The sequence below is a fragment of the Aestuariimicrobium ganziense genome (assembly GCF_015352975.1).
Lineage (GTDB): Bacteria > Actinomycetota > Actinomycetes > Propionibacteriales > Propionibacteriaceae > Aestuariimicrobium > Aestuariimicrobium ganziense.
The window spans coordinates 56721-279931 of sequence record NZ_JACYIZ010000005.1; the positions used below are offsets into that span (position 1 = coordinate 56721).

The following is a 223211-nucleotide window of genomic DNA, read 5'->3' on the forward strand; positions in this document are numbered from 1 at the left end:
CGGCGTGCTCCCCTCGTCGTGGCGTGGTCGCCGGGCGGCGTCCGAGCACCTGGATGACCGCCGACAGCCCCTGGTGGCCGTGGCCCTCGAAGATCCGGCGTTCGAGCACCTTGCAGTCGAGCACCAGGTCGGGCCAGTCGGCGAGCACCCGGTCACGGGTCAGCAGCACCGACTCGTCCGACGGGCCGCCGGTCCCCAGTCCGATCTGGGCCGGTGTGTAGGACTCGATGATCAGCGACCCCCGCGCTGACAACTCAGGGGTGAGGGCCCTTCCCACCTCGGCGCGCAACGCGGCCGGCAGGTGGCAGAAGATCGACACGATGCCGTCCCACGGCCCACGCGCGGCCGGGGAGCCGACGAACTTGGCCAGGTCGGCGACGTGGGCCTCGATCGTCACGCCGCGGCTCTCGGCCAACCGACGCGCCTTCGCCGCGCCGACCTCGGAGAGGTCGACCGTGGTCACGTCATGGCCCTGCTGGGCCAGCCAGACGCCGTTGCGTCCCTCACCATCGCCGAGCACCAGCACCCGGGAGCGTCGGGGCAGCATGATCTCGGCCTCGACCAGGAAGTCGTTGGGCCGCTCGCCGAACAGGTAACGCTCGTCGCGGTAGCGCTCGTCCCAGTGCTGTTGGCTCACTCGAACATCTTGGCGCGCTGACCCGGCATCTGGGTGAGCAGCTCGCGTGCCTGGGCCGCCACCTTGTGCTCGCCGAGCACCTCGTACTTGGTGGCCACGGTCTGGGCGATCGAGTTGAAGTCGCGCTTGCCACCGCTCATCGCGTAGCCCATGGCGCTCGAGACCGCCCCGAACAGCACACCGAAGACCACGCCGGCCAGGATCATCGCCAGCATCGACCCCTGCGTGAACAGCGAGAGCATCAGGCCCACCAGCAGACCCATGAACACGCCCGAGGTCGCGCCCTGCAGCAGCACACTGCCCCAGGTCTTGCGGCCGGTGACCCGCTCGATGGTCTTCAGGTCGGTGCCGACGATGCACAACTGGTCGACCGGGAACTTCTGGTCGGCCAGGAAGTCGACCGCCTTGGACGCCTCGTCGTAGCTGTCGAGCACGATGATCGACTGCGGGTACTTCAGGGTCAGCAGCGAGGTGAGGGTGGGACGACCTGCCGCACCCAGCGCCGACGTGGTCGGCCCGCCGGGGTTGAGGGGGTTGCTCATGGCTCCACTCTAGGCGGACGAGCCATCGGTCACCTCGCTACGCAGGGGCCTGGCCGGCGCGGGCGAGGGTGACCCGGGCCAACTTCACCCCGGCCTCGTCGACCATCTCGTCGTCCACGACGATCGCCCCGACTCCCCCACCGGCTCGGGCACCGGCCTCGCGGTAGGCCTCGACGATCCGGCTGGCCCGCTCGATGTCGGCCGCGGGCGGGGTGAACACCTCGTTGCCGACGGCGGCCTGGTCGGGGTGCAGCACCCACTTGCCGTCGTAGCCCAGGGCCGCAGCACGGCGAGCCGACGCCTTGAAGCCCTCGACGTCGCGGATCGCGACGTAGGGCCCGTCGATCGCCTGCAGGTCATGGGCGCGGGCGGCGACCAGGATGCTGGCCAAGGCGTGGTGGAAGTGGTCGCCGACGTAGCCGGGCAACTCCCCACCGACCGACAACGAACCCATCCCCATCGAGGCCATGTAGTCGCCCGGACCGAAGACCAGCGACTGCAGCCTCGGGCTGGCGGCGGCGATCTCGGCGACGTGCAGCAGGCCCAGCGCGTCCTCGATCTGCACCTCGATGCCGATCCGTCCGACCTCGAGACCAGCCACCTGCTCGAGTTGGGTGAGCACCAGGTCGAGGGCGGTCACCTCGTCGGCACGGGTGGCCTTGGGCAGCACCACCGCGTCGACCCGGTCGCCGGCCTGCCCGATCACAGTGGTCAGATCGACCAGGGTGAACGGGGTGCCCCAGTCGTTGACCCGCACGGTGACGGTCGGGGCGGCGAAGCCCTCGTCCGAGCGCAGGGCGGTCACGATCCGGTCGCGGGCGTCGGCCTTGGCCGAGGGCGCCACCGCGTCCTCGAGGTCGAGGAACAGGCAGTCGACGGCCAGGGTGCGGGCCTTGGCGATGAAGCGGTCGGACGATCCGGGCACGGCGAGCACGGTGCGGCGGGGACGAGGGCTGCTCATGGGGTCAGTCTCCCAGATGACCCGGCGCCGATTCCGGGCTGGGAGGCCCGGACCGGACCCGGCGCAGACGACGCCCCGCCGGGCTCGCTGCCCGGAATCGGCGGCTCGCACTAGATTGGACCGGTGAGCTCGTCGATCTTCATCTCGCGCACCCGGGGTCTGCCGGTGCTCGACGCCTCCGGTGACCCGGTGGGCAAGGTGCGTGACGTGGTCGTGCAGCGCCGCGCCAACCGTCGCGCTCCCCGCGCCCGCGGCCTGGTGGTCGAACTGATGGGGCGGCGCCGGATCTTCATCCCGATGAACCGGGTGCACGCCATCGACCCCACCCAGGTGGCCATCCAGGGCACCGTCGACACCCGGGCCTTCCAGCGCCGAAGCGGTGAGCAACTGGTCATCGACGACCTGTTCGACCGCCGCGTCGATCGTCCCGGGCAGGCACCGTCGCGCATCCACGACGTCGCGATGCGCGAGGTGCGAAGCCGTGAGTGGGAGCTCACCCAGGTGGCACTGCGCGAGGTCACACCGGCCAGCCGGTTCCGGATCGGACGCAGCGGGCCGGTCGTCCAGGTGCCCTGGTCACAGATCCCCGAACTCGTCCACACCGCCGAGCAGTCGACCGACCACCTGATGGCGCGGTTGGCCGACATGAAGCCTGCCGACATCGCCCGCGAACTGCACGACCTGCCCGAGAAACGCCTGGTCGAGGTCGTCCACGCTCTGGACGACGAGCAACTCGCCAACGCGATCGAGGAACTGCCCGAGGACGAGCAGGTGGCGCTGATCCAGGCCCTCGAGGTCGAGCGTGCCGCCGACGTGCTCGAGGAGATGGACCCCGACGACGCCGCCGACCTGATCAAGGAACTGCCCGAGGCGATCGCCGAGGACCTGCTGCAGCGCATGGAACCCGACGACGCCGAGGACGTGCGTGCCCTGCTGGCCTACGACGACTTCACCGCCGGCGCGATGATGACGCCCGAGCCCGTGATCCTGGGCGCCGACGCCACCGTCGCCGACGCCCTCGCGCACGTGCGCGCCGAGGACCTGTCGCCGGCGCTGGCCTCGATGGTGTTCATCTGCCGATCACCGCTGGAGACCCCGACCGGGCGCTTCCTGGGGGCGGTGCACACCCAGCGCCTGCTGCGCGAGCCGCCGTCGGTGCTGGCCGCAGGGCTGGTCGACTCCGGGCTCGAGCCGATGTCACCCGACGACAGCCTGGCCGAGGTGAGCCGGTTCTTCGCCACCTACAACCTGGTGGTAGCGCCGGTGGTCGACGGTGATGGACGACTGGTCGGCGCGGTCGCGGTGGACGACGTGCTCGACCACATGCTTCCCGAGGACTGGCGTGGCGACCAGATGGACGGCACCGACCCCGATGAGTTGTCATGAGTGAGCAGCGTCTCGACACTCCCGGCCGGGTGAGCCGGTTCCGTCGTCCGAAGGTCTCGCTCGACACCGAGACCTTCGGTCGGTTCGCCGAGTGGGTGGCCCGGGTGATGGGCACCCCGCAGTTTCTGATCTGGATGACGATCTTCGTGATCGTGTGGGTCGTGTTCAACGTGGTCGGGTTGTTCGGCTTCCGCTGGGACCCCTACCCGTTCATCCTGCTCAACCTGTTCTTCTCGACCCAGGCCAGCTACGCCGCGCCACTGATCCTGTTGGCCCAGAACCGGCAGGAGGCCCGTGACCGGTTCGCGCTGGACGAGGACCGTCGCGTGGCCGCCCAGACCCGCGCCGACATGGACTTCCTGGCCCGCGAGATCGCCAGCATCCGGATGGGCATCGGCGAACTCGCCACCCGCGACTACATCCGCTCGGAGTTGCGTGCCGAGCTGCGCGACCTGCTGGCCGAGCTCGACCGCCGCGACGACAACGCCGGCTGATCGAGCGTCGTGGGTGTGTACGCTGAGCCCCAGCACCGGCGTCCGACGGGAGACCAAGTAGCCGGGGGCACTGCTGCACAGAGAACCGCCGTGGCTGAGATGGCGGTGAGCAGACCCCCACGCGAAGACACCTCCCGGAGCCGGGACTGGTTGGCCGCCTGAGGCCACGAGGTCGGCGTCATGCCGACGAAGGTGTGGTGGCACCGCGATCTGGCCCCCGCCCACACCTCCAGGGCTCCACGCCGAACTGGAGGTGAACTCCTTATGCAACAACCCGTCCAGACGACGCTGTCGTCCCGACCCCATGCCACGCCCCGCGTGCTCGCTGCCGAGCTCAGTGACTGCCCACCGGGAGCCACGGTGAGGCTGCAGGGCTGGCTGCATCGTCGCCGCGACCTGTCCCGGGTCAGCTTCCTCATCGTGCGCGACCGCACCGGCCTGGCCCAGGTGGTGCTCACGCCGGACGAGGCTGCCACCGTGCACGCCTCGGAGGAGTCGGTGCTCGAGGTCACCGGCACCGCCACGGCCAACCCCGCCGCACCCGGAGGTGTCGAGGTCACATCCCCGACCATCACGGTGCTCTCCCCCACCACCGAGGCCACCGGGCTGGAGTTGTGGCGACCCGACCCGGGGGCATCGCTGCCGCAGTTGCTCGACCGGGCCCCGGTCGCCTGGCGACACCCCCGGCAGAAGGCGTTGTGGGAACTGTCGTCGGCAGCCATGCGTGGCTTCCGACGCGGCATGGAGGCCCAGGGCTCGTCCGAGATCCAGACCCCGAAGATCGTGGCCAACGCCACCGAGTCGGGCGCCAACGTGTTCAAGCTCGACTACTTCGGCCAGCCGGCCTACCTCGCCCAGTCGCCGCAGTTCTACAAGCAGCAGATGGTGGGGGTGTTCGAGCGGGTGCACGAGGTTGGTCCGGTGTTTCGCGCCGAGCCCCACGACACCGTGCGCCACTTGGCCGAGTACGTCTCGCTCGACGCCGAGGTCGGCTTCATCGACGACCACCGCGACGTGCTCGAGGTGCTGCGGCGGACGGTCTCGGCGATGGTGGACGAGGTGGCGGCGAGCCGCGCTGCACACCTGCTCGGCCTCGAGGTGCCTCAGGTGCCCGAGGAGTTCCCGGTCATCCACTTTCGTGATGCGTTGGCCCTGGTCGGTGCGCCCGAGGACGAACCTGACCTCGCCCCGGCCCACGAACGGGCGTTGGGTGAGTGGGCGCAGCGCGAGCACGGCTCGCAGTTCGTGGCGGTCGAGGGCTATCCGATGGTGAGGCGCCCGTTCTACACCCATCCCCAGCCCGACGACCCGCACTGGTCGAACTCGTTCGACCTGCTGTTCCGGGGGCTGGAGTTGGTGACCGGGGGCCAGCGGCTGCACCGGCACGCCGACTACCTGGCCGCGATCACTGCCCGTGGCGAGTCACCCGAGGCCTACGCCGACTACCTGCAGGCGTTCGAGCACGGCATGCCACCCCATGGCGGCTTCGCGATCGGGCTGGAGCGGTTCACCGCGCGGCTGGTGGGGGCCGACAACGTGCGCCGGGTGACCCTGTTCCCGCGCGATCTGCACCGGGTCAGCCCCTGATCCTGAGACGGATCGTGATGGTTTCGTGCCACGCGATGGCCGGATCGGCCCCGATTCAGTCGATTTCGCCGATCGTGTGGCACGAAACCATCACCGCAGCCCGTTTGCTTACCGCGGCGACCCCGGGTAGACCAGACCCATGACTGACGCGCACCCGCTGCTTCCCTCGATTCGTGCCTCGCTGCACTCGGTGATCGATCCCGAGATCCGCCGACCGATCACCGACCTGGGCATGGTCGACGCGATCGAGGTGGGCGAGGACGCGAACGTGACGGTCACGGTGCTGCTCACCACCCAGGGGTGCCCGCTGCGCAGCACGATCGAGCGTGACGTGGTCAACGCCGTCGGCGCGGTCGAGGGTGTCGAGTCGGTGCGCGTGGTGATGGGCGTGATGAACGACGAGCAGCGCTCGGCCCTGCGCCAGATGCTGCGTGGCGGCCAGCCCGAGCGGGTGATCCCGTTCGCCGAGCCCGGCAACCTGACCAAGGTGATCGCCATCGCCTCGGGCAAGGGCGGCGTAGGCAAGTCGTCGCTGACGGTCAACCTGGCCCTCGCCCTGGCCGCACGCGGACGAAGCGTCGGCGTGCTCGACGCCGACATCTACGGCCACTCCATTCCCGACATGCTCGGCCTGGGCGATGCCCGCCCCACCCCGGTCGACGACATGATCATGCCGGTGCCCGGCCCTGGCGGGCTCAAGGTGATCAGCGTCGGCATGCTCAAGCCCAGCCGCGACCAGGTGATCGCCTGGCGAGGTCCGATCCTCGACCGGGCCCTCACCCAGTTGCTGGCCGACGTCTACTGGGGCGACCTGGACTACCTGGTGCTCGACCTGCCCCCCGGCACCGGCGACGTCGCGATGAGCCTGGGCCAGAAGATTCCCAACTCCGAGGTGCTGGTGGTCACCACCCCGCAGCCGGCGGCCAGTGAGGTCGCCGAGCGCGCCGGCAGCATGGCCGGCATCATGCGCCAGCGGGTGATCGGTGTGGTCGAGAACATGTCCTACCTCGAGACCGCCTGCCCGCACTGCGAGCAGACCCACCGGGTGGCGCTGTTCGGTGAGGGTGGCGGCCAGAAGGTGGCCGAGGTGCTCACCGAACGACTCGGTTACGACGTCGACCTGTTGGGCCAGATCCCGCTCGAGCCGGCCCTGCGTGAGGGTGGCGACGCGGGTGACCCGATCGTGCTGGCAGATCCCGAGTCGGCGTCCGCGCAGGCGATCAGCGCACTGGCTGCCGGCATCGACACCCGCCCGCGTGGGCTGGTGGGCATGCCGCTGGGCCTCAGCGTCAACGGCTGACGAACCAGAAGTTCGGTGACGAGGTCAGGTGGCCTCGTCGTCGAACGGCACCTTGCGGGTCGGGGTCGCCGCGGCTGCCACGGTCGCGGTCGCACCGTCGGCGGCCAGGTCGGCATCGATCTCGCTGCCGATGCTCTTGAGGTCGGCAGCGTCGGCCTCAAGGTCACCCTTGATCTCGGCGAGATCGTCCTTGATCTCCTTGAGCTCTTCCTGCAGGTCGTCGAACAGGTGCTTCTGGATGAACGTCTTGGGGTTCAGGTCGGCCGCGGTGAGGTGGGCGTACTCGGGGCCCAGTTCGTCCTTGAGCTGGCTGGTCGCCTGGTTGGCGACTCCGCGCAGGAAGTGGACGATCTTGGCCCCCTTGCGCGCCATCTCGGGGATCTTCTCGGGGCCGAAGAAGATGATCGCGAGCACCACGAGAACGATGAACTCGGGGGCGCCTACGTCGAACACATCTCACAGGTTATCCGGATGGGCCAAGGAGTGCCCGTCTGCCCGTCCACGGTGGGTCGCGAGCGCCCCGCGACGCTCAGCCGAAGAGCCGTTCGAGCCCCATCCGCGCGCGCTGCCAGACCGTGTTGCGCACAGCCGGCTCGTGCGGCAACTCGTCCGAAACCGCCTTGGCCACGCCCGGGCCGCCATTGGTGGTGACCGCGTAGACCACGGTGCCCGACTGCCACGACAGCACGGATCGGTCGGGGCTCAGCCCGTAGCCGGGGCCCTGGGCACCGAGGTGGCCGCGACGCATCAGCACGCTGACCCGCACATCGCCCTTGCCGTAGAGCGCGCAGACCACCATGGGGTGCTTGGCCGAGTCGGCGCGCAGCTCGATCAGCGGCAGGCCGGCCAGGTCGGTGGCGCAGGTGAAACCGTCCTCACAGACTCGTCCGTGTGCCCCGGTGACGGTCTGGCTGGCGAGGCTGAGCCTCAACTGGCTGCTGGCCGACTCACCCGAGGTCTCGGCGAACGAGGTGAACCCGGCCGAGCGGACGACGTTCTGGTCGGTGTCGAACGACTCGCTCCACATCACCAGGCCCAGCGCCTCGGCGATCCACCAGCGGGCGGCCAACGAGCCGTCGCTGCGGTGTGCCTCGATCACCGTGGTCACCACACCAGAGATCTGGCCCCCGGGCGCCTGCTGGAACGACACGCTGCCGGCGGGCAGCACTGGCTGGTCGGCCCCGCCACGGATCGAGAGCAGCCCCGAGTTGATCGGGTCGCCCTGACGGTCGAGCACGGTGACGGTCAGCGGCTCGCCCAGCGGTTGGCTCACCTCGACCGCAGCGACGACGAAGTCGGCACCGTTGCCCAGCACCACCCGCTGCACGCCGCGGTAGCCGACGGTGGGCTCTGAGGCATGGTCGAGCAGTGCCCTGGCGGCGTGGGCGTCGATGACGCGCCAGTCGATCTCCGAGACCAGGCGTGGCGAGTCGACCTGGGGGGTGGTGGCCAGCAGGTGCGGTGAGGTGGCCTGCACGGCGCTGACGGCACCGGCCACCGGGCCCGAGCCGACCGACAGGTCGTACTCGAGGCTGGCGACCGCGTCCACATCGGCCACCGTCGGCAGTGTGGGCGCGAGCACCAGGCCCAGCCCGAAGACCATCACCGACACCATCAGCACGGCCACCGACCCGGTGGCCAGGCGCACCTTGCGGCGGGTGCGTGGGGAGTCGAGTTGCCCGCGTCCGATCCCTGCCATCCACAACGGACGATCGGACGACTCCCCCGCGATCGTGGTCAGTCGCTGGCACAGCTCCTGCGGCGCGCGGGGTTCGGGGGCAGCGGCCAGGATGCGGCGCAGGCCGTGGTGCTGCACCAGCGCGGCGGAGCAGTCGTCACACTCGGCGAGGTGGGCGCGCACCTCGTCCAGACGAATGTCGGGCAGGCTCTCGTCGAGCAGGGCGTCGAAGTCGGCGCTGATGTCGGTGCACGGGCTCTGGCGGCGGATCATCGACGCAGCACCTCGTCGATGAAGGCGTCGGGTTCGAGGTCGCGGGCCTGGCCGGGCAGTTCGTCCGGGGCGCCCATGACGTGGGCGTGGCCGGGTTGGGGACGACGGTGCGCGAGCAGGGTGCGCAACTTGCTGCGGCCGCGCTGGATGCGGCTGCGTACGGTGGCCAGCGAACTGTCGGTGATGGTGGCGATCTCGTCGTAGCTCAGACCCTCGACGTCACACAGCACGACGGCGACTCGCACGTCGGGGGGCAGCTCGGCCATGGCCCGGGCGATGTCGTGGTCGAGCGTCGCCTCGATGGCTGTCTGGGCCGGTCCGGGCGCCGACGCCTCGATGCGTTCCTGGGCTTCGGCCATCGGGTCGAACCGGATCCGCTGCCGGCGCCGGGCCTGGTCGAGGAACAGGTTGGTGGTGATCCGTCGCAGCCACCCGGTGAGGGTGCCCGGCTCGAAGTCGTGGATCGAGCGGAAGGCTCGCACGAAGACGTCCTGGGTGAGGTCCTCGGCGTCGTGGGGGTTGCCGGTCAGGCGCAGGGCGACGCGGTAGACCATGTCGGAGTGCTCGCGGACGAGTTCCTCCCAGGTGGGGGTCGTCCACTCCGGCGACGTGGGGGCAGGATCGTTCGTGCGCCGTCTGGTGCCGAACATCTGCTGACCCGCCGCCTCTGGGTTGGGGATCGGGTGCATGAGGCCAACCCGACCCTGCCGTGCTGTCCATCATGCCTCAGGAGCCTGAGAGCCACCTGTGAGGTCGCAACTCCCCAGCACGACCGCACAGGCGACTCACCCTTACAACGCTCGGGCGGGCCAAATGGTTGCCTCGCGGGGCGCACTTTCTGCTCGGCGAGCAGTCACCGTCAGGGGGCATCCGTGGGACGGTGCTCGGAATCTGGCACCGGATGGGCAAGAATCGACACCATGAGCACCGAGACCACGTCCCCGTTCGGCACCTGCCTGGTCGCGATGGTGACCCCGATGAAGGCCGACGGGTCGCTGCACCTGGACGATGCGCGCAAGCTCGCCGACCACCTGGTCGAGTCGGGCTGTGACGGCATCGTGGTGAACGGCACCACCGGTGAGTCGTCCACGCTGACCACCGACGAGAGCATCGAGATCATCGCGGTGGTGGCCAGCCACCTGGCCGGACGCGCCAAGGTGGTCGCCGGGATCGGCTCGAACGACACCGCGCACGCGGTGCACCTGGCCAAGGCCGCCCTCGACATGGGGGCCGATGCCGGGTTGCTGGTCTCGCCCTACTACAACAAGCCCACCCAGCGTGGCCTCATCGCCCACTGCACCGCGGTGGCCGATGCCACCGAGTTGCCGATCATGCTCTACGACATCCCGGGGCGCACCGGGATTCCGTACGCGACCCCCACCCTGCTCGAACTCGCCAAGCATCCCCAGATCATGGCGGTCAAGGACGCCAAGTGCGACCTGTGGGCCGCGACCAAGGTGATGGCCGAGACCGACCTGGCCTGGTACAGCGGCGCGGACGAGATGAACCTCGCCCTGCTGGCGCTGGGCGCTGTCGGCGTGGTGAGCGTCGTCGGCCACGTGGCGGCCGGTCACTACCGGGCGATGGTCGAGGCCGTGAGCTCGGGCGACCTCGACCGGGCTCGGACGATCCACCGGGCCTTGGTGCCGTTGACCGAGGCGATCATGAACACCTCGCAGGGCGCGATCATGGCCAAGGCGGCCATGGCCGAGCTCGGGGTGATCAGTGAGCCGATGGTGCGCATGCCGCTGGTGACCTCCGACGACGCCGACTTGGCCAAGCTGCGCTCGGCGCTGGCTGCGACGCCTGCGGTGTCAGACCTGGCCTGACCCAGGACCGGCCGGTCAGGCCGGGGTGACCAGGGCCAGCGGGTCGCCGTCGTGGACGACGTCGCCGGGGGTCACGTAGACAGCGGTGACGGTGCCGTCGACTTCGGCGAGCACCGGGATCTCCATCTTCATCGACTCGAGCACCAGCAGGGCATCGTCCGCCTTGACGGTGGCGCCCACCTCGACCTCGATCGACATCACGTTGGCGACGATCTCCGCGCTGACCACGTGGCTCATGGCGCCCTCCTTGTGCAGCTGGCCCTACGACAGCGGCCAGTGTAACGCTAGGCTGACGGCGTTGACCTCGGTGGAAGCCTCGTGGAAGGTGACAGTGGAATGACTGCAGTGGATGCTCGTTCGTGGGGCTTCGCAGAGGACTTCGTCGAACTCGACGAGCACCTCATCGCGGCCCGTGAGGAGTCGGCTGCCCTCGGCCTGCCGCCGACGTCGGCCGGCACCCTGAGCGCACTCACCTTCGTGGCCAAGGCGATCGATGCCCGCCACGTGGTCGAGATCGGCACCGGCGCAGGTGCCTGCGGGCTGGCGCTGTTCAAGGGCATGGCCTCCGACGGCGTGATCACCTCGATCGACTCCGAGGCTGACCGCCAGGCCTCGGCGCGCAAGCTGTTCACCGCCGCCGGTCTGCCCAGCAACCGGTTCCGGCTGATCGCCGGCGACGCCCTCGAGGTGCTGCCCAAGCTGCGCGACGGTGCCTATGACCTCGTCCTGATCGACGGTGACAAGCTCGAGTACCCCGAGTACGTCGCTCAGGCGCTGCGGTTGCTGCGCCATGGCGGCGTCGTGGTGCTCAACCAGGTGCTGTGGGGTGGCGCGGTCGCCGACCCCGACAACGAGGACGACGAGGCCGTCATCCTGCGCGAGGCACTGCAGTCGGTGATCGACACCGAGCACTTCACCGCCAGCCTGCTGCCGGTCGGTGACGGACTGCTGGTCGCCGTCAAGGATTGACGCCAGCGCGCCCGCTCACCAGTGCTGCGGGATGCTCACACCCTTGCCGACCACGGTGACGCCACTGTCAGAGACGGTGAAGCCACGAGCGCGGTCGTGATCGTGGTTGATGCCGATCTCGACACCGTCGGGCACCTTGACGTTCTTGTCGAGGATGGCGCGGTGCACCTTGGCGCCGCGACCGATCTCGACACCGTTCATCAGGATGGACGAGTCGACCTGTGCCCACTTGTGGATGCGCACGTTCGGGCTGAGCACGCAGCGGTCGACGTCACCGCCGGAGATGATGCAGCCCGGCGACACGATCGAGTCCTCCGCGGTACCGCGCAGGGTGAACTTCGCACCCGGGGCCTGCACCTGGTGTGACCAGATCGGCCAGTGCGGGTTGTACAGGTTGAACTCGGGGTCGACGCTGACCAGGTCCATGTGGGCCTCGTGGTAGGCGTCGATCGTCCCCACGTCACGCCAGTAGTTGCGGTCCTTGTCGGAGGCACCCGGCACCGAGTTCACGGTGAAGTCGTAGACCTGGGCGTCGCCGCCGTTGACGAAGCCGGGAATGATGTTGCCGCCCATGTCGTGGCGGGAGTCCTCCGAGGCCGCATCGTCGTTGAGCGCGGTGACCAGTGCGTCCTTGGTGAACACGTAGTTGCCCATCGAGGCGTAGGCCTCGTCCGGGGAGTCCGGGAGCGCGGGCGGGTTGTCGGGCTTCTCGAGGAACTCCTCGATCTTGCCCGACGGGTCGGAGTCGATGATGCCGAAGGCCGAGGCCTCACGCAGCGGCACCCGGATGCCGGCCACGGTGCAGCCCAGGCCGGAGTCGATGTGCTTGTAGAGCATGTCCTCGACATCCATCCGGTAGATGTTGTCGGCGCCGAAGACGACCACGTAGTCGGGGTCCTCGTCCTGGATCAGGTTCATCGACTGGTGGATCGCATCGGCGCTGCCCTGGAACCACTTGGGGCCCAGACGCTGCTGCGCCGGCACCGGGGTGACGTAGTTTCCCAGCAGCGTCGACATGCGCCAGGTCAGCGAGATGTGACGGTCGAGCGAGTGCGACTTGTACTGGGTGAGCACTGCGATCTGGCGCAGGTCGGAGTTCGCCAGGTTCGACAACACGAAGTCGATCAGGCGGTAGGTGCCACCGAAGGGCACAGCAGGCTTGGCCCGGTCAGCGGTCAACGGCATCAGCCGCTTGCCCTCACCGCCGGCCAGCACGATGGACAACACCTTGGGACGCGACATCACCATGGCTTGAACCTATTGTGACCACGCGCGCAGCACAAGGGAATCCATGCTTTCACTCCCGCTGGGTGAGCACACCCGATGCCGCCACACGAAGAGCCGCGGTGTGGTGTGATCGAACCATGCGAGTCTCGATCCTCACCCGTGAGTACCCCCCGCACATCTACGGCGGTGCCGGCGTGCACGTCGGCCAACTCGTCCCCCAGTTGCGCAAGTTCGTCGACGTCGAGGTGCACTGCATGGGCGAGCCCCGCGACGGTGCCACCGCGCACGCCGAGAACTACCCCGAGGGCGCCAACGCCGCGCTGCGGGTGTTCGGTGCCGACCTGTCGATGGTGGCCGCCATCGGCGACGACGTCGACGTGGTGCACTCCCACACCTGGTACGCCAACCTGGCCGGACACCTCGCCGGGCTGTTCAAGGACATCCCGCACGTGGTGAGCGCCCACTCCCTCGAGCCGCACCGTCCGTGGAAAGCCGAGCAGTTGGGCGGCGGCTACGCCCTGTCGTCGTGGGCCGAGCGCACCGCCTACGTGGGTGCCGACGCCGTGATCGCGGTGAGCGACGGCATGCGCACCGGCGTGCTCGAGTCCTACCCCGAACTCGACCCCGACAAGGTGCACGTGGTGCGCAACGGGATCGACACCGACGAGTTCCAGCCGGTGGCCGAGACCGACGTGCTCGACCAGATCGGCATGGACCCCTCGCGTCCCTCGGTGGCCTTCGTCGGTCGGATCACCCGGCAGAAGGGCCTCGTCCACCTGGTGCGTGCTGCTCGCCAGCTCGACCCGGAGACCCAGCTGGTGCTGCTGGCCGGAGCCCCGGACACCCCCGAGATCGCTGCAGAGTTCCAGGAGGCGTTCGACGAGCTCAAGCAGGAGCGCGGAGGCAACGTCATCTGGATCCAGGACATGCTGCCCCGGGCGTCGGTGCGCCAGGTGCTGTCGCACGCCACCGTGTTCGCCTGCCCGTCGATCTACGAACCGTTGGGCATCGTCAACCTCGAGGCGATGGCCTGCGAGACCGCCGTGGTCGCCTCGGCCGTGGGCGGCATTCCCGAGGTGGTCGTCGACGGGACGACCGGCTCGCTCATCCCCTACGACCCGGCCAGGGCCGACGACGAGGAGTTCATCACCAACTTCGAGGCCCGCTTCGCCGAGGCACTCAACGAGCTGACCCGCAACCCCGAACTGGCCGAGCAGTTCGGCAAGGCCGGACGCCAGCGCTGCATCGACGAGTTCAGCTGGGCCAAGATCGCCCAGGAGACGGTGGCGGTCTACGAGGCCGCCCAGACCCGCCACGCCGAGCGCAAGGCCACCATGGCCTGACGCTCACCCCCCCGCCCGGAGAGGTGGAACGGCCCGGAGCCCCAAGGGGATCCGAGCCGTTCCTCACGTCCTGGGGTGTCAGGGCGTCAGCCCACGACCTCCTTGAGGCAGTTCAGCAGGTCAGTGGCCTCGGCTGCGTTGAGCTCGACGACCAGACGTCCTCCTCCGTCGACCGGGACGCGCATGACGATGCCTCGGCCCTCCTTCGTGACCTCCATGGGTCCATCGCCAGTACGGGGCTTCATCGCTGCCATCTCTGCTCATTCCTCACGTCGGCCGGGCTTTGACTCCATCCATTATTCCGCATCCGGGAGGCGCTGTGCCGGTTCGGAGGGTTCAGGGGCGTCTGCCGTGGGCGCAATCGAGGTCAACGCGTCGACGCTCCACTGGTGGCTGAGCCGGTCGAGCACCGCGTCGACCTGCTGCATCTGGTAGCCCCCACGCACCACCTTGAACCGGGTCTCGCGGCTCATCGTGGCCAGTTGGCCGGGGTCGGCCGTCGGGTCGTCCAGGCTGCGTGCAGCAGCACGCAGCAGCTCGTCGACCGCCACCCGGTCGTACCCCCGGCCGGTGCGGGCGAACCGCAGGGCGCGCACGTCGTCCGCGGTGAACCGCCCTTCGGGCAGCCGCGGCTGCGGACGGTCGTCGACCAGCTCTGGCATCTCGCCCAGCCGGCCGCGCGAGAGCAGCCAGCCGCCACCGACCCCGACCACCACGGCCAAGACCGCCAGCACCCACATCAGCTCAGGCACCGGCGCGCCGTCCGTTGGTCACGTGGGCGACCGCCTCGTCGATGTCGTCGGTGACCAGGTAGCCCTCGAGGTCGGCGGCCGAGATGTAGCCGTCGGCCAGCGTCGAGTCGCGCAGCCACTCGACCAGACCCTTCCAGTAGGACGAGCCGAACAGCACCACCGGGAAGTGGTGCATCTTGCCGGTCTGGGTCAAGGTGAACGCCTCGAACAACTCGTCGAAGGTGCCGAACCCACCAGGCATGACCACGAAGCCCTGGGCGTACTTGAGGAACATCACCTTGCGGGCGAAGAAGTAGCGGAAGTTGATGCCCAGGCTGACGTAGGGGTTGAGCGAACTCTCGTACGGCAGCTCGATGCCGAGCCCGACCGAGACCCCATTGGCTTCGGCGGCACCGCGGTTGGCGGCCTCCATCACGCCCGGTCCCCCGCCGGTGATCACCGCGTAGCCGCACTCGGCGAGCTTGCGCCCCAGTTCGACACCGGCCTGGTACATCGGGTGGTCCTCGGGGGTGCGGGCCGAGCCGAACACCGAGATCGCCTGCCCCACCGCGCTCATCGTGCCGAAACCCTCGACGAACTCGGCCTGGATGCGCATCACCCGCCACGGGTCCTCGTGCACCCAGTCGGCCCCGCCCGGGCCCTGCAGCAGGCGCTGGTCGGTCGTGGTGCCCTGCACCTGCTCGCGGCGACGGATCACCGGCCCCTGGACGACCGCTGGCGCCGACAGTTCCTGGCGCCGGCGCGGCTGGGCGGGGGCAGGAGCGTTGTCGACCGGCTTGCGCCCGGTCTCGGCATCGGTGCCTGCGGCGTCGGCCTGGATTGCGTCGTCGTTGCGCGGGTCGGTCATGAGTCCTCCTGGGTGAGCCACCGGACGAGCGCCTCGTGGCAGGTGTCGAGGTCGGCGACGGGACAGAACTCGTCGTCGGCGTGGGCCTTGCTGGGATCGGCCGGGCCGAAGTTGACCGCGGGCACGCCGAGTTCTGAGAACCGGGCGACATCGGTCCAACCGTACTTGGCGCGGGGTTGGGCACCGACGGCCTCGACGAAAGCCTTCGCCGCCGGGCGGTCGAGTCCGGGACGAGCGCCGCCGGCGTTGTCGAGCACCACCACGTCCCAGTCGGCGAAGTGGGCCCGCATCAGCGCCTCGGCGGTGGCCGCGTCCTTGTCGGGGGCGTAGCGGTAGTTGATGTTGACCTGCGCACGGTCGGGGATGACGTTGCCGGCGATCCCGCCACTGACGGCGACCGCGTTCAGCCCCTCGTGGTAGGTCAGGCCGTCAACCACCACCTCGCCGATGTCGTAGTCACCGATCCGCTGCAGCACCGCGGCCAGGTCGTGGATGGCGTTGTGCCCCATCCACGAGCGGGCAGAGTGCGCAGCGATGCCCTTGGTCTGCACCTGGATGCGCATCGTCCCCTGGCAGCCGCCCTCGACGCTGGCGCCGGTGGGCTCCATCAGCACCGCGAAGTCGGCCTCGAGCAGGTCGGGTCGCTCGCGGCCCAGTCGTCCCAGACCGTTCTTGGACGACTCGACCTCTTCGTTGTCGTAGAAGATCCAGGTGACGTCGCGGGCAGGCGCGGGCAGTTCACAGGCGACCTTGAGCATCACCGCGACGCCGCCCTTCATGTCGCAGGTGCCGCGGCCGAAGACCACCTCGACACCGTCGACCTGCCCGAGGCTGCTCGGCAGGTTGTCAGCGACTGGCACCGTGTCGAGGTGCCCGGCTATGACCACGCGTTCGGCTCGTCCGAGCTCGGTGCGGGCGACGACGGTGTCACCGTGGCGGCTGACCGCCAGGTGGGGTTGGGCCTGCAGCAGGTGCTCGACCTGGTCGGCGAGTTCGCGCTCGTTGCCGCTGACCGACTCGATGTCGACCACGCTGCGCAGGATGGTGACCAGGTCCTGTCCGGTGTCCAGACTCATGGTTCGAGCCTAGGGCCAGCGTCTGGACGGCGCACCGACGGTGACCCGAGCGTCCGGTCGGGAGCACGGTCAGGCTGATCGGCAGCTGTGGTGCTGGGCCCTACGATGGGGCGCATGTCTGCTGCATCCGCACCGTCTCGTCCGGCCTGGGGTTGGGGTCTGGTCACCACCCACGACGCGGGTCAGGTGCTCGACGCCTGGTACCCCTCACCCGCCCTTGGCACCCCCGACGACCAGGAGTCGGCGCCAGGTGCACTGCGTGCGGCCGAGACCCGCGACGACCTGCGACAGGTGGTGGTCGAGGCGGTGCTCACCGTGATCGACCTGGACGCACCGCCGGCCGACGTGGCCGATGCCTACCTGCGGCTGCACCTGCTGTCGCACTGCGTGGTCGAGCCGCGCTCGATCAACCTCGACGGTTTGTTCGGGGTGCTGACCAACGTGGTGTGGACCTCGGCCGGCCCCTGCGCGGTCGACGACTTCGAGCAGACCCGGGCCCGACTGCGCGGTGCCCGCGGGCACGTCACCGTGCACGGGGTCGACAAGTTCCCCCGCCTGGTCGACTACGTGACGCCCAAGGGGGTGCGGATCGCCGACGGTGCCAGGGTGCGGCTGGGAGCCCACCTGGCCCCGGGGACGACCGTGATGCACGAGGGCTTCGTCAACTTCAACGCCGGCACCCTGGGCACCTCGATGGTCGAGGGACGCATCTCGGCCGGGGTCGTGGTCGGTGACGGCACCGACGTCGGCGGCGGCGCCTCGATCATGGGCACCCTGTCTGGTGGCGGCAAGGAGGTCATCTCGGTCGGCCAGGGCTGCCTGCTCGGAGCCGAGTCGGGTCTGGGTATCTCGCTGGGCGACAACTGCGTGGTCGAGGCCGGGCTCTACGTCACCTCGGGGACGAAGGTCGCGGTGCGCGACTCGTCCGGCGACGAGCCGACCGTGGTGAAGGCCTCGGACCTGTCCGGGCAGAGCGACCTGCTGTTCCGTCGCAACTCTCAGACCGGGGCAGTCGAGGTGCTGCCACGCGCGGGTGGGCGGATCGTCCTCAACGACGCGCTGCACCAGAACTGAGCCACGCGTGGCCGAACCTCGCCGCGAGGCGTTCTGGAAGCCGGTGATCGGCTTCCTGGTGCTGCTGTTGGTGATCGGCGCGATGGCCGTGGCCGGGTGGCGCTGGATCAGCAGCCAGCAGGCACCGACGCTGCGCATCGAGGTGGACGAGCAGTGCGTGGCCACGGTCAATGGTGAGAGCTTCCGGCTGAACCCCGAGCCGGCCCGCAACGCCGGCATCATCGCCGCCGAGGGCATGCGCCGCGGGCTGCCGGCGCGGGCGGTCACGATCGCGCTGGCCACCGCGATGCAGGAGTCGAGCCTGCGCAACATCGACCATGGTGACCGTGACTCGGTGGGGCTGTTCCAGCAGCGACCCTCGCAGGGCTGGGGCACGGTCGATCAGATCATGGACCCCTGGTACTCGGCCGGAAAGTTCTACGAGGCGCTGGTCAAGGTGCCCGGCTGGCAGACCGGTGACGTCAACGACATCGCCCAGAAGGTGCAGCGCTCGGGTCATCCCGATGCCTACCGCAAGCACGAACCCATGGCTCGCGCCTGGGCCAGTGCACTCACCGGCCACTCCCCCGGCGCCATCGGCTGTGTGCGCCACGACCCCGCCTCGACGATGACCACGCTGAACACCGTGCTCGCCAAGGCCCACGGGACGAAGGCGAAGGTCACCGCCCACCCGCAGGGGCTGGTGATCACCGCGAGCGATCCGGTGGTGCTGTGGTCGTCGGTGCACCTGGCGATGAGCCAGTACGACCAGGTGAGGTTCGTCCGCGTCGAGGTGGCGGGACGAGCCTGGGCCCACGACGACTACTCGGTGGCGGCGTGGGGCGCCCTGCCCACCCCCGGTACGAGCAGCGAGTCGCCGTCGGGTGGTTCGACGAGTGAGCCACTGCCGGCGTCAGGTCCGACCACCGCTGTGCTGGCGCTCGGCTGACCTGCCCCTCTTTCCTCCGCTGAGGCACAGGGTGTTGCGTGAAGCACAGGCAATTGCTTGTGCCTCACACAACAGGGTGTGCCTCGGCGGAGGGGTGCGGGCCTGGATCTCGACACGCTCGTTCCTCGCCACTCGACCCACCAGAGGTGCGGGCCGCGGTCAGTTCTGTGGCGGGCGCGGCCTGAGCGAGTCCATGCCGCCGTCGACGGCCAGGCAGACCCCGATGGTCGAGGAGTTGTTCGGGTTGGCCAGGTAGCAGATCGCGCGGGCGACCTCGTCGGCGCTGACCAGACGACCGTGGGGCTGGCGGGCCTCGAGGGCTGCACGCTCGGCCTCGGGGTCCTGGGCAGCCGCGAGCAGTCGTCCCACCCACGGGGTGTCGGCAGTGCCGGGAGCCACGCAGTTGACCCTGATGCCCTCACGCAGGTGGTCGGTGGCCATGGCCAGCGTCAGCCCGAGCACCGCGGCCTTCGACGCGCAGTACAGCGCCCGCTGCGGCAGGCCCACGGTCGAGGCGATCGAGGCGGTGTTGACGATCGCGGCGTGCTTCGACTCACGCAGGTGCGGCATCGCGGCCCTCGACACCCGGGCGATGCCGACGACGTTGATGTCGAGCACCTGGTGCCACTGCTGGTCGGTGTTGGCGGTGACGTCACCGGCCGCGCCGACGCCGGCGTTGTTGATGACGATGTCGAGTTGGCCGAACTGCTCGACCACGTCGGCCACGGCGTCGTCGACCGACTCGGCATCGCTGACGTCGCAGCGCACCGCAAAGTGGGGGCTGGCCTCGGTGTTCAGGTCGAGCACGGCCACCTTGGCACCCTGTGCGGCCAGCATGTCGGCGGTCGCGGCGCCGATCCCGGACGCGCCGCCGGTGACCAGGGCGACCAGGCCCTCGAACTCTCCACTCATGCCTGTTCTCCTTCACTCACGTAGGTCTGGCGCTGGCGTCCCAGCCCGTCGATCTCGACCTCGACGACGTCGCCGGGGCTCAGGTAGGGGAACCGTCCCGACAGCGCGACACCCTCTGGGGTGCCGGTGAGCACCAGGTCACCCGGCTCGAGCCGCAGGTACTGCGACAGGTGGTGGACGATGGTGGGCACGTCGAAGATCATGTCGGCGGTGCGCGAATCCTGGCGCGGCTCGCCGTTGACCCAACTGCGCAGGGCCACGTCGGACGGGTCGAACTCGTCGGGGGTGGCCACCCAGGGGCCGACCGGGTTGTATCCGGGGGCGCACTTGCCCTTCGACCACTGCCCGCCGGACTCCTCGATCTGCCAGGTGCGCTCGGACAGGTCGTTGGCCAGCACGTAGCCGGCGATGTGGGCCGCGGCGTCGTCCGGCGAGGCCAACCGCCAGGCTGCTCGTCCGATGACGATGCCCAACTCGACCTCCCAGTCGGTCTTGACCGACCCCTGGGGGATGGTGACCGGGTCGTCGGGCCCGGCGATGGTGTTGGGGGTCTTGAAGAAGATGATCGGACGCTGCGGCGGGGTACCGCCGGACTCGGCGGCGTGCGCGGCGTAGTTCATGCCTATGCAGACCACCGACTGCGGGCGCAGCACGGGCGAACCGATCCGCTGGCCGCTGATGTCGATCTCGGGTAGGTCGGCAGCGGCCTCGCGCAGCCGGTCGAGGTCGCCGAAGGCCTCGCCGGTGAACCGGTCCACCAGGCTCGAGGCGTCGCGGTGCACGCCGTCGACCTCGATCACGGGACGTTCGGCTCCGCGGTCACCGATGTGCAGCAGCTTCACTGGGGTCCTTCTGGCTGGTCTTCGTGGAATGGGGGTCAGGACTGGGTGTCGATGGGTGGCAGCGCTGCGATCTCGTCGAACAACGCCTCGGGGATCTCGGCGGCCTCGAGTTCGAGGTTGTGCCGCATCTGCTCGGGACGACCGGTGCCGACGGTGACATTGACCACCGCCGGGTGTCGCCGCGGGAAGGCCATCGCCGCGGCCGGCAGGCTGACCCCGTGGCTGCGACAGATGTCGGCCAGCAGCCGCGCCCGTTCGACCAGTTCACGCGGCGCCTCGTCGTAGTTGTAGTGGGCGTCGACCGGCACCTCGTCCTTGGCGAGCAGACCGGAGTTGAACACCCCGACCGCCACCACCCCGACCCCACGCTCCTGGCAGTCGGCCAGCAACGGCAGCGACTGGGTGGGCTCGAGCAGGGTGTGCCGCCCGGCCAGCATGATCAGGTCGGGGGTCGACTCGAGCACGAAGCGGTGCAGGTGCTTGGCGCTGTTCATGCCGGCGCCCCAGGCACGGATGATGCCCTCGTCCTTGAGTTCCTGCAGCGCGGGTGCGCCGGTGGCCAGGGCGGCCTCCATGACGTCGTCGGGGTCGTGCAGCCACAGGATGTCGATCCGGTCGAGGCCGAGTCGCTCGAGGCTCTCCTCGACGCTGGCGCGGATGCCCTCGCGGCTGTCGTCTCGCACCCGCACCAGGTCACCGGGCACCTCGAACATGTCGTCGTCGCGCTCGGTCGGGGGCACTCTGGGCCGCAGCAGTCGTCCGACCTTGGTCGACAGCACGAACTCGTCGCGGTCGAACTGGCCCAGGAACGCACCGGTGCGCTTCTCGGACAGCCCCAGGCCGTAGTGGGGGGCGGTGTCGTAGTAGCGCACCCCGCCGTCCCAGGCGGTCTGCAGGGTCTGCTCGGCCTGCTCGTCGGAGATGGCACGGTAGAGGTTGCCCAGCCCTCCCCCGCCGAAGCCCAGCCTGCTGAAGGACTGCTCGATGGTGGTCACAGTGCTCTCCTCTCGCGATAGATCCGCTCAGCGGTGCCGGTGAGCACCTGGTCGATCTCGGGGTCGACGAGGTCGGCGACGAACTCGAACCAGGCCGCCGCGCGTCCGTGCAGCAGCGGTGAGACCGGCCAGTCCGAGCCGACCAGGCAGCGCTCGGCGCCGAAGCGTGACAGGCAGTGCTGGACGATCCTGCGGTAGGTCGGCACCGCTTCGTCCTCACGCAGCCCGCCGGCCTCGGCGGTCAGGCCCGACAGCTTGCAGTACACGTTCGGGAGCGCGGCGAACTCGGCGATCTCGGCTTCCCAACGCCCCATCGCCGCCGGGTCGGACGAGGCGATCGGCGGCTTGCCGCAGTGGTCGAGGACGACGGTGAGCAGCGGGTGCCTGCGCACCAGCTCGGTCGCCCGGCTGAGCTGGTCGTGGGTGACGCACAGGTCGAACGGCACGCCGACCTCGGTGAGCAGACCGAGAGCGGTGGGGGTGGTCTCGGCGTCGAAAACCTCGTTCCTGCCCTGGAACAGCCAGCGGACGCCCCGCCAGCCGGGCAGCGCCTCGAGCTCGGCCAGACCTGCCTCGACGTCGTTGGCGAACGGCAGGTTGGCGACGAAACCCACCAGTTCGTCGTGCTCGGTGACCTGCTGCGACATCCAGCGTGCCTCGCCCATCGCCGCGTCGGGGTCGGAGTCGACCTCGACCAGGATGATCTCGCGCTCCAGCGGGTCGGCCGGCGGCAGGTCGCCGACCAGATTGGTGTCATCGAACCGGGAGCCGTCCATCCAGGAGTGGGACGAGACGGTGCGGTCCCACAGGTGCACGTGGCTGTCGATGACCCTCACGGGTTGGCCTGCCAGTACGAACCGTCGGGGTAGGAGAACTCGGCGAAGGTCTCGGCCTTGATCTCGGCGGAGTAGCCGGGTGCGGTGGGCAGGGTGTAGGCGGCGTTGCGGACGATGCACGGGTCGACGAAGTGCTCGTGCAGGTGGTCGACGTACTCGGCGACCCGGTCGTCCTTCGAGGTGGCGATCACCAGGTGGTCGATCATGACCACGTGGTTGACCAGTTCGCACAGGCCGACCCCACCGGCGTGCGGACAGACCGGGATGCCGTACTTGGCGGCCAGCATCTGCACCGCGAGGATCTCGCAGATGCCGGCCAGGCGGCAGGTGTCGAGCTGCAGGAAGTCAATGGCTTCGGCCTGCAGCAACTGCTTGAACAGCACGCGGTTCATGCCGTGCTCGCCGGTGGCGACCCTGACCGGGGCCACCGCGCGACGGATCTCGGCGTGGCCGAGCACGTCATCGGGATGGGTGGGCTCCTCGATCCACCACAGGTCGAAGTCAGCGAGCTCGTTGACCCGCTCGATCGCCTCGGGCACCTCCCAGACCTGGTTGGCATCGATCATCAGCTTGCGGTCAGGACCGAGCACCTCGCGGGCGATGGTGAGCCGCTCGCGGTCACGCACCCGGTCGGCGCCAACCTTGAGCTTGATGTGCTGGTAGCCCTCGTCGACCGCTTCCTGGCACAGCCGGCGCAGCTTCTCGTCCGAGTAGCCGAGCCATCCGGCCGAGGTGGTGTAGCAGGGGTAGCCCGTGGCCTGCAGGTCGGCCAGCCGCTCGTCCTTGCCGACCTGGCCGCGCTCGACGATGGCCAGTGCCTCGTCACGGGTGAGCGCGTTGCCCAGGTGCGACAGGTCGGCAGCATCGACCAACTGCTCAGGGGTCATGTCGGCGACGAACTGCCACAGTGGCTTGCCGACGCGGCGTGAGGCCATGTCCCACAGGGCATTCATCACCGCGCCGAGGGCCAAGTTGACCACGCCCTTGTCGGGTCCGAGCCAGCGGAGCTGCGAGTCGCCACGGAGCCTGCGGTGCACTCCGCCCAAGTCATTGCAGAGGTCATCGACCGACTCGCCGATGATCAGTTGGGCCAGCGCGCTGATGGCGGCGCAGCAGACGTCGTTGCCTCGTCCGATGGTGAAGGTGAAGCCGCAGCCGTAGACGGTGTCGTCGTCGGTGACCAGGCGCACGTAGGCGGCGGAGTAGTCGGGGTCGGAGTTCATCGCGTCCGACCCGTCGGCCGACTTCGACGTCGGGAAGCGCAGGTCGGTGACATCGGCTCGAACAAGGGTGGTCATGGGCTCAAACCTAGTCATCGCTGACCCCGCTCGGGCCGTCGTTGCGCAGGTCGATGAGCGAATCGGAGGCAGGCCGGGGATCGGCCCCGCACCAAGCAGTCGGCTGGGCCAAGATGGAGGACGACACCGCCATCAGGGTGGTCGCGCGAGCAGGAGGCAGGATGACGCTTCGAGTGGGCGTGGTGGGCGCCGGTGGCATCTCACCGACGCACGGAGGCGGATGGCAGGCGCTGGGCGCCGAGATCGGTGTGTACTCACTCGAGCACGCGCCACGGTTCGCCGAACGCCACGGCGCGACCGAGTACGCCAGCCTCGAGGAACTGCTCGGGAATGTCGACATCGTCGACGTGATCACCCCCACCCCGGCACACGTCGAGATCGCCAAGGCTGCCCTGGCTGCCGGCAAGGACGTGGTCTGCGAGAAGCCGATGGCGCGAAACCTCGCCGACGCCCGCGAACTGGTGGCGCTGGCCGAACAGCACGGACGTAAGCTCTACCCGGCCCACGTGGTGCGCTGGTTCCCCCAGTACGCCGCTGCCAAGGCCGCCGTCGAGGCCGGTGAGCTCGGGCAGCTCGCGGTGATGCGCTTCAACCGTGCCGGGCAGATGCCGCGCACCCCCTGGTTCTTCGACGACGAGGCCTCGGGCGGCATCATCATGGACCAGATGCTGCACGACCTCGACCAGGCCGTCTGGATCGGCGGACCGGTCGCCACCGTGTACGCCACTGAGACCCGCGGTGAGCCGGGGGCCGAGGGAGGTCTGGGCGACACCCGGGTCGGTCTGGTCACGATGACCCACCGCAACGGTGCGATCTCACTGTGCCGCGGCATCTGGGGCGCCCCGGGCCTGCCGTTCTGGTACAGCTTCCAGGTCGCCGGGACGACCGGCCTGTTGCGCTACGACTCCCGCCACGAGACCGGCTTCCAGCTCACCAGGGCGAGCAGTGCCGCCGAGGACGACGGCAGCTACCTGCCGTCGGTGACCAGCTTCGACCCCTACGCCGCTGAGATCGCCGACTTCGCCGCCGCGTTCGCTGGCGGCCCTGAGCCCAGGGTGACCATGCACGACGGCGTCGAGGCCGTGAAGATCGCCGAGGCGGCGCTCGAGAGCCTGCGCACCGGCCGCACGGTGACCGTCGAGGAGAACTGAGATGAAGATTGGTGTGATGTCGTTCGCGCACACCCACGCGGTGGGCTACACCACCCTGCTGAAGGGCATGGGTGTCGAGGTGCTCACCTGCGATCCCGACCGGGACTCCTCGGTCGAGGGTGAGGTGCGAGGTGCGGAGATGGCCGCCCAGTTGGGCGTCGACCACGTTGACACCTACGAGGAGTTGTTCGCCTGGGGGCCGGACGCGGTGGTGATCTGCTCGGAGAACACCCGCCACCGCCGTGACACCGAGTTGGCCGCCTCGCACGGGGTGCACGTGCTGTGCGAGAAGCCGTTGGCGACCACGGTGGCTGACGCCGAGGCGATGATCGAGGCCTGCGAGCAGGCTGGCGTGCTGCTGATGACCGCGTTCCCGGTGCACTTCTCGCCGCAGGCCGCGCAGGCCAAGGCCGCGGTCGAGTCCGGTCAGGTCGGTGAGTTGATGGCCGCTCTGGGCACCAACAACGGCTACTGCCCGGTGGGGGTCAGGGCCTGGTTCCTCGACCCGCAGTGGTCGGGTGGCGGCTGCCTGGTCGACCACACCGTGCACGTGGCCGAACTGCTGCACCACATCACGGGTGCTCGTCCGGTGGTCGTCAATGCGGTCAAGAACCAGATCATGCACGCCGAGCTGCCCGGGGTGATGGCCGAAACCGGTGGCCTGGTCACGATCACTTACGACAACGGCTTCAAGGCCTCGATCGACTGCTCGTGGTCGGTGCCCCAGCACGCCCCCACCTGGGGTGGGCTGACCCTGGAGTTGGTCGGACGCACCGGCGTGGTCGAGGTCGACGCCTTCGCCACCCGGGTGGGTGGCTGGGACTCACGCCACAACGGACGCGACTTCTGGCTGCCGTTCGGCACCGACATGGACGCGGAGTTGCTGCGCACCTTCGTCGGCGCGGTCGAGGGACGACTGGCCGGCGGCAACGACCCGGCCCCTGCCCCCGACGGCAACGTCGGGCTGCTGACGACCGCGATCGTCCAGGCGGCCAGGGAGTCGGCCGAGACCGGTCAGCCGGTCGAGGTGTCGCTGCCCGGGTGAAGGTGCGAACCGCTTCGCTACGGTGGCCGGTGTGAGTGACCCGCACTGGCCCACCGTGCTGTTCGACTTCGACGGCACCCTGGCCAACACCATCCCGCTGATCGTTGCGTCGTACCGCCACACCATCGAGCGCTTCGGGCTCGACCCCGCCGACGACATCACGATCCGGTCTTGGATCGGACGCACCCTGCCCGACATGTTCGGCGAATTGGTCGGGGACGAGCGTGAGCCTGAACTGACCGACGCCTACTCGGCCTGGCAGCAGGAGCACGTCGAGGAGCTGCTCGAGCCGTTCGCCGGCATCGACGAGTTGCTGGTCGACCTCAGGGCGGCAGGTGTGCGGATGGGGGTCGCCACCTCGCGGCGTCGTCCCAGCGCGGAACGGCTGGCCGCAGCCCTCGACCTGCACACCCACCTGCCGGTGCTGGTGACCATGGAGGACACCCCCGTGCACAAGCCCAATCCGGCGCCGCTGCTGCTGGCAGCCGAGCGCATCGGCGCCGAGCCGGCCGACTGCGTCTACGTCGGTGACGCCACCGTCGACCTGGGTGCGGCCGATGCCGCCGGGATGGCCGGGATCGGGGTCACCTGGGGAGCAGGGCTGTCCGAGGAGCTGCGGGCGCTGCCGTCAGTCGCGGTGGTCGACACGGTGGACGAGCTGCGTCGGCTGCTGCTTCCCTCTGTCTGAGGGCGTGCGCCGGCGAGGAGGAAATCACTTGCCCACGGCGCCACAACTCTGTCACCCTCGAAGACGTTGCCCAGATGGGGTGACGATGGACCCAGAGAGTCAGGCGCATGACCAGCAGCACGCAGCTCCGTCGCGAACACGCGACGTCGAAGCCTGCTGCGAGCGCCTACCCCCACAACGTCTGCGCGCAGCTGCGCTAGACGAGGGGTGCTGACGAGACTCGATGTGCCATCCGCGGCGTGAGCCGCGTCTGCACCCCTGTTCGTACCAACCAACAGGAGGAAGAAGTGACCCGCTACCCGGTGCCGTTGTCAGGCACCGACAACACGCTCATGTGGGCTGACGAGGCTGCCATCGAGGACGCCGCCCGCACCCAGCTGCGCAATGTCGCCTCGCTGCCGTGGACGCACGGTCTGCGCGTCATGCCCGACGTGCACTACGGCAAGGGCGCCACCGTCGGCTCGGTCATCGCCATGGAGCAGGCCGTCGCACCCGCCGCCGTCGGGGTCGACATCGGCTGTGGCATGACCGCTGTGCGCACCAACCTGCGTCCCGACCAGCTGCCGGACGACCTGGGCCAGCTGCGTCGTGGGATCGAGCGTGGGGTACCCGTCGGGTTCGGTGGCCACCGTGACGAGCCCCGCATCCTGGGCAAGCGCGCCGACCTGCGTGAGCGGTTCGAGCGGGCCATGGCCGGGTTCGAAGGGCTGCGCGCGCGTGATCTCACCAAGGCGGCCGCGAGCGGACAGGCGACCCAGAAGGCGGTCACCCAGACCGGCAGCCTCGGTGGCGGCAACCACTTCATCGAGTTGTGCGCAGGCGACGACGACCGGGTGTGGGTGACCCTGCACTCGGGGTCGCGTGGCACCGGCAACCAGTTGGCGCAGGTGCACATGGAGGCCGCGCAGCGGTTGCCGCACAACGCCGACCTGCCCGATCGTGATCTGGCGGTGTTCCTCGCGGGTTCGCCCGAGATGGACGCCTACCTGCACGACCTGTGGTGGGCCCAGGGCTACGCGCTGCTCAACCGTGACGTGATGCTCGCCACGATCACCGACGAGTTGGAGCACCGCCTGCCGGGCATCGCGTTCGACGAGCCGATCCGCTGCCACCACAACTACGTGGCGGTCGAGACCTACGACGACACCGAACTGGTCGTCACCCGCAAGGGGGCGATCCGGGCCGGGCTCGGCGACCTGGGCGTGATCCCGGGCTCGATGGGCACCGGGTCGTACATCGTGCGGGGTCTGGGCAACCCGGCCTCGTACCAGTCGGCCTCGCACGGTGCCGGACGCCGGATGTCGCGCAACGCGGCTCGCCGGCAGTTCACCGCGGACGACCTCGCCGCCCAGACCCAGGGCATCGAGTGCCGCAAGGACTCCGGCGTCGTCGACGAGATCCCGGCGGCCTACAAGGACATCAACGAGGTGATCGCTGCCCAGCGAGACCTGGTCGATGTGGTGGCCCGACTGCAGACGTTGCTCTGCGTCAAGGGCTAGTACCGCGGACCGTGGTCGTTGCCACCGACGACCACGGTCCGACTGGCTGGCGACCTCGGGACGATGCGCACGCCCCTGCAAGACCGAGAGACTGGGTCAATGCCGCAGCTGCCCACCCCATCGCAGTCCAGCACCTGGTCGCTGGTGCGGCTCACCATGGGCCTGCTGACCGCCAGCGTGGTCGCTTCGGGCTTGTTGGTCGGACGACTGCTGTCGACCGGGACCCCGACGTTCGGGTTCCTGGGATGGAACCTCGTACTGGCTTGGATTCCGTTGCTGCTGGCCTTGGCGATCACCGGCCTGCACCGAGCTCGATCGTCCGGGGTTGGCCTGGTGCTGGCCGGGCTGGTCTGGCTGGCGTTCCTGCCCAATGCTCCCTACATCGTCACCGACGTGGTGCACCTGCATGCCCGATCACCCGTGTTCGACATCGCCCTGGTCAGTGTCTTCGCACTCGTCGGGTTGGCGGTCGGGCTGGCGTCACTGCTGCTGGTGCAGCATGTCGTGACCGACCATCTGGGCGCCTTGGCTGGCTGGACGATGAGTGCGGCTGCCCTGGTGCTGAGCACGGTTGGCATCTGGTTGGGCCGGGTGCACCGCTTCAACAGCTGGGACATCACCGCTCAGGCCGGTGCCCTGCTCGATCTTGCCTGGCACCGGTTCCAGCATCCTCTCGGCAACCCCGACTTGATCGTGGCGGTTGTTCTCGGCAGCGCCGGTTTGGGCCTGGCCTACGGCCTCACCTGGTGGCTGGTGGCCAGCTGGATCCCGGCCGACGCCTGCTGACCTTGTCTGCTGCGTCACTGGGGAGTGCTTCCGTGGTGGAAGCACTCCCCAGTGCGCGGCGAAGAGGGATTGTGGGGCACCTCGATCGCGCTCGGCCAGGCGGCCCGCAGGCTCAGGACTTCTCGGCGACCGCCCCGAAGACCCTGGTCACGGCCTCGACGACCTGGTCGACCTGGGCGTCGGTCAGGTCGGGCATGACATCGATGTGGATCGCGCGGCCGAGGATCTCGTCCGAACGCCCCCAGGCTGCCGCGTCCATCTCGCGGAAGCTCTTGCCCCGCCAACTGACACCCTCGTGCAACGGACCCCAGTGGCTGGCATCGTGCAGGTCGGACGCACTCGGTGTGAACAGCGCCCTGGCCTCGCAGCCCTCGGCCGACAGCGCTTCGGCCACCCACTGCGCGGTGGCAGCATCGGGTGCCAGCCAGATCTTCGAGATGCCGGCCAGACCCTCCGGGTCGTTCTCGACCGCGGAGCGGCAGCCAGCAGCAGCCACGACGTCGGCGGTGCGCTCGACGATCGTCCGCCCGTGTCGGCGGCAGTCGGCGAGGATCGGCTCGAGCTTCTTCAACTGCTCGCCGATCACGGCTCCCTGCAACTCCGACATGCGAGACACGGTGGCGACGAAGCGGTCGGGGCGGTCGAGTTCCTCGATCGCGGCGACGTCGTGGAACATCTGGGCCCGCTCGTACAGGTCGGTGTCGTTGGTGACGACCAGCCCGCCCTCACCGCAGGTGATGATCTTGTTGAACTGCAGGCTGTAGGTGCCCAGCGTGCCCATCGATCCCAGGCGTCGCCCCTTGTAGGAGGCACCGAAGGCCTGCGCGGTGTCCTCGATGACCGGGATGCCGTGCCGGTTGGCCACCTCGAGGATCGCGTCCATGTCGGCAGGGACGCCGCGCATGTGCACCACGACGATCGCCTTGGTGGCGTCGGTGATCCGCGCCTCGATCGCGGTCGGGTCGAGGGTCAGGCTCTCGTCCACGTCGGCCACCACCGGTTGCGCGCCGACGGTGGTCGCGGCGGCAGCTGACGAGACCCACGTGAAGGCAGGCACGATCACCTCGTCGCCGGGTCCGATGCCGAGGGCGGCCATCGCGATGCACAGGGCGGCGGTGCCCGAGTTCACCGCCAGGGCGTGCTTGGTGCCCATGACCTGGGCGGCGGCGACCTCGAAGGCCTCGACCTTCGACGGCCCCTCGACCGGTCCGTAGAACCGGAACAGCCGCTTGGTGCGCAGGGTGTCGGTGACGGCCGCGATCTCCTCCTCCCCGATCCGCATGCCCCCGGGGTAGATCTCGGGCAGGTCATCGGTGACGGCCTTGGGGCCTCCGTTGATGGCCAGGCGGGGGTCGTCCATGTCAGTTGGTCCTTTCGGGGCGTGTGAGGAAGTCGGGGTTGTCACCCAGGCGCGTCACGGCGTCGGGGTCGAGGACGATGCCCAGGCCGGGTTCGTCCGGAATGTCGAGGTGGCCGTCGGTCATCGTCCAGCCGCCGGCGACCAGGTCGTCGACGTAGGCCGAGCCGGCGATGTACTCGATGCGGTCGGTGTCGGGCAGGGCGGCGGCCAACTGCAGGTCGGCGGCCAGCCCGACCGCGGTGTTCCAGCCGTGCGGGATGACCTTGAGGCCGCGGTCGTGGGCGCGCCAGGCGATGTGGCGGATCTCGGAGATGCCGCCGCACTTGGTGACGTCGGGCTGCAGAATGTCGAGTGCTCCGCGCTGGATCCACGGCTCGAACGACTGCCGTCGAGTGAGGACTTCGCCGCCGCTGATCGGTACCGGAGAGTGCTCGCGCAGCAGGACGAAGTCGTCGATCAGGTCAGGACGCAGCGCCTCCTCGAACCAGGTGATGTCGTGGTCGGCGAGCATGTGGGCGGTCTGCAGCGCCCAGCGGTAGTCCTGGCGCCAGGCCGAGTCGCTGGCTCCGGCGTCGATCATCAACTCCGAGTCGTCACTGATCGCCCCACGTGCGGCGGTGACCATCGCCTCGTCGAGGTGGCGCGACTCGCGTCCGAACGGCCCCCAGCCGATCTTGAACGAGCGGAAACCCGCCTCCTCCAATGCGCGCAGGTCGTCGCAGAAGCGCAGGTCGGCGTCCATCAGCAGCGAGGCGTAGGGACGCACCCGGCGCCGGTACGTGCCGCCGAGCAGCCGGTGAACAGGTTGGCCGGTGAGCTTGCCGAACAGGTCCCACAGGGCTTGGTCGATGCCCGAGATGGCGCGGGTGATCGACCCGCCGCGCCCCATCCAGAAGGTGTTGCGGTGCAGGGTCTCGGTCAGCCGCTCAGGCTCGACCGGCTGCCCGACCAGGAAGGGACGAAGCACCTCGAACGCCCCACGGACCAGTGCCGCGCTGGTGAACACGCTCCCCAGGCCGACGTGGGTGTCGGTGTGGACGGCGACCAGGGTGTGCACACTGTCGTCGGCGGTGAGTTCCTCGGCCCAGCCACCAGCGGGCGTCGCGCCGCGCAGGCCACTGCACGACAGGCCTGTGATCTCCACGATGGCAGCCCCGACAGCGCTGTCGCGAACCGGGTGAGAGGAAGTGTCTCGCCAGTCTAGGGACGAAACCGAGTACGTCCGGTGATCGCTCAGCGCGCTGCTCAGGCGTCGGACAGGCGTGCCGCTGCCGCGGCGATCCGCTCGTCCGAGGCGGTCAGGCCGACCCTGACGTGGAGTCGTCCGGCCTCGCCGTAGAAGTCGCCGGGAGCGACCAGGATGCCGCGGTCGGCGAGCCAGTCCACGCTGGCCCGGCAGTCCTCGCCACGGGTTGCCCACAGGTAGATCGAGCCCTCGGAGTGGTCGAGGGTGAACCCGGCCCGCTCCAGCGCCTCACGCATCACCGCACGCCGAGCGCGGTAGCGCTCACGCTGCTCATCGACGTGGCCACGGTTGCGCAGGGCGACCTCCATCGCGGCCAGGATCGGCGCGGCCAGCATCATGCCGGTGTGCTTGCCCAGACCGAGCAGCTCGGTGACGATCTCGGGGTCACCGGCGACGAACCCGGCCCGGTAGCCGGCCATGTTCGACTGCTTCGACAGCGAGTGTGCGACCAGCAGTCCGGTGGGGTCGCCACCGCAGATGTCGGCGTCGAGCACCGAGGTGGGCTCGGCGTCCCAGGCGAACTCGCCGTAGCACTCGTCCGAGGCCAGCACCGCGCCGACCTCGCGGGCGTAGGTGACCCAGCCCTGCACCTGCTCGCGACTGAGGATCGCGCCGTGCGGGTTGGCCGGGGAGTTGATCCAGACCAGCCCGGGGCGCAGGTCACCCAGTTCGGCCGGGTCGTCGCACTCGACCACCGTGGCGCCGATGAGTTCGGCCCCCACCCGGTAGGTCGGGTAGGCGGTGGTCGGGATCACCACGGTGTCGGACGAGGTCAGCCCCAGCAGCGTCGGCAACCAGGCCACCAGCCACTTCGTCCCGATCACCGGCAGCACGCCCTGCTCGGGCAGGACGGGAGTGTTCCAGCGGTCGTGCAGGTGCTCGATGATCGCCTGGCGAAGCGACGCCGGCCCCCACACCGTCGGGTAGCCGTGGGCATCGGTGGCGTGCGCCAGCGCGTCCTGGACGACCTGAGGGGTCGGGTCGACCGGTGTGCCGACCGAGAGGTCGACGATGCCGTCGGGGTGGGACTGGGCTCGCGCCTTGGCGTCGGCGATGGTGTCCCAGGGGAAGTCGGGCAGACGGCTCGACAGCCGCGGACGAGGGCTGCTGGTCACCTGCGCCTCACCGTGCAGGTCAGGCTTCGCCGCGTGGGGCGAGGGCCTCGACGATCGGGTGGTCCTTGTCGATCACGCCCAGCTTCGCCGCGCCACCGGGGGAACCGATGTCGTCGAAGAACTGCACGTTGACGTCGTAGAACTCCTTCTGGTCGGCCGGCAGGTCGTCCTCGTAGAAGATCGCCTCGACCGGGCAGACCGGCTCGCAGGCACCGCAGTCGACGCACTCCTCGGGCTGGATGTAGAGCATCCGGTTGCCCTCGTAGATGCAGTCGACGGGACACTCCTCCACACAGGCCCGGTCCTTGAGGTCGACACAGTCCAGGCTGATGATGTAGGTCACTCGAGGGCTCCTCTGACGTGCGGTTGGCCTTGCGGTGCCCACTCTAGCGCCGAAGACTTGGGACGTTACCCACCACGACGCGGGCGATCTGCATCGGCGTGACTAGAGTGAGGTGGTCCAGGTCGGCCCACTCCCCCGGCCCGCGTTCATCGAAGGATTCCCCACTCCATGTCCCAGTTCGAGGCCGGCACCGGCCTGCGTGGCTACGCCCGCGTGCTCACGCACGGGCCGGCCATCCGCCCGTTCGGGGCCGCCGTCGTCGGACGCCTGCCGATCGGCATGACGAGCCTGGGCATGGTGATGCTGATCCAGCAGGTGCGCGGCAACTACTCGGTGGCTGGCGTGGTCACCGGCGTGTTCGCACTGGCCACCGCGGTCGGGGCGGCGATCTGGGGACGCCTGATGGACCAGCACGGCCAGCCCAAGGTGCTCGTCCCGACGGCGCTGCTCAGTGGTGTGGCGATCGCTGCCCTCGCGGTCGCCGCGGTGTTGGGTGGGTCGAACCTGCTGCTGATCGCCCTCGCGGCCGCGGCGGGGGTGTTCTTCCCGCCGGTCTCGCCGGCGATGCGAGCTGCCTGGCGGGTGATCTTCACCGACGGCCCGTCGCGACGCCTGGGCTACGCGCTGGACGCCTCGGCAGTCGAGGTGATCTTCGTCCTCGGACCGCTGCTGCTGTCGTTGCTGGCCGCGTTCAGCGCACCGCAGGTGCCGCTGCTCACCTCGGCGGCACTGCTGGTCATCGGCACGCTGCTGTACTCCACCACCGAGGCAGCACGCTCGGTGGGGCGCGTGCTCGTCCACGCCGACGGCCACCCGCCGGCACCGGTGGTGCCCGACCTGGCCTCGCTGGTCGAGGGCGAGCGGATCGATCGGGTGCCCCGCACTGCGCTGGCTGCCCCTGGGATCGCGGTGGTGCTGCTGGTGGCCTCGTTGATGGCCGTCGGATTCGGGCAGATGGACACCGCGATCGTGGCCACCGCCGAGGCGGTGTTCGGCAGCACCACCAAGCTCGGGTTCCTGTTCATGTTCATCGCCGGCGGCAGCGCGATCGGCGGCATCACCTACGGCTCACGCGACTGGCCCGGCACCGACCCCGGCCGGCTGGTGCTGCTGCTGAGCGTGTTCGCCGCGTCGCTGGTGCCGTGGCCGTTCCTGCTGAGGTTGGACGAGCCTCCGCTGCCGGTGCTGTTCGCCCTGCTGTTCGTGACCGGTGTGACCATCGCCCCGTCGCTGATCATCTTCCAGGGGTTGCTGGACGCACTGGCGCCGCGCGCTCGGATGATGGAGGCACAGTCGCTGCTGTCGGCCTCGCAGACCACCGGCGCCGCCATCGGCACCGCCGTCGCCGGCTTCACCATCGACGCCTTCGCCGCCCCCGGGGGGATCGTCGGTGCCGCCGTGGCGATCGGAGCAGGAGCAGCGATCGCTGCCTACCTTCGACGGACTCTTCAGCACCGCACGCTGGTCTACTGAGGCGGCCACGGTCGTGGTCGTGCTGGCCCTGACGGTGCTGGCGCCGCGCGTGGCTGGCTACCCGCTGCGCTACTTCTGGCTGTACGAGCCCTCGGTGGTCCTGGGCGGTGCGGCCGTGGGGCTGGCCTGCCTGGTGTCCGCGCTGCGACAGGTTGCGGCGATCAGCCGCCGGTCTTGCACTTGATCTCGTCGCCGGGGTGGTAGCGCCAGAAGTAGTTCTCGCGCTTCACCACGCTGCCGCCCTTGTGGAAGAGCCGCGAGTAGCTCACGTCGAAGCCCTGGATCGGTGCCTGGTACTCGCACTTCGGATCGCTGGACTCGACGGTCTTGCCGGTGGTGAAGTTCGACTTCGCGGGCTCGGTCGAGGTGACCTTGTCGTACACCTTGGTCGACCAGACCCGCACCGTGATCGAGCCCTGCTTGCCCGGGGCACTCTTGTTGACCCAGGCCTGCATGACCACGCCGTACTGGGTGTTGTTGCGGAAGCGCAGGTCGAGCGAGCCGTAGTAGACGGTGGCCTCGCGGCCGGCCGGGTAGCGCGGGAAGTAGAGCGTGTGCGGGTGGTGCTCGACGTCCTCGAGGCCGGCGAAGAATGCGGCGTTGTAGGTGGTGGTGGCCGACTGCGAGATGCCGCCGCCGGTCTCCTTGATCAGCTTGCCGCCGCTGATCACGTAGCCGTCGACGTAACCGTTGGCCGCGGTGCGCGGGCCGAGGGTCTTGTTGAGGCTGAAGATCTCACCCGGCTTGACGAAGGTGCCGTTGATGCCTGCCGCCGCGCGCGACAGGTTGGTGTTGCGGTAGGCGGCGTGCGGGAAGTAGGTGGTGAACTCCCCGGTCACCTCCTTGACGCCCAGCTTGTTGGCCATCTCGGTGGTGAACTCGGCCGGTGCCTTCTCGACCTTGACGGTCACCGTGCGCTCGGCACCGGTCTTGTTCAGCGCAGGCTGCACGACCTTGACGAACTCGGCCTCCTTGATGCCCTCGCCGTCGACCGAGGGGACGACCGCCGGCTTGCCGTTGCGCAGGGTGATCGAGGCGTCGCGGCCCTTGGCCAGCTTCAGCGCGCCGATCGCCTTCTGCGACCCGCTCCAGACCTTCTTCATGTCGGTGCTGACGGTGAAGGTGGAGTTCTCGGCCTTGACCGTGGTCGCGTCGGCGAGCACCGCGACGTCGACCGGGAAGGACTTGCCGTTGGTGGTCTTGACCGTGATCGGCCCGCTCAGCAGCGGCGTGATCTGCTCCTTGGCCACCTGCTCGGCCTCGGCGGTGGTCAGTTCGGGCTCGATGGTGCCCAGCGGGGCGGCGACCTCGGTCGAGGTGCGCCAGGCCGAGACGACCTTGCTGGTCGCCTCGTCCACCTGCAACTCGGCACCCTCGGTGCCGGGGGTCACCTTGGGCTTGAGGTCGGCGACGGCCAGGGCCGCGTCCTTGGGCTGCTTGGCGAAGGTGGGGGCGGCCTTGGTGACCGCGGCCTTGACGGCGCTCTCGTCCACGGTGGTGACCAGGTCGAGTTCCTGGCCGCCGCGCAGTACGTTCCAGATGTGGGAGGGGTTCCACGACTTGCCGGCACCGGCCTTCTCGACGGTGGCCTCGTAGTCGACGGTCATGCCGGCCGCGGCCGGCGTGATCGACACGTTCTTGCCGTCGGCGCTGAGCACGATCGGCGCGGTCGCCTGGGGCTCGAGTTCCTTCTTGAGCACGCTGACAGCCTGCTCACTGGGCATGCCACCGATCGCGATGCCATCGACCGACGCGTTCTTGGGGGTGTTGTCGCCAGCCATGGCGTAGGCGGCAACGTAGAGGCCACCGGCGACCACGAGGGTTCCGCCCAGCAGTCCGGCCGCGATCACTGGGCCGCGGCTGCGGCGCGGGGCGTCGTCCTTCTCGATGGTCAAGGGGGCTCCTCGGTGTGCACGAATCTGGTGCCCCGCTTCGTCCGGGCACAGTGCTCTGCCAGTCACAACGCGCGGGGTCGCCGACGAGTCTACGTGAGCAGGTGGACACGACCGAATCACTCAGGCCGTCCGAGTGTGCTTGAGTCGACAACGAGCATCGACCGAAGGGGAACGACGTGGTCGCATCGTGGGCACGCACACAGGTGGTCGAGGCCCTGCGCGGAGGGCTGGTCGTGTCGTGCCAGGCCTATCCGGACGAGCCGATGCTCGACGCGTCGACGATGGTGCGCATCGCCCGGGCAGCCGTCGCCGGCGGCGCTGTCGCGGTGCGGCTGAAGGGGTTGGACGACCTTGCGCTGGGCGTGCCGGTGCTGCCCGTGCCGGTGATCGGCCTGGTCAAGGTGGGCACCAGCGGGGTGTTCATCACCCCGACGCTCGACGACTGTCTGGCAGTCGCTGCCACCGGTGCCGCCGTCGTGGCCCTCGACGGCACCCGGCGGCCCCGTCCCGATGGACGCACCCTGGCCGCAACCATCGCCGCACTCAAACAGGCCCACCCCGACGTGACCGTGATGGCCGACTGCGGTTCCGCCGACGACGCCCGCGCTGCCCAGGACGCCGGCGCCGACCTGCTCGGCACGACCCTGGCCGGCTACTCCGGCGAACAGCCACCCACACCCGGACCCGACTGGCAGGTGCTCGACGAGGTGGTGGCCCTGGCCGAGGTGCCGGTGATCGCCGAGGGCCGGATCCACACCCCCGACCAGGCCGGCGAGGCCCTGCACCGGGGCGCGCACGCGGTCTGCGTCGGGACGGCGATCACCCACCCGACCACGATCACCAGCTGGTTCGTCGACGCGCTCGACGCACGGGGCGGCTCAGTCGGCTGACGACCGCTCGCGCAGTCGGACGAGGCGGTCGAGCTTCGCGCGGGCGTCGACCAGTTCCCGGCGCACCGGGGCAGCCAGGTCGCCGCGGGCGAGCACCCGGTCGAAGGCGGCCAGGGTCTGCGGTGTGGCATGCCCCCACGGCACGCTGCCGGCGACCACCCGCTGCAGCGTCCAGCCACCGCGGAACTCGGCGCTGGCGGCCATGCCCTCGAGCCACGGCTCGACCAGGTCAGCGGTGAACTCGTCCTGACCGGGAAGGAACAGTCCCTCGGCGATGGCCAGCAGCACCGCATTGCTGGCGTCCCGGTCGTGCAGCAGCACCTCGAGCGCCGCACGTTTGGCACCGGCGTCGGGGCGGGATGCCCGGGCGGTGGTCGCTGCCAGGTCGCCGGCCGAGGTCGGGTCTCGGCGCAGTTCGTCGTCGACCAGTCCGGGCTCAGCGCCCAGCTGTTGCAGCCGCCTGACCGCCAGCCAGCGCAGTTCCTGGTCGAGCTCACGGCCCTGGGGCAGCCGATCGCCTGCCAGCCAGTCGCCCAGCAGGCCGGTGTCCGAGCTGGTGGCGAGCAACAGCCGCCATGCGATCAGTTGCAGGTCCGATCCCGGGGCTGCGTCGTCCAGTCGCCGCAGCGCCACTCGCGCCAGCGCCTGCTGCCGCAGGTCCCGGTGCTCGGGTCGAGCGGCGCGTCCGGCCAAGCCCTGGGCGAACTCGGCCAGCTGGACGAACAGCACCGGCTCGTCCTCGCTGGTCAGGGTATCGAGGATGATCCTGAAGGCGGCGCCCGAGTCGAGGTCGGCGTGCCTGATGCCGTCGCGCAGGGCGTTGAGGATGACCACCCGGACCATCGGGTCGTCGATGCCCGCCCAAGCCGGCACCCGCCAGTCGGCCAACCTGATCCGGGCCCAGGTCTGGTCAGCCGCGTCGGGGACGAGGACCATCGGCTCAGGCCTCTCCCCCACCAGGCCGAAGGCCGCAGGCTCGAGGGCGACCGGCTCGTCGGCGACCTCGGCGCTCACGCGGACGAGCTCTCGTCCGTCTGCTGTCAGGGCAGCGACCTGCACCGCGTGCGGGCGCCACCGGGGTGCCGACTCGGGCGCCTCGCGAACCAGACGCACGACGCAGTCGGGATCGGCCTCGACCCGCAGCAGGTCGAGGCCGCTGGTGCGCAGCCAGACGTCGACCCAGCGGTCGAGGTCGTCGACTCCGGCGCGCGTCCACGATGCGAACAGGTCTGCGGCCGTGGCGTTGCCCCCGGCGTGACCGGTGATGTGGTCACGCAGTCCGGCCAGGAACACCTCGTCACCCACCCGGGCTGCGAGTTGGCCGAGCAGCGCAGCTCCCTTGGCGTAGGAGATCCCGTCGAAGTTCGCCAGGGCTGCCTGGGTGTCGGCGGCACCGTTGCCGGCCACCGGGTGGGTGCTGGGAGCCTGGTCGGCCTCGTGCCCCCAGGCCTTGCGCGCACCGAACGAGATCCGCGGGCGGTAGTGGGTGCGCTCCTCGAGCACCCGTCCGGCCAGGTGCTCGGCGAACGACTCGTTGAGCCACAGGTCGTCCCACCACGCCATGGTGACCAGGTCGCCGAACCACTGGTGGGCCAGTTCGTGGGCGATGGTGTTGGCTCGGGCCTGCACCTGTTCGCTCGAGGCAGCGCCGCGAAACAGCATCTGCTCGCGGAACAGCACGCACCCGGGCTTCTCCATCGCGCCGGCGTTGAAGTCGGGCACGAACACCTGCGCGTAGTCGCCGTAGGCGTAGCGCACCCCGAACAGGTCGTGGAACCCGTCGAAGCTGGTGGCGGTGACCGCGAGCACGTCGTCGGCGTGGCGGTGCAACTGTTCGGCCATCGAGCGCCTGGCCAGCACCTCGAGCCTGATGCCGTCGTGCTCGCCGGCGACCACCTGCCACGGTCCGGCGACCACGGTGACCAGGTAGCTGGCCAGCGGTTCTGGCTGGCGCCAGTGCCAGTAGGTGGGCCCGAGTTGCTCGACCGGCCCGTTGCCGCGCACGATCCAGGTCGGGTCGGGGGTGTGCACCGTCATGTCGACGCCGAACTTGAGGTCGGGCTGGTCGAAGCAGGCGAACCAGCGTGGCGCCGCGTCGAGGAAGCTCATCGCGTACAGGTGCACCGCGCCGTCGGCCGGGTCGACGTGGCGGTGCAGGCCCTCGCCGTCGTGGGAGTAGTCCATCACCGCCTGCACCGCCAAGCGGTTGTCGGCGGCGAGGTCGTCCAGCCTCAGCCGTCGACCAGACAGCGCCGACGGGTCGAGCGGACGTTGATTCAGCTCGGCGCCCACGAGCGTGCGGCAGTCGACGTCGACGAAGGTGGACGAACCAACCTCAGCAGGGAAGGCCCAGGTTGCGGTCGAGGTGAAGTCGTCGTCGCGAAGGTCAAGGACGAGGTCGACGTGGGCCGGGCTGGGCACCTGCCCACCCCACAGCACCCGTGCGCGGGCAGCGGCCTCGTCGGCAGTCAGCGGCTGTGCCATCAACTCCACGCACCATGGGTCGAGATCTCGGACAGGAAGTCGTACTGCTCGACCAGCGGATCGTCGCGGTTGAGTTGGTCGTGCCAGATGCGCAGTTCACCCAGGGTCGGGCTGGTGGTGGCAGAGCCGGGTCGCTGCACGGTCAGTCCGCTGACCAGGACGGCGAAGCGGATCTTGCGCTCCAGCGTCCACCCGGCCACCAGACCTGCGGCCAGACCAGCCCCGAAGACGTCGCCGGCACCACTGGCGTCGACGAACCTGCCGGGGATCGCGGGCACCCGCACCCGCTCCCCGGTACGCCGGTCGGCCGCCATTGCACCATCGCCGCCCAGCGTGATGACCGCGAGCGGCACGTGGTCGAGCAGTGCGTCCAGTGCCCGCTCGGGATCGTCGCTGCGGGTGTAGTGCAGGGCCTCGGTCAGGTTGGGGGTGAAGGCGTGGCAGTGGCGCAGGTCGGGCAGCCGGTCGAGGTCCCAGCGACCGCTCTCGTCCCAGCCGACCGACCCGATCACCAACCCACCTGACGCGCCGGCGGCCATGAGCCACGGCATCGTGAACGGTTGCAGGTGGGCGATCACCACGCGCGCAGCAGGCGGGGTCTGCTGGCGCAACACGCACCGTCCGGGGTGCGGGGTCTCGGCGGTGACCATGGTGCGGTCGCCGTGGTAGTTGAGGATCACCGTCAACGGGGTCTGCCAGCCCTCGTGCACCAGGCAGCCGTCGGTGTCGATGCCCTCCTGCCGGAGCCTGACCAGTGATCCCTGGCCGACCACGTCGTCGCCGACGTCGCTGACCATGGCCGTGCGCAGGCCCAACCTCGCCGAGGCGATCGAGGCGTTCGCGATGCCCCCGGGCACGCTGAGGTAGGCGGCGGTGCGGTGCTCACAGCCCAACGACAGGCCGTCGTCCGGCAGGCCCGAGAAGATCATGTCGTTGAAGTAGAGCCCGTGGCAGGCGACGTCGTGGCGGTGGCCGACGGTGGCCATGGCTTGAACCTCCTCGTTCGCGGCGCGGCGCACTCACGATAGCGTCGTCGGTGATGCCGACGAGAGGGGCCTGAGGTGATCCTGACCATCCTGGGTGGTGGTGGCTTCCGGGTGCCGCTGGTGCACCAGGCCCTGTTGGACGACCCTGACTCGAACCGGGTGACCCACCTGCGGTTGTTCGACACCGATGCCCCACGGCTGCGGGCGGTGGCGGCGGTGTGCGCCGAGCAGGCGGCGGCCTCGTCCTCGCCCGGCATCGAGGTGTCGCTGCACACCGACCTGGCCGAGGCGGTCACCGGGACAGACTTCGTGTTCTCCGCGATCCGCGTGGGAGGGCTGGCCGGACGAGCGTGCGACGAGGCGATCCCCCTGCGGCACGGGGTGATCGGACAGGAGACCGTCGGCGCCGGCGGCATCAGCTACGCCCTGCGCACGCTGCCCGTGGTCGAGCGGCTGGGGCGTGAGATCGCCCGGCTGGCACCCGAGGCCTGGCTGATCTCGTTCACCAACCCGGCCGGCATGGTGACCGAGGCGCTGGCTCCGATCCTGGGTGAGCGGGTGGTGGGGATCTGTGACTCTCCGGTCGGTCTGGCCAGGCGGGCGATCGCGGCCTCGGGTGTGGGGCGCGAGGACCGGGAGCGGGTCGAACTGGACTACGTCGGCCTCAACCACCTGGGCTGGGTGACCGGGCTGCAGCTTGATGGACGCGACCTGCTGCCCGGGCTGATGGCCGACGCCAAGGCGCTGGGTTCGTTCGAGGAGGGACGCCTGTTCGGGCCCGACTGGCTGCAGGCACTGGGTCACCTGCCCAATGAGTACCTGCACCACTACTACTTCACCCGCGAGGCGCTGGCGGCCGACCGTTCGGCACAGGCCAGCCGGGCGCAGGTGATCCTCGAGCAGCAGCGCGCGTTCTACGGTGTGGACGACCCGTCGTCGTCGGGCGCCTGGCAGCGCTGGGAGACCTGCCGGATGGCTCGCGAGACCACCTACATGGCCAGCAACCGCGAGGCGGCCGGCAGCTTCGAGCGTGACCCGGACGACCTGACCGGCGGCGGGTACGACCGGATCGCGCTGCAGATCATGCACGCCATCGCCCACGATCGTCCGGCGAGGTTGGTGCTCAACCGGCCCAATGCCGGCCGGGTGACCAGCGTGGACGACGACGCGGTGATCGAAGCCCCGTGCCTGGTCGACGGTACGGGGATCCAGCCGCTGCCGATCGGTGAGATCCCGGCGCACGGGGTGGGGCTGGTGCAGCAGGTGAAGAACGTCGAACGGACGACGATCGAGGCAGCCCGCGCCGGTGACCGGACGCTGGCGTGGAGGGCGCTGGCCCTGCACCCGTTGGTCGACTCGGTGACCGTGGCGAAGCGACTGCTGGACGACCTGTTGGACGAGGTGCCCGGTCTGGAATACCTGCGCTGATCCCGGCGTCGCCGCTCGAGGACTGACTACTCCGCCACGGTGATGCCCAGGGCCCGCAAGAGCGCGAGCTCGGCATCGATGTCCACATGACGCGAGCCGTCGTCCAGCATCACCGCCCAGCCGACCGGGTCACCCGGCAGCCGCTCCAGCGACACGAACCGCTCCCCCAGCAGGTCGCGCAACTGGTGCTCCCAGGGCAACCAGACCGCACGCTCCAAGCCGATGCTGTCCAGCGCCCACTCGGTGGTGCCGTTGAAGCGGATCAGTGACCCGGTGGGCAGGTTGTGCACCTCGATGGTCATGTCGGCGACCACGAAGACATCGTCCAGGTCGATCGCGTCGGCCACCATGAAGCGGTCCCCGTTGACCGGGGCCCACGGGCGTCCCTGCTCCCGCAGCAAGTCACGCAGGGCGATGGCCTGGTCGCGGGTGATCATGTCGTCCACCCTACGAAGTGGGGGCAACTCACGCAGGAACCGGTTCGCGTCGCCTCTCGAACGGCAAGTAGCGTGGGCGCCATGGCTCCCGAGATCCGCCCGCTCACCCCCGACGATGCCGAGGCGTCGCGGCGTCTGGGTTGGGAGGCCTTCGGCCTGCCGGCCAAGCTGCCCAAGAAGCCCGCGGTGCTCGAGACCGCGGGACACACCTGGCTGGGCGCGTTCGAGGGTGGGCAGTTGCTGGGACGACTGGTCGGTCTGGAGCACGAGAGCGCCTTCGGCGGGGTGTTCCTGCCCAGCGTCGGCATCGCGGGTGTGACGGTCGGCAACGAGCACCGCTCGGCCGGGCTGTTGCGTCCGTTGTTCACAGCGTTGCTCAGCGATGCCCGCGCACACGGGGTGGCGGTCTCGACGCTGTACCCGAGTGCCCCAGGCATCTACCGCGGGGCAGGCTACGAGGCGATCGCCACCAGTGGACAGGCCACGCTGCCCACCTCGGCGCTGGCTCGGCTGCGCGTCCCGGCGGGGATCACGCTTCGTCGAGCGGGCAATGACGACGTGACAGGGGTGCATGAGCTCTACCACGAGTGGGCGCTGGCGCAGAACGGACCGCTGGCCCACCGCGGTGTGCTGTACGAGACCAAGCCGAGCAAGTGGCTCAAGGAGTTCACCGGCGTGACGCTGGCCGAGGACGGCGACGGCGTCCTGCAGGGCTACTTGGCGTGGCACCGCGGGGACGCGTCCGACAGCCGACTCGACATCGAGGAGTTCCACTGGCGGACCCCCGATGCGGCCACCGCACTGCTGGCCATGCTGGCGACCAACGCGCCGGTCACCGGCAGCGTGCGATTCGCCACCTCGGGCAACGACCCCCTGCGCCTGGTGCTGCCCTCGGCGCACTGGACCGTCGAGCACCATGCCCCCTACATGCTCAAGGTGGTCGACCTGCGAGCCGCCCTCACCGAGCGGCTCTGGCCCGAGGGTGTCGACGTCGAGTTGCCGTTCCGGGTGGTGGACGACCTGCTCGAGGCCAACAACGGCGACTGGAAGCTGCGCATCGAGGACGGCCACCCCTGGCTCACCCGGATCGGGAAGACCGGTTCACACCCCAGCCGGGTCGTCCCGCTCGAGATGGGGTCGCGAGGGCTGGCGGCCCTCTACGCGGGGGCCCAGACTGCGACGAGCTTGCGCACCGCGGGGCTGGTCTGGGGTGGTGACCCCGCCCGCGACCTGACCTGGTCGGTCGCCTTCGGTGGACGAGCCGTGCACATCCGCGACACCTTCTGAGCAGGTGGCGCTGGGGTTCGAGACACGCTCGCGCCTCACCACCGCATTCCCCCGCATCAGGCCTTGATCGTGATGCTCCAGGGCAGCGACAACGGCCCGGTCACCCCGGCCAGGGCCCGCTCGAGTCCCAGCGCCGCGATGCCGCGCTGCAGCAGCGCGTCCACCGGGTCGGTCGGCACCCACAGCCCGCCACCGACGGCCTGCGACTCTGTGCTGTCGGCGGGGCGAACCCGGTCGAGCAGCCCCAGTTGCGGGATCGCCCGCACGTGGGCCCGGTCGCGGTCGAGGCCGGCGAGCTCGCAGACGCGGTCGAGGGCGACCGAGACGCCACCGAGGTGGTCGACCAGACCGTTCTCCTTGGCGTCGGCACCGGTCCAGACCCGGCCCCGGGCCAGACGCTCCAGGTCGGCGTGGTCCATGCCACGATCGGCCGCGGCCTTGGTGGTGAACTGCTCGTAGATGTCGTCGAGGATCCGGTTCAGCACGTGCCACTCGTCCTCGGTGAACTCACGGTCCGAGGCCATCATCTGGGCGCGGCGACCGGCGCTTCGTCCCTCGTGCTTGAGCGCCAACTTGTCCATCAGCCCGGCGGTGACGAACTTGCCAGCCAGCACGCCGATCGAGCCGGTCAGGGTCGCCGGCTGCGCCACGATCTCGTTGGCGCCCATGGCGGCGTAGTAGCCACCCGAAGCGGCGACGGTGCTCATCACTGCCACGACAGGCCGCCCGGACTCGCGCACCTGGTGCACAGCCCGCCAGATCGTGTCGGAGGCGACCGCCGAGCCACCGGGTGAGTCGATCTTGAGCACGACCGCCTTGATCCGGTCGTCGCGGCAGGTGGCGCGCAGGTGGTCGGCGATCACGTCGCCGCCAGCCTGCGGTCCAGCAGGGCCGGCGGGGCGGCCTCGTCCGGTGACAATCGGGCCACGCAGCGACACCACACCGACGATCGGTGCCTTGCGGTCGAGCGCCTCCTTGGCGATCTGCTTGCCGTGGGCGATGGTGTCGTAGCGGGTGACGAACTTGAGGTTCTCGCGGCTGCCGTTCCACTCCTGGTACAGGTGGGCGTAGACCTCGTCGCGGTAGCCGATGTGGTCGATCAGGCCGGCGTCGAGGGCCTGCTGCGGACTCAGCGGGGACGAATCGACCGCCTCGCGCACCTGCTCGACCGACTTGCCCCGGCGCTTGGCGATGGTGGCGACCACGTCGTCGACGATGGAGTCGGCCAGCCGCTGGGTCATCTCGCGGTTCGCCTCGGTGATCTCGGTGGCCGAGAACTGGTCGGCGGCACTCTTGTACTCGTGGCGCTGCCCGAACTGCGGCTCGACGCCACCCTTCTCGAGCAGGCCGCGCATCAGGGTGATGCCCAGGTGCACGCCGCTGATCGACAGCTCACCCGACGGCTGCAGCCAGACCTCGTGGCAGTGGGCGGCCAGCAGGTACGAGCCCAGGCCGAGCCCGAGCTCGCCGTAGGTCTGCGCCCAGGCGATGGTCGGCTTGTGCTCGCCGAACGACGCGATGGCCTCGGCCAGTTCCTGGGTCTCGGCCAGACCCAACCCCGACGGTGCGACATGGACGACCAGCCCGACCACGCGCTCGTCCTTGGCGGCATGGCGCAGGCCCTCACGCAGCACCCCGAGGGTGGCGGAGTTGATCGCCCGCAGCGCGGCCAGCGGGTTGTCGGGCGGTGATGCCAGCACACCCCGTGCCATGTCGATCTCGAGGATGGTGCGCGGCGCGGCGGTGCGGTCGCCGGTCAGGCCCTTGATCAGTCCAATCACGTCCATGCGTTCCACTGTAGGTGGCCGCATCCACTCCCCCGCCGGACGAGCCCCCGCCTGGGGGTCGACTCAGGGGTGGCAATGCTGTGGGCGAAACCGACTCGTCCCGGGGGGTGGTTTCGAGACGCTTTGCTGGCGCTCGGCGCCCATCCAGCGGGGTCAGACGGTGACTTGCGCTTCCTCGGGGTGCTCGATCACCACCGGGGGCCAACTGGCCTGCAGGTGCAGCCGGATGCCGTCGTGCAGGATCACGTAGAGGCTGACCGCCACGAAGGCGATGAAGGTGGCGACCGAGCCGATGGTGAGGATCGCCCGCGGCCCCCAGATCTCGCCGATCCAGCCCATGATCGGTGCACCGATCGGCGTGCCCCCCATGTTCACCGCCATGTAGACCGCCATCACCCGGCCCCGGTACAGCGGGTCGGCGGCGAGTTGCACGGTGGCGTTGCAGCTGGTCATCACCGTCAGGGCGCAGATCCCGACGCCGACCAGGCTGGCCCCGAACCACCCGAAGGAGGGGCTGACCGCTCCGAGCGCGTTGAAGAACGCGAACCCGCACAGCGCGGCGAGCAACACCCGCAGGCGCGGGCGGGCCCGGCGCGCGGCGAACACCGAGCCGCCCAGCGTGCCGATCGCCATCAGGGTGCCCAACAGCCCGAACTCGGTGGCGCCCTTGCCGAACGCCTCGGTCGCCATCAGGGCGTTGGTGAGCTGGAAGTTCATGCCGAAGGTCGACATGGTGAAGATCACCACCAGCATCAGGGTGATCGTCGGGCTCTTGCGCACGTAGGCGAACCCGTCACGAATCGCCCGTTCGGCCCTGGCCTTGGGCATCGGCGTCAGTTCGGCGGCCCGCATGATGATCAGCGCCGTGATCGTCGCCAAGAAGCTGATCGCGTTGATCAACAGGGCAGGCGCCACGCCCACCGCAGCGATCAGGAGGCCGGCCACAGCGGGGCCGATCAGCCGCGCGCCGTTGAACTGCGCCGAGTTGAGCCCGATCGCGTTCGAGAGCAGACCCAGCGGCACCATCTCGGAGACGAAGGCCTGCCGGGTCGGGATCTCGAAGGCGGCACAGACACCGGTGGCGAAGGCCAGCGCGAACGCGTGCCACAGCTGGATCGCCCCGGAGGCGACCAGCAGGTAGAGCACCAGGGCCACCAACCCGAGCCCGGTCTGGGCGACGATCAGCAGCTTGCGCTTGTCGAACCGGTCGGCCAGCGCCCCGGCGATCGGGGTGAGCAGCGGGATCGGCAGGAACTGCAGCGCCGTGGCGATGCCGAGCGCGCTCGCCGAGCCCGGCGTGAGTTCGGTCAGGATCAGCCAGTCCTGGGCGATCCGGGCCATCCAGCCGCCGATGTTGCTGATCAGCGCGCTGATCCAGAACAGTCGGTAGTTGTGGATGGCGAAGGACGCGAACGTCGACACCCGAGTCGGGTTGCGGGTGCTCGCCGTCGACACAGGCCCTCCTGGTGCTTAACAGAGGTAAAGATTACCGTTACCTAGGCTAAGTACCAATCAGGTGTCCGACAACCGGGACGAGGCTCGTCCCACCCTCACCGGGGTACCCGACGCTGTCGCCGGACCATGCCGACCAGGTAGACCACGCACCCGGACCAGACCACCACCATGCCGATCCACCAGACCAGGCTGACGCCTTGGTCGAACAGCAGCCAGCCGATCAGGAACTGCCCGGTCGGCCCGATGTACTGCAGCACGCCCAGGGTGCCCAACGGCAGCCCCTTGGCCGCCAGTGCGAAGAAGAACAGTGGTAGCGCGGTCAGTGCCCCACTGACCAGGAACAGCCCGGTCAGGCCCCAGTCCGTGCCGAACCTGCCCTCGCCGCGCGCCGCCAACCAGCCCAGCCAGGCCAGGCTGGGCACCAGCAGCAGCAGCGACTCCAGGAACAGCGTCTGCAGCGCCGGCACCGAGGTCTTCTTCTTCACCATGCCGTAGAGCCCGAAGCTGCCGGCCAGCACCAACGAGATCCAGACCGTGCGCCAACTCTGCGCCGAGATCACCACCACACCGACGAAGGCCAGCAGCGCGCCGATTCGTCCGAACCGGTCGAGCCGCTCACCGAACACCAGCCAGCCCAGCACCAGGTTCACCAGCGGGTTGATGAAGTAGCCCAGCGAACTCTCCACGGTGTGGTTCGAGGTCACCGCGTAGATGAACATCCCCCAGTTGACCGCGATCAGGGCTGCCGCGGCCATCATCTGCAGGCCGTGCGCGGCCAGAGTGGGGCGCACCCAGGCGAAACTGCCTCGTCCCACCGCCAGCGCGACAGCGACCGCCACCAGCGACCAGACGATCCGGTGGGCCAAGGTCTCGACCGCGCCGGCGTCGGCGAGCAGCACCCAGAACAGCGGGAACAGCCCCCACATGGCGTAGGCCGCCACGCCCGAGAGCAGGGCATCACGGGGCAGCGCCGAGTCAGCCGGCGGCGTGGTCACCTACCGAATCCGCTCGCACTCAGCCGCGGGTGCGCTCGGGACGAGCGTCAGTGGCGAACTCCGAGGCACTGCGGGTGGCGTACTCCTCATAGGTCTCCCAGCGCTGCACCACCTGGGCCTGCGCCAACTCCACCATGCGCTCGGCGGTCTCGGGATCGGCCTTGGCCAACATCGTGTAGCGGGTCTCGCGTCCGATGTAGTCCTTGAGGCTGAGCCGAGGCCTGGGCGAGTCGAGCATGAACGGGTTGCCGCCCTCGAACTTCACCACCGGGTTGAACCGCATCAGCGGCCAGTGGCCGGAGTTGACCGCCCGGTACTGCTGGTCGAGGCCCTTGCGCATGTCGATGCCGTGGGCGATGCAGTGGCTGTAGGCGATGATCAGGCTGGGGCCGGGGTAGGCCTCGGCCTCACGGAACGCCTTGAGCGTCTGCTGCGGGTCGGCACCCATGGCCACGCGGGCCACGTAGACGTTGCCGTAGGCGATCGCCTGAAGGGCCATGTCCTTCTTGTTGGTCACCTTGCCGCCGGCGGCGAACTTCGCCACCGCGCCCAGCGGGGTCGACTTGGACGCCTGACCGCCGGTGTTGGAGTACACCTCGGTGTCGAGCACCAGCACGTTGACGTCACGACCGGAGGCGAGAACGTGGTCGACACCACCGGAGCCGATGTCGTAGGCCCAGCCGTCGCCACCGACGATCCACACCGAGCGGCGCAGCAGGTGGTCGGCGACCGAGTCGAGGTCGGCCAGCTTGGCCTCGAACTCGGCCGAGCCGGTGCCGCGCAGTTCGCCGATCCGCTCGCGGAGCCTGCTCATCCGTTCCTGCTGGCGAGCCAGGTCGGACTCGTAGGCCTGGGGTGCGGTGAGCAGTTCGTCGACCAACTGCGCGCCCAGTTCCTCACGCAGGTCCTCGACCCGGGTGCGGGCCAGGCCGGTGTGCAGGTCGGCGGCCAGCCGCAGGCCCAGACCGAACTCGGCATTGTCCTCGAACAGCGAGTTCGACCAGGCCGGCCCTCGTCCCTGGGCGTTCTTGGCCCAGGGGGTGGTCGGCTGGTTGCCGCCGTAGATGGACGAGCAGCCGGTCGCGTTGGCCACCGTCGCGCGGTCGCCGAACAACTGGGTGAGCAGCTTGAGGTAGGGCGTCTCACCACAGCCGGTGCAGGCCCCGGAGAACTCGAACAGCGGCTCGAGGAACTGGGTGCCGCGCACCGTGCCGAAGTCGACCCGGGAGCGATCGTTGAGCGGGATGGTCTCGAAGAAGGCCACGTTGGTGCGGGTGGTGGCCTGGGCCGGCGCCGGCTCGAGGTTGATCGCCCGACGCGACGGCTGGCCGATCGGCTTGACCGGGCACGCTTCGACGCACAGGCCACAGCCGGTGCAGTCCTCGGAGTAGACCTGCAGGGTGTAGTTCTCCCCCGGCAGGCCGGCGGCATTCAGCGGCGCGGTCTCGAAGGTGCTCGGGGCCTGCGACAGCAGGTTGCTGTCGTAGTACTTGCCGCGCAGCACCGCGTGCGGGCAGACGAAGGCGCAGTTGCCGCACTGGATGCAGGCCTCGGGGTCCCACACCGCGACGATGTCGGAGATGTTGCGCTTCTCGTACTGGGTGGTGCCCGAGGGGTATGAACCGTCGACCGGCAGGGCGCTGACCGGCAGGTCGTCCCCTCGTCCCAACAGCATGGTCGCGGTGACGTCGCGGACGAAGTCGGGCGCGTGGTCGGGCACCGGCGGGATCAGGCCGTGGCTCGAGGTGACCTGGTCGGGCACCGGCACCTCGTGCAGGTGGTCGAGCGAGGCGTCGACGGCCAGGTGGTTCTTCTCGACGATCGCCATCGACTTGCGGCCATAGGTCTTGGTGATCGCCTTCTTCACCTCGGCGATGGCCGCGTCGCGTGGCAGCACACCGCTGATCGCGAAGAAGCAGGTCTGCAGCACGGTGTTGGTGCGGTTGCCCAGGCCGGCGTCTCGGGCCACCTCGGAGGCGTCGATCGTGAACAGCCGGATCTTCTTCTCCAGGATGGTGCGCTGCATCGGCTCGGGCAGGCGTCCGTAGACCTCCTCGGCCGGGAAGGGTGCGTTGAGCAGCAGCGTCGTACCCTCGCAGGCGAACTCGAGCACGTCGACCCGTTCGAGGATCGACCAGTGGTGCACGCCGATGAAGCCGGCCTGGCTGATCAGGTAGGGAGCCTGGATCGGGTTGGGGCCGAACCTCAGGTGCGAGACCGTGCGCGAACCGGACTTCTTGGAGTCATAGACGAAGTAGCCCTGGGCGTAGAACAGGCCGTCATGGCCCTCGGGGTTGGTCGAGCCGAGGATCTTGATGGTGTTCTTGTTGGCGCCCACGGTGCCGTCGGAGCCCAGACCGTAGAAGACCGCGCGCAGGGTCTGCTCGTCCTCGAGGTCGAGGGTGCGGTCGTAGTCGATCGAGGTGTCGGAGACGTCGTCGGTGATACCGACGGTGAACCGGGCACGTGGAGCGTCCTTGGCGAGTTCGTCGAAGACGCCGACCACCATGCCGGGGGTGAACTCCTTCGACGACAGGCCGTAGCGCCCACCGATCACCAACGGCATGGACGAGCGCTGCCCGCGCGCGAGGGCCTCGCCGAGGGCGGCGACCACGTCGAGGTAGAGCGGCTCACCGCCGGAGCCGGGCTCCTTGGTGCGGTCGAGCACGGCGATCCGTCCAGCGGTCTGCGGGATCGCGGCCAGCAGTTCGGCCACCGGGAACGGCCGGTAGAGCCGCACCTGCACCACGCCGACCTTGCGTCCCTGGGCGTTGAGGTGGTCGACGGCGGCGCGCACGGTCTCGGCACCCGACCCCATCACGATGACGACCTGCTCGGCGTCGTCGGCGCCGTGGTAGTCGACCAGGTGGTAGCGGCGTCCGGTGTGGGCGGCGAACCGGTCCATCACGTCGGCGACCACGCCGGGAGTGCGCTGGTAGTAGGGGTTGACCGTCTCGCGGGCCTGGAAGTAGGTGTCGGGGTTCATCGCGGTGCCGCGGATGAACGGGTTCTGCGGGGTGAGCGCCCGGGAACGGTGCTCACGGATCAGGTCCTCGCTGACCAACGCGCGCAGGTCGTCGTCGGTGAGCATGTTCAGCGTGTTGACCTCGTGCGAAGTGCGGAACCCGTCGAAGAAGTGGACGAAGGGCACCCGGCACTCCAGGGTGGCGACCTGGGCGATCAACGCGAAGTCGTGGGCCTCCTGCACCGAGGCCGAGCCCAGCAGCGCGAACCCGGTCTGGCGCACCGCCATCACGTCCTGGTGGTCACCGAAGATCGACAGCCCCTGGGTGGCCAGCGACCGGGCGGCCACGTGGAACACCGTCGAGGTGAGCTCGCCGGCGATCTTGTACATGTTGGGGATCATCAGCAGCAGGCCCTGCGAGGCGGTGAAGGTGGTCGACAACGCACCACCCTGCAGCGCACCGTGCATGGCACCGGCGGCGCCGGCCTCGGACTGCATCTCGATGACCGTCGGCACCATGCCCCACACATTGGTGCGGGCATGGGCCGACCACTCGTCGGCCAGTTCGGCCATCGTCGAACTGGGCGTGATCGGGTAGATCGAGCACAGTTCGTTGAGCCGGTAGGCCACCGAGGCGGCCGCCTCGTTGCCGTCGATGATCGCCCGGGTGTCGACCGGGGGCTCGGGGGCGTCCGGACCCTCCTGGGCGACGGTGCTCGACTCCGGCCCGGTGGTGTCCATGCCGGTGGGCACGCTGCCGGCGCGCTTGGGTACCGCGTGCTCGGTCAGGTCGGGACGCTCCGCCTCGGTCGCCGCCGGGTTGATGGGGCTGTCGGTGCTCATCTTGGTGCTCCGGTCGTCTCAGTGCTGGTGCGAGTTGATCAGTGTTGGGGGTGATCAGTGGCTCGAGTGATCAGTGCTCGGGAATCATCTCGATGGCGTGGACGGGGCACTGCTCGTAGCAGGAGGCACACCCCGTGCACTTCTCGTAGTCGTAGCGGTAGCGCAGGCCCTTGCCCAGCTTGATCACCGCGTCCTCGGGGCAGGCCCCGACACAGCCGTCGCACTCCATGCAGTTGCCGCAGCTGAGGCAACGGCCCGCCTCGAAGTGGGCGGTGGTCGCGTCGAAGGTGGTGACGATCTCTTCGAAGCCGCTGCGCTCGTCGGGATGGAGTTCGGCCTCCTGCCGGCGGGCGTGGTCACCGAAGTACCACAGGTTGAGCATGTCAAGGTCGGCGATCGGGGGCTTGATCCTCGAGTACGGCGGCTGCTGGTTGAGCCAGGCGTCGATGTTGCGTGCGGCCTTCTTGCCATGGCCGACGCCGATGGTCACGGTGCGCTCCGAGGGCACCGCGTCGCCACCGGCGAAGATGCCGGGCACGTCGGTCATCAGGGTGGTCGGGTCGACCTGCACCACGTCGTTGTCGAAGCTCATGCCGGGGATCTGCTTGAGGAAGTTCGAGTCGGCCTCCTGCCCCAGGGCGAGGATGACGGTGTCGGCCTCGAGCTTCTCGAAGCGACCGGTGCCGACAGCTCGTCCGTTCTCGTCGAGTTCCATGATCTCGACGGTGAGTGCGGACTCGTCCATCTCCTGGATCGTGCGCAGCCAGTTCATCTGGACGCCCTCGGCCTCGGCCTGGGCGCGCTCCTGCTCGTGGGCGGGCATCTGTTCCATGGTGCGCCGGTAGACCACGATCGACTCGTCGGCACCGAGCCGGCGGGCGACCCGGGCGGCGTCCATGGCGGTGTTGCCGCCGCCGTAGACGGCGACGCGTCGTCCGATGACGGGACGCTCGCCGCTGGCGACACCACGCAGGAAGGTGACCGCGTCGACGATCTTGGACGCGTCCTGTGAGGGGATGTCGACCCGCTTGGACAGGTGCGCCCCGATGGCGACGAAGACGGCGTCGAACTTGCCCTCACGCTGCTCGGCGAGCAGGTCCTTGACGCCATGGTTCTGGGTGATGGTGACGCCGAGGTCGACGATGCGCTGGATCTCGGCGTCGACGACCTGACGGGGCAGCCGGTACTCGGGGATGCCGTAGCGCATCATGCCGCCGGGCTGTTCGGCCGAGTCGCGGATCTCGACGGTGTGACCCAGGCGGGCCAGGTGGTAGGCCGCACTCAGGCCCGAGGGTCCGGCGCCGACGATCAGGATGCGCCGGCCCGAGCTCTGCCGGGGCTTGTCGAACTGCCAGCCCTTCTCGAGCGCGAGGTCGCCCAGGTAGCGCTCGACGCCGTGGATCGAGATCGCCGAGTCGAGCCCGGAACGGTTGCAGCCGGTCTCGCACGGGTGGTAGCAGACCCGCCCGTGGATGGCAGGGAAGGGGTTGTCGGCGGTGAGCTGGCGCCAGGCCGCCTCCTCTTCGTTGTGCTTGATCAGGCGCAGCCACTCCTGGATGTTCTCCCCAGCTGGGCAGGCCGCGTTGCAGGGAGGCAACAGGTCGACGTAGATCGGCATCCGCGACCGGACCGGGCCGACGCGTCCGCCGCCCTGCGCCAGGTCGGGCAGATGGGTGATGTCTCGCTGGTCGGTCATTGTCGCTCTTTCGTCGTTGATCGAGGGGCCGCTCGTGTGGATGACGCTACTCCAATCGATCAACCATCTTGTGGGCGGGGTCAGACGATGGTGGGATGACAGTCATGCCCAGCCGCGCCCCCGCCCGTGCCCGTGGCTGGCAACGTCTCACGTGGTGGTTCGCCGCGGCTTGGCTGCCGTTCCTGGCCTTCCCGCTCACCCACGTCTTCCAGGCCGACCACCACCGCGAGTGGCGCTACCTGGCCGGTGTGACGATCCTGGGCTTCGCTGCGCTGTACCTGTGGGGCTTTCGCACCTACAACCTGTGGTTGCCCATCTCGACCGACCACTGGCCCCGGATCTGGGTGCTGGTCGGGCTGGCGGTGCTGTCGGCGGTGTCGGTGCAGGTGCTGGGCAACCACGCGATGGGGCTGTTGCCGTTCGTGGTGGCCTGGGCATCGTTCGCCATGTCATCGGTCTGGCGCTGGACGGTGGGCGTGAGCTGCCTGCTCGCCCTCGCCCTGGCCGGACGAGGCGACGAGTTCGACGACACCTTGTGGCTGCTGGTCATCGCGCTGGCGCTGATGCTGACCGGCTACCTCACCTCGCACCTGCTGGCCAGGACCCGCCAGATGGGTGAGGTGGAGCGGGCGCACCTGGTGATCGCCGAACGCGACCGGATGGCGCGCGACGTGCACGACGTGGTCGGGCACTCACTCACCGTGGTCGGGCTGAAGGTGCAGTTGGCCGAGCGGTTGGTCGAGCGTGACCCCGCCCGGGCACGGCGTGAGCTCACCGAGGCCAGCGACGCGATCAAGGAGGCGCTCGCCGGGATCAGGCTCAGCGTCGAGGGCGTGCACTCGTCCACCTTCCCGACCGTGGTGCACGGGGCCGTGTCGAGCCTGCGTGATGCGGGTCTGGTGGTCGACCTCGTCGGCGATCCCGCGTCGGTGACCTCGAAGGTCAGCATCCCGCTGCGGTGGGTGGTGCAGGAGTTGACCACGAACGTGCTCCGTCACAGTCACGCACGACGGGTGGTGGTCGAGGTGGACGACGAACACTTCGCCATCGAGGATGATGGAGTCGGGACGAGGGGCGTCGGTGAGGGCCGGGGCCTGCAGGGGGTGCGTGAACGCTTGAGCGCTGCTGGTGCCGAGCTGAACGTGACGACCCCTGACCATGGCGGTACCCGGATGGAGGTGACGTGGTGATCAGGCTTCTGCTGGCCGATGACCAGGCCATGGTGCGCGGTGCCCTGGGGGCACTGCTGGAACTGGAGTCCGACATGGAGGTGGTGGCCGAGGTCGGCACCGGCACCGAGGTGCTCAGCGCAGCCCGCGAGCACCAGCCCGACGTCTGCCTGGTCGACATCCAGATGCCCGGGATGGACGGCATCCAGGTGGCGGCCCAGATGAAGCGTGCTCTGCCCAAGGTGGCGGTGCTGATCGTCACCACCTTCAATCGTCCCGGCTACCTGCGCCAGGCACTGGACGCCGGCGCCATGGGCTTCGTGGTCAAGGACTCACCGGCCTCGGAGTTGGCGCGGGCAGTACGCGAGGTGCACGAGGGACGACGGGTGATCGACCCGACCCTGGCCCAGGAGTACATGTTGAGTGGGCCCAACCCGCTGACCGCGCGCGAGCAGCAGGTGCTCAAGATGGCCGCCGCCGGTGAACAGGTGAGCAAGATCGCCCAGCAGGTGTTCCTGTCACCGGGCACCGTGCGCAACCTGTTGAGCTCGGCGATCCAGAAGACCCACACCTCGAACCGGATCGAGGCCGCCAACCGCGCCAGCGAGATGGGTTGGATCTAGAGGGGTGTAGGAGCTCCTCCCCACCGGGCTGGTGCAAGGGGGTCCTCCCCCGCAACTATGAAATCGGGTCGGGGCAGACGTCTCGTCTGCCACAGCCCTGGCAGTGCTCCCCCATCCAGAAGGTGTCGAACTCTCGCTCGAGCATGGCGACGAACTCCGGCTCGCGTCCAACCGCACCGAGCTCGAGGTTGCGGCGACCCTCACCCTTGGCCCCGATGCCCGCGCCGGTGAAGTTCGCCGACCCGGTGTAGCCGAGTTCGCCGTCGACGATCACCATCTTCCAGTGGCTGCGGGGACAGATCTGCAGCTCCAACCCGCCGGCGACCAGGTCGGGTGAGGCGTCGAAGGTCTCCCGGAACGGCCTCGACGGCAGTTCGGCATGGATGATCCGCAACTGCACGCCGTCGGCGGCCATCGCGGCGAACTCCTCCAGGATCGGCCGGTAGCGCCGGCCTCGTCCCGGCACGTGCAGGTCCTTGAGGTTGGCGGTGGCGATCCAGACCGACCTGCGGGCACGCAACACACCTTCGGTGATCACGGCCCGGTACAGGTCGCGTCCGGTCAACCACTCCACGGCTTCGGGCCCCGGTTGTCGGGGTCGATCAGCCCAGCACGCCCTTGGCGGTGGCCACCACGTTGTCGACGGTGAAGCCGAACTCCTCGAAGCACTTGTCGCCCGAGGCCGAGGCGCCGAAGTGCTCGATGCTCACCGAGGCTCCGGCCGGTCCGACGTACTTCGACCAGCCCATCGAGACCGCGGCCTCGACGCTGACCCTGGCCGACACCGACGGCGGCAGCACCGACTCGCGGTAGCCCTCGTCCTGCTGGTCGAACCACTCCTGGCAGGGCATCGAGACGACCCGGGTGGGCACACCCTCGTCCTCGAGCTTGTCGGCGGCGCCGAGCGCGAGCTGCACCTCCGAACCGGTGGCAATCAGGATCAGCTTCGGGTCGGACGAGGCCTCGCGCAGCACGTAGGCACCCTTGTCGACGCCGGTGACGTCGCCCAGGCCCTCACGGTCGAGGATCGGAAGGTCCTGCCGTGACAGGATCAACGCGCCGGGGTGGTCGACCCGCTTGAGCAGGCCCTTCCACGCCTCGGTGGTCTCGTTGGCGTCTGCGGGACGAATGACGTCGAGGCCGGGGATGGCCCGCAGCGCGGCGAGGTGCTCGATCGGCTGGTGGGTGGGTCCGTCCTCGCCGACGCCGATGGAGTCGTGGGTCCAGACGAAGACCGTGGGCAGGCCCATCAGGGCAGCCAGCCGCACCGGCGGGCGCATGTAGTCGCTGAACACCAGGAAGGTGGCGCCGTAGACCCGGGTCAGCCCCGACAGGGTGATGCCGTTGAGGATGCCGCCCATGGCGTGCTCGCGCACCCCGAAGTGCAGGGTGCGTCCGTAGAGGTTGCCGGTGAACTCGTCACTGGAGCGCTCCGGCGGGAAGAACGAGGGCTCGCCCTTCATCGTGGTGTTGTTCGAGCCGGCGAGGTCGGCCGAGCCACCCCAGAGCTCGGGCAGCTGCGCGGCGAGCTGGTTCAGCACCTCGCCCGAGGCCTTGCGGGTGCTCATCTTGCCCGGCTCGAAGGTCTTGAGCTCCAAGTCGGGCAGCGCACGATCGCTGACCCGGGCCAGCAGTTCGGCCCCCTCGGGGTTGGCCGACTTCCAGGCCTCGAACTTCTCGTCCCACTCGGCGCGCAGGGTGCGGCCACGCTCGGCAGCGGCGCTGCGGGCGTGGGCGACCGCGTCCTCGTCCACGGCGAAGGGTTCCTCGGGGAAGCCGAGCACCTTCTTCAGTCCGGCGACCTCTTCGGCCCCGAGCTTGTTGCCGTGCACGTTGTGGCTGCCGGCCATGGTCGGCAGCGGCCAGCCGATCACGGTGGTGAGCCGGATGAACGACGGCTTGTCGGTGACCTGTTCGGCGGCCTCGATGGCGTCGTACAGCTCCTGGACGTTCTCCTCGTAGGTGGTGCCGCCCTGGGTCCAGTCGACGTGCTGCACGTGCCAGCCGTAGGCCTCGTAGCGTGCCGAGACGTCTTCGGAGAAGGCGATCTTGGTCTCGCCCTCGATCGAGATCCGGTTGTCGTCGTAGATCAGGGTGAGGTTGCCCAGGTTCTGGGTGGCAGCCAGCGACGAGGCCTCGCTCGAGACCCCCTCCTGCATGCAGCCGTCACCGGCGATGCAGTAGATGTGGTGGTCGAACGGCGACTCACCGGCGGGGGCGTCGGGATCGAACAGTCCGCGCTGCTTGCGCTGGGCCATGGCCATGCCGACCGCCATCGAGACACCGGCGCCCAGCGGGCCGGTGGTGGCCTCGATGAACTTGGTGTGGTGGTACTCGGGATGGCCGGGGGTCTTGGACTCGAAGGTGCGCAGCGCCTTGAGGTCGTCGAGCTGCATGTCGGCGTCGAGCAGGTACAGCTGGCAGTACTGGGTCAGTGAGCTGTGGCCGGCTGACAGCACGAACCGGTCGCGGCCCAGCCAGAGGCTGTCGGTGGGGTCGGTCTTCATCACCCGCTGGTACAGCAGGTAGGCGGCCGGGGCCAGCGAGATCGCGGTGCCGGGATGGCCGTTGCCGACCTTCTCGACCGCGTCCGCGGCCAGGATCCGGGCGGTGTCGACCGCGCGCTGGTCGTCCTTGGTCCACTCCAGGGTGCTCACGTGGTTGATCCTCTCGTCGTCTCGCCTGCGAGCCTAGCCGGGCTGGCTGACGTGCATGCGGGGCTGCCAACTGTTGTCGCCCTGTTGGGGGGTGGAGCGCTGCTGGTTTGTGGCGTGAATGTCGCCGTCAGTGACGACTTTCGCGCCACAAATGCGTGGGGGAGGCGGACAGGTGTCAGTCGAGCAGGGCGTCGATACGGTCGAGGACGAGGTCTGGCCGGGCGTCGGCCGGCAGGGCGTCGACCTCGTCGCGGGTCGAGTCACCGGTCAGGACGAGCGCCGACGCCAGTCCGCCGGCCTTGGCCATGGCGATGTCGGTGGCCAGCCGGTCACCCACCATGACCGCCCGGCCGGGAGCGACGTCGAGCCCGCGCAGCGCCGCCTCGAGCATCACCGGGTCGGGCTTGCCGAGGTTCTGGCTGCACGGCACCTGGGTGCAGGCCTCGATCGCAGCGGTGATGGCCGCACAGTCGGGCTCGCCTCGTCCCCCCGGGAACGGGCAGTAGCGATCGGGGTTGGTCTGCACGAGGATGCCGCGGCGGTGGAACCACAGGGTGTCGAAGGCAACCTGCAGCTTGCGGTAGTCGAAGCCGCGGTCGTAGCTGGCGATCACCACGTCGACCCGGGACGCGTCGTCGCTGACCTCGAAGCCAGCAGCGGTCAGGGCGTCGACCAGCGGCTGCTCGGCGATCGGGAACACCACAGCCTGCGGGTGGTGCTCACGCAACCAGTCAACGGTGGTGACCACGGTGTTGACCACCTCGGCCAGGTCGACCTCGATGCCGAGGCGGCCCAGCTTGTCGACGTACTGCCGGGGGCTGCGGGTGGGGTTGTTCGACACGAACCGGACCGGAGTGCCGCGACGCCTGAGTTCGGCGATGGTCTCCGCGGACCCCGGCAACAGATCATCGCCGAGGTAGATCGTCCCGTCGAGGTCGAAGACGTAGGCGTCGTGGGTCATGGTCACCGTCCCAACTCAGCCACGGTGCCGTCGGCCAGCGCGGCCAGCGCGGCGCGTACCCGGGCGGCGTTGGCGGGTGTGCAGTGCTGGTCGAGGTCGTCGGGGTGGACGAACACCACACCACTGAGTTCGTCCTCGGGCCAGCCGATGGCCGAGATCTGTTCGTCGGTGAGCACTCCCCCGTCGTAACCCAGGATCATCGCGCCGTGGTCGTCGTCCTGGTCGGGCTTGACCTCGTCGATCACCAGCAGCCGGCCAACCGGCAGGTCGAGCCCCAGTTCCTCGACCACCTCGCGGGCCGTGGCCTCGGCCGGGGACTCACCGGTCTCGACAGTGCCCCCGGGCAGGATCTTGTTCGGCTTGTAGGTGGGCACCACCAGGCAGACCCGACCCTGGCCGTCGCGCAGCAGCAGGCCGGCCGCGAGCCGCCTCCTGGGCAGGGTCAACAGGAACTCGCGCCGCGGCAACTGGGCGTCGTCGGTCACGTCAACCCACCAGCAGGACGACCAGCGTGCGCGGCCCGTGCACGCCCTCGACCCGGTTGAGTTCGATGTCGCTGGTGGCCGACGGCCCGCTGATCCAGGTGAGCGGACGATGGCTGGCCACCGAGATGCCCAACAGGCCGACCGCCTCACCGACATCAGAGACCACGTCACCCTCACGCACCACGCACAGGTGCAGGTCGGGCACCAGGCTGAGCGCGCGTCGACCCTGGTCGGGGGCGTGGTCGAGGACGATCGTTCCGGTCTCGGCGATCGAGACCCGGCTGGCGGTGACCACGGCGTCGATCCGGTTGAGTTCGTCGTGGGGAAGCGGCTGGCGCCTCTGCTCGACCACCACGTCGGCCGCGGCACCGGCGGCATCGCGCCAGGCCTCGGGCAGCCCGGCAGGTACGACCACCGCGGTGGCACCGTGGCGTTGCAGCACGGCGGTGATCTGCCCGGGCAGGGCCGCCTCGTCGGCGCGCACCACCTCGGCTCGGTAGTCCTCGACGCGCTGGACGAACCGGGCGATCACGTCGTCCATCGGCAGTGGCTGTCCGTAGTTCCAGTCGAGGACGACGTCACGCGCCGGGTCGGGCTCGCCGACGTCGGCGAGCGCGCCGCGGATGCGGCCAAGGATCTCGTCGCGCGCGCTCATCGGTCGGGCTCCTCATCGGTGCCGGGGGCATCGCTGCGCTTGCGCCACCACTGGGTGAAGGTCTCCGCCGCCGGCATCGGCAGGTCGCGGCTGGTCGTCCAGGCCGAGGCGCCCGGGCCGGGGAGCTTGCGCCCGATGCCGGGGATCGGCAACTTGCCGGCCAGGGTCGAGGCGATCTGGGCGGCGCGCAACGAGTGAGGGTTGCCCATCACCTCACCGAGCACGCCCATGGCCAGCCGCTCGAGCCCGAGGCCGCCCCGCTTGTGCTCGTCGACCACCTGGCGGCGCAGGTGCACCAGCAGGTCGGGGATCTCGATGCGCACCGGGCAGACGTCGAAGCAGGCACCGCACAGGCTCGAGGCGAACGGCAGCGAGGCGTCGATCGCCTCGGTGTGGCCACGCAACTGCGGGGTCAGCACCGCGCCGATCGGACCCGGGTAGACCGAGCCGTAGGCGTGCCCGCCGACCCGTTCGTAGACCGGGCAGATGTTGAGGCAGGCCGAGCAACGGATGCAGCGCAGCACCTGTCGTCCGAACTGGTCGGCCAGCGCGTTCGTGCGCCCGTTGTCGACCAGGACGACGTGCACGTCGCGGGGACCGTCGAGCCCGTGCGCGCCGGTCCACATCGTGGTGTAGGGATTCATCCGCTCGCCGGTGGAGCTGCGCGGCAGCAGCTTGAGGAACACCTCGAGGTCGGCGAAGGTCGGCAGCACCTTCTCGATGCCGACGACGGTGATCAGGGTCTCGGGCAGGGTCAGGCACATCCGGCCGTTGCCCTCGGACTCGACCACCACCAGCGTGCCGGTCTCGGCGACGGCGAAGTTGGCGCCCGAGACCGCGACTTTGGCGCGCAGGAACTTCTCGCGCAGGTGGATGCGGGCAGCCTCGGCCAGCCGCCCGGGATCATCGGTCAGGTCGTCAGGCGCTGCCCGGCCGTAGCGACCCATCTCGGTGAGGAAGATCTCGCGGATCTCGCTGCGGTTGCGGTGGATCGCCGGCACCAGGATGTGGCTGGGTGAGTCGTGGCCGAGTTGGACGATCAGCTCGGCGAGGTCGGTCTCCCAGGCTGCGATCCCGGCCTCTTCGAGCGCCTCGTTGAGTTCGATCTCCTGGGTGGCCATCGACTTGACCTTGACCACCTCGTCGGCCCCGGCGGCGCGGGTGACGTCGATCACGACCTGGTTGGCCTCAGCGGCGTCCCGGGCCCAGTGCACGGTCGCGCCGGCGGCCTTGAGCTTCTTCTCGAACTCGACCAGGTAGGTGTCGAGGTGGCGCAGGGTCCGGTCCTTGATCGCAGCACCGGCCAGGCGCAACTGCTCCCAGTCGTCCACCTCGCTGACCACGGCGGCACGCTTGGCGCGGATGGTGCGGGTGGCGTGGGTGAGGTTGGCGCGCTGCCGGTCGTTGGCCAGTTGCACCTTGGCGTTGGCGGGGAAGGCCGGCATCCCGAGCCAGGTGACCGGTGCGACGTCGGGGGTGCGGCGGGTCATCGTGCTGCCCCCGCCATGAACGGGGCGTCCTGGGTGCTGGCCAGGATCTCGGCCAGGTGGATCGTGCGGATCGGGGCCTTGGTGCGGTGAGCGAGTCCGCCGATGTGCAGCAGGCAGGAGTTGTCGCCGGCGACCACGTACTCGGCTCCCGAGGCCACCGCGTGCGCGACCTTGTCGGTGCCCATCGCCGCCGAGACATCGGGGTTCTTGACCGAGAAGGTGCCCCCGAAGCCGCAGCACTCCTCGGCGTGCGGCAGGTCGACCACGGTGATGCCGTCGACCGCGCGCAGCAGCTGCTGCGGACGATCACCCACCTTGGCAACCCGCACCGAGTGGCAGGTGGGGTGGAAGGTCACGGTGTGCGGGAAGTGGGCTCCGACGTCGACCAGACCCAGGTCGTCCACGATGAACTCGCTCAGCTCGCGGGTGCGGGCCACGATCTGGTCGACCTCGTGGCGCAACCCGGCATCGCCGGCGTCGTCGGCCAGCATCGGGTGCTGGTGACGTACCGACCCGACGCACGACCCGGACGGGCCGACGATCACCTCGGCGTCGGCGAACGCTCGGACGAACGCCCGCACCGACTTCACGCCCTCACCGAACCAGCCGGAGTTGGTGAACATCTGGCCGCAGCAGGTCTGGTTGGCCGGCACCGTCACCTCGCAGCCGAGGCGTTCGAGCACGCTGACCACGGCCCGCCCGGTGTGGGGGAACATCGTGTCGTTGATGCAGGTGATGAACAGCGACACCCGTGGTCGAGAAGTCACGTAGACATCATGGCATCGAGCCCATGGCGGGTCAGGATCGGGTCAGCAACGCACAGTCGCGAGCGGCCTACTCGGTCATCTCCTGGCCCTTGCGGTCGGGCAGCAGCATCGCTGCCCCTGCGGCCAGGATGAACGCCGCTGCGAACACCCCGAAGGCCAGGGGCATGCCGCCGCCCTTGATCAGGAAGGGCACGCTCAGCGGGGCGATCATCGAGGCGATCCGGCCGAACGCTGCAGCCGCACCGGTTCCTGACCCGCGGATCTCGGTCGGGTAGATCTCTGGGCCGATGGCGTAGAGCGCGCCCCAGGCGCCGAGGTTGAAGAACGACAGCGCGCAGCCGGCGACCAGGATCGTCGTGGGCGAGTCGGCCAGGCCGAACAGACCTGCCGCCACCGCCGAGCCGGCCAGGAAACTGGCCAGGGTGGCGCGTCGTCCCCAGACCTCGATCAGCCAGGCTGCCACCGCGTAGCCGGGCAACTGGGCCAGCGTGATGATCAGGGTGTACTCGAACGACTTCACCAGGGTGTGGCCGGAGTTGAACAGCAGGGTCGGCAGCCAGATGAAGGCGCCGTAGTAGCTGAGGTTGATGCAGAACCAGACCACCCACAGCGCGATCGTGCGCTGCCTGAGCCGCGACGACCAGATCGACTCGCGGTCGTCGTCGGCGACCGGAACGTCGGCGGCCGGGGCACTGGGGCCCTCGACCGGTTCGGCCGGGGCGGCCACGCCGGCCGACTCCTCGAACGAACGCACCGCGGCCTCGGCCTCGGCGTGGCGTCCCTTCGACTCCAGGAAGCGCACCGACTCGGGGATGCCGAACCGGATCACCGCGGCATAGACCGTCGGCACGATGCCCACTGCGAGCGCCCATCGCCAGCCGTTGTCGACGTTGGGGATCAACAGGTAGCCCAGCAGCGCCGCCATGATCCAGCCCAGCGCCCAGAACGCCTCGAGCGCGACCACGACGCGTCCTCGGATCCGCCGCGGGGCGTACTCACTGACCAGGGTCGAGGCCACTGGCAGTTCGGCCCCCAGCCCCAGGCCGACGATGAATCGCAGCACGATCAGCGCGGCCACCGACCCGACCAGGGCGGAGGCGCCCGTCGCGGCGCCATAGACCAACAGGGTGAGGGCGAAGACCTGGCGTCGTCCGATCCGGTCGGCCAGCAGACCACCCAGCGACGCACCGATCGCCATGCCGACGAAGCCGATCGAACCGATCCAGCTCAGGGTGGTGGCGCTGAGCTTCCACTCGGCGGCCAGGGCGACCATCACGAACGAGATGAGCCCGACGTCCATGGCGTCCAGGGCCCAGCCCAGACCGGAACCGGTCAGCAACTTGGTGTGCTTGCGGGTGAAGGGCAGTCGGTCGAGCCGCTCGGAGCGGCTCGGTGCGTGCTGCCCGGCCGTGGTCGAAGAAGTCATGGGGGTCTCTTCCCGTCGCGCCCCTCCAGCAGTTGGCCCGGGGGGCAGAGCAGTGAGCGTACTGTGCTGGCATGCCCGTCACCATTCGCCCGGCCACTGTGGACGACATCGCCGAGATCACGCAGATCTACAACCAGGCCGGCGTCGGCACCACCGCCAGCTATGACCTGGCCCCGGTGACGGTGGCCGAGCGCACCGAGTGGTTCGAGGCCAAGCAGCGCCGCAACTTCCCCACCCTGGTCGCCGTCGACGACGGCCAGACCGTCGGCTTCGCCTCCTACGGCACCTTCCGTGAGAAGGCCGGCTACGACTACACCGTCGAGCACTCGGTCTACGTGCGCGACGGCCACCGCGCCTCCGGCGTGGGACGCATGCTGATGAGCGCGTTGATCGACCACGCCCGCGGCCACGGGGTGCACGTGATGGTCGGCGCCCTGGACGGGTCGAACGAGGCCAGCGTCGCCTTCCACCTGTCGCTGGGCTTCGTCGAGGTGGCCCGGATGCCCGAGGTGGGCCGCAAGTTCGGACGATGGCTCGACCTGGTGCTGGTGCAACTCACCTTCGAGGGCCCCGACCCCGCCTGAGGCCCACTCCGCCCTGCCGCTGGTGGCGGAAGCGTTGCACGCGGCACAATCACCCGTGGCGGCCCGACAAACACCACCCCAGTCCCCCGGTCCCGAGGCGAGGAGACCCGCGTGAGCAGCACCACCCACGACCAGACCCCACCGCCGGGTGCTTCGGTACCCGCGGCCAAGCCCGGACTGATCGAACTCCAGGGCATCGACGTGGTTGCCGAGGCCGACCGCACGGCCCGCCCACGCGACCTGTTCTGGCCCTGGTTCGCCGCCAACGTCAGCGTCTTCGGCATGAGCTACGGCGCCTTCCTGCTGGGCTTCGGCATCAGCTTCTGGCAGGCGACGGTCGTCGCGTTGATCGGCATCATCTTCAGCTTCGCCATCTGTGGCGTGATCGCCCTGGCCGGCAAGCGTGGCTCGGTGCCCACCATGGTGCTCTCGCGCGCCGCCTTCGGTGTCCAGGGCCAGAAGGTGCCCGGCATCATCAGCTGGCTGACCTCGATCGGCTGGGAGACCAGCCTCACCATCCTGGCGACGCTGGCGATCGGCACCGTTTTCGAGCGCCTCGGCTGGGCCCACGGCACCACCACCAAGGTGATCGCCTGCGCCCTGATCGCCGGCATCATCGTCGCCGCGTCCGTGCTGGGCTACCACACGATCATGAAGCTGCAGTCGATCCTGACCTGGGTCACCGGCGCCTTCACCATCGTGTTCATGCTGGTCACCATCCCCAAGATCTCGTGGAGCGCGGTCAGCCAGATCCCCTCGGGCTCGCTGCCGGCCACCATCGGCGCCCTGGTCATGGTGATGACCGGTTTCGGCCTGGGCTGGGTCAACATCGCCGCGGACTGGTCGCGCTACCAGCACCGTGACTCCAGCTCGGCGGCGATCGTCGGCTGGAACACCTTCGGCGGCTCGGTGGCCCCGATCATCCTGGTGATCTTCGGCCTGCTGCTGGTCGGCTCGAACGAGGGCTTCGCCGGCCTGGTCGGCGGCGACCCGATCGGAGCGCTCGCCGGGCTGCTGCCCACCTGGCTGCTGCTGCCCTACCTGCTGGTGGCCATCCTCACCCTGGTCAGCGGCGCGGTGCTGGGCATCTACTCCTCGGGCCTGACCCTGCTCAGCCTGGGCATCGACATCCCCCGTCCGGCCGCGGCAGCCATCGACGGCGTGATCATGACCCTGGCCACGATCTACGTGGTGTTCTTCGCCGAGAACTTCCTCGGCCCGTTCCAGAGCTTCCTGATCACCCTGGGCGTGCCGCTGGCAGCTTGGGCGGGCATCATGTGCGCCGACATCGCCACCCGCCGTCGTCCCTACGACGAGAAGGCACTGTTCGACAGCCGCGGACGCTACAAGGCCTTCGACTGGGTGTCGCTGGTCACGTTGGTGGTCGCCTCGGTGATCGGCTGGGGACTGGTGATCAACCAGTTCGCCAAGGACGCCGCCTGGAACAACTGGCAGGGCTACCTGCTCGAGCCGCTCGGACTGGGCACCAGGACCACGGCCGAGGACGGCAGCCAGTCGTGGGACGGCTCGTGGCCGTGGGCCAACCTGGGCGTGTTCATCGCCCTGGCTCTGGGCTTCCTGGTCACCCTGGTCGCCCGCCGCGGCACGATCCGCCGCCAGGAGGCCACCCAGACCGAGGCCGACGAGAACTCCCACGTGGTGGCGTCGTGACCAGCGCCCAACGCCCGACCCTGCCCCCGCCCGACGACGCCTGGCTGGTGGTCATCGACCCGCAGGTGGTCTTCGCCGATCCCTCCAGCGACTGGGCCTCACCGATGTTCGACGGCATCGTGCCGGTGGTGGACGAGTTGGTGGCCCACTTCGGTGAGCGGACGATCGTCACCCGTTGGCTGCCCGGCACCGACCACCAGGGGTCGTGGCAGGCGTACTTCACGCTGTGGAGCTTCGCCGATCGTCCCGACGACGACCCGCTGTTCGACCTGGTGCCGGCCGCCCGTGCGTGGGTGCACGGTGACACCCTCGACGTGACCACCTTCGGCAAGTGGGGCCAGGCGATGGTCGAGCGCACCGGTGAGCAGCATCCCCAGCTCGTGCTGGTCGGGGTCTCGACCGACTGCTGCGTGATCTCGACCGCGCTCGCGGCCGCCGACGCCGGCGCCACAGTGACCGTTGTCGAGCAGGGGTGCGCGGGCTCGACGCCTGAGAACCATGCGGCCGCGATGCAGGTGATGGGGCTCTACGCACCCCAGATCGTGGTCGTGGGAGCGGAGGCTGAAGCGGCATGAGCAGGCGGCGCAAGGGCTCGCGCGGGCCTCGGCGCAAGCCCGGCCCAACTCGGGCGCTGTGGGGATGGGCCCTGGCGATGCTGGCCTACACGGTGCTGGTCGCCGGGCTGCGCTGGTGGGCGGAGTACCAGCCTGACGTCGCGACCCCGGCTCGGTAAGTGGCCATGGTCGGCATGCTGACCTGCCCGATCACCCTGGGCACGATCTTGAGCGAGATCGGTGAGCACAACGCCACCTTCAAGTGGGCGCTGGCCACCTTCGGCGCGGTGATCATCGGTCTGGTGCTGCCTGTCACCACGCCCGACCTGTGGGGCGTGCACGTGCTGGTCACCGGTCTGGCGGTGGCGTTCGCGATCGCCACCGTGGTGATGCTGGCACGTCGTGCCGCCGCCCAAACCCCCGACGTCAGCCCGACGCGGCGCTGACCAGCAGTTCGAACAGGGCCAGGCCACGCCGGTCGTGGCGATGGCTCATCTCGGGGTGCCATTGCACGGCAAGCAGCCAGCCCTGCTCGGCCCGGACTGCCTCGACCAAGCCGTCCGGAGCGGTCGCCTCGACCACCAGCCCTCGCCCCAACTGGTCGACGCCCTGGTGGTGGTACGAGACCACCGCGAGGTCGACCTCGCCCACGGCCTGGGCGAGCAGACCGCCCGGGGTCACCGAGACGGTGTGCGTCGGCTGGTCGGGGGCGCCGCTCTGCCAGTGGGCCACCTCGCTGGGGCGGTCGGTGGGCAGGTCCTGGACCAGGGTGCCCCCGCCGGCCACGTTGACCAGCTGGAAGCCCCGACAGATCGCCAGCACCGGGATGCCCCGTGACCGAGCCGCCTCGAGCAGTCGCAGGTCGTACGCGTCTCGCACCGGCAGGCTCTCACCACACTCGGGACGACGCTCCTGCCCGTAACGGGACGGGTCGATGTCCTGCCCGCCGGTGAGCACCAGGGCATCGACGCCCTCGAGCTGGTCGTCCACGATCGGGTACCGCTCGGGATCGAACAGCGGCAGCATCACCGGGACGCCCCCGGCGGCCAGCACAGCATCAACGTAGTCGGTCGAGACATTGGTGCGCGGCAACCCGGGCAGGGGGCCGGAGAGCTCCTGCCCGGTGGTGGTCGAGATGGCGATACGGGGACCGGACGCCACGCGGGCGTCCCGACTGGTGGAACGTGTCACGTGACCCATGTCACCGGAACCGGCCCCTCGACGCAACAGTGACAGAGGTCACGCAGCTGGCTCGGCTGTGGCGTGCCGCAGTGGCTAGGGTTCTTTGGCGCGATCACCACGTGCAGGGCGTGGCTGCCCTGATCGCCCCCCTGGCGCTGCTGACGATGATGACGCAGGGAATGCCCTCGGACTCGTGGTTGGTGCGGTCGGTGCTGCTGGCCTGAGTGTCGACCATCGCCACCTTGGTCGTACCGCAACTGGGCAGCCACCTGTGGTGGACCCACGACGCCTTCGCCGTGCTCGCCGCGCTGTCGGCCGGGGTGGGGTTCGCACTCGTGGCCCGGTGGCGGGTTCCCCGAGCAGCCCAGCACCGCAGGCGCCACTCCGAGCCCAGCTGATTGCTGCGGACAGCACCGTCGCCACCACTGGCGACGTGCGAAGCTGTGGGGTGTGATCTGGGTCGCACTGGGGCTGGCAGCCCTCATCATCGGCATCTCCAAGACCTCCGTGGGAGGGCTGGCCGCGGTCTCGGTGGCGATCTTCGCGATGTACATGCCCACCAAGGAGTCCACGGCCGCCGTCCTGCTGCTGCTGATCCTCGGCGACGTCGTCGCGGTGCTGCGCTACCGAGCCCACGCCGACTGGAAGTTGCTGGTCAAGCTGCTGCCCTGGGTGCTGCCCGGTCTGGCGTTGGGTGCCTGGTTCATGTCCCAGGTGGACGACAGGACCCTGCGCCGGGTGATCGGTGTGCTGCTGCTGATCTCGCTGGCCGTGCAGTTCATCACGCTGTGGCGCCAGCGCGGTCGCACCGAGCCCAGCAAGGCAGCCGGGTCGCACGCGGCCGCCGGTGCCGCGGGCCTGGCGGCCGGGTTCACCACCATGACGGCGAACGCCGCCGGCCCGGTGATGACGCTGTACCTGCTGGCCGCCAAGATCGACAAGATGAAGTTCGTCGGCACAGGGGCCTGGTACTTCCTGATCGTCAACCTCACCAAGGTGCCGTTCAGCGCCAGCCTCGGGCTGTTCACCTGGCCCACCGTGCGCACCGTGTTGATGCTGACCCCCGTGGTGCTGTTCGGCACGTGGGTCGGCATCAAGCTGCTCAAGGCGCTGCCCCAGCGGCTGTTCGAGAACCTGGCGATCTTCGGCTCGGTCGTCGCGGCGGTGAGTCTGCTCGTCCGCTGACCGCGAGTTTGCGCGGTGCCCATCCCTCATTGATAATGGTTCTCATTAGAGGGAAGGTTCACTTCATGCTGACATCACGCCGCCACGTCCTGCTCGGGATCTCCGCCGCCGGCCTGGCCGCCCTGGCCGGGTGCTCCTCCGACGCAGGCAGCCCGTCCGGCACCCCGGGGGGACGAGTCCTCGTCCACACCACCGGACCGGTGTGGGCCGCCGTCGCCCGCGCCGTCGCCGGTGACGACGCCGAGGTCACCACCACCGACATCGGGCCCGACCAGGACCCGCACAGCTACGAGGCCTCCGCCCAGGACAAGCTGGCGTTCAGCAAGGCCGGACTGATCCTGGTCAACGGCGGCCACTACGACGAGTGGGCCGAGAAGCTGGTCGACAGCCTCGACGCCGACAAGATCACCCTCGACGCCAAGGCCCTGTTCGACCAGGCGCACCACGACGACGATGACGACCACGGCGACGAGGGCGACCACGCCGGCCATGACCACGAGAACGAGCACGTCTTCACCTCGATCCCGACCGCGGTGGCCGTGGCGGCCGAACTCGCCAAGCGGCTCGGTGCCCTCGACCAGGCCCACGCCGCCGGGTACACCGAGCGCGCGGCCGGCTTCGCGTCCACGATGACCACCATGCTCACGCAGGCCAAGGCCGAACTGGCCGCCCACCAGGGCGCGACGGTGGTCAGCACCGAGGCGGTCGCTGGTCTGCTGCTGGTCGACCTGGGCATCGACGACATCACCCCCGAGGCCTACGTCGAGCAGTCCGAGACCTCCGACGGCCCATCGGTGGCAGTGCTCGAAGAGACCCGCAAGCTGTTGGTCGACGGCAAGGCCAAGGCGCTGCTGGTCAACGCCCAGACCGTCGACGAGGCCAGCCGCACCCTGCAGCGGGCCGCCGACCAGGCCGGGCTGCCGACCGTCGAGGTGCACGAGACCATGCCCGAAGGCGTCGACTCCTACGATGCCTACATGCGGCTGCACATCGACGCGCTCACCAAGGCCCTGGCGTGACCACCAGCGCGACCCGCACGCCGGCGATCTGCCTCGAGGACGCCTGTGTCGCCTTCGGCCAGCGTCGGCTGTGGGACCACCTCGACATCGACATCGAACCCGGCGAGTTCGTCGCCGTGCTCGGACCGAACGGAGCCGGCAAGACCACGCTGCTGCGGGTGCTGCTGGGCCAGGTCGACCTGGCCCACGGCCAGGCCCGGATCGGCGGGGTCCCGGTCAGTCGCGGTTCGCGACTCATCGGCTACGTGCCGCAGCAGAAGTCGCTCGACCACCGGGCCACCCTGCGCGGACGAGACCTGGTCGCCCTCGGCCTCGACGGCGACCGGTGGGGACCCCCGTGGCCCAGCCGTGAGCAGCGACGCCAGGTCGACGCCGCGCTGGAACAGGTGGGGGCCACGGCCTACGCCGATGCCCCGCTGTCGATGCTGTCGGGTGGTGAGCAGCAGCGCCTGCGGATCGCTCAGGCCCTGGTCCGTCGTCCGACCGTGCTGCTGTGCGACGAGCCGCTGCTCAGCCTCGACCTGCACCAGCAGCGCACCGTCACCGAGCTGATCGATCGCACCCGTCGTGAACTCGACATCGCGGTGGTCTTCGTCACCCACGAGATCAACCCGATCCTGTCGGCGGTCGACCGGGTCATCCACTTCGCTGCCGGCAAGGCGCTGGTCGGCACCCCCGACGAGGTGATGACCACCGAGTCGCTGACCGAGCTGTACGGGTCGCCGGTCGAGGTGATCCGCCACCAGAACCGGATCATCGTCGTCGGCGCCGACGAGGTCACCGGCCACGCCCACCACCCGCACGACCACGACGACGAGGATGCGGCGTGAGCTTCGACACGGTCATCAACTTCCACAACTTCGCCGAGCTGCTGCCCCTGGTCACCGGCTCGCTCACCGCAGGCCTGATCCTGGGCATCCTGGCCGGGGTCATCGGGCCGATGATCCACGCCCGCGACCTGGCCTTCGCCGTGCACGGCACCTCCGAGATCTCGTTCGCCGGTGCGGCCGCTGCTCTGCTGCTGGGCTGGAACGTCGCTGGCGGCGCGATCGGCGGATCGCTGCTGGCCGCGATCGTGCTGGGCCTGTTGGGGGTGCGCGCCCGTGACCGGAACGCCACCATTGCCATCCTGCTGCCCTTCGGCCTGGGCCTCGGGGTGCTCTTCCTGGCGCTGTACAAGGGGCGATCGGCCAACAAGTTCGGCCTGCTCACCGGCCAGATCGTGGCGGTCGAGCAGGCCCAGGTGGTCACCCTGTCGGTGGTCGCGGTGATCGTCGCGACAGCCCTGGCGGTGATGTGGCGTCCATTGTGGTTCGCCTCGGTCGACCCCGAGGTCGCCATCGCCCGCGGCGTGCCCGTGCGGCAGCTCTCGATCGCCTTCATGGTGGTGCTCGGTCTGGTCACCGCCATGGCGGTGCAACTGGTCGGGGCGCTGCTGGTGCTGTCGTTGCTGATCACCCCCACGGCCGCGGCCGCCCGGGTGAGCGTACGTCCCCTGGCGCTGTCGGCGCTGTCGGTGCTGTTCGCGGTGGTGAGCGCGGTCGGCGGCATCCTGCTCTCACTGGGCCCGGGCCTTCCGGTCAGCCCCTACGTGACCACCATCTCGTTCACGATCTACCTGGTCTGCGTCGCGCTCGGACGACTGCGCGCCCGCCGCGGCTGGAACGTGCGCAGGGCCTGAGCGCACGCCGTCCTCCCGAACGACGATCGGTGCAAGACTGGCGCCGTGGACGAGACCCTGCACCCGACCCTCGTCCCGGCCGACGGTGGACCCGATCGCGTGCAACTGCTCGTACGGGTCGGACGAGCCGACGAGACCGCCGCCACCAGCGGTTGCCTCGAGGCAGTCATCGCGGCGGCTGTCGAGCACGCGGCAGCGGCCCACCCCGACCTGCAGATCGGCGCGCTGGTGTCGTCCACCGTCAGCTCGGTCACGCTGAGTGCTCCCCATGACGACCCGGACCGGGCCGACCCCAGCACCCTGTGGCAAGGGCTGAGCACCGTGATGGAGCACCTGGCCGACCCCGACCTCGGTGACGACCCCCGACGCTGGCACCACGGTGCCGACCGAGACCCACGCAACCTCGCCCGCCTGCACCGCCACGGCCTGCGCGGATCGGGCCTGGCCGTGGCGCCCAGTTGGGGGCTGCTCGCCGACCAACCCGAACTCAGCCAGCTGGCCCGCCACTTCACCACCGCCAACGCCCGGCTGCTGGCCACCACCACCCCACCCCCGGGTTGGGCACCACCCTGGCTGACCGGCGAACCCGTGGGACCCGTGGCCACCGAAGTCGTCACCAGGGCCGACGACGCCCACCCCACCGACTACCACGTGGTGGTCTCGGTGCTGGTCAGCGGGTGGGGCATGGCCCAGGTCCTCGCCCGCACGATGGCCACAGCCCTCAACCAGCAGCTGATCGAGCTGGGTCACGACCTGGACGTCGAGTCCGACTGCAGCCACGTCAGCCCTGACCGGCAGCTGGTCGTCCTCAGCATCCACGTCACCGGACTGGACGACCAGACCCGTGACGACCTGGCCGACGCGATCACCGAGCAACTGGGGTCACTGGGCGAGTCCGAGGGCCTGCACACCGGCGCCAGGGCAGCGATGGATGCGATCCACCGCGAATGGCTCGGCCACGACCCTCAGATGCGCGCCTCGCTCACCGCGGCCGCAGAGATCAGCGGCGACGGCATGGAGTTGCCCGACACGTCGGTGCGGCCTCGCCGCACCCGGCCAGCGAGGCACGACCATCGACCTGCAACTGCCTTCGGCGTACTCGGTGAGCTGCGTGCCGTTCGGCGTTGGCGGCGCATCGCCGGACGACGCCACGAGGCCTCGATGACTGCGCGGCGCTCGCGCCGCGAGCGACTGCTCCCCCCCATGCCCACCCCCACGCCCGAGGTGCACCCATGACCGATCTCGTCCTGCACTACGACCGACCGGCGACCGACTGGGCGTCGGAGTGCCTGCCGATCGGCAACGGGCGCCTCGGCGCCATGCTGTACGGCGGGCTCGACGCCGACCGGGCGCAACTCAACGAGCTGAGCCTGTGGCGTGGCATCCGCAACTACGACAACGCGATGATGGGCGATGACGAGCGGGCCTCGTCCTTCGGTGACGACGGCTTCGGTTCGTACCAGAACCTGGGCTGGCTGGAGGTGCGCTTCGACCAGCCCCGGCCGGGCGATGGCTACCGCCGTGCACTCGACCTGCGCACCGGACGACACGTCGTCACCGACGGTCCGGACCACGACCGCCTGGTGCGCACCGCCCATGCCTGCCCAGAGCCCGACGTGTTGCTGTTCGAGTACCGCAGCACCAGCCCGCTGTCGGGCACGATCACCCTGCGCTCGGCCCACAACGCCCCCACCGAGGCCCGGTCCGACCGCGAACTGCTCTTCCGAGGCGCCCTGGCCAACGACATGCAGTTCGCCGCCAGCCTGCAGGTGGTGGCCGGCGATGCGCGACTGCAGGCGAGTGACGACGCGCTGCGCTTCGACGGCGCCACCCACCTCGTCCTCGCACTGGACGCCCGTACCGACCACGTGCTGGACGCGACGGCGAACTGGCGTGGCACCGACCCCCTCACCCGTCTGGCGGAGGCAGCCGCCGCCCTGGACGACCTGGACGTCGACCAGGCCCAGCGTCGTGCCGAAGCCCACCTGACCGAGATCATCGACCGCTGCCGGATGTGGTGGGGCGACAGCCCTGACCAGCTGCGCACCCTGCCCACCGACCAACGCCTCGAGCACTACCAGGCCGGGGGTGACGACCCCGAACTCGAGCAGGTCTTCTTCCAGTACGGTCGCTACCTGCTCGCCTCGGCCTCACGACCCGGAGGGCTCCCGGCCACCCTGCAGGGGCTGTGGAACGACTCTCTCGAGCCCGCCTGGGGATGCGACTACCACAGCAACATCAACATCCAGATGAACTACTGGGGCGCGCTGCCGACAGGGCTGGTAGAGCAGCAGATGCCGCTGTTCGACTGGGTCGAGCAGATGGCGGTGCCGTGCCGGGTCGCCACCCGAGCCGCCTTCGGGGACGAGACGCGCGGCTGGACCACCCGCACCGGCATGAGCGCGATCGGCGGCCACGTCTGGGAGTGGAACCTCACCGGCGCGGCCTGGCTCGCCCAGCACTTCCACGAGCACTGGGCCTTCACGGGCAACCTCGACTTCCTGCGCGAGCGGACGCTGCCGCTGCTGCTCGACCTGACCGAGTTCTGGCAGGACCGGCTCACCGCCGACGACCAGGGGCGGCTGGTGGTCATCGACGGCTGGTCACCCGAGCACGGCCCCCGCGTGAACGGGGTCAGCTACGACCAGCAGATCGTCTGGGACCTGTTCACCAACCTGCTCGAGGCCTGCGAGGCGCTCGGGGTCGAGCCGCCCCAGGGCTACCGGGAGTTGCGTGACCGGCTGCTGGGCCCACAGGTCGGCAGCTGGGGACAGCTGCAGGAGTGGGTCAGCGACCGCGACGACCCCGACGACGAGCACCGCCACACCTCTCACCTGTTCGCCGTACACCCCGGACGACAGGTCACCCGGCGTCGCACGCCAGAACTGGCGCAGGCGGCGCTGGTGTCGCTCAAGGCCAGATGTGGCGAACCCCCGAGCCGCGCCGGTGATGCCGACGCCTACCGCCACGACCAGGTGGTCGGCGACTCACGACGGTCATGGACGTGGCCCTGGCGGATGGCGCTGTTCGCCCGTCTGGGCGACGGCGCCCGGGCGGCCCAGATGCTGCGCGGCCTGCTCACTCACAACACCATGCCCAACCTGTTCACCACCCACCCGCCGATGCAGCACGACGGCAACTTCGGCATCGTTGCCGCGGTGGCTGAGTGCCTGCTGCAGAGCCATGACGGCGAGGTCGAGGTGTTGCCCGCGCTGCCACCGCACTGGCGCGAGGGGTCGTTCGACGGCCTGCGAGCCCGGGGTGGGCACGTGGTCTCGTGCCGCTGGCGTGACGGTCAGGTGGTCGAGGTCAGCGGGCTTCCCGGCTGAGCCGCGGCTCGAGCCAGGCCAGCAGGTCGGCGACCACCTCGTCGCGGTTGGTCTCGTTGAAGACCTCGTGACGGGCCTCGTCGTAGACCTTGACGGTCACGTCGTCCAGACCGATTTCGCGATACAGCTCACCGATCTGTTCGGGTGCCCGACCCGCGCGGCCGACCGGGTCGTGGGAGCCACCGATCACCAACACCGGCAGGCTCCTGGGGGTCCTGGCCGCCAGCTCGATGGAGTTGACCCGTCGGGTGGCCGCGATCATCGCATCGAAGAAGCTGTTGCTGCACACGAACCCGCACCATGGGTCGGCGACGTAGGCGTCGACGACCGCCTCGTCACGGGTCAGCCAGTCGAACTCGGTGCGCACGGGCTTGAAGGCAGAGTTGTAGCTGCCGAAGGTGAGCCGGTCGAGCAGCCGGCTGGGACGACTGCCTCCCAGCACCCGGCGCTGTCCGCGGGCGATCAGGCGTCCCACGCCACCGATCACGCCCGGATCCCCGACCACTCCAGAGAGCACCAGCAGGTCGACCAGGCCGGGGTGGGTGGTGACCAGGTCGCGGGCCAGCAGGGAGCCGAAGGAGTGCCCCAGCAGCACCACCGGCAGACCCGGGTGCAGGTAGCGGACGTGCTTGACAACCGCGGCCAGGTCTTCGCGCACCAGGCGCCAACTGTCCCGCGAGGCGATGTGCCCGGCCTTGTCGAGCGTGCCCGCGGTGCGCTTGTGGCCGCGGTGGTCGGCTCCGTAGACGGCGAACCCGGCCTTGACCAGGTCTGCGGCCAGCGGTGCATAGCGCTCGGTGTGCTCGGCCATGCCGTGCGAGATCACCAGGACGGCGCGGGGCTCGGCCTCGGGCAGCCAGCTGTGGCCGCCGAGGGTGATGCCATTGGTGGCGAGGTCGAACGTCGTGGGCTTCACCTCGCCGAGTCTAGACAGCCCCGCCATGGCGTGGGCGGTGTGCCAGCGTGCGGCCCGGGGCGGTAGTTTCACCTGCGAGCACACCCTTTCCAGGAGACGAACCACCCATGACTGACTTCAACGCCGACGCGGACGGCTTCTTCGGCAGCTTCGGCGGCGCCCACCTGCCCCCGCACCTGGTCGCCCCGATCGCCGAGGTCAAGGCTGCCTACGAAGGGGCCCGCAACGACCCCGAGTTCCAGGCCGAGTACGCCCGGCTGCTGGCCAAGTACGTCGGTCGTCCCTCGCCGTTGTTCCTGGCCGAGCGGCTCACCGCCCATGTCGGCGGCGCGAAGATCTACCTCAAGCGTGAAGACCTCAACCACACCGGCGCCCACAAGATCAACCACTGCCTGGGCGAGGGCCTGCTGGCCAAGCGGATGGGCAAGACCAAGATGATCGCCGAGACCGGCGCGGGCCAGCACGGCGTGGCGCTGGCCACCGCTGCCGCGCTGCTCGGGCTGGAGTGCGAGATCCACATGGGTTCGATCGACGTCGCCAAGCAGCACCCCAACGTGGTGCGCATGCAGTTGCTGGGTGCCAAGGTCGTCGAGGTGGACGAGGGTGGCCGGTCACTGAAGGAGGCGGTCGACTCGGCCTTCATGACCTTCGCCCGTGACTACGAGGACACCTTCTTCGGCATCGGCTCGGCGGTCGGCCCCGACCCCTACCCGACGATGGTGCGTGACTTCCAGTCGGTGGTCGGGCGCGAGGCCCGCCAGCAGATCCTCGAGGACGAAGGGCGCCTGCCCGACGCGCTGGTCGCCGCCGTTGGCGGCGGTTCGAACGCGATGGGTCTGTTCACCGAGTTCCTGCCCGACGAGGACGTGGCGATCTGGGGTGTCGAGCCGGCCGGTGAGGGCCTGGACTCCGACCGGCATGCCGCCACCATCACCCTGGGCACCCCGGGCATGCTGCACGGCATGCAGACCCTCGTCCTGCAGGACGACGAGGGCAATGCCGCGCCGGTACACTCGATCGCCTCGGGCCTGGACTACCCCGGCGTCGGCCCGCAGCACGCGTGGCTGCGCGAGATCGGTCGGGTCAACTACGTCAGCGCCACCGACCAGGAGACCTTGGACGCCTTCAGCCTGCTGTCGCGGCTCGAGGGCATCATCCCCGCTCTGGAGAGTTCGCACGCGGTCGCCCACGCGATCAAGCTGGCGCCCGAACTCGGCCCCGACGGCGTGATCATCGTCAACCTGTCAGGGCGCGGCGACAAGGACATCGACTACATCGTCGAGCGGATGGAGGGCCGGGCCTGATCGGCCCGGCCACCCCCACCCCGTCGCGCTCGGCTCAGGCCAGAGCCTCCAGGGCCTTGTCGTAGTCGGGCTCGGTGGTGATCTCGGGCACCAGTTCGGTGTGCACGATCTCGCCCCGCTCGTTGATGACGACCACCGAGCGGGCCAGCAGGCCGGCCAGCGGCCCGTCGGTCATGGTGACGCCGTACTCGCTGCCGAACGACGAGCGGAACGCCGAGGCGGTCACCACGTTGTCGATGCCCTCGGCGCCGCAGAAGCGGCCCAGGGCGAACGGCAGGTCGTTGCTGACGCACAGCACCACGGCACCGTCCAGCCCGGCGGCCTTCTGGTTGAAGGTGCGCACGCTGGTCGCGCAGACCCCGGTGTCGATGCTGGGGAAGATGTTGAGCACCACCCGCTTGCCCTCGAACTGCTCGAGCGTGACGTCGGACAGGTCGTTGCCGACCAGGGTGAAGGTCGGCAGCTGGGCGCCGACATTCGGCAGGTCACCGACGGTGTGGACTTCTGATCCCTTGAAGAGCGTGTTGGCCATGGGCCCATCCTGCCGTAGTCGTCGAGCAGTTCGCGCCGTCCGGCACCAGCGATGCTGGGTGGCGATGGAGATCACACTGGGCAGGCGCGCCGTGCTGGCCTCATCGACCTCGGCCCCGAGTGCGTCCACCCCGTCGTTGCAGGCGGCCCTGAGAGCCGGCGGGGTCACGCTCTACCTGCGCCATCCGGCCACCGACCGGGGCGGTGTGGACGATGCCCACTCCCCTCGTGAGCAGCAGCGACTGCTCTCACCCGAGGGTGAGCAGCAGGCCCGCGACCTGGGCGGCGCGTTCGAGCGGCTCGGTGCGACACCGGGTCGGGTGCTGACCAGCCCGTCGTGGCGCTGCCGGGACGCCGCCACCCTGGCCTTCGGTCGGGGCGAGGTCGACTGGGGACTTCAGGCACTGCTGCAGGACACCGACACCCGACCGGAACGAGAGCGCTACGGCGCCGCCATGGTGGCCACGGTGGTGCCCGACGGCCAGGTGACAGTGCTGATCGGGCACTCGTCCAACATCGTCGCGGCCACTGGCGTGAGCTTGCCCGAGGGCGGCGGCGTGCTGGTGCGCGGCGATGGTGAGCGCGCCCAGGTGCTGGGCGCACTCACCCCTACCGACTGGGCTGTCTGGGCCAGCGAGGGCTGACCCGGGCAGGCCCAGGGGGTCACATCGAGGGTGAGATGCCCCAGATGCCGCGTGCGTAGTCGCGGATCGAGCGGTCGGACGAGAAGTGCCCGGTGCGCGAGATGTTGAGGATCGCCGAGCGCGACCAGGCGTCGGGGTCGGCGTAGCGCTTCTCGACCTCGGTCTGGATGTCCATGTAGGCACGGAAGTCGGCCAGCGCCATGAACCGGTCGTTGTGCACCCAGTTCGACACCACGGACTCGAACTCGCCGTGGTTGCCGCCGGAGAACCCACCGTGGGCAATCAGGTCGATCGCCGCCTTGAGGTCGGCGTCCTTCTCGTAGAACTCGTGGCTGTGGTAGCCCTTGGCACTCAACGCGGCCACGTCGGGCTCGCGCATGCCGAACAGGAAGAAGTTCTCGTCGCCGACCAGTTCGCGGATCTCGATGTTGGCCCCGTCGTCGGTGCCCACGGTGAGCGCGCCGTTCATGGCGAGCTTCATGTTGCCGGTGCCGGAGGCCTCCAGGCCGGCCAGCGAGATCTGCTCGGAGATGTCGGCGGCCGGGATCAGCACCTCGGCCACGGTCACGTTGTAGTTCTCGGGGAACGCGATGTTGAGCACGTCCTTGGTGTCGGGGTCGGCGTTGATCGTGCGACCCACGGCGTTGATCAGCCGGATCGTCTCCTTGGCGAAGCGGTAGCCAGGTGCGGCCTTGGCACCGAACACCACGGTGCGCGGGGTGATGCCGTCGGCCGAGATCTTGCCCGACTTGATCTGCTCGTAGAGCGAGACGACGTGCAGCAGCTTCAGCGACTGGCGCTTGTACTCGTGCAGTCGCTTGATCATCACGTCGAGCATGTGACCCTCGGGCAGGTCGATGCCCTTCTGCGCACTCAGGAACTCGCGCAGCCGCACCTTGTTGATGCTCTTGACCTCACGGAACCGGGCGCGGAACTCCTCGTCCTCGGCGAACGGCTCGATCTCGCGCAACCGGTCGAGGTTGCTGAGCCAGCCGCGGCCGACGGCCGAGGTGATCAGCGAAGCCAGCGATGGGTTGGCGATCTTGATGAACCGGCGCGGGGTGACGCCGTTGGTGACGTTGGTGAACTTGTCGGGCCACAGGTCGGCGAAGTCGTTGAGCACCCGGTCGCGCAGCAGCTGCGACTGGATCTCGGCCACACCGTTGACCTTGATCGCGGCCACCGTCGACAGGTAGGCCATCCGCACCGAGCGCTCGGGGTAATCGGCGATGATCGACATCCGGCGAACGCGCATCTCGTCGTCTGGGAAGGCCTGACGGACCTCCTCGAGGAACTCCTCGTTGATCCGGTAGATGATCTCGAGGTGGCGCGGCAGCAGTCGTCCCAGCAGCTCGGCCGACCAGACCTCCAGCGCCTCGGGCAGCAGGGTGTGGCAGGTGTAGCCGAAGCACTTGCGGGTGATCGCCCAGGCGTCCTCCCAGTCCAGGCCACGGTCGTCGACGAGGACGCGCATCAGCTCGGGGATGGCGATCACCGGGTGGGTGTCGTTGAGCTGGAAGACGATCCGCTCGTCGAGCTTGGTGAGGTCGAAGTCCTCCTCCAACTCGTGGGTGAGGAAGTCCTCGAGCGAGCACTTCACGAAGAAGTACTGCTGCTGCAGGCGCAGTTCCTTGCCCTGGGGGGTGGAGTCCTCGGGGTAGAGCACCTTGGTGATGTTCTCGGCGAAGGTCTGCGCCCGCACGGCCTGGGCGTAGTCACCGGCGTTGAAGATGCTGAGGTCGAAGGCCTTGGTGGCCTGCGCGCTCCACAGCCGCAGGGTGTTGACCCGGCCGTTGCGGTAGCCCGGCACCATGTAGTTGTAGGGGATGCCCAGCACGTTCCAGTCGGGGATCCAGCGTGAACGCTCGCGGCCCTGCTCGTCGCGGTAGGTCTCGGTGCGGCCGCCGAAGTTGACCTCGACCATCGACTCGGGGTCGGGGAACTCCCACGGGGCGCCGAGCGCCAGCCACGGGTCGGGCTGCTCGACCTGGGCACCGTCGACGAAGGTCTGGCGGAAGATGCCGTACTCGTAGCGGATGCCGTAGCCGATGCAGGGCAGGTCCTTGGTGGCGCACGAGTCGATGTAGCAGGCGGCCAGACGGCCCAAGCCACCGTTGCCCAGACCCGGCTCGACCTCCATCTCGGCGAGCGAGGCCAGGTCGAGTCCACAGGCCTTCATCGCCTCCTCGGCGATGTCTCGCAGGTCGGCAGCCAGCAGGGCGTTGCCCAGCTGGCGTCCGAGCAGGTACTCGGCCGACAGGTAGGCGACCATCTTGGCCTTGGTCTCACGCTGCTGACGGTCGGTCTCGAGCCAGCGGGCCATCAGGTAGTAGCGCACGGTGCGGGCCAGCGCCAAGTACTGGTCGTTGGGGGTCGAGCGCGACAGGGTGATGCCCTGCTGGGTGTTCAGCTCGAACAGGAACGCCTTGACGAAGCCGTCCACCGAGTGCGACGGCGACGACACCGCCGCCAGTGCGAGCGGGTGGGTGACCGGGCTGGTCGGGCCGACGGGAGTCGTGCCGGTGAGAATCGTCATGGAGCCTCCGGGGAGTGTCTTTGCCTGTGTGGCACCACGCCGTGCCTCGTCCAACGAGGCTGATCCTACCTACGGACGAGCCGATGGCCAGAATGCCCCCCGAAAGAGAAGGCCCCGAATCAGAAGCCCCGAATCAGAACCCACTGGGCAGGTGCGGCCGGTAGTGCTCCTCGAGCGCGGCCACTTCCTCGTCGGTCAGCTCCAGCTCGAGCGCCGCGGCGGCGTCGGACAGGTGGTGCGGCTTGGTGGCACCCACGATCGGTGAGCTGACCGCCGGGTGGCGCAGCACCCAGGCCAGGGCGATCTGGGCCATCGGCACCCCACGGGCGTCGGCGACCTTCTGTACGGCGTCGACGATCGGGGCGTCCTCGTCGATGTCGAACCGCTTGCCGACCGGGTCGTTGTCCATCCGTTCGGTGCGCTCTCCCCAGGGGCGGCAGACCCGGCCCTTGGCCAGCGGGGAGTACGGGATCGAGCCGACGCCCTGGTCGAGCAGCAGGCCCATCATCTCCCGCTCCTCCTCGCGCATCAGCAGGTTGTACTGGTTCTGCATCGAGACGAACTTCGTCCAGCCATTGAGTTCGGCGGTGTACTGCATCTTCGAGAACTGCCAGGCCCACATCGAGCTCGCGCCGATGTAGCGCGCCTTGCCTGCCTTGACCACGTCGTGCAGCGCCTCCATGGTCTCCTCGACCGGCGTCTCGGGGTCGAAGCGATGAATCTGGTACAGGTCGACGTAGTCGGTGCCCAGGCGCTTCAGCGAGGCGTCGATGTTCTCCATCACGGCCTTGCGCGAGGTGCCTCGTCCACCGGGGCCGGAGTGCACTGGGAAGTGCACCTTGGTGGCCAGCACGATCTCTTCGCGCGTGGAGTACTTCTTGATGGCGCGTCCGGTGTACTCCTCGGAGCTGCCCAGGCAGTAGACGTTGGCGGTGTCCCAGAAGTTGATGCCCAGTTCGACGGCCTGCTGGAAGAACGGTGCCGACTCCTCCTCGTTGAGCGACCACTCGTTGAACCCGCTGGTGGTGTCGCCGAAACTCATGCAGCCCAGTGCGATGCGGCTGACCTTCAGACCTGAGTTGCCGAGCCTGACCTGTTCCATGGGGTGCCTCCTGTGCCGTCGGGTTTGTGCCAGTCAAGCATCGTGGGACGACCCTGCGACAGGTGCTGCTGGTGCCCCCCAGACAGCCGATCAGACGAACTCGTCCAGGAATTCGCCAAGCGTGGCGGCGCGTGCCCGCAGCGTGTCGGCCTGCTCGCTGTGACCGTGGGCTCCCATCTCGGACGCGGCGGCCAGCAGTTCGTCCATCTCGCCGCGGACGATCGCGCGCACGTCGTCGTCGGTCAGTTCACGACGCCCGGCGTCGGCGCTGCCGGCTCCGACCCGGATGCCCTCGAGTGCACCAGCCGGTGGGAGGGTGTCGATCGGCACGGCCTCGGCGTTCGAGACCGCGCTCAGCGTCGTCCGCCACAAGGTGACGGCGTCGCGATCACGGTCGCGCATGGCCTGCTTGAGACGCTCACCGATCCGATCGACCAGGGTCATCGCCCATCCTCACTTCCGCCCCGACTGAGGCAAGACCGACGAATGCGTCCGACAGGTACTCGTCGAAGTCGCGCGGTTCGACCTCGGGTGAGGCCTCGTCGAGGTACCAGTTCACCACCGCAGTCAGGAAGGCCGCCATCAGCGAGGCCACCACGACTCGGGCCTGACCGATGGCCATTCCACGGGCCCGGGCCAGCTGTTCGGCGGTCCTGGCGCTGAGCTGGGCGACCTTGAGAGCTCCTGCGGCCTGGATCGAGGGGTGCTCCATGGTCAGCCGCATCCTGTGCATCGTCGGCCCCCGGTCGAGTTCGAAGTGCTCGTCCGAGATCTCGGCCAGTGCCTCGAGTGCGGCCTGCAGCATCGGCATCCCCGACGGCAGCCGCTGCTCGACCGCTGCCAGCAGCCGGTCGTCGTACTCGTCGTGGATGACCAGCCCTTCCTTCGTGCCGAAGTAGCGGTAGACCGTCGACGGTGAGACCTCGGCTGCCTCGGCCACCTGCTCGATCGTGACCTGATCGAACCCTCGCTCGGCGAACAGGGCGAGCGCGGTGGTCTGGATCTGGTGCATGGCCGCGGCCTTCTTGCGTGCCCTCAGACCTGCCACGACTACTCCCCTCGCCCCGACACTCACTGAGGCACATGCTGCTGGCTCGAGCACAGGCAATTGCCTGTGCCACACGCAGTAAGGTGCCTCACCTCAGCTCATCACTCTGCCACACAGTGACAGCTGATGCCTTGTGCAAGTGACTCTCAGTTCCCTACACTCAAGACATGAGACAGTCACTCGCAACAGACACTGACTCTCCGATTGTTGGACGAGGGATGGTCAAGCGGTTCGGAAGCGTCCAGGCCCTCGACGGCCTCGACCTCGAGGTGCGCCGGGGCGAGGTGCACGGCTTCATCGGCCCCAACGGTGCCGGCAAGTCGACCACCATCCGCGCGGTCCTGGGCCAGGTGCGACTCAACGCGGGCACCCTGCGGTTGTTCGGCGAGGACCCTTGGCGCCACGCACCCCGCCTGCACCGTCGCCTCGCCTACGTGCCCGGCGACACCGTGCTGTGGCCCCAGCTGTCGGGCGGTGAGTGCATCGACCTGATCGCCCGCGTGCAGGGCAGCCAGGACCAGGTGCGCCGCGACCACCTGATCGAGCGCTTCGAGCTGGACCCGCGCCGGCGAGCGTCCACCTACTCCAAGGGCAACCGGCAGAAGGTCGCGCTGGTCGCCGCCCTGTCGACCACGGCCGAACTGCTGCTGCTGGACGAGCCCACCTCAGGCCTCGACCCGATCATGGAGCACCGCTTCATCGAGGTGGTCCGCGAGGCAGTCGCCGAGGGGCGCACGGTGCTGCTGAGCAGCCACATCATGGCCGAGGTCGAGGCCCTGTGCGACCGGGTGACGATCATCCGCGCCGGCCGTACTGTGGTCACCGACACCCTCGCGGGACTGCGAAACACCTCCCCCGCGGGGAAAGAAGCCAGCATGGAGGACCTGTTCTGGCACCACTACGAGGGTGCGGCATGACCGGCTGGACGACCATGCTGCGCCACCTGGTGCGCACCTCCTGGCTGGGGGTGCTGGCAGCGCCGACCCTGCTCGCCGCACTGGTCATCGGCACCTTCGCCGGCGTCAAGCACCTGTACCCCACCGCGGTGGAACGGCAGATCTATGCCGCCACCCTGGGTGAGTCCCCGGCCAGTTGGGCGTTCAACGGACGCGGGTACGACCTCGAGGCGCTCGGCGGCATCGGTGCCTACGAGGTGGGCTTCATGGGTCAGCTGGCGCTGCCGGTCGTGGGGCTGCTGCTGTCAGTGCGCACGACCCGGGCCCTGGAGGACTCCGGTCACCTGGAGTTGATCACCTCGGCCCGTGTGGCCCGAACTGCCATCCCGGTGGCATCGCTGGCCACGTCACTGATGGTCTGGACGCTGTTCGCGGTGCTGGTGCACGGCGGTCTGGTGGTGCTGGGGCTGCCCGTGTCGGGGGCAGCGGGGTATGCGGGCACGATGGCCCTGTTCGGTCTGGCCGCCAGCGGTCTGGGGCTGGTGCTCGGCCAACTCGCCGGGTCTGCCCGTTCGGCGACCTCACTCGGCCTGACGCTGGTCATGGGCGGCTACCTCGTCCGAGCCGTGGTCGACGGACGAAAGCTCGACGCTGCCTGGCTCTCACCCATGGGCTGGGCCGCCGAGGCCAGACCGTGGGGACCCTGGCACTGGTGGCCGGTGGTGGCTCACGCCGCTCTCGCCGTGGCCTGCGGACTGACAGCACTCACGGTCGCTGCCCGTCGTGACCTGGGTCAGGGCATCCTGCCGCAACGACCGGGACGAGCCACCGGCAGCGGCACCCTCGCGCACCCGATGGGTTTGGCCTGGCGGATCACCCGCGGGGGAATCGCCGGCTGGACCATCGGGGCGATCGCGTGGGCCGCCGCCCTGGGGTCGCTCTCACGCGAGTTCGTCGACATCGTCGCCAAGAACCCGACCCTGCTCGAGGCGCTGGGCGGCAACGCCGACCAGTTGGTGCAGGTGATGGCGATGCTGCTCACCGCCGCGATGGCCATGGCCGCCGGGGTCGGGGTGGTCACCCGCCTGGGTGGTGAGGAGGGAGAGGGGCGCCTCGGGCTGCTGCTCGCCGGCCGGCGCTCACGGGTCGGCTGGTGGCTCGGCTGGTGCCTGGTCGCCGTGGCGGCCACCACCGGCGTGCTGGCGGCCGGGGCGCTGGCGCTGGGGGTCACGCAGTGGATCGTCCTCGACCAGTCGACGACGATGGACGACGCGCTGCGGGCCGGTCTGGAGTTGCTGCCGGCCTGCCTGGCCGTGGTCGGGCTGGCGGCCACGGTCACCGCGCTGGCACCACGATGGCGGGCGCTGTCGTGGCTGCCGGTGGCCTGGGTCACAGTCGTCGGGTTGCTCGGTGAACCGCTGCGACTTCCCCGGTGGGCGATCAACCTGTCGCCGACCGAACTCGTGGGCCGGGTGCCGGTCGAGTCCGGCGACGCAGGCGCGACCATCGTCCTGTCGCTGGCAGCGGCGCTGCTGGTCGGGGTCGGGGGCTGGGTGTTGGCCCGTCGCGACCTCGTCCACGGGTGATACCAACAGCCTCAGCCGGCCGCGGGATCGATCAGCGTGATCCCCGCCACGATGGCTGAGTCGAACACCGGCAACAGGGCAGCCGCCTCGTCCAGCGAGACGACCCGCTCGACCAACCGCTCCGGCTGCAGCGTACCCGCCTCGATCATCGACAGCATCGCCGGATAGTCGACCGCGGCCATGCCGTGGCTGCCGAACACGTCCAACTCCCAGGCGATCACCCGCGACATCGGCACCCGCGGGTGACCGTTCACCGGTGGCAGCAGCCCGACCTGCACGTGGCGTCCCCGCCGCCGAAGGCTCATCAGGGCACCGGCGCAGGTCTGCTCGCTGCCCACGGCGTCAACCGAGACGTGCGCTCCCCCCTCCGTCGCCTCCACCACCCGGGACGAGACGTCGCTGCCGTCGGCCACCAGGGTGACCTCGGCTCCGAGCGCTGCGGCGGCTGCCAGGGCCTGGGGGTGCCGGTCGACAGCCACCACCCGTGCTCCCAGCGCCGTCGCGATCATCACCGCGCTGAGCCCCACGCCCCCAGCCCCGACCACGCACACCCATTCGTCCGCCTCGAGCCGGGCGCGTCCGACCAGGGCGCGGTGGGCGGTGGCGAAGCGACAGCCCAGGCTCGCCGCAGCACCGAAGTCGACCCGGTCGGGCAGCGCGACCAGGTTGGTGTCGGCGGCGTGCAGGGCGACGTACTCGGCGAACGATCCCCAGTGCGTGAAACCCGGTTGCTCCTGGTCGGGGCAGATCTGGGCCTGCCCCGAGCGGCACCAGTCGCATCGTCCACAGCCGCAGACGAACGGCACGGTCACCCGGTCACCCACCCGCCACCTGGTCACACCCTCGCCGACCTCGCCCACCACTCCGGCCAGTTCGTGGCCCGGCACGTGCGGGAAGGTCACGTCGGAGTCGTGTCCGGCCCAGGCGTGCCAGTCGCTGCGGCACAGACCGGTGGCGCGCACCTGCACCACCACCCCGCCTTCTGGCGCCGAGGCCCGAGGCACCTGCCGCACCTCGGGCCCGCCTCCGGCCGCGTCGACGACCATGGCGCGCATCAGATCGGTCATCGATGCCGTCCTGCTCGCACGAGTTCGACCAGCAGTCCGGCGGTCTCGTCCGGTTGTTCGACCCACGGGAAGTGGCCGGCACCCTGGACGACCCGCTTGCGGACCGTTTCGAGGTGGGCGGCCAGCTCGAGCACGTTGGCGATCGGACGAGGGTCGTCGCTGCCATGGATCACATGCACGGGGCACTCGACCGCTGCGGCCCAAGTGATGAGCTGCTCGTCGGTGCAGCGCAGCAGGTGATTGGCGTAGAGGTTGATCTCGAGGTACGTGGCGGCCTGCAGCAGGCTGTGCTCGCGACCGGTGTCGAGGTCGGCATAGTCGGTGGCCCAGCGCAGTTGACGCCACTCCACCTCCTCGTCCCAGCAGCGGTCGTGGTTGGCATCGAGGACGCCCAGCCGCGCCCGTCGGTCGCCCAGGCGACGGGCCTGCTCGGTCTTCTCAGCGGTCCGGTCGCCGATGCCTCGTCCAGCCAGGTAGCCCACCGCCAGCACCCGGTCGGGGTGGGTGGCCGCGTAGGCCAGCGCCAAGTCGGCGCCGAAGGAATGCCCGACCACCACCCACTGCTGGTGTCCACCGAGAGTCTGGTCCCAGTGCTGGCGCAGCGCCTCGAGGTCGGCGACCGAGTGCTCGATCGACTGCTCGCGGGTGGGCGTGGACCGGCCGCAGCCTCGCTGGTCGTAGGTGTGCACGACCGCGACGTCGTCGAGCAGGTCGACCAGGTCATCGTGGGACGACCACAGTCCCGGCCCGCCGTGCAGCAGCACCATCGGCGGTGAGTCGGCACCGTGGCGAGTGGTCGTCCAGGTTGCCAGCAACACCCCCGGGGCGACCTCGACCATCTCGTCGGCGGGGGCCGGTGCAAGGCGTGGCGCGCTCACCGCAGCACCTGCAGCAGCACCCACAGCCCCACCATGGCGCCGACGACGATCACGGTCCTGAGGTCGAGCCCGTTGCGCAACCGCTGGCCCTGGGGTGCGACGGCTGGACGCCCCGGCGAGGCCCGCCGTGCGTCTGCCGCTGCAGCGGCGGCCAGGACCCCCGTGGCCAGGCCCTCGACCCGCTGGTCGTGGTAACGCTGCGCCACCCGCGAGAACCGGGACAGCACCTCGTCGGCGATCCCTTGGAACAACTGCCAGGTGGCTGGATCGGTCAGGTCCTGGCGCTGGCGGGTGTAGAGGAACATCCAGTCGTCCACAATCTCAATGTCGTAGTCGGCCTGTGCCTGCACCAACCGCTCGATGACGTGCGGACCGAACAGGTAGAAGGCATCGAGCCCGTAACCCTCTGGCGCATAGAGCGTGTAGTCGTCGTCGAACGGGGCACCCATGCTCACCCGCTGGTTGGCGGCGAACACCACTGGCAGGTTGCTGAAGCCGGCCATGTTGTTCGACTTCGCATCCAGCAGCAGGTGAGGAAGCCTCCGGGGCAGCCGGAAGGCCGCGAAGTGCCACTCGAAGTCCTTGCGGTGCTTGCCCGAACCGGTGGCATAGGTGTAGCCACCGACGTCAGCGAGCACACCCTGGGGCGCCCAGATGTGGTGGGTGGAAGCCCGCGAGTGCCCCAGGTTGAACAGCAGTCCCGGATAGCTCGGGTCGGCCGAGCGCATCCGGTAGGTGAGCCCGTTGTGGTCGGCGAACCGAGCCAGCTTCGCCCAGGCGCGCCACCCACCGATCGGTGTCAACCGACGGACCAGGGCGAAGACCATGCTCGCCAGGGCGAGTAGCCACACCACACCGAAGAGGTTCCAGTGGCCGTGCCTGACGACGTCGGCGACCTGCCCGACGCCGGTGGCCGTGACCGTACCCAGGAACACCACCGCGAGCGCGCCCAGCACGAGCTGGCGAACCCCGGCCTGCGGACCGAAGTCACCGCGGCGCCGGCGCTGCTTCAGCTCCTGCAGTTCCCCAGCGGTCAGCGGCTCGGTCAAGGAGTCGGTGCGCACCAAGGACATGGCGGCCACGATACCGAGGCGCGGGGGCGTGACTAGGCTGGCCACATGAGCCCCCAGCTACGCCTGTCCCTGCTCGACCTCGCCTTCGTGGGCCGCCATCAGACCACTGCCGAGGCGCTGCAGGACAGCGTCGCGATGGCCAAGGCGGCCGAGGCCACCGGACGGTTCGAGCGCATCTGGTACGCCGAGCACCACAACATGGCCCAGATCGCCTCGGCGGCCACCTCGGTGCTGATCGCCCACGTCGCGGCCAACACCTCGACGATCAAGCTCGGATCAGGTGGCGTGATGCTGCCCAACCACTCCCCGCTGGTCATCGCCGAGCAGTACGGCACCCTGGCCGAGCTGCACCCCGGACGCATCGACCTGGGGCTCGGGCGGGCACCCGGCACCGACCAGACCACGGTGCGTGCACTGCGCCGCGACCCCTACGCGTCGGACCGGTTCCCCGACGACGTGCGTGAACTGCAGGGATTCCTGGGCGACGAGAGCCCAGTGCCCGGGGTGGTCGCCCATCCCGGGCGAGGCACCCACGTGCCGCTGTACATCCTGGGCAGCAGCCTGTTCGGTGCTCAGTTGGCCGCGGCGTTCGGCCTGCCCTACGCCTTCGCCTCGCACTTCGCCCCCGACTACCTCGAGCAGGCGGTCGCGGTCTACCGGGAGCGCTTCCAGCCGAGCGCCCAGTGCGAGCAGCCGCAGGTGATTGCCGCCTGCAACGTGGTGGCCGCCGACGAGGCGTTCCGCGCCGACCAGTTGGCCGAGCAGGTGCTGCGCGGACGAGTGCGCAGCCTGGCCGAGCGGGTGCCCGGGTACGCGGCGCTGTTCAGTGGCCCCGAGGCTGAGCAGGACGAGGCCGTCGACGCCCTGATGGACTCCCCCGTCGCCGCCCAGGCCCGACACATGATGCGCCACACCGTCGTGGGAGACCAGGAGTCGGTGGCCCAGGGGCTCGCCGACTTCCGTGACCTCGCCGATGCCGACGAGGTGATGGTCACCAACGCCGCCCCGTCGCTCGATGACCGGCTGCGCGCTCTGGAGATCATGGCCCAAGTGCGCTGAGTCCAGCGTCGGTGCGCTTTGCGATGGTCCAATCACCCTGCACGGGCGAACGGACCGTGACTCCGTTCCGTCAGATCTACCTAGGCCATTGCGCGGAGGAACAACGAGGTACACAATGCGTACATGAAGTCACGGGTTCGGTCGCTGGTTGCACTTGGCGCTGGTCTCGTTGTCTTGGCCAAATCCGGCCTTGCGGCGGGACCCGCGAACGCTGACACGGCAGGTGACGCCGCCTGCAAAGTTGTCATAGACGAGAGCGGGACGCAGAGGTGGACGGGAACACCTGACCAGAGCGTCGTTCTGGCCGCGGACGATGCCGGGCAGGCACTCACGGATCGCCCCGACCTCCTCTTGGACGTTGCACTTTGCCACGACTCCAAGGAGATCATGGTCAAGGGGCTAGACGTGAGTGAGCTGGACGCAATCGTCAGTCAGTGAGGAAGGCGCATCCAAGCGTCCGTTTCCACAAGGTCATTTCTCGTCATTCGATAGCACAGCTCAGGCAGGTCCGAGCCGGAATCGCTGCACTCCCCGAAATGCAGGATGTGTCGAACGCAATGGAGATCGATCCGAATAGCGAGGAGATCCTTGTTGAACTAAACCCATCATCTACCGGTGGCAAGAGGGCTGCCGACCGTCTCGCTCGGTCGAGCTTGGTCCGGGTCGAAGCCCGTCAGGGCTTTGGTGCCTCGTCCACGATCTGGGGCGATAGGAACTCAGACTATGAACCTTTCCAGGCTGGCGGGATCGTAAATCCGAGCGGCTGTAGCTTGGGGCCGCGTGTCAAGCTTGACGGGACCGAGATGATCTTGACTGCTGGGCATTGCGGGTTTGCGACGCAGTACAGGACCGGCAGTGGCAGTAATCTAGTCATAGGCACCCGACATACGACCGCGTATCCCGGGAACGCGGACATTTATGGGGACTGGCAGCTGATCAAAGGGGCAGACTACTCGGATTGGGTGTTCAACGGTGCCCCATATAACGACAAGTCCAGTCTCCAAGGGACGGGCCTGAACACCAACTGGCGCGCCCGAGGTCTGTTTCTATGCTCTTCAGGAATGACGACGGGTCAGTGGTGTCGCGCAAGAATCTTATACATCGATTCGCAGTACACTATTAATGATCCAACCTATGGTTCTACGACAATAGGGAAGCAATACGCTACGATCCGAGACACAGGCAACCCAGCTGACGAGGGCAAGTGTCTATATACCGGCCAGAACGGCGAGGCCCCTGACGGCTACGATCGCGGTGGTGACTCAGGAGGTGCCGTTTACCACTCCAACGGAACGACGCCAAACACCGTGACCTACGACGGGCTCGTCAGTGGGCAGACGTGGGTATGGCTGGGCAGTTGGTCCTGCAAGTACTACTACACGTCACTGGTTGGAGTGAAGGCATGGAACAACGGCATCACTTGGTGACCGCCACGAGATGGCTGATGGGCGCCCTGTGCCTCGCCCTCGTCGTGGGGTGCGGCGCAGGGCCGGGCGAGGCTCCGACGACGCCACCCACACCAAGCAGCATCGCCCCGACCCCGAGCCCCAGCGCATCGACCCGGGAGGAAGTGCCCCAGGTCAGCCTTTCCGCCGAGCAGGCGGCCCAGGTGCGAGCCGCCTGCGTCAAGGGGCTGGCCACCGCCACCGAACTCACCGTCACGATCGGTGACGGCTTCGTCGGCAAGCGGGTCGACGTCTGCCTGGTGAATCCGTCCGACACAGCCGTGGAGCTCCCTGTCACCCGCGTCGATCCCTGGCCGTCGTCGGAGTCGGCACGCCTGTGGATCGCGGAGTCGTCCCCATCGGAACCGCTGCCCGCGGATCACCCGCAGATTGCTGACGACGAGGTCATGGTCTGGGTCGTCGACGGCACCACGTACAAGGGCCGGGTGCTCGTCCGCTCGTCATAGCCCTCCTGCGGGAGAAGGGCATGGGCGACGGCGATCACTCGAAGGGGTAGCGCACCCCGACCCGTTCACGCCACTGGTCGAGCACCGCGAGGTTGCCTCGGGTGTCGTCCCAGCTCATCGCCGGCGCCTGCCGCTGGTCGACGTACGCGGCGACATGGTCGACCTCGGCGGCGTACAGCTGCGGGGTGTCGACTGCGATCTGCTCGTCGTCGCGGTGGGTGCGGTGCAGCACCAACCCGGCCGGGCTCCACTCGTGGCACGGGTTCCACGGGTTGGGCACGTCGATGAAGCCCCCCGTGCCATAGACGCGACAGATGTGCTCCATGCCCAGCCCCATCCCGGTGGCGACATGGGCGTTCATCCCGCCCTCGAACTGCAGTGAGGCGACCGCCCAGTCGTCCACGCCCTCGGGCGTCAGGTGTCCCCCGCCGACCACCCCGACCGGCTCGGCGAACCAGCGAGCCTCTCCACCCTCACGCTGGGTCTGGGCAGCCCCGGCAACCAACCGGGCCATCGAGACCGGGTAGCCGCCGACGTCGAGGATTCCACCGCCGGCCCGCTCCGGGTCGTACAGCCGTGAACTCGGGTCGTGGTCCGACCTGAACGAGAACACGGTCTCGACCGAGACCACGCGTCCGATCGCCCCATCGGCCACCACCTCGTGCAGCTTCGCGGTCTGCGGGTGGCACCGGTACATCAGGGCTTCCATGCAGAACACGTCAGCGTGCTCGGCGGCGGCAAACACGGTCTCGGCGATGGCCAGGCTGGGCGCCATCGGCTTCTCGATCAGCAGGTGCTTGCCGGCCTCGGCCGCAGCGATCGCCCAACGGGCGTGCTCGGTGTGGGGGGTGGCGACGTAGACCACGTCGACCTCGGCATCGGCCAGCAGCGCCTCGTAGCTGCCGTGGGCCCGCACCTGCTGCCCCTTGCCAGCGGCCGCCTGTTCGTCAGCGAAGGCGGCTGCGCGTCCGTGGTCGCGCGAACCGACGGCCACCAGCGTCCCGCTGCGGGACTGGGCCAGGCCGGTGGCGAAGCTGCGGGCGATCGCACCGGGGCCCAGGATGCCCCAGCACAGCTGACGGTTGGGATCTGCTGGTGTGAACACACTGTGAGTCTGGCATGAGGCCTGCCGTCGGGTGCCACACCTCGGGCACCCTCCCGCCGCTGGGGTGGATCTGCCTAGGGTGGTTGGCATGACTGAACAGCAGATCGCGGGTGGTCGTCCGAGCGTGCGGATCGAGCGGGAGTCGGTGGTGGCGTCGTACAACGCCGCCTTCCCCGCGGTGTTCCACAAGGCGGTCGGCTCGCGGTTGTACGACGCCGACGGACGCGCCTACGTCGACTTCTTCTCCGGCGCCGGCGCCAACAACTCCGGCCACAACGCCCCGGCGCTCAAGCAGGCCCTGATCGACTACATCAGCGACGACGGCATCTGCAACAGCCTCGACCTGACCACGGTCACCAAGCAGCGCTTCGTGCAGGCCTTCACCGAGGTGGTGCTCAACCCACGCGGTTTCGACCACCGGCTGATGTTCACCGGCCCCACCGGCACCAACGCCGTCGAGGCTGCCCTCAAGCTGGTGCGCAAGGTGTCGGGACGACCCACCATGCTGGCCTTCACCCGTGGCTTCCACGGGGTGTCACTGGGTGCGCTGGCCGCCACCAGCAACGAGCACTTCCGCAACGTCGCGGGTGTGCCGCTCGAGCACGTGGTGTTCCTGCCCTACGACGACCCCACCGACCCCGACCCGCGCACCACGCTCGAGCAGGGGTTCGCCAGCCTCGACCCCGACAACCTGCCCGGTGGCGCGATCGTCGAGATCATCCAGGGCGAGGGCGGCATCAACGCTGCCCGCCCGGAGTGGCTGCAGGCGCTGCGCGACCTGACCAGCGAGCGCGGCATGATGCTGGTCGCCGACGACATCCAGGCCGGCTGCGGCCGCTCGGGGACCTTCTTCAGCTTCGAGCCCTCCGGCATCGTCCCCGACGCGGTCACCCTGTCGAAGTCGCTGTCGGGTTACGGCCTGCCGCTGTCAGTGGTCTTGATTCGCCCCGAGTTCGACATCTGGCGTCCCGCCGAGCACAACGGCACCTTCCGCGGCAACAACCACGCCTTCGTCACCGCCACCGCCGCGATCGACACCTACTGGCGTGACTCGACGCTGATGGACGACGTCAAGCGCCGCGCCGCCCGGCTGACCGAACACCTCGAGGCGCTGGTCGACCAGCACCCCGAGCACCTGGTCGAGGCACGCGGTCGGGGCTACCTGCAGGGGCTGGTCTTCGCCGACCACGTGGTCGCCGCCGAGGTCGGACGAGCCGCCTTCGACAAGGGGCTGGTCATCGAACGCTCCGGGCCGTTGGACGAGGTCGCCAAGTTCATGCCCGCGCTCACCATCGACGACGAGACGCTGGACGAGGGTCTGGCCCTGTTCGACGAGGCGCTGGAATTCGTCCTCTCCGGGCACTGACCCAGCAGAAGGGGCTTGCGCCGCCGACCCGGGAGACCTAGCGTCACTTCGTGGCCACCACCTTCACCCTGAGCGATCACGACCTGCCGCAGCGCGACGAACTGGTCGCGCTCTACGACAGCGTCGGGTGGACCAGCTACACCCGCGATCCCGACCGGCTCTACGACGCGGTCAACCGCTCGCTGCGCGTGGTCTGCGCCCGGCAGCGCGGACGACTCGTCGGCCTGGCCCGGGTGGTCGGTGACGGGCTGACCATCGTCTACCTGCAGGACATCCTGGTCACCCCCGACCTGCAGGGCACGGGGATGGGCAGGGCGATGCTCGACCGGGTGCTGCAGCCGTATGCCGACGTCAGGCAGAAGGTGCTGATCACCGACGACGAGCCCCGTCAGCGCGCCTTCTACGAGGCCATGGGATTCACCGAGATCCGTGACCACGAGCACCCGATCAGGGCCTTCGTCCGATTCGACTGAGCCGAATACCGGCACCCCGGGCGAGGCGCGCGGTGGGTGGTCCCCAAGACTGGGCGAACACACCCCCACGGCAGGAGAGTGCGCTTGACCAGCCCTGATGCCGGCACCTCGGCACCGCCAACGAAGACCCGGCAGTCGCGACAGGCGGGCATCTGGTTCGCGCTGGTCGTGATCTTCCTCGACGTCATGGGCTTGGGCCTGATCATCCCGGTGCTGCCCGAGCTGGTGCGTCGGCTGGTGGCGAACGAGACCCAGACCGCCCTGTGGTTCGGGGTGATGACGTCGGTGTTCGCGCTGATGACCTTCTTGTTCGCGCCGACCTTCGGGGCGTTGGCTGACCGGTTCGGGCGACGTCCTGTGATCCTGGTCTGCCTCACCGGCTACGGCCTCAGCTACCTGCTGCTCGCCTGGGCGCCCACCATCGGCTGGCTGCTGGCCGGCCGGGTGATCTCGGGCATCATGGGCGCCACCCCCGCCACGATCAATGCCTACATCGCCGATGTCTCCACCGACCGTGACCGGGCGCGCAACTTCGGCATGATCGGCGCCGCCTTCGGCCTGGGCTTCATCATCGCGCCGGCAGTGGGTGGACTGCTTGGCTCGATCGACCTGCACCTGCCGTTCTACGCGGCGGCCGGACTGTCGCTGCTGGCCGCGGTCTACGGGCTGTTGGTGATGCCGGAGTCGCTGCCGGTCGACAAGCGCCGACCCTTCCAGTTGCGCGAGGGCAACCCGATCGGCGGGCTGGCGGTGCTGCGGCGTTGGCCGCTGCTGGCCGGTGTGGCTATCGCGTTCGCCTTCTATCAACTGGGCCAGATGGGTCTGAACACGCTGTGGGTGCTCTACACCAGCCACCGCTACGGCTGGGGCGAACTGGCCAACGGGTTGAGCCTGGCGCTGGTCGGGCTGGGCACCGCCGTGGTGCAGACCTCGATCACACCGCGACTGATCGCGCTGTGGGGTGAGCGCAAGGCGATCACCGTCGGCATCACCGTGAGCTGCATCTCGATGGTGCTCTACGGCCTGGCCTGGAAGGGCTGGATGTTCGCTGCCGTGGTGGTGATCGGTGCACTGGCGGGTATCGCCTTCACCGCAGTGCAGACCTTCATCGCCGCGCACGCCCCCAGCGGTCACCAGGGTGCGGTGCAGGGCGCGATGAGTTCGTTGATCAGCCTGGCCGCCATCATCGGCCCCCTGATGTGGGCAGGCCTGTTCGGCTGGGCGACGTCTGATGCGGCACCGATCAGCGTTCCCGGGCTGCCGATGTTCCTCGGCGCGGTGATCATCTTCGGTGCGCTGATGGCCCTGCGGCGGCTGTTCGCACGGTACCCCGGCTAAACACCCAAGCCGGTGGCCTGATGAGCACCAGTGACTTCTACCTGCGGGCCTTGATCGGCTCAGTGGTCTACGGGTCGATCATCGCCTTCGGGTCGGCAAGTACCTTGACCGGCTGGTCGGGCGGATCATGCCGACCTGGAAGCGGGCGCTGCTGCTGGTCGGAGTGTGGACCGGTGCGCAACTGGCCGGCGTCGCAGCACTGATGAACGGGTGGATGCAAGTTGCGTCCCAGAGCCAGAAGACCACCGTGTTCGCGGTCTATGCCGCCTTCGCCGCCCCGTGGATCATGCGAGCCGCGTGGCGGGCATCTTGATGCTGGGGGCCTTCATCCAGGCCTACTGCCTGTTCACGCTCGCGATCCTGCTGGCGCCGCTCTAGGTCGTCACCGCGTCCACGTAGAACCACCGGCCTGCCCGGCGCTCGAAGACCGACCTTTCACGCAAGTCCCCGGCACGGTGGCGCGCGATGAACTCGACGAGGCCGCTGGCCTGCCAGGACTGGCCGTCGACCACGTCCAGGATCTCCAAGCCGGCCCAGCCCAGGTCTGAGGCATCGACCGACCTGGGACGGGTGCGAGGGTGCCAGGTCGCCATCAGGTACTCCGAGTCCCCCACCGCGAAGGCCGAGTACCTCGAGCGCATCAGTTCCTCGGCGGTCTCGGCCACGCGGGCCCTCAGGTGCAGTGGACCGCAACAAGCGGCGTAAGCACCGCCCCCGCACGGGCAGTCATCGATCATGGCTTCTTCTCCTGGACTGGTTGCCGGCACCCGTTGATGGTTTCGTGCCACAGGATCGGCCCGATGGCACCGTTCGGGCCGGATTTCGCCATCGCGTGGCACGAAACCATCACCGGATCACGTGGTCGAGTCTGGCGAACGTCACGCCGTCGGCGAGCATGCCCGGCAGCGCCGCTGCCAATCCCTCGGCGGTGCCGCCCGAGGGTTGGTTCATGTGCCCGATGCCGATCGAGCCGGTCCGCAGCGACCGGACCTCGCGCGCCACCGCTGCACCGCCAAGGGTCGCGCCCGCGTCGAGGTTGACGTCGAAACCGACCGGCACCAGACCCAGGTCGTTGACGATCCTGACGGCCACGTCGTCGTAGTGGGCGGTGCCGGAGCGGAAGAAGCGCGGGGGGGTCCCGCTCAAGCGTGTGAGCACCTCCTGGGCGCCCATCACCTCGTGAATGACCTCCTCGACCGACCTCGTCCCGGCGATGCCGTAGGCCGATCGTCCATCCACTGACAAGGGGCGATGGCTCGTCCCGTGGTTCGCGATGCAGAACAGGTCATCGGCGGCGAGGTCGTCGGCGAGTCGAGGATTGGCCCGCACCCACCGGGCGTTCAGGAACAACGTGGCCGGCACCCGCTCACGACGCAGCAACGCGATCAGGTCAGCGTCCAGGGCCTCCCCTCCCCGGCCACCGCAGGCATCGAGGGTGAGCGCCACGGATGTCGAGTCGGTCCTGCTCACGATCCCCGGCAGGTCGAGTCCCCAGGCCCGTGGCTCCACTCCGCGGTGACGACGAAGCACCTCCTGTCGAGGGTCGGGGCTGGGTGACGTCGTGGAGGCACCCCCCGACGACGCCGCGACACCAGGGCTCGAGGGCTGCGAACGAGAAGGCGTCACAGACACGTGGCCCGCTGAGGCAGTCGGGCTGGGGGTCGGCGGTGCTGGGGTCGTGGGCGCTCTGGTCGTGGGCGCTGTGGTCGACACCTGGGGCTGTTCGTCCGCGCAGCCGACGAGCGCCAGTACGGCGGCGAGAGCGGTTCGGCGCGTCAGGGGATCACTTCCCCACTGTCGTCTCAGGTCGCCGGGCTCCACGCGGGCAGCGTACCGACGCCCGGGTCGGCCAACCATGCCACGATGCGCTGGGCTGCCTGATCGGCGGTCAGGTGGGTGTTGTCGAGGACGAGGTGGCGGTGCTGTGCCAGCAACGGCTCGGCAACAGGGGCTGGCCGTTCGGTGGTCATCACGTGGCGCTCCAGCCCTCGCACGTTCTGGTCAGACCAGTCGACGTCGCGCTTGGACTTCTTCTCCTCCAGCCGGTGCGCGGTGCGGTTGCGGGACAGCCGGGTGTCGAGGTCAGCCCGCAGTTCCACGAACGCGACGTCACCGTCGAAGATGTCGACGTAGCGCTGCACGATCTCCAGGTCGGACTCGAGCTCGAGCCCCCAGACCAGCGTGAGAACCAGGTTCACGTGGTGACGGGCTGCCTCTTCGAGCACCCTGTACCGGAACTCCTCGTTGAGCACGTTGAAGGCCGGGGTGCCGTACCCGAAGGTCTCGATCAGGGGCTCGATGGTCATGTGGTTGTGGAACAGCCTGAAGTCGCTGACAGCGCACACCGCTCGACCGACCGTCATCTTGCCCACGGCCGGAGGGCCGAAGATCAGCAGCAGCATGAGGGCCAAACTACTGCCCACCTCTTGCCATCGGGTCCGGCCACGATTCAGGCTGTGCCATGGCACTCAACCCATACCTCAACTTCGCCGGTAACACTGCCGAAGCCATGGCCCACTACCGCGACCTGTTCGGCGGCGAGCTCACCGTGTTCACCTTCGGTGACTACGACATGCCCGAGATGCCGGCCGACGGGGTGATGCACGCCTCGCTGGTCGCCGACGACCTCGTCCTGATGGCCAGTGACGCCATGCCCGGAGCCGAGGAGTCCTGGGGCGGCACCCGGGTCTACCTGTCGTTCACCAGCCCCGATGCCGAGCGGGTCCACAGCATCTTCGGCCAACTGGCCGCCGGCGGCAGCATCGGCATGCCGTTGGAGAAGCAGGTCTGGGGCGATGAGTTCGGGCTGGTCAAGGACCGCTACGGCATCGAGTGGATGTTCACCGTCGCGACACCTGACTGACCCGGGCGGGCGCTCGGCCACAATGGCCGGGTGGACGCACTGTTGCTGGGCCTCGGCATCGGGCTGGCCGCCGGGGTGAGCCCAGGGCCGCTGCTGATGCTGGTGATCTCGTCCAGCCTGCGCGGCGGATGGCGCCACGGCACGGCGGTGGCCGCCGCCCCGCTGCTCAGCGACCTGGTGGCGGTGGCCGTGGTCATCGCGGTGCTCGGCCAGGTGCCGGATTGGGTGCTCAGCGCCCTGGGCGTCGTCGGCGGGCTGTTGGGGGTCGCCATCGGCGTCCAGACGATATGGCAGGGCCGACGCGCTTCACTGGACGAGATCGGCCGTGACGACGCTGGCTCGCTCCGAGCGACGTTGCGCAAGGGTGTCGTCATCAACCTGGTCAGCCCCCACCCATGGATCAGTTGGATCACGGTGCTCGGCCCGTTGACAATGGCGACGTGGCGGGCCTCGTCGGTGTCGGGCGTGCTCCCGGTGGTGGGGTCTACCTCACGCTGGTTGGTTCGAAGGTGGCGCTGGCCGCTGTGGTCGCCGGCGGACGACGCCACCTGCACCAGACCGGGTACCGAATCGCCCTGGTCTCCGCAGGTACCGCGCTCGTCGTGCTCGGCGGGCTGATGCTGGTCGAGTTCGCACCCGGCCTGGTCTGAGTCACTGGTCGTCGACGGTTGCCAGCACTGCTCGCATTTGCTGCACGTACCCGGGAAGATCAACTGCCGCGGTGTCCAGCAGTCGTTCGACCTCGATCGTCCAGTAGCCGTGCACGATCCGGTTGCGCATCTGCGTCGGACTGATCCAGTCGACCTTCGCATGGGCCAACCGGAAGTCGGCTGGCAGTCGGCCGGCGGCCTCGCCCAGGACGGAGAAGTTCCAGAGCACCGCATCACGCCGGAGTCGGTCCGCCTGCAGCGCGGCAGCATCAATGCCGCCGAGCAGCAGCATGATCTGTTCTGCGGCGTCGATCATCTCCTCGAGCAGCAGACCCTCACGCCGCATAGAGCACCTCTGCCTCGGCCAGCACCTGGGTCCTGATCCGCGGATGGATCCCAGTCCGCCCCACCAGGTCGACAGGGTGGCCAAGGATGCTGCTGAGCTCATCGGCGAGACCTTCGATCGCCCAGCCCAGTCGCACTCCGGGCCGCAAGGTGTAGAGCAGGTCGACGTCGCTGTCGGCGGCTGCGTCCCCCCGTGCGAACGACCCGAAGACCTCAAGGGTCTGCACGCCGTAGCGCTCGCAGACTTCCCCGAGTTGGGAGATCTGCCGCGGTGAGAGCCGCAGATCCATGCCGCGCGCGGCACTGGGCTCGTCCAGGTGGGCGCGCAGGGCGGCACGGATCAGGTGAGACCGAGTCACCCCCTCAGCCTGAGCTCGGCGGTCCACGGCCTGAAGCAGCTCACGATCAAGGCGTACGGGGACGACCTGGGCTGGTCCTGCGCTCACGACCACCACCTCCACACCCAGAGTAATACGTGGGCCGGTTCGTATTACGCGGCACCAGATCCAGTACGACAGCTCGCGTTGGGCAACAATGGCGGCATGTGCGAGTACTGCGGTTGCCGCGACATCCCGATCATTGGGCGCTTGTCAGAGGAGCACTACGGGGCGATCAACGCCCTCGGCGGGGTCAGACGAGGCATCGAGTCGGGCGATGCGGCCGAGGTCGACAAGGCGCTCACCGCCATGGCCGGGCACCTGTTCACCCACAACGGCTGCGAAGAGGCCGGCCTGTTCCGCGGCCTTTGCCTGCCCGAGCACTGCGAGTACTATCAGGCCACCGTGGCCGACCTGGAAGAGCAGCACGTGTTGCTCAAGCAGCAGGTGGCCCGCATCCGTGCGGGCGAGTGGGAGGTCTACGCCGAACTCGAGCACACGCTGCGCCGCCACATCGACCAGGAGGAGAACGGGCTGTTCCCGGCGACCGCGGTCACCCTCGACGGCGAGACCTGGGACCAGATCGACGAGTGGACCCACGAGTACGACCACGCGGTCGGGAACGAGCACACCCACTGACGTCGATCGCGTCAGGACGAGGGTCCGACGAGGAGTCAGCCTCGGTTCTCGTAGGCCTCGATCTCACCCAACTTGGGCCCGTAGCTGCTGGCCGGATCGTGGCGCAGGTCGAGCCACAGGTCGACCAGCGCCACCGCAGCCACAGGCGCGATCACGTTCTGGCCCATGCACAACACCTGGGCGTCGTAGTTCTCGACGGCACCCTTGACCGTGATCAGGTCGTGGGCGGTGGCCGCACACACCAGCCACCTTGTTGGCCGCGATGGCGGTGCCCACCCCGGTGCCGCAGACCAGGATCGCCCGGTCGGCGTTGCCGTCTCGGATCATCTCCGCCGCCTTGAACGAGACCTCGGGGTAGGTGATGTCGTCGCTGGACAGGTCGACCACCTCGCTCACCCGCGAGTCAGCCTGCAGCGAAGCGAGCAGCGCGTCCTTCAGCACGACCCCGTTCGATGGGGCCCCAATCACGATCCGCATGCCGCACTCCCTTTCTCATCCGCAACCCTAGCCCTTCCGACCCCCACATCAACTAGGCTAACGAACGTTAGCCAGCCACCTCAGGAGGGTCATGGCCACCAGCACCCGCGCCGCCCTGCTCGACGCAGCCCAGGACCGCTTCGCCAGCCGGGGGTACGCCGGCACGTCGATCCGCCAGCTGGCCTCGGCAGTCGGCATTCGAGAGAGTTCGGTCTACAAGCACTTCCCCAGCAAGCAAGCCATCCTCGCGGCACTGCTGGAGCGCGCCACCGAGCGCGTCCACGCGGTGGCAGCCACATGGGGCGTTTCGGTCGATGATCCGACCGCAGCACTTTCCCACTACCAGGACATCAGCACGGAAAGCTTGGGCGAGATGGCCGTGGGCTTCCTCGAGATGTGGCTGCACGATCCTGACCTCGTGGCTGTGCGCAGAATGCTGGCGCTTGAGCAGTACCGCACGCCGGAGGCAGGGGCCCTGTTGAGGGAGCTGACGATCGTGCGCCCCCTGACCTTCCAGACACATCTGTTCGCCCAGCTCATCACCGCGGGAGGGTTCCGCGCCGCAGATCCCGAGGCCGTGGCGCTCGCCTTCTGGGGGCCGATCCTCGCGATCGTCGCCACTGCGGAGGCTCCTGGTGGCGAGGCCGCAGCGCGCCGGATGCTGCAGATTCACCTGGAGCACTTCACTCTCACTCACGTCGTCCGCGACAGCGAGGGCGAGGCATGAGCATGAGAGTCGTGCGACGAGTGCTCCTGGGCATCGCCCTGCTGCAGGCGCTGTCGACCTTGGTCGGCTCTGTCCAGTTGCTGGTGGTGCCGCGGTGGTATGCGCCCATGCTCGACCGGACGGTGTTCGCCGGCCAGTACGTGCTGGCAGCCCTCCTGCTGGGCGTGGTGGTCGGTGGCTTCCAGTGGGCAGCGATCATCGTCCACCGTCGCCGGCCGCGCTGGCTGGCAGTGGCCCACTCCCTCGCCGGGCTGGTGATGGTGGGCTGGATCGCGGGCGAGTGCCTGGTGCTCAACAGCTTCATCTGGCCCCACGCGTTGTGGGGCGGGCTCGGAGTGGCCCAACTGGTGTTGGTGCAGGTGCTGCTCGGCGTGCTGCTCCCACAACCGGCCGCTGACCCAACTCGATAGCCTCGTCGCGTGCCACTTCCATCGGAGATCGCTCCGTACCTCGATGAGGTCGTCCGACGTGTGCGCCGGTCCTTGGGGGACGACCTGCTGGGGGTCTGGTTGATCGGCGGCACCGCCCAGGGCGCTTACCAGCACGGGGTGAGTGATGTCGACGTCCTGGCCGTCTCGAACGATCCTGGCGAGGTGGCCAAGCGCCAGAGCTTGGGCGACTCGCTGGTGCACCCGACACTGCCCTGCCCCGCAGTCGGACTGGAGTTCGTCTGGTACGCCCTGCCCGACCTGGTCGAGCTGGACGACCCGGTGAAGTTCCAGCTGAACGTCAACGGTGGGCCCGAACGAGACCGGGCGGTGCAGATCGGTCCCGATGACTCACCGAACTGGTGGTCGGTGCTCGATCTGGCTGCCGCTCGGCAGGCGGGGGTGCCGCTGGTCGGGCCGCGGTGCGATCAGGTGGTACCGCCCGTTCCAGCTGACCGTGTTCGGCAGGCGATCCTGGGCTCACTCGACTGGCACGACGGGCCCGCGCCGAGAAGCGATCGATGGATCCGTCACTCGCTGCGGCGCTCAGCGACCTCGTCCGTCAACGCCTGGGCTGACCCGCGAGGGCTGCCATCGCGTCGCGCAGGGCGGCGTCACTGTCGGTCGCGTCGATGACGACACGAGAGCCGTCGCGGTCCTCGTCCCACGGCAGGTACTCGCGCGCGACCACCTCGTCCCATGTCGGGACGACCTGACCGGGCAGGTCCGGTCGGCGCCCCTCGACACGACGTCGGTGCTCGTGTTCGTCCGCGATGGTGCACTCGAAGACCACCAGCGGCACGGCTGCCTCGGTCGCGAGGTCGACCCACATCTGGCGGGTGACCGGAATTGGGTTGACCAGGTCGACCACCACCTCAGCAGCCAGGCCGAGGTTCGAGGCCGCGAGTTCGCGCACCACCTGGTAGCCCAGCGGCCCGACGTCAATGCCCGCCTGGACCAGCGGCGTCTCGACGACGTCGACGCGCAAGTACACCGCAGCCAGGTCGCGCGCCAGGGCGCGTGCCAGCGTGGTCTTGCCCGTCCCGGGGAGACCGGACACCACGATCAGCCGACTCACGCCGACAGGCTACTTCGCGCGATGGCCTGACATACCGTGAGGCATGGCATCCACCCAACTGATCGTCGACGGCTACCGCGCGGTGGCCTGGGCACAGTTCGGCACGGTCGAGGAACTGCCGAACATCCACCACCGCAAGCAGTGGGAGGCCGAGACCACCCAGGTACCCGACTTCCGGATCACCTGCCTGTTCGTCGATCGCCGTTACCGCCGCAAGGGCATGGCCGAGACCGCCGTCAAGGGAGCACTGGCCCTGATCGCCGGCCAGGGCGGCGGATTGGTCGAGGCCTACCCGCACGGCCTGCCGCCTGACAAGAAGATCTCGTCATCGTTCCTCTACAACGCCACCCGCACGATGTACGAGCGGCTGGGGTTCACCTACCTGCGCCCCAAGGGCCAGGGGAACTGCGTGATGAGCCTGACCGTGAAGGCGAGCTGAGACGACCATGCAGCAGCGGACGTTCTTCCTCTACACCGCCAGCAGTGACATCGCCGCATCGCGCCACTTCTACACAGACCTGATCGGGCTCGAGCAGGTCTGGGACGAGGCCGACGACATCGCCTACGTCGTCGACAGCGTGCAGTTCTCGATCACCCACGACTCCGGGGTGCGACCGCAGTCACAGTGGTCGCACCAACCCGGCTGGGTGTACGGGCTGGGCATCGAGCCGGAACCGTCACACGCACCCACGTCGTGGAGCATCGCGCTCGATCCCGACCACTTCACCGCTGCAGTCGCACGCCTACGGGCCCACGACGTCACCTCGCTGAGGGACGGACCGTTCTGGGTGGGCTACTGGAGTTTCGTGGTGCTCGACCCGATGGGGACGACAGTGGAACTGTCCGACCCGACCAGCCCTGGTCCGGTCACGTCTGGGTGAAGACGAACTCGACCTCGAGGGTGGGGTCGACCGCCTTGATGATCCGGGTGTAGAAGGTGCGGCACTGGTCTTCGAGCAGCTTGCGGTTGGTGGTGATGTGCTCGGCCTTGGTCGACTCGTTGAGCACCTTGTTGATGACCGCCACCTTGTCGATCTCGGGGGTGAGCCAGCTGAGCACGCCGTTGCGTTCGACGGCGATCTTGACGCCGAGGTCGGTCTGGCCGAGGTGGCTGAACTCGGGCACGGTGATCAGGTACTTGCCCTCACCTGCCGGCGCGATCCTGACGTCGGCACCGTCGACACCGAGCAGCGCGGTGTAGCTGTACTGCAGGAACAGGGCACGCTCGCTGCCGGGCACGTCGACGCCCAGCACCTCGGACTTGACCCGCTCCTCGGCGATGCCCTGAATGCCCAGGCTGAGCAGGATGACCTTCTCCTCCTGGGTGATCGAGCGCACCACCTTCTCGTCACGGGCCTCGGCAGACTCCCCCGTGTTCGGGAACAGCTTCGGCACCGCCCAGACCGCCAGCAGGGTCAACACGACCGCGGTCACCACCACGGCTCCGGCGATGCTCCACACCTTCTTCACGGCGTTCCCTCCCTCTGCGCGGTCACTGTCAAGGGTAGGTCGCACCACCCAACACAGCCCGCTTCGACCCGCGAGGCTCGGGCGCGCTGCGATGATGCAGACGTGAAGCAGTTGATCACCACCGCTGGCGACCTGTCGGCCGACGAGGTCGAGCTCGTCCTGCCCCACGAGCACGTGTTCGTCGACTTCCGCGTGCCACAGCACCCCGAACACGGGGTCGCCGAGGTCGACGACGTCGTGGCCGTGATGGCACCCGAAGTTGCCCGCGCCAAGGCGCAGGGTGTGACCGCCATGGTCGACTGCACCCCGGTCGGGGTGGGACGACGCCCCGACATCGTCCGCGCGGTGGCCGACGCGGCGGGCATGCCGACGGTGCTGCCGACCGGCCTCTACCGCGAGCCGTGGGTGCCGGACTGGGCGTACGGCGCGGACGAGGCCGAGATCGCCGACTGGATGCTCGCCGAACTGCAGGAAGGCATCGAGGGCGCCCGGGCGCGGGGCGTGGCTGTCGTACGACGGCATCGGTTGGAGCCCGGACGAGGAGTACGTCGCCCACGTCAACCGTGCGCTGGACACAGGTCTGCTCGACCAGGTGATGATCAGCCAGGACCGTGGCTGGTACGACCCGGACAAGCCCGGCGGAGGCACACCCGAGCCGTTCACCCACTTGGTGGACTCGTTCCTGCCGGCGCTGCGGGCCCCAGGCGTGGACGAGGACACGATCACCACGCTGACCCGGACCAACCCCTTCCGGGCCTTCGCCCGCTGACGCCATCACCCTCGTGTGGCGAGACCTCACGGCACGGTGTTGGCATTAACCGAATCTGATTCGGAAGGACGAGGCCGCCCAGAGACCTTTCCCGCCTACTCGGCCTCACTCGACCACCGACGTGACGACGTGGCGACAGAGACCGAGATGGCCGCCCAGGTCATCATCACCGGACTGGCGTCACAACTGTCGGACGATCGCAGAGCTCTTGAGCAGCCGCTCTGACAGGCTGGGATGGTGAGCTACGACCATCCCAGCCTCGCCGCCATCTACGACCATGACAATCCTGATGGCCCTGATCACGACTGGTTCCGCCGGTTCGTGGACGACGCTGCCCCTGCCGTGGTCACCGACCTGGGCTGTGGCACCGGCCTGCTCACGGTGACCTTGGCTCGTCCGGGACGACGGGTGGTGGGGATCGATCCTGCCCCCTCGATGCTGGCCCTGGCAGCAGCTCGACCCGGCGGTGATCAGGTCGAGTGGCGGCTCGGCACCAGCGACCAGATCGAGCAGGCCTCGTCCGACGTGGTGATCATGAGCGGCAACGTGGCGATGCACCTGATCGGAGACGAGTGGCACCACGCCCTGCGTCGCATCGCGGCTGGGCTTCGTCCGGGTGGACGACTGGCCTTCGAGACCCGCAATCCCTCGGCTGAGGCGTGGCGCGAGTGGAACGATCCGCTGACCGACCGCGACACCCCGGCCGGGCGCTTGCGCGAGTCGTCGACGACCACTGCGCCCGATGCCGACGGCGTGGTCACCATGCACTGCCACAACGAGTTCCTCGACGACGGCGAGGTGGTCGACTTCGACCTGCGCCTGCAGTTCCGCGACCTCGACCGGATCACCGCCGACCTCGCCGCAGCCGGTGTCATGGTGAGCCGGGTGTCGCGAGACTGGCACTCCACCCCCTTCACGGGCACCGCAGCCGAGCGGCTGATGGTGGTCGAAGCGAGTACCGGTCGATGAACTCCTGGCCGACTGATCTCATCCCGAGCGCACTGCGTGCCAGTGTCGCCGGCCGACAGCCCGACTCGGGCGTGGCGCACCCGATCGACGGCGACCGTTGGCTCGTCCGGCTCCCTGTCCAGGTGGACGAGTACCTCGACCGCTGGAACCTCACGCCCGACGGCACCCCGCTCGCCGGAGAGAACGCGCTCGTCCTGCCCGTGCGGCGGGACACCGGCGAACTCGCTGCGCTGAAGCTGTCGTGGCCGCACCACGAGGCCCAGTTCGAGCACTTGGCCCTGCGCCTGTGGGCCGGCGGCGGTGCGGTCACACTGTTGGCCGCCGACCCGACGCCGCAGGTGCTGCTGCTGGAACGGCTCGACCCCACCCGGCCGCTGACCGGGGTCTCGATTTTCGAGGCGTGCGAGGTGATCGGCGGCCTCTTCGGTGCACTCGGGCGGCTCGCGACACCTCAGGCGCCAGCCCTGGCCGACCACCTCTCGCCGTGGGAGTCCCCCTCCGTCACACCGCAGGTGCCCCAGCGACTCGTCCAGCAGGCTGCTGCGAGCGAACCGGACCTGTTGTCGAGTGCACCACAGACCTCGCTGGTGCACACCGACCTGCACGACGCCAACGTGCTGGCTCCGCTCGACCCAGAGCGTGGCGAGTGGCTGGCGATCGACCCCAAGGTGGTGGCTGGCGAGTGGGCCTACGCCGTCGCGCCGATCGTCTGGAACCGCCCGGACGACCTGGCCCGCGCTCACGACCTGCGGGTGCATGCCCGGTTGCGGGCCGACATCGTGGGCGACGTCGCCGGGCTCGACCCCGACCGGGTGCGGGCCTGGACGTTCGTCCGTCTGGTGCGCAACGCGGTCGACACCGCCTGCCATGCGCCGGGCAACAGCGAGTTCCTGACCCGGATGATCACCCTGGCCAAGGCGTTCGCCGACTAGTGGCGGCGCAGGTGCAGCCGGCAGGCCACATCTCACCGCTGTCGAGTGGGCACCGTCGTTGAAGCCCAGGGTCGAGTAGCGGGTCTCGAACTTGCTGGCCGGCTGCAGGAAGACCCGCACCTTGCCGTCCTTCTCGTAGGCCGGCATGCCGAACCAGACCCGCGGCGCCAGGTCGGGAGCGACCTCGCTGACCACCTGGTGCAGTGCCGTGGCGATCTTCTTCTCGTCGTCAGGCAGTTCGACGATCTTGTCGAGCAACGCAGCCGGGTTGTCGGCATTCTTCTTGCCGCCCTTCTTGGCGCGCGACTGTTCGGCCCGATCCTTGATCGCGGCGAGTTCAGCCTTGCTGAAACCACTGTCGGCCATGTCGGTCCCCTCCTTGGGTGGACGGCGTCGCAAGTACCGTCAGCTTCGGACGGCGCGGGTCCCACGAATGGGTGTTCGTGGCCAGTTCGCGTCTGAGACGCTGTGGGTGTGGACGATGCGGTGCTCGACTGGCTGCTGGACGCCGACCCGGCCGTGGCCTACCAGACCCGCCGTGACCTGCTGGACGATGACGATCCCGAGGCTCTCGCCCGGCTGTCAGGCGAGGGCTCTGCGGCCACGATCTGGCCGCCCGTCGCCCTGACGGCCACTGGGGCGCTGGGCCAGCAGATGAACGACGGCGGCTTCAACTGCCGCAGCACCCGTTGGGTGTGCCGGGTCTCGGCGGTGCATACCACCGCCTCGGTGATCGACGGATTCACCGAGTACCTGCGCGCCGACCGCCCGCATCGATCGGAGGAGGTGTCAACGGCCCTGGACGAGGCGGTGGAGTGCCTGCTGGCTCGTCGCCTCTTCCAGGTGAAGGCCACGGGTGAGCCACTGCACCCCGACATGCTCAAGCTGGCGTCACCGCTGATGATCGACTGCTGCCGGTGTCGCCCATGTGTCCTCCCGACGAGCAGGAACGGCCAACCCGTGGATCACGCTTCAGGCGCTGCGGCTGCTGCGCCGGCTTGGTGCAGCAGGGCCAGGTCGCGCCTGATGTAGCGCAGGTGAGCCCACTCCTCCTCGAGGATCACCCGGACGCAGTCGCCCACGGTGGGTCGCCAGTCGTCTCCCCCACCCCAGGGGTTCGCACGCTCCTCGGCAAGGACTTCCGGGGTCACGTCAGCGAGGAAGTCGGTGACCATCTGCTGGCGCTGGGCGCGCACGCTGAGGATCTCGTCGAACGACTCGGGCTCACCGAAGATCGACATGTCGAACCCCATCCGGTCAGCGCCGGTGAAGATCTGCCCGATCGGGTGGAAGGGACGCTCGGTGCCCTGGATCGCCCCGAGCAGCCAGGCGTCGGTGGCCAGGATCAGGTGGCGCAGCGTCTGCGACAGCGACCACTCGTCCGGCACGTGGGCGTCACGCAATTCGGCAGGGGTCTCGTCCACGGTTTGCTGCCACGCGGCCTGCACCGCGAGCCAGCCTTCGCGGAGGCCCTCGGGAGTCTCGGCCTTCTGCAGTTCACGGCCCGGGAACTGGCGGTTGAGTTCAGCCTCGACCAGCGGGACGACGTCGACCCCGTTGACGATCAGGGTCCCGAAGAACAGGTCGTGGCTGTCGATGTCGAGACCGTCGCAGTCGACCGCCCGCAGGGTCAGGCCGCTGACATCGGATGAGCGGATGGTGGCGTCCTTGAAGCTCGTGCGGACGAAGGTCGCGCCCTCGAACTCGTTGGTGCTGGAGTAGGTCGTCATCGCCCCATCATCAGGGTCAGCGCCCACCAGTCCATACCCGTCGTCCACGGAGCCAGCGGCAGAACTTGACCCAGATCAAGGATGCGTGGCCGAGGTGTCCGTAGCTTCGAGGCACAACCCACGCAAGGACGGACCCCCACATGACCGCCTTGGCCAAGGCCCTGGAACTGGCACCGATCATCGAGCGCGTGCATGGCGAGCACCACCCCGAGCTGACCCGCGTCCGCGAGATCACCGAGCTACTGTCCGCGCCGGGGGCGGATGTCACGGCGCTGTTCAGCGAACTGCGCACCGTCACCAGCGGCTACGCCATTCCCGACGACGTGTGCGAGACCTTCGAGGCCACCTACCAAGCCCTGGAGCAGGCCGAGGCCGAGATCGCCCGCTGAGCGTCGACTCGGCTTCGCCGACCGCCTCGTCCTCAGCACTGGCACACTCGTCGCGTGCTGCCTGCGCTCGCAACCCTTGACCGCGCCACGCGGGTGTTCTGGCGACTGCGCGGACGACGGGTCGACCTGCAGGGCGCCCACAGTTGGCTGGCGGCACCGATGAGCGGGGCGTCCCGGGGGTGACGGGTGGTTGGAGCAGACCGCTGCCGACCTGGGCGGGCGGCTCGGCCGCGAGGTGACCACGGCAGGGTTGCTGGGCGACATGTCGAGGCTCGACGGCCCCACCTTTCCCGCCGGAGACCTGCATCCTGACATCCGGCACTTCTACGAGCACACCTCGCAGTGGCGCATGGAGGTCTGGACGCAGTGGAACCCCCTCTTCCAGCTCGGCGGTGAACTGATTTCGCGACTGTTCGCCCGAAGGGTTCAGCAACTCGCCCTGCCGATGCGGCCCCTCGAGGTCGCGCACGGGGTCGACAGTCGGGTGGTGCCGATCCTCGACTCAGCCGGTGAGCAGGTGGCTGCGGGCTGGATGCGCACCCTGCGTGCCACCGGTGGCTACGTCTACAGCGGCTGCTACTCGACGCGACTGCTCCCGGGAGCCAGTCAACCCAGCGTGCACGTGACGTTCCCGCTCGAGGCGGGCAACATCCAAGTGCTCCTCCAGCCCCGCGTGCTGGCCGGGGGCGGCCTGGAGCTCAGCTCGCCGGCCGGCCCCTTCGGCGGCAACGGTGCCTACGTGGTGGTCGACGAACACGGCACCCACGCGGCCCGCCTTCCGATCCACGAGACGTTCCGGCTGAGCGTCGATGACGAAGGTTCTGTGCGCACCGACCACGAGTTGAAGCTGTGGTCGGCCGAGGTCGTCCGCATGCACTACAAGCTGAGTCGGGTCGGCTGACGGCACACTGCTGCACCTGGCCCCGGCGGCAGACCACCAGTGGCAGAACGGAGTTTTCCACAGGTCGTCAGCACCTCACGGCGGAACGGCCCGCCCTGCCTGCACCATCGTGGCCATGACCTTCGAACAACTGCCCAAGGACTGGCCCACCCGATCACTCTCCGACCCGTCCCTGACGCCCGACGTCGTCGACCTGTGCCTCAAGCTGTCCGACCGCATGCAGGACTCGGCACTGCTGCTGCTCTGCGACCACGAAGGCCGGCTCCTGCAGCCGGTGGTGATCGAACAGGTCGACTGGCACGCCATCGCCGACGAGCGTGCCCAACTGTTCCACCTGTTCGAACACCTCGAGATCCCCTCGGTGGTGGTCGCGGTCTCGTCGCGCAAGCCGATTAACCCGGGGGTGGTGCTGCGGTGGCTCGACACCGCACGCCGCGAACTGAGCCGAGTCGGGGTCGAGTTGCTCGGGTTCTACTGCGCTGACATGGACGAGGTCTGGGCGCCGGTCGAGTCGGCTGCCTAGTCTGGCGGCATGAACCGGGCTCGAGCCGATCGCAGCCGCCGCCTGCCGATCGTCGTCGAGGTGGTCATGGTGGCGCTGGGGTTGCTCAGCTGCAGTTCGCCCACGACGACACCGACGAGTCCGCGCACCCAAGGAGACACCATGCAGATCAGGATCGGCGACCGCACCCTGACAGCGAAGCTGGCCGACAACTCGTCCGCACGAGCCCTGAAAGACCTGCTCAGCCAAGGGCCGGTCACCATCGCGATGAGTGACTACGCCAGCATGGAGAAGGTCGGAAACCTGGGCACGACGTTGCCCACCAATGACGAACAGATCAGCACCGCTGCCGGCCACCTGATCCTCTACCAGGGCGACAAGTTCGTCATCTACTACGACACCAACTCCTGGAGCCTCACCCGGCTGGGGTGGGTCGAGGGTGTCAGCGCGGACGAGCTCAAGCAGATCCTGGGCAGCGGTGACGTCACGGTCCTCGAGTTGCCGTGACCATCCGGACGGTCCACGTCAACGAGCTCGAGCCACGCGACGTCGCTTGGTGTGAGGTCGCCGTCGTTATCGACGTCGTGCGTGCGTTCACCGTGGCGCCGTGGATACTTCGCATGGGCGCGGCCCAGTTGCTGCTGGCACCTGACGTCGAGACCGCAATGGCCGCTCGCGATGCCCACCACCCACACGCACTGCTGCTCAAGGACGGACCCGCGCACCCGTTGTTCGACCTTCCCAACTCCCCCGCGATCGTGTCCGGGACCGACCTGACCGGACGCACTCTGATCCAGACCACCGGCAACGGGACTCGCGGCGCACACGCCGTACGAGAGGCGGCTCTCGTCCTGTGTGCGTCGTTCGCCAACGCCTCGGCCACCGCTCATGCACTGTGTGGCGATGGGCAGCGGGTGTTGCTGGTCCCGACCGAGGGGGACGAGGACGTCGCCCTTGCCGACTTCCTGACCGAGGCCTTGACCACGACGAATACTTCGGACCCGGTTCCGTACCTCGTCCGAGTGAGGAACTCAGAGGCGGGTCGAGAGTGCCTGGCGTGCGGGGCCGACGAGAGCTGCCCCAGTGTTCACCGCGACGATCTGGCGCTGTGCCTGCAGGTCGACGCCTTCGACCAGGCACTGAGCCTGGTGCCCGCCGGCTCGCTGCTGCGGGTTGTTCCCGTTGGCTCCCCCGTGCGGCCGTGACAAGCGGAACTCACGTCGCGCAGCGCGAGACGAAGTCCACGAGTAGACGTGCGAACCGATCGGGCTCAACCAGGTGTGCACAGTGCCCGGCGCCGGGCCATTGTTCGATCTGCACGTCAGCCTGTGGCAATGCGGCGCTGACCGCGGTGGTCTCAACCTCCTCGAGCTGGTGCCCGAACACGGCGAGGACCGGCACGGTGACTCGAGCGAGGTCGCCATTGACGCGGCGCTGCAATGCCTCGGGATCAGCGATCAAGTCCGCCCAGTAGGCCCGGATCACCTCGGGCTTCGCCTCGTCCTCTGCCAAGAGCTGCGTCCGCAGCGGTTCAGCCACCAGGTGTCGTCCGATCGACTGACGGGCCATCCCCCACGCCTGGTCGAACCCCGGGCCGTCGAGAGCCGGGGCGATGGCGCGGGCCATCGGCGCCATCGAGGCGACGTCGGGGCTCTGGTCGATCGTGACCACCCCAGAGGTACGGACGTGGGCTGCGCTGACCATGGCCACCGCCCCGCCCAACGAGTGCCCGACCACCACGGGGGCCTCGATCTGCAGTTCTCGCACCAGCTGGTCGATCCGTGCGGGGAGTTCCCAGGGCGACATTGATCCCGTGGACTGGCCGTGTCCTGGAAGGTCGATTGCGACACAACGCAGAAGCCCACTCACACGGTCGATGATCGGTGACCAGGCAGACCGATTGAAGGTCAGACCGTGAATGAGCACCACACAGGGACCACTACCGACATCGGTGAAGGCCAGGCCATGGCTCTCTGACATGGCTCATCGTAAGTCGTCATTGCCGCGACCACCAGACCCATCGTCAGTCGTGCTCAAGCCTTCCTGACGTCGAGCCCGAGCGGCGGACCTTGGGCAGCAGCGCCGCTGCGACCGCAAACACGACACCGGCCGCGGCCAGCGCGACGACGAAACCGAGCCGATCCGCCACCACGCCCGCCATGGGTGCCATCACGACCAGCACGCCCCGGTTGGCCGATCGCAGGAAGGTGTTCGTCCGGGCCTGGAGGTGATCGGGGGTCAGCAGTTGGCGGAAACTCATCTCATGGGAGTTGCTGGCGCCCATGGCCATCCCATGGAGCGCCTGTCCCAGGGCAACAAGGCCGACCGCCCCCCACTTGGCGGGCGCGAGTGCCGCTGACGCCACCACGAGAGCGCCGACGGCAGACAGCACGTAGCAGGTGGCGATCGTCCCGATCGTGCCCAGACGCCGGCCGACCCACGTCGTGACCGAGGCGCCCACCACGGCTCCAGCGCCACCCACAGCGAGCGCCACTCCGACCTGGGCGGCGGAGAGTTCGAGTCCGAGCACCGCGAACGGCACCAGCGCCACCATGAGCAGCGCCTGCGCCACGAACCAGACATGGGTCGCGATGGCCACCTTGGCCAACCCTGAGGTGCGGTAGACCCAGCGAAGTCCTTCGAGGATGTCGCCAGAGAGTCGCGCACGCTCCCGGGCCGGGGATGGATCGGGGACATCGCGCAACGACACTGCCACCGCCGCGGAGAACAGGTAGCTGACGGCGTCCGCGAGCAGGGCCACCGGCGCCCCAAGCGTGCGAATGAGCACACCGGCCAGTGCCGGGCCACCCACCTGGGCCACGGCGTCGGACGTGTCGATCCGGGAATGGGCATGCTGAAGGCGAGAGCCGGGAACCAGTCGCGGCACGAAGGCCATCGATGCCGCATCGTTGACCAACCCGGCCGCACCAAGGACCATGACGAGGACGAGCAGCGTGGGCAGATCCAGCGTGCCCGACAGCCCGAGCACAGCCAGAACACCCAGCACGCCGAACCGGACGAGGTCGCTGGCGATCATCGTCGGGCGACGGCGCGCCCTGTCGACGAGGGCCCCCACCACCAGGCCGAACAACAGGTAGGGCAGCCACCTGGCCGAGGTCACCCAGCCCACCTCGGTCGCTGATCCCGCAAGCAGGTCGAGGACGACGAACTGCAGGGCCACGAGGGTGACCTGGGTACCGATCGCGGACACGGCTTCGCCCGCCCAGAAGCGCGCGAACGGTGACGACCGTGGTTTCCTCACGAACGCACGCTAGGCAGACTCGCTGGGCGCCCGCAATTGGTGGCCGATCGGCACGTTGTCGACCTCGGCGAATCCACAGGGCTCCAGGCTCATGCTGCCCAAGGCGTGCCGTGGCGCACGCCGAAGAGAATCGCGGACGCGATCGCGAACAACAGCAGGGTGGCACCCATCACCGGCCCGACCAGACGACTGGTGGGGTGGGTGTTCCTGCGCAGGCGGGGCAGCAGGACCAACAACCCGATGGTCTGGATGATCGCGAGCGCAGCCAGGGAGAGATCGCGAAGGAAGAACGCCAGAGGCAGGAAGTGCAGCGCCACGATCAGGGCCACCCACCAGGCCAGCCAGCGGGACTGGCCCCGGCGCGCGAGCACCAGGCAACCGACGCCGGCGACGATCACCTCGAGCGCGACGACCAGTCCGAACCACCAGTACTTGCCTTCAAGGGCCGTGGCACTGTTCCACCTGGTCACCAGGGCATAGCCGAACAGCCCAGCGATCACGAGCCCGACCACGGAGCCCGCGCCGAGCTTCCATCGCCATGGCTCCGGTGGGTCCTCCTGGCCCCACCCCAGCCAGGCCCCGGTCATCAGGCCGAACCAAGCGATCGTGAACGTCTGGTCGCGCAGGAGCTCGGTGAGCATCATCGCCTCTCGTCAGCGGACGCCGCGTTCGACTCACGGTCTCGGGGCCGCAGGTGATCAAGTCGGCTCATCCTGGCGTGCCGAGGGTCACCTCACCGACGGTCAGCCGAGCGACCGCCCAAGATCGCTCAACGCTGGGCCGCGCGCCCGTCCTGTTCCTGTTCCATGGCTGCGACGAAGCTTCGCTTGCCAGCCTGCCAGGCGTCCTCGTCCTGGCCGGTGCGCCAGTAGCCCGAGATCGAGACGCGATCTCGGGGCACGCCCTGCTCGACGAACAGGTACCGACGAAGGTCCTTGATCATGTCGGCGTTGCCGTGGACGAAGACGGCCAGGTCGCCGTCGGGCAGCCCGGCCGCCCTGACCACAGCCGCCAGGCCGGTGCCGTACGAGCCTGCGTAATCATCACGGTGCACCCAGATGACCTCGGCTCCGGGCAGGTCTGGCAACGGGATGTGCGACGCGGCATCAGCCACCTCCAAGTACACCGAAGCACGCGCATCGGCCGGCAGGGCGTCGAGCGCCGCAGCGATGGCCGGAGCCGCCGACTCGTCCCCCACGAGCAGGTGGTGGTCCGCACTCGGGTCGGGTCCCCAGCCACTGCCGGGCCCGTGGAAGCCGATCCCGTCACCGGGCTGGGCCGCTTCCGCCCAGGGCCCGGCCAACCCCTCGTCCCCGTGGACGACGAAGTCGATCGCCATCTCGCCCCGCTCGATGTCGAGGCTGCGAATCGTGTAGGTGCGGGTCACCGGCCACTGTTCACGCGGCCTCGATTCGCGCAGTTCATCGGGGTCGAAGGGCCAGCGGTAGTCAGCGCCTGCGGGCGGGAAGAGCAACTTCACATAGCGATCGGTGTGGTCGGAGGGCTCCAGCGCACGCAAGTCGTCGCCGCGCAGGTGAACCCGCACCAGGTCAGGGGTGAGGCGCTCGGTGCCCGTGACCGTGGCGGTGCGCAGGATGCGGCGCTTGCGCGGGGGTGCGGCATCGGTCATCCGGCGAGCCTATCCGCTGGCACCAACAGCCGCCCGGGAGCGCCTCAGTCGCGGTTGCGGCGCCAGGTCTCAGCGGTCAGCAGCGTGGCGAAGCTCGTCCACGACTTCTGGCGGGGTGGGCAGCGACCTCGCACGAGTTCTCGCCGGGACGGTCAGTGCACTGGAGTGGCCGATCACTCCGGGTAGTCGCGCAGTGATTCGCCAATCGGGCGCTCGGCCCAAGTGGTTTGTGGCGTGAATCCGGCTGTCATTGGGTGAATTGTCGCCACCAACCAGCTGGACGAGCCCCAGACCCACCAAGCCGCCCCGATTCGTGGCGGGAAATGCGTTGTCAGCCGCGTGTTTCGCGCCACGAATCGGGCGGGCTGGTGATCTCGACAACATCAGGTGATCTCTACACGGCCGCTGAACAGGTGCAGCACGCGCAGGCGTCGATGCATGGCGTGGACTGGAGCGGTGATGCTCCTGGTGATCGGTGTCCTGATGGCAGCGTTCACGCTGAAGATCAGTCGCGCAACGCTGCACCGCAACGACTGGATGGGGATCCGCCTGCCCGCGACCATGGCGAGTGATGAGGCGTGGCAGGCAGCCCACCGCCGCGTGTTGCCCTGGATCGCAGCGACGGCGGTGCTGGCACTCGTGGTCGCGATCGTGTTTCTCATCGCCGCCGTGATGGGGGCCAGTGACCGGTGGACCGCGCCGTTGCTCATCGGATCGCTCGTCGTGGTGACGGTGCTCGTGGTGGCACCCGTGCCCTCGGCCCTTCGCGCGGCACAGGACGCCACGTACTGGGACGCCATCGTCGGCAACGGCGGACAGGAGAGCGAGTGTGGCTGGTGCAAGGATCGCTGGGGCCTCTCCTGACAGATCACGCCGAAGGCACTGACCGAAGCAATGGCATCTGACGATCGGCGCACTGAACCCGGTCGAGACAGGCGTCGAGCACGACTACGCGGAGTACGTCGAGGCCAACGTCTGGGTACGACACGCAGCCCAGTCCGAGATCGTCGCTGCCGTCAGCCGACGCCAAGGCATCGCGCGCGCTTACGTCCGCGTCTGCATCGCAAGAAGGAGGACGCCACCCCCGAGGAACTCATCCGAATGTTGGAGCAGCGTTACCTGCCCGCCGTGAGTGTCGCCGCCGCGGCTGTCACGGTCGGAGCGATCGCGGCGGAGATTGCCATCGGCCTCCTACCCGGGGCGGAGCCGCGGCCACTGGTGGCAAGGTCGCTCTGACAATCGCCCAGGATCCCCTGGCCACTGGAGACGACGAACCCTCATGCTTTCGAGTGCCGGAACTAGACGTTGAACCGGAACTCGACCACGTCGCCGTCGGCCATCACGTAGTCCTTGCCCTCCAGGCGCATCTTGCCCGCGGCCTTCGCCGCCGCCTCAGACCCGGCGGCCACGAGATCGTCGAAGCTGACCACCTGCGCCTTGATGAAGCCCTTCTCGAAGTCGGTGTGGATCACGCCAGCTGCCTGCGGCGCGGTCCAGCCCTGGCGGATCGTCCACGCCCGGGCCTCCTTCGGCCCGGCTGTGAGGTAGCTCTGCAGCCCCAGCGTCTCGTAGCCGACCCGGGCCAGCACGTCGAGGCCGGGCTCGTCCACGCCCATGTCGGCGAGGAACTCGCGCACCTCGTCCTCGCTCATGTCGACCATCTCGGACTCGATCTTGGCGTCAAGGAAGATCGCCTCGGCCGGGGCGACGATCTCGCGCATGCGCGCCTTGAGTTCCTCGTCGGCCAACTCGTCGGAGTCACAGTTGAAGACGTACAGGTAGGGCTTGGCGGTCAGCAGGAACAGGTCGCGAAGCTGCTCCTTGTCGAGCCCCGCCGCGTGGATCCCTCGTCCCGAGTTCAGCACCTCGAGCGCCTGCTGCCACGCGGCGAGCCGGGGCTGCGCCTCCTTCTTGATCCGCGCCTCCTTCTCCAGCCGGGGCAACGCCTTCTCCAGGGTCTGGATGTCGGCGAGGATCAGTTCGGTGGTGATCGTCTCGATGTCGCTGCCCGGGTTCACCGCCCCGTCGACGTGGGTGACGTCGGGGTCGCGGAACACCCGGGTGACCTGGCAGATCGCGTCGGCCTCGCGGATGTTGGCCAGGAACGCGTTGCCCATGCCCTCACCCTGCGAGGCGCCCTTCACGATGCCGGCGATGTCGACGAAGCTCACCGTCGCCGGAATGATCTGTGCCGACTTGTACAGCTCGGCGAGCACCGGCAACCGCTCGTCCGGCACGCCCACCACCCCGACGTTGGGCTCGATGGTCGCGAACGGGTAGTTCGCCGCCAGCACGTTGTTGCGGGTCAGTGCGTTGAACAGGGTGGACTTGCCCGCGTTGGGGAGCCCGACGATGCCGATGGTGAGTGCCACGAGCGACGATCCTACCGGCCTGACACCCATGCCTTCTCGCGCCGGTCTGGCACCCTTGACTCGTGAGCAACAGAGCATGGGCACCCGACCCGAGCGGTGACTCCTGGTTCCGCATCGGGCGCATCGACATCACCAGCACCCTGATCGCGGTGGCGATCGGCACCCTGGGCATCCTCGTCTGGGTGATCATGCCCGTGCTGCCACAGTGGCTGTTCTACGCCCCGCAGCATCTGTTCGCCGGTCAGGTCTGGCGGATCGTCACCTGGCCACTGGCCGACTCGATCAGCCTGTGGAGCATCCTCAACCTCGTCCTGCTGTGGTACTTCGGACGAGACATCGAGGCCCAGATCGGGCGCAGGCGGATGGCGTGGCTGCTGCTCGGCGCCTGGGCGAGCCTGACCGTGGCGACCACGGTGATCGGGCTGATCCTGCCCGGCGCCGCCCTGGCCGGCATGGGCATGATCGAGTTCGCCATCCTGCTGTTGTGGATCGCGGAGTGGCCGTCGCGCCGCTTCCTGTTCAACGTTCCGGCATGGGCCTTCGGCGCCTTCCTGGTCGGCCTGCAGGTTCTCACCATGCTCGGCACCCGCCGCTGGTCAGACCTGCTCAGCTTCATCATGGGCATGGGCCTGGTGGCCATCGTCGCCCGCGCTGCCGGTCTGCTCGGCGAGTACAACTGGCTTCCGGGACGACGCCCGCAGACCGTTGGCGCGACCGCTCGGGCGCCCAAGGTCAGTCGCGCTCAGCAGCGTGCCGCCCAGCAGCGGGTCTCGGACGACCAGCGCATGGACGACCTGCTCGGCAAGATCAGCGCCCAGGGCATCCACTCACTGACGTCGTCAGAGCGCAAGGAACTGGACCGGCTGCGTCAGCGCCGCCGCGGCTGAGCTCAGCGCGCATCTCGGAACCACGGAGGGTTCCACTCCCACGGTGGGTCCTCCCCCACCCGGCCGTCAACGGCCTCGCGCAGCAGGTCACAGTGCCCGGTGTGGCGTCCGTACTCCTCGATCACGTCGCAGACCAGCCGCCTGAGACTGGCGTGGTCGCCCTCGTCATCGGCCAACTGGACCGCCTGGTCGAGACCGCCCTCACCGATGGCGCGCAGCAGCGCTCGACGAGACTGCTCAACCGAACGGTCGTACAACTCGTAGAGCTCCTCGGGAAGGTTGTCGGCGGCCGAGGTGAAGTCCCAGTCCGGCTCGGCCTCCCAGTCGACCGAGCGCCACGGCTCACCGGGGTCGGCGCCGAACGCGAACCAGGTGAACTTGGTGGCCTCGACGCCGGCCAAGTGTTTGAGCAGGCCCCCGATGGTCAGCGTCGACGGGCCGATGGTGGTGCGCAGGCCGTGCTCGTCCAGACCGTCGGCCTTCCAGCGGAAGGTGGCGCGCAGCCGCTCGAGCATGGCCAGCAGGTGCGTCTGCTCGTCTGCTGCCAGTGGGGGCTCCCAGGGCGGCATCGTCCGATCGCTCATGCGGGCACAGTAGTTCGCCCAGACCCGCCACGTGTCACGATGGACGAACCACCGCCGCCGGCGATGGGAGGACGCGATGAGCTGTTCAGCGGACGCGACGACGAGTCGTCCCTGTTCAGCGGCGAGACCAGCGTGGACGATGCCCGCGAGGCCGAGTAGGCCCGGCAGACGTCGCCGGAGGCGACGCGGCAACCACCCGCGCCAGCACGACCGGTGCCCGCACGGCCAGCCCCGGCACGCCCATCCCCAGGGCCACAGCACGTCACACCCCCGCCACCTGCTCGACCGTGCGCCTTTGGGCCGCTGCCACCGAGGGGACGCCCCGGCTCCCTACTGGCCCCCGCGCGAGCCGCGGCACTCGTTGCCGTTCCAGGGCACCGGCCATGGCCGCCGCCACAACCACCACACGTGGTCAAGCGCCAGTCAGCCATCGCCGGGTGGATCCTGCTCGGGCTGGCGGCACTCAGCATCTTCGTTCCCCTGCTCGCGCTGGTTCCGCTGTTCGTCGGCATCCTGCTGCTGACCATCCGGCACCCAGGAACGCCCATCAGCGGCCACATCGCGGCGGCGGTCGTGTTGTCGGCCTTCGCGCTGTTCTTCAGCACCATCGGCCCCTACCTGTTGAGCCGTTGATCAGGGGCGTGACCGTCACATTTGAATATGACAACACTTGCGCATCGTTAATCGGCTGTGTTTAGGTAAGGCTCACCTAACCACACGCTCACGCGTCCAAGCAGGAAGACCCCTCGTGCAGCTCTCCCGCCGAGCCCTCGGTGCAGCCGCGGCCGCCATCGCCGTCACCCTCACCGCCTGCGGCAACGACCAGGCCACTCCTTCCGGTCCGACCATCGACGTCACCCACGCCCAAGGCACCGCCAAGGTGCCGGCCACTGTCAACAAGGTCGTGGTGCTCGACTTCGGCGCCCTCGACACCGTGGCCGCCCTCGGACTGGCCGACAAGGTCGTGGGCCTGCCCAAGACCAACATCCCCGCACCGCTGAAGCAGTTCGCCGACGACCGCTACGCAGACGTCGGCACGCTGGCCGAACCGAACCTCGAGGCGATCAACAAGCTCAAGCCCGACCTGGTGATCATCGGCTTCCGCTCGGCCAAGCACCACGCCGCCCTGGCCCAGCACTTCCCCACCATCGACGTCACCTACGCCTACACCCAGAACTTCGTCGACGGCGTCGAAAAGGCTGCCACCATCGTCGCGACCGCCCTGGGCAAGGCCGACCAGGTGCCTGACAAGGTCGCCGCCATCAAGAAGTCACTCGAGGCCGCCAAGGCCCGCTTCAGCACCGGCACCACGGCGATGGTGCTGATGACCACCGCCGGCAAGGTCACCGTGCACGGCAAGGACTCCCGCTACGGCGCGATCTTCCGCGACCTCGGGCTGACCCCCGCCATCCCCGAGGTCAAGGAGGCCTCGCACGGCGACCCGATCAGCTTCGAGGCCATCAAGAAGGCCAACCCCCAGGTGATGTTCGTGCTCGACCGCGACGCCGCCGTCGGTGAGGAGGGCAAGGCCGCAGCCGAAGTCCTCGACAACGAACTCGTCGCGACCACCGACGCCTGGCGCAACAAACAGGTCGTCTACCTCGACGGCGCCCGCTGGTACATCATGATCCACGGCCTCGACAACGCCCTGGCCATGGCCGAGGGTCTCACGACTGGCCTGTGACCAGCCTCGTCAGCCCCGCCGGGGTCGGCATCCGCCCGCGTGGCTGGATGCTGCCCCTGGCGGTGCTGTGCCTGGTGGTGGCCTCGCTGGTCAGCCTGTTCGTCGGGGTGGCCGACCTGCACCCGCTCGACTTCCTGCGCGGCACCGCCACCGACGACCAGTGGCTCAACCTGATGGCCTCGCGCATCCCGCGCACCACCGCCGTGCTGCTGGCCGGCTCAGCCCTCGCACTCTCAGGCATGCTCATGCAGTTGCTGGTGCGCAACAAGTTCGTCGAACCCGGCACGGTCGGCACCTCGGAGTCGGCTGCCGCCGGACTGCTGGCGGTCACCCTGCTCTGGCCCGCAGCACCGCTCGCGGTGAAGATGGCGATCGCCGTGGTGTTCGCCCTGGCCGGCACGGCGCTATTCCTGCGCCTGGTGCGTTCGCTGCCGCCCACCACCTCGCTGATCGCGGTGCCGCTGGTCGGCATGATGCTGGCCGGCATGGTCTCGGCCGCCACCACCTTCGTCGCCCACCGCCTCGACCTGCTGCAGACCCTTGGGGTCTGGATGGCCGGCGACTTCTCCGGCGTGCTGCGCGGTCGGTACGAGCTGCTCTGGCTGGTGGCCGGGGTGTTCGTCGCGGTCTGGTTCTTCGCCGACCGGTTCACCGTCGCCTCGCTCGGCGAGGCCCACGCCACCAGCTTGGGACTCAACCACCGTCAGGCCATGCGGCTCGGCCTGGCCCTGGTCTCGGTGGCCAGCGCAGTCTGCCTGGTCGTGGTCGGCAACATCGCCTTCGTCGGCCTGGTGGTGCCCAACCTGGTCTCGATGGTGCTCGGCGACCGCCTCCGGCGGTCACTGCCCTGGGTGGCGCTCGCCGGCGCGGGATTCGTCCTGGCCTGCGACCTGGTCGCCCGCACCATCAACTTCCCCTACGAGATCCCGGTCGGGACGATCGCGGGCGTCGTCGGCGCCGCGGTCTTCCTCGTCCTGCTCTGGAAGCGCACCCCGGCGGTGTCACGTTGACCGCGCTCGCCACCCCCGGCACCACCGCAACCGCACCCCGCTGGACGTCGCGCCGGCGGCTGCTGCTGCTCGCCGCCCTGGCGCTCGCCTCGATCATCGCCTTCCTGGCCATCGGCTCGGGGGGCGACCTCGCCTTCACCGCCCAACTGCGCGGCACCAAGGTGGCCACCATGGTGCTGGTCGGCTGGGCGACCGGCGTCTCGACCGTCGCCTTCCACACCATCACCAACAACCGCATCCTCACCCCGTCGGTGATGGGGCTGGACGCGCTCTACGCCTTCCTGGTCACCCTGCTCGCGTTCGTCCTCGGGGTGACCTTCACCGGGCAGCTCGGCCCCTACGGCAGCTTCGCGATCACCTTGGTGCTGATGGTGGTCTTCGGGTTGGGTCTGACCAGCGTGCTCACCCGCAAGGGCAGCCAGGTGCACCTGTTGGTGCTGATCGGCATCGTGCTGGGCACCTTGCTGCGCTCGTTGTCGAGCCTGCTCACCCGCATGATGGACCCGACCACCTTCCTGGTCGTCCAGGGCAACCTGTTCGCCTCGTTCAATGCCGTGCAGCCGATGCTGCTGCTGCCCGCAGGCGTGCTCACCGTCGCCGGCTCGTGGTGGCTGTGGCACCGCCGTCACGAACTCGACGTGATGCGCCTGGGACCAGACCACGCCACCAGCCTGGGCGTCGATTGGACCCGCATGGTGCGCGAGGTGCTCCTGGTGGCCGTGGTCCTGGTCAGCGTGAGCACTGCGCTGGTCGGCCCGATCACCTTCCTGGGCCTGCTGGTGGCCAACATCGCCTACGAGGTGACCACCACCGGCCGGCACAGCCACACCATGCCGATGGCCGGGTTGATCGCGATCACCACACTGGTCGGAGGGCAGGCCGTGCTCGAGCAGGTGTTCGGGCTGGCCACCCTGCTCAGCGTCATCATCGAGTTCGGCGGAGGGCTCGTGTTCATCTGGTTGGTGTTGCGAGGGAGCAGGAAATGATCGAAGTCAGCGGTGTCACCAAGGCCTACGCCCGCACCGTCGTCGTCGACGACGTGACGATCAGCCTGCAACCCGGGGGCATCACCTCGATCGTCGGCGCCAACGGGGCCGGCAAGTCGACCCTGCTGTCGATGATCGCCCGCCTGGTCGGCATGGACGACGGACACATCAGCGTCGGAGGCCTCGACGTGAGCAGCGCCGACCCGCGTGAGCTCGCCCGCACCCTGGGCATCCTCAAGCAGGAGAACTCGATGCCGCTGCGGCTCACCGTGCACGACCTGGTCAGCTTCGGCCGCTACCCCCACAGCCGCGGTCGCCTTGGCCCCGACGACCACGCCATCGTCGACACCTCGATCCACACGATGGACCTCGACGAGTTGCGCGACCGGTTCCTCGACGAGATGTCTGGCGGGCAGCGCCAGCGCGCGTTCGTGGCCATGCTGCTGGCCCAGGACACCGACTACCTGCTGCTGGACGAACCGCTCAACAACCTCGACATGGCCCATGCCCTGGCCATGCTCGAGCGCCTGCGCCACGCCGCCGATGCCCTCGGCAAGACCGTGGTGATGGTGGTGCACGACATCAACTTCGCCTCGGCCTGGTCTGACCACCTGGTGGCGATGAAGGACGGCCGGGTCGTCGCCCAGGGCAGTCCGCGTGAGGTGGTCGACTCGGCCATGCTCAACCACGTCTTCGGCGTGAACTGCGCGGTCAGCGTCGAGGGCGGCTGCCCGATCGCCCAGTACTACATGCCCGCCGCCCGACGCACCGAACTCGTCCGCGCCGAACTGGCCCACGCCGAGCAGTCACGCACCGACGCCCTCTGAGCTGGGAGCCTGCCAGCCATGACGGGGGCTCAGGCTCCCTGCCAGTAGGCCTCCAGTGCCCGCGACAGGAACCACGGGTCGTCCACCCCACACATCTCGCGCGCCGAGTGCATGCTCAACAGGGGGATGCCGACGTCGACGGTGGTGATGCCCAGCCGGGTCGCGGTCAGCGGACCGATCGTCGACCCGCACGGCACGGCATTGTTCGACACGAACGGCTGGGTCGGCACCTCGGCCGCCTCGCAGGCTCGCACCCACAACGCCCCGCCGACCGCGTCGGTGGCGTAACGCTGGTTGCCGTTGATCTTGAGCAGCGGCCCGTTGTTGACCAGCGGACGGGTGTCCGGGTCGTGCAGGTGCACGTAGTTGGGGTGCACCGCGTGCCCGGCGTCGGCCGAGATGCAGCTGGAGCGGGCGATCATCGCGCGGAATCGGTCGCCGGTCAGGTCGCGGCTGGCGGCGATCCTGGCCAGCACGTCCTCGAGGAACGGCCCGCAGGCGCCGCTTCGGGTGGAAGAGCCGACCTCCTCGTGGTCGAAGGCGGCCAGCACGGCGATGTCGTCACCGAGGGTGACGTCGGTCAGCGCGGTCAGACTGGCGTGCACCGATGACTGGTTGTCCATCCGCGGCGCGGCGAACAGTCGCTCGCCGTGGCCGAAGCGGGCCGGCTGCTGGGTGGTGAAGGCCATCACGTCGTGGAAGCCGAGGTCGCTGGGCTCGATGCCGGCGATCTCGCACAGCAGGTCGAGGATCGACTGCGGCCGCTCACCGACCGCCCACAACGGAAGCAGGTGCTGCTGCTTGTCCAGGTGCAGGTTGTCGTTGACGCTGCGGTCGAGGTGCGGGGCGACCTGGGCGATCCGCAGCAGCGGCCCGGTCTGGACGAGCCTCTGCTCGCCGTCGCGGGTGACCAGCCGGCCGGCGAGTCCGAACTCACGGTCGAGCCAGGAGTTCAGCAGCGGACCGCCGTAGACCTCCATGCCGACCTGGTGCCAGCCGACGGTGGACGAGTCGGGCAGCGGCTTGAGCTTGAAGCCGGGTGAGTCGGTGTGCGAGCCGACGATCCTGAACCCGGTGGTGTCGTCGACCACGTCGGGCACCAGCCAGGCGATCACCGCTCCGTCGCGAACCACGTACTGCCCACCGCGGCAGCGATCCCAGGGGCGGCGCTCGTCCATCCGGGTGAAGCCTGCGGCATCGAGCCGCTGCGCCACCTCGGCGGCGGCGTGGTAGCTGCTGGGCGAGGACGTGATGAACTCGGCGAAGTCGTCGATGTGGGTACGGGCGTCGGCGAACATGGCTCCATCCAACCAGTCCCCGCCCCACGGAGTGGCCTGCCCGGAATTGTCAGACCCTGTTGCGAGAGTGGAGGCATGGAACTCCTGACGGTGATGGCCCTGCTGTTCGGACTGCTGGTCGGCGGTGGCGTCGGATGGGTGCTCGCACGCAGCCGGCAGTCCACCGAGGGCGCCCACGCCCAGACCGCCATCGCCGAGGCTCGCGGCGAAGCCGAACGCGCCCGCGGCGAGACCGAACGTGCTCGGGCCGAACTCGCGGGGGTGCGCCAGCGTGACGCCGAGGCGCAGTCGCTGGTCGCAGAAGCGCGCGAGGACGCCGCCCACGCTCGAGGGGAGGCGGCCCTCGCCCTGGCCGAGGCGGCCCGCGTGCAGGCTGAGGTCGCCAAGGCCGTGGCCGAGCGTGAAGCCGCCGTCCTGCGCGCCGAAGAACTGGCCGCTGACCGCGAGAGCCTCGTCACACAGTTCAAGGCGTTGTCGGCTGAGTCGCTCGAGGCCCAGGGCAAGCGCGCCGACGCCTCGGCCGAGGCCCGACTCAAGGCCACCGAGCAGCTCATGGCCCCCGTGCAGGAGAGCCTGCGGCTGTTCAACGAACGGCTCACCGAGGTCGAGAAGGAGCGCGTCGAGATCGCCGCCGAACTGCGCCAGCAGGTGAAGAACGTGCAGTTCACCGGCGAGAACCTGCGCCGCGAGACCCAGTCACTGGTCACCGCGCTGCGCAAGCCCCAGGTTCGCGGGGCCTGGGGTGAGATCCAGCTCAAGCGCGTCGCCGAGATCGCCGGCATGGTCGACCGTTGCGACTTCGACTTGCAGCTGACCGCCCAGACCGACGAGCGCACCCTGCGTCCCGACATGCGGGTGAACCTGGCTGACGGCAAGTTCCTCTACGTCGACTCCAAGGTGCCCCTGTCGGCGTTCCTCGACGCCCACGGCACCGAGGACGACCGCGAACGCGACCAGTTCCTCGCCCAGTTCGGCAAGAATGTGCGCACCCACATCGACCAGTTGTCGGCCAAGCAGTACTGGAAGCTCGAGGCCACCAGCCCTGAGTTCGTGATCATGTTCCTGCCGAACGAGTCGTTCCTCGCCGCAGCGCTCGAGCAGCATGCCGACCTGTACGACTACGCCGCCAAGCGAGACATCATCATCGCGACGCCCACCACCCTGATCGCCACCTTGCGCACGGCCGCCTACGCCTGGAAGCAGGCTGCTCTCGCCGAGTCGGCCGCCCAGGTCTTCACTCTCGGCCGAGAACTGTACGAGCGGCTGGGCAAGATGGGCTCCGACTTCGACAAGGTGGGCCGCGCCCTCACCTCGGCAGTGAAGTCCTACAACTCCACCGTCGGCTCGCTCGAGGGTCGCGTGCTGGTGTCAGCCCGCCGGTTCCGCGACCTGAAGGTCACCGAGGCCGAGCTCGCCGAGGTCAGCCCGAGCCAGGAGTCGGTGCGACAGCTGACCGCCCCCGAGCTGGTCGAGCACGCCCAGGAGGTCGAGATGCTGGTCGGCCGGGAGCGACGCAGCGAGCAGTTGGAGCTGACCCGGGGTGAGCCCAGCACCGAGGAGTTGGTCGACCAGTCCCAGCCCGCACTGCTCGACGACAGGCGGCGCCGCAACGCCACCTGAGCGGTTGGGGTCCACAATGGTGGGCGTGACGACCCTGTCCGAACTCTCCGTCCTGGTCGAGCGTGCCCGCGAGACCCTCTGCGGCGTGGCCTCGAAGACCCCGCTGCAGCTCAGCCTGCGGTTGTCGGAGGCCACCGGCACCTCGGTGCACCTCAAGCGCGAGGACCTGCAGCCGGTGCGCTCGTACAAGCTGCGCGGTGCCTACAACCTGATCAGCCAACTCAGCGCGGACGAACGTGCTGCCGGCGTGATCTGTGCCTCGGCGGGCAACCACGGCCAGGGCGTGGCCTGGAGTTGTGCACGACTGGGCATCGAGGGCCGGATCTACATCCCCAGCACCACCCCGCGCCAGAAGCGCGACCGGATGCGCGACCTCGGCCAAGGCCGGATCGAGCTGATCGTCGGGGGCGAGACCTACGACGAGGCCGCAGCAGAGGCTGCTCGCGCTGCCGAGAGCAGCGACGCCACGATGGTGCCCGCCTTCGACGACCTGCGCACCGCCGCGGGCCAGGGCACCGTCGCCATCGAGATCGTCGAACAGTTGGGACGAGCCCCCGACGTGCTGATCGTCCCGGTCGGGGGCGGCGGCATGCTCGCCGGTTGCGCGGCCTGGCTGCGCACCCACCACCCGCAGACCCGCATCATCGGGGTCGAACCCGCCGGGGCGGCATCGATGAGTGAGGCGCTGCTGGTGGGTGGCCCGGTCACCCTGCGCGACATCGACACCTTCGTCGACGGAGCAGCTGTGCGTCGTACCGGCGAGGTCACCTTCCCGCTGGTACGTCAGGCCGACGTCGAGATGCTCACGGTGCCCGAGGGCCAGATCTGCTCGGAGATGCTCGACCTCTACCAGGTCGACGGGGTGATCGCCGAGCCGGCCGGGGCACTCGCCTCCTCCGTCCTGCCCACCCACTCCCTCGACGAGCACCTGCAACTGCCCCCGGGTGCGATCGTGGTGGCGATCCTGTCCGGTGGCAACAACGACGTCTCCCGCTATGCCGAGATCGTCGAACGCTCACTGGTGCACGAGGGCCGCAAGCACTACTTCTTGGTGCAGTTCCCGCAGGAACCCGGGGCGCTCCGCCGTTTCCTGGACGAGGTGCTCGGCCCTGACGACGACATCACCCACTTCGAGTACGTGAAGCGGTCGAACCGCGAACTCGGGCCTGCCCTGGTCGGCATCGAACTGGGCGACCCGTTCAGTTACCCCGCGCTGCTGCGCAGGCTCAGCGAGGGGCCGGTGCAGTTCGAGGTGGTCGCCCCCGACTCACCGATGCACCGCTTCCTCGTGTAGCAGGCTGTTCCGCTCCGCTCAGTGGCGCAGGGCGTTCTTCGGCAGGTCCTTGCGGAGCTCGGGCGGCAGCGCGAAGACCAGGCTCTCCTCGGTCAGCCGCTCCTCCACCGCAGGCGGGAAGCCCTTCGACTCCAGGTGAGCGAGCACACCCTCGACGAGTTCGTCCGGCACCGAGGCACCCGAGGTCACCCCGACGCTCTCGACGCCCTCGAGCCACTCGTCCATCACCTCGGAGGCGTTGTCGACACGGTAGGCGGCCTTGGCGCCCGCCTCGAGTGCGACCTCGACCAAGCGCACCGAGTTCGACGAGTTGGACGACCCGACCACGATCACCAGGTCGGAGTGGCCGGCGATCTGCTTGATCGCGGCCTGCCGGTTCGAGGTGGCGTAGCAGATGTCGTCGCTGGGCGGGTCCATCAGCAGCGGGTACTTCTCGCGCAGCTTGCGCACGGTCTCGAGGGTCTCGTCCACGCTGAGGGTGGTCTGCGACAGCCACGCCACCTTCTCGGGGTCCTTGACCTCGACGTCGGCGACGTCGTCAGGTGACTGGACGAGGGTGATGTGCTCGGGAGCCTCACCGGTGGTGCCCTCGACCTCCTCGTGACCGGCATGGCCGATCAGCAGGATCTCGACGTCCTGCTTGGCGAAGCGCTTGGCCTCGTGGTGCACCTTGGTGACCAGCGGGCAGGTGGCGTCAATGGCCTTCAGACCACGCTCGGACGCCTCGGCGTGCACCGCCGGCGACACCCCATGGGCGCTGAACACCACTGTGGCACCCAGCGGCACCTCGTCGAGTTCCTCGACGAAGATCGCGCCACGCTGCTCGAGTCTCTCGACCACGTGCTTGTTGTGGACGATCTGCTTGCGCACGTACACCGGGGCCCCGTACAGGCCGAGGGCCTTCTCGACGGTGATCACGGCACGGTCGACGCCCGCGCAGTACCCACGGGGGGCAGCCACGACGACGCGCTTGCTGGTCTCAGACATGCCGACCAGTCTAGGTCGCCGCCCCCGAGCGGGACGAAACCGCGCTGCCGGCCTCCCTGCGGGACGCTTCCACCCGACCAGGCGTTGCCACGGGCCGGACGGGCACGGGGCGGCACCGGTCTACAACGGCGTGGGTGCCATCCCCCGATCGTGCGCGTCCCACTAGCCACGTCGACCCCACACACCACATCGGGCGCACTGCCACATCGGTCAGCGTCAGTAGCGGCCACTACGGTGGAGCCTATGGCCATGCAGAGTTCTGCCGACCAGCCCCAACCGTTGGGGCGGGTCATCGCCGCGGTCAAGGGCTGGATCGAGCGCTGCGGCTGGGTCTGGGTCGAGGCCGAGGTGACCGAACTCAATCGGCGCCCGACCGCCACCCAGTTCCTCACCCTGCGTGACCGGCGCAGCGGCGACACCGCTCGCGCCACCTGCACCCGCCTGGTGCTCGAGCAGGCCGGCCCGATCGCCGATGGCACCCAGGTGGCCGCCTGGGTCAAGCCGGTGCTGTGGCCCAACAACGCCAGCTTCTCGTTCGAGTGCCGCGAACTGCGTATCGTCGGCGAGGGACGCCTGCTCGCCCAGATCGAGCAACTCAAGCGCAAGCTGCAGGCCGAGGGCCTGTTCGATGCCCATCGCAAGAAGCGGCTGCCGTTCCTGCCCCGCGCGATCGGCCTGGTCACCGGCGCCAACTCCGCAGCCGAGAAGGACGTGGTGACCACCTGCCGCTCGCGCTGGCCCGGAGTCAACATTGAACTCGCCCACACCGTCGTCCAGGGCCCCGAGGCTGCTGCTCAGGTGATCGAGCAACTCCGCCGGCTGGACGCCGACCCGCGCATCGAGGTGATCGTCATCGCCCGGGGCGGCGGCTCACTCGAAGACCTGCTTCCCTTCTCGGACGAGGGGCTGGTCCGCGCCGTGGCTGCCTGTCGCACCCCGGTGGTCAGTGCGATCGGCCACCAGAGCGACTCCCCCGTGCTCGACCTGGTCGCCGACGTGGCCGCGATCACCCCGACTGACGCCGCCAAGCGGGTGGTGCCTGACGCCGCCGAGGAGCGTGAGCGGGTCGACGTCGCCGTCAACCGGCTGCGACGGGCCGTGGTCGCGGGCCTGGTCCGCCGTCAGGACGACCTCGACCAGCTGCGGACCCGCCCGGTGCTGCGCGATCCCACGGCCAGCTTCGCCGTTCATCACGAGCGAATCGCGCTTCTGCGCGACCGGCTCGACCGGGCGATCGAGCGCCACCTCGTCCAGGAGCAGACCGGCCTGCAGCATGCCCTCACCCGGGTGCGGACGATGTCACCCAAGGCCACCCTCGAGCGCGGGTACGCGATCCTCGTCGACGGTGGTGGGGACGGCGTCACTTCGGTCGCACAGGTGGACGAGGGCGACGACCTGATGGCCTACCTCGCCGACGGCACGGTGGTGCTCGAGGTACGAGAGGTCGAGGCCCACCCCGAACTGACCCAGGAAGGACACTGATGACCGATCCCGACATCAGCTACGAGCAGGCCCGCGCCGAGCTCGTCGAGGTGGTGCAGAAGCTCGAGTCCGGCGGGGTTCCGCTCGCCGAGTCGATGGAGCTGTGGCAGCGCGGTGAGCAACTCGCGGCGATCTGCCAGCAGTGGCTCGACGGCGCCAAGGCCAAGGTCGACGCCGCTCGCGCCCAGTCGCAGGCCGCCTCGCCCGACAGCGACTGAGCTCAGCCCTCGCTGAGCATGCCGGCGAAGGTGACCAGCGCCTCGGCGTCGTGATCTGCGGCCAGCAGCACCGTCGAATCCCCCACGGCACGACTCAGGTAGTGGGTGCGGCCGTCGGCCGAGACCCACTTCGTCCACGTGTGGTCTTTGACCCTCACCGTGCCGTCCTCGCGCCCGTCACGCATCACAGCTCGCAGCCATGCGGCAGCCGGGGCGTCGCTCTGCTTCAGCGACAGGTGCTGCTGGTTGTCGTCCAGCAGTCCCAGTGACCACTCGTGACCGGCGAGCGACCGGTCCCCGACCTGTTGGCCGGGCTTGTGCCAGTAGGTCGAGGTGGCGCGCCAACTCGCCGGCACCTCGGTCGGCGCCATCACCGGGAAGTCGGCCTCGGCGCGTGCGGTGGCCACCGCCGCCTTCCAGTCGAGGTTCTCCAGCGGAGGCTCGTCCGGTTCACGGGTGAAGAACCACGAGATCAGCAGGATCGGCACCAACAGCACCGCCATCGAGAGCAGCATGTCGCGTGCGCTCGCACGAGGGTTGTAGCCGGCCACCCGTGCATTCTGCCCGCACCGGTGGCGGCTGGACGAATCCGAGCCTCGCCCAGAGATCGCCAGCCCAGGAGATCTGGGACGGTTGGGCGCGCTGCCTACGATGGGTCCGTGGTGGGCATGGAGCAGGTCGTCGAGCTGGGTCGCGACGACACCGATGGCTTCGAGATCTGCCTGCGCCGACGCGAAGCGGACAACCTGATCGTCCACGAGCTCATCGTCAACGGCGCCTTCGCGATGGACTCGGTGGACCCCACCTCCGAGATGGCACTCGCAGATCTGGTCGATCCCGGTTCGGAACGCGTCCTGGTCGGCGGGCTCGGCCTCGGCATCACTGCCGGACGACTGCTCGACCGGTGCCCCGGGGCCTGGCTCGAGGTGGTGGAACTGTCGTCGGCGCTGATCGGTTGGGCGCGACAGAGCCTCACCCCTGACCTCGCGCGGGTCGCGACCTCATCCCGGGTCGACCTCGTGCACGCCGACATCGCCGACGCCCTGAGCGGGACCACTGAGCGTCCGTGGGACGCGATCCTGCTCGACGTCGACAACGGCCCGGACTTCCTCATCCACCAGCACAATGCCGGCCTCTACGGCCACACCATGCTGCAGCGAGCGGCTTCCCAGCTCGCACCTGATGGTCTGTTGGCGCTGTGGTGCCAGCACCGCAGTGAACCGCTCGCCCAAGCCCTCACCGAACTGCCCGGCCGAAGCGGCATCGAGGAGGTCAGGATCGAGCGTGAGGGACGAGTGCTCGACCAGGCCATCCACTGGCTGCGCTGGCCGGGTTGAGCTGGCCCGACTGAACGAGCCTCAGCCCCAGCCCAGTTCGTGCAGCCGCTCGTCCTCGATGCCGAAGTGGTGAGCGATCTCGTGGACGACGGTGATGGTGATCTCGTCGACCAGGTCGTCACGGTCCTCACACATCCGGGTCAAGGGTCCGCGGTAGATGAAGATCCGGTCGGGAAGCACCCCGGCGTAGTGGCTGTCACGCTCGGTCAGCGGCACGCCCTCGTACAACCCGAGCAGGCCGGGGTCGTCAGGTGGGGGCTCGTCCTCGACCAGCACCACGCAGTTGTCGACCAGGTCGAGCAGTTCGTCCGGCACCTGGTCGAGGGCGTCCTCGACGCAGGCGTCGAACTCGTCGTCACTGATCTCGACCGGCACGCCTGCGGTCCTTCAGACCCGCTCGACCCGGGCCACGCCGATGGCCTGGTCGGCCATGCCGTAGAACACCCAGGTGACGCCGTCGACCTCGAGCACGCCGGTGGGGAAGACGACGTTGCCGACCACACCGACCCGCTCGTCCTCGGTCTCGGGCACCAGCAGCGGTTCGGCGCTTCGGGCAACGACCACGCTCGGGTCGTCGGCGTCGAGGATCAGTCCGCCGGCGACGTAGCGGACCTCCTTCTGTGGCTCGAACGGGTTCTTGCTCATCGAACCCGACACCCCGTGGTAGAAGGTGAGCCAGCCCTCGTCCACCCGGATCGGGGGCGTGCCACCACCGATCTTGAGCGACTCCCACTCGTACTCGCACGAGACGATCTCGCGGTGTCCCCACGGGCGGCACAGGGCGTTGAGGTCGGCCTGGGCGTCGGCGAGGCGCACGTACGACAACCAGATCGCCTCGCGCTCGTCGTCGACCCCGGTGGGCAGCGGCGGGGTCTGGTCACCGACGGCCATCGACAGGTCCCACATCGGGCGGTGCATGAAGCCCAGGCACGGCGTGCCGTCAGGCCCGGTCACCGCCTCGGGGAAGAAGGCCAGGTCCTTGTTGGGGAACAGGTTCATGTCGGTGTCGAGCGCGTCGTCGTAGGCGAACTGCACCGGGCCGAGCCGGCGCCACTCGACCGCGTCGGACGACACCGCCAGCGCCGCCTTCGGGCCGTACGGGCCGTAGGCGACATAGGCCATCACGTACTGCCCGAGCGCCTCGATCCGGGTCACCCGGGGATCCTCGACGCCACCGTGGTGGGTGCCGTGCTCCCAGCCGCGATCGGGCGCCAACAACACTCCTTTGCGCTGCACGCCGGTCGGTACACCGTCGGTGATCTCGACCTCGGCCAGGCCGATCCTCGAGTAGTTGCCCTTCGACACGATCCGCGGGTACAGCAGCGGGGTGCCGTCGGGGGCGGTGGCCGAAGCCGGGTTGAGCACCCCCTCGACCTCGAACGTGTCGTCCCGGTCGGGACGCATCACCACGCCGGTGCGGACGAGGCGGTAGGGGAAGTCGGCAGACTGCGACATGGATCCTCTTCGAGGGGTCGTGAACGGTGGGGGTCAGGGGGTGGAGCACAAGTCAACCACCACCCCGACACGACCCGCGACCCCGACCGAGACCAGCCCACGTCGACCAAATCAGGGTGACGACTCAGATCGCGTCCTCCAGCATCTCGGTGACCAGCGCGGCGATCGGCGAGCGCTCCGAGCGGGTCAGGGTCACGTGGGCGAACAGCGGGTTGCCCTTGAGCCGCTCGACCACCGCCGCGACACCGTCATGGCGCCCGACCCGCAGGTTGTCTCGCTGGGCGATGTCGTGGGTGAGCACCACGCGCGAGTTCTGCCCGATCCGACTGAGCACCGTCAGCAGTACGTTGCGCTCCAGCGACTGGGCCTCGTCGACGATCACGAACGCGTCGTGCAGCGAGCGTCCACGAATGTGGGTCAGCGGCAGCACCTCGAGCATGTTCTGCTCCATGATCTCGTCGACCACGTACTTGTTGGCGTGGGCCGACAGGGTGTCGAACACCGCCTGCCCCCAGGGCGCCATCTTCTCGTTCTCGCCGCCCGGCAGGTAGCCCAGATCCTGCCCGCCGACCGCGAACAGCGGCCGGAACACCATCACCTTGCTGAAGAGTCGGCGCTCCAGCACCTGCTCCAGACCCGCGCACAGCGCCAGGGCCGACTTGCCGGTGCCGGCTCGTCCGCCCAGCGACACGATCCCGATCGAGGGGTCCATCAGCAGTTCCAGCGCCACCCGCTGCTCGGCCGATCGTCCGTGCAGCCCGAACGCCTCCCGATCGGACTTCACCAGCCTCACGTCGCCGTTGCTGAGCTTGCGGGCCAACGCCGAACCACCGGGAGCGTGCAGCACCAGGCCGGTGTGCACGGGCAGGTCGTCGGCGGCCTCGACGATCGCGGTCTGTTCCTTGTAGAGGTCGTCAATCACGTCGTCGGTGACGTCGAGTTCGGCCATTCCGGTCCAGCCGGAGTCGACGGCCAGTTCGGCCCGGTACTCCTGGGCGAGCAGGCCGACCGACGAAGCCTTGACCCGCATCGGCAGGTCCTTGCTGACCACCACGACGTGGCGTCCCTCAGCCTGGTAGTTCAGCGCCACCGCCAGGATCCGGGTGTCGTTGTCGGCCAGCCGGAAGCCCAGCGGCAGCCGCTCAGGATCGGTGTGGTTGAGCTCGATGTGCAACATGCCGCCCTGGTCGGTGACCTGGACCGGAATGTCGAGTCGTCCGTGCTCCACGCGCAGGTCGTCGAGCAGACGCAGGGCGCTACGCGCGAAGTAGCCCAGTTCTGGATGGTGGCGTTTGGCCTCGAGTTCGGTGATCACCACCACGGGCAGGATGATCTCGTGCTCGGCGAACCGCAGCAGGGCCTTCGGGTCGCTGAGCAACACCGAGGTGTCGATCACGTAGCTGGTCAGCTGTGTCGCCGACTCGGTGTGGCGGGCCACCCCAGTCTGCTGGTCGCCAGCGGTGGTGGCCTCGTCCAGATGGGGGTGAGCGCTGTCGAGCACGGATGATCCTTCCCTCGCCGCCGGTGCGGAGGGATCCACACCTGGCCGTGCGGTGCGTCATTCCTGCGTGGCGGGAGCTACCCGGGGAAGGTGGCCATGGGGCCTGGCGTGCAGCGCTCCCTGCCAGTGACGCTAGGACGAGCCGGTGCGCAGCCGAGTGCGCCACGCCGAGGATTCACCCACACTTCACCCACCAGTGGGTGGGCCAGGCAGGTCAGCGCACGGTGGCGAGGACGATCGCGGTGAAGTGACAGGCGGCCGCGACCACGGTGCAGCTGTGGAAGATCTCGTGGAAGCCGAACCAGGTCGGCCACGGGTCGGGACGCTTGCGGGCATAGACCAGCGCACCGACGGTGTAGACCAGTCCCCCGGCCACGATCAGGGCGACCACCAGGGGGCCACCAGCCGTCCAGAACTGCCCCATCCAGCCCACGGCCGCCCAGCCCATGGCGACGTAGAGCAGCGTGTAGAGCCAGCGCGGGGCACCCAGCCACAGCACCCGGAACGCCACGCCCAGCAGCGCCGCCGACCAGATCAGGGTGAGCAGCACGACCCGTGATCGTCCCTCGAGCAGTTGCACCGTGAGCGGGGTGTAGGTGCCGGCGATGAACACGAAGATGTTGGCGTGGTCGACCCGGCGGAACACTGCCCCGACCCGGTCGGTCCAGTGGCCGCGGTGGTACAGGGCGCTGTGGCCGAACAGGGCCAGCGAGGCGAGCAGGTAGACCGCGGCGGCGGCTCGTCCACCGAGCGTCGGAGTGATCACCAGCAGGGTGAGCCCACCGAACAGGGTGATCGGGGCCATCACGGTGTGCAGCCAGCCGCGCAGCTTGGGCTTGACCGCCTCGACGGCACGCTCGACGGCCTCGGGAATCTGGCTCGGGTCGGGCAGCGAGGGACGACGGGTCGTCCGGGCTGGACGCTGGTCGTGGGGTGCTGCACTCACGAAACCTACGCTACCGTAGGTTTCTCGGCAGACCAAGATCCCCACCCCGATGGATAGGCTGTGCGGCATGTCTCGCTGGGAGCGGTTCAAGGAGGTCGTCGACCGCCTGCATCCCTCGAACCTGCTCTACAGCACCTACGAGGCACGGCTGCTGGCCGAACTCGATCCCGACCGCCTCCCCCGCCACGTCGCGGTGCAGGCCGACGGCAACCGGCGCTGGGCCAAGCTCAACGCCCCCCACCAACCGCTGCTCACCGGCTACCGCGCCGGGGGGGAGAAGATCGCCGAGTTCTGCGACTGGTGCGACGAGGTCGGCATCCAGGTGGTGACGCTGTGGGTGCTGTCGACCGACAACTTCAAGCGTTCCGGCGAGGACGAGGTGGGCCCGATCCTGGTCGCGATCCGTGAACTGGTCGACCGGCTGGTACGCCACCCCGACTGGCGGGTCAAGGCGGTGGGTGATCCCTCGCTGCTGCCCGACGACTTCGCCGACCACCTGCGTGAGGCCGAGGCCGCCACCGCCGGACGAGCCGGCATGCACATCAACATCGCCGTCGGTTACGGCGGACGCCACGAACTGCGTGACGCGGTGCGCTCGCTGCTGGCCGACGAGTCGGCCAAGGGCAACACCCTGGAGCACCTGGCCGAGACCCTCGAGATCGACCAGATCTCGGGCCACCTCTACACCAAGGGCCAGCCCGATCCCGACCTGATCATCCGCACCAGCGGTGAGCAGCGGATGTCGGGCTTCCTGATGTGGCAGAGCGCGCACAGCGAGTTCTACTTCTGCGAGGCGCTGTGGCCCGACTTCCGCAAGGTCGACTTCATCCGGGCGCTGCGCTCCTACGCCGCCCGTGAGCGCCGCTACGGGCGCTGAGCACCGACCCGCAGCGAGTCAGCAGCGGCTCCACAGCGGGGTCTTGAGCTCGGTGTAGTCGCTGACCGGGTCGAAGCAGACCTGGCCTCGGCACACGTAGGCGGTGGCTCGTCCGGCGCGCATCCCTCGACCGTCGAACTGGTCGCCGAACCCGCTGGTCCCCTCGGGAGCGGTCACCACGGCCATGCTGGCCGGCGCCATCCGCCAGGCAGCGATCGCCAACGGGTCGAGCGGGTCGTCGGCCACCAGCACGGCGGTGCCCAGCCGCAGGCCGCGTCGGGCCTCTTCGACCACCAGCGCGTCAGCGAGGCTCCAGCCGGCGAACCGCGGGGTGGCCTCGACCGTGGGCCAGGTGGTGCGGGCGGCCTGGTCAGCGCGCTGCAGCAGGGCGTCGTCGGCAGCCAGCAACCCGGTGCGCCGCAGTGCCTGCACCAGCACCGCGGTGGCCGACGGGGTCGCGTTGTCGGTCAGGTCGCGGGGACGACGGGCCAGCCGCGGCTCGGCCTCGGCGTCGTGGAACCCTCCGTCGTCGGCACCGAAGCGGACGATGGCCTGCTCGAGCAGCCACTGGGCGTGCTCGAGCCAGACCGCCTCACCGGTGGCTCCGGCCAGGGCCCCGAAGCCGAGAGCCAGTGCGCCGTAGTCCTCGGCCACGCCGGGGGCGGTGCCGGGCGCCCCGTCGCGTGAGGTGCGCACCAGGCCGTCGCCGACACGGTGCACTCGCCAGATGTGGTCGGCTGCACCCTTGGCCAGCGCGATCCAGTCGGCCTCGCCGAAGATCATGCCGGCGGTGACCAGCGAGTCGATGGCGTAGCCATTCCATGCGGCCACGACCTTGTCGTCGCGGGCGGGAGGGAAGCGGGTGGCCCGCTCAGCACGCAGGGTGGCGATCACCGCATCGAGGCGAGCCCAGTCGGGTCGTCCCCGCAGTTGCAGGGTCGACAGACCGTGCTCGAAGGTGCCGTGCTCGGTGACGTGGAACACCTCGGCTGCCCAGCGTCCGTCGTCCTCACCGAGCGCATCGACCAGCAGGTCAGGGCTCCAGGCGTAGAAGATGCCCTCGTGCACCGCTCCGCGGATGTCGCAGGAGTCCGCGTCCAGGCTCGAGGCGAAGCCGCCACCGTCGGTGCGCATCTCGTCGCGCAGCCAGTCGACGATGCCGTAGACCACCCGCTCGAACAGCGCGCGCATGGTGGCGTCGTGGTCGGCCGTGCGGCGCCAGACCCGGGTGTAGGTGCCCAGCAGCAGCGCGTTGTCGTAGAGCATCTTCTCGAAGTGCGGGACGACCCAGCCGGCGTCGACCGAGTAGCGGTGGAAGCCCCCGCCCAGTTGGTCGTGGATGCCGCCGGCAGCCATCGCCCGGCAGGTGAGCTGGGCCATGTCAAGGCTGGTCGGATCGCCCTTGACCAGCAGCGCGTCGAGAACCATCGCCGGCGGGAACTTCGGGGCGCCGCCGAAGCCGCCGTGGATCATGTCGTAGCCCTCGCCGAGCTTCTCGAGGGTCTCCCGGGAGCCCGGGGGCTGGTCGCGGCCGTCGACTTGGGGCTGGGCGAGGTCGCCGAGTTGCTGGCGAAGCGTCGAGGCACTGTCGAGCACCTCGCCACGTCGGCTCGTCCACGCGTCGGCGAGGGCCTCGACGATCTGGCGGAACGACGGCAGGCCCTGCGCAGGCTCGGGCGGGAAGTAGGTGCCGGCGAAGAAGGGGTCGCCGTCTGGGGTGAGGAAGACCGTCATCGGCCAGCCGCCGCGACCGGTGAGGGCCTGAGTGGCGAACATGTGCACCGCGTCGACGTCGGGGTGCTCCTCGCGGTCGACCTTGATGCTGACGAAGTTGTCGTTGAGCAGGGCGGCGACTTCGGCATCGTCGAACGACTCGTGGGCCATCACGTGGCACCAGTGGCAGGCGGCGTAGCCCACGCTCAGGAAGATCGGACGGTTCAGGTCGCGGGCTGCATCAAAGGCCTCGTCGCCCCACGGGTACCAGTCCACCGGCTGGTGGGCGTGCTGCTGCAGGTAGGGGCTGGTGGCCTCGGCCAGACGGTTCGCCATGCCCGAGAGCCTAGTCGGAGCGCTTGGCGGGCTCCTCGTCCGCTGTCACGGGCGCCGCGGCGTCGTCCTCGGTCAGCGGCAGTTCGATCCGGCGGACGTGGCGACGCAGGCTCAGGTAGCCGATGAACACCAGGGTGAAGAGCACCACGAAGGTGAGGAAGCTCAGCAGGCCGGCACCGATCTCGAGGACGATCACGGCTCTCACGCTACTCCGCCGGGCGAGGTTCGTCAGATCTCGAAGTCGTCGCCGGTGTCGTGGGCCGAGGCCTTCAACGGCTCCTCGCGCAGGCCCTCGAACAGGTCGTCCTCGGGCAGTGAGGTCTCGACGGTGCTGTGCACCAGCTGGTAGTCCTCGCTGGGCCAGGTCTTGACCTGGATCTCCAGCGGCACGTTGAACCAGGGCCCGTCCGGGTCGATCTGGGTGGCGTGTGCGCGCAGGGCGTCGTCACGCACCTCGAAGTACTCCCCACAACGCACGTAGGTGGTGACCCGGTTCTGGAACTCCACACCCTCCCACTGGGCCAGCCGCTCGGTGTAGGGCGACTCCAGTCCGTGCTCGTGCATGGCTGCGTCGAGGGCAGCGATCCTCGTCCGGTGGAAGCCCATCTGGTAGTAGAGCTTGCTCACCTGCCACGGTGCGCCGAGTTCGGGCCACAGGTCAGGATCGGCCGCCTGGCGGTAGGCCTCCATCGAGATCAGGTGGCACATGATGTGGTCGGGATGGGGGTAGCCGCCGGTCTCGTCATAGGTGGTCATCACCTGCGGCTGGAACCGACGGATCAGCGCCACCAGGGGCTTGCTGGCCTCGGCGGGGTCCATCAGGCCGAAGCAGCCCTCGGGCAGCGGCGGCAGCGGGTCACCCTCGGGGAAGCCGGAGTCGACGTAGCCCAGCCAGACCTGTTCGATGCCCAGGATCTCGCGGGCGGCATCCATCTCGGCGCGGCGGATCTCGGCGATGTTCGCCCACACCTCGGGGCGGTCCATCTTCTCGTTCAGCACGCTGCCACGCTCACCACCGGTGCAGGTGGCCACCACGACCTCGACGCCCTCGGCCACGTAGCGCGCCGTCGTCGCTGCTCCCTTGGACGACTCGTCGTCGGGATGGGCGTGGACGTGCAGCAGGCGTAGACCGGTGGTGGGCATGCGCACCATTGTGGACGCCACCACGGGCTGCGCGCACACCGACGGGCACAATGGGGGCCGTGACCGAGGACGAACGCCGCATCGCCGAGCGCTACCCCAGCTCGAACCGGCGTCGGCTGCTGGTGCCGCTGGTCGCCGTGCTGGCTATCGCCCTGGCTGCGTGGATCCTGTGGGCGGGCCTCTACCGCGCCAACCCGGGCATCACCGGTCAACTGCACAGCTTCCGGGTCGTGGACAACCACCTCGTCGAGGTCGCAATCGTCGTCCACCGCCCTGACCCCAAGGTCGCCGGGGAGTGCGTGGTGCAGGCCCAGTCGACCACTGGCGAGATCGTGGGCGAGATGACGGTGCCGGTGCCGGCCGGCGGCGAGGCAGACACCACCCACCAGGTCGAGCTGAAGACCTACCTGCGGGCGACCACCGCCATCCTCAAGAACTGCCGCACCCTCTGAGCCCGCCGCCTCGTGGGTGGGTGTTGTACTCTGATTCGATGTCTGAGAACGCCGAGAACACCGTCTGGCTGACCCAGGACGCCTACGACAAGCTCACCGAGGAACTCGAGTACCTCAAGGGCGAGGGCCGTACCGCTGTCAGCAACAAGATCGCCGCCGCGCGCGCCGAGGGAGACCTCAGCGAGAACGGCGGATACCACGCCGCTCGCGAGGAGCAGGGCCAGCAGGAGGCCCGCATCCGCCAGCTCGAGCAGATGCTGCGCCACGCCGAGGTCGGCGAGGCCCCCAAGAACCCCGACGAGGTCGTCCCTGGCACCCAGGTGACCGTCGCCTACGACGGCGACCCCGACGACACCGACACCTTCCTGCTCGGCAGCCGCGAGGTGATGGGCCTGGACGACTCGGTCGACGGGTTGTCGGTCTACTCACCGCAGTCACCGCTGGGCGCGGCCGTGCTCGGGCGCAGCAAGGGCGACGAGGTCAGCTACGAGGCCCCCAACGGCAAGACCATCAACGTCACCATCGTGAAGGTGCAGGCCTTCCGCGGCTGACGCCTCCCACTCAGACACACCAGCGCCTGCCACATGAGGTGGCAGGCGCTGGCGCGTCTGTGGGGATCAGTGGGCGTCGGCGGGGTTGCCGACGCCGGGCAGGCCGGCGATCAGTCCGGCAGCCTCCTGAGGTGTCAGCACCCCGGACGCGACCTCGGCCAGCACCTGCTCACGAGTGAGCGGCGGGTCGGACGAGTCCTCATCGGTCAGACCCAGCCGGGTCAGCAGCGCCGTGAGTCGCAACCGGGCCGTCGGGTAGGAGACCCCCAGGTGCTTCTCGACCTCGCGCAGGTTGCCCCGTGAGGCGAGGAAGGTGGTCAGCAGGTCGAGTTCGGCATCGCCGAGCGAACAGAACGGGCACGGCCTGAAGTCACCCACCAACTCGGTGCCGCAGTGGTGGCAGCCGAGCCGGGTGGTGGCCAAGGCCTCACCGCACACCGGGCAGTCACCCGGTGCGCGGTGGCCCGCGGACGACTCAGGCGTCCTTGGCATCGGCCTCGTCCTCGGCGACCTTGAGCGAAGCGTGACCCATCACCACACCGATGTCGAGCCGGGCCGAACCGTTGCCGACCACGTACTCGTCCACCTGGCCGTGCTCACCGGGCCACGAGATCCGGCCCAGCTGGGCATCGCCGGTGACGGTGACGTTGGCACCCTCCGACAGGTGCACGTTCAGCGACCCCGACTCGACCTTGACCCGGGAGCGACCCTGGCGGATGGCGCCCTTGACGTTGGCCGAACCGGCCTGCACCAAGGCGTCACCGACCTCGGCGACGTCCTCGAGGGTGGCACCGCCGGCGGTCACCCGCACCTTGCCCAGCACGGGCACCTTGCTGCAGTGCAGGCTGCCCGCGGTCACCTCGGCGTCGACGGCGATGTCGGGGTTGATCCGCACCACCAGTTCCTTGCCCAGGCCCAGGGTGCGCAGGTCCTCGACGCTGCGCGGCGGACGCACGATGCTGAACCCACCCAGCGACGGGCCGATGTCACCGTCGCTGGTGACCTCGATGGTCCGGCCGCTGCGGCGCAGCACGTGCGGCCCTTCGGCCGACAGCGTCGCCACGCTGCGGTCGCCGATGATCCGCACCCGTCGTCCGACCGCGCGAACGACAACCCGGTCGACGCCCTTGGCGCCGCTGGGGCGTCCGCTGGTCTGGGGACCCTCGTCGGGCAGGTCGTCGGGGTCGACCGGCTTCGACGGGGTCGGCTCGGGCGTGGGCTCGGCCTCGGCGTCGGGCTCGGAGCGGAAGCTCTCGCGGGTGTGCGTCGCGTACTGCGGACGACCACCCTGCTCGCTTCCGGGCGGCGCTGAGGCGGTCGGCTGCTCGGCGGCGGGAGCCTCGCTGGGGGCGGCGGCAGGCTCGGACTTGAGCGCGTCGATTCGGCGGGCGGCCTCGGCTGCGTCGATGCGGCCCTGGGCCAGCTGTTCAAGGATGGAGTTCAAGTCACTCATGCCCACGAGTGTAAAGCGCGCCTTGGCACATTCGAAGGGGTGACTTTCCATGTTCAGGGTCGAACCGGGGGTGCCTCGGAGCGTGGCCGGAGTCGTTACGGTGGTGTCGTGGTGATCGCGGGGGTGAAGCAACGTCTGCGGGCACGCAGCGACCTGCCGCGCGACGTGTGGGTGCTCGCGGCCTGCGCGTTCTGCGTCTCGGTCGGCTTCGGCGTGATGGTGCCGGTGCTGCCGGTGTTCGCCCGTTCGTTCGACGCCACCACCTTCATGGTCGGGCTGGTGATCTCGTCGTTCTCGCTGGTACGCCTGGTCACCACGCCGGTGCTGCCGTGGGTGAACCGCCGGGTCGGCGAGCGGCTGGTGTTCGGCGCCGGCATGTTCATCGTGGCCGGGTCGACCGCCGCGATGGCGCTGTCGCAGACCTACCTGCAGATGCTGCTGCTGCGGGCCGTTGGCGGTGTCGGGTCGGCGATGTTCACCGTCTCGGCGCTGGTCATCCTGTTGCGTTCGGCACCCGACCATCAGCGCGGACGAGCCGGCGCCCTCTACATGGGTGGCTTCCTGCTGGGTGGCATGACCGGTCCGGCGATCGGCGGACTGCTGGCAGCCATCTCACTCACCGCCCCGTTCTACTTCTACGCCGTCATGCTGGGGGTCGCCGGCGCTGTCGGCCTGGCGATGCTGCCCCGTCACGACCGCACCGTGGTGGCCACCCAGAAGCGCAGCACGGCCTCGATGAGCCAGGCCCTGCGCGACGGACGCTACCGGGCCGCGCTACTGGCCAACTTCGCCGCGGGCTGGCAGTCGTTCGGGGTGCGCTCGGCGCTGGTGCCGCTGATCGTGGTGGAGCACCTGCTGCTCGAGTCGACCTGGACCGGGATCGCCTTCGCCATTGCGGCGGTGGCGCAGACGGTGGCCATCGGGCCGGTCGGCCGAGCGGTCGACACCGTCGGGCGCCGCCCGATCATGATGCTGTCTGGCGCGATCTGCGCGGTGGCCGCCCTGGCCATGCCCTTCGCGCCGAACTTCTGGGTGCTCACCGCGGCCCTGTGCGTGTACGGGGTGGGCGCCTCGATGCAGGGCACCGCCCCCACCGCGGCAGTCGGCGACGTCGTCGGCGGGCACGGTGGCCAGCCGGTGGCCGTGTTCACCATGGTCTCCGACCTGGGTGCGATCGCCGGCCCGTTGGTGGCCGGTCTGCTGGTCGACGCCTCGGGCATGCCGCTGGCGTTCTCGGTCGGAGTGGTGCTGCTGCTGGCCTCGGCCATCGCCGCCTGGCGGATGTCGCCGGTCTTCGGGGCTCCCCGGACTCCGGTCACCACCGAGCAGGAGGATGCTGGTGCCCCGAGCACTGTCTGAACTGGTCGCCGCCGACTGGGCCGAAGCACTCGCCCCGGTCGAGCAGCAGGTGCACGCCATCGGCGACCACCTGCGCACCGAACTGGCCGCCGGACGCAGCTACCTACCGGCAGGCGACCGGGTGCTGCGCGCGTTCACTCGTCCGATGGCCGACGTGCGGGTGCTGGTGGTCGGCCAGGACCCCTACCCCACACCCGGGCACGCCGTCGGCCTGTCGTTCTCGGTCGAACGCGACGTGCGTCCCCTGCCACGCAGCCTCGAGAACATCTACACCGAACTGGTCGACGACCTGGGCGTGGAACGACCCAGCCACGGCGACCTGAGCGCCTGGTTCGAGCAGGGCGTCCTGCTGCTCAACAGGGTGCTGACCGTGCGTCCGGGCTCCCCCGGCTCGCACCGAGGCATCGGCTGGGAGGCAGTCACCGAGTGCGCGATCACCGCCCTCGCCTCGCGCGGCGGTCCGCTGGTGGCGATCCTTTGGGGACGCGACGCCCAGAACCTGACCCCACTGCTGCAGGGTGTGCCGCTGATCACCAGCCCGCACCCCTCGCCGTTGTCGGCCCGCGCGGGGTTCTTCGGGTCGCGGCCGTTCAGCCGGGCCAACGAACTGCTGCGCGCGGCCGGTGGCGATCCGATCGACTGGCGACTGGCGGACGAGCGATGACCGCCCAGCCCGCCCCCCGGCGTCCCGCCCGGCGCTGGTCGTACGCGCCGCTGCCGGTGGCGCATGCCGGACGCACCATGGTGATCGTGCTCTGGGTGGTCACCGTGCTCCTGGTGACCTTCGGGATCATCACCCTCATCGCTGCCACCTCGATGAGCGGTCCCCGCGCGATCGTGGCCTGGGTGGTCGGTCTGGGCTTCCTCGGCATCGCGCTGTTCAGCCTCGACCCGTTGCTGACCGGCGGGAACAAGGTGCTCACCGTCGAGGTGGACGAGACCGGGCTGCGCGCGGGCAACGCGCTGTTCCCCGACGAGGTGGTGCTGGACTGGTCGCAGGTCGCCGGGCTGGGGCAGGCGCGCAAGATCAACCCTCGTCCGGGGGTGACCACCACCTTGGCGCGCTCGCTCGAGGTGCTCACCGACGCCGACATCGAGGTGGACGAGAGCGTGGCCGAGTGGGTCGCCGAACCGCCGCCGCGCGAAGGGCTGACCCAGAACAGGCTGCGGTTTCGTGGGCTGACCGGGGCGCGACTGGACGAGGTCGTCACCCAGGTTGAGCAGCTTCGTCCTGACCTGTGGTTGGGTGAGATCGACCGCAGCTGGGACCCACGCCCGGGTCACTGAGACCCGTCGTCGACCGGTGCGCTCAGGCTGCCTGTTCGCCGACGACCACTGGGGCGGCCTCGTCGAGTTCGACGACGGCGGCGTTGCTGCGGGCCTTGCGGAAGACCCACCAGCGCAGCAGCACGTAGATGTAGATGCCCTCGATGCAGGCCGCTGTGAACCGGGCCACCTGGTACTGCACGCCGAGGTGCTCGAGCAGGGTGCTGAACCCCAGGATCCAGATCACGTAGTTGCTCACGATGGTGAAGGTGTAGCGCGCCGACTGCCGGGCGAACTGCCCGTGGGCGCGGAAGTTGAGCCAGCGGTTGAGCAGGAAGGCGTAGACCGAGGCCAGCGCGTAACCCAGGGTGACCGCGATCGGGTAGGTGATCGCCCCCCACCCGTGGAACACGCTGAGGAACGCCATGTCGAGACCGAACGCACTGCCGTTGATGATCGCGTAGCCAATGAAGGTGACCGGGATAGCCTTGAGGGCACCCGGGAGCACGGCATGGATGCGTTGGGTCAGGCGCGCGAACGCGAGCGCCGCCCGGCCATCGGTCCTCGTCGCATCCACGCCCCCGAGCATGCCACGCCCCGTCAACATCGACCCCAGCGTTTCCCAGTCGGACATCAAACCCTCCCCCATTGGCCATAGAGGAGCCACGAATGATCTTCGGACGACGACCCACCATGGTGACCCCGGACCAGGCCCTGCCCGGACGCGCCACCCCCGTGCTCGATCCGGGCACCACCTTCCACCGGATCTTCGGCGACCGCCTCGACCGCCAGTTCGAGGGCGCCGAGGTGGCCTACCTCGCCGCCGGCTGCTTCTGGGGGGTGGAGAAGCTGTACTGGAACACCCCCGGCGTGCTGCAGACCGCCGTCGGCTACCAGGGCGGCACCACCCCGAACCCCACCTACGAAGAGGTCTGCTCGGGCCTGACCGGGCACACCGAGACCGTCCGGGTGACGTTCGACCCGAGCCAGGTCAGCTACGAGCAACTGCTGCGGATCTTCTTCGAGAACCACGACCCCACCCAGGGCTACCGCCAGGGCAACGACATCGGCACCCAGTACCGGTCGGCGATCTTCACCACCTCACCGCAGCAGGAGGAAACCGCGCGCCAGCTGTTCGACCAGTACTCCACAGCTTTCGCCGAGGCCGGCTACCCCGCCCTGACCACCGAGGTGGTCGAGGCCGGCCCGCTGTACCTGGCCGAGGACTACCACCAGCAGTACCTGGACGCGAACCCCAACGGCTACTGCCCGATCCACGCCACCGGGGTGCGCTGCGGCTGAGCCTCAGCTGGCGCGTCCCCCCGCCACCGGACGAGACCGCTGGTTCGTCCCGGCCACCCCGTACGGGTAGTCGGGAATCTCACGGTCCGAGGCAGCGGTCAGCGCATCGGTCTGCTCGTCGTCCAGGTGGGCCTCACCGGCGACCAGCAGGTCGGTGAGCTGCTCGGTGCTGCGGGCGCCGATGATCGGGGCGGTCACCGCCGGGCGATCCGCCAGCCAGGCCAGTGCCACCTGGGCGTGGGTCAGTCCGGTCTGCTCGGCGACCTTGCCGACGGCGTCGATCACTTTCCACACCGACTCGTCCTGGTTGCGCTTCGTCCAGCCCTCCATGCCACGCTCGGGGTTCTCGCCGAGACGGCTGGCGTGCGAGGTGGCCTCGTCGGCCTCGTGGCCGAAGGTCATCGTTCCCAGGCACAGACGTGACACCGACAGACCGGTGCTTGACATCAAGCGGTATTCCATGCCTCCACCCTGCCCCACCTGCTGTGGCTCTGGGTGGCTTGGGCAACACTGGAGGGGTGATCTCACCCCGACGTCGGTTCGCCACCATGCTGCGCTCGCGGGTGGGTGGCCCTGACACCGACGCACTCGTCGCCAACGTCTACATCGCCCCCGGCGAGCGCTGGTTCCACCCCGACGACCCGATCTGCCGTGTGCACGACGACGCCGCCATGTTCGTGGGCGGGCTTCGCGCCCTGCTGCTGCAGGCCCTGCACCCGCTGGCGATGGCCGGCGTCGCGGGCCACTCGGGCTACCGCTCCGACCCGTGGGGACGACTGCAACGCACCAACCACTACATCGGCATCACCACCTTCGCCCCGATCAGCGAGGCCGAGGCCTTGCTGGCCAGGATCCGTGGGGTGCACCAGCGGGTGCGCGGCAAGGCCGAGGACGGTCGCCCCTACCGGGCCTCCGACCCCCACCTGCTGAAGTGGGTGCACCTGGCCGAGGCCGACAGCTTCCTGGTGGCCCACCAGCGCTACGGTGCGCGTCCTCGGCTGACGGCTGCGGAGGCTGACCGCTACGTCGCCCAGATCGGTTCGGTCTCCGAGCGGCTCGGCGTGGTCGAGGCGCCGACCACGGTCGACGAGTTGAAGGCCGCCATCGACACCTACCGGCCCGAACTCGCCGTCACCGAGGCCTGCCGCGACACCGTGGCCTTCCTGCTCAAGGAACCACCGGTGCCCGGCATCGCCCGCCCCGGCTACCAACTGCTGGCCGCCGGAGCGCTCGCCACCCTGCCCGACTGGGTGCGCGACGAACTGGGCGTCCGGACGCCGGCCCTGGCAGGCCCGCTGGGAGCGCTGGGCACCACCGCCGTGCGGTGGGCACTCGAAGAGCCGTCGCTGGTCCACGAGCGCCGCCGCAACGCGATGCGCACCGCCCTGTCAACGACTGGACGAGTCTGAGTTCACTGCGCCGCTGAGGCGTTGGCGGCCACCACGGCCCGGGTCAGGGCGACAGCGCGGGCGATGTTGTCGTCGGCGCGGGTGTCGCTGTGAATGTGATCGACCCACTGGGCATAGGCGTCCGGCCCCTCGGTGGGGATCTCGACCGGCTGCCATCCGTCGCCGGTGTTGACCTGCACACCCTGGTCGAGCAGCCCATGGACGAGCACGCCCTTGTCACCCATGATCTCGATGCTGAACGGGCAGTGCGGGGTGACGAAACCGGCCTCGGCGACGCCGATGGCGCCACCGGGGTAGCTGAAGGTGACCACGGCATGGTCCTCGACGGCCTTCCCGGTCACCGAGGCGTAGGTGGCGCGCACCGGCACCTCGTCGGTGCCGTGGATCAGCTGGGTGAGGTAGACCGGGTGGCAGCCCAGGTCGGTCAACGCGCCGCCGATCGCGGTGGCGGGGTCGTAGAAGCGCTCGGGCAGCCAGCCGCGGGTGGCGCCGTCGTGGGCGAGCCGCACCCGGGAGTAGTTGATTCGTCCCAGCACGCCTGACTCGAGCACCTGCTTCACCGCCTGGGTGTAGCCGTGGTAGAGCCGGGGTAGTGAGACCACCAGCTTCACACCGGCCTCGTCGCAGGCGGCGATGATCTCTTCGCACTCGGCGACGGTCGGGGCGAGCACCTTCTCGGTGAAGATGTGCTTGCCGGCCTTCGCCGCGGCGACCATCACGTCACGGTGCTGGTCGGTCGAGGTGGTCACCGTGATGCCGTCGACGTCGTCACGGGCCAGCAGGCCGGCCAGGTCGTCGGTCAGTTCGGTGCCGAACCGCTCCGCGAGTTCTGCGCCGCGCTCGGGGTCGTCGTCCCACAACGCGACGATCTCGGTGTCGGGGTGGTTGACGGTGTCGCGGGCGTAGTCACCGGCGTGGACGTGCCAGCCGCCGACGATGGCGATGCGCAGTGGAGTCTTGGTTCCCATGCGTCCCATTCTGCCGTCTCGCACCGACGAGGGCATGAAGAGACCCGCAGGTTGCCGTGACGGCTGTCGGCTGGACGAGTGCCGACCCTGCGGGCTCCGGTGGTCTGGTGGGATTCACCTCGACCAGTCCGATGTCATCGGCCTGCCTCAGTGGCAGACCACCTCACGAGTCCATTGGGAAAACATCAGTGGACCACCTCCTTCCTGTGTGCCCCCAAGGCTAACTGGGGCACACCGGGTCGGCCACTGATTTCGCTCTCAGAGGCTGAGCGCGTCGATCCGGTCGAGCGCGGCCGACCAGTGGTCCTGCAGCGCATCGCGGTCGCTGTCGGCGGGCAGGTGGTCGTGGACGATCTCGAGTTGGGTGTTGCCCTCGTCGGCCTCGGCCAGGTGCAGGTCGACGATGGTGGCGGGCGCGTCGTCGTCGGCGTGCCAGCTGAATCGGATCTGCTCCTTGGGATGGAAGCTGCGGGTGACACCGTGGGTGCCGTCGGTGGCGCTCCATGAGTGACCCTTGTCACCCAGGCGACCTCCCTCACCGAGCAGGGCCTCTGCTCCTTCGGTGGTCATCAGCGCGCTCCACACGCTGGACAGGGGATGGGACACCGACCGACTGACCTTGACGGCGGTGTCCTGCACCTCGCCGGGGGCCTCGCTGATGGTCGTCTCTGACATGGCGGACCTTCTTTCCGTGACGTCGTGTACGAACTGTCACACCGGTCCGGCTGGCGGGCCGGCGTACCGAAACACTAGTCCGCCCCGGTCAAGGCCGGGAAGGGGTCGCGCACCATTGTGAACAAACTCACTGGACCTTCGGCCAGAGTTGCGGGCGAGCCCCCAACTGGGGCGCTGCCCTGCCCCCGCGCTGGGTACCGTTGAGCTGTGGTCTGGACGCGTCGGAAGCTGCTCACCCTGGTCGGGATGAGCGCGATCGCTGCCTGCGCCGACGACCTCGACCCCGCCCCCACCGGCTCGGCCGTCCCCTCGTCCCCCCAGGGCTCGGGATCGGGCAGTGCAGTGCCGACCCCGGTGCCCAAGCTCACCGATGCCGGGGTGGCCAGGCGCGTGGTCAACGAGTTGCGGGCCAGGGCTGGCGACCATCCCGTGATCAAGGTCGGCCTGACCGCCGACGAGGCCGAGTTGTCGGTGCTGGTCGACGGCAAGGCCATCACCTACGCCTGGCGCGAGGGCACCATCACCGAGGTGGGCAGCGACGTGGCCTACGTCGGGCAGACCAGCTTCGACCCCGACCTGTACGCCTTCGACGACCTGCAGCAGTTGTTCGGCATCGCCGGCGCCCTGTCGGGTTCGTTGTCGAACCAGCAGTTGCAAATCGTCGACCACGACCAGGGCGATGTGATGATGACCGTCACCACGCGTCCGGAGTCTCGTCCGGTGTTCTTCCGCCCCGACGGCAGCCCGATCCACGAACTGGATTACGTCTCCGAGGAATCCATCCGCGAAGGGCTCGCCGATGCCGTCGGCGACCGGCTGCAGGTGGCCGCGATCGGGTTCAGCACCGGCCAGGGACTCTGGGTCGACTCACCGCACCCCACCGAGGCCGGCGTCATGGTGCGTCGCACGAGGCCGGCCAAGCTGCCCGCCTACACCTCGCAGCGCAAGGAGGACGCACCCGAGAAGCTGTTCTCACCGGTCGACATCGATCCGGCGGTGCTGTCGAAGTTGGTCACCCAGTTGCCGGCGCGACTCGGCAAACAGCCACCAGTCAAGGTCGACTGGACGATCGACTTCCGCCACGGCCGTCCCGAGCCGACGATCACCCTCGACGTCGGTGGCCAGACCGTGGTCACCGACCTCGAAGGACTCGACATCACTGCCGAGGTCGGCGACTGATCCCTGCAGGGGCCCGGGTCGAGCTCAGCTCTGCGGGCCGAGGTCGTTGGTGGCGAAGGTGTCGCACACGTTCGGGTCACCGCTGTTGAAACCCTTGGCCACCCAGTACTTGCGCTGGGCCGACGAGCCGTGGGTCCACTGCTCGGGGTTGACGTAGCCGCCCTGCTGCTCCTGGATGTGGTCGTCGCCGACCACCTTGGCGGCGTCGACGATGCGGTCGAGGTCGTCCTTGGTGATGTTCTCGATCACGTCGTTGGGGTTGTCGGACGCCCAACGGAACCAAGCGCCGGCGTAGCAGTCGGCCTGCAGTTCCACGCGCACACCGGGCGAGCCGGGGCCGGGGTTGCGGTCCTGCTGCGAACGCTGCAGCACACCGGTGAGGTTCTGGATGTGGTGGCCGTACTCGTGGGCCACGATGTAGGCCTCGGCGGCCGGGCCACCCTTGGCGCCGAGCTGCTTGAGCAGCTGGCCGGCGAAGGCCTTGTCGATGTAGATCGTGCTGTCACCGGGGCAGTAGAACGGGCCCACCTGCGAGCTGGCCTGGCCGCACGCGGTGTTGACCGCACCACTGAAGGTGACCATCTTGGTGGGCTGGTAGCCCTGGCTGACCGTCGACTCCCAGTACTGGTTGAGCGAGGTCATGTAGGCCTGCCAGCGGCAGTCAGGGTTGCGGTCGACGTCCGCGCCGGTCTTGCACTCGCTGTTGGCCGGGGTCTGCTGAGAGGTGTCGGCAGGCTGTCCCGCTCCCCCACCACCCATGATGTCGCCGGGGTTGATGCCCAGGAACACCGCGATCAGCATGAGGATCAGACCGCCGATGCCGCCGACCGCGATGCCACCACCTCGCCCGCCACCGCCGCCACCACTGCTGATGACCGAGCCGGTGTCGAGCCGTGCATCGTCCTTGAAATCCATCACAACCTCCTGCTGCGGGGCGGGGGCGCCCTTCCTCCCCGATGGTAGGGGGTGGGCGCCCGCTTCGCAGGGTTGTGACGCTCGTCAGGCGTGGGTCTCTCTCAGGGTGAACGTGGCGAGCTGGGGGGCTGGTGGCCGGGGATGCCATGATGGGCGGATGGTCATCATCGGTGTCGCCTCCCCGGGCTCTGCCGAGTTGACCCGTGTCGAGGTCGCCCACGGCGAGCACCCGCGGGTGCTGCTGTGGCGCCAGGGCTGGTTGATGAACGGACTGCTCAGTTGCCGTATGGACGACGGACAGGTCGTCCTCACCGCCCGGGTCACCCGACGCACGTCGCGGTCTCGTCCGCCCAAGGTCAAGCACCGCGCGGCTGATCCCGACCTGGTGGTCGCCCCCGGCGAGGAGCCGGTGGAGCACCAGCGAATCGCTGCCTACGCGGTGATCCGCTCGCCGATGGGCGTGCTGGGCACCGAGTGCTCAGAGCGCACCGCGGGGCCGGGGTTGGGGCAGCTGCCCGGTGGCGGGCTGCAGCCCGGCGAGACCCCCTCGGAGGCCCTGCTGCGCGAGGTGATGGAGGAGTCTGGCCAGACCGTGCGGATCAACCACCTGCTCGACCTGCAGTCCGACCACTGGGTCGGACGAGCCCCCAACGGCCTGCTCGAGGACTTCCACGCCCTGCGGATCTTCTACTCCGCGACCTGCCTGGAGCCCAGTGACCCCGACGTCGTCGACATCGACGGGACGACCGCCCAGGCCGCCTGGATCCCGATGTGGCGCTGGCGGATGCTGCCGTGGACCAGCGGTTCACGCTCGATTCTCGACAAGTACGCCTCGACGGTTCCCACCCGCTGAGGCTCGTCCGGTTCGTGGCGGGAAAGCACCCGTCAGCCCGTCGTTTCACGCCACGAACCGTCATCAGGCGATGCGGGCACCGCTCTCACGTCCACACGCCATGCAAATGGACGATGGCCCCGCCCGTAGGCGAGGCCATCGTGTCAGGACTGGACGAGATCAGTCGCGGAAGTACGACGCGATCCGCAGCAGCTCGACGTAGAGGAACACCATGGTCGCGGTGATGCCCAGCGCGGCACGCCACGACTCGGTCGCCGGCGCCCGGTTGGCCAGGCCGCGCTCGACCATGTCGAAGTCGCTGATCAGCGACATGATCGCCAGGCCCACGGCGATGATCGAGATGATGATCGAGATCATGCTGGCCCCGCCGCCGATGTCACGAATACCCAGGTCGATGCCCGCGAACGACAGTCCGAGGTTGACCAGGATGAGCACGACGAACGAGATCAGGCCGATGGTGGTGATCTTGCGGAACTTCGGGGTGACCCGAATGTTGAAGAACTTGTAGGCAGCCAGCGTGGCGGCGGCTGCGGCGAAGGTGGCGATCACCGCGGTGGCGACGATGCCGGGGAACATGCCCTCGAGGAAGGCACTGATGCCGCCGACGAAGACGCCCTCGACCGCCGCGAACGCGATCACACCGGCAGCCGGCACCGTGCGCTTGCGGGCGAGCACGAACGACATCGCCATCGCCGCGAAGGCGGCGACCAGCGAGCCGACGAGCAGCAGGTTGGTGGGCAGGAACGCGGCGCCGAGCACGGCGGTCAGAGCCACCACGCCCAGTGAGAGACCGGTCTTGACCAGCACGTCGTCCATGGTCATGACGCCCTGCTGCGACTGCGGCATCTGCTGCTGCCACTGCGGGATCTGCTGGTCCTGCTGCCACTGCTGCTGGGGCTGGCCCCAACCCTGCGGTGCCTGCTGGTACTGAGCCTGCCGGTACTGGGCCTGACCGTAACCCTGGTAGGGGTTGGCCTGCGGCCGGGCGGAGTTGAAGGTCTCCGACTGCGAGAGAATGGGATTGGCCATGTGGCGGGGTCCTCCTGTTGGTGGTTCAACCATTCTATCCAACGTGCGAACAGGGCCACATGTTCCGCATCAGCGCCCCTGAACCAACCCTGATCGTCTGGTGCCCCCGACGGGAGTCGAACCCGTACCTGTGGCGGGTTTAAGCCGCCTGCCTCTGCCAGTTGGGCCACGGGGGCTGTGGCATCACGCCTCGGTGACCGCGCTTGGGGTGGTCCCTGACGCGAGCAGGTCCATGGCGATGCCGTCGAGGATGTCCGACTCACTGACCACCATCGCGCGCCCGACCCGTTGTGCGACCGCCTGCAGGATCAGCCCGCCAGCGCAGATGATCTCGGCGCGCTGCGGGTGCATGGCCGGTTCGGTGCGCACCTGCTCGACGGTGCTGGCCAACCAGCGCTCGGCGTTCTCGTCGATCAGGCCTTGGGCGATCACGTGCTGGTGGACGAGGCTGCGCTCGTAGGTGGGCAGTTTCAGGTCGACCGCGGCCATGGTGGTGGCGGTGCCGGCGACCCCGATGAAGGTGCCGATGCCGTCCAGTGGCACCTCGCACTGGTCGAGCAGGTCGTGGGCGTAGGCCCGGGCTGCCTCGATCTGCTCGGGCGTGGGCGGGTCGTCGGTCAGGAAGCGCTCCCGCAGTCGCACCGCACCCATGTCGAGGCTCTGCTCGGCCACGATCCGGCCCTGCTCGCCCCGGATCAGTTCGGTGGAACCCCCGCCGATGTCCATCACCAGCACCGGGTCGAGGGCGGTCGGCACCCCGGTCACCGCGCCGGTGAAGGACAGGTGCGCCTCCTCCTCACCATCGACCACCACCGGGTCGACGCCGAGTCGCTCCCGCACCCCGGCAGCGAACTCGTCCCGGTTGCGGGCGTCGCGGGCCGCCGAGGTCGCGACGAAGCGCACCGCGTCGACGCCACCGTGCTCGCGGATGGCCTCGGCATAGGCGTCGCAGGCGGCGAAGGTGCGCTGCAGCGCGTCCGGGTGGAACTCGCCGGTGGCATCGACCCCCTGCCCGAGGCGAACCATCGTGGTGATCCGGGTGTGCTCGACCAGCTCTCCGGCCGGCCCCTGCGAGGCGATCAGCAGGCGGATCGAGTTGGTGCCGCAGTCGATGGCGGCGACGGTGGTCATCAGCTCTGTCCTTCGGGGGTGGGGGTGTCGTCCAGACAGGGTCGGCTCCAGAACTCGCCGAGCAGGTCGACGGCCTCGTCGCCCAACGGGTTGACCCCCCGACCCTTGGCCAGCGCATGCCCGACCAGCACGTGCAGGCACTTCACCCGGGTCGGCATGCCACCGGCGCTGATGCCGTCGATCTCGGGCACCTCGCCCAGCGCTGCCCGATCTGCGAGGTAGGACTCGTGGGCTGCTGCGTACGAGGCGGCCAGGGCCTCGTCCTCGGTCAGCCGCTGCGACATCTCGGCCATCAGCCCGGACGCCTCCAGCGTCGAGGTGGCCGAGGTGGCCCGCGGGCAGGTCAGGTAGTAGGTGGTCGGAAACGGCGTGCCGTTGGGCAGCCTGGGTTCGGTGGCCACCACGCCGGGCTTGCCACACGGGCAGCGCCAGGCGATCCCGGCGACTCCGCGGGGCTCGCGTCCGAGTTGGCGGGCGATCACCGCCTCGTCCTCGGGCGTCATGGGTTCCAGGTCAGGCACGCCTGCCATTGTTGCAGGCCCGGCCCTGCTGGGCTCAGCGTGAGGGGGTGGGCTTGGGCGACGGGGTCTGCTTGACCACCGGCGGTTCGGCCTGTTCCTTCTCGGGCACGGGGTTGTCGGCGGTATTGACCGAGCCGACCATCCGCTCCCACCACACGGTGGGGTGCTCGTCCGAGGGCAGGTCGGACTCGCTCTCGATCTGCACGCCGCCACCCAGCGGCTTGCCGTCAGGACCGATCACCCGGTAGCCGGTCTCACCGGGCATCACCCAGCCCAGCCGCGAGCGAGCCTGGGCCTTGACGAAGTTGGGGTCCTTCCAGCGCGTGATCTCGTCCTCGAGGGTCGTGATCTGCGACTCCCTGGCGGCGATCTCGGCCTTGGCCTGCCCGATTTGCTGCTGCTGGCGGAAGTAGACCGTCAGGCTCGACACGTACGACAGGGCCAGCATTCCGAGGACGACCAGCACGGCCACCATCCGGCGGGTGAACCCGAGCCCGCGGACCGCGGCGACCGACCCCTTCACCCGGGCGGACGCCGCGGCGGTGGCCGCCTGGGCGGTCAGCCTCGAGGGCGGTGTGCTGGGCGCAGCGTCGTCACTGCGCGCACCGGACGAGGTGCGACTGGCACGTTCGCCACGACGCACAGCGGCCCGGGATCGTGGAGTTCCACGTCCCGGGCCGCTGTGACCACGTGACTTGGGTGTCGAGGGACTCACCGTTCCAGTCTGGACGATGAGCCGCCAGGATCAGCCCTTGAAACGCGGGAAGGCCGAAGCTCCGGCGTAGGTTGCGGCGTCGTCGAGGTCCTCCTCGATGCGCAGCAGCTGGTTGTACTTGGCCACCCGGTCGGTACGAGCCGGGGCACCCGACTTGATCTGGCCGCAGCCCAGGGCGACGGCGAGGTCGGCGATCGTGGTGTCCTCGGTCTCACCGGAACGGTGGCTCATCATGGTCGAGAAGCCGTTGCGGTGGGCCAGGGTGACCGCGTCGATGGTCTCGGTGAGCGAACCGATCTGGTTCACCTTGACCAGCAGGGCGTTGGCGGCCTTCTCGTCGATGCCGCGCTGCAGTCGGGTGACGTTGGTGACGAACAGGTCGTCGCCGACCAGCTGCACGCGCTCGCCGAGCGAGGCCTGCATCTTCTTCCAGCCGTCCCAGTCCTCCTCATTGAGGGGGTCCTCGATCGAGACCAGCGGGTAGTTGTCGACCAGCTCGGTGTAGTAGGCGATCATCTCGTCCGACGACTTGCTGCCACCCTCGAAGGTGTAGCTGCCGTCCTCGTTGTGGAACTCGCTGGCGGCGACGTCGAGCGCGAGGGCGACCTGCTTGCCGGGCTCGAGGCCGGCGCGCTTGATGGCCTCGACGATCAGGTCGAGCGCGGCGCGGTTGCTCTCGAGGTTGGGGGCGAAACCGCCCTCGTCGCCCAGACCGGTGGCCAGGCCCTTCTCCTTGAGCACGCTCTTGAGCGAGTGGTAGACCTCGGCGCCCATGCGCAGCGCCTCGGCGAACGACTCCGCACCGATCGGGGCGACCATGAACTCCTGGATGTCGACGTTGGAGTCGGCGTGGCTACCACCGTTGAGGATGTTCATCATCGGCACGGGCAGCACGTTGGCGGTCGGGCCACCGATGTACTTGTACAGCGGCAGGTCGGCCGACTCGGCGGCGGCGTGCGCCACGGCAAGCGAGACACCCAGGATCGCGTTGGCGCCCAGCTTGCCCTTGTTGTCGGTGCCGTCGAGCTCGAGCATGGCGTTGTCAACGGCACGCTGCTCGGAGGCCTCGAAGCCGGTGACCTCTTCGGCCAGCGCCTCGATGACGTTGTCGACCGCCTTGGTGACGCTCTTGCCGAGGTAACGGCCCTTGTCGCCGTCACGCAGCTCGACCGCCTCGAAGGCGCCGGTGGAGGCCCCGGAGGGAACCGCCGCGCGGCCCTGCGCACCGTCCTCGAGGATCACCTCGACCTCGACGGTCGGGTTGCCACGGGAGTCGAGGATCTCGCGCGCGTGGACGAATTCAATCAGTGCCATCTGGTTCAACCTTTCCAGGATGTTGTGGTCAGAGCTCAGCCTACCGGTGGGGCCGGGCTGGACGAGCGGCGGTGCCCCGGTTCGGCCTCGATCGCCTCGACGAAGGCGTCGTGGAGTTCAGCCGGTCGTCCGGGAAACAGCGTTGCCGGATCAGTCATCGCCCTGGCCCTGTTCGGCCTGCACGACTCTCGCCTCGAGTTCGCGCAGGGCGTCGCGGGCGGCCTGGTCGGCGTCGATGCCGCTGGCCTGGGCTCGTACCACGAGGTCGACGATCGCTCGCCCCACCTCGTCGGCGGCGATCGGCTCGTCGGGCAGGTCGATGGGCACCTTGTGGTGGCGGGTGCGGCTGGCGACCTTGGTGGCCCGGGCGACCACCGACAGGTGCCCGGCGATCCCGTCCAGGGCCGAGTCACGCTGCTTCTCGGCGCGCTTGCGCGCCTCCCAGGTGCCGTGCAGGTCGTCGGGGACCTCGGCGTCGGTGAACACGTAGGGGTGTCGGCGGACGAGCTTGTCGCTGATCCCGCGGGCCACGTCGTCGAGGGTGAAACGTCCCTGTTGCTCGGCGATCGCGGCGTGGAAGTACACCTGCAGCAGCAGGTCACCGAGTTCCTCGGCCAAGTCGGTGTCGTCCCCGGACTCGATCGCGTCGAGCACCTCGCCGGTCTCCTCGACCAGGTAGGTGGCCAGGCTCCGGTGGGTCTGCTCGGCGTCCCAGGGGCATTCGCGGCGTAGCCGGTGCATGACCTCGTGCAGGCGGTGCAGTTCAGTGGATCTCGACACGTCGCTCGTTCCTCGCTCCTACTCGATCAACCATGAGCTGGGGACTCGTTCCTCGCTCCTACTCGATCAACGATGGGCTCGATCAGCCACTCGTGGCCGGGGCCCAGATGTCGGCGACCAGTTTGGTGGCGAAGCCCAGCAACTCCTCGCCCTCGATCAGTCCCCCGGTCACCGAGGTCTTCCGTGGACGAGGCACCAGCACCCATCCCTGCTCGGCCTTGATCTTGGCCCCCGGGTACAGCCTGGCCAACCGGGCCTGCCGCGAGTCGGGCAGCTCCGCCGGCGCCACCCGGACGAAGCCGGCCTGGGTGACCACCTCAGTGACACCCGCCTCGCGGCAGAACAGCCGGAACCTGGCCACGTCGAGCAGGGCGGCCACCTCGGGCCCGTACTCGCCGTAGCGGTCGACCAGTTCGGCCGCCACCTCGGCGACGTCCTCCTCGCTGCGCACCTCGGCCAGCCGCTTGTACATCTCCAGACGCAGCCGCTCCGACTCGACGTAGTCGGTAGGCAGGTGGGCCTCGATCGGCAGTTCGATGCGCATCTCGGCCTCGCCCTCGGTGTCCTCACCGCGGAAGTTGGCCACTGCCTCACCGACCAGGCGGATGTAGAGGTCGAAGCCGACGTCGGCGATGTGGCCGGACTGCTCCCCGCCGAGCAGGTTGCCCGCGCCACGGATCTCGAGGTCCTTCATCGCGATCGCCATGCCGGCACCCAGGTCGGTGTGCGCTGCCATGGTCGCCAGCCGGTCGTGCGCGGCCTCGGTGAGCGGCTTGTCCTTGGGGTAGAGGAAGTAGGCGTAGCCGCGCTCACGCGAGCGACCGACTCGTCCACGAATCTGGTGCAACTGGCTCAACCCCATCAGGTCGGCCCGGTCGATGATCAGCGTGTTCGCACTCGAGATGTCAAGCCCGGCCTCGACGATCGTGGTGCTGACCAGCACGTCGGCCCGGCGCTCGATGAAGTCGCTCATCACGCCCTCGAGCTGGTGCTCCCCCATCTGCCCGTGGGCGCTGACCACCCGGGCCTCGGGGACGAGTTCGCGGATGCGGCCGGCGGTCTTCTCGATCGACTGCACCCGGTTGTGCACGAAGAACACCTGCCCTTCACGCGCCAGCTCACGCCGGATCGCGGCCACCACCTGACCCTCGTCGTACGGGCCGGCGAAGGTCAGCACGGGGTGGCGCTCTTCGGGCGGGGTGGCGATCACACTCATCTCGCGGATGCCGGTGATCGCCATCTCGAGCGTCCGCGGGATCGGGGTGGCGCTCATCGACAGCACGTCGACGTTCAGCCGCAGCTTTTTCAGGGCCTCCTTGTGCTCGACGCCGAAGCGCTGCTCCTCGTCGATGATCACCAGGCCCAGGTCCTTGAAGTTCACCTCACCCGAGATCAGCCGGTGGGTGCCGACCACCACGTCGACCTTGCCGCTGGCCAGGCCTTCACGGGTGGCCTTGGCCTCGGCGTCGGACTGGAAGCGAGACAGCGGCGCCACGTGCACCGGGAACCCTGCGTAGCGCGAGGCGAACACCTGGTGGTGTTGCTGGACGAGCAGCGTGGTCGGCACCAGCACCGCCACCTGCTTGCCGTCCTGCACCGCCTTGAACGCCGCCCGCACCGCGATCTCGGTCTTGCCGTAGCCGACGTCGCCGCAGACCAGCCGGTCCATCGGCACGATCTGTTCCATGTCGGCCTTGACCTCGGCGAGCGTCCCCAACTGGTCAGGGGTCTCGACGAAGGCGAAACTGTCCTCGAGTTCGCGCTGCCACGGGGTGTCGGGCCCGAACTGGTGCCCGCGGGAGGCCTGCCGCGCCGCATACAGTTTGATCAACTCAGCAGCGATCTCACGCACCGCCTTGCGGGCACGGGCCTTGCGCTGACGCCAGTCGGCACCGCCCATCCGGTCGAGAGCCGGGTTCTCGCCGCCGACGTAGCGGGTGACTTGGTCGAGGGCGTCCATCGGCACGTAGAGCCGGTCGCCGGGCTGGCCGCGCTTGCTGGGCGCGTACTCGATGACCAGGTACTCACGGGTCGCCCCGCCCACGGTGCGGGTGACCATCTCGACGTAGCGCCCCACCCCGTGCTGCTCGTGCACGATCGGGTCGCCGGGGGTCAGTTCGAGCGGCTCGATCTGATTCTTGCGCCGACTGGGCATGCGCCTGGTCGACTTGTCGGCAGCGGTGCCGGTGAGGTCGCCGGTGGTGAACACGGCCAGGTTGATGGTGGTGGCCCGGAAGCCGTGCGGCTGCCCCGCGGGGACGATGGTGACCAGGGCCGGATCAGGCGCTCCGGGCAGGTCGTCCAGCACGGTGCAGGGAAGGCCGGCCTCGCGCAGCACCTCGGCCATCCGGGTGCCCAGGCCGTGGCTCTCGACGGCGAGGACGACGGTCCATCCCTGGCTGTGGGCGGTCTGGATGTCGCGGGTGGCCCGGTCGAGGTCACCGTGCCAGGGTTCAGCGGCCTCGATCGCCGGGCTCAATGAGTCGACGTCGCGGTCGTGGCCGGCCAGCACGGACGAGAAGTCGATCTCGGTGCCGTCCTCGGACCACACCGGGCCCGCCTCGCCATCAGGGCCGGCGCTGAACGGCGACATGGTCCACCAGGCCAGGCCTCGTCCCATGGCGACGGTGCGCACCTCGGCCAACTCGCGGTAGGCGGACGCGCCCAGGTCGATCGGCGCCCGGCCTCCCCCAGCCGCGGCGGCCCAACTGGCGTGCAGGAACTCGTGGCTGGTCTTGACCAGTTCCGACGAGCGGGTGCGCACCAGTTCGGGGTCGCTGACCAGCACCATCGCGTCGGCGGGCAGCACCTCGACCAGCAGTTCGACCCCGTCGACCAGCACCGGGGTGAGCGCCTCCATGCCCTCGACCGCCTGGCCCTCGGCGATCCGATCGAGCAGGTCGAGCAGTTCGGGGTGGTCGGGCATCAGTGCCCGCGCCCGGGCGCGGACCCGGTCGTCGAGCAGCAGTTCGCGGCAGGGCGAGGCGGTGACCGTCTGCAGGGTGTGGTCGGTGGAGCGCTGGTCGGCGACGGTGAACGAGCGGATCTCGTCGACGGTGTCGCCGAAGAAGTCGATGCGCACCGGGTGTTCCTCGGTGGGCGGGAACAGGTCGACGATGCCGCCGCGCACGGCGAACTCGCCGCGGCGCTCGACCAGGTCGACCCGGGTGTAGGCGCCGTCGACCAGCGCGGTGGCCAGGTCGGCGATGTCAAAGTCCTCGCCGACGGTGATGGTCACTGGACGAAGGCCGGCCAGCCCGACCGCCTGGGGCTGCAGCAGCGACCGCACCGGGGCGACCACGACCTTGGGCGGTGTGCCCTCGTGGCCGGCGATCCGGCGCAGCACCTGCAGGCGTCGTCCGACGGTGTCCGAGCGGGGCGAGAGCCGCTCGTGCGGCAGCGTCTCCCACGCCGGGTAGTAGCTGACCTCGTCCTCGTCCAGCCACGAGCCGAGCGTGGCGACCAGCTGTTCGGCCTCGCGGTAGGTCGAGGTGGCGACCAGCAGCATCCGCTCGGACGAGCGTGCCAGCGCGGCGATCAGCCCTGGACGAGCCGGAGAGGCGATGGTGACGTCGAGTGCCGAGGCATCACCGTCGCCGGCCCGGTCGAGGGCACGACTGATCGCCGGATCCTGCGCCAGCAGATCGACAACACCGCTCAGAGTCACCCGCGAAGCCTACGCCGATTCAGTTGGCGACTGTGAAGCGACGGTTGCGCTGCTGGGGGCTCTCGAACTCGTCGACGATGGCAACCGCGAAGTCCTCGGCGCTGATGTGCTCACCGACCGGGCTGTCCTGGCCGACGACGTAGCTGCCGGTGCGCTCGCCGGGCTCGATCACCCGCGGTGGCGACAGGTAGGTCCAGTCGATGCCGTCGCTGGCGCGGTAGGCCTCGAGCACGGCGGCATAGGTGTCGGCGACACCCTTCCACTCCTCGGTGTAGCTGGCGTCCTTGAGCATCACCCCGTCGACCACCAGCGACCCGGCACCGCCGACGACCAGCACCCTGCCGCTCGGGCGGGCGTCGATCAGGGCCTGGTGGGCGTCGAGCAGCGGCTGGTAGGCGTCCTCGGGATTGATCGCGACAGTGATCAGGGTCGCGTCGGCGGCGTTGACCGCCTCGACGACCGCAGCCGTCGAGGCGAGGTCGAGCGCGTGGGCGTCGCTGGCGCCCTCGACCGATCCCCCCGAGCGGCTGTAGGCGATCACGTCGTGTCCGCGCGAGGCGGCCTCGGCGGCGACCCGCGACCCGACCATGCCGGTGGCTCCGATGATGTTGATCTTCACACGTCCTCCTTGACGACAGGCTCATCGTCCACGCTACGCGAGCAGGCAGACTGGGGGCGACGAACAGGAGACCTGCCCATGACCAGCAACGAGATCCGTAACCTCGACCACGTCGTCGTGGCCACTCCCGACCTGTCGGCCACGGTCGCGGAGTTCGAGCAGGCCACCGGAGTGCGGCCCGAACCGGGCGGCGCGCATCCCGACCGGGGCACCAGGAACCACCTGGTCACCTTCGGCGAGGGCCACTACCTTGAGATCATCGGGGTCGATTCCGACCAGCCGGAACCGGTCGAGCAGCGTCCGTTCCTGATCGATGAGCGCACCCATGCCGTGGTCGCCACCTGGGCGGCCCACCCCGACGACATCGACGGCAAGGCCGCTGCTGCCCTCGACGCGGGACTCAACGTCGGCCCGGTCGGCGACGGGGCGCGTCGCACCCCGTCGGGCGACCTGCTGCAGTGGCGCCTCACCCCTGCCCTGACTGCTGGACGCGACGGCGCGGTGCCGTTCCTGATCTCGTGGGAGGGATCGACCTCACCGGCCGAGACCGTGTCGGCGACCGCCGAGCTGGTCAGCCTGGTCGTCCGTCACCCCGACCCGCAGGCATTGTCGGCCCAGTACGCGCTGCTCGACGTGTCGTTGCCGATCGAGCAGGCTGACGAGCCCGGGTTCACCCTCGTCATCGCCGGCCCGACGGGTCAGTGGGAGCTGTCCTGATCGAACAGGCTGCGCTGGTCACCCCAGGGCTGTGGCTCTGAGACGACCTTGCCACCGCCCTTGCGGGCCCGGTCCATCAGCTCGTTGAGGTAGTGGTCGTGGCAGGCGTCGGCCAACGGATAGATCGGCGTGCCGGTGCGCACGAACTCGTCCATGCCCGCCATCACCCTGGCCACGGCCAGTTCGTCGTCGTTGAGACGGGCCCGGCCGAACTCGCTGCGGTACACCACCCGCTCGCCGAGTGTGATCGAGCGCAGGAAATGCCCCTCGAGGTCACCGTCGACGCCAGCCTGCTCGCGGTGCAGTCGTCCGTGCGCGACCTGACCTGGCCCGACAACGTGGACGACCTCGTCGTCGAACAGTTCGCCGCGCTCGCCGGTCAGGTGCACGTGGCGCCGCCGGATCGGTGAGGTGTACTGCTCGCCGTTGAAGTCGTGGATGCCGATCCGGTCACCCCAGCGCAGGGTGGCGATCACCCGCAGGGCCACGGCCGATTCGATCTCGTCGGGCCAGTCGTCTCGTCCGCGCACCTTCAGCACCGGGTCGTCGAAGTTCATCGCCGTCACGCTCACCGGGTCGAAGCCGACACCCAACGCGGCCCTCAGCAGGCTGACCCCGTGGTAGCCGTGGGCTGACGAGAACGTGGCGTGACCGATCCGGCCGAGCAGTCCGCTGCGGGCCACCGCGATCCGAGCGGCGTGGTGGGGCTGGTGCACGTACTGCTCGGCCACCTGCACCGGGGCGTCGGGGCCGAGATCGGCCCACAACTGCCGGAGGCCGTCGAGGTCGGGTGCGGGCGGGGTCTCGCACAGCACCGGGGTGCCGCGCTCGACGAACCGGCGGGTGAGCACCGGGGCGGCGTCCCATGGCACCGAGACCACGACCCAGTCGTACTCGGCCTGGCCGACGAACTCGTCCCAGTCGGTGGTGGTCGGCACCGCCCAGCGCGCGGCAGCCCGCTCGGCCGACTCCTCACTGCGGGTGAGGATGCCCGCGACGGTGAAGCGTTCGGGCAGCAGTGAGGCGATCCGCAGGAAGTACTCAGCCCTCCAGCCGGTGCCGAGGACTCCGATCGTGGCGCTCATGCCTCGATCATGCCTAGTTCCGGACCGGTTCGTGGGCGGGCGGGTCGGGCAACAGCGGCCACACGTACCCATAGGGCGGTCGTTCGATCCGGTAGTCCACTGACCACCTTGGGGTTGTCGTAGTTGAGGTCGGGCTGGTGGCTGCAGAAGCGGTGCCAGTAGAACTGCTTGCGCACCGGGTCGAAGGTCCAGTTCGACTCCTCGGTGTCGACGAAGATGATCCGGGCGTCGGAGTAGGCGGTGTCGTCCTCACGCCACACGTAGTAGTCGCCGTAGGGACCGTCGGGGTCTTCACGTGAGGCGATGAACCAGGGGCGGTCGGACGAGGTGTGGTTGACCACGAAGTCGCTGATCACCCGCATGCCGCGGGCGTGGGCCTGTTCGAGCAGTTACTGCATGCCCTGGTGGGTGCCCAGTTGCACCTGGATGCTGGTGAACATCGCGACGTCGTAGCCGCCGTCGCGTTCGGGCGAGGGGAAGAACGGCGAGATCCCGATGCAGTCCACGCCCAACCAGGCCAAGTGGTCGAGCTTGCTGATCAGGCCGTTGAGGTCACCGGTGCCGTCCAGCGTGCGGATCGGGGACGAGCCTCAGCTGTTGAAGAGGTTCTGGGTGCGCTCCAAGCCCTGGGTGAGCAGCGACTCCACGGCGTCGGCGACGTGGGTGGTCTGCACCGCATAGGCCTCGCGCAGCGACGACGGGATCGGCTGCAGCACGTAGGCAGCCGGGTCCTGGCGTCCGGGCGGTCGTCCGATGCCGTAACGCACCCGGTAGTAGTCGCCGGTGCCCAGGTGGGCGCGGATCGACTTGAGCCCGTTGTGGCCGTTGTCGCCGCCGCCGAACTTCACCCGGAGCGTCTCGAAGTCGATGTCGAGTTCGTCGTGCACGGCCACCACCCGCTCAGGCGGGATCTGGTGGAAGTCGCACAGCTTGCGCACCGCGCGCCCGGAGTCGTTCATGAAGGTGCGCGGCTTGGCCACCACGAGCTTGGTGGCGTCGGCCCCCACCGCACCGAGCCCGGCGGACGAGATCCTCGTCACGCTCACCTCGGCGTGCATGCCCCGGGGGGCGGTGAAGGACGAGCCGGCGCGTCGCGCCAGCTCGTCCGCCACGAAGAAGCCCACGTTGTGGCGGGTCATGGCGTAGGTCGGGCCCGGGTTCCCGAGCCCGACCAGCAGCCAGGTCATGCCGCTCAGGCCTCGTCGTCCTCGGAGTCGGCGGCCTCGTCCTCGTCCTCGGCAGCCTCGGCGCCCTCGCCGTCACCGGCGAGGGCGGCCTCGAGCTCCTCAGCGGTCGCGGCAGCCGACACGTTCACGACCAGTGCCTCGGCATCGGTGTTCAGCTCGACACCCTCGGGCAGCTCGATGGCACCGGCGTGGAACTGGGTACCGACGGTCGCACCCTCGATCGACAGGACGATCTCGCTGGGAATGTGGGTGGCCTCGGCCAGCACCGACAGCGAGTTGAGCTCCTGGACGACCAGGGCGTCGGCCTCGGCCTCACCGGTCACGGTCACCGGCACGTCGACGGTCACCTTCTCGCCACGACGGACGATGATCAGGTCGACGTGTTCGATGGTGTTGCGCACCGGGTCGCGCTGCACCTGCTTGGGCAGGGCCAGCTGGCTCTTGCCACCGTCGATGGTGATGTCGAGCAGCGCGTTGGCCGCGCGCAGGGCCAGCAGGGTGTCGTGCCCGGGGAGCGCGACGTGCACCGGCTCGGCGCCGTGGCCGTACAGCACGGCGGGCACCTGGCCCGAACGGCGCAGGCGGCGGGCAGCGCCCTTGCCGAACTCGCTGCGGGCAGCAGCGTTCAACTTGATCTCAGCCATTGGTTCTCCTCAACCTCGTTCACTCATGGGCTGGCGAGGGAGGGCACGACCGACGCGCGATCCAAGCGGAGCGTGTCGATCACGGACCACGTCGTCCCTCGCCAAGCAGCCCTGCGAGTTTAGCCGCAGTGCAGCCCTGGACGCCAACGAGCCCGCCCCCGACGGGGACGGGCTCGCGGTGGGGGCCTGTGGTCAGGCCTTGACGTAGGCGGAGGGGTCCTTGGCGAAGGCGTCCATGCACTCCTGGCAGCAGAAGCGGTAGGTCGTGCCCTCATGCTCGAGCTGGTGCGCGGCCGTGCTGTCGGTCAGCGCCATCCCGCAGACGGGACAGGTGTTCTGGGTGTCCTGCATCTGGTGCTCCCTTCAGTGGTCCACCCGGGGGGCGGGCGGTACACCAAGGCTAGGTCGGCTGCACCCCACGGTTGAGGAAGCGTGAAAGCCTCACACCCCTGCGGGTGGTCGCCTCACCTGCATCGGCCCATCGACCTGGAATGGCGGCGTTGCACTCCGGGCAGCGGCCGTCGAGCCCGAGACGGTATGACCTGATGTCGTAGCCGTCGCGTTGCACCAGCACCGTCTGGCAGGACGAACAGCGGGTGACCTGGCCGGCCGGGTGGTACCGGTTGCCCGTGTAGACGTGATGCAGACCCTCCTCCAGCGCGATCTCGCGGGCCCGGACCAGGGTGGCGGTGGGAGTGGCGGGCACGTCGCGCATCCGCCAGTCGGGGTGGAAGCCGGAGAAGTGGTGGGGAACGTCCGGACCGAGTTCGCGCACCACCCAGCGGCACATCCGGCGAAGCTCGTCGCCGGAGTCGTTGTGGCCGGGAATCAGCAGCGTGGTGATCTCGAGCCAGGTGTCGGTCTCGTGCTTGACGTGGACGAGTGTCTCGAGCACCGGGGCGAGCCTGGCTCCGGTGATCCGCTGGTAGAAGTCGTCGTCGAAGCTCTTCAGGTCGATGTTGGTGGCGTCCATCACAGCGAAGAAGTCGCGGCGGGCCTCGGGCGAGATGTAGCCGGCGGTGACCGCCACGGTGCGCACCCCGACCTCGTGGCAGGCCCCAGCAACGTCGATGGCGTACTCGGCGAAGATCACCGGGTCGTTGTAGGTGACCGCAACCGAGGCGCAGCCGTGGGCGAGGGCGGCACTGGCGATCTCGGCAGGAGTGGCCTCCTGCTGCAGCCGGTCGTCAGCGCGCGACTTCGAGATGTCCCAGTTCTGGCAGAACTTGCAGCCCAAGTTGCAGCCGGCGGTGCCGAACGAGAGCACGGTGCTGCCGGGCAGGAAGTGGTTGAGCGGCTTCTTCTCGATCGGGTCGATCGCGAAGCCGGACGATCGTCCCCAGGTGGTGAGCACGAGTTGGTCGTCCTCGCGGGCCCGGACGAAGCAGAACCCGCGCTGCCCATCCCGCAGCCGGCACTCCCGCGGGCACAGGTCGCACTGCACCCGGCCGTCGTCAAGGGTGTGCCAGTACCGCGCCGGGTGGCTCATGGGAGCGCCTCCTCGAACTCGGTAACGGTGTAGCGCTGCAACCGCACACCCTCGTCCCACCAGTCGTCGGCGAACCCGGCCTTGCGTTTGAGGTGGGCCAGGAACAGTTCCGGCTGCGGCAGTTGGTCCCAGACCTGGGGCAGGAAGGTGGCCCGGCGCTTCCCGTGCGCGATCACCAGCCCGTCGACTCCGGGACGTAGTTTCGCCAGCAGGTCGTCCTCGCTGGTCACCTCGAAGAGCTCCAGCGGCGACAGCACGCTGACCTCGACGTGCAGGCCGGGCAGTTCTTCGGGCTTGACCGGCGGGAAGCGGGGGTCGTGCACGGCGGCGGCGACCGCATTCGCGGCGACGTCGTCGACCAGTCGGCGGTGGGGGCGCAGGCTGCCGATGCAGCCCCGTAGCCGACCGTCGGCGGTCAGCGTGACGAAGCTGGCGGCCTCGTCCTCGAGCCAGGCATGAGTCGGGGCGGACGACGAGCGCTTGGCCAGTTGGTCGTCGATCGAGGTGCGGGCCCAGCCGGTGAGCACCGGTCCGGCGCCCGGGGGCAGGGTCATGACCGCCCACCTCCGTCGAAGGCGACTGCGGCGTAGCCGACCACGCGTTGCCGGTCACCTATGGTGTCGGACGAGTTGGCCGAGGCCAGCACCCTGGCCGACCAGCCACGGGCACGGGCAGCCACGAGCAGGCCGTTGACGGCCCGGGCGCCGCAGGCCTGCTCGGGAGCCAGCGGTCCGGCCAGGTCGACCACCTGGGTGAGGGTGGCCTCGTCGACGCGCCTGGCCTGCTCGTCGGGCAGGTAGTGCGACAGGTCGCTCGAGGCGAGGACAAGGGTGGCGGGGTCGTTCTCGAGGGCGACATCGATGACCTGGCCGACCAGGTCGGGGCTGGCCACGCCGCAGCAGACCGGCAGCACCGGTAGCTGCGGGGCGACCACCTGCAGGAACGGCAGTTGCACCTCGAGCGCGTGCTCGTCCAGGTGCACGTCAGGACGTTCCTCGACCTCGTCCAGGGCGGCCAGTCGAGCAGCCAGGGCGGTGTCGAGCGCACTGTCGCCCAGTGGGGTGTGCCACACGTCGGTGCCGGGCAGTGCCACGCCGCGGGAGGCCACCCGGTGGGTGGGGCCGAGCAGCAGCACCCTCCTCCAGGCGTCGGGGGAGGCACGGATCGCGGAGTACACGTGCGCGGCGACGTGGCCGGAGTAGACGTACCCGGCGTGCGGGACGATGAACGCCCTTGGCGGAGGCCCCTCCGACGCAGGCGGTGCGGCGCGCAGCAGCTCGTCCACCTCGGCGCGCAGTCGTGCCGCCTCGCGCGGATAGAACATGCCGGCGACCGCAGGTTCACGTGTTCGACGTCCCTCAGGGGTCATCGCTGCCCTCCTGTGGCCAGCCTACGTCGCGCCGATAGCCTGTTCGTCGGGGAGGCGAGATGGACGATCCAGACCGGTCCACGGTCTACCTGTGTGAAGACAGGGTGGCGGCGATGATCGCGACCGGGGCCCCGGTGCGCGCTGGTGGGAAGGTGCTGCGCCCCGAGCCCGACCACAAGTTCGCCTCGCTGGCCGAGGCCAGGGTCTTCTGCACCCTCATCTGCGCCGAGTTGGGTCTGCCCCCGGTGTCGGTGCGCCACCGCGCCGGTGAGACCCAGAGCCACTACTCCCCCGCCACCGTGACCTCGCACGGACGCGAGCGGCCAGCCGAGATCGCCCTGGCGTCGTGGGGCAACTCCAAGCTGGTGGTCGTCCACGAGCTGGCACACCACCACACCTGGACCAAGGCCGACGGCTACATCGGGCACGGACGCGTGTTCCGCGAGGCGTTCGTGGGGCTGTTGCGCCACCTCGGACTGCCTGGCCAGGCCCATGCGCTGCAGCACACCTTCGAGGTCTTCGAGCAGTGAGTTCACCCACCTGATGACTGACAAGATCGTGGCCACGATCGGCAAGTTGCTGCGCAAGGCCGAAACCACCGACTCGGTCGACGAGGCCGAGGCGCTGATGGCCAAGGCACAGGCGCTGGCGACCCGACATGCGATCGACCTGGCGGTCGCCCGGTTCGAGCACAGCGAGCGTGAGCGGCGCGAAGGCGTCGAGGAGCGGGTGGTGACGATCGGTCGTCCCCGCCAACCCCATCTGGTGCTGCGCCGACGGCTGTTCGGGGCGGTCGCCGAGGTCAACGACGTCACCGTGCTGTTGCGCGGCACCGAGGCCACGCTCTACCCGATCGGCTTCCCCAGCGACCTCGACGTGGTCGAGGCGATCTATCGCTCGCTCGAGGCGCAGATGACACGGGCCGCCGACGAGTGGATCCGGCGGTCGGGCACACCGCTGCACACCACCCAGGCGCGCACCATGTTCTACGAGGGGTTCGTGGCGCGCATCCACGCCCGCCTGGTCAAGGCCCGAGACGAGGCACTGTGGCAGGCCGACCCCGGGCCGGCCAAGAGCCTGCGCGAGCGCGTGCTGCGTCCACGTGGCGACGAACTGTCGTCCACAGCGCTCGCCCTGCGCGCCAAGCGGCAAGAGGTGGACGACTTCATCCGCACGAGTTATCCCCGGCTGGCCACCCGGACGACCCGGGCCCGCGTCGCTGGCGGCCACGCCGGTCGTCGTGCCCACGAGGCCGGACGAACCGCGGCCGACCGCGCCCGGATCAGCGGCCAGAGGGCACTGCCGCGCGACCAGGCAGACGGCTGAGGCCTCAGCGCTGCTTGTCGACCTTGAGCACCCGAGTCCCGTCACCGCTGAACTGGATGGTGCCGTCCGGGTAGGTGAAGGTTGCCACCGCACCACCGCGTCCATCGGGAAGGAAGGTGATCTTCGTGGCTTGCCCCTCGAACACCTGCATGGCGCGCTCGTGCATCATCCAGAGCTGGTCGAAGTGGACGCTGTCGATCATGAAGCTCGGAGCCTGCTTGCGCGCGGAAGGCGAACCGATCACGACCAGCCCGTTGACCGTCTCGAACGTCGAGGCCACCTCGGGCTGCCCCTCGGCGTGAGCGACGCCCTTGATCCCGGAGGCAGTCACCGTCATCTCGATGATCCAGGTGAGGCCCTGTTGGGTGAGCTCGGCGATCACCGGCTCGACGTTGAGGGTCTCGAGCGGGTTCTCGTGGGGGTCGACGGGCGGGTAGCCGGGGTCGGCGATCTCCGTGGCGGGTCCGCCGGAGGAGTCGCTGCGCACGTTCATGCCCATGATGCCCACGCCACCGACGACAGCGATTCCGGCAGCGACCGCCAGCAGGTCTCGACGGTTGACCCCCTGCGAGACCGGCACTTGCGGTGGCCGGATCTGCACCGGCGCCCGGTTCGGCGTGCCGGTGAACTTCACCCGCGGTTGGGGCAGCCCGTCAAAGCTGCGGAGCATCTCGTTGTGGGTGACCGACCTGAGCACGAGGTCGCGCCGACGGTTGAGCTCGTCGTCGTCCAACCGGCCCTCGGCATAGGCCTTTGAGAGCAGGTCGAGGTACTGGTCGCGCTCCTCGAAGGACGCCCTCAGGTCTCCGCTCACCACTCCAGTATCACTCGGTGGAGTCCGTGACGTCGGCGACCTGCGCGGCCAGCGCGGCGATCACCTCGTCCGCGTCGACCGTGGCGGCCACGCCGTGGGCACCGGCACCGAGTGAGACCCGTCGTCCGACCATGGTCAGGTCGGCGACCACCGGCCAGGCGGTGGTCGAGCCGAACGGTGTGATCGTGCCGCGCTCGTAGCCGGTGGCCTCCTTGGCGGTGGCGGCGTCGGGCATCGACAGACGGTTCACCCCCAGCAGGGCGCGCAGCTTGGGCCAGCTGATCTCGCGGTCACCGGGCACGAGGACGAACAGGAAGTCGCCCTCGCCGCGGCGCAACACCAGCGTCTTGACGATGTCGCGGGGCTCGACCCCTCGGGCAGCGGCAGCCTCGGCCAACGAGCCGACCCGGCCGTGCCGGGTGAGGACGAACTCGACTCCCGCCGCCTCGAGACCGGCGACGACGCGCTGTTCGCTCACCTCAGCCCTTGCCGTCGAACAGGCTGGTCACCGAGCCGTCCTCGAACACCTCGTGGATCGCCTTGGCGATCAGCGGCGCGATCGAGATCACGGTCAGCTTGGGGATGTCGGCGGTCACCGGCAGCGTGTTGGTGACGATCACCTCTTCGAACACCGACTCGTTGAGCCGCTGGGCAGCAGGCCCCGACAGCACCGGGTGGGTTGCAGCGGCGATCACTCGCTTGGCGCCACGCTCGAGCAGCGCCTCGGCGGCCTGGCAGATGGTGCCCGCGGTGTCGATCATGTCGTCGACCAGCAGGCAGGTGTGGCCCTCGACCTCACCGACCACCTCGCGCACGGCGACGGTGTTGGCCTTGTCGGGGTCACGCCGCTTGTGCACGATCGCCAGCGGGCAGTCGAGCTTGTCGGTCCACATGTCGGCCAGTCGGACTCGTCCCGCGTCGGGTGAGACGACGGTGATCTCGTCCTCGCCGTACTTCTCGACGACGTAGTCGGCCAGCGCGGGCAGCGCCCACAGGTGGTCGACCGGGCCGTTGAAGAAGCCCTGGATCTGGGCGGCGTGCAGGTCGACCGACATGATCCGGTCGGCACCGGCTGCCCGGAACAGGTCGGCCATCAGCCGTGCCGAGATCGGCTCGCGGCCCAGGTGCTTCTTGTCCTGGCGGCCGTAAGGATAGAACGGGGCGACCACGGTGATCCGCTTGGCCGAGGCGCGCTTGAGCGCGTCGACCATGATCAACTGCTCCATCATCCACTCGTTGACCGGGGCGCAGTGGCTCTGGATGACGAAGGCGTCCGACCCACGCACCGACTCCTCGAAGCGCACGTAGATCTCGGAGTTGGCATAGGTGATCGCCCGGGTCGGGGTCAGCTCGACACCGGTCAGTTCGGCGATCTCCTCGGCGAGTTCGGGGTAGGCGCGGCCCGAGAACAGCATCAAGTGCTTGTCGTTGGGACGCTTGACCCCGCTCACTGGGCACCCTCCTGGGCCTGCTGGGTGTTGAGGGCCTGCTGGTTCTTCTCGGCTGCCTTGGCGCGCGACTCGGTGACCTTGGGGTGCACCTGGCCGTCGCTGGCCTTGGCGGCCTCGTCCCACTTCGAACCGGGACGACGCTTGCCGATCCAACCCTCGCTGGCGTGCTGTCGTCCACGCGCGACGGCGAGATTGCCCGCCCCGACGTCGTCGGTGACGGTCGAGCCGGCGGCGACGAAGGCACCGGCGCCGATGTCGACCGGGGCGACCAGCACCGAGTTCGAGCCGACGAAGGCGTTGGCGCCGACGTGGGTGGTCGACTTGTTGAGCCCGTCGTAGTTGGCGAAGATCGTGCCCGCACCGATGTTGGCACCGGCGTCGATCACCGCATCGCCCGCGTAGGCCAGGTGGGGCACCTTGGCCCCGTCGCCGATGACGGCGTTCTTGGTCTCGACGAAGGCGCCGATCTTGCCCTTGGCGCCGAGCTGGGTGCCCGGGCGCAGGTAGCTGAAAGGACCGACGTCGGCACCGGCACCGATCACGGCGAGGGTGCCGTGGGTGCGGATCACCGTGGCGCCCTCGCCCACCTCGACGTCGACCAGGGTGGTGTCCGGTCCGATGGTGGCGCCGGTGGCCACCGAGGTGGCGCCCTCGAGCGTGGTGTTGGGCAGGATCGTCACGTCCTGGGCCAGGTCGACCGAGGCGTGGATCCAGGTGGTGGCCGGGTCGACCACGGTGACGCCGGCGCGCATCCAGCCCTCGACGATCCGGTTGTTCATCTCGCGGTTCATCCGGGCCAGTTGCACACGATCGTTGACGCCCTCGGTCTGCCACACGTCGTCGATGATCTTGGCGGTCACCAGTTCGCCCCGCTGGTTGGCGATGGTGATCACGTCGGTGAGGTAGAGCTCGCCCTGGGCGTTGTCGGTGGTCAGGTTGCCCAGGCCGTGGCGCAGGGTGTCGGCGTCGAAGACGTAGATGCCGGAGTTGATCTCGGTGATCGAGGCCTCGTCGTCGCTGCAGTCCTTCTGCTCGACGATCCTGGCCACCCGCTCACCGTCACGGACGATGCGTCCGTAGCCGTACGGGTCGTCCACGTGGGCGGTGAGCACGGTCGCCTTGGCGCCGGCCGCCCGGTGGGCCTCGACCAGCTCGACCAGGGTTTCGCCGGTGAGCATCGGCACGTCGCCGTAGGTGACGACCACCTCGCCGTCGAGCTCACCGAGGTCGGCCAGCCCGCATTGCACGGCGTGGCCGGTGCCGTTCTGCTGGTCCTGCACGGCGGTCGACACGTGCGGGGCGATGTCGTCGAGGTGGGCCAGCACCTGCTCGCGCTCGTGGCCGACGACGACCACGAGCCGCTGGGGCTGCAGTGCCTGGGCTGCGCTGACGGCGTAGCTGAGCATCGAGTGCCCGGCCACCTTGTGCAGCAGCTTCGAGGTGGACGACTTCATCCTGGTGCCGCCCCCGGCGGCGAGGACGACGACGGCCGCGACCGAACGGGAACTCTGCTCCGGGTCGGTCTGGGTGGTGGACGGGTCGGAAGTCATCAACACGCTCCTGCCTGGGAGGGAACTCGGCCTCACCCTATCGGCAGTCACCGGCGCCAGATGTCGACCACGACGTCACTCATCCGCTCACTGAAGGTCCCGGTCGGGCTGGCGTCAGCCAGCAGGGCGCGGATGCCAGTCTCGACCTCGGCCTGGTGCTCGCCGAGTCTCCCGGGCGAGGCCCACGACAGCGAGAGCACCGACGAGATCACCTCGTCGGTGGTGCGCTCGACCACCTCACCGGTGACGGTGAAGCGCTCCGGCCCGTGGAAGCCAGCAGCAGCGTAGATCGGGCTCTCGATGGCACCGACCTGGTCGGGTGGGGTCGGCCCACCTGACGCGGGGATGTCGACGAACTGCCCGACCAGGTCGCGGATCGCGTCCCGCGGGGGCGTCGGATGGGGCAGGTCCCAAGGGTCGCCGACACCTTCGTGGGTGGTGGCGTGCACGTGGACGAGGGCTCCCCCGCCGCGCAGCCGTCTGTGCGCCAACTCGGCCACGACCGGGCGATGCATCCAGTGGAACGACTGCGCCAACGTCACCAGGTCGAACTCACCCAGGTCGGCGGGCAGGTCCTCGGCGCGACACCGCAGCCATGTGACGTTGCCGATCCCGGCGAGGGCAGCCTGGTGGGCGGCCACCGCGAGCATGCCGCCATCGACGTCGACACCGACCGCTCGTCCGACCAACCGGGCAAGTGGCAGGGTGAGGGAACCCGGTCCGCACCCCAGGTCGAGCAGCCGGCGGGTGCCGTTGAGCCCGAGCCGGCCGGCCAGTTCGGTGAACAGCGCCGCTGGGTAGGGCACCCGGCCCCGCACGTAGTGCGGAGCCGCGCCTCGGTAGGGGCTCGACATGTCGGCCATGGTAGGCATCGGGCCACCGACAGGTCCAGCGTCGTCGGTGTGACCCACGTGATCGAGGTGCCGGCTCCGGCCAGCCCAGGGGACGACCTGGGACCTGCGCTGCGTGAGGCACTGGGGCGAGCCTGCCGCACCGAGAGCCCGGTACGCGTCGTCCTGCCACCGGGTGAGCACCACCTGTACTCCCACGGCGCCCACCGTCGTGAGTTGCACCTGTCGAACACCGTCGGCGCCAACCCCGACCACCGGGTCAAGGTGATCGCCTGGGCAGCGGGCCGGGTCACCTCGACGTGCGCGTGCCCGACGGGTACAGGATCTGGTGGGACGGGGGTGTCTGCCTCGCCCCGGACGACCCGTCCGAACCACCGGCCTGGACATACTGGGCCCTCGGGAGTGAGACCAACCACTATGTGCAACGCACCGACCTGCGCACCGGACGCTGCTGGCGGGTGCCGTGGCCGGCGGCCATGTGGTGCTGGTCGAGCGGACGACCCTGCTCGACCTGCCCGACTGGACCGGTGTGGTGACCGCCGTCGACGGGCCCACGGGCACCGACCAGGAGCACGACCCGCACGTGCACCACGTCGAGTTCGACCGTGACCTGCCCTCAGGCCTGGAGCCCGACCGGTTCGTGGCCGAGAACATCACCTACTGCGCCCGGGTGAGCGTGCGCAACAACCGGATCGAGACACTGCCGACCCCAGGGGTGCTGCTCGGGGTCGCTCGTCCCTGACGACCAGGAGGTCTGACCCTACGACGCCGGGTGGTTCACCAACCGGGTGAACGCCATCGCCAGCAGCTTCCAACTCTCGTCCTGGGCGACCCAGGTCTCGGTGACCGAGAACGGGTTGGTCACCTCGTTGCCGCCCACCACTGCGGTCAGCACCACGGTCGACAGCACCAGGGCGACCTCGTCCACGACGCGCACCTCGACGCCCTCGACCACGGCCGTGGCGTAGTGGATGCCACCGGACTCGATGACGGCGAGTTCCTGCTCGGTGGTCATGGTGGCGCCCATGTGCACGAAGGCGCCCTGTTCGTGGAAGATCTCGGTCAGGGCGGCGACGTCCTTGGCCGACATCAACTCCCACTTGCGTCGGGAGAGCTCGGCGAGGTCATGTTCGCGGGTGGTCATGCCCCCGATGGTAGGCACCCGCTGGCGACTCCATGGGCTGGTCAGGGAATACTTCAAGGGTGCCCCGAGCCCGCCACCCCCTGATCCATGCCCTGACCAACCTGCGCGGGAACGGGCGGGCCTGCGTCTACACCGAGCCGATGTGGGGCCTGTCGATGGCCCTGGTGCTGCCCTATGCCTCGGTCTACATGCTGGCACTGGGGCTCGACGACAAGCAGATCGGCCTGCTGGCCTCGGTCTCGATGCTGTCGCAGATGGTGTCGGGGCTGGTCTCTGGCGCGATCACCGACAAGTTCGGACGACGGCTGACCACGGCCGTCTCTGACTTCATCGCCTTCGTCATCCCGGCGATGATCTGGGCCTTCGCCCAGAACTTCTGGTGGTTCCTGATCGCCGCCACGATCAACGGCGTGTGGCAGGTGTCGCAGAACTCGTGGGACTGCCTGCTGGTCGAGGACGTGCCGCGCAGCACGATTCCCAAGGTCTACTCACTGGTCAAGATCGCCGCTGACCTGTCGGCGCTGTTCGCCCCGATCGCCGCGCTGCTGGTGTCGCAGTTCGGGTTGGTGTTCGCGGTGCGCCTGCTCTACGTGAACGCCTCATTCGTGATGCTCGCCAAGCTGTTGCTGCTCTACCGGTTCTCGACCGAGACCAGGATGGGCCGCATCCGCAAGGAGCAGACCAAGGGGGTGTCGCTGCGCAGTGCGCTGGCCGGGTACCCGCAGGTCGTCCGGCTGATCGTCGCGTCGAAGGGCACCCTGTTCGCGCTGCTGATCTCGGCCATCTACTCGGCGGTGTGGCTGGTCAACTCCACCTTCTGGCAGGTCGTGGTCAACAAGCGCCTGGGCGTGCCGGACGCACTGCTGCCGTTCTTCCCGATGGTGCGTTCGCTGCTGTCGCTGCTGCTGTTCTTCACCGTGATCCACTGGCTGACCCACGGCTCGCGGCTGCGGTCGTCCACCATCGCCGGCCTGGTCGTCTACCTCGCCGGCCAGTTGCTGCTGGTGTCGATCCCGGCCGCGGACGAGGCCACCGGCCTCACCTACCTGATGCTGGCGGTCTGCCTGTTGCTCGACGCCTTCGGCACCGGCGTGCTGTTCATGCTGTCGGAGTCGCTGGTGGCGCTGCACGTCGACGCCACCGAGCGCTCGCGGGTGATGGCGATCCAGCGGACCTTGGTGATGCTGGTGAGCGCCCCGTTCGGCTGGATCTCAGGCTGGCTGTCGGACATGAACCGCACCTGGCCGTTCCTGCTGACCTCAACACTGCTGGTGATCGGCATCATCGCCGCCGGCCGGTTCTGGGTGACCACGCACGCCCCGACCGAGCACGAGGAGGAGTTGCTCCCCGGGTAGGAGTCGAACCTACGTCGCTTGTCCTGATTCAAAGTCAGGCGGGCCCTGCCGGCAGACCAACCGGGGAACGTCGGGTCTCCCCGACGCCACCACCATAGACGCACCCCCGACCGGGTGCACCTTAGGATGGGCCCGTGCCCGAACCCACACCTGACCAGCGACCGGCCCGCGCCCGTCGTGGTCGTGTGCGCATGACCTCGGCACAGCGACGCGAGCAGTTGATCGAGGTCTCACGCTCGCTGTTCGCCCAGTTCGGGTTCGACGCCACTTCGGTCGAGGAGATCGCGGCCACCGCCCAGGTCAGCAAGCCGGTGGTCTACGAGCACTTCGGCGGCAAGGAAGGTCTGTACGCCGTGGTCGTCGACCGCGCGTCGCGCACCTTGCTCGAGGCGATCCGCTCGGCGCTCACCGTCGAGGGCGCCTCGTCCCGCGAGCTCATCCAGCAGGGTGCGATGGCGCTGCTCGACTACATCGACGAGCAGCCCGACGGCTTCCGGATCCTGGCCCGCGACTCGTCGGTCGGCTCGTCCGGTGGTTCGTTCGCCAGCATCCTCAGCGACATCGCCGGCTCGGTCGAGGACCTGCTCGCCGAGCCGTTCGAGCGGCACGGTTTCAACTCCGAGTTCGCCGGCATGTATGCCCAGGCCCTGGTCGGACTGGTCGCGATGGCTGGCCAGTCGTGGCTCGACGTGCGCGAACCGCCCAAGGAGGTGGTCGCCGCCCACCTGGTCAACCTGGCCTGGAACGGCATGCGCAACCTCGAGATCGACCCCGAACTGGTCACCTCGCGCCAGTGAACCCCGCCTGCCTCACAGGCAGGTGTAGCCGCCGTCCACGATGAAATCGCTGCCGGTGGTGTAGCCCGACGCCTCGCTGACCATGGCCAGCACGGTCGGCATCAGTTCCTCGGCATCGCCCATCCGCTTCTGCGGGATCAGCCGGATGAAGGCGTCGTTCATCTCCGGCGGGTTCTCGGTCGACATCGGCGTGGCGATGTAGCCGGGGCTGATGCTGTTGACCCGGATACCGTGCTCGACCCACTCCATCGCCAGCGACTTGGTCAGGTGGATCACCCCGGCCTTCGAGGCGTTGTAACTGGCCTGCCACTGCGGGAAGTTGACGATCGAACCCGACATCGAGGCCATGTTGACGATGGTGCCCTTGATGCCCTGCTCGATCATGATCAGCCCGGCCGCCCGGGCGACGATGAAGATGCCGGTCAGGTTGACGTCGATCACATACCTGAAGTCGGCCGGGGTCATCTCGGCGGTCGACTGGTGCATGCAGATGCCGGCGTTGTTGAACACGATGTCGATGCGACCGTAGGTGTCCATCACGGTCTTCAGCGCCGCGTCGACCTCCTCCTCCTTGGTGACGTCGGCCCGCACCCCGAGCGCGGTGCCTCCTGCGTCCTCGATCAGCTTGACCGTGTCGTGCACGTTGTTGCGGTTGACCACGACCACGGTGGCGCCGGCCCTGGCCAGGCCCTGCGCAACCACCTGCCCGATGCCCTGTCCGCCGCCGGTGACGATCGCCACCTTGCCCTTGAGTCCGAACATCTCCTCCAGGTACATGACCACAGCCCTCCCGCTCGTGTGCGCCGTTGCAGGATCAGGCTATCGAGGTTGTCGACAGCTGCGACGGGCAACCCGGAAACTCGTCCACACCCCTTGTCGGAAGAGGTTTGACAGGAGTAGAATCGTACACATGATCGATGTTGCGTACGAGCGTCAGGTGGACGAACGCCACCGCCTGGCTGCCGCGCTGCATCAGGCCGGCCAACTCGAGCGCAGGGCCCAGGTCGACCAAGTCAGCCTGCTGCTCGACCTGTGCGACGCCCACACCTTGCCGACCGCCGGTCCCGACGGGGACGACCTCCTCGAGTACGCGGGCGAGCGCTACCTGACCGGCGGCTCGTCCGGCACTCCGAGCATCTCCGAGTACCTCTGCCTGATCGTCGGCTCCGAACTGGGCATCGCACCCGAGCAGGGCGCGCTGCGCATTCACCGCGCCCTCGACCTGCGCCACCGGATGCCGCGGCTGTGGGCCGCCGTGCAGCGCCTCGAGGTGCGGGTGTGGGAGGCCGACCGACTGACCTCACTGACCAGCCACCTCAGCCTCGACGCCGCCCTGTGGGTCGATCGTCGCCTCGAGGCCCGCTACCCCACCGCCCCGATCGGACGACTGGTCCGCCTGACCAAGGGTCTGGTCGTGCAGGCCGATCCGGCGCTGGCCCGGGAGCGTGCCCAGCAGGAGCGAGACGCTCGCTCGGTCGACGTCACCCCGTTGCCGGAGTTCGGCGTGGGCATGGTCAACGCCCGACTCGACCTGGCGGACGCCCTGCGGCTTCGCGCCACCTGTGACCGTCTCGCCGACGAACTGGCACTCGCCGGGGACGAGTCCACCCTTCCGCAGCGCCTGGCCCAGGCCCTGGGCATGCTCGCCGACCCGGCGACTGCACTCGCCGTCCTGAACGGCACCGACCTGCCCACCCACACCTCGAGCCCCGCGGCCACGGTGGTCGTCCACGTGTCCGCCGAATCCCTCGGCGAGCCCACCGACGCCGTCGCCCGGGTCGAGGGGATGGGCCCGGTACTCGTCCAGCAACTGGGCGACCTGCTTCGCCACCACGCGAAGGTGCGGCTGCAGCCGGTCATCGACGTCGCAGGCATGGCCCCGGTCGAGGCCTACGAGGTGCCCGACCGGATGCGCGAGGCGATCGTCCACCGCAACCCGGTCGACGCCTTCCCCTATGGACGACGCAGCGCCCGCTCGTGCGACCTCGACCACACGGTCCCCTACCAGCACTCCTCGGGAGCACCACCGGGCCAGACCCGACCGGGCAACCTCGCTCCCCTGGCCCGACGAGCACACCGTGGCAAGACCAACGCGGGCTGGCTGGTGCACCAACCTGTCCCCGGCATCCTGCTGTGGACCTCACCGGTCGGCACCGAGTTCCTCACCGGACCGTTCGGCACGGTCAGGCTGCCCCGATCCCTGCCACCGGCCGAACCGTCGTCCAGCCCGGTCGAGAAGCGCTTGCGTCAGGCGCTGGCGTCCGTGGCCTGACGCTGCAACAGGGCGCGCAGGTCGTCGGCCAGGCGCTGGCGTGTTTCCTCCGGCAGGCCTTCGAGCAGGGCCTCCTCGGCGGCCAGCAGGCTGACCAGGGCGGCGTCCACGGACTGGCGACCGGTGCCGGTGAGCTGCACGAGCACGCCGCGCCCGTCGTCGGGGTCGCTGCTGCGCTCGACCAGGCCACGCTCGGCCAGGCGTGACACCCGGTTGGTCATCGTGCCCGAGGTGACGTGGGTCTCGCGCACCAGTTGCCCGGCGCTGAGCCGATAGGGCTCACCGGCCCGTCGCAGCGCTGCCAGCACGTCGAACTCCCAGACCTCGAGGTCGTGTTCGGCGTAGGCCTGTCTGCGCGCGGAGTCCAAGTACTGCTCGAGTCGCTTCACCCGCGACCAGATGCCCATCGGGTCGAGGACGAGGTCGGGGCGTTCGCGTCCCCAGGCGGCCACCAGGCCGTCGACCTCATCGGTGTCGTCGTGCATGGGCCCAGTGTGGCACCGTCACTGCCAACCGGTGGGCGGCTGGTTCGGCGGGTATCCGTACGGCTGCTGGTTGACTGGCTGCTGCTGCGATCGTCGTCCGCTCAGCACCGCAGGCACCAGCAGGCAGGCGCCGACCAGACCCAGCAGACCGGGCAGCAGCATCATCGCTCCGTACGAGGAGTATGACCACCGCCTGTTGGGCGAGAGCATCATCTGCTGGATGACGATCAGGATGATGTCGGCCACCACGATCAGCCCCCAGCCCGACAGGGCGTACATGCGCCACGGGCGGCGGTCGGCGTGCATGGCGGCCAACACCAGCCCGACCAGCGGAGGCAACAAGGCGAGCATGGACGGCAGGGCTGAGAGGATGTTCACCCCGCCAGTCTCTCAGCTCATGGACCGGGCACCCGGCACCGGACCCTCGACGTACTTGGTGGCCCGCACCTGCTCGTGCCGGCTCAGCGCCGCAGCCACGTCCTGGGCCTGGGCCTCGGATCGCACCAGGAACGCGCAGGTCGGGCCCGACCCCGACAGCACCCCCGCCAGTGCTCCGGCGTCGACCCCGGCCTGCAGCACCTCACCGATCTCGGGACGCAGGTCGATCGCAGCCGCCTGCAGGTCGTTGCGCAGGTTCGCCGCAACCATGTCGACATCTCCCACGGCCAGCCCGTTGAGCAGCCCCTCGGGCACCGTGGTGTCACCGGGAATGCCTAGCTCGTCGAAGCGCCGGAAGACCTCCGGCGTCGACAGCCCCCCATGGGCCAGCGCGAGCACCCAGTGGTACGAACCGCGCGACAACAGTGGCACCAGGTCGGTTCCTCGTCCTCGTCCCAGCGCGTTGCCGCCGTGCAGCATGAACGGCACGTCGCTGCCCAGTTCTGCGGCAAGATCGTGCAGTTCGGACGGGCCGGTGTCCAGGTCCCACAGCATCGAGCAGGCCAGCAGGGTGGCTGCGGCGTCGGCCGATCCTCCCGCCATGCCCCCGGCCACCGGGATCGCCTTGCGCAGTTCGAGTTCCACTCCCGGTTCGGCCACGTGGAAGCGGTCGAGCAACAGGTTCGCGGCGCGCACGGCGAGGTTGGTGTCGTCGGCGGGCACGTCGGCGGCATCGCCGTTGCCCTTCACGTGCAGGTTCACCCCGGCCAGCGCTGACCGGCGTGCGGTGACCACGTCGTAGATGCTGACCGCGTGGAACACCGTGCCCAGCCGGTGGTAGCCGTCGTCGGCCAGGTCGCCGACGCACAGGGCCAGGTTGAGCTTGCCCGGCACCCGCACCCGCACCTCGTCCAACGAGGTCGGGGGATGGCTCGGGCTGCTGCTCATGTCGCCAACCTAGCCAATGGTCAATCCAGCTGTGCTGCGATGTTGGCGAACTCCGCCACGGTGAGCGTCTCGCCCCGCAGCCGCGGGTCGATGCCTGCCGCCTCGATCGCCGCCGAGGCTGCCGCACTCGACCCGAACAGCCCTGACAACGCCGCACGCAGCATCTTGCGCCGCTGGGCGAACGCGGCGTCGATCACCCGGAAGACCTGCTCGCGGCTGGCAGAGGTCTGCGGCGGCTCCCGGCGAACCAGCCGCACCAGACCTGAGTCGACGTTGGGCACCGGCCAGAACACCTTCGGTGGCACCACGCCCACCCGGGTCGCCTCACAGAACCAGGCGATCTTGGCCGAGGGCACCCCGTAGACCTTCGACCCTGGCGGGGCGACGATCCGGTCGGCGACCTCGAGTTGCACCATCACCAGACCGCTCGTCCAACTCGGGAAGCGCTCGAGCAGGTGAATCAGCACCGGAACCGACACGTTGTAGGGCAGGTTCGCGACCACGGCGGTGGGTTCGGGGCCGGGCAGTTCGGTGACGTGCAGGGCGTCGGACGAGACCACCCGCAGCCGGTCTGCTGCCTCGGGCATCCGTTCGTCGACGGTCACCGGCAACTGGTCGGCCAGCGCCTGCTCGATCTCGATCGCGGTGACCTGGGCGCCGGTCTCGAGCAGCCCGAGTGTCAACGAACCCAGCCCGGGCCCGACCTCGACCACCACGTCGTCGGCCCCCACCCCCGACAGCTGGACGATCCGGCGCACGGTGTTGGCGTCGATCACGAAGTTCTGCCCGCGCTGCTTGGTGGGACGAAGCCCGACCCGCTCGGCGAGTTCACCGATGGCGCTGGCGCCCAGCAGTTCAGCCATGCTGCGCTCCCCCGTCGGCTGCTGCACCCCACGCCCCGCCGAAGGCCGCGAAGGTGTTGGCCAGCAGTTGGTCGCACAGCCCGGCGAGCCCGTCCGGGTCACCCACACCGCGCTGGTCAGCGACGAAGCGCACAGTGTGCGGCACCAGGTAGGGGGCGTTGGGTCGTCCACGCACCGGCGCCGGCGTCAGGTAGGGGGCATCGGTCTCGACCAGCAACTGCTCGTCCGGGGTGACCGCCAACGCCTCACGCAGCGACCCCGCCGAACTGAACGTCACCACGCCGGGGAAGCTCAGCCAGAACCCGCGCTCCACGCACTGGCGTGCGAACTCGGCGTCGCCGCTGAAGCAGTGCATCACCACCCGATCGGGAGCACCCTCGGCGTCGAGCACCTCGAGGATCGCCGGGTGGGCGTCCCGGTCGTGGACGACCAGGGTCAGGTCGTGCTGCTTGGCCAGGTCGATGTGGAAGGCGAACGAGGTGCGCTGGCGCTGCTGCGCGTCGGCGTCCCGCGTGCGGTAGAAGTCGAGCCCGGTCTCACCCACCGCGCGCACGTGCGACCCGGCAGCCGCCAACGCGGCGATCGCCTCGAGGTGGGCGGGCAGGTTGTCGCCAGCGCGGGCGGCGTCGTTGGGGTGCATGGCGATCGCGGCCACCACCCGCGGCTCGCGGGCGGCCAGCTCGACGGCATACCGGCTCGAGTCGACGTCGCAGCCGATCTGGACGACATGGCTGACGCCGACCTCGGCGGCCAGGTCGAGCGAGAGCGCGGCGTCCAACCCCGAGTACTCGGTGGTCGAGTCGATGTGGGTGTGCGAGTCGGCGACCGGACGAGGCAGCGTCTCGGGCAGCCCGGGCAGCCCCGAGGCCTCGAACTCCTCGCGGGTGCGGATCGGCTCGGGCCTGCTCATCGTGACTCCTCGCTGGCGGCTGCGCGGTCGGCCAGCGCTGCCTGGTAGAGCTGCTTGCGGTGGGCGCCGGTCATCGCCGCCACCTCGGTGACGGCTGCCGACAGCTTCTCACCGTCGGCCATCCGTGCCCTGACCAGCGCCAACGCGTCGTCCGGCCCGAACTGGTCGGCGGCTCGTCCGGCCACCACCACGGTGATCTCACCGCGCGCATGGTCGAGCGCCCACGCAGCCAACTCGGCCAACCCGCCACGACGAACCTCTTCGTACTGCTTGGTGAGTTCGCGGCAGACCGCAGCCGGACGATCGTCCCCGAGCGCCGCGGCGGCGTCGGTGAGGAACTGGGCAAGCCGGTGCGGGGCCTCGAAGAAGACCATCGTGCGCGGTTCGGCCGCCAACTCGTCCAGCCGGCGTCGACGGGCCTCACCCTTGCGGGGCAGGAACCCCTCGAAGCAGAACCGGTCGACCGGCAACCCACTCACGGCGAGCGCAGTCAGCACCGCTGAGGGGCCCGGCACCGCGGTCACCTCGGCCCCGGCGTCCAGCGCGGCCCGCACCAGGCGGTAGCCCGGGTCGCTGACCAGCGGCATGCCCGCGTCGCTGACCACGACGACATCAGTACCGCGCCGCAGCACCTCGAGCAGTTCGGGGGTGCGTCCGGCCTCGTTGCCGTCGAAGTGGCTGACCACCCGGGCGCGGGTCTCGATGCCCAGCCGCTTGAGCAGCAGCGCGAACGCACGGGTGTCCTCCGCGGCGATCAGTTCGGCCCCCTGCAGGCACTCCACCAGGGCGGACGAGGCGTCGCGCCGGTCACCGATCGGGGTGCCGGCCAGCACCACCCGTCCCAATCTGGCTGCCCCGGTCATGACTGTCATTGAACCAGCCCCACTAGCATGGGCGCGTGCAGCCCGAGACGACCGACGACGCCAGCTCGTCGACCGTGCCCGGAGAGCGCGAGTTCCTGGTGCTGCCTCCCCCGCCGCCACCGCACCACCCGAGCGCGATCGATCGCCTGCTCGACGGTCCACCCAACGATCGCTGGCTGTCGTGGGCGGTCACCCTGGGCATCACCGCATTCGCGTTCGTGCTGCGAATGATCAGCGTCGACTACCCCAAGAACCTGGTCTTCGACGAGACCTACTACCCCAAGGACGCCTGGGGCCTGCTCAACTACGGCTACGAGGCCAAGATGGTCGAGAAGGTCAACGACAAGATCGCCGCTGGCCAGACCACCGGGATCTTCCTCGACGGCCAGTCCGACTACGTGGTGCACCCCCCGCTGGGGAAGTGGTTGATCGCCTGGGGTGAGTGGCTCTTCGGCTTCAACTCCCTCGGCTGGCGCTTCGGTGCAGTGGTGTTCGGCTCGCTGCTGATCCTGGTCACCATCCGGCTGGCCCGTCGGCTCGGACGATCCACGCTGGTCGGTGCGTTGGCGGGCATCCTGCTCACCTTCGACGGTCTCGCCTTCACGATGAGCCGGATCGGACTGCTCGACATCTTCCAGGCGTTCTTCCTGGTCGCCGGGGTCGCTGCCGTGGTCGCCGACCGGGACTGGTTCCGACATCGGCTGGCCGCCCACCTGACCACGGCCGGCATCCCCGACCTCGACGGCGCGTTCGGCCCGCGACTGTGGTGGCGTCCTTGGCGGATCGCTGCCGGTGTGCTGTTCGGCTGCGCCATCGCGGTGAAGTGGAACTCGATGTTCGTGCTCGCCGTGATGGGCGTGCTCAGCGTGCTCTGGGACTTCGGCGCCCGCCGTCTGGCCGGTGCCCGCCGCCGCTCCTGGTGGGCGCTGCTGTCGGACGGCATCCCCGCCTTCCTGGCCATGGTGGTGCTGGCGGTGCCGGTCTACCTGGCGACCTGGGTGCGCTGGTTCCAGACCCAGGGCGGCCACGGCCGACAGTGGGGTGCCAACAACCCCGACCACATCCTGGTGAAGATGTTCGGCAAGCCGCTGGCGTCGCTGATGAAGTACCACGAAGAGGTCTACAAGTTCCACACCGGCGACTACATGGCCCAGCAGACCCACTCCTACGAGGCCAACCCGTGGGGCTGGCTGGTGATCCAGCGTCCGATCGGCATCGACGCGGTCAACGGCATCAAGCCCGGTGAGCAGGGCTGCCCGGCCGACCTGGTCAACGACACCTGCCTGCGGGTGATCTCGGGCGTCGGCACCCCGGTGCTGTGGTGGATGGCGCTGATCGCCCTGGTCGCCGGACTGTGGTTCTGGCTCGCCGGACGCGACTGGCGGTTCAGCGTGCCGATCCTGGCCGCCATGGGCACCTACCTGCCGTGGTTCCGCTACGCCGATCGTCCGCTGTTCTTCTTCTACGCCATCTGCATCATCCCGTTCACCACCATTGGTCTGGCGCTGTGCCTGGGCAAGGCGCTGGGTGCGGCGAACTCTCGCGACCGGCGCTCAGCGGGCTGGCTGGTTGGTGCCGCGGTCGGCGGCGTGATCGCCAACTTCGCCTTCATCTACCCGATCCTCACCGACCAGTTGCTCACCCGCCGGCAGTGGAGCCTGCGGATGTGGTTCACCAGCTGGATCTGAGATGGGCAACCAGCGGGTGCGGACGGGCAGCGCGAGACCGAGCATGCTCGATGTCGCCCGCGAGGCCGGGGTCTCGCACCAGACCGTGTCACGGGTGCTGAACGGTTCCGACCAGGTGCGTCCGCAGACCCGCCAGCGGGTCGAGGACGCGGTCGTTCGCCTCGGCTACCGCCGCAACGTCGCCGCCCGGGCACTGGCCAGCAACCGCTCCAACCGGCTCGGGGTGGTCGCGGCCCACCTCAACCTGCACGGGCCGAGGACGATCGCGGCCTCGGTCGAGTCGGCCGCCCGAACAGCAGGTCTCGAGGTGTCGACGATCGGGCTGGAGGCGATGTCGGCGGACTCCCTGGCCGAGGCGCTGCGGCGCCTGCAGGACGAGTTCGTCGAAGCCGTGGTCGTCGCCGTCGCCCACAGCGCCGCCCGGGAACTGACCGACTCGCTGGCACTCACCGTGCCGGTGGTGCTGGTCGAGGGGGTCACCCCCGGCATGCCGATGGCCGCCGGGGTCGACCAGGAACTCGGTGCCCGGCTCGCGGTCGACCACCTGCTCGACCAGGGACACACCCGCGTTGCCCACGTCGCCGGACCCCGCGAGTGGATCGAGGCGCGCCAACGACGCGAGGGCTGGCTGGCCGCGCACCGTGACCGGGGCCTGGAACCGGGACGCGAGTTCGAGGGTGACTGGTCGGCCCTCAGCGGCTACCGCGCCGGGGTCGACGTGCTCAGCGATGAGCACACCACGGCGGTCTTCGTCGCGAACGACACCATGGCCCAAGGATTGCTCCGCGCCGCCCACGAGGCCGGGCGGAGGGTGCCCGATCAGCTGTCGGTGATCGGGTTCGACGACACCGCGGAGGCCGAGTTCTGCTGGCCGCCGCTGACCACCGTGCGCCAGGACTTCGCCGACATCGGCCGACGAGCGGTCGAGTTGGCCCTGCGCGCGCTGACCGGTGAGGACGACCCGACACTGCCGTTGGTGGTGCCGGAGTTGGTCGTCCGCGCCACCACGACGACAGCCACCACGACGACAGGCAGGTGACCCATGGCACGACTGCACTGGTCGACCGGCACACCCCGATCGACGAGCGGATCATCGCGGTCTGGATCGGCGGCACCGACGACCCCGACTGGGTCGAGTACAACACCGCCATCGACCCGATCGCGGTCCAGGTCGTGCTCGAGGACTCCTCGATCGAGGTCTGGCAGGTGCCCCGTGACAGCTACCGGCAGGCCCTGGCCTCGATGCACGAACTGCGCGCCAACTTGACCGGCCCGGTCGGACGAGCGCTGGTCGGCACGCTCGAGGCGGTGCAGGCCAAGGGCGCCGAGGCCGGCTTCGACCTGGGTGAGACCTACATCCTGGACGACTCCCCGCTGGTGCTGCTGACCGCGCTGCAGTCGAGCTTCGAACCGTGGCCGTCGTCGTCCCGGTCGAGCGTGCGCACCCTCGCCCCCGGTCGGACGATCCGGGTCTGGGAACAGATCGACGTGCGGCTGATGATGGCCGACATGTACGCCAAGCTGGCCGGACGCTGACCAAAGCCCGACCGCGGGGTTTCGCACCCCGCGTTGTCCCTCTACGATCAGCGCGGACGCTGTGCCGATGGGGCGCGGGTGAGGGAGAGCCATGATCTGGAGACTGCACAACAACGGACGACTCGAGCCCGGCGCGGTGGTGGCCGCCGACGAGAGGTTGAGCTGGCCCAAGACCGTGGGTCTGGGCGCCCAGCACGTCGTGGCGATGTTCGGCGCCACCTTCGTCTTCCCGCTGCTGATGGGTCTCAACCCCCAACTCGCGGTGATGATGTCGGGCGTCGCGACCCTGCTCTTCCTGCTGCTGACCGCCAACAAGGTGCCCAGCTACCTGGGATCGTCCGCCTCGTTCGTCGGTGTCGCGGCCTCGATCTACGGCCTGGGCGGCAACCCACGCCACCTCAGCGGTGCGCTGCTGGTGGTCGGCCTGGCGCTGCTGGCGGTCGGCCTGATCATCCACTTCATGGGTGCTGGGGTCATCCACCGGGTGCTGCCGCCGGCGGTGACCGGTGCGGTCGTCATGCTGATCGGCTTCAACCTGGCCTCGGTGGTGGCCGGGGTCTACTGGCCCAAGGACGAGTGGACCGCGCTGTTGGTGATGCTGATCGTGGTCGCCCTGTCGGTGGCGCTACGAGGGTTCCTGGGACGCATCGCCATCTTCTTGAGCCTGATCATCGGCTACGTGCTGAGCTTCGTGTTCGACAAGGCCTTCGGGCCGCTCACCGTCGACGGCAAGCAGGCCTACCGGGTCGACTGGACCAACGTGCAGAAGGCCGATTGGATCGGCCTGCCGCCGATGACCGACCTGACCACGTGGAAGGCCGGTGAGGTTGCCACCAACGTGGTCGGCTTCCACGCGCCGCTGTTCAACCTGTCGTTCATCCTGATCGCGCTGCCCGTGGTGATCGCGCTGGTCGCCGAGAACACCGGACACGTCAAGGCCGTGGCCGAGATGACCAACACCAACCTCGACGACTCGATGGGCCGCGCCATCGCCGCTGACGGTGCCACCTCGATGCTCGCCTCGGCCGTGGGCGCCGGTCCGACCACCACCTACGCCGAGAACATCGGCGTGATGGCGGCCACCCGGGTCTACTCGACCGCCGCCTACGTGGTCGCCGCCCTGATCGCCATCCTGTTCGGCTTCTCGCCGAAGTTCGGCGCGGTGATCTCGGCCACGCCCAACGGTGTGCTCGGCGGCATCACCGTCGTGCTCTACGGCATGATCGGCCTGCTCGGCGCCAAGATCTGGAAGGAGAACCAAGTCGACTTCGGCAACCCGATCAACCTGGTTCCCCTGGGTGCCGGCCTGATCATCGGCATCGGTGACGTCACCATGCACGTGACCGACTCGTTCGTCCTGGGTGGCATCGCGTTCGGCACCATCGTCGCCGTGGCGCTCTACCACCTGGCCAAGTGGCTGGCCCCCAAGGAACTCTCCGACGCCGCGGGTGGGGCGAACCTGATCATCGACGTACCTGGGATCTACACCGACGACGACGACGTCAGGTGAACAACATGATCAGCCCGGCCACCGCAATGCAGGCGCCGAGGATCAGCAGGCTGAGCCCGGCCGGGGTGCCCAGGCTGCCGAGTCGGTCGGTCCAACGCTGAGGCTGGCCCTGCGCACGCTGGGCCGGTGGCGGCGGTGCCCACTGCTGGAACGCAGGGCGCTGCTGGGGCATCGGCTGTTGGGGCATCGGCTGTTGGGGCATCGGCTGTTGTGGCATCGGGTGCTGCACCGGCTGCTGCTGGGGCACCGGCCGTGGCATGGGCTGCTGGGGCCGCGGCGTCTGGGTTCCTCCCCATCCCACAGGCGGCGCGCCGACGTTGCGTGAGCGCGGCCCGGTCGAGGGTGTCCCACCCGAGGGCGGACGAAGCGTCGTCGCCGCGAAGGCCGGCGGCGGCACCGCCGGCGTCGGTCCCAGCCCGGGACGACGATCCGACGGGCCATTCTCGGTCCAGCCCTCGGGCAGCGGAGGGACGATGTCGAGCACCCGCACCGGCACCGCACGCGAGGCCGGCAGCGGTGTCTCGGCCAGCCGGGAGCGGGCCTCGCTGGCGGTGGGGATCCGGTCGGCCTCGTCGGCGAGCAGGTCGGCGATGAACCGGCCCAGCGGCACCTGCGCGGCGGCCGGCGGGATGGTCGGACGCCCCTGCTTGGGCGGACGCTGGCCGGTGAGCATCTCGAGCAGCACCACGCCGACGCCATAGAGGTCCTGCCGGGGTTCGGGGTCGAGCCCCAACTCGGCCTCGGGCGACATGTAGCCCGGGGTGCCGATCACCTCACTCACCCGGGTCATCCGGGGCTCGCCGACGGGGGCGGCGATCCCGAAGTCCGACAGCAGCACGTGCGGCGGCTCGTCCGGCACGCTGTGCTCACGGGTGGGCTGCAGCATCAGGTTGGCCGGCTTCACGTCGCGGTGCACCAGACCCTGACCGTGCACCTTCTCGAGCGCGTCGAGCAACTGATCGGTGGCCTGCTGGGCCCAGCGAGGCGGCAGCGGGCCGTGGGCCCGCATCAACCCCGACAGGTTGCCGCCGTGGATCAGCGGCATGGTGAACATCACCCGGTCGTCCTCACCGACCCAGCCCAGCGGCGTGACCACGTGCGGGTGGGTGATCCGCCAGCCGGTCTCGCGCATGAACCGAAGCAGCGAGGCCGAGTCGGACTGCTTGAGCACCTTGCCGGCCTTGTACTCGCCCTCGCGCCGGTCCCAGACGCGCCAGACCACGCCGGCACCCCCGCTCGCCAGCGGGTCGACCAGCTCGTAGCGACCTCCGAAGACCTCACCCATCGCAGACCAGCATGCCAGTAGCACCGGTCCGGGGCATGCCTAGACTCGTCCCCATGATCGTCCTGGCCGCACTCCCCCGCCTTCGACGGGCACTGGCGGCCACCACGGCGGCATCACTGCTGGCCACCGCCCTGCTCACCGGCACGCCCGGTGCTGCCGCGGCCGACGACGGACGACGCGCCAAGGGCGGCACCGACGCCAACAGCGCCGCCGAGGTCTCACCCGGTGACTGGTGGGACGAACTGGGCCCCGCTGGCACTGACCAGGGGGTGCGCGTCTACCTGGTCGACCGCGGCGAACCCAATGGCGGGGTGGCCGCCGGTATCAGCCTCGAACCCCAGGCAGCTGTCGAGGACGGCATCGAGGTGAAGCTGATCCACGGCTCAGAGGTCTGCAACTCCGACCGCGACCAGACCTACGGGTCGTCGGTCGAGCCGCAGCTCAACGTGCTGGCCGAGGTCAGTGCCCGGGTGCGCAGCAGCGAGGCCTGCGCCTCGGCCCAGCGGCTCGTCCTCACCGTCGCGCGGACCAACGGCACCGACACCCGCCGGATTCGGCTCAGGGTCACCCAGACTCCGGCGGTCGCCAATGTCGACAACTACCCCAAGGTCGAGCCGACCGAGGCTGGGGCTGCCTTGACCGTCGCCTCGACCACCGAGGGCGAACCCGGCACGTGGCTGGGTGATGCCGGCACCCTCGAGTCGGGACGAGCGGTGGCCTCGTCGATCGGTGCACACCAGCGACACACCTACCGGATCGGTGTGCGGTGGGGGCAGACCCTGCGCTGGATGGTGGTGTTCCCCGAGGCCTCACCGAGCGTGCGTGAGCAGATCGAGAAGCACGGGGTGACCGCCCACTCGTGGCTGGTCAACCCGATGGGTGGTGCCGGCGCGGCGACCGAGGCCTATTCGCTGCACTCGGGCAGTGACATCAGTGACCGCACTCCCACCCAGACCGCCTACAACTCCACCCAGCGCAACAACATGCAGGGCCAGTACGTGCTGGTGGTGCAGACCCTCGGCCCCGATGGCGTCGAGTTGGCCATCCCCTACCAGTTGGTGGCGGTGGTCGAGGGCGAGGTCCGGACGAACCTGGGCCCGGACGTTCCGCTGGAGGGTCCGGTCGGGGCCGTCGGCGGTGGCATCGAGTGGCTGCCGGTCGCGGTGATCGGGCTCGGAGTCGTCCTGGCAGCGGCAGGCGGGTTGGTGCTCTACGCGGCCCGCGGTCGCCGCTGAACCACGGCCCTCACACCCAGGCCGATCGCGAGGACGACCACACCGACGGCCAGCACCCGCCAGGGCAGGGTTGCGACCAGGGTGAGGCAGCCGACGACGCCCAGCACCTGCAGCCAGCGCGGGTAGCGGCGCTGGTCGTCCGGCTGGCGCAGCGCTGACAGGTTGGCGACGCTGTAGTAGAGCAGCACCCCGAAGCTCGAGAAGCCGATCGCCCCGCGCAGGTCGACAGCGAGCACCACAGCGATGACCACGGCACCCAGCACCAGTTCGGCCCGGTGCGGCACCTTGGTGCGGGGATGCACAGCGGACAGCCATCGTGGGAAGTCTCCCTCGCGGGCCATCGCCAGGCTGGTGCGGCCGATGCCGGTCATCAGGTTGAGCAGGGCACCGGCGGTGGCCAGTGCTGCGGCCACTCCCAGGGCCACCTCAAGCTCGCGGTACTGGGCGGCGCGGGCGACCAGCACCAACGGCTGGTCGCTGCCGACCGCGGTGCCGCCGAGCACCCGTAGAACCACCACACCGATCAGCAGGTAGACCGCCAGCACCACACCCAACGCGATCACGATGGCGCGCGGGATGGTGCGGCGGGGGTTGGTGACCTCCTCGCCCATGGTGGCGATCCGGGCGTAGCCAGCGAAGGCGAAGAACAGCAGCGCCGCACCCTGCAGCACGCCGTACCACGAGGCGTCAGGCGCCGGAACCCGGTCGCCCGGCCGTTCGAGCAGGGTGGGGATGGTGGTACCCGCGACCGCCGTCCACGCCAAGACAGCCAGCACGACGGTGACGATCACCTTGGTGAGCAGGGCGGTGCGGGTCACCCCCAGGCAGTTGATGCCGGCCAGCACCGCGACCACGGCTGCCGCCAGCAGGCGACGGCTCGTCCCCGATCCCTCGCCGGGCAGCACGTAGGCGGCGAAGGTGATCGCCATCGCCGCGCACGAGGCGGTCTTGCCGATGACGAAACTCCAGCCCGCCGCGTGCCCCCACCAGGGCCCGAGAACCTCGCGTCCGTAGACATAGGTGCCGCCGGCGACCGGGTACACCGCGGCAAGTTGCGCCGAACTGGTGGCGTTGGCGAACGCGACGATCGCGGCGACGAGAAGTGCCAGCAGCAGCCAACGTCCGGCGGACGAGGTCGCTGGACCCCAGACTGCGAAGACGCCGGCGCCGACCATCGAACCTACGCCGATCGCGGTGGCGTCGAGCAGGCCCAGGCGGCGGGCCAGGGTGGGGGTGGTGCTCACTCTGGCGAGCCTAGGGCTGCACGGTGAACACTGGGCGAATGAGCAGCAACAAGGATCTGGTGGTCGGGGACGACGGGTTGGCCCGTCCGATCTGGGCCGCGACCGACCCGCTGATGCGCGACTACTACGACACCGAGTGGGGCATGCCGGTGCGCGACGAACGGGGCGTGTTCGAGCGGCTCAGCCTCGAGGCCTTCCAGTCAGGCCTGAGTTGGGCGACCATCCTGCGCAAGCGTGACAACTTCCGGACCGCGTTCGCCGACTTCGACGTCGACAAGGTCGCGGCCTTCGACCAGGACGACGTCATCCGCCTGCTCGGCGACGCCGGCATCGTCCGCCACCGCGGCAAGATCGAGTCGACCATCGGCAACGCCCGGGCCGCCCAGGCACTGCGCGACGAGGGCGGGCTGGCCGGCTTCGTCTGGGGCTTCCAGCCCGACGACACCCCTCGTCCGATACGGCAGGACGAGGTGCCGACCACCTCCCCGGAGTCGCACGCCCTGGCCAAGGCGCTGAAGGCGCGCGGCTTCAGCCGGGTCGGGCCGACGACGATGTTCGCGATGATGGAGGCGATCGGCATCGTCGACACCCACCTGGTCGGGTCGCACCGGCGCGGCTCGTCGGGGGTGTGGCCGGTCAGTGGAACAGCGCGGTGATCGCCATGATCACCGGCATGCAGAGGATGGTCGACCAGAACACCGAGTCGCGGGCGACCCGTTCGCCGACTTGGTAGCGCGTGGCGATCACGTAGATGTTGGTCGCCGCGCTGAGAGCTCCGAGCACTGTGACCCCCAGCAGCGACGACTCGGGTTGCACATTCCGCTGGCACGGGTCCAGGGTCGGATACTATAATGCTCGACTCTGGGAGTATGGAAAGATAGCCGGCTATTACCTTGTCCATGGCAACTGCCCTCCTGGTCATAGGTGGGTCTGTCGATGAGTCAAGTCATTGAGATCAACAAGTTCTCAAGAGGTGCCCCGAACTACCTCCCCCTGGTCGCTCGCTGCGACTTGTTGCTGCGGGAACTGGATGAATCATCCTGGCGCGAGTGGGCCGAGGGGTACCAGTTCTCGATCAACGTTGAACTGAAGGCTGGACCCGCCGTGGCCGGGGAAGTCACGGATGTCATCAACCCCTCAGGGGGCGCTTTCACCCACGCAGTCGTGTACATGTCGATGGCTGTTCCAAGAGACACCTCGGCGGAGATTCTGACCAGTGGGCTCGTCGCACTCGTGCACCAAGTGCTGGGGCGTATCGCTGGTGACATTGGGCTGGCAGTTCCTCAGAGGTTGCGGCAAACCAGGCGTGAGAGGAGCGTCGCCCCGGCAGCGGAGCCCCTGTTGTCGTGGCGCGAGGGTTTGCCCACGTTCGTGAGGACTGCTCAGCGCGCCACTGAGGCGGACTTCTGGGACTTGCTGGCTCGGCCTGACGTGCTGGAACGCGTCCGTGCGATGTCGTAACTGAGCGGCAACACTACGCGTTGACATGGGATGTCATCTTCAGCGAAGTGATCGAAGACCTTGACGTCCTGGCGACTGATGGGTTCGAGTACGAGGTGATGGCTCGCGCGCTGCAAGGCGGCAGAGCACGCCTACGGGATGGAGGTGCGCCCCCGGTCGAGGGCTCCATCGATGGTGAGCTCCTTCTGTTCGAGCTGCACCGCGGCGCATGAGCGACTTGTGGATGACCTGACCCGCATGGGAGCCGACACTGGCGGTGTTGGGCCACCGGAACACTGGTGCTACCCTTTCTGATGCCGCTGAACGCGGCATGGGGCTATGGCGCAGTTGGTAGCGCGTCTCGTTCGCAATGAGAAGGTCAGGGGTTCGAATCCCCTTAGCTCCACCAGATGACCGCACCTGCCGCTGCGACCCACCGGACCCGCCACCCGATCTGGTTGTTTGCGCTCGTGGTGCTCGGTGGGTCGCTCGGCACCGCCGCCCGGTACTCGCTGCAGACCCACTTCCCGACGCCTGACGGCGCCTTCCCGCTGGCCACCTTCGCGATCAACGTCGTCGGCGCCCTGATGCTCGGCGTGCTGTACGAGGGGGTCAGCTGGACCCAACGCCGCACCACCGCCGCCCGGGCCATCCGATTGGCGCTCGGCGTGGGCGTCCTGGGTGGATTCACCACCTACAGCAGCTTCATGGTCGAGACCGTGGTGCTCACCCGCACCGACCACCTCGGCCTGGCCCTGGTCTACGACGCGGGCAGCCTGGCCGTCGGTGTCATCGCCGCCCTGCTCGGGGCGGTTGTCACTGACCTGGTCGGGCGCACCTGGCTGGGGCAGGGTCGCCCGCGAGAGGGCGGGTCGTGATGCTGCTGCTCGCAGTCTCGCTGGCTGGCGGTCTGGGCGCCCTGGCTCGCTACCTGGTCGACGGCGCCGTCGCCGAACGCCACCGGGGGGCGGTACCGCTGGGCACCTTGGTGGTGAACGTGGTCGGCTCGTTCCTGCTGGGCCTGCTGGTCGGTTGGCAATCCGGACGAGCAGTGCCCGCCGACTGGACGATCGTGGCCGGGGTCGGATTCCTGGGCGGGTTCACCACCTTCAGCACCGCCTGCGTCGAGGTGGTCTGGCTGGCCAGACGGGGCCGGGTACGCACAGCCCTGGCGCTGGGCGTCGGCATGCTGGTGCTCGCCCTGCTCGCCGCGGCGGCGGGGGTGGAGTTGGGTGGCTCTTCACAATCAAGGGTGTAGATCTGGTCTGAATCCGCCGGCTTCGAGTAGTGATCGGGCGATGTAGTGGGTGAGGTTGCGGAAGCCGAGGGCGGTGCCGCGTAGGTGTTCGAGGCGGCCGTTGATTGCCTCAGTGGGGCCGTTGCTGGAACCGTGGTGATCGAAGAACGCCAGGACGTCGTCTCGGCGTTTCATGAGGGTTCGGCCGAGCTTGGCGACCTCGACCAGGCCGGTGGGGATGGGCTTGCCGAGCGCGTCAATCAGTCGCGCCATCGTTTTCGTTCCCTCTGACCTCGCGGTGGTGCGGTAGGCGGCGATCATCTGCTGGTAGACGCCCCAGGTGGCCTCGACCTCGACGTGGCGATCATCGGCGAACAACGCATCCAGACGTTGTTGTTGCTTGTCAGTGAGCAGATCGACACCGGTGTGGAGTGTTCGGCGGTTCTGGTAGAGCGGATGGTGCTTGCGGCCCCGAGTCCCGTGCAGTTCGACCTGAACCCTGCGACGGCAGACATCGAGCGCATCCCCGGCGAGTCGGATCACATGGAAGGGGTCCATCACCGTCACAGCCTTGGGGAGTTCTTCTGTGGTGGCGGTCTTGTATCCGGTGAAGCCGTCCATCGCAACGATTCGGATGCTGTCACGCCATGTCTGGGGTTGCGACGCGAGCCAGGTCTTGAAGGCCTGCTTGGAGCGGCCCTCGACCATCGCCAACAACCGGCTGGGACCCGTGCCAGTGCTGACCGGGGTGAGATCGATGACCACGGTGACGTACTTGTCACCGCGGCGGGTGTGACGCCATACGTGCTCATCAACCCCGACAACCGTCACCTGGTCGAGACGGCCGGGCTTGTCGATCAGGACTCGCTGTCCTTCGGCCAGAACAGCGCCATTGGCAGTGTTCCACGCGACGTCGAGCGCGGCCGAGATCCGGGACACCGACAGGTGGTTGACCACCAGCGCTTCCAGCGCCCACCGCAACGCGCCTCGTGATAGGCAGGAACGCGGCGACGCGGCGCTGGTGAGGTCTTGGCGCCAGACATGGCCGCAGCCAGAGCACTGGTAGCGGCGCAGCCGGACCTTCAACGTGGTGGGGCGCCAGCCGAACGGCACATGCGCCAGCTCACGCGTCACACTGTCGCGCGGTGATCCGTGGCAGCCGCATCGGTGGCACCAGTCATCCGGCTCGACCGGGCGACACAGCAGCACGGCCCGCTGCGGGCTAAGGTACTGGCCCAGGACGGCCAGACCGAGGTCGTCGAGGCGGCAGAACGTGGTCAGATCAGGGGTGGTGAAGGTAGCGTTGTCCATGTCGAGGTCTTTGGCGATGGCTGTGTGAGAACTTCCATCATCCAAGGACCTCGATCCCTGTCACCACCCGCACCCCGCCTACCGACCTACACCCTCTTCTGTGAAGAGCCAGTTGGGTTCAGCGCTCTGAGCCTCGCCTCTCCGGCACCACCATCGGCATGCCGATCAGGTGGTTCGTCCGGGTCGGGCCCGTGATGAACGAGAAGGCTCGCTGCTCAATCGCCTGGTCCTCGGCGGTCAGTCGTCCGTCGTGCTGCTTGGCGTGCTCGGCCCAGGTGGCCACCTCGAACTGCTCCACGTAGACACCGGGGCTCTCCCCCACCTGGTACAACGCCCAGCGGGTCGCGCCCGAGCGCATCCGGGAGCGCCGCATCTCCTGCATCGCCTCGAGCCAGCCCGCCAGGTTCTCCTCCTCGACGAAGCACTCCACGCTCACCACGACCGGCCCAGCCATCGGGTCGGGCTCGTCGAAGCTGGTCGTCCCCCAGTACGCCTGCGGCGTGCGATCGACGTCCTCGGGTGACTGCGCCTTCCACAGCACCACGACGACCACGCTCAGCACCAGTCCGGCGGCAGCAACCAACAGTGCAGTCTTGATGCCCCAGCGGGCCACCACCTGACCCCACACCGGTGAGGCCAGCGCCTGAGTCCCCAGGAAGACCATCAGGTAGATCGCCAGCACCCGCGCCCGGACCCATCCGGGAAGGATCACCTGCAGGTCGGCCACCACCGTGGTCACCGTGGCCGTCCAGCCGAACCCACAGATCACCAGCAGCGGGATGGCCACCCACACCGAGTGGGTGAGCGCCACCCCGGCCAGCGCACCGGCGAAGGCCAGACCCGAGACCACCAGCACGCCACCAGAGTTCAGCTTCTTGCGCAGCGTGCCACTGCCGAACGCGCCCAAGACAGCACCGACCCCGATCGAGCCGAACAGCAGGCCGTACCCGCTGGCGCCTTGGTCGAGGTGGTGGCTGGCGACCAGCGGCAGCAGGGCCCAGATCGTGCAGGCGAAGGCCATGAAGATGGCGAACCGGATCAGGATCGTCCTGATCGCCGGCTCGTGGCGCACGTAGCGGAAGCCGGTGCCGATCGCGGGCAGGAACCGTTCACGGACCCGCTCGGTGACCACGGCAGGCTTCCAACGCCGGGCCGCGACGATCAGAGCGACCACGAACAGGCTGGTGGCCACCGCATTGATCGCGAACACCACCGGCACACCCCAGGCAGCGATCGCCAGACCAGCCAGCGCCGGGCCGGCGGCTCGTGACACGTTGACCTGCACCTGGTCGAGCCGGGTGGCGCCGGCGATCTCGTCGCGGGGCACCAACTCGGTGATCAGCGCCTGCCAGGTCGGTGAGGCCATCGCGCCACCGGCACCGGTGAGGAAGGTGAAGGCCAACAGCAACGCCGGCGGCATCATGCCCATGAAGGTCAGCACCGCCAGCAGGATCGCGATGACGATGACGTAGACCTGCACCGCGATCAGCATCCGGCGGCGGTCGAAGGCATCGGCCAGCACGCCGGCCGGCAGGGCCAGCAGCATCATCGGCAAGGTCGACGCGGTCTGCACCAGCGGGACGATGGTGGCCGCGCGCGGGTCGTTGACGAACAGCCACTGGGCGCCGACCGTCTGGCTCCAGGTGCCCATCATCGAGACCAGCATGCCGAGCCAGATCACGAAGAAGATCCGGTGGCGGAACGGGCTGAACGCCGACCTGCGTTCGGGGGCGACTGTGCTCACACCCGCAACCTAGCCCCCCGGGGCCAGGGGTTGGCAGGTACTGCTCAGGCCTCCTTCAGGGCGGCGTCGATGAAGTTGCGGAAGGTCTGCACCGGTTGGGCACCGGCCATGCCCTGGGTGCCGATCGCGAAGAAGGGCACGCTCGTGACGCCGGCCCGTTGCGCGGTCAGGATGCGGGTGGGGCCATGGCCATCCGCGGCCGAGTGGGGTAACGTTAACAACCCCGCGTCTACCTAGGACAACCATGCCCGCGAACCTGACTCTCACCAGCCCTGATTCCCCGATCGAGCTCGAACTCGACGGCCGCGGCCTGCCGCTCGCCCTCGCCCTTGACCACACGCGTCGCGAGTTGCGCTCGCGCCTGGCCGTCACCACCGGCGGCACCGAGACCCGCGGCGCCACCGGCGGTCTCAGCTACCTCGACACCGCCACCTGCGACGACCTGTCGGTCACCGGCGAGACCAACCGCGTGCACCGCGGCACCTTCGACGAGTTCGCCCTGCCCGGGCGCCTGGGTGAGCTCGACGTCGTGCTGTACCAGGGGTGGCTTGTGAAAAAGTGAATTATCCGACGCTAAGGTTTTGCCTGGCGCCGTAGCGGCCTGTATTTGCCGGGTTTGATGTGGTTGGCGCGGGGCCAGGTGTAGTCACCGGTGAGGTTGATGTGTTCCCATCCCAGGGGTGATAATGACGCCCTGGTGCTGGCCATGTTCAGCCTGCGAAGGTGACTCCGCAGTAGGCGATCGTTGCGACGAGANTAATGACGCCCTGGTGCTGGCCATGTTCAGCCTGCGAAGGTGACTCCGCAGTAGGCGATCGTTGCGACGAGAACGGTGGAGAGTGCGGCTAGGGCGAAGGGCTTGAGGCCCACCTTGACGAGGTTCCGAACCTTGACGCCGCAGCCGAGTCCGAACATCGCTGCAGCCAGCAGTCCTGTCTGCAGCAGCCCACCGGCCATCAGCACGGTGCCCGGCAGAGGGATGAAGGAACGCACGAACACCATCGCGATGAACCCGATGATGAACAGCGGGACGACGGGCGGCAGCTTCGAATGCGACATCTGTTGACCGGGTTCGCCTGCCGTACGGCTGAGACGGCGCTGCCGGATGCTAAGGATGGCCACGACAGGGGCGAGCAGCAGCACTCGGGCGAGTTTGACGATGACCGCGACCGTGAGCGCTCCGCCACCGATGATGCCTCCAGCGGCGACGACTTGCGCGATTTCATGGATGGAACCCCCTGCCCACATCCCGGCCGTCTCGGAGCCCAGGCCAAGCAGGTCCGTGATCAGTGGGACGAGGGGAATCATCAGCGTTCCGAAGATCACCACGAGGGCGACCGCGGTGATGGTGTCTTCCTCGGCCTCGTCGTCCGGATCGGTGACCCCTGCCGCGCCCGCCACGGCTGCCGCGCCGCAGATGGAGAATCCGCAGGCGATTAGCAGCGAGAGCCCGGATGGAACCCGTAGCAGCTTCCCCAGGAGAACGGTGCCAAACAGTCCGCCGGCGACAATGCACACGATGACGACCAGCATCGGGGCTCCGAGTTCGAGGATGTCTGTCAGTACCAGTTGGAGTCCGAGGAAGACGATGCCGGCGCGCAGGAGCTTTTTCGCGGAGAAGTCTATGCCGTCGGAGGCTGCCGCTGGCAGCCGGACGACGTTGGCCAGGAGTACGCCAAGCACGATCGCGATAATGAGCGGGCTGACTCCCGGCAGCAGCAGGCTGACCCCGTACGATGCTCCGGCCGCGGCGAGGCAGAGGACAAGCCCGGGCAGCAGCGCGCGGACTCGGGCAAGCAGCGTGTGTTCCGGTCGGGCGGTCGCAACGTCCTGGGCATGGGTCATGCATCCATCATTTCCTCGGACCGCTCGTGCGAGTAGAGGCAGATACCGTCCGCCATACAAGTTATGCTTGTGCTTGGGAGGCGGAAGATGCGCAACGGGCCGGACTTGGAGGCACTGCGAGCCTTGGCGCTCGTCGTGAAGGAAAGCAGCATGTCGGCGGCAAGCACGCAGTTGGGCGTGAGTCAGCAGGCGGTGTCTCTGCGCATCCGGAAACTGGAAAAAGATTTGCGCGTGCGACTCCTGGTGCGTTCTGCACGGGGTTCGCGATTGACTCCGGCGGGCGAGCTGATTGTCGGCTGGGGAACAACGCTGCTGACGGCGGCCGATGAGTTCTCGGATGCTGTCGATTCGCTCCGCACGGATCGCGGGAAGATGATGCGCATCGCCGCGAGCCTCACGATCGCAGAACACCTCCTACCGGAATGGATCGCCCGGTGGCGCATCTCTCACGGCGATGACGGCCCGGTCGTTCAGCTCACAGCCGCCAACAGCAGCACGGTCGTCGAGGCCATACGCGAGGGAACCGCAGACCTCGGGCTCATCGAGACCCCTGTCGTTCCCGCCGGCCTCCGGTCAGTCACTGTTGCTTACGACACCATCGAAGTCGTTGTGCAGCACGGTCACCGGTGGGCGAAGACCCGCCAGGTGTCCGTTCGTGAACTGGCGGCCACTGGGTTGGTGCTCCGCGAGACCGGCAGCGGCACCCGACGAGCGCTCGAGAACGCCCTCGCCGTGGCGGGCTTTCCACTCGCAGCCGAGCCCGCAGCCGTGCTGACGACCACGCTCGGCGTTCGCAGCGCGATTATGGCCGGCATCGCCCCCGGCGCGCTGAGCTCCCTCGCAGTGTCCGAGGACACCCGTGCCGGCCGACTCGTCCGAGTTCGGATCAACAATCTCCAGATCACCCGCCCGCTCACCGCCATCTGGGCGGGGACGGCTCCGCCGCCTCATGTACGGGACTTCCTGGATGTCATCGCCCGAACTGACCGGTAACGATCGTTTGCGAGACACTCCCACTGACGTTCGAGGCTGCGCGAAAATCCGGGGTCTTATATGTAACGGTTCCCGTGTACGCGCCAATGTAACGGGAACCCGCCTTGGTGATACGTTTTGGTGATGCGAGTCGGATACGGACGGGTCTCCACCCGCGATCAGCACCCCGAAGCCCAGCACGACGCCCTGACTGCGGCCGGCTGCGAGCAGATCTTCCTCGACATGGCCTCAGGGAAACTGGCACGCAGGCCCGAACTGGACAAGGCCCTGCTCTCGGCCAACAGGGCAGGGGATCAGCTTGTCGTCACCAAGCTCGACCGGCTCGGCCGGTCGCTGGAGAACCTCATCGAGTTGTCCAAGACGCTGCAGGAACGCGGTGTGGATTTGGTCGTCCTGGACCAGGGCATCGATACCTCCACAGCGATCGGTCGGATGTTCTTCCAGATCCTGGGCTCGATCGCCGAGTTCGAACACGCTCTGATGTCCGAACGGACCCGTGACGGGCTGGCCGCGGCCCGTGCGCGGGGCCGGACCGGCGGGCAGAAACCAAAACTCGGCCCGCGCCAAGTCAGGCTGGCCCGCGAAATGTATGACGAGAAGGGCCCCGATGGGAAACGGACCCACACGGTAGAGCACATTGCCCAGGAATTCGGCGTCACCCGGCCCACCATCTACCGGCATCTGGCGAAACCATGAGCGGTGCCCGTGCGCTGCAGGTAAATCCGCTGCAGGTAGAGATGGTGTCCCCGTGGGGCGGCAACGTAGCGGCACAGGAAATCTGAGGTGGCCTTGCGTTCCCTGCTCACGGTGGCCGAGCGCGGCCAGATCCTGGCACTGCCCACCGGGACGGAGGACCTTGAAGCCCACTACACACCCAGCGATGGGGACATGTCGCTGATCCGGCAACGCCGCGGGGACGCGAACAGGTTGGGCTTTGCCATCCAGCTGTGCCTGCTGCGCCACCCGGGAATCGCGCTGGCCGAGGACACTGAGGTGGCTCCTGAGCTGATTTCATGGATGGCCTCCCGGCTGGCCGTTTCTATTGAGGCGTGGGACGAGTACGGAACACGTGAGGAAACGCGGCAGGAACACGGACGCGAGATCCGCGCGTATCTGGGCATATCCGCGTTCGGCATCGCGGACTTCCGCCAGCTCGTGGAGCACGTCAGTGATGTGGCCGCACACACGGACAAGGGCCTGCTCCTGGTGAAGAGCGCCATGGACTTCCTCCAGGCACAGAAGATCGCGCTGCCCGGGATCGGGATTATTGAAAGGGCCTGTGCACAAGCGCTGACCAGAGCGAATCGGCGAATCTACGCCACCTTGGGTGAGCAACTGTCCGTGGACCACCGGCAACGGCTCGACGGGCTGCTGCGCCGCCGCCCCGACAGTTCCCTAACGGAAATCGGCTGGCTGCGCCAGGCGCCGTTACGACCGAACGCACGGTCGATGAATGAGCACATCGACCGGCTCACTACCTGGCGTGCGCTGGACCTGCCCTGGGCGGCAAGCCGGCTGGTGCACCGGAACAGGCTGCTCAAGCTTGCCCGTGAAGGTGCCTCCATGACCGCGGCCGATCTGTCCAAATTCGAACCCGCACGCCGATACGCGACCCTCTTCGCCCTGGCCACCGAAAGCATGGCAACCGTCACCGACGAAATCATCGAGCTGCACGACCGGATCATCGGCCGGCTCATCCGAACCGCGCAGAACAAGCACAACCAGACCACCCTGGCATCCCGTTCCACCGTCACAGCCATGATGCGCCTGCACTCGAAGCTCGGGGATGCCCTCTTTGAGGCCAAGGAAAACGGCGAAGATCCCTTCGCCGCGATCGAAACGGCCATCGGCTGGGAATCCCTGGCAACAAGCATCGCCCACGCCAAGGAACTCACCCGGCCAGGCCTCGAAGACCACTTGGCTCTCGTCAGCACCCACTTCACCACGCTGCGCCGCTACACCCCGGCGTTTCTTGCCGTCCGTGACCTCCACGCAGCGCCCGCAGCACACGACCTGCTGGCCGCGATCAACGTCATCCGAACCCTGAACAGCACCGGCGCCAGGAAAATCCCGGACGATGCGCCCACCTCGTTCATCCGGCCCCGGTGGAAACCGCTGGTCTTCACCCACACCGGCCTGGACCGGGGCTTCTACGAGTTCTGTGCCCTCGCGGAACTGAAGAACGCGCTGCGCTCCGGAGACATGTGGGTCACCGGATCCCGCCAGTTCCGCGACTTCGATGACTACCTTCTCACCGGCGCCGCCTACACCGGCATGAAAACCACCGGGAAACTGCCTCTGGTCACGGCCGACGGAAACACCCGATACCTCCAGGACCGGCTGGCCCTCCTTCAGGAACGACTGAAGGAAGTCAACAAGCTGGCCTCCCGCGATGAACTACCCGGGGTGCTGATCACCGGCAAGGGCGTGAGAATCACCCCGCTGGAAACGATCGTCCCCGCGCACGCCCAGCCCCTGATCGACCAGGCCAGTGCCATGTTCCCACGCATCCGGATCACCGATCTGCTGATGGAAGTCGATAGTTGGACCGGATTCACCCGCCACTTCACCAACCTCAAATCCGGCCAGCCGTCCAAGGACAAACAACTTCTCCTCACCGCCATCCTGGCCGACGGAATCAACCTGGGCCTGACGAAGATGGCCGAGTCCTGCACCGGCGTCACCTACGCCCAACTGGACCGCCACCAAGCCTCATACATTCGGGACGGAACATATAGTGCCGCCCTGTCGGAGCTGGTGAACACCCAGCACGTCCACCCCTTCGCCACGCACTGGGGCGACGGCACCACCTCGTCCTCGGACGGGCAGCGCTTCCGTGCCGGCAGCAAAGCCGAATCCACCGGGCACGTGAACCCCAAATACGGTGCCGAGCCCGGACGACTGATCTACACGCACGTCTCCGACCAGTACTCGCCCTTCCACAGCAAACTCATCAACGTCGGAGACCGCGACGCAACCTACGTCCTGGACGGGCTGCTCTACCACGAGTCCGACCTCGCGATTCAGGAACACTACACCGACACGGCCGGATACACCGATCACCTCTTCGCTCTCATGCACCTGCTCGGATACCGGTTCGCACCCCGAATCCGCAACATCGGCGATACCCGCCTCTACACACCCACCAACGATCCGGGGCACGCCACGTTGACGCCGCTGATCGGCGGGACCCTCAACACCAAAACGATCACCGCGCACTGGGACGAGATCCTCCGCCTCGCCGCGTCCATCATAACCGGCACCGTGACCGCGTCCCTGATGATGCGAAAACTCGGCGCCTACCCCCGCCAGAACGGGCTCGCCACCGCTCTGCGGGAACTGGGCAGACTGGAACGGACCCTCTTCCTGCTCGACTGGCTCCAAGACCCCAACCTGCGCCGCAAAGTCACCGCCGGCCTGAACAAAGGCGAAGCCCGGAACACCCTCGCCCGGGCCGTCTTCTTCAACCGGCTCGGCGAAATCTGCGACCGGTCCTTCGAGCAGCAGCGCTACCGCGCCAGCGGGCTGAACCTCCTCACCGCCGCCATCGTGCTCTGGAACACCGTCTACCTCGACCGCACCATCACCACCCTCAACAAAGACGAGAACACCACAGACCCTGAACTACTGCGGTACCTCTCACCCCTGGGATGGGAACACATCAACCTCACCGGTGACTACACCTGGCCGCGCGCCAACCACATCAAACCCGGCAAATACAGGCCGCTACGGCGCCCAGCGAAACCTTCGCGTCGGATAATTCACTTTTTCACAAGCCACCCCTACCACCGCCTGTTCTCGACCTCGCCGTGGGTCGAGACGGCGATCCGGTTGGCCAGCCCTGACGGCGAGGTGGTCGTCCGCGGGCTCACCTTCGAGGTCGAGGTGGTCGGCAAGACGGCCGACCAGGAACTGTTCGCCCCCGGCAACCCGGTACATCGCGGGCTCCGCGTCGCCGACCTGGGCGAGCGGCCGCTGACCGTGTCGGCTCTGGGCGGCCTGCGCGGGTCGAGCGGCATCGTGGCCACGCTCGAGCAGGGCTGGCTCACCTCGGTCTGGCCGATCGGGCAGGCCGAGATCGCCGACACCGAAGCCACCCTGGTGGACGACGGACTGCGGGTGCGCATCGAGACCGGGTTCGCCGCCGCGATCACCCCCGACTGCGCCAACGAGGTCACCCTCGTGGCACTCGACCTGCAGCCCGGCGACGAGGACACCCTGCGGACCCAGTGGCCGCAGTGGGCCACCCGCCAGGGGCTCACCTCGCCGCCGGCCAAGCCCGGTTGGACCGCCTCGGCCAGCATCTACGAGGTGCAGATCGGCACGTCCTACTTCTGGGGCGGCAACAGCTACTGCGCCTACCCGGAGGTGCGCGACCTGATCGCCGACCTCGACCGGGTGCAGTCGCTGGGCTTCTCGGTGATCCAGTTGATGCCGCGCCAGCCCTACCCCAGCTACAACGTGCACGACTACGCCGACATCACCACCAGCTACGGCGACGAGGCCGAGGTCAAGGAGTTGGTGGCGCTGGCCCATGAGCGTGGCATGAAGGTGATCCTCGACATCCTGCTGCACGGCGTGCTCGACAACGAGTCGGTCGACCTGGCCTTGGACGGGATCGCGGCTGGGCCGCTGGCCGACCGGCTGGACGAGGAGACCGGCGACAGCTTCGGCGACTCCGACGACGGCGGCAACTACCTGATCGCCTGGTCACGCCACATCCACGACTTCGCGCCGTACTGGAAGGGCGGCTCGCCCGAGCACAGCCCGCTGATCGAGGAGCATCCCGACTGGTTCTACCGCGACAGCTCCGGCGAGGTGACCGGGGTCTACACCAAGGCGTTCGACGCCCGGTCGTTCAGTTGGCAGCGCCACTTCCGCGATGCGGTGGCGCACTTGGTCACCACCCTCGACGTCGACGGCTTCCGGTTCGACGCCCCGACCTACAACGACTTCCCCAACTGGGCGCCGTGGGCTCGTCATTGGGCGAGCCTGTCCGAACTGGGGTGCCTGCCGCTGTTCGTCCACCTGCGCCACGACCTCAAGGCGCTCAAGCCCGACGCCCTGATGTACACCGAGCCGTCGGGCCACCTGCTGCGACGCACGATGGACCTGACCTACAACTACGACGAGCAGTGGCTGGTCAGCTCACTCGCCGTGCCCGACCAGGTCTCGCCGCGTGGCGTCACCACCGCCAAGCAGTTCATGCAGTGGATCGCCGACCGTGATGCGCACCTGCCGCTGGGCAGCCTCACCGCCCATCACATCGACTCCCACGACACCTTCTGGTGGCCGCAGTGGGGCAAGAAGTGGCGTCGTGAGCAGTTCGGCTACGACACGCTGCGGGCGCTGACGGTGACCTTCGGCTGCCTCGACGGGCCCTACATGATGTTCACCGGGGGCGAGCAGGGCACCGAGGACGAACTGCGGCTGGTCAACGGGTTGCGCCGGCTGCGTCCCGGGCTGTGGGACAACCCGGGCAGGTTCGACCTCGAGGCCGACCCGAGCGGGCACCTGGTGGTGATGGTGCGCGCCGACGACGAGGGCGAGGTCGCGTTCGTGGTCAATGCCACCGGCACCGAACCGATCGAACTCCCGATCGACCAGCACGAAGGTTGGGAGGTTCTCGTGGGCCACGGCGTCGAGGGCCAGTCGCTCGCCCCGAAGGGCTACTGGGTGGCCCAGCGCTGACGCCTCACTCGTTGACCGCGCGCGGGGTCTCGACCTCGTCGGCACTCTGCGCGGACGAGGCCTCGGGCGCCTCGGCCACCACCGGTGCGGGCTTCAGCGCGGCCACCGGCGATGACAGGTCGATGGTGCGCACCGTGCGCGGTGCCAACGGCTTGGAGATGTAGGTCGGGGCGGTGACCGGGATCGGTTCCCACAGCGAACCGGTCTGGATCGGGCCGCTCAGCTCGATCGAGAACTCGTCCGAGTCGCCCTCAGCACGCAGGTCGGCAGGCACCGCGAAGCTGATGGTGTCCTCCTCCCAGCCGGAGTTGACCTCGGCGGCCCGCTCGTCCAGCTGTCGGTTGAGGGTGACGACCGAGAAGCGTGCCACCAGCAGGAACGCGACCAGCAGACCGCCGGGCACGGCGACCGACCACCAGGGCAGCCGGCTGACCAGTGCCGCGGCCACGGCCGTGGCGCCGGTGAGCAGCACCAGGGTCAACAGGGCACGGCGACGACGCACGGCCGCACGGCGGTGGGTGGCAGCGACCTCGGCCAGGCCAGCTCGGCGGGTCATCGGGGTCGAGACCTCGAGCAGCGGATCGGCGGAGTCGGAGAAGGCGTTGGTGGCGTTCCTGATCAGGGTCATCGACGAGGCGAAACGCTCCTCGGCGGCATCATCGGGCTCCTGGCCGCGACGAGTGATGAACCAGGGCACCAGGTAGGCGAGGAAACCCACCGCTACCACGCCGAAGATCACACCCGTACCCATGCCGACCACGGTGCCATGAGCCCGTCGGACGATCGGCGACCCTCGGGGGTGTGTCGGCGACAAAGAGCCGAAGTCAGGGGCCGAACCGACCTCAGGGACCTTCGAGCAGCCAGCAGCCGATCGGTTCGCCGGCGTTGACGAACTCCACATCTTCGTCGATGACGGCCAGCGCGTTGCACCGAGCGAGGCCGGCGAGTTGGTCGTCCGGGGTGTGAGGGATCAGCTCGACTCGATGCCGTCCGCCCTCGTCGTGGACGACCGCACGCTGGATCGAGGTGAGCCCGAGCGGCGAACGGACCACGGTCGAGGGGTAGGTGCGCACCTTGGCCTGCTCGACCTGATGGGCGCCGGCCAGCTTGCGCAGCATCGGCCAGACGAAGGCGTGGAAGCTGGCGTGTGCCGCGACCGGGTTGGTGGGCAGCACCACCAGGGGTACCCGGTCGTCGCCGACCAGGGCGAAGACCTGGCTTCGTCCCGGACGGATCGCCACCTCGGCGGTATCGCACTGGCCGAGGTCGGCGAGCACCCCGCGCAGCACGTGGTTGTCGGGGTCGAGGGCACCTCCAGTGGTGAGCACGAGGTCAGCACGAATGAGCTGGTCGGTGATCGCCTCGCTCAGTTCGGCCGGGTCGGCGCTGTTCACGCTCACCCGCCAGACCTGGCAGCCGGCCTGCTTGGCAGCAGCCGCCACCAACACCCCGGTCGCGTCGTGCAGGTCGTCGTCGTCGCGCAGGTCTCGTCCTGGTTCGACCAGGTCGGCGCCCTGGCTCACCACGACCACCCGGGGACGCGGCCTGGCCAGCACCTTGTCGATGCCCACCCCGGCGAGCAGGCCAACGCTCCGGTCGTTGAGCAGCTGGCCCGCGGTGGCCAGCGGGGCGTCGACGGTGACGTCGCTGCCGGTGGATCGCAGGTGGCTGCCGGCCTCGACGGGGGCGAAGACCCGCACGGTCTGTTCGCCCCGGTCGGTGGAGGCCAGCGGGACGACCGTGTCGGCCCCGTCGGGCACCCGGCCCTGCTCGTGGACGATCCCGGCCTGACCGGGTGAGACCTCGCCGTTGACCACCGTCAGCGATGCGGGCTCGTCAGCGCTGGCCTCGGCGATGTCGTCGGCGACCACCGCGTAACCGGCCATGTGCGAGATCGGGTGCCGTGGAAGTGCGAGGGGCGAGGTGATGTCTTCGCACAGCGCCAGGCCCACGGCGTCGAGCAGGGCCATCCCGAAGGGCGGCAGCGGTTCGACCAGGCTGAGCAGGTAGTGGCGGTGGTCATCCATCGAACGCAGTCCGTCAGCGTTCGGCGCAGGGGGATCTGGCAAGGGGGGACGCTGCTCGACCACCTCGTCGACGACCACTCGCTTCTTGCGCTGGAACAGAGCCATGCCGCCTACGATAGGCGCATGCCCCACGGCGACGACGCAGCACTGGCCGCCGCCAAGAAGGTTCTGCGCGATCAGGTTCGACGGGAGCGTTCCGCGCTCGACCCTGTGGCGAGGCGCGCTCGGGACGCGGCCCGCACCGGGTGGCTGCTCGAGTCGGCGGCCGGCTTCCGTGCCGTGGCTGCCTACGCGTCGATCGGGGACGAACCCGGCACGCTCGACCTGCTCGCCCGCTTGGCGGATCGAGGTCAACAGGTGCTGCTGCCGGTGCTGACGCCGCTGGCCGAAGGGGTGCCGCGCCGCGAGCCTGCCTGGGCGTGGATGGACCGCGTGGACGACCTGCGCCCGGGCCTGTGGGGCATCGGCGAACCCGCCGGCGACGCGCTGCCCGCCGAGGCCCTGGCCGGGGTCGACCTGGTGCTCAGCTCGGGCTTGGCCGCCGGCCGCGACGGCAGCAGGCTCGGGGCGGGCGGCGGCTGGTACGACCGGGCACTGCCCCACCGTCGCCCCGGGGTGCCGGTGTGGACCCTTGCCGACCACCTGGCCGACACGGTGCCGCACGGCCCCCTCGACCAACGCGTCGATGCCGTGGCGACGGCGGACGGGCTGGTGCGGGTCGGGCTGTAGACTCGTCCGCGGTCCGCGCGAGGCGGGCCTGACGAAGAAGGTCCGCGATGCCCACCTACCAGTACCGCTGCGCCGACTGTGGCTCCCAGCTCGAGGTCGTCCAGAAGTTCACCGACCATGCGCTGACCGAGTGCCCGAGTTGCCAGGGCCGACTGCGCAAGGTGTACAACGCCGTCGGAGTCCACTTCAAGGGGTCCGGCTTCTACGCCACGGACTCGCGCAACGCACGCAGCGCCAGCTCGACCAGCGGCTCGTCGACCAGCAGTTCGTCGAACGGCAACTCCTCGAGCTCGACGTCGTCGGAGTCGTCGACCTCGTCGAGTTCCTCGGGTTCGTCGGACTCGTCCAGTTCGTCGGGCACCACGAGCACATCCGACTGACCCGGTCAAGACCCCAGCGGGTTGTGCACAGGTGGCGATGTCCACCTGTGGACCAGCGACATTCCTGACGCCAGACCCCGCTCGGCCCCCACAGTGCCTGCGTGAGGAACCTGTTCAGTTCACTGGGCACTGCCGTGCGGTGGCACCGGCGAGGGCTCGCAGCACTGGCCGCCGCCGTGGCCGTGCTCGCCACCATCTCGGCGCTGCGCCCCGCCTCACCGCCGACGGTCGAGGTCGTGGTCGCTGCCGGGGTCATTCCTGCAGGGACGAAGCTCACCCCCGACCACCTGCGCCTGGTCGCCCTTCCGGTCAAGGCCGTGCCCGACGGCGCCCTGACTGACCTGTCGGCGGCGCTGGGGGCCACCGCGATCGCCCCACTGCCCCGCGGCCAAGTGCTCACCCCGCAGTCGCTGGTCGAGGCCGGTCGCGCCCTGCCCAAGGGCCAGGTGCTGGTGCCTCTGCGGCTGGGCGACACGTCGGTGGCGACCCTGCTGCGGGTCGGTGACCAGGTCTCGGTCGTGAGCACCGACGCGCAGGGACGACCGGTCGTCCTCGCCCCGCGGGTGCGGGTGGCGGCCCTGCCGCAACCCGCACAGGGCGGTCCGTTGGCCGGCGGTGACGACGGACGAGGGCTCGTCCTGGTGCAGACCGACACCGAGACCGGGGCCCGTCTGGTGTCGGCTGCCGCGGTGGGTCAGGTGGGGTTGATGTGGGTCTGACGACACTCGTTGCGCGCTGGCATTTTGGTCGAACGCACCCTTGCGGGTACGGTGTTGCGTCGGAGTGCGTGGTTGGGCTCACAGTGGGCCCCCCGCTTCACACAATCAAGGGAGAAAGAAACCATGAAGGGTTTCAAGGAGTTCGTGCTGCGCGGCAACCTCATCGAGCTTGCGGTCGCCTTCATCATCGGCGGCGCCTTCGCGACGGTCGTCACCGCCTTCACCAAGATCATCATCGAGGCGCTGGCCAAGGCCGGCGGCGCCCCCAACTTCGACGACTGGACCCCCGGCGGCATGGTGTCGGTCGGCCCGTTCCTGACCGCGCTGGTCGCCTTCCTGATCATGGCGTTCATCGTCTACTTCTTCATCGTCAAGCCCTACGAGGCCGCCAAGGCGCGCTTCATCAAGGAGCCCGAGGTCGTCGAGGAGGCCAGCCCCGAGGCTGTGCTGCTCACCGAGATCCGCGACCTGCTGAGCACCCGCGCCTGAGGGCCACGCCACACGCATCACGTCACGAGGCCCCGACCACAGGTCGGGGCCTCGTGCCATTCGCTGCGATGGGCCGTGCCAGTTCAGCCGTGGTGGGGCGGCACTTCGTCCAGCAGCCGACGCTCGGCCGGTCCGAGGACGACCGGGCCCTCCCGTCGGGTCGCCTGAAGCCCGTCGACGCCGCAGGCCGCCCTGACGCCAGCGAGCAGGGCATGGAACTGGGCAGCCCCCAGTCCCCCACGACAGTCCGCGGGCACCGGGTGCGGCCACGGCAGTTCGGCCTGCTGCAGCACCTGGCGGTGCTCGCGCAGCCTCACAGCATCCCAGCCGACCCGCTTCAGCCAGTCGGCCACCAGGTCAGCGGCCAAGGGCTGGTCGTCGCCAGCCGCCAGCCACTCACCGGTCAGGGCGTGGCCGATCGCCGGCCACGGCCCCGACGGCGTCGGGGCTTGCGTCACTGACCACTCGACAGCACGGTGTCGTCAGCGATCGTGGTCGGCTCGTCAGCGTTGACCACGACGTCACCAACCACCACCACACCCGCGCCGAAGGTCACGTCGCCGTTCACCTGCAACGAGGTGGCCTGCCGCAGCGAGGGTGCCTCGGGGATCCTGGCCTCGAAGTCGTCGACCAACTTGTAGTGGCTGAGGTCGAGTTCGATGGTCGGAGTGGCTTCTCCCTGGGCCACCAGTTGGCTCATCTCGTCCAACTCGTAGCAGTCGGAGCGCACCAGCAGCAGTTCGTTGGTGGTCTTGACCGGCAGGAAGCGCGAGCGAGGCACGCAGATCGCCGTGGCCCCCTGGAACACCTCGATGGCCGCGCCCATGGCGCACTCGATCTGGATGACCTTCGGCGAGGTCTTGTCGGCGGGGTCGACGGTCTTCTCGTTGCGGATCAGCGGCAGCCCGAGCACCGAGTCGCGCTCAGCCAGGGTCTCGCGCAGCGCCACCAGGTCGAACCACAGGTTGTTGGCGTGGAAGAACGGGTGGCGGAACTCGTCGGTGAAGTAGTCCATCTCCTCCGGCGCGGTCTGCGCGGTGTCGCGCAGGATCAGCTGGCCGTCGCTGCGGCGCACGGCGAGGTGGCCGCCCTTGCGGTCGTTGGCAGTGCGGCGGCAGACCTCGGCGGCGTAGGGGGCGCCGGAGTTGGCGAACCAGCCGGCGATCTGGGCATTGGGGCCAGCACCGAGGTTGTCGCCGTTGCAGACCGAGGCGTAGCGGTAGCCGAGTTCGACCAGGCGGTCGAGCAGGCCTGAGGCCTCGAGCGCGGTGTAGATGTCGCCATGGCCGGGCGGGCACCACTCCAGGGTGGGGTCGGCCGGCCACTCGACCGGCTCGAGGGTGTCGGCGAGCAGCTTGGGTTCCTGGTTCTGCAGGAAGTCCAGCGGCAGGTCGTCCACGGCCAGGTGGGGGTACTTGGCGAGCACTTCGAGGGAGTCCTCGCGGGTGCGGAAGGAGTTCATGAACAGCAGCGGCAGCTTGACCCCGTACTTCTCGCGCGCGGCCAGCACCTGCAGCACGTTCAGGTCGAGGAAGCTCTTGCCGTCGCGAACCGGCAGCAGCGACTTGGCCCGGTCCAGCCCCATCGAGGTGCCCAGTCCACCGTTGAGGCGGATGATCACGGTCTTCGAGAGCGCCTCACGCGCCTGCTCGTCGCTGACCTGCACGTCCTCGAGCATCGGCGGGTCGGTCATCGGGGCGATGTCGGCCTCACGAATCAGGCCGGTGGCCCCGGACTCGAGCTGGCGGTAGTAGTGGGTGAAAACCTCGATCGCGGCCGGGTGAACCCCGGCTACACGCATCTTGTCCTGGGCTGCTGCCAAACCGTGGTCGCTCATGATGACCACCCTATGACCTGGCGCCGAGGCGTGCTGCACGAGAGGGAGCGCACCTGCACCACGGGTCGAAGCCGTCTACCCACCCCCAGGAGACATCGCGGTGCAAGTGCGCTCTTGCACCGCAGTGTAGGGCCAAGATCCCCCCTTTGGGGTGGTGATTTCCCGGCGTGGACACTGTTTGCATCTCAGTTTGTGAACGAGGGCTACTTTGCCCGTCGGTCGCGCACCTCCTACGCTGGTCGAGCGCGGGCCCCGTAGCTCAGGGGATAGAGCAGTGGTTTCCTAAACCATGTGTCGGAGGTTCGAATCCTCCCGGGGCCGCCCATCGGTCCGCCACGAGCGTGTCCCACTAGACTCCAGCGCACCATGCAAGCACTCGGTCACCGGCCCATCGTCCATCTCGTGGTCGGACTGCCCGGTGCCGGCAAGACCACGCTCGCCAAGCAGTTGGAGGCCGAAGGGCCGGCGCTGCGGCTCACCCCCGACGAATGGCAGATCCTGCTCTACGGCGACGCCAACCCCGAGCACCTGCGTGACCTGGTCGAGGGCAAGCTGATCGAGATCGGCATGCGGGCCGCTGAACTGGGCAGCAACGTCGTGCTCGACTTCGGGTTCTGGGGGGTGGACGAGCGCTCGTCCCTGCGCTGGATCGCCGAACAGGTGGGTGTGAGGCTTCAGCCGTTCTGCTGGGCGGCCTGGTGCTCGGCCGCCTGCTTCTTGAGCTCGTCAAGGTCGATGTCCTTGACCTGGCCGATCAGCTGGTCGAGCTGCTTGCCGTTGAGCATGCCGGGCTGGCTGAAGACCAAGTAGCCGGCGCGGAAGGCCATGATCGTCGGGATCGACATGATCTGCAGGGCCGACGCGATGCCACGCTCGGCCTCGGTGTCGAGCTTGGCGAAGACCACGCCCTCGTGGCGCTCGGAGGCGTCCTCGTAGATCGGGGCGAAGCGCTGGCAGGGGCCGCACCAGTCGGCCCAGAAGTCGATCAGCACCACGTCGTTGTCGTCGATGGTGCTGGAGAAGTTGCTCTCGGTGAGCTCGATGGTGGCCATGGTGGGTCCTGACGTCTTGTAGGGGCCGGGCGCGCCGGCCGGTCAATTGGGTCAACAGCGCCGGCGCCGCAGTTGTTCCCTCACTTGATCGCGACGAGGCGCCGCATCGGGATCGGCACCTCGACCTGACCGCGACGCTCGGCCTCGTCGGCCAGCCACTTGGCGGCGGCCTTGACCCGCAAGGGCCCAACCGTCGGCAGGTACAGGCCACGGATCAACAGCTCGGCGTCCTCGGCCGTGGTCACGGTGAACCGGTAACGCTCACGGGCGTCCTCGACCTTGCGCAGCCCGTGTTCGGTGAGCAGTGTCTCGATCGACACCTCCAGGTGCGCGGGGAACCTGGGTGGGGTGCGCAGGATCGCGGCCAGCCGCCCGCCGATCATCATGTCCGTGCGGTTGATCGGTCGCCAGGTCGGCACGGTCGCGGCGAACAGACCGCCGGGGCGCAGCACTCGGGTCACCTCGGCGAGCATGTCGCCGGTGCGGTGGACGACCGCCAGCCCCATCGACGAGACGACCGCATCGGCGGACTCGTCGCGCAGCGGCAGCTGGCGCGCATCGGCCAGGACGAACGGGCTGGTGCTGCGGGCACGCGCCTCGCGCAGTTCCGGTTCTGAGATGTCGATCCCGACCACCGCGCGACCGGGTGAGACCAGCTTGCGGGTCATCGCCCCCGACCCGCAGGCCAGGTCGACCACGGTGGTCGCCGAGGACGAGACCGCCCTGGCCAGCCACTGGTAGGGCGTGTGGTTGCCGGCGATCGCCCTCGACAGTACGTCTTCGGTGATACCGGTGCGCATGGCGTGGAAGTCGGCGAGGTAGTCCGCCCAACTCGCGTGCGTCGGCATGCCCACCACCCTACGCCGAGGCTCAGGAGGCGTCCTGCCAGCGCTCCAATGCCTCGACCAGGTCGTCACCGATGTCCTCGAGCAGACGACCGGCACCGATCGACTGGCCGGCAATCACCGACACCAGCAGCGACAGGCCCGGGAGCGCCTCGTCGGCGGCCTCGGCCCGGTGACGGCGGCCGCTCTCGCCGCGCTCGGCCAGCGCGGCCACCAGCGGGTTGCTGCCGTCGGGCCACTGCTGGGTCAACCGCTCCCAGGTGGTCACCCAGGTCCTGGAGATCTCGGCGACCGACGGCACCCCGAAGAAGTGCCCCACAGGGGCATGGTGGCGCAGAGCCACCAGCGGTGACTCGAGGTAGAGCAGGGCGAGCCGCATCCTGGCATCGAGGTCACGTCGCTCGTCCAGGGTGCCCTCGAGCACCCAGGAGCAGGGGTTCGGGCAGGTCAGGCCGACATCGGGACGTTGCCCCGCGCCGATCGTCTCGTGGTTCATCGCACAGACGGCGAGGGTGTCGCCGAGGCGGGAGTGGAACTTGTCGAGGTAGCGGGTGAACCCCGGTTGGTCGCCGTGGGCGGCGTTGGTCGAGCGGCGGGCCGTCGAGCGCATCGCCGAACTGTGCGGGCACAGCGGGTCGTCGGTGCCCCATCGCTGGCCGACGGTGCGCCGCATCAGCAGCGGGTCTCCACCGTGGCCCAACCGCTCCTCCCAGCCCAGCTGGCACAGGTACTCCCCCAGCAGGTGGGCGGTCACCACCAGCGACTGCGGCTCGCCCCGTTCGGCGCGCAGGTCGACCACCTCGAGCATCAACTCGTACAGCGGCACCAACGAGCCGAGCGCGCCCCGCTGGGGTTCGCGCGGCTGGTGTGGGAAGGCACAGCTGGCCAGGGCGCGGTTCCAACTGCGCTTGCGCTGCCGGGCCAGCTCGTGGAAGTCCTCGGCGTCCAGCGACATCACCCGGTGCGCGATGCTGGCCAGCTCACAGGCCTCGGCCAGGTGTGGCGAGCTGTCGCCCGCCGCGATCTGGCGCCTCAGCATCGACTCGACCGCGTCGTACCAGTGCGCGCGGGCGAGTTGGACGAGGTTGGCGGCGTCCACGAGGTCAGTCCTCGACGAGCCGACCGAAGAGCCCTTCAGCCAGGCTGGGCGGCACCTCGGCGAGCTGGGACGAGCCGACCGCCCCCACCAGGTAGCCGAGCCCACCGACCCGGGCGGTGACCACCGCGCCGGGACGCACTCCCGCACCGGCCAACGCAGCGAGTGCGTCCGGGTCGGCCTGGGTGCGTTCACTCATCCGGACGATCTCGATCGTCGAGGTCTGCGCCCCGGTGATCAGTTCGGGCAGCGGACGATTGCCGGCCCTGAACTCCGGCGTGGGCCGGTCGACCCCGAGTGCGACCAGACCGGGAATCGGGTTGCCGTAGGGCGATGCGTCAAGGTCGTCGATCAGGGCGACCAGGCGGGCCTCGACCTGGTCGGAGATCACGTGCTCCCACCGGCAGGCCTCGTCGTGGACCAGTTCCCAGTCCAACCCGATGACGTCGGTCAGCAGCCGTTCGGCGAGCCGGTGCTTGCGCATCACCGCGACCGCCAGTTCGTGCCCCTGGGGAGACAGTTCGATCGTCCGGTCGTCGGTGACGGTGAGCAGGCGGTCGCGCTCCATCCGGGCCACGGTCTGCGAGACCGTGGGGCCGCTCTGGTGCAGGCGCTCAGCGATCCGCGCCCGCATCGGGACGATGCCCTCCTCGATCAGTTCATAGATCGTGCGCAGGTACATCTCGGTGGTGTCGATCAGCTCACTCATGGCGGCCTCCGTCGAGCCACTGACCGTGGCGCATCACTCGTTGCAGCACCCCGGCGTCGTCGACGACGCACAGGTTGGCCAGTCGTCCCGGTTCGAGCACGCCCACCTGGTCGAGGTGGTGCAACCGGGCGGGGGTGGTGGCCGCCATCACCGCAGCCTCGGGCACGGTGCGTCCCACGGTCGAGACGACGAACTCGACCGCCTTGGCCAGGGTCAGCGTCGACCCGGCGATGGCGCCCGGGCTGCCGTCGGGGGTGGCCAGCCGGGCGACACCCTGGCGCACCAGCACCTTCAGGCTGCCGAGGTCGTAGTCGCCATCGGGTTGGCCGGTGGCGGCCATGGCGTCGGTGACCAGCGCGACCCGGTCGACGCCGGCCGCCTCGATCGCCATGTCGATGACGTCTCGGTGCAGGTGGGCGCCGTCGCAGATCAGTTCGACCACGACCCGATCATCGGTGAGCAGCCACGGGATCGGGCCGGGTTCGCGGTGGTGGATCGAGCGCATCGCGTTGAACAGGTGGGTCACCACGATCACCCCGGCGTCGACCGACTCGCGGGTCACCCGCTCGTCGGCGTCGCTGTGGCCGAAGGCGGGGGCGACGCCGGCTGAGGCGAAGCGGCGCACCGCGTCCAGGCCGTGCTCACGCTCGGGGGCCAGCGTGATCATGCTGAGCGCGCCGCCGGCAGCCTCGAGGATCTCGTCGACGAAGTCAGGGGCGGGGTCGCACAACAGGGCTTCGTTGTGGGCGCCCTTCTTCGCGGCCGCCAGGAAGGGGCCCTCGAGGTGGATGCCGTCGAGTTCGCCGGACTCGACCAGGGCCCGCAACTGACGCACCTGGGCGATGACGTCGTCACGGCTCTCGGTCACGGTGCTGGCGATCAGGCTCGTCGCCCCCAGGCGCCGGTGGTGGTCGATCGCTGCCTGCACCTTCGCGGGGTCGGGGTCGACATAGGACGCGCCGGCCGCGCCATGGTTGTGGGAGTCGACATAGCCGGGGACGATCCAGCCATCGACCAGGGTGGCACCATCGGCCACGCCTTCGGTGACCTCGACGATTCGGTCGTCCTCGATGCTCAAGGTGGCCGCAGCCGCCACCGCGCGGCCCGATCCGGTGTCGTTGCCGGTGACGACGCGCGTGCTCGCGAGCAAGACCATGACCCACCTCCTCGTGTCCCATCACATCAGACCACACCCACCAAACAGGTGCCGACTCTGGTGCCGCACACCGCCGGTGGGCCAGACTGGTAGCCGTGCCCCCCGATCACCCGCGGCGAGTCAGCGTCAGCGCCGAGCGCCTGACACGCTGGGTGGCGGGGTACGCCCAGCGCCACGGTGACCCGATCGTCCAGGCGCACCCCGAAGGTTGGGAACTGGTCGCCCCGGACGGCGCCGTGGCCGTTCTGCGCGACCGCTGGAACCATCTGGGCCGAAGCGACTGCGACGACCTCGAGGGCGTTGTGGCCCACCTCATCCGCGACCGGACCCTGGGCCTGGTGCTGGTGCGCAAGGGCGCGCACGCGGTGGGCATCGCCCAGGGTGCTCGCCTGGTCGAGTCGAAGATCGACACCCACTACGTGCAGGGGCGCACCAAGGCCGGCGGGTGGTCGCAGCAACGCTACGCCAGGCGACGTGACAACCAGGCCGCCAAGGCGTTCGGCGAAGCGGCCACCGAGGTGGCGGTGCGGCTGTTGCCAGTGCTCGAGGAGTTGGACGCCGTGGTCTGCGGTGGCGACCGGCGTGCGGTCGACGAGGTCTTCGCCGACCCCCGGCTGGAGGTGCTCGAACACCTGCGACACGACGTGGTGCTGCCCACCAAGGACCCACGGCTGGCGGTGCTCGAGGCCTTCGTCGAGCAGGCCAGGGCCACCACCATCGACCTCAACGAGTTCGCCTGAGGCTGCTCAGGGGTCGAGCCGGGTGGTCGTCCACGACCCCTCACCGAGCACGGCCTGCACCCGCTCGTGCAGTCGACTCGGTTGGCCCTGCCAGAACTCGAACAGGTCGGGCACCACGCGATAGCCGCCCCACTGCGGCGGGCAGGGCACCTGTTCGACGTCGGCGAAGCGGGCCTCGGCCTCGTGCAGTTCGGCCTCGAAGCCGGCGCGCGAATCCCGCGGGCGAGACTGGTGCGACGCCCAGGCACCCACCTGCGAGCCACGCGGACGCTGACCGAAGTACTCCTCGACCTCGGCGCGCGACACCGGCTGGGCGACGCCCTCGATCCTGATCTGGCGCATCAGGCTTGGCCACCAGAACAGCAGGCCCACGCCCGGGTTGTCACCGATCTGGTCCCCCTTGGCCGAGTCGGTGTGGGTGTAGAAGACGAAACCATCTCGGTCCCACTCCTTGAGCAGGACGACTCGCGCGGTGGCCCGGGCGGGTTCGTGGCTGGTGTCGATCGACGACATCACCATCGCCGCCGGCTCGGCCAGGCGCCCGGCGGTCTGCTCGTCGAAGGCGTCCTCGAGCCAGGCCGCGAAGAAGGCGAACGGGTCGAAGCCGGCGAGGTCGTCGGGCAGCAGGGCACCGCTGTAGTCCATCCGCTCGGCCCTCAGGTCGGTGCGGGGGGTGGAGGGGTTCGGTGCGTGGTCGCTCATGGCGCCATTGAAGCACCGCCTGCGAGAATCGGGTCCATGACCCTGACCATCCCTGCCGAGCTGCTGCCCACCGACGGACGCTTCGGCAGTGGTCCGACCAGGATCAGGCCCGAGGCGCTGGCCCGCCTGGCCACCGACCCGGTCATGGGCACCTCGCACCGGCAGGCACCGGTGAAGTCGCTGGTGGGGCGCATCCAGGAGCAGTTGCTCACGCTGCACCGAGCCCCTGAGGGGCATCGGGTGGTGCTCGGCAACGGCGGCTCCACGCTGTTCTGGGACGTCGCGGTCAGCTCCCTGGTCAGGCAGCGGTCGGCCCACGGCGTGTTCGGGGAGTTCTCGTCGAAGTTCGCCGTCGCTGCCGCCAGAGCCCCCTTCCTGGGCGAACCGGTGGTCACCGAGGTGGCACCTGGCGGCATGGCCCTGCCGACCGCGGTCGCCGGTGTCGACACCTATGGCTGGGCCCACAACGAGACCTCGACCGGCGTGGTCGCCCCAGTCGTGCGCCCCGACGGGGTCGACGATGACGCGCTGGTGGTCATCGACGCCACCTCGGCCGCCGGTGGGGTCGAGGTCGACCTGGGGGGGATCGACGCCTACTACTTCGCACCGCAGAAGAACTTCGCCTCCGACGGTGGGCTGTGGTTCTCAATCTGCTCACCGGCAGCGCTCGAGCGGGCCCACGAACTGGGCCGGACTCGCTGGATTCCGGAGTCGCTGAGCCTGGCGGTCGCCGCGTCCAACTCGGCGGCCCAGCAGACCCTCAACACCCCGGCGTTGGCGACGCTGGTGCTGCTGGCCGACCAGCTGGACTGGATGCTCGACCTCGGCGGCATCGACGCGGTCGCGGCACGCTGCCGTAGAAGCTCCGACCAGCTGTACGCCTGGGCCGAGGCGCATCCGCTGGCGACCCCGTTCGTCACCGACCCAGCACTGCGCTCCCCCGTCGTCTGCACCATCGACCTCGCCGACGAGGTGGACGCGGCCAGGGTCTCGTCCATCCTTCGCGACAACGGGGTGGTCGACACCGAGGCCTACCGCCGACTCGGCCGCAACCAGGTGCGGATCGCCTGCTACGCCGCCATCGACCCCGACGACGTCAGCCAACTCGTCCGCTGCCTGGACTGGCTGCTGGAACGCGACGAGGTCCGTCGCGGCTGAACCGCGGCGCTCAGCGCCGGCGGCCGACGAGGGTGGTCGCTGCGGCCAGCAGCGCCACCAGCGCCGCGATGCCGATCGCGGCCAGTGTGCCGCGAGCGCCCGACGCGCGTGACGGCGGTGTGGTCGCCGGGGCGGAAGTCGAGTCCGGGGTCGGCTCAGTGGACGTGGACGACGGGCTCTGGCTGGGGCTGGACGACGTCGTGGCCACCGGGGTGACCGACGGCTGCGGCGAACTGCTCACCATGCCGGTCGGGTAGTCCATCACACTGACGCGCGGCGTGGCACCGCCGTACCCGACCATGAGGCGGCCGCCGTCCAGGCTCTCAGCGAGGGCGTCACCCGGCACCTGGTCGGGGGTCGGTCCCAGCGCGACCCGCTGGAAGGTGAAGGCGTCGTAGAGGTGCACCCCGATCGGGGTGCGCACCGCGAGGTGCTGTCCGTCGGAGAGGAAGGTGCCGTCGGTGACCCCCTCGGGCGCTGACGCGACCCGACGCAGGGCGACCACCCCGCCGGTGACCGGCACCTGGGCCGGCCGGGAGAAGGCGGGGTTGGGGCCGATGGTGACCACGTAGATGTTGCCGCGAGGGCTGACCATCATCGCCCCGGAGGCATGGGCGCCGTCGGGGTAGCGCAGGGTGTAGACCCGGGGGGTCGCCGTGCCGGTGCTCGGGTTGTCGACCGCCAGCACGACGACCTCGTCGCGCTCACCGCCGACGTCACCGGCGTGCAGGATGCCGTTCTGGTACGAGACCGCCTGCAGGTCGAGCACCCGGTGACCCAGCGCGAGTTCGCCCGCGACCGTGCCATCGGCCCTGACCGCCACCAGGGTGGAGTTCTGGGCGCCCTTGACCATCCAGTAGAGGTCGCTTCGGCTGTCCCGGGCCAGCCCGGTGAGCGAGATCTCGCCGGCGTCCTTGACGGTGAAGTCGACGTCCTCAGCGAACGCCGGGCTCACCGCGATCGACCAGGCCAGCACGCCTGCCGCCAGCGAGGCGCCGAGTCGGGTGGCGAGACCTCGCAGACGGCTCACAGCAAGCTCCCGACCACGACGGCGACCACGAGCACCACCAGGACGCTGGTGACGATCAGGCGTCGGGTACGGGGATCCACGCCCGACAGCCTAGCCCTGCACCTGCCATTGCCCATCGGAGCCATTACGGTGTGGTCATGGGCGAGTTGCGCATGCACGCGTTGTCGATCATCGAGATCCGCGACATGTTCGGGGCCTCGACCGAGTTGGCCGGGACGCTGCGCCAGTTGGCCGGCGAGCGGTTCCGGGTGGCCGCGCCGCAACACCGGCAACGGGGGCTGCTGGGCAAGCTCGGGCCCTTCCTCAAGCGCTCTGCGGCTGACTCCCCGGTGTTCCCCGACGGCATGCCGCTGCCCTCGGACTGGGAGAACCTGATCGCCGGCCGCTACATCGCCCCCGACCGGGTCGACGTGAGTTGGCAGGTGATCGACACCTGGGTCGACGCCCTCGACTGGGGCACGTGGACGGCCCCGGTCGCGCCAAGTGGGCTGGACGACCTCGACTTCGCCCTGGCCCGTGC

General features: G+C 69.1%; 239 protein-coding genes, 4 tRNA genes and 5 pseudogenes (2 of these 248 cut by a window edge). 117 read left to right on the forward strand and 131 right to left on the reverse strand.

Annotation, left to right across the window (positions count from 1 at the left end):
• The 3 genes in view from IE660_RS10395 to IE660_RS10405 are tightly spaced (at most 37 nt apart) and all read right to left on the reverse strand, a layout consistent with a single transcriptional unit that may run on beyond the window.
• Positions 1–637, reverse strand: partial view of an SAM-dependent methyltransferase gene (locus tag IE660_RS10395; protein ID WP_203568307.1) — the 5' portion only. 8 nt of this gene lie to the left of the window's left edge; only the first 637 of its 645 coding nucleotides appear in the window; the start codon lies at positions 635–637; the stop codon falls past the left edge of the window.
• Positions 634–1179 (reverse strand): general stress protein, encoded by a 546-nt coding sequence (locus tag IE660_RS10400; protein ID WP_235997677.1) that lies wholly within the window; start codon positions 1177–1179, stop codon positions 634–636. Before IE660_RS10400 ends, IE660_RS10395 begins: the two co-directional genes overlap by 4 nt.
• A gap of 37 nt (positions 1180–1216) precedes the next feature.
• Positions 1217–2140 carry an HpcH/HpaI aldolase/citrate lyase family protein gene (locus IE660_RS10405; RefSeq protein ID WP_203568308.1) on the reverse strand — a complete coding sequence of 308 codons (924 nt, stop codon included), beginning with the start codon at positions 2138–2140 and terminating at the stop codon, positions 1217–1219.
• 114 nt (positions 2141–2254) lie between these two features.
• Between IE660_RS10405 and IE660_RS10410 the strand changes: the two genes are divergently transcribed.
• The 4 genes from IE660_RS10410 (at position 2255) to IE660_RS10425 (ending at position 6907) form a co-directional block, all read left to right on the forward strand.
• On the forward strand, positions 2255–3526 hold the full coding sequence (locus tag IE660_RS10410; RefSeq protein ID WP_203568563.1) for a magnesium transporter MgtE N-terminal domain-containing protein: 1272 nt from the start codon (positions 2255–2257) through the stop codon (positions 3524–3526).
• Positions 3523–4020: a DUF1003 domain-containing protein gene (locus tag IE660_RS10415; RefSeq protein WP_203568309.1), complete on the forward strand. Its 498-nt coding sequence runs from the start codon at positions 3523–3525 to the stop codon at positions 4018–4020. Before IE660_RS10410 ends, IE660_RS10415 begins: the two co-directional genes overlap by 4 nt.
• Positions 4021–4284: 264 nt before the next feature.
• Complete coding sequence (gene aspS, locus IE660_RS10420) at positions 4285–5607, forward strand: aspartate--tRNA(Asn) ligase (RefSeq protein ID WP_203568310.1); 1323 nt, start codon at positions 4285–4287, stop codon at positions 5605–5607.
• A 139-nt stretch (positions 5608–5746) separates the two neighbouring features.
• Entirely contained in the window at positions 5747–6907 is a 1161-nt protein-coding gene (locus tag IE660_RS10425) for an Mrp/NBP35 family ATP-binding protein (RefSeq protein ID WP_203568311.1), read from the forward strand.
• 24 nt (positions 6908–6931) lie between these two features.
• Here IE660_RS10425 and IE660_RS10430 read toward each other — a convergent pair whose 3' ends face one another.
• From IE660_RS10430 to IE660_RS10440, 3 genes are all read right to left on the reverse strand, one after another.
• A complete protein-coding gene (locus IE660_RS10430; RefSeq protein WP_203568312.1) occupies positions 6932–7360 on the reverse strand; it encodes a sec-independent translocase in 429 nt (142 codons plus the stop codon).
• 76 nt (positions 7361–7436) lie between these two features.
• The gene (locus IE660_RS10435) at positions 7437–8858 is read right to left on the reverse strand and encodes an anti-sigma factor family protein (protein WP_203568313.1); all 1422 of its coding nucleotides are present in this window, start codon (positions 8856–8858) and stop codon (positions 7437–7439) included.
• The gene (locus tag IE660_RS10440) at positions 8855–9547 is read right to left on the reverse strand and encodes a sigma-70 family RNA polymerase sigma factor (protein ID WP_328701925.1); all 693 of its coding nucleotides are present in this window, start codon (positions 9545–9547) and stop codon (positions 8855–8857) included. Before IE660_RS10440 ends, IE660_RS10435 begins: the two co-directional genes overlap by 4 nt.
• Positions 9548–9778: 231 nt before the next feature.
• On the opposite strand from IE660_RS10440, the gene dapA reads away from it, so the two are divergent.
• A complete protein-coding gene (dapA, locus tag IE660_RS10445) occupies positions 9779–10687 on the forward strand; it encodes a 4-hydroxy-tetrahydrodipicolinate synthase (protein WP_203568314.1) in 909 nt (302 codons plus the stop codon).
• Positions 10688–10702: 15 nt separating this feature from the next.
• Here dapA and IE660_RS10450 read toward each other — a convergent pair whose 3' ends face one another.
• The gene (locus IE660_RS10450; RefSeq protein WP_203568315.1) at positions 10703–10924 is read right to left on the reverse strand and encodes a biotin/lipoyl-binding carrier protein; all 222 of its coding nucleotides are present in this window, start codon (positions 10922–10924) and stop codon (positions 10703–10705) included.
• Between the two features lie 99 nt (positions 10925–11023).
• On the opposite strand from IE660_RS10450, the gene IE660_RS10455 reads away from it, so the two are divergent.
• Positions 11024–11656 (forward strand): O-methyltransferase, encoded by a 633-nt coding sequence (locus IE660_RS10455; RefSeq protein ID WP_203568316.1) that lies wholly within the window; start codon positions 11024–11026, stop codon positions 11654–11656.
• A 15-nt stretch (positions 11657–11671) separates the two neighbouring features.
• Here IE660_RS10455 and glgC read toward each other — a convergent pair whose 3' ends face one another.
• Positions 11672–12904, reverse strand: a complete 1233-nt coding sequence (gene glgC, locus IE660_RS10460) for a glucose-1-phosphate adenylyltransferase (protein ID WP_203568317.1) — start codon at positions 12902–12904, stop codon at positions 11672–11674.
• Positions 12905–13020: 116 nt separating this feature from the next.
• Between glgC and glgA the strand changes: the two genes are divergently transcribed.
• Entirely contained in the window at positions 13021–14226 is a 1206-nt protein-coding gene (gene glgA / locus IE660_RS10465; RefSeq protein ID WP_203568318.1) for a glycogen synthase, read from the forward strand.
• An 86-nt stretch (positions 14227–14312) separates the two neighbouring features.
• On the opposite strand, the gene IE660_RS10470 is transcribed toward glgA, so the two are convergent.
• From IE660_RS10470 to dapE, 4 genes are read right to left on the reverse strand one after another with little or no spacing between them, the layout of a single operon-like run.
• Positions 14313–14480 (reverse strand): DUF3117 domain-containing protein, encoded by a 168-nt coding sequence (locus IE660_RS10470; protein WP_203568319.1) that lies wholly within the window; start codon positions 14478–14480, stop codon positions 14313–14315.
• A 42-nt stretch (positions 14481–14522) separates the two neighbouring features.
• Positions 14523–14978 carry a DivIVA domain-containing protein gene (locus IE660_RS10475; RefSeq protein WP_203568320.1) on the reverse strand — a complete coding sequence of 152 codons (456 nt, stop codon included), beginning with the start codon at positions 14976–14978 and terminating at the stop codon, positions 14523–14525.
• A complete protein-coding gene (locus IE660_RS10480; RefSeq protein WP_203568321.1) occupies positions 14971–15825 on the reverse strand; it encodes an LOG family protein in 855 nt (284 codons plus the stop codon). The genes IE660_RS10475 and IE660_RS10480 overlap by 8 nt, the downstream gene beginning before the upstream one ends.
• Complete coding sequence (dapE, locus tag IE660_RS10485; protein WP_203568322.1) at positions 15822–16901, reverse strand: succinyl-diaminopimelate desuccinylase; 1080 nt, start codon at positions 16899–16901, stop codon at positions 15822–15824. Before dapE ends, IE660_RS10480 begins: the two co-directional genes overlap by 4 nt.
• A 114-nt stretch (positions 16902–17015) precedes the next feature.
• Between dapE and dapD the strand changes: the two genes are divergently transcribed.
• Complete coding sequence (gene dapD / locus IE660_RS10490) at positions 17016–17975, forward strand: 2,3,4,5-tetrahydropyridine-2,6-dicarboxylate N-succinyltransferase (RefSeq protein ID WP_203568323.1); 960 nt, start codon at positions 17016–17018, stop codon at positions 17973–17975.
• A 7-nt stretch (positions 17976–17982) separates the two neighbouring features.
• Positions 17983–18903 carry a hypothetical protein gene (locus IE660_RS10495; protein WP_203568324.1) on the forward strand — a complete coding sequence of 307 codons (921 nt, stop codon included), beginning with the start codon at positions 17983–17985 and terminating at the stop codon, positions 18901–18903.
• Between the two features lie 159 nt (positions 18904–19062).
• Here IE660_RS10495 and IE660_RS10500 read toward each other — a convergent pair whose 3' ends face one another.
• From IE660_RS10500 to IE660_RS10520, 5 genes are read right to left on the reverse strand one after another with little or no spacing between them, the layout of a single operon-like run.
• Positions 19063–19815, reverse strand: coding sequence for an SDR family NAD(P)-dependent oxidoreductase (locus IE660_RS10500; RefSeq protein ID WP_203568325.1), 753 nt, complete (start codon positions 19813–19815; stop codon positions 19063–19065).
• Entirely contained in the window at positions 19812–20657 is an 846-nt protein-coding gene (locus IE660_RS10505) for a fumarylacetoacetate hydrolase family protein (RefSeq protein WP_203568326.1), read from the reverse strand. Before IE660_RS10505 ends, IE660_RS10500 begins: the two co-directional genes overlap by 4 nt.
• A gap of 35 nt (positions 20658–20692) precedes the next feature.
• On the reverse strand, positions 20693–21652 hold the full coding sequence (locus IE660_RS10510; RefSeq protein WP_203568327.1) for an aldo/keto reductase: 960 nt from the start codon (positions 21650–21652) through the stop codon (positions 20693–20695).
• Positions 21649–22488: an amidohydrolase family protein gene (locus tag IE660_RS10515; protein WP_203568328.1), complete on the reverse strand. Its 840-nt coding sequence runs from the start codon at positions 22486–22488 to the stop codon at positions 21649–21651. The genes IE660_RS10510 and IE660_RS10515 overlap by 4 nt, the downstream gene beginning before the upstream one ends.
• Positions 22485–23786: an enolase C-terminal domain-like protein gene (locus tag IE660_RS10520; protein WP_203568329.1), complete on the reverse strand. Its 1302-nt coding sequence runs from the start codon at positions 23784–23786 to the stop codon at positions 22485–22487. Before IE660_RS10520 ends, IE660_RS10515 begins: the two co-directional genes overlap by 4 nt.
• A 161-nt stretch (positions 23787–23947) precedes the next feature.
• On the opposite strand from IE660_RS10520, the gene IE660_RS10525 reads away from it, so the two are divergent.
• From IE660_RS10525 to IE660_RS10545, 5 genes are all read left to right on the forward strand, one after another.
• The gene (locus IE660_RS10525) at positions 23948–24937 is read left to right on the forward strand and encodes a Gfo/Idh/MocA family protein (RefSeq protein WP_203568330.1); all 990 of its coding nucleotides are present in this window, start codon (positions 23948–23950) and stop codon (positions 24935–24937) included.
• A gap of 1 nt (position 24938) precedes the next feature.
• Positions 24939–25982: a Gfo/Idh/MocA family protein gene (locus IE660_RS10530; protein ID WP_203568331.1), complete on the forward strand. Its 1044-nt coding sequence runs from the start codon at positions 24939–24941 to the stop codon at positions 25980–25982.
• Positions 25983–26013: 31 nt separating this feature from the next.
• A complete protein-coding gene (locus IE660_RS10535; protein ID WP_203568332.1) occupies positions 26014–26670 on the forward strand; it encodes an HAD family hydrolase in 657 nt (218 codons plus the stop codon).
• A 287-nt stretch (positions 26671–26957) separates the two neighbouring features.
• Positions 26958–28169 (forward strand): RtcB family protein, encoded by a 1212-nt coding sequence (locus IE660_RS10540; RefSeq protein ID WP_456237014.1) that lies wholly within the window; start codon positions 26958–26960, stop codon positions 28167–28169.
• A gap of 99 nt (positions 28170–28268) precedes the next feature.
• Positions 28269–28955, forward strand: a complete 687-nt coding sequence (locus IE660_RS10545; protein WP_203568333.1) for a DUF1361 domain-containing protein — start codon at positions 28269–28271, stop codon at positions 28953–28955.
• 112 nt (positions 28956–29067) lie between these two features.
• On the opposite strand, the gene IE660_RS10550 is transcribed toward IE660_RS10545, so the two are convergent.
• The 4 genes from IE660_RS10550 to fdxA form a co-directional block, all read right to left on the reverse strand.
• Positions 29068–30315: a DegT/DnrJ/EryC1/StrS family aminotransferase gene (locus IE660_RS10550; RefSeq protein ID WP_203568334.1), complete on the reverse strand. Its 1248-nt coding sequence runs from the start codon at positions 30313–30315 to the stop codon at positions 29068–29070.
• Position 30316: 1 nt separating this feature from the next.
• The gene (locus tag IE660_RS10555) at positions 30317–31459 is read right to left on the reverse strand and encodes a mandelate racemase/muconate lactonizing enzyme family protein (RefSeq protein ID WP_203568335.1); all 1143 of its coding nucleotides are present in this window, start codon (positions 31457–31459) and stop codon (positions 30317–30319) included.
• 101 nt (positions 31460–31560) lie between these two features.
• Entirely contained in the window at positions 31561–32676 is a 1116-nt protein-coding gene (gene dapC, locus IE660_RS10560; RefSeq protein WP_328701926.1) for a succinyldiaminopimelate transaminase, read from the reverse strand.
• A 19-nt stretch (positions 32677–32695) separates the two neighbouring features.
• Positions 32696–33019: a ferredoxin gene (gene fdxA / locus IE660_RS10565; protein ID WP_203568336.1), complete on the reverse strand. Its 324-nt coding sequence runs from the start codon at positions 33017–33019 to the stop codon at positions 32696–32698.
• A gap of 168 nt (positions 33020–33187) precedes the next feature.
• Between fdxA and IE660_RS10570 the strand changes: the two genes are divergently transcribed.
• Positions 33188–34492: an MFS transporter gene (locus tag IE660_RS10570; protein WP_203568337.1), complete on the forward strand. Its 1305-nt coding sequence runs from the start codon at positions 33188–33190 to the stop codon at positions 34490–34492.
• A gap of 19 nt (positions 34493–34511) precedes the next feature.
• Positions 34512–34676: a hypothetical protein gene (locus IE660_RS10575; RefSeq protein WP_203568338.1), complete on the forward strand. Its 165-nt coding sequence runs from the start codon at positions 34512–34514 to the stop codon at positions 34674–34676.
• Here IE660_RS10575 and IE660_RS10580 read toward each other — a convergent pair.
• A complete protein-coding gene (locus IE660_RS10580) occupies positions 34654–36387 on the reverse strand; it encodes a VanW family protein (RefSeq protein ID WP_203568339.1) in 1734 nt (577 codons plus the stop codon). The genes IE660_RS10575 and IE660_RS10580 overlap by 23 nt on opposite strands.
• Positions 36388–36563: 176 nt before the next feature.
• Between IE660_RS10580 and IE660_RS10585 the strand changes: the two genes are divergently transcribed.
• On the forward strand, positions 36564–37277 hold the full coding sequence (locus tag IE660_RS10585; protein ID WP_203568340.1) for an N-acetylmannosamine-6-phosphate 2-epimerase: 714 nt from the start codon (positions 36564–36566) through the stop codon (positions 37275–37277).
• On the opposite strand, the gene pepN is transcribed toward IE660_RS10585, so the two are convergent.
• Together pepN and IE660_RS10595 are read right to left on the reverse strand one after the other, a co-directional pair.
• Positions 37266–39761, reverse strand: coding sequence for an aminopeptidase N (pepN, locus tag IE660_RS10590; protein ID WP_235997844.1), 2496 nt, complete (start codon positions 39759–39761; stop codon positions 37266–37268). The two genes, IE660_RS10585 and pepN, sit on opposite strands and share 12 nt — an antisense overlap.
• Positions 39761–40747 (reverse strand): carbohydrate kinase family protein, encoded by a 987-nt coding sequence (locus IE660_RS10595; protein ID WP_203568342.1) that lies wholly within the window; start codon positions 40745–40747, stop codon positions 39761–39763. The genes pepN and IE660_RS10595 overlap by 1 nt, the downstream gene beginning before the upstream one ends.
• Before the next feature lie 75 nt (positions 40748–40822).
• On the opposite strand from IE660_RS10595, the gene IE660_RS10600 reads away from it, so the two are divergent.
• A complete protein-coding gene (locus IE660_RS10600; RefSeq protein WP_203568343.1) occupies positions 40823–42175 on the forward strand; it encodes a 6-phospho-beta-glucosidase in 1353 nt (450 codons plus the stop codon).
• Between the two features lie 26 nt (positions 42176–42201).
• Here IE660_RS10600 and IE660_RS10605 read toward each other — a convergent pair whose 3' ends face one another.
• A complete protein-coding gene (locus IE660_RS10605) occupies positions 42202–42612 on the reverse strand; it encodes a pilus assembly protein CpaE (protein WP_203568344.1) in 411 nt (136 codons plus the stop codon).
• Between the two features lie 81 nt (positions 42613–42693).
• On the opposite strand from IE660_RS10605, the gene IE660_RS10610 reads away from it, so the two are divergent.
• Entirely contained in the window at positions 42694–43899 is a 1206-nt protein-coding gene (locus IE660_RS10610; RefSeq protein WP_203568345.1) for a GNAT family N-acetyltransferase, read from the forward strand.
• A 56-nt stretch (positions 43900–43955) separates the two neighbouring features.
• Here the strand turns inward: IE660_RS10610 and sppA are convergent, their stop codons facing one another.
• The 5 genes from sppA to IE660_RS10635 all read right to left on the reverse strand — a co-directional run bounded on the left by sppA (position 43956) and on the right by IE660_RS10635 (position 53682).
• Positions 43956–45686 (reverse strand): signal peptide peptidase SppA, encoded by a 1731-nt coding sequence (gene sppA / locus IE660_RS10615; protein WP_203568346.1) that lies wholly within the window; start codon positions 45684–45686, stop codon positions 43956–43958.
• A gap of 153 nt (positions 45687–45839) precedes the next feature.
• Positions 45840–47141 carry an MFS transporter gene (locus IE660_RS10620; RefSeq protein WP_328701927.1) on the reverse strand — a complete coding sequence of 434 codons (1302 nt, stop codon included), beginning with the start codon at positions 47139–47141 and terminating at the stop codon, positions 45840–45842.
• A gap of 95 nt (positions 47142–47236) precedes the next feature.
• Positions 47237–48136, reverse strand: a complete 900-nt coding sequence (gene rarD / locus IE660_RS10625) for an EamA family transporter RarD (protein WP_203568347.1) — start codon at positions 48134–48136, stop codon at positions 47237–47239.
• A gap of 19 nt (positions 48137–48155) precedes the next feature.
• Positions 48156–51944 (reverse strand): pyruvate:ferredoxin (flavodoxin) oxidoreductase, encoded by a 3789-nt coding sequence (gene nifJ / locus IE660_RS10630; RefSeq protein ID WP_235997689.1) that lies wholly within the window; start codon positions 51942–51944, stop codon positions 48156–48158.
• Positions 51945–52014: 70 nt separating this feature from the next.
• Complete coding sequence (locus tag IE660_RS10635) at positions 52015–53682, reverse strand: NAD(P)-binding protein (protein ID WP_328701944.1); 1668 nt, start codon at positions 53680–53682, stop codon at positions 52015–52017.
• 53 nt (positions 53683–53735) lie between these two features.
• Here IE660_RS10635 and IE660_RS10640 point away from each other — a divergent pair, with 53 nt between their 5' ends.
• On the forward strand, positions 53736–54830 hold the full coding sequence (locus IE660_RS10640; protein WP_203568349.1) for a sensor histidine kinase: 1095 nt from the start codon (positions 53736–53738) through the stop codon (positions 54828–54830).
• Positions 54824–55432, forward strand: a complete 609-nt coding sequence (locus IE660_RS10645; protein WP_456237015.1) for a response regulator — start codon at positions 54824–54826, stop codon at positions 55430–55432. Before IE660_RS10640 ends, IE660_RS10645 begins: the two co-directional genes overlap by 7 nt.
• 55 nt (positions 55433–55487) lie before the next feature.
• Here the strand turns inward: IE660_RS10645 and IE660_RS10650 are convergent, their stop codons facing one another.
• The 8 genes from IE660_RS10650 to IE660_RS10685 all read right to left on the reverse strand — a co-directional run bounded on the left by IE660_RS10650 (position 55488) and on the right by IE660_RS10685 (position 63873).
• Complete coding sequence (locus tag IE660_RS10650; RefSeq protein WP_203568350.1) at positions 55488–56006, reverse strand: phospholipase D family protein; 519 nt, start codon at positions 56004–56006, stop codon at positions 55488–55490.
• A gap of 28 nt (positions 56007–56034) precedes the next feature.
• Entirely contained in the window at positions 56035–58089 is a 2055-nt protein-coding gene (gene tkt / locus IE660_RS10655) for a transketolase (protein WP_203568351.1), read from the reverse strand.
• Positions 58090–58264: 175 nt separating this feature from the next.
• A complete protein-coding gene (locus tag IE660_RS10660; RefSeq protein ID WP_203568570.1) occupies positions 58265–59050 on the reverse strand; it encodes an HAD-IIA family hydrolase in 786 nt (261 codons plus the stop codon).
• Positions 59051–59052: 2 nt separating this feature from the next.
• Complete coding sequence (locus IE660_RS10665; protein WP_203568352.1) at positions 59053–59535, reverse strand: NUDIX domain-containing protein; 483 nt, start codon at positions 59533–59535, stop codon at positions 59053–59055.
• A 1-nt stretch (position 59536) separates the two neighbouring features.
• Positions 59537–60190, reverse strand: a complete 654-nt coding sequence (locus tag IE660_RS10670; RefSeq protein ID WP_203568353.1) for a LutC/YkgG family protein — start codon at positions 60188–60190, stop codon at positions 59537–59539.
• Positions 60187–61680 (reverse strand): lactate utilization protein B, encoded by a 1494-nt coding sequence (locus tag IE660_RS10675; protein WP_203568354.1) that lies wholly within the window; start codon positions 61678–61680, stop codon positions 60187–60189. The genes IE660_RS10670 and IE660_RS10675 overlap by 4 nt, the downstream gene beginning before the upstream one ends.
• Complete coding sequence (locus IE660_RS10680; protein WP_328701928.1) at positions 61677–62447, reverse strand: (Fe-S)-binding protein; 771 nt, start codon at positions 62445–62447, stop codon at positions 61677–61679. The genes IE660_RS10675 and IE660_RS10680 overlap by 4 nt, the downstream gene beginning before the upstream one ends.
• 67 nt (positions 62448–62514) lie before the next feature.
• Entirely contained in the window at positions 62515–63873 is a 1359-nt protein-coding gene (locus tag IE660_RS10685) for an MFS transporter (protein ID WP_203568355.1), read from the reverse strand.
• 71 nt (positions 63874–63944) lie between these two features.
• On the opposite strand from IE660_RS10685, the gene IE660_RS10690 reads away from it, so the two are divergent.
• From IE660_RS10690 to IE660_RS10710, 5 genes are all read left to right on the forward strand, one after another.
• Positions 63945–64457 (forward strand): GNAT family N-acetyltransferase, encoded by a 513-nt coding sequence (locus IE660_RS10690; protein ID WP_203568356.1) that lies wholly within the window; start codon positions 63945–63947, stop codon positions 64455–64457.
• Positions 64458–64634: 177 nt separating this feature from the next.
• Positions 64635–66128 carry a purine-cytosine permease family protein gene (locus IE660_RS10695; RefSeq protein ID WP_203568572.1) on the forward strand — a complete coding sequence of 498 codons (1494 nt, stop codon included), beginning with the start codon at positions 64635–64637 and terminating at the stop codon, positions 66126–66128.
• On the forward strand, positions 66125–66703 hold the full coding sequence (locus IE660_RS10700) for a cysteine hydrolase family protein (RefSeq protein WP_328701929.1): 579 nt from the start codon (positions 66125–66127) through the stop codon (positions 66701–66703). Before IE660_RS10695 ends, IE660_RS10700 begins: the two co-directional genes overlap by 4 nt.
• Positions 66700–66861, forward strand: coding sequence for a hypothetical protein (locus tag IE660_RS10705; protein ID WP_203568357.1), 162 nt, complete (start codon positions 66700–66702; stop codon positions 66859–66861). Before IE660_RS10700 ends, IE660_RS10705 begins: the two co-directional genes overlap by 4 nt.
• Positions 66862–67128, forward strand: coding sequence for a hypothetical protein (locus IE660_RS10710; RefSeq protein ID WP_203568358.1), 267 nt, complete (start codon positions 66862–66864; stop codon positions 67126–67128).
• Here IE660_RS10710 and IE660_RS10715 read toward each other — a convergent pair.
• Positions 67109–67873 (reverse strand): gamma-glutamyl-gamma-aminobutyrate hydrolase family protein, encoded by a 765-nt coding sequence (locus tag IE660_RS10715; RefSeq protein ID WP_203568359.1) that lies wholly within the window; start codon positions 67871–67873, stop codon positions 67109–67111. The two genes, IE660_RS10710 and IE660_RS10715, sit on opposite strands and share 20 nt — an antisense overlap.
• 215 nt (positions 67874–68088) lie before the next feature.
• On the opposite strand from IE660_RS10715, the gene IE660_RS10720 reads away from it, so the two are divergent.
• From IE660_RS10720 to IE660_RS10750, 7 genes are all read left to right on the forward strand, one after another.
• Complete coding sequence (locus IE660_RS10720) at positions 68089–68262, forward strand: hypothetical protein (protein ID WP_203568360.1); 174 nt, start codon at positions 68089–68091, stop codon at positions 68260–68262.
• 52 nt (positions 68263–68314) lie between these two features.
• Positions 68315–69049, forward strand: a complete 735-nt coding sequence (locus IE660_RS10725; RefSeq protein ID WP_203568361.1) for a sulfite exporter TauE/SafE family protein — start codon at positions 68315–68317, stop codon at positions 69047–69049.
• 65 nt (positions 69050–69114) lie between these two features.
• A complete protein-coding gene (locus IE660_RS10730) occupies positions 69115–70068 on the forward strand; it encodes a metal ABC transporter solute-binding protein, Zn/Mn family (RefSeq protein WP_203568362.1) in 954 nt (317 codons plus the stop codon).
• A complete protein-coding gene (locus IE660_RS10735; RefSeq protein ID WP_328701930.1) occupies positions 70065–70898 on the forward strand; it encodes a metal ABC transporter ATP-binding protein in 834 nt (277 codons plus the stop codon). Before IE660_RS10730 ends, IE660_RS10735 begins: the two co-directional genes overlap by 4 nt.
• Positions 70895–71749: a metal ABC transporter permease gene (locus IE660_RS10740; RefSeq protein ID WP_203568363.1), complete on the forward strand. Its 855-nt coding sequence runs from the start codon at positions 70895–70897 to the stop codon at positions 71747–71749. Before IE660_RS10735 ends, IE660_RS10740 begins: the two co-directional genes overlap by 4 nt.
• Before the next feature lie 45 nt (positions 71750–71794).
• Complete coding sequence (locus IE660_RS10745) at positions 71795–72985, forward strand: hypothetical protein (RefSeq protein WP_203568364.1); 1191 nt, start codon at positions 71795–71797, stop codon at positions 72983–72985.
• Positions 72982–75078 (forward strand): glycosyl hydrolase family 95 catalytic domain-containing protein, encoded by a 2097-nt coding sequence (locus tag IE660_RS10750; RefSeq protein WP_203568365.1) that lies wholly within the window; start codon positions 72982–72984, stop codon positions 75076–75078. Before IE660_RS10745 ends, IE660_RS10750 begins: the two co-directional genes overlap by 4 nt.
• Here IE660_RS10750 and IE660_RS10755 read toward each other — a convergent pair.
• The gene (locus tag IE660_RS10755; RefSeq protein WP_203568366.1) at positions 75059–75994 is read right to left on the reverse strand and encodes an alpha/beta hydrolase; all 936 of its coding nucleotides are present in this window, start codon (positions 75992–75994) and stop codon (positions 75059–75061) included. The two genes, IE660_RS10750 and IE660_RS10755, sit on opposite strands and share 20 nt — an antisense overlap.
• A gap of 107 nt (positions 75995–76101) precedes the next feature.
• Between IE660_RS10755 and trpB the strand changes: the two genes are divergently transcribed.
• Complete coding sequence (gene trpB / locus IE660_RS10760) at positions 76102–77298, forward strand: tryptophan synthase subunit beta (protein ID WP_203568367.1); 1197 nt, start codon at positions 76102–76104, stop codon at positions 77296–77298.
• Between the two features lie 34 nt (positions 77299–77332).
• Here trpB and tpx read toward each other — a convergent pair whose 3' ends face one another.
• The gene (gene tpx, locus IE660_RS10765) at positions 77333–77830 is read right to left on the reverse strand and encodes a thiol peroxidase (protein ID WP_203568368.1); all 498 of its coding nucleotides are present in this window, start codon (positions 77828–77830) and stop codon (positions 77333–77335) included.
• A gap of 64 nt (positions 77831–77894) precedes the next feature.
• Here tpx and IE660_RS10770 point away from each other — a divergent pair, with 64 nt between their 5' ends.
• Positions 77895–78473 carry a histidine phosphatase family protein gene (locus tag IE660_RS10770; protein ID WP_203568369.1) on the forward strand — a complete coding sequence of 193 codons (579 nt, stop codon included), beginning with the start codon at positions 77895–77897 and terminating at the stop codon, positions 78471–78473.
• A 19-nt stretch (positions 78474–78492) separates the two neighbouring features.
• Here IE660_RS10770 and IE660_RS10775 read toward each other — a convergent pair whose 3' ends face one another.
• The 4 genes from IE660_RS10775 to IE660_RS10790 form a co-directional block, all read right to left on the reverse strand.
• Positions 78493–81009, reverse strand: a complete 2517-nt coding sequence (locus IE660_RS10775) for a glycogen/starch/alpha-glucan phosphorylase (protein WP_203568370.1) — start codon at positions 81007–81009, stop codon at positions 78493–78495.
• Positions 81010–81142: 133 nt separating this feature from the next.
• Entirely contained in the window at positions 81143–82111 is a 969-nt protein-coding gene (locus tag IE660_RS10780) for an aldo/keto reductase (protein ID WP_203568371.1), read from the reverse strand.
• A gap of 90 nt (positions 82112–82201) precedes the next feature.
• The gene (locus IE660_RS10785) at positions 82202–82555 is read right to left on the reverse strand and encodes a GatB/YqeY domain-containing protein (RefSeq protein ID WP_203568372.1); all 354 of its coding nucleotides are present in this window, start codon (positions 82553–82555) and stop codon (positions 82202–82204) included.
• A complete protein-coding gene (locus tag IE660_RS10790) occupies positions 82530–83159 on the reverse strand; it encodes a TetR family transcriptional regulator (protein ID WP_203568373.1) in 630 nt (209 codons plus the stop codon). Before IE660_RS10790 ends, IE660_RS10785 begins: the two co-directional genes overlap by 26 nt.
• Positions 83160–83326: 167 nt before the next feature.
• On the opposite strand from IE660_RS10790, the gene IE660_RS10795 reads away from it, so the two are divergent.
• Both IE660_RS10795 and IE660_RS10800 read left to right on the forward strand, forming a co-directional pair.
• A complete protein-coding gene (locus IE660_RS10795) occupies positions 83327–84076 on the forward strand; it encodes an ABC transporter ATP-binding protein (protein ID WP_203568374.1) in 750 nt (249 codons plus the stop codon).
• On the forward strand, positions 84073–85641 hold the full coding sequence (locus tag IE660_RS10800; RefSeq protein WP_203568375.1) for an ABC transporter permease: 1569 nt from the start codon (positions 84073–84075) through the stop codon (positions 85639–85641). The genes IE660_RS10795 and IE660_RS10800 overlap by 4 nt, the downstream gene beginning before the upstream one ends.
• A gap of 11 nt (positions 85642–85652) precedes the next feature.
• Here IE660_RS10800 and IE660_RS10805 read toward each other — a convergent pair whose 3' ends face one another.
• From IE660_RS10805 to IE660_RS10815, 3 genes are read right to left on the reverse strand one after another with little or no spacing between them, the layout of a single operon-like run.
• A complete protein-coding gene (locus tag IE660_RS10805; RefSeq protein ID WP_235997700.1) occupies positions 85653–86708 on the reverse strand; it encodes an alcohol dehydrogenase catalytic domain-containing protein in 1056 nt (351 codons plus the stop codon).
• Complete coding sequence (locus IE660_RS10810) at positions 86705–87586, reverse strand: alpha/beta fold hydrolase (RefSeq protein WP_203568376.1); 882 nt, start codon at positions 87584–87586, stop codon at positions 86705–86707. The genes IE660_RS10805 and IE660_RS10810 overlap by 4 nt, the downstream gene beginning before the upstream one ends.
• On the reverse strand, positions 87583–88659 hold the full coding sequence (locus IE660_RS10815) for a hypothetical protein (protein ID WP_203568377.1): 1077 nt from the start codon (positions 88657–88659) through the stop codon (positions 87583–87585). The genes IE660_RS10810 and IE660_RS10815 overlap by 4 nt, the downstream gene beginning before the upstream one ends.
• A 45-nt stretch (positions 88660–88704) precedes the next feature.
• Here IE660_RS10815 and IE660_RS10820 point away from each other — a divergent pair, with 45 nt between their 5' ends.
• From IE660_RS10820 to IE660_RS10830, 3 genes are all read left to right on the forward strand, one after another.
• Positions 88705–89718: an LLM class flavin-dependent oxidoreductase gene (locus IE660_RS10820; protein ID WP_203568378.1), complete on the forward strand. Its 1014-nt coding sequence runs from the start codon at positions 88705–88707 to the stop codon at positions 89716–89718.
• Positions 89719–89841: 123 nt separating this feature from the next.
• Positions 89842–90156: a hypothetical protein gene (locus IE660_RS10825; protein ID WP_203568379.1), complete on the forward strand. Its 315-nt coding sequence runs from the start codon at positions 89842–89844 to the stop codon at positions 90154–90156.
• Positions 90157–91120: 964 nt separating this feature from the next.
• Positions 91121–91630: a hypothetical protein gene (locus tag IE660_RS10830; RefSeq protein WP_203568380.1), complete on the forward strand. Its 510-nt coding sequence runs from the start codon at positions 91121–91123 to the stop codon at positions 91628–91630.
• Positions 91631–91664: 34 nt separating this feature from the next.
• On the opposite strand, the gene IE660_RS10835 is transcribed toward IE660_RS10830, so the two are convergent.
• The gene (locus IE660_RS10835; protein ID WP_203568381.1) at positions 91665–92735 is read right to left on the reverse strand and encodes a Gfo/Idh/MocA family protein; all 1071 of its coding nucleotides are present in this window, start codon (positions 92733–92735) and stop codon (positions 91665–91667) included.
• 88 nt (positions 92736–92823) lie between these two features.
• Here IE660_RS10835 and IE660_RS10840 point away from each other — a divergent pair, with 88 nt between their 5' ends.
• From IE660_RS10840 to IE660_RS10855, 4 genes are all read left to right on the forward strand, one after another.
• The gene (locus IE660_RS10840; RefSeq protein WP_203568382.1) at positions 92824–94101 is read left to right on the forward strand and encodes a diaminobutyrate--2-oxoglutarate transaminase; all 1278 of its coding nucleotides are present in this window, start codon (positions 92824–92826) and stop codon (positions 94099–94101) included.
• 50 nt (positions 94102–94151) lie between these two features.
• Positions 94152–94574, forward strand: coding sequence for a GNAT family N-acetyltransferase (locus IE660_RS10845; protein WP_328701931.1), 423 nt, complete (start codon positions 94152–94154; stop codon positions 94572–94574).
• Positions 94575–94658: 84 nt separating this feature from the next.
• The gene (locus tag IE660_RS10850; RefSeq protein WP_203568383.1) at positions 94659–95912 is read left to right on the forward strand and encodes a TCR/Tet family MFS transporter; all 1254 of its coding nucleotides are present in this window, start codon (positions 94659–94661) and stop codon (positions 95910–95912) included.
• Positions 95913–96039: 127 nt separating this feature from the next.
• On the forward strand, positions 96040–96225 hold the full coding sequence (locus IE660_RS10855) for a hypothetical protein (protein ID WP_203568384.1): 186 nt from the start codon (positions 96040–96042) through the stop codon (positions 96223–96225).
• 61 nt (positions 96226–96286) lie between these two features.
• On the opposite strand, the gene IE660_RS10860 is transcribed toward IE660_RS10855, so the two are convergent.
• From IE660_RS10860 to IE660_RS10870, 3 genes are all read right to left on the reverse strand, one after another.
• Positions 96287–96577, reverse strand: a complete 291-nt coding sequence (locus tag IE660_RS10860) for a YchJ family protein (RefSeq protein WP_407929016.1) — start codon at positions 96575–96577, stop codon at positions 96287–96289.
• Between the two features lie 181 nt (positions 96578–96758).
• Entirely contained in the window at positions 96759–97382 is a 624-nt protein-coding gene (locus IE660_RS16430) for a polysaccharide deacetylase family protein (protein ID WP_203568386.1), read from the reverse strand.
• Between the two features lie 332 nt (positions 97383–97714).
• Positions 97715–98314 carry an ATP-binding protein gene (locus tag IE660_RS10870; RefSeq protein ID WP_203568387.1) on the reverse strand — a complete coding sequence of 200 codons (600 nt, stop codon included), beginning with the start codon at positions 98312–98314 and terminating at the stop codon, positions 97715–97717.
• A gap of 59 nt (positions 98315–98373) precedes the next feature.
• On the opposite strand from IE660_RS10870, the gene IE660_RS10875 reads away from it, so the two are divergent.
• Both IE660_RS10875 and IE660_RS10880 read left to right on the forward strand, forming a co-directional pair.
• Positions 98374–98775, forward strand: coding sequence for a VOC family protein (locus tag IE660_RS10875; RefSeq protein WP_203568388.1), 402 nt, complete (start codon positions 98374–98376; stop codon positions 98773–98775).
• A gap of 30 nt (positions 98776–98805) precedes the next feature.
• Positions 98806–99393, forward strand: coding sequence for a LysE family transporter (locus IE660_RS10880; protein WP_203568389.1), 588 nt, complete (start codon positions 98806–98808; stop codon positions 99391–99393).
• A gap of 33 nt (positions 99394–99426) precedes the next feature.
• Here IE660_RS10880 and IE660_RS10885 read toward each other — a convergent pair whose 3' ends face one another.
• Positions 99427–99771 (reverse strand): HepT-like ribonuclease domain-containing protein, encoded by a 345-nt coding sequence (locus IE660_RS10885; RefSeq protein WP_203568390.1) that lies wholly within the window; start codon positions 99769–99771, stop codon positions 99427–99429.
• Entirely contained in the window at positions 99761–100231 is a 471-nt protein-coding gene (locus tag IE660_RS16200) for a nucleotidyltransferase domain-containing protein (protein ID WP_328701932.1), read from the reverse strand. Before IE660_RS16200 ends, IE660_RS10885 begins: the two co-directional genes overlap by 11 nt.
• An 81-nt stretch (positions 100232–100312) precedes the next feature.
• On the opposite strand from IE660_RS16200, the gene IE660_RS10895 reads away from it, so the two are divergent.
• On the forward strand, positions 100313–100786 hold the full coding sequence (locus IE660_RS10895) for a hypothetical protein (protein WP_203568392.1): 474 nt from the start codon (positions 100313–100315) through the stop codon (positions 100784–100786).
• Positions 100787–100821: 35 nt separating this feature from the next.
• On the opposite strand, the pseudogene IE660_RS16600 reads toward IE660_RS10895, so the two are convergent.
• Positions 100822–101263, reverse strand: a pseudogene (locus IE660_RS16600) (RpiB/LacA/LacB family sugar-phosphate isomerase).
• Between the two features lie 91 nt (positions 101264–101354).
• On the opposite strand from IE660_RS16600, the gene IE660_RS10905 reads away from it, so the two are divergent.
• The 3 genes from IE660_RS10905 to IE660_RS10915 are packed head-to-tail and all read left to right on the forward strand — an operon-like array spanning position 101355 to position 103054.
• Positions 101355–101990 (forward strand): TetR/AcrR family transcriptional regulator, encoded by a 636-nt coding sequence (locus IE660_RS10905; RefSeq protein ID WP_203568393.1) that lies wholly within the window; start codon positions 101355–101357, stop codon positions 101988–101990.
• 2 nt (positions 101991–101992) lie between these two features.
• Complete coding sequence (locus IE660_RS10910) at positions 101993–102400, forward strand: hypothetical protein (protein ID WP_203568394.1); 408 nt, start codon at positions 101993–101995, stop codon at positions 102398–102400.
• 9 nt (positions 102401–102409) lie between these two features.
• A complete protein-coding gene (locus IE660_RS10915; RefSeq protein WP_203568395.1) occupies positions 102410–103054 on the forward strand; it encodes a hypothetical protein in 645 nt (214 codons plus the stop codon).
• Here IE660_RS10915 and IE660_RS10920 read toward each other — a convergent pair.
• A complete protein-coding gene (locus IE660_RS10920; RefSeq protein ID WP_203568396.1) occupies positions 102981–103496 on the reverse strand; it encodes an AAA family ATPase in 516 nt (171 codons plus the stop codon). The two genes, IE660_RS10915 and IE660_RS10920, sit on opposite strands and share 74 nt — an antisense overlap.
• Positions 103497–103539: 43 nt before the next feature.
• Between IE660_RS10920 and IE660_RS10925 the strand changes: the two genes are divergently transcribed.
• Together IE660_RS10925 and IE660_RS10930 are read left to right on the forward strand one after the other, a co-directional pair.
• On the forward strand, positions 103540–103935 hold the full coding sequence (locus IE660_RS10925) for a GNAT family protein (protein ID WP_203568397.1): 396 nt from the start codon (positions 103540–103542) through the stop codon (positions 103933–103935).
• Between the two features lie 7 nt (positions 103936–103942).
• On the forward strand, positions 103943–104377 hold the full coding sequence (locus tag IE660_RS10930) for a VOC family protein (protein ID WP_203568398.1): 435 nt from the start codon (positions 103943–103945) through the stop codon (positions 104375–104377).
• Here IE660_RS10930 and IE660_RS10935 read toward each other — a convergent pair.
• A complete protein-coding gene (locus tag IE660_RS10935) occupies positions 104364–104966 on the reverse strand; it encodes a hypothetical protein (RefSeq protein ID WP_203568399.1) in 603 nt (200 codons plus the stop codon). The two genes, IE660_RS10930 and IE660_RS10935, sit on opposite strands and share 14 nt — an antisense overlap.
• Positions 104967–105068: 102 nt before the next feature.
• On the opposite strand from IE660_RS10935, the pseudogene IE660_RS16605 reads away from it, so the two are divergent.
• From IE660_RS16605 to IE660_RS10960, 6 genes and pseudogenes are all read left to right on the forward strand, one after another.
• A pseudogene (locus IE660_RS16605) lies at positions 105069–105446 on the forward strand (phosphotriesterase family protein); the annotation flags it as partial.
• A 40-nt stretch (positions 105447–105486) separates the two neighbouring features.
• Positions 105487–105735, forward strand: a complete 249-nt coding sequence (locus tag IE660_RS16610; RefSeq protein WP_407929020.1) for a phosphotriesterase family protein — start codon at positions 105487–105489, stop codon at positions 105733–105735.
• A 237-nt stretch (positions 105736–105972) separates the two neighbouring features.
• On the forward strand, positions 105973–106704 hold the full coding sequence (locus IE660_RS10945) for a class I SAM-dependent methyltransferase (RefSeq protein WP_203568401.1): 732 nt from the start codon (positions 105973–105975) through the stop codon (positions 106702–106704).
• Positions 106701–107636: an aminoglycoside phosphotransferase family protein gene (locus tag IE660_RS10950; RefSeq protein ID WP_203568402.1), complete on the forward strand. Its 936-nt coding sequence runs from the start codon at positions 106701–106703 to the stop codon at positions 107634–107636. Before IE660_RS10945 ends, IE660_RS10950 begins: the two co-directional genes overlap by 4 nt.
• A gap of 45 nt (positions 107637–107681) precedes the next feature.
• Positions 107682–108098 carry a hypothetical protein gene (locus IE660_RS10955; protein ID WP_203568403.1) on the forward strand — a complete coding sequence of 139 codons (417 nt, stop codon included), beginning with the start codon at positions 107682–107684 and terminating at the stop codon, positions 108096–108098.
• Between the two features lie 12 nt (positions 108099–108110).
• The gene (locus IE660_RS10960; RefSeq protein WP_203568404.1) at positions 108111–108668 is read left to right on the forward strand and encodes a hypothetical protein; all 558 of its coding nucleotides are present in this window, start codon (positions 108111–108113) and stop codon (positions 108666–108668) included.
• Here the strand turns inward: IE660_RS10960 and IE660_RS10965 are convergent.
• A complete protein-coding gene (locus IE660_RS10965) occupies positions 108602–109366 on the reverse strand; it encodes a DinB family protein (RefSeq protein WP_203568405.1) in 765 nt (254 codons plus the stop codon). The genes IE660_RS10960 and IE660_RS10965 overlap by 67 nt on opposite strands.
• Before the next feature lie 140 nt (positions 109367–109506).
• Between IE660_RS10965 and IE660_RS10970 the strand changes: the two genes are divergently transcribed.
• From IE660_RS10970 to IE660_RS10990, 6 genes are all read left to right on the forward strand, one after another.
• Positions 109507–109755: a hypothetical protein gene (locus IE660_RS10970; protein ID WP_203568406.1), complete on the forward strand. Its 249-nt coding sequence runs from the start codon at positions 109507–109509 to the stop codon at positions 109753–109755.
• Between the two features lie 54 nt (positions 109756–109809).
• Positions 109810–109938 (forward strand): hypothetical protein, encoded by a 129-nt coding sequence (locus IE660_RS16205; RefSeq protein WP_268883129.1) that lies wholly within the window; start codon positions 109810–109812, stop codon positions 109936–109938.
• Positions 109939–109945: 7 nt separating this feature from the next.
• On the forward strand, positions 109946–110656 hold the full coding sequence (locus IE660_RS10975; protein ID WP_235997735.1) for a hypothetical protein: 711 nt from the start codon (positions 109946–109948) through the stop codon (positions 110654–110656).
• Between the two features lie 115 nt (positions 110657–110771).
• Positions 110772–111179, forward strand: coding sequence for a hypothetical protein (locus IE660_RS10980; protein WP_203568407.1), 408 nt, complete (start codon positions 110772–110774; stop codon positions 111177–111179).
• Between the two features lie 9 nt (positions 111180–111188).
• The gene (locus tag IE660_RS10985) at positions 111189–111665 is read left to right on the forward strand and encodes a cyclophilin-like fold protein (RefSeq protein WP_203568408.1); all 477 of its coding nucleotides are present in this window, start codon (positions 111189–111191) and stop codon (positions 111663–111665) included.
• Positions 111662–112363: a 2-phosphosulfolactate phosphatase gene (locus IE660_RS10990; protein ID WP_203568409.1), complete on the forward strand. Its 702-nt coding sequence runs from the start codon at positions 111662–111664 to the stop codon at positions 112361–112363. The genes IE660_RS10985 and IE660_RS10990 overlap by 4 nt, the downstream gene beginning before the upstream one ends.
• Before the next feature lie 10 nt (positions 112364–112373).
• Here the strand turns inward: IE660_RS10990 and IE660_RS10995 are convergent, their stop codons facing one another.
• From IE660_RS10995 to IE660_RS11010, 4 genes are all read right to left on the reverse strand, one after another.
• The gene (locus IE660_RS10995; RefSeq protein ID WP_203568410.1) at positions 112374–113138 is read right to left on the reverse strand and encodes an alpha/beta fold hydrolase; all 765 of its coding nucleotides are present in this window, start codon (positions 113136–113138) and stop codon (positions 112374–112376) included.
• A 43-nt stretch (positions 113139–113181) separates the two neighbouring features.
• Entirely contained in the window at positions 113182–114420 is a 1239-nt protein-coding gene (locus IE660_RS11000; RefSeq protein ID WP_203568411.1) for an MFS transporter, read from the reverse strand.
• A gap of 89 nt (positions 114421–114509) precedes the next feature.
• Entirely contained in the window at positions 114510–115061 is a 552-nt protein-coding gene (locus IE660_RS11005) for a hypothetical protein (protein WP_203568412.1), read from the reverse strand.
• Between the two features lie 128 nt (positions 115062–115189).
• Positions 115190–116050: a siderophore-interacting protein gene (locus IE660_RS11010; RefSeq protein WP_203568413.1), complete on the reverse strand. Its 861-nt coding sequence runs from the start codon at positions 116048–116050 to the stop codon at positions 115190–115192.
• A 459-nt stretch (positions 116051–116509) separates the two neighbouring features.
• On the opposite strand from IE660_RS11010, the gene IE660_RS11015 reads away from it, so the two are divergent.
• Positions 116510–116914: an SdpI family protein gene (locus IE660_RS11015; RefSeq protein WP_203568414.1), complete on the forward strand. Its 405-nt coding sequence runs from the start codon at positions 116510–116512 to the stop codon at positions 116912–116914.
• A 434-nt stretch (positions 116915–117348) separates the two neighbouring features.
• Here IE660_RS11015 and ychF read toward each other — a convergent pair whose 3' ends face one another.
• On the reverse strand, positions 117349–118422 hold the full coding sequence (gene ychF / locus IE660_RS11020; protein WP_203568415.1) for a redox-regulated ATPase YchF: 1074 nt from the start codon (positions 118420–118422) through the stop codon (positions 117349–117351).
• 62 nt (positions 118423–118484) lie between these two features.
• Between ychF and IE660_RS11025 the strand changes: the two genes are divergently transcribed.
• A complete protein-coding gene (locus tag IE660_RS11025) occupies positions 118485–119309 on the forward strand; it encodes a rhomboid family intramembrane serine protease (protein WP_203568416.1) in 825 nt (274 codons plus the stop codon).
• 2 nt (positions 119310–119311) lie between these two features.
• On the opposite strand, the gene IE660_RS11030 is transcribed toward IE660_RS11025, so the two are convergent.
• Entirely contained in the window at positions 119312–119893 is a 582-nt protein-coding gene (locus IE660_RS11030) for a mycothiol transferase (RefSeq protein ID WP_203568417.1), read from the reverse strand.
• A gap of 408 nt (positions 119894–120301) precedes the next feature.
• Here IE660_RS11030 and IE660_RS11035 point away from each other — a divergent pair, with 408 nt between their 5' ends.
• The 5 genes from IE660_RS11035 (at position 120302) to IE660_RS11055 (ending at position 124400) form a co-directional block, all read left to right on the forward strand.
• The gene (locus IE660_RS11035) at positions 120302–120526 is read left to right on the forward strand and encodes a hypothetical protein (RefSeq protein WP_203568418.1); all 225 of its coding nucleotides are present in this window, start codon (positions 120302–120304) and stop codon (positions 120524–120526) included.
• Between the two features lie 115 nt (positions 120527–120641).
• A complete protein-coding gene (locus IE660_RS11040) occupies positions 120642–121577 on the forward strand; it encodes a siderophore ABC transporter substrate-binding protein (protein ID WP_203568419.1) in 936 nt (311 codons plus the stop codon).
• On the forward strand, positions 121574–122587 hold the full coding sequence (locus tag IE660_RS11045) for an ABC transporter permease (RefSeq protein WP_203568420.1): 1014 nt from the start codon (positions 121574–121576) through the stop codon (positions 122585–122587). The genes IE660_RS11040 and IE660_RS11045 overlap by 4 nt, the downstream gene beginning before the upstream one ends.
• Positions 122584–123573, forward strand: coding sequence for an iron chelate uptake ABC transporter family permease subunit (locus IE660_RS11050; protein ID WP_203568421.1), 990 nt, complete (start codon positions 122584–122586; stop codon positions 123571–123573). The genes IE660_RS11045 and IE660_RS11050 overlap by 4 nt, the downstream gene beginning before the upstream one ends.
• Positions 123570–124400, forward strand: a complete 831-nt coding sequence (locus tag IE660_RS11055) for an iron ABC transporter ATP-binding protein (protein ID WP_203568422.1) — start codon at positions 123570–123572, stop codon at positions 124398–124400. Before IE660_RS11050 ends, IE660_RS11055 begins: the two co-directional genes overlap by 4 nt.
• 29 nt (positions 124401–124429) lie before the next feature.
• Here the strand turns inward: IE660_RS11055 and IE660_RS11060 are convergent, their stop codons facing one another.
• Entirely contained in the window at positions 124430–125698 is a 1269-nt protein-coding gene (locus IE660_RS11060; protein ID WP_203568423.1) for a M18 family aminopeptidase, read from the reverse strand.
• Between the two features lie 75 nt (positions 125699–125773).
• Between IE660_RS11060 and rmuC the strand changes: the two genes are divergently transcribed.
• Together rmuC and ilvA are read left to right on the forward strand one after the other, a co-directional pair.
• Complete coding sequence (gene rmuC, locus IE660_RS11065; RefSeq protein WP_203568424.1) at positions 125774–127318, forward strand: DNA recombination protein RmuC; 1545 nt, start codon at positions 125774–125776, stop codon at positions 127316–127318.
• Between the two features lie 16 nt (positions 127319–127334).
• Positions 127335–128612, forward strand: coding sequence for a threonine ammonia-lyase IlvA (ilvA, locus tag IE660_RS11070; RefSeq protein WP_203568425.1), 1278 nt, complete (start codon positions 127335–127337; stop codon positions 128610–128612).
• 18 nt (positions 128613–128630) lie between these two features.
• On the opposite strand, the gene IE660_RS11075 is transcribed toward ilvA, so the two are convergent.
• Positions 128631–129599 (reverse strand): 4-hydroxy-3-methylbut-2-enyl diphosphate reductase, encoded by a 969-nt coding sequence (locus IE660_RS11075; protein WP_203568426.1) that lies wholly within the window; start codon positions 129597–129599, stop codon positions 128631–128633.
• A gap of 243 nt (positions 129600–129842) precedes the next feature.
• Here IE660_RS11075 and xseA point away from each other — a divergent pair, with 243 nt between their 5' ends.
• A complete protein-coding gene (gene xseA / locus IE660_RS11080; RefSeq protein WP_203568427.1) occupies positions 129843–131081 on the forward strand; it encodes an exodeoxyribonuclease VII large subunit in 1239 nt (412 codons plus the stop codon).
• Positions 131081–131299 carry an exodeoxyribonuclease VII small subunit gene (locus tag IE660_RS11085; RefSeq protein ID WP_203568428.1) on the forward strand — a complete coding sequence of 73 codons (219 nt, stop codon included), beginning with the start codon at positions 131081–131083 and terminating at the stop codon, positions 131297–131299. Before xseA ends, IE660_RS11085 begins: the two co-directional genes overlap by 1 nt.
• Positions 131300–131301: 2 nt before the next feature.
• Here IE660_RS11085 and IE660_RS11090 read toward each other — a convergent pair whose 3' ends face one another.
• Positions 131302–131850, reverse strand: a complete 549-nt coding sequence (locus IE660_RS11090; protein WP_203568429.1) for a DUF4245 domain-containing protein — start codon at positions 131848–131850, stop codon at positions 131302–131304.
• 117 nt (positions 131851–131967) lie between these two features.
• Here IE660_RS11090 and IE660_RS11095 point away from each other — a divergent pair, with 117 nt between their 5' ends.
• A complete protein-coding gene (locus IE660_RS11095; RefSeq protein ID WP_235997979.1) occupies positions 131968–132636 on the forward strand; it encodes a spermidine synthase in 669 nt (222 codons plus the stop codon).
• A 21-nt stretch (positions 132637–132657) separates the two neighbouring features.
• On the opposite strand, the gene IE660_RS11100 is transcribed toward IE660_RS11095, so the two are convergent.
• The 4 genes from IE660_RS11100 to trhA all read right to left on the reverse strand — a co-directional run bounded on the left by IE660_RS11100 (position 132658) and on the right by trhA (position 136538).
• The gene (locus tag IE660_RS11100) at positions 132658–133011 is read right to left on the reverse strand and encodes a metallopeptidase family protein (protein ID WP_203568431.1); all 354 of its coding nucleotides are present in this window, start codon (positions 133009–133011) and stop codon (positions 132658–132660) included.
• 12 nt (positions 133012–133023) lie between these two features.
• A complete protein-coding gene (locus IE660_RS11105; RefSeq protein ID WP_235997744.1) occupies positions 133024–134091 on the reverse strand; it encodes a glycoside hydrolase family 130 protein in 1068 nt (355 codons plus the stop codon).
• A 124-nt stretch (positions 134092–134215) separates the two neighbouring features.
• Positions 134216–135529, reverse strand: coding sequence for a PhoH family protein (locus IE660_RS11110; protein ID WP_203568578.1), 1314 nt, complete (start codon positions 135527–135529; stop codon positions 134216–134218).
• Between the two features lie 277 nt (positions 135530–135806).
• Positions 135807–136538, reverse strand: coding sequence for a PAQR family membrane homeostasis protein TrhA (trhA, locus tag IE660_RS11115; protein ID WP_407929017.1), 732 nt, complete (start codon positions 136536–136538; stop codon positions 135807–135809).
• A gap of 67 nt (positions 136539–136605) precedes the next feature.
• On the opposite strand from trhA, the gene IE660_RS11120 reads away from it, so the two are divergent.
• Entirely contained in the window at positions 136606–137415 is an 810-nt protein-coding gene (locus IE660_RS11120) for an isoprenyl transferase (RefSeq protein WP_203568433.1), read from the forward strand.
• A gap of 18 nt (positions 137416–137433) precedes the next feature.
• Here IE660_RS11120 and IE660_RS11125 read toward each other — a convergent pair whose 3' ends face one another.
• Genes IE660_RS11125 through mca form a run of 3 tightly spaced genes read right to left on the reverse strand, consistent with a single transcriptional unit; the run spans position 137434 to position 140607 of the window.
• Positions 137434–139464 (reverse strand): thioredoxin domain-containing protein, encoded by a 2031-nt coding sequence (locus IE660_RS11125; RefSeq protein ID WP_203568434.1) that lies wholly within the window; start codon positions 139462–139464, stop codon positions 137434–137436.
• 10 nt (positions 139465–139474) lie between these two features.
• Positions 139475–139660, reverse strand: a complete 186-nt coding sequence (locus IE660_RS11130) for a hypothetical protein (protein WP_203568435.1) — start codon at positions 139658–139660, stop codon at positions 139475–139477.
• Between the two features lie 32 nt (positions 139661–139692).
• Complete coding sequence (mca, locus tag IE660_RS11135) at positions 139693–140607, reverse strand: mycothiol conjugate amidase Mca (RefSeq protein ID WP_235997752.1); 915 nt, start codon at positions 140605–140607, stop codon at positions 139693–139695.
• 59 nt (positions 140608–140666) lie between these two features.
• Between mca and IE660_RS11140 the strand changes: the two genes are divergently transcribed.
• Positions 140667–141059: a DUF4307 domain-containing protein gene (locus IE660_RS11140; protein ID WP_203568437.1), complete on the forward strand. Its 393-nt coding sequence runs from the start codon at positions 140667–140669 to the stop codon at positions 141057–141059.
• A gap of 38 nt (positions 141060–141097) precedes the next feature.
• Positions 141098–141610: a transcription elongation factor GreA gene (greA, locus tag IE660_RS11145; RefSeq protein ID WP_203568438.1), complete on the forward strand. Its 513-nt coding sequence runs from the start codon at positions 141098–141100 to the stop codon at positions 141608–141610.
• A 66-nt stretch (positions 141611–141676) separates the two neighbouring features.
• Here the strand turns inward: greA and IE660_RS11150 are convergent, their stop codons facing one another.
• Positions 141677–142102 carry a DUF2089 domain-containing protein gene (locus tag IE660_RS11150; protein WP_203568439.1) on the reverse strand — a complete coding sequence of 142 codons (426 nt, stop codon included), beginning with the start codon at positions 142100–142102 and terminating at the stop codon, positions 141677–141679.
• Positions 142086–143063, reverse strand: coding sequence for a hypothetical protein (locus tag IE660_RS11155; protein ID WP_235997763.1), 978 nt, complete (start codon positions 143061–143063; stop codon positions 142086–142088). The genes IE660_RS11150 and IE660_RS11155 overlap by 17 nt, the downstream gene beginning before the upstream one ends.
• A gap of 108 nt (positions 143064–143171) precedes the next feature.
• On the opposite strand from IE660_RS11155, the gene IE660_RS11160 reads away from it, so the two are divergent.
• From IE660_RS11160 to IE660_RS11170, 3 genes are read left to right on the forward strand one after another with little or no spacing between them, the layout of a single operon-like run.
• Positions 143172–144422, forward strand: coding sequence for an MFS transporter (locus IE660_RS11160; RefSeq protein ID WP_328701934.1), 1251 nt, complete (start codon positions 143172–143174; stop codon positions 144420–144422).
• Positions 144397–145086, forward strand: a complete 690-nt coding sequence (locus IE660_RS11165; RefSeq protein ID WP_203568440.1) for a uracil-DNA glycosylase — start codon at positions 144397–144399, stop codon at positions 145084–145086. Before IE660_RS11160 ends, IE660_RS11165 begins: the two co-directional genes overlap by 26 nt.
• On the forward strand, positions 145083–145709 hold the full coding sequence (locus IE660_RS11170; protein WP_203568441.1) for a hypothetical protein: 627 nt from the start codon (positions 145083–145085) through the stop codon (positions 145707–145709). Before IE660_RS11165 ends, IE660_RS11170 begins: the two co-directional genes overlap by 4 nt.
• A gap of 22 nt (positions 145710–145731) precedes the next feature.
• Here IE660_RS11170 and IE660_RS11175 read toward each other — a convergent pair whose 3' ends face one another.
• Positions 145732–146265 carry a GtrA family protein gene (locus IE660_RS11175; protein WP_328701935.1) on the reverse strand — a complete coding sequence of 178 codons (534 nt, stop codon included), beginning with the start codon at positions 146263–146265 and terminating at the stop codon, positions 145732–145734.
• Between the two features lie 92 nt (positions 146266–146357).
• On the opposite strand from IE660_RS11175, the gene msrA reads away from it, so the two are divergent.
• Positions 146358–146990 (forward strand): peptide-methionine (S)-S-oxide reductase MsrA, encoded by a 633-nt coding sequence (gene msrA, locus IE660_RS11180; protein WP_203568442.1) that lies wholly within the window; start codon positions 146358–146360, stop codon positions 146988–146990.
• A 3-nt stretch (positions 146991–146993) separates the two neighbouring features.
• Here msrA and IE660_RS11185 read toward each other — a convergent pair whose 3' ends face one another.
• Positions 146994–147452, reverse strand: a complete 459-nt coding sequence (locus tag IE660_RS11185; protein WP_203568443.1) for an aldo/keto reductase — start codon at positions 147450–147452, stop codon at positions 146994–146996.
• 56 nt (positions 147453–147508) lie between these two features.
• Here IE660_RS11185 and IE660_RS11190 point away from each other — a divergent pair, with 56 nt between their 5' ends.
• The gene (locus IE660_RS11190) at positions 147509–148399 is read left to right on the forward strand and encodes an oxygenase MpaB family protein (protein WP_203568444.1); all 891 of its coding nucleotides are present in this window, start codon (positions 147509–147511) and stop codon (positions 148397–148399) included.
• Positions 148400–148401: 2 nt separating this feature from the next.
• On the opposite strand, the gene IE660_RS11195 is transcribed toward IE660_RS11190, so the two are convergent.
• Positions 148402–149367, reverse strand: coding sequence for a Gfo/Idh/MocA family protein (locus tag IE660_RS11195; RefSeq protein ID WP_203568445.1), 966 nt, complete (start codon positions 149365–149367; stop codon positions 148402–148404).
• Positions 149368–149625: 258 nt separating this feature from the next.
• A complete protein-coding gene (locus IE660_RS11200; RefSeq protein WP_203568446.1) occupies positions 149626–150042 on the reverse strand; it encodes an SRPBCC family protein in 417 nt (138 codons plus the stop codon).
• 207 nt (positions 150043–150249) lie between these two features.
• On the opposite strand from IE660_RS11200, the gene IE660_RS11205 reads away from it, so the two are divergent.
• On the forward strand, positions 150250–151221 hold the full coding sequence (locus tag IE660_RS11205; RefSeq protein ID WP_203568447.1) for a hypothetical protein: 972 nt from the start codon (positions 150250–150252) through the stop codon (positions 151219–151221).
• A gap of 24 nt (positions 151222–151245) precedes the next feature.
• On the opposite strand, the gene ypfJ is transcribed toward IE660_RS11205, so the two are convergent.
• Complete coding sequence (gene ypfJ, locus IE660_RS11210; protein ID WP_203568448.1) at positions 151246–152136, reverse strand: KPN_02809 family neutral zinc metallopeptidase; 891 nt, start codon at positions 152134–152136, stop codon at positions 151246–151248.
• A 157-nt stretch (positions 152137–152293) separates the two neighbouring features.
• Between ypfJ and IE660_RS11215 the strand changes: the two genes are divergently transcribed.
• A complete protein-coding gene (locus tag IE660_RS11215; protein ID WP_203568449.1) occupies positions 152294–152989 on the forward strand; it encodes an NUDIX hydrolase in 696 nt (231 codons plus the stop codon).
• 159 nt (positions 152990–153148) lie between these two features.
• On the opposite strand, the gene IE660_RS11220 is transcribed toward IE660_RS11215, so the two are convergent.
• From IE660_RS11220 to IE660_RS11260, 10 genes are all read right to left on the reverse strand, one after another.
• Positions 153149–154018, reverse strand: a complete 870-nt coding sequence (locus IE660_RS11220; RefSeq protein ID WP_203568450.1) for a Bax inhibitor-1/YccA family protein — start codon at positions 154016–154018, stop codon at positions 153149–153151.
• 98 nt (positions 154019–154116) lie between these two features.
• A tRNA-Leu gene (locus IE660_RS11225) sits at positions 154117–154194 on the reverse strand.
• A gap of 7 nt (positions 154195–154201) precedes the next feature.
• The gene (locus IE660_RS11230; protein WP_407929021.1) at positions 154202–155188 is read right to left on the reverse strand and encodes a Ppx/GppA phosphatase family protein; all 987 of its coding nucleotides are present in this window, start codon (positions 155186–155188) and stop codon (positions 154202–154204) included.
• Entirely contained in the window at positions 155149–155652 is a 504-nt protein-coding gene (locus IE660_RS11235) for a DUF501 domain-containing protein (protein WP_203568582.1), read from the reverse strand. Before IE660_RS11235 ends, IE660_RS11230 begins: the two co-directional genes overlap by 40 nt.
• 52 nt (positions 155653–155704) lie before the next feature.
• Entirely contained in the window at positions 155705–156385 is a 681-nt protein-coding gene (locus IE660_RS16435) for an FtsB family cell division protein (protein WP_203568452.1), read from the reverse strand.
• A gap of 30 nt (positions 156386–156415) precedes the next feature.
• Positions 156416–157699: a phosphopyruvate hydratase gene (gene eno, locus IE660_RS11245; protein ID WP_203568453.1), complete on the reverse strand. Its 1284-nt coding sequence runs from the start codon at positions 157697–157699 to the stop codon at positions 156416–156418.
• Between the two features lie 35 nt (positions 157700–157734).
• Entirely contained in the window at positions 157735–157857 is a 123-nt protein-coding gene (locus IE660_RS16210; protein ID WP_268883145.1) for a hypothetical protein, read from the reverse strand.
• Positions 157850–158479, reverse strand: coding sequence for a MazG family protein (locus IE660_RS11250; protein WP_203568454.1), 630 nt, complete (start codon positions 158477–158479; stop codon positions 157850–157852). The genes IE660_RS16210 and IE660_RS11250 overlap by 8 nt, the downstream gene beginning before the upstream one ends.
• A gap of 82 nt (positions 158480–158561) precedes the next feature.
• The gene (gene mfd / locus IE660_RS11255) at positions 158562–162146 is read right to left on the reverse strand and encodes a transcription-repair coupling factor (RefSeq protein WP_203568455.1); all 3585 of its coding nucleotides are present in this window, start codon (positions 162144–162146) and stop codon (positions 158562–158564) included.
• Positions 162147–162165: 19 nt separating this feature from the next.
• Positions 162166–162765 carry an NAD(P)-dependent oxidoreductase gene (locus IE660_RS11260; protein WP_203568456.1) on the reverse strand — a complete coding sequence of 200 codons (600 nt, stop codon included), beginning with the start codon at positions 162763–162765 and terminating at the stop codon, positions 162166–162168.
• Between the two features lie 78 nt (positions 162766–162843).
• On the opposite strand from IE660_RS11260, the gene IE660_RS11265 reads away from it, so the two are divergent.
• Positions 162844–163482, forward strand: a complete 639-nt coding sequence (locus IE660_RS11265) for a VOC family protein (protein ID WP_203568457.1) — start codon at positions 162844–162846, stop codon at positions 163480–163482.
• On the opposite strand, the gene IE660_RS11270 is transcribed toward IE660_RS11265, so the two are convergent.
• The 8 genes and pseudogenes from IE660_RS11270 to amrB form a co-directional block, all read right to left on the reverse strand.
• Entirely contained in the window at positions 163464–164567 is a 1104-nt protein-coding gene (locus IE660_RS11270; RefSeq protein WP_203568458.1) for a Gfo/Idh/MocA family protein, read from the reverse strand. The two genes, IE660_RS11265 and IE660_RS11270, sit on opposite strands and share 19 nt — an antisense overlap.
• A pseudogene (locus IE660_RS11275) lies at positions 164564–165145 on the reverse strand (alpha-amylase family glycosyl hydrolase). The gene IE660_RS11270 and the pseudogene IE660_RS11275 overlap by 4 nt, the downstream one beginning before the upstream one ends.
• 12 nt (positions 165146–165157) lie before the next feature.
• Complete coding sequence (pth, locus tag IE660_RS11280) at positions 165158–165754, reverse strand: aminoacyl-tRNA hydrolase (protein ID WP_203568459.1); 597 nt, start codon at positions 165752–165754, stop codon at positions 165158–165160.
• 5 nt (positions 165755–165759) lie between these two features.
• Positions 165760–166398, reverse strand: a complete 639-nt coding sequence (locus IE660_RS11285) for a 50S ribosomal protein L25/general stress protein Ctc (protein WP_203568460.1) — start codon at positions 166396–166398, stop codon at positions 165760–165762.
• A 192-nt stretch (positions 166399–166590) separates the two neighbouring features.
• Positions 166591–166749 (reverse strand): YHS domain-containing protein, encoded by a 159-nt coding sequence (locus IE660_RS11290; RefSeq protein ID WP_203568461.1) that lies wholly within the window; start codon positions 166747–166749, stop codon positions 166591–166593.
• A gap of 49 nt (positions 166750–166798) precedes the next feature.
• Positions 166799–167887: an AmmeMemoRadiSam system radical SAM enzyme gene (gene amrS / locus IE660_RS11295; protein ID WP_203568462.1), complete on the reverse strand. Its 1089-nt coding sequence runs from the start codon at positions 167885–167887 to the stop codon at positions 166799–166801.
• Positions 167884–168441 carry an AmmeMemoRadiSam system protein A gene (gene amrA, locus IE660_RS11300; RefSeq protein WP_203568463.1) on the reverse strand — a complete coding sequence of 186 codons (558 nt, stop codon included), beginning with the start codon at positions 168439–168441 and terminating at the stop codon, positions 167884–167886. Before amrA ends, amrS begins: the two co-directional genes overlap by 4 nt.
• Positions 168438–169256: an AmmeMemoRadiSam system protein B gene (gene amrB, locus IE660_RS11305; protein WP_203568464.1), complete on the reverse strand. Its 819-nt coding sequence runs from the start codon at positions 169254–169256 to the stop codon at positions 168438–168440. The genes amrA and amrB overlap by 4 nt, the downstream gene beginning before the upstream one ends.
• Before the next feature lie 113 nt (positions 169257–169369).
• On the opposite strand from amrB, the gene IE660_RS11310 reads away from it, so the two are divergent.
• Entirely contained in the window at positions 169370–169786 is a 417-nt protein-coding gene (locus IE660_RS11310; protein ID WP_203568465.1) for a hypothetical protein, read from the forward strand.
• 13 nt (positions 169787–169799) lie between these two features.
• Positions 169800–170582, forward strand: a complete 783-nt coding sequence (locus IE660_RS11315) for a DUF2786 domain-containing protein (RefSeq protein WP_203568466.1) — start codon at positions 169800–169802, stop codon at positions 170580–170582.
• Between the two features lie 4 nt (positions 170583–170586).
• On the opposite strand, the gene IE660_RS11320 is transcribed toward IE660_RS11315, so the two are convergent.
• The 5 genes from IE660_RS11320 to IE660_RS11340 are packed head-to-tail and all read right to left on the reverse strand — an operon-like array spanning position 170587 to position 175251.
• On the reverse strand, positions 170587–171396 hold the full coding sequence (locus IE660_RS11320) for a DUF1707 SHOCT-like domain-containing protein (RefSeq protein WP_203568467.1): 810 nt from the start codon (positions 171394–171396) through the stop codon (positions 170587–170589).
• Between the two features lie 10 nt (positions 171397–171406).
• Positions 171407–171874 (reverse strand): aminoacyl-tRNA deacylase, encoded by a 468-nt coding sequence (locus tag IE660_RS11325; protein WP_203568468.1) that lies wholly within the window; start codon positions 171872–171874, stop codon positions 171407–171409.
• Between the two features lies 1 nt (position 171875).
• The gene (locus tag IE660_RS11330; protein ID WP_207731079.1) at positions 171876–172811 is read right to left on the reverse strand and encodes a ribose-phosphate diphosphokinase; all 936 of its coding nucleotides are present in this window, start codon (positions 172809–172811) and stop codon (positions 171876–171878) included.
• Positions 172812–172843: 32 nt separating this feature from the next.
• On the reverse strand, positions 172844–174397 hold the full coding sequence (gene glmU / locus IE660_RS11335) for a bifunctional UDP-N-acetylglucosamine diphosphorylase/glucosamine-1-phosphate N-acetyltransferase GlmU (RefSeq protein ID WP_203568470.1): 1554 nt from the start codon (positions 174395–174397) through the stop codon (positions 172844–172846).
• Positions 174398–174444: 47 nt separating this feature from the next.
• The gene (locus IE660_RS11340; RefSeq protein WP_203568471.1) at positions 174445–175251 is read right to left on the reverse strand and encodes a class I SAM-dependent methyltransferase; all 807 of its coding nucleotides are present in this window, start codon (positions 175249–175251) and stop codon (positions 174445–174447) included.
• A gap of 460 nt (positions 175252–175711) precedes the next feature.
• Between IE660_RS11340 and IE660_RS11345 the strand changes: the two genes are divergently transcribed.
• On the forward strand, positions 175712–175990 hold the full coding sequence (locus IE660_RS11345) for a hypothetical protein (RefSeq protein WP_203568472.1): 279 nt from the start codon (positions 175712–175714) through the stop codon (positions 175988–175990).
• Positions 175991–176008: 18 nt separating this feature from the next.
• Here the strand turns inward: IE660_RS11345 and IE660_RS11350 are convergent, their stop codons facing one another.
• On the reverse strand, positions 176009–176392 hold the full coding sequence (locus tag IE660_RS11350; RefSeq protein ID WP_203568473.1) for a nuclear transport factor 2 family protein: 384 nt from the start codon (positions 176390–176392) through the stop codon (positions 176009–176011).
• Between the two features lie 59 nt (positions 176393–176451).
• On the opposite strand from IE660_RS11350, the gene IE660_RS11355 reads away from it, so the two are divergent.
• Positions 176452–177747 carry an MFS transporter gene (locus IE660_RS11355; RefSeq protein ID WP_328701937.1) on the forward strand — a complete coding sequence of 432 codons (1296 nt, stop codon included), beginning with the start codon at positions 176452–176454 and terminating at the stop codon, positions 177745–177747.
• On the opposite strand, the gene IE660_RS11360 is transcribed toward IE660_RS11355, so the two are convergent.
• Positions 177736–177814 (reverse strand) — tRNA-Gln (locus IE660_RS11360). The genes IE660_RS11355 and IE660_RS11360 overlap by 12 nt on opposite strands.
• Before the next feature lie 124 nt (positions 177815–177938).
• Here IE660_RS11360 and IE660_RS11365 point away from each other — a divergent pair.
• Positions 177939–178544, forward strand: a complete 606-nt coding sequence (locus tag IE660_RS11365) for a TetR/AcrR family transcriptional regulator (RefSeq protein ID WP_203568583.1) — start codon at positions 177939–177941, stop codon at positions 178542–178544.
• Positions 178545–178556: 12 nt separating this feature from the next.
• On the opposite strand, the gene IE660_RS11370 is transcribed toward IE660_RS11365, so the two are convergent.
• Positions 178557–179321 (reverse strand): SDR family oxidoreductase, encoded by a 765-nt coding sequence (locus tag IE660_RS11370; protein ID WP_203568475.1) that lies wholly within the window; start codon positions 179319–179321, stop codon positions 178557–178559.
• A gap of 133 nt (positions 179322–179454) precedes the next feature.
• On the opposite strand from IE660_RS11370, the gene IE660_RS11375 reads away from it, so the two are divergent.
• Entirely contained in the window at positions 179455–180816 is a 1362-nt protein-coding gene (locus tag IE660_RS11375) for a 13E12 repeat family protein (RefSeq protein ID WP_203568476.1), read from the forward strand.
• Here the strand turns inward: IE660_RS11375 and IE660_RS11380 are convergent.
• From IE660_RS11380 to rsmI, 6 genes are read right to left on the reverse strand one after another with little or no spacing between them, the layout of a single operon-like run.
• Complete coding sequence (locus tag IE660_RS11380; protein ID WP_203568477.1) at positions 180792–181301, reverse strand: MarR family winged helix-turn-helix transcriptional regulator; 510 nt, start codon at positions 181299–181301, stop codon at positions 180792–180794. The two genes, IE660_RS11375 and IE660_RS11380, sit on opposite strands and share 25 nt — an antisense overlap.
• 18 nt (positions 181302–181319) lie before the next feature.
• On the reverse strand, positions 181320–181679 hold the full coding sequence (locus tag IE660_RS11385) for a hypothetical protein (protein ID WP_203568478.1): 360 nt from the start codon (positions 181677–181679) through the stop codon (positions 181320–181322).
• Positions 181680–181691: 12 nt separating this feature from the next.
• Positions 181692–182627 carry a 4-(cytidine 5'-diphospho)-2-C-methyl-D-erythritol kinase gene (locus IE660_RS11390; RefSeq protein WP_203568479.1) on the reverse strand — a complete coding sequence of 312 codons (936 nt, stop codon included), beginning with the start codon at positions 182625–182627 and terminating at the stop codon, positions 181692–181694.
• Between the two features lie 20 nt (positions 182628–182647).
• The gene (rsmA, locus tag IE660_RS11395; RefSeq protein WP_203568480.1) at positions 182648–183490 is read right to left on the reverse strand and encodes a 16S rRNA (adenine(1518)-N(6)/adenine(1519)-N(6))-dimethyltransferase RsmA; all 843 of its coding nucleotides are present in this window, start codon (positions 183488–183490) and stop codon (positions 182648–182650) included.
• On the reverse strand, positions 183483–184400 hold the full coding sequence (locus IE660_RS11400; protein WP_203568481.1) for a TatD family hydrolase: 918 nt from the start codon (positions 184398–184400) through the stop codon (positions 183483–183485). Before IE660_RS11400 ends, rsmA begins: the two co-directional genes overlap by 8 nt.
• Complete coding sequence (gene rsmI / locus IE660_RS11405) at positions 184397–185263, reverse strand: 16S rRNA (cytidine(1402)-2'-O)-methyltransferase (RefSeq protein WP_203568482.1); 867 nt, start codon at positions 185261–185263, stop codon at positions 184397–184399. The genes IE660_RS11400 and rsmI overlap by 4 nt, the downstream gene beginning before the upstream one ends.
• A gap of 146 nt (positions 185264–185409) precedes the next feature.
• Here rsmI and IE660_RS11410 point away from each other — a divergent pair, with 146 nt between their 5' ends.
• The 4 genes from IE660_RS11410 (at position 185410) to IE660_RS11425 (ending at position 189997) form a co-directional block, all read left to right on the forward strand.
• Positions 185410–186951 (forward strand): dolichyl-phosphate-mannose--protein mannosyltransferase, encoded by a 1542-nt coding sequence (locus tag IE660_RS11410; RefSeq protein ID WP_235998015.1) that lies wholly within the window; start codon positions 185410–185412, stop codon positions 186949–186951.
• A 43-nt stretch (positions 186952–186994) separates the two neighbouring features.
• Positions 186995–187990 carry a LacI family DNA-binding transcriptional regulator gene (locus tag IE660_RS11415; protein WP_203568483.1) on the forward strand — a complete coding sequence of 332 codons (996 nt, stop codon included), beginning with the start codon at positions 186995–186997 and terminating at the stop codon, positions 187988–187990.
• A complete protein-coding gene (locus IE660_RS11420) occupies positions 187987–188487 on the forward strand; it encodes a hypothetical protein (protein WP_203568484.1) in 501 nt (166 codons plus the stop codon). Before IE660_RS11415 ends, IE660_RS11420 begins: the two co-directional genes overlap by 4 nt.
• A gap of 91 nt (positions 188488–188578) precedes the next feature.
• Positions 188579–189997 (forward strand): uracil-xanthine permease family protein, encoded by a 1419-nt coding sequence (locus tag IE660_RS11425; protein ID WP_203568485.1) that lies wholly within the window; start codon positions 188579–188581, stop codon positions 189995–189997.
• On the opposite strand, the gene IE660_RS11430 is transcribed toward IE660_RS11425, so the two are convergent.
• Positions 189990–191282: a serine/threonine-protein kinase gene (locus tag IE660_RS11430; RefSeq protein WP_203568486.1), complete on the reverse strand. Its 1293-nt coding sequence runs from the start codon at positions 191280–191282 to the stop codon at positions 189990–189992. The genes IE660_RS11425 and IE660_RS11430 overlap by 8 nt on opposite strands.
• A 53-nt stretch (positions 191283–191335) precedes the next feature.
• Here IE660_RS11430 and IE660_RS11435 point away from each other — a divergent pair, with 53 nt between their 5' ends.
• A complete protein-coding gene (locus IE660_RS11435; protein WP_203568487.1) occupies positions 191336–192517 on the forward strand; it encodes a hypothetical protein in 1182 nt (393 codons plus the stop codon).
• Here IE660_RS11435 and IE660_RS11440 read toward each other — a convergent pair.
• Entirely contained in the window at positions 192493–193761 is a 1269-nt protein-coding gene (locus tag IE660_RS11440; RefSeq protein WP_203568488.1) for an APC family permease, read from the reverse strand. The genes IE660_RS11435 and IE660_RS11440 overlap by 25 nt on opposite strands.
• Before the next feature lie 38 nt (positions 193762–193799).
• On the opposite strand from IE660_RS11440, the gene IE660_RS11445 reads away from it, so the two are divergent.
• Entirely contained in the window at positions 193800–194417 is a 618-nt protein-coding gene (locus IE660_RS11445) for a DNA-3-methyladenine glycosylase I (protein WP_203568489.1), read from the forward strand.
• Here the strand turns inward: IE660_RS11445 and IE660_RS11450 are convergent.
• Entirely contained in the window at positions 194398–194577 is a 180-nt protein-coding gene (locus IE660_RS11450) for an AEC family transporter (protein ID WP_328701938.1), read from the reverse strand. The two genes, IE660_RS11445 and IE660_RS11450, sit on opposite strands and share 20 nt — an antisense overlap.
• Before the next feature lie 120 nt (positions 194578–194697).
• Between IE660_RS11450 and IE660_RS11455 the strand changes: the two genes are divergently transcribed.
• The 4 genes from IE660_RS11455 to crcB all read left to right on the forward strand — a co-directional run bounded on the left by IE660_RS11455 (position 194698) and on the right by crcB (position 196459).
• A complete protein-coding gene (locus tag IE660_RS11455; protein WP_203568491.1) occupies positions 194698–195222 on the forward strand; it encodes an MlaD family protein in 525 nt (174 codons plus the stop codon).
• Positions 195223–195534: 312 nt separating this feature from the next.
• Positions 195535–195610, forward strand: a tRNA-Ala gene (locus tag IE660_RS11460).
• Between the two features lies 1 nt (position 195611).
• The gene (locus IE660_RS11465) at positions 195612–196079 is read left to right on the forward strand and encodes a fluoride efflux transporter FluC (RefSeq protein WP_203568492.1); all 468 of its coding nucleotides are present in this window, start codon (positions 195612–195614) and stop codon (positions 196077–196079) included.
• Positions 196079–196459 carry a fluoride efflux transporter CrcB gene (crcB, locus tag IE660_RS11470; protein WP_235997777.1) on the forward strand — a complete coding sequence of 127 codons (381 nt, stop codon included), beginning with the start codon at positions 196079–196081 and terminating at the stop codon, positions 196457–196459. The genes IE660_RS11465 and crcB overlap by 1 nt, the downstream gene beginning before the upstream one ends.
• On the opposite strand, the gene IE660_RS11475 is transcribed toward crcB, so the two are convergent.
• The 3 genes from IE660_RS11475 to IE660_RS11485 form a co-directional block, all read right to left on the reverse strand.
• Entirely contained in the window at positions 196448–197749 is a 1302-nt protein-coding gene (locus tag IE660_RS11475; RefSeq protein ID WP_203568493.1) for an ISL3 family transposase, read from the reverse strand. The two genes, crcB and IE660_RS11475, sit on opposite strands and share 12 nt — an antisense overlap.
• 118 nt (positions 197750–197867) lie before the next feature.
• Entirely contained in the window at positions 197868–199493 is a 1626-nt protein-coding gene (locus tag IE660_RS11480) for an MFS transporter (RefSeq protein ID WP_203568494.1), read from the reverse strand.
• A gap of 44 nt (positions 199494–199537) precedes the next feature.
• Entirely contained in the window at positions 199538–199714 is a 177-nt protein-coding gene (locus IE660_RS11485) for a hypothetical protein (RefSeq protein WP_203568495.1), read from the reverse strand.
• Between the two features lie 23 nt (positions 199715–199737).
• On the opposite strand from IE660_RS11485, the gene IE660_RS11490 reads away from it, so the two are divergent.
• A complete protein-coding gene (locus IE660_RS11490) occupies positions 199738–200055 on the forward strand; it encodes a hypothetical protein (RefSeq protein WP_203568496.1) in 318 nt (105 codons plus the stop codon).
• A 221-nt stretch (positions 200056–200276) separates the two neighbouring features.
• On the opposite strand, the gene IE660_RS11495 is transcribed toward IE660_RS11490, so the two are convergent.
• The gene (locus IE660_RS11495; RefSeq protein ID WP_029212122.1) at positions 200277–201338 is read right to left on the reverse strand and encodes a YeiH family protein; all 1062 of its coding nucleotides are present in this window, start codon (positions 201336–201338) and stop codon (positions 200277–200279) included.
• An 87-nt stretch (positions 201339–201425) separates the two neighbouring features.
• Between IE660_RS11495 and IE660_RS11500 the strand changes: the two genes are divergently transcribed.
• From IE660_RS11500 to IE660_RS15915, 4 genes and pseudogenes are all read left to right on the forward strand, one after another.
• The gene (locus tag IE660_RS11500) at positions 201426–202331 is read left to right on the forward strand and encodes a LysR family transcriptional regulator (RefSeq protein WP_016996892.1); all 906 of its coding nucleotides are present in this window, start codon (positions 201426–201428) and stop codon (positions 202329–202331) included.
• Positions 202332–202454: 123 nt separating this feature from the next.
• Positions 202455–203027 (forward strand): recombinase family protein, encoded by a 573-nt coding sequence (locus IE660_RS11505; RefSeq protein ID WP_029212121.1) that lies wholly within the window; start codon positions 202455–202457, stop codon positions 203025–203027.
• An 87-nt stretch (positions 203028–203114) separates the two neighbouring features.
• Positions 203115–206078: pseudogene (locus IE660_RS15910) on the forward strand (Tn3 family transposase); the annotation flags it as partial.
• A 621-nt stretch (positions 206079–206699) separates the two neighbouring features.
• On the forward strand, positions 206700–208022 hold the full coding sequence (locus tag IE660_RS15915; protein ID WP_328701946.1) for an alpha-amylase family glycosyl hydrolase: 1323 nt from the start codon (positions 206700–206702) through the stop codon (positions 208020–208022).
• Positions 208023–208026: 4 nt separating this feature from the next.
• Here the strand turns inward: IE660_RS15915 and IE660_RS11515 are convergent, their stop codons facing one another.
• The gene (locus tag IE660_RS11515) at positions 208027–208773 is read right to left on the reverse strand and encodes a hypothetical protein (protein ID WP_203568498.1); all 747 of its coding nucleotides are present in this window, start codon (positions 208771–208773) and stop codon (positions 208027–208029) included.
• A gap of 91 nt (positions 208774–208864) precedes the next feature.
• A complete protein-coding gene (locus tag IE660_RS11520) occupies positions 208865–210154 on the reverse strand; it encodes a molybdopterin molybdotransferase MoeA (protein ID WP_203568499.1) in 1290 nt (429 codons plus the stop codon).
• 18 nt (positions 210155–210172) lie between these two features.
• Between IE660_RS11520 and IE660_RS11525 the strand changes: the two genes are divergently transcribed.
• From IE660_RS11525 to mscL, 4 genes are all read left to right on the forward strand, one after another.
• Entirely contained in the window at positions 210173–210778 is a 606-nt protein-coding gene (locus tag IE660_RS11525) for a 5-formyltetrahydrofolate cyclo-ligase (RefSeq protein ID WP_203568500.1), read from the forward strand.
• A gap of 47 nt (positions 210779–210825) precedes the next feature.
• A complete protein-coding gene (locus tag IE660_RS11530; protein WP_203568501.1) occupies positions 210826–211158 on the forward strand; it encodes an FmdB family zinc ribbon protein in 333 nt (110 codons plus the stop codon).
• A 101-nt stretch (positions 211159–211259) separates the two neighbouring features.
• Positions 211260–211877 (forward strand): SAF domain-containing protein, encoded by a 618-nt coding sequence (locus IE660_RS11535; protein ID WP_203568502.1) that lies wholly within the window; start codon positions 211260–211262, stop codon positions 211875–211877.
• 123 nt (positions 211878–212000) lie between these two features.
• Positions 212001–212366, forward strand: a complete 366-nt coding sequence (mscL, locus tag IE660_RS11540) for a large conductance mechanosensitive channel protein MscL (RefSeq protein ID WP_203568503.1) — start codon at positions 212001–212003, stop codon at positions 212364–212366.
• An 83-nt stretch (positions 212367–212449) separates the two neighbouring features.
• On the opposite strand, the gene IE660_RS11545 is transcribed toward mscL, so the two are convergent.
• Positions 212450–212824: a hypothetical protein gene (locus IE660_RS11545; RefSeq protein WP_328701939.1), complete on the reverse strand. Its 375-nt coding sequence runs from the start codon at positions 212822–212824 to the stop codon at positions 212450–212452.
• Positions 212821–214203 carry a UTP--glucose-1-phosphate uridylyltransferase gene (locus IE660_RS11550; RefSeq protein ID WP_203568504.1) on the reverse strand — a complete coding sequence of 461 codons (1383 nt, stop codon included), beginning with the start codon at positions 214201–214203 and terminating at the stop codon, positions 212821–212823. Before IE660_RS11550 ends, IE660_RS11545 begins: the two co-directional genes overlap by 4 nt.
• 248 nt (positions 214204–214451) lie before the next feature.
• On the opposite strand from IE660_RS11550, the gene IE660_RS11555 reads away from it, so the two are divergent.
• Positions 214452–214524: transfer RNA gene (locus IE660_RS11555), tRNA-Arg, on the forward strand.
• 45 nt (positions 214525–214569) lie between these two features.
• Positions 214570–214866 (forward strand): annotated as a pseudogene (locus IE660_RS15920) (AAA family ATPase); the annotation flags it as partial.
• Positions 214867–214877: 11 nt separating this feature from the next.
• Here IE660_RS15920 and trxA read toward each other — a convergent pair.
• The 5 genes from trxA to IE660_RS11580 all read right to left on the reverse strand — a co-directional run bounded on the left by trxA (position 214878) and on the right by IE660_RS11580 (position 219061).
• Positions 214878–215255, reverse strand: coding sequence for a thioredoxin (gene trxA / locus IE660_RS11560; RefSeq protein ID WP_203568505.1), 378 nt, complete (start codon positions 215253–215255; stop codon positions 214878–214880).
• 80 nt (positions 215256–215335) lie between these two features.
• The gene (locus tag IE660_RS11565; protein WP_203568506.1) at positions 215336–216103 is read right to left on the reverse strand and encodes a class I SAM-dependent methyltransferase; all 768 of its coding nucleotides are present in this window, start codon (positions 216101–216103) and stop codon (positions 215336–215338) included.
• Between the two features lie 22 nt (positions 216104–216125).
• Positions 216126–217199: a hypothetical protein gene (locus tag IE660_RS11570; RefSeq protein ID WP_203568507.1), complete on the reverse strand. Its 1074-nt coding sequence runs from the start codon at positions 217197–217199 to the stop codon at positions 216126–216128.
• Positions 217200–217203: 4 nt separating this feature from the next.
• Complete coding sequence (locus IE660_RS11575) at positions 217204–217905, reverse strand: metal-dependent transcriptional regulator (RefSeq protein ID WP_203568508.1); 702 nt, start codon at positions 217903–217905, stop codon at positions 217204–217206.
• Positions 217898–219061, reverse strand: a complete 1164-nt coding sequence (locus IE660_RS11580) for an N-acetylglucosamine-6-phosphate deacetylase (RefSeq protein ID WP_203568509.1) — start codon at positions 219059–219061, stop codon at positions 217898–217900. Before IE660_RS11580 ends, IE660_RS11575 begins: the two co-directional genes overlap by 8 nt.
• 95 nt (positions 219062–219156) lie before the next feature.
• Between IE660_RS11580 and IE660_RS11585 the strand changes: the two genes are divergently transcribed.
• Complete coding sequence (locus IE660_RS11585; protein WP_328701940.1) at positions 219157–219801, forward strand: acVLRF1 family peptidyl-tRNA hydrolase; 645 nt, start codon at positions 219157–219159, stop codon at positions 219799–219801.
• A 6-nt stretch (positions 219802–219807) separates the two neighbouring features.
• Here the strand turns inward: IE660_RS11585 and pdxH are convergent, their stop codons facing one another.
• A complete protein-coding gene (pdxH, locus tag IE660_RS11590) occupies positions 219808–220503 on the reverse strand; it encodes a pyridoxamine 5'-phosphate oxidase (protein WP_203568510.1) in 696 nt (231 codons plus the stop codon).
• A gap of 36 nt (positions 220504–220539) precedes the next feature.
• Here pdxH and serC point away from each other — a divergent pair, with 36 nt between their 5' ends.
• Entirely contained in the window at positions 220540–221661 is a 1122-nt protein-coding gene (gene serC, locus IE660_RS11595) for a phosphoserine transaminase (protein ID WP_203568511.1), read from the forward strand.
• Between the two features lie 10 nt (positions 221662–221671).
• Here the strand turns inward: serC and IE660_RS11600 are convergent, their stop codons facing one another.
• Complete coding sequence (locus IE660_RS11600; RefSeq protein ID WP_203568512.1) at positions 221672–222691, reverse strand: hypothetical protein; 1020 nt, start codon at positions 222689–222691, stop codon at positions 221672–221674.
• 137 nt (positions 222692–222828) lie between these two features.
• Here IE660_RS11600 and IE660_RS11605 point away from each other — a divergent pair, with 137 nt between their 5' ends.
• Positions 222829–223211 carry the 5' portion of a hypothetical protein gene (locus tag IE660_RS11605; RefSeq protein WP_203568513.1) on the forward strand. The gene runs 289 nt beyond the window's last position, so only the first 383 of its 672 coding nucleotides appear in the window; its start codon is at positions 222829–222831; its stop codon lies off the right edge, out of view.

Bases quoted from the DNA above. Each gene is read 5' to 3' on its own strand.
- IE660_RS10400 (WP_235997677.1), bottom strand. From the start codon at position 1,179: ATGAGCAACCCCCTCAACCCCGGCGGGCCGACCACGTCGGCGCTGGGT.
- IE660_RS10405 (WP_203568308.1), bottom strand. From the start codon at position 2,140: ATGAGCAGCCCTCGTCCCCGCCGCACCGTGCTCGCCGTGCCCGGATCG.
- IE660_RS10415 (WP_203568309.1), top strand. From the start codon at position 3,523: ATGAGTGAGCAGCGTCTCGACACTCCCGGCCGGGTGAGCCGGTTCCGT.
- aspS (WP_203568310.1), top strand. From the start codon at position 4,285: ATGCAACAACCCGTCCAGACGACGCTGTCGTCCCGACCCCATGCCACG.
- IE660_RS10425 (WP_203568311.1), top strand. From the start codon at position 5,747: ATGACTGACGCGCACCCGCTGCTTCCCTCGATTCGTGCCTCGCTGCAC.
- IE660_RS10435 (WP_203568313.1), bottom strand. From the start codon at position 8,858: ATGATCCGCCGCCAGAGCCCGTGCACCGACATCAGCGCCGACTTCGAC.
- IE660_RS10440 (WP_328701925.1), bottom strand. From the start codon at position 9,547: ATGCACCCGATCCCCAACCCAGAGGCGGCGGGTCAGCAGATGTTCGGC.
- dapA (WP_203568314.1), top strand. From the start codon at position 9,779: ATGAGCACCGAGACCACGTCCCCGTTCGGCACCTGCCTGGTCGCGATG.
- IE660_RS10450 (WP_203568315.1), bottom strand. From the start codon at position 10,924: ATGAGCCACGTGGTCAGCGCGGAGATCGTCGCCAACGTGATGTCGATC.
- IE660_RS10455 (WP_203568316.1), top strand. From the start codon at position 11,024: ATGACTGCAGTGGATGCTCGTTCGTGGGGCTTCGCAGAGGACTTCGTC.
- glgC (WP_203568317.1), bottom strand. From the start codon at position 12,904: ATGGTGATGTCGCGTCCCAAGGTGTTGTCCATCGTGCTGGCCGGCGGT.
- glgA (WP_203568318.1), top strand. From the start codon at position 13,021: ATGCGAGTCTCGATCCTCACCCGTGAGTACCCCCCGCACATCTACGGC.
- IE660_RS10470 (WP_203568319.1), bottom strand. From the start codon at position 14,480: ATGGCAGCGATGAAGCCCCGTACTGGCGATGGACCCATGGAGGTCACG.
- IE660_RS10480 (WP_203568321.1), bottom strand. From the start codon at position 15,825: ATGACCGACCCGCGCAACGACGACGCAATCCAGGCCGACGCCGCAGGC.
- dapE (WP_203568322.1), bottom strand. From the start codon at position 16,901: ATGAGTCTGGACACCGGACAGGACCTGGTCACCATCCTGCGCAGCGTG.
- dapD (WP_203568323.1), top strand. From the start codon at position 17,016: ATGTCTGCTGCATCCGCACCGTCTCGTCCGGCCTGGGGTTGGGGTCTG.
- IE660_RS10500 (WP_203568325.1), bottom strand. From the start codon at position 19,815: ATGAGTGGAGAGTTCGAGGGCCTGGTCGCCCTGGTCACCGGCGGCGCG.
- IE660_RS10520 (WP_203568329.1), bottom strand. From the start codon at position 23,786: ATGACCACCCTTGTTCGAGCCGATGTCACCGACCTGCGCTTCCCGACG.
- IE660_RS10525 (WP_203568330.1), top strand. From the start codon at position 23,948: ATGACGCTTCGAGTGGGCGTGGTGGGCGCCGGTGGCATCTCACCGACG.
- IE660_RS10530 (WP_203568331.1), top strand. From the start codon at position 24,939: ATGAAGATTGGTGTGATGTCGTTCGCGCACACCCACGCGGTGGGCTAC.
- IE660_RS10545 (WP_203568333.1), top strand. From the start codon at position 28,269: ATGCCGCAGCTGCCCACCCCATCGCAGTCCAGCACCTGGTCGCTGGTG.
- IE660_RS10550 (WP_203568334.1), bottom strand. From the start codon at position 30,315: ATGGACGACCCCCGCCTGGCCATCAACGGAGGCCCCAAGGCCGTCACC.
- IE660_RS10570 (WP_203568337.1), top strand. From the start codon at position 33,188: ATGTCCCAGTTCGAGGCCGGCACCGGCCTGCGTGGCTACGCCCGCGTG.
- pepN (WP_235997844.1), bottom strand. From the start codon at position 39,761: ATGGCACAGCCGCTGACTGCCGACGAGGCCGCTGCCCGCGCACGGGTG.
- IE660_RS10595 (WP_203568342.1), bottom strand. From the start codon at position 40,747: ATGGCCACCGTCGGCCACCGCCACGACGTCGCCTGCCACGGGCTCTAC.
- IE660_RS10605 (WP_203568344.1), bottom strand. From the start codon at position 42,612: ATGATCACCCGCGACCAGGCCATCGCCCTGCGTGACTTGCTGCGGGAG.
- IE660_RS10610 (WP_203568345.1), top strand. From the start codon at position 42,694: ATGGCTCCCGAGATCCGCCCGCTCACCCCCGACGATGCCGAGGCGTCG.
- sppA (WP_203568346.1), bottom strand. From the start codon at position 45,686: ATGGACGTGATTGGACTGATCAAGGGCCTGACCGGCGACCGCACCGCC.
- nifJ (WP_235997689.1), bottom strand. From the start codon at position 51,944: ATGAGCACCGACAGCCCCATCAACCCGGCGGCGACCGAGGCGGAGCGT.
- IE660_RS10640 (WP_203568349.1), top strand. From the start codon at position 53,736: ATGACAGTCATGCCCAGCCGCGCCCCCGCCCGTGCCCGTGGCTGGCAA.
- IE660_RS10660 (WP_203568570.1), bottom strand. From the start codon at position 59,050: ATGACCCACGACGCCTACGTCTTCGACCTCGACGGGACGATCTACCTC.
- IE660_RS10670 (WP_203568353.1), bottom strand. From the start codon at position 60,190: ATGAGCGCGCGCGACGAGATCCTTGGCCGCATCCGCGGCGCGCTCGCC.
- IE660_RS10675 (WP_203568354.1), bottom strand. From the start codon at position 61,680: ATGACCCGCCGCACCCCCGACGTCGCACCGGTCACCTGGCTCGGGATG.
- IE660_RS10685 (WP_203568355.1), bottom strand. From the start codon at position 63,873: ATGACTTCTTCGACCACGGCCGGGCAGCACGCACCGAGCCGCTCCGAG.
- IE660_RS10690 (WP_203568356.1), top strand. From the start codon at position 63,945: ATGCCCGTCACCATTCGCCCGGCCACTGTGGACGACATCGCCGAGATC.
- IE660_RS10705 (WP_203568357.1), top strand. From the start codon at position 66,700: ATGAGCAGGCGGCGCAAGGGCTCGCGCGGGCCTCGGCGCAAGCCCGGC.
- IE660_RS10730 (WP_203568362.1), top strand. From the start codon at position 69,115: ATGCTGACATCACGCCGCCACGTCCTGCTCGGGATCTCCGCCGCCGGC.
- IE660_RS10750 (WP_203568365.1), top strand. From the start codon at position 72,982: ATGACCGATCTCGTCCTGCACTACGACCGACCGGCGACCGACTGGGCG.
- trpB (WP_203568367.1), top strand. From the start codon at position 76,102: ATGACTGACTTCAACGCCGACGCGGACGGCTTCTTCGGCAGCTTCGGC.
- tpx (WP_203568368.1), bottom strand. From the start codon at position 77,830: ATGGCCAACACGCTCTTCAAGGGATCAGAAGTCCACACCGTCGGTGAC.
- IE660_RS10770 (WP_203568369.1), top strand. From the start codon at position 77,895: ATGGAGATCACACTGGGCAGGCGCGCCGTGCTGGCCTCATCGACCTCG.
- IE660_RS10775 (WP_203568370.1), bottom strand. From the start codon at position 81,009: ATGACGATTCTCACCGGCACGACTCCCGTCGGCCCGACCAGCCCGGTC.
- IE660_RS10780 (WP_203568371.1), bottom strand. From the start codon at position 82,111: ATGGAACAGGTCAGGCTCGGCAACTCAGGTCTGAAGGTCAGCCGCATC.
- IE660_RS10785 (WP_203568372.1), bottom strand. From the start codon at position 82,555: ATGACCCTGGTCGATCGGATCGGTGAGCGTCTCAAGCAGGCCATGCGC.
- IE660_RS10795 (WP_203568374.1), top strand. From the start codon at position 83,327: ATGAGACAGTCACTCGCAACAGACACTGACTCTCCGATTGTTGGACGA.
- IE660_RS10800 (WP_203568375.1), top strand. From the start codon at position 84,073: ATGACCGGCTGGACGACCATGCTGCGCCACCTGGTGCGCACCTCCTGG.
- IE660_RS10805 (WP_235997700.1), bottom strand. From the start codon at position 86,708: ATGACCGATCTGATGCGCGCCATGGTCGTCGACGCGGCCGGAGGCGGG.
- IE660_RS10815 (WP_203568377.1), bottom strand. From the start codon at position 88,659: ATGTCCTTGGTGCGCACCGACTCCTTGACCGAGCCGCTGACCGCTGGG.
- IE660_RS10820 (WP_203568378.1), top strand. From the start codon at position 88,705: ATGAGCCCCCAGCTACGCCTGTCCCTGCTCGACCTCGCCTTCGTGGGC.
- IE660_RS10825 (WP_203568379.1), top strand. From the start codon at position 89,842: ATGAAGTCACGGGTTCGGTCGCTGGTTGCACTTGGCGCTGGTCTCGTT.
- IE660_RS10830 (WP_203568380.1), top strand. From the start codon at position 91,121: ATGGAACAACGGCATCACTTGGTGACCGCCACGAGATGGCTGATGGGC.
- IE660_RS10840 (WP_203568382.1), top strand. From the start codon at position 92,824: ATGACTGAACAGCAGATCGCGGGTGGTCGTCCGAGCGTGCGGATCGAG.
- IE660_RS10855 (WP_203568384.1), top strand. From the start codon at position 96,040: ATGCCGACCTGGAAGCGGGCGCTGCTGCTGGTCGGAGTGTGGACCGGT.
- IE660_RS10870 (WP_203568387.1), bottom strand. From the start codon at position 98,314: ATGCTGCTGCTGATCTTCGGCCCTCCGGCCGTGGGCAAGATGACGGTC.
- IE660_RS10875 (WP_203568388.1), top strand. From the start codon at position 98,374: ATGGCACTCAACCCATACCTCAACTTCGCCGGTAACACTGCCGAAGCC.
- IE660_RS10885 (WP_203568390.1), bottom strand. From the start codon at position 99,771: ATGCGGCGTGAGGGTCTGCTGCTCGAGGAGATGATCGACGCCGCAGAA.
- IE660_RS10895 (WP_203568392.1), top strand. From the start codon at position 100,313: ATGTGCGAGTACTGCGGTTGCCGCGACATCCCGATCATTGGGCGCTTG.
- IE660_RS10905 (WP_203568393.1), top strand. From the start codon at position 101,355: ATGGCCACCAGCACCCGCGCCGCCCTGCTCGACGCAGCCCAGGACCGC.
- IE660_RS10910 (WP_203568394.1), top strand. From the start codon at position 101,993: ATGAGAGTCGTGCGACGAGTGCTCCTGGGCATCGCCCTGCTGCAGGCG.
- IE660_RS10925 (WP_203568397.1), top strand. From the start codon at position 103,540: ATGGCATCCACCCAACTGATCGTCGACGGCTACCGCGCGGTGGCCTGG.
- IE660_RS10930 (WP_203568398.1), top strand. From the start codon at position 103,943: ATGCAGCAGCGGACGTTCTTCCTCTACACCGCCAGCAGTGACATCGCC.
- IE660_RS10950 (WP_203568402.1), top strand. From the start codon at position 106,701: ATGAACTCCTGGCCGACTGATCTCATCCCGAGCGCACTGCGTGCCAGT.
- IE660_RS10965 (WP_203568405.1), bottom strand. From the start codon at position 109,366: ATGACGACCTACTCCAGCACCAACGAGTTCGAGGGCGCGACCTTCGTC.
- IE660_RS10970 (WP_203568406.1), top strand. From the start codon at position 109,507: ATGACCGCCTTGGCCAAGGCCCTGGAACTGGCACCGATCATCGAGCGC.
- IE660_RS10980 (WP_203568407.1), top strand. From the start codon at position 110,772: ATGACCTTCGAACAACTGCCCAAGGACTGGCCCACCCGATCACTCTCC.
- IE660_RS10985 (WP_203568408.1), top strand. From the start codon at position 111,189: ATGAACCGGGCTCGAGCCGATCGCAGCCGCCGCCTGCCGATCGTCGTC.
- IE660_RS10995 (WP_203568410.1), bottom strand. From the start codon at position 113,138: ATGTCAGAGAGCCATGGCCTGGCCTTCACCGATGTCGGTAGTGGTCCC.
- IE660_RS11005 (WP_203568412.1), bottom strand. From the start codon at position 115,061: ATGCTCACCGAGCTCCTGCGCGACCAGACGTTCACGATCGCTTGGTTC.
- IE660_RS11010 (WP_203568413.1), bottom strand. From the start codon at position 116,050: ATGACCGATGCCGCACCCCCGCGCAAGCGCCGCATCCTGCGCACCGCC.
- IE660_RS11015 (WP_203568414.1), top strand. From the start codon at position 116,510: ATGCTCCTGGTGATCGGTGTCCTGATGGCAGCGTTCACGCTGAAGATC.
- IE660_RS11030 (WP_203568417.1), bottom strand. From the start codon at position 119,893: ATGAGCGATCGGACGATGCCGCCCTGGGAGCCCCCACTGGCAGCAGAC.
- IE660_RS11055 (WP_203568422.1), top strand. From the start codon at position 123,570: ATGATCGAAGTCAGCGGTGTCACCAAGGCCTACGCCCGCACCGTCGTC.
- IE660_RS11060 (WP_203568423.1), bottom strand. From the start codon at position 125,698: ATGTTCGCCGACGCCCGTACCCACATCGACGACTTCGCCGAGTTCATC.
- rmuC (WP_203568424.1), top strand. From the start codon at position 125,774: ATGGAACTCCTGACGGTGATGGCCCTGCTGTTCGGACTGCTGGTCGGC.
- ilvA (WP_203568425.1), top strand. From the start codon at position 127,335: ATGGTGGGCGTGACGACCCTGTCCGAACTCTCCGTCCTGGTCGAGCGT.
- IE660_RS11075 (WP_203568426.1), bottom strand. From the start codon at position 129,599: ATGTCTGAGACCAGCAAGCGCGTCGTCGTGGCTGCCCCCCGTGGGTAC.
- xseA (WP_203568427.1), top strand. From the start codon at position 129,843: ATGGCCATGCAGAGTTCTGCCGACCAGCCCCAACCGTTGGGGCGGGTC.
- IE660_RS11085 (WP_203568428.1), top strand. From the start codon at position 131,081: ATGACCGATCCCGACATCAGCTACGAGCAGGCCCGCGCCGAGCTCGTC.
- IE660_RS11095 (WP_235997979.1), top strand. From the start codon at position 131,968: ATGGAGCAGGTCGTCGAGCTGGGTCGCGACGACACCGATGGCTTCGAG.
- IE660_RS11105 (WP_235997744.1), bottom strand. From the start codon at position 134,091: ATGTCGCAGTCTGCCGACTTCCCCTACCGCCTCGTCCGCACCGGCGTG.
- IE660_RS11120 (WP_203568433.1), top strand. From the start codon at position 136,606: ATGTCTCGCTGGGAGCGGTTCAAGGAGGTCGTCGACCGCCTGCATCCC.
- IE660_RS11125 (WP_203568434.1), bottom strand. From the start codon at position 139,464: ATGGCGAACCGTCTGGCCGAGGCCACCAGCCCCTACCTGCAGCAGCAC.
- mca (WP_235997752.1), bottom strand. From the start codon at position 140,607: ATGCCCACCACCGGTCTACGCCTGCTGCACGTCCACGCCCATCCCGAC.
- greA (WP_203568438.1), top strand. From the start codon at position 141,098: ATGTCTGAGAACGCCGAGAACACCGTCTGGCTGACCCAGGACGCCTAC.
- IE660_RS11150 (WP_203568439.1), bottom strand. From the start codon at position 142,102: ATGCCAAGGACGCCTGAGTCGTCCGCGGGCCACCGCGCACCGGGTGAC.
- IE660_RS11155 (WP_235997763.1), bottom strand. From the start codon at position 143,063: ATGAGTGACTTGAACTCCATCCTTGAACAGCTGGCCCAGGGCCGCATC.
- IE660_RS11165 (WP_203568440.1), top strand. From the start codon at position 144,397: ATGCTGGTGCCCCGAGCACTGTCTGAACTGGTCGCCGCCGACTGGGCC.
- IE660_RS11170 (WP_203568441.1), top strand. From the start codon at position 145,083: ATGACCGCCCAGCCCGCCCCCCGGCGTCCCGCCCGGCGCTGGTCGTAC.
- msrA (WP_203568442.1), top strand. From the start codon at position 146,358: ATGATCTTCGGACGACGACCCACCATGGTGACCCCGGACCAGGCCCTG.
- IE660_RS11185 (WP_203568443.1), bottom strand. From the start codon at position 147,452: ATGGAATACCGCTTGATGTCAAGCACCGGTCTGTCGGTGTCACGTCTG.
- IE660_RS11195 (WP_203568445.1), bottom strand. From the start codon at position 149,367: ATGGGAACCAAGACTCCACTGCGCATCGCCATCGTCGGCGGCTGGCAC.
- IE660_RS11200 (WP_203568446.1), bottom strand. From the start codon at position 150,042: ATGTCAGAGACGACCATCAGCGAGGCCCCCGGCGAGGTGCAGGACACC.
- ypfJ (WP_203568448.1), bottom strand. From the start codon at position 152,136: ATGGATTTCAAGGACGATGCACGGCTCGACACCGGCTCGGTCATCAGC.
- IE660_RS11215 (WP_203568449.1), top strand. From the start codon at position 152,294: ATGGTCATCATCGGTGTCGCCTCCCCGGGCTCTGCCGAGTTGACCCGT.
- IE660_RS11220 (WP_203568450.1), bottom strand. From the start codon at position 154,018: ATGGCCAATCCCATTCTCTCGCAGTCGGAGACCTTCAACTCCGCCCGG.
- IE660_RS11235 (WP_203568582.1), bottom strand. From the start codon at position 155,652: ATGACGCCCGAGGACGAGGCGGTGATCGCCCGCCAACTCGGACGCGAG.
- eno (WP_203568453.1), bottom strand. From the start codon at position 157,699: ATGGCACTGATTGAATTCGTCCACGCGCGCGAGATCCTCGACTCCCGT.
- IE660_RS16210 (WP_268883145.1), bottom strand. From the start codon at position 157,857: ATGACTGATCCGGCAACGCTGTTTCCCGGACGACCGGCTGAACTCCAC.
- IE660_RS11265 (WP_203568457.1), top strand. From the start codon at position 162,844: ATGACCAGCAACGAGATCCGTAACCTCGACCACGTCGTCGTGGCCACT.
- IE660_RS11270 (WP_203568458.1), bottom strand. From the start codon at position 164,567: ATGAGCGCCACGATCGGAGTCCTCGGCACCGGCTGGAGGGCTGAGTAC.
- pth (WP_203568459.1), bottom strand. From the start codon at position 165,754: ATGACCTGGCTGCTGGTCGGGCTCGGGAACCCGGGCCCGACCTACGCC.
- IE660_RS11285 (WP_203568460.1), bottom strand. From the start codon at position 166,398: ATGGCTGAGATCAAGTTGAACGCTGCTGCCCGCAGCGAGTTCGGCAAG.
- IE660_RS11290 (WP_203568461.1), bottom strand. From the start codon at position 166,749: ATGCAGGACACCCAGAACACCTGTCCCGTCTGCGGGATGGCGCTGACC.
- amrS (WP_203568462.1), bottom strand. From the start codon at position 167,887: ATGAGCCACCCGGCGCGGTACTGGCACACCCTTGACGACGGCCGGGTG.
- amrA (WP_203568463.1), bottom strand. From the start codon at position 168,441: ATGACCCTGCCCCCGGGCGCCGGACCGGTGCTCACCGGCTGGGCCCGC.
- amrB (WP_203568464.1), bottom strand. From the start codon at position 169,256: ATGACCCCTGAGGGACGTCGAACACGTGAACCTGCGGTCGCCGGCATG.
- IE660_RS11310 (WP_203568465.1), top strand. From the start codon at position 169,370: ATGATCGCGACCGGGGCCCCGGTGCGCGCTGGTGGGAAGGTGCTGCGC.
- IE660_RS11315 (WP_203568466.1), top strand. From the start codon at position 169,800: ATGACTGACAAGATCGTGGCCACGATCGGCAAGTTGCTGCGCAAGGCC.
- IE660_RS11330 (WP_207731079.1), bottom strand. From the start codon at position 172,811: ATGCTGTTCTCGGGCCGCGCCTACCCCGAACTCGCCGAGGAGATCGCC.
- glmU (WP_203568470.1), bottom strand. From the start codon at position 174,397: ATGACTTCCGACCCGTCCACCACCCAGACCGACCCGGAGCAGAGTTCC.
- IE660_RS11340 (WP_203568471.1), bottom strand. From the start codon at position 175,251: ATGTCGAGCCCCTACCGAGGCGCGGCTCCGCACTACGTGCGGGGCCGG.
- IE660_RS11350 (WP_203568473.1), bottom strand. From the start codon at position 176,392: ATGACCACCCGCGAACATGACCTCGCCGAGCTCTCCCGACGCAAGTGG.
- IE660_RS11365 (WP_203568583.1), top strand. From the start codon at position 177,939: ATGACCTCGGCACAGCGACGCGAGCAGTTGATCGAGGTCTCACGCTCG.
- IE660_RS11370 (WP_203568475.1), bottom strand. From the start codon at position 179,321: ATGTACCTGGAGGAGATGTTCGGACTCAAGGGCAAGGTGGCGATCGTC.
- IE660_RS11375 (WP_203568476.1), top strand. From the start codon at position 179,455: ATGATCGATGTTGCGTACGAGCGTCAGGTGGACGAACGCCACCGCCTG.
- IE660_RS11380 (WP_203568477.1), bottom strand. From the start codon at position 181,301: ATGCACGACGACACCGATGAGGTCGACGGCCTGGTGGCCGCCTGGGGA.
- IE660_RS11390 (WP_203568479.1), bottom strand. From the start codon at position 182,627: ATGAGCAGCAGCCCGAGCCATCCCCCGACCTCGTTGGACGAGGTGCGG.
- rsmA (WP_203568480.1), bottom strand. From the start codon at position 183,490: ATGGCTGAACTGCTGGGCGCCAGCGCCATCGGTGAACTCGCCGAGCGG.
- IE660_RS11400 (WP_203568481.1), bottom strand. From the start codon at position 184,400: ATGAGCAGGCCCGAGCCGATCCGCACCCGCGAGGAGTTCGAGGCCTCG.
- rsmI (WP_203568482.1), bottom strand. From the start codon at position 185,263: ATGACCGGGGCAGCCAGATTGGGACGGGTGGTGCTGGCCGGCACCCCG.
- IE660_RS11415 (WP_203568483.1), top strand. From the start codon at position 186,995: ATGCTCGATGTCGCCCGCGAGGCCGGGGTCTCGCACCAGACCGTGTCA.
- IE660_RS11425 (WP_203568485.1), top strand. From the start codon at position 188,579: ATGATCTGGAGACTGCACAACAACGGACGACTCGAGCCCGGCGCGGTG.
- IE660_RS11430 (WP_203568486.1), bottom strand. From the start codon at position 191,282: ATGGGTGAGGTCTTCGGAGGTCGCTACGAGCTGGTCGACCCGCTGGCG.
- IE660_RS11435 (WP_203568487.1), top strand. From the start codon at position 191,336: ATGATCGTCCTGGCCGCACTCCCCCGCCTTCGACGGGCACTGGCGGCC.
- IE660_RS11445 (WP_203568489.1), top strand. From the start codon at position 193,800: ATGAGCAGCAACAAGGATCTGGTGGTCGGGGACGACGGGTTGGCCCGT.
- IE660_RS11455 (WP_203568491.1), top strand. From the start codon at position 194,698: ATGAGTCAAGTCATTGAGATCAACAAGTTCTCAAGAGGTGCCCCGAAC.
- IE660_RS11465 (WP_203568492.1), top strand. From the start codon at position 195,612: ATGACCGCACCTGCCGCTGCGACCCACCGGACCCGCCACCCGATCTGG.
- crcB (WP_235997777.1), top strand. From the start codon at position 196,079: ATGCTGCTGCTCGCAGTCTCGCTGGCTGGCGGTCTGGGCGCCCTGGCT.
- IE660_RS11475 (WP_203568493.1), bottom strand. From the start codon at position 197,749: ATGGACAACGCTACCTTCACCACCCCTGATCTGACCACGTTCTGCCGC.
- IE660_RS11490 (WP_203568496.1), top strand. From the start codon at position 199,738: ATGCCCGCGAACCTGACTCTCACCAGCCCTGATTCCCCGATCGAGCTC.
- IE660_RS11495 (WP_029212122.1), bottom strand. From the start codon at position 201,338: ATGACCCATGCCCAGGACGTTGCGACCGCCCGACCGGAACACACGCTG.
- IE660_RS11500 (WP_016996892.1), top strand. From the start codon at position 201,426: ATGCGCAACGGGCCGGACTTGGAGGCACTGCGAGCCTTGGCGCTCGTC.
- IE660_RS11505 (WP_029212121.1), top strand. From the start codon at position 202,455: ATGCGAGTCGGATACGGACGGGTCTCCACCCGCGATCAGCACCCCGAA.
- IE660_RS11515 (WP_203568498.1), bottom strand. From the start codon at position 208,773: ATGGGTACGGGTGTGATCTTCGGCGTGGTAGCGGTGGGTTTCCTCGCC.
- IE660_RS11520 (WP_203568499.1), bottom strand. From the start codon at position 210,154: ATGGCTCTGTTCCAGCGCAAGAAGCGAGTGGTCGTCGACGAGGTGGTC.
- IE660_RS11525 (WP_203568500.1), top strand. From the start codon at position 210,173: ATGCCCCACGGCGACGACGCAGCACTGGCCGCCGCCAAGAAGGTTCTG.
- IE660_RS11530 (WP_203568501.1), top strand. From the start codon at position 210,826: ATGCCCACCTACCAGTACCGCTGCGCCGACTGTGGCTCCCAGCTCGAG.
- mscL (WP_203568503.1), top strand. From the start codon at position 212,001: ATGAAGGGTTTCAAGGAGTTCGTGCTGCGCGGCAACCTCATCGAGCTT.
- IE660_RS11550 (WP_203568504.1), bottom strand. From the start codon at position 214,203: ATGAGCGACCACGGTTTGGCAGCAGCCCAGGACAAGATGCGTGTAGCC.
- trxA (WP_203568505.1), bottom strand. From the start codon at position 215,255: ATGGCCACCATCGAGCTCACCGAGAGCAACTTCTCCAGCACCATCGAC.
- IE660_RS11565 (WP_203568506.1), bottom strand. From the start codon at position 216,103: ATGCCGACGCACGCGAGTTGGGCGGACTACCTCGCCGACTTCCACGCC.
- IE660_RS11575 (WP_203568508.1), bottom strand. From the start codon at position 217,905: ATGAGTGAGCTGATCGACACCACCGAGATGTACCTGCGCACGATCTAT.
- IE660_RS11580 (WP_203568509.1), bottom strand. From the start codon at position 219,061: ATGGTCTTGCTCGCGAGCACGCGCGTCGTCACCGGCAACGACACCGGA.
- pdxH (WP_203568510.1), bottom strand. From the start codon at position 220,503: ATGAGCGACCACGCACCGAACCCCTCCACCCCCCGCACCGACCTGAGG.
- serC (WP_203568511.1), top strand. From the start codon at position 220,540: ATGACCCTGACCATCCCTGCCGAGCTGCTGCCCACCGACGGACGCTTC.